The organism is Streptomyces tubbatahanensis (genome assembly GCF_022699385.1).
GTDB lineage: Bacteria > Actinomycetota > Actinomycetes > Streptomycetales > Streptomycetaceae > Streptomyces > Streptomyces diacarni.
Map to the genome: position 1 here is coordinate 799,579 of NZ_CP093846.1, position 175,422 is coordinate 975,000.

Consider the following 175,422-nt stretch of genomic DNA (forward strand, 5'->3'; position numbering starts at 1 on the left):
CGAGCGCGACCTCGTACGCGGCGCGCGCGGTGCCGACGGCCATCGCGCCGACGGCCGGGCGGGAGGCCTCGAAGGTCGCCATGGCGGCGTTCTTCACCCTCTCGCCCCCCTTCCTGGCGCGCTCCTTGGCGCGGGCGAGGCGCTCGTCCAGCTTCTCCTTGCCGCCGAGCAGGCAGTGCCCGGGCACCCGCACGTCGTCCAGGACGACCTCTGCGGTGTGCGAGGCGCGGATGCCGTGCTTGAGGAACTTCTGCCCCTGGGAGAGGCCGGGTGTGCCGGGCGGGACGATGAAGGAGGCGTGGCCCTTGGAGCCGAGTTCGGTGTCGACGCTGGCCACGACCACGTGCACGTTGGCGATGCCGCCGTTGGTGGCCCAGGTCTTGGTGCCGTTGAGCACCCACTCGTCCTTGGCCTCGTCGTAGACGGCGCGGGTGCGCAGGGAGGCGACGTCGGATCCCGCGTCCGGTTCCGAGGAGCAGAAGGCGGCGACCTTCACGTCACTGGCGTCGCCGTACATCTGGGGCACCCAGGTGCCGATCTGCTCCTCGGTGCCGTTGGCCAGGACGCCGACGGCGGCCAGGCCCGTGCCGACGATCGAGAGGGCGATGCCCGCGTCGCCCCAGAACAGCTCCTCCATCGTCATGGGGATGCCGAGCCCTGTCGGGTCGAAGAACTGCTGGGCGTAGAAGTCGAGCGAGTAGAGGCCTATCTTGGCGGCCTCCTGGATGATCGGCCAGGGGGTCTCCTCGCGCTCGTCCCACTCGGCTGCCGCGGGGCGCATCACGTCGGCGGCGAACCCGTGGAGCCAGTCGCGGACTTCCTTCTGGTCGTCGTTGAGGTCCAGTGCGAACTCGGTTTCGGCCATCGTCGGTCCTCCGCCAGTCTCATTCAGTCGTTACCATCGGTAATCCGCAGTCTGTTACCCGCCAGTAGCCGATGTCAACTCCCGCTCACCGCCCCGCTGCGCACCGCATCCGCGCACGTGAGCGCCGTCGGAGGGTGTTACGTTGCGACGCTGGAGCACGCACGAGGGGGCGGGAGACGCGCATGGAGACCACGCACCAGGACGACCGGGTCAACTCCACCGAACAACGGCGCAGGGAACTGCTGGAGGCCGCCGACCGGGTCGTACTGCGGGAAGGCCCGGGCGCCTCCATGAACGCCATCGCCGCCGAGGCCGGCATCACCAAGCCCATCCTCTACCGGCACTTCGGCGACAAGGGCGGCCTCTACCGCGCCCTCGCCGTCCGGCACACCGACGCACTGCTGGCCTCACTGCGCGCCGCCCTGGACGCGCCCAGCGCACGGCGCGAGCGTGTCGAGGCCACACTGGAGACGTACCTGGCCGCCATCGAGGCCCATCCCCAGGTCTACCGCTTCCTGATGCATCCGGCGGAGGACTCCCCCAGCAGCGAACGGGGCTTCGACGTGGGACAGCACTCGGCGCCCCTGCTGCGCCGGCTGGGCGAGGAGCTGGCCACGGTCATCGCCGAGCGGCTCGATCTCGGGCCCGAGAGCGAGGAGCTGGCCCGGGTGTGGGGGCACGGCATCGTCGGCATGATGCACGCGGCCGGCGACTGGTGGCTGCGCGAGAAGCCGTGCGCGCGCGACCAGTTGGTGCGCCACCTGGCCGACCTGCTGTGGGGCAGGCTGGCCGCGGCGGGCGACCGCGTGGGCGGCCCGGGTTTCTGAGCCCCGGCCGGCCCCGCTACCCGTCCTCGGGCAGCGGAGCGGACTCGGGCAGCGGAGCGGACCATTCCGCCCTGCGGACGGCGCGCAGGGTGCGCCACCGCGCCAGCCGGCCGAGCCTGTCGGTGTAGAGGCCACCGGAGAGGTGGTCGTGCTCGTGCTGGAGGCACCGCGCGAAGAAGCCGGTGCCCTCGATCCGCACCGGACGCCCCGCCACGTCCTCCCCCTCGACGACCGCCACGTCGAAGCGCGGCGTCGGGGCCTCGAGCCCGGGCAGCGACAGGCAGCCCTCGGGCCCCCGTACGGTCGGCCCCTCCGTGTGCACCAGCCGCGGATTGACCACATGGCCCCGGTGGCGGCGGTCCTCGTCGTCCGGGCAGTCGAAGACGAACACCCGCAGCGGTACACCGACCTGGCAGGCCGCAAGGCCGACACCGCGGGCCGCGTACATCGAGGCGAACAGATCCGCCACCAGCTCGCCCAGCGGCCCGTCCGCCTCCGCGACGGGGCGGCTGGGTGCGTGCAGCACCGGATCGCCGTACGTCCGCACCGGGCGTACGGCGCCGTCGGAGCCCGGGATACGGCCGCGTCGCATGGCCGCCACCCTACGCCGGGCGCCAGACCGGTGATCTTCGCAGGGTGGCGCGGTCCTGACCCGGCCCGTGTCTCGGTAGGCTTCTCCTCTACGCGAGGGGCTAGGAGGTTCAAGGACGATGTCAGGCAATGCGGAGCCACTGTCGCCGCGGTCCAAGCTGGCCGTGACGGCGGGCAAGGCGGCCGCGGCGGTGTCGCGGGCCGCGGGCCGCGGCAGCGGGTCGGTGATCGGCGGCAAGGTCGCGCTGAGGCTCGACCCGGACCTGCTGCAGCGGCTGGCCCAGCACCTGGACGTGGTGCTGGTGTCCGCCACCAACGGCAAGACGACGACCACCCGGCTGATCGCCGAGGCGCTGCGCGCCAACGGCGAGGTGGTCTCCAACGCGCTGGGCGCCAACATGCCTGCCGGCATCACCTCGGCACTGGCCGGCGGATCCAGCGCCCGGTACGGCGTGATCGAGGTGGACGAGAAGTACCTCTCCGGTGTGGCCCGGGACGTGACGCCCAAGGCCATAGCGCTGCTGAACCTCTCGCGTGACCAGCTCGACCGTGCGGCCGAGACCCGGATGCTGGCCGAGCGGTGGCGCGAGGGCCTCTCGGGCCAGAAGGCCGTCATCATCGCCAACGCCGACGACCCGCTCGTGGTCTGGGCCGCCTCCTCCTCCCCCAACGTGGTGTGGGTGGCCGCGGGCCAGGAGTGGAAGGACGACGCCTGGTCCTGCCCCGCCTGCGGCGGCGTGATGCAGCGCCCCGGCGACGACTGGTTCTGCGCCGAGTGCGGCTTCCGCCGCCCGACGCCGACCTGGGCGCTCTCCGGTGACCACGTGCTCGACCCGCACGGCTCCGCCTGGCCGATCCACCTCCAGCTGCCCGGCCGCGCCAACAAGGCCAACGCGGCCACCTCGGCCGCCGTCGCCGCCGCCTTCGGAGTGCCTCCGCAGACGGCGCTGGAGCGGATGTACGCGGTCAAGGCCGTCGCCGGCCGGTACGACGTGGTGCAGTACCAGGACCGCGACATCCGGCTGCTGCTGGCCAAGAACCCCGCCGGGTGGCTGGAGACCTTCTCCCTGATCGACCCGCCGCCCGCCCCGGTGATCCTGGCGGTGAACGCCCGCAGCGCGGACGGCACCGACACCTCCTGGCTGTGGGACGTCGACTACGGGCGCCTCGCCGGGCACCCGATCTGCGTGATCGGCGACCGCAAGCTGGACCTCGCGGTGCGGCTGGAGGTCGCGGGCGTGCACTTCCAGGTGTGCGAGGACGCCGCGGACGCGGTGCGCAGGTGCCCGCCGGGACGGATCGAGGCCATCGCCAACTACACCGCGTTCCAGGACCTGCGCCGCGCCGTCGGCAACTGATCACCCGTATCTTGGGATCCGGACGGCCCGCACGCCGACCCTCGGCCGTCCGGCCCCTTCGACCCCGCGCAAGGAGAACTGGCGGCATGAGTGACACGAGTCTGCGTCTGGTGTGGGTCTACCCCGACCTGCTGAGCACGTACGGCGACCAGGGCAACGCGCTCGTGGTGGAGCGTCGGGCGCGGCAGCGGGGGCTGGACGTCCAGCGGCTGGACGTCCGCTCCGACCAGCCGATCCCCACCTCAGGGGACATCTATCTGATCGGCGGCGGCGAGGACAGGCCGCAGCGGCTGGCCGCCGAGCGGCTGCTGCGCGACGGCGGGCTGAACCGGGCGGTGGACAACGGCGCCATCGTCTTCGCCGTGTGCGCCGGCTACCAGATCATGGGCCACGAGTTCGTCAACGACCTCGGTGAGCGGTCGGCCGGACTCGGGCTGCTCGATGTGACCAGCAGCCGCGGCGAGGCCGCACGCTGTGTCGGCGACGTCCTCGGGGACTCCGACGAGTATTTGGGCCTCCCCCAGCTGACCGGCTTCGAGAACCACCAGGGCATCACCCACCTCGGCCCCGGGGTGCGCCCGCTGGCCCGGGTGCGGCTCGGCAACGGCAACGGGACGGGCGACGGCACCGAGGGCGCCTGGCGCGATACGGTCTTCGGCACGTACCTGCACGGTCCCGTGCTGGCCCGCAATCCGCTGATCGCGGACATGCTGATCAAGCTGTCGCTGGACGTGAACGCGCTCACGCCGGTCGACGACACCTGGTACGAAGCGCTGCGCCAGGAGCGGATCGCCGCGGCGACCCAGCCGGCCTGAGCCGGCCCGGGCCGACCGGTCGGCCCGAGCGGCCCGTTCGCCCCGGTCGACCCGGCTCGTCCTGGCCCTCGGGCCTGCCGAGGCCGGTTCCGACACGACACCGCCCGTGGCGGGTGCCCCGCTGAGGGTGTCCGCCACGGGCGGTTCTAGTCTGGTGCGGGCGTATCGGTCGGTTGCGGGAGAGTTCGGATGGATCACGGCGGGCACGGCATGACGATGGATCTGCCGCCGTTCACGGTCGCGCGGGGACTCGCGTTCACGGGTGAGCCGTTCTTCCTGGTGGGGTGCCTGCTGGCGCTGGCGCTCTACGGCTGGGGAGTGGTGCGGCTGCGGCGGCGGGGCGACGCGTGGCCGGTGGGCCGCACCGTCGGCTTCGTCGCCGGGGTGCTGACCGTGGCCCTGGTGATGTGCACGGGCCTCAACGAGTACGGCATGGTGCTCTTCAGCGTGCACATGGTGCAGCACATGGTGATCAGCATGCTGTCGCCGATCCTGCTGCTGCTGGGCGCCCCGGTGACGCTGACGCTGCGGGCGCTGCCGTCCGCCGGGCGGGGCCGCAAGGGGCCGCGGGAGCTGCTCGTGGCGCTGCTGCACAGCCGCTACATGCGGGTGATCACCCATCCCGCGTTCACGATCCCGCTGTTCATCGCGAGCCTGTACGCCCTCTACTTCACCCCGCTCTTCGACTTCCTCATGGGCTCCATGGTCGGGCACCTCGCGATGATGGTGCACTTCCTGGCCGTGGGCCTGGTGTTCTTCTGGCCGATCATGGGCGTGGACCCGGGCCCGCACCGCCCCGGCTTCGTGATGCGGATTCTTGAGCTGTTCGCGGGCATGCCCTTCCACGCCTTCTTCGGCATCGCGCTGATGATGGCGTCCGAGCCGATGATCGAGACGTACGCCGACCCGCCCGCCTCCCTGGGCGTCAGCGCGCTGTCGGACCAGTCGGCGGCCGGCGGTATCGCCTGGGCGTTCAGCGAGATCCCCTCGGTGATCGTGCTGGTGGCGCTGGTGTTCCAGTGGTACGTCACCGAGCAGCGCCACGCCAGGCGCCGGGACCGCAGGGCGGACCGTGACGGCGACCGGGAGCTGGCCGCGTACAACGCCTACCTGGCCTCTCTGAGGACCCGGGAGCAGTAGGGCGGCCCGCGGCCGGTACGCCGTCCCGGCGAGCCCGCGAGCCCCTGGGGGCGCGACGAGGTGTGCACGGGAGCGTTGAGGCGCGCGGTGGCGCACGGGGCCGCGGACGAGCGACCATGGTGGCCTGGCCGCGGTCCCGGTGCGTGCGCGACCCGTACACCGCGGGGCCGCCGGGAGGAGGACAGTGCTGTGATGGCTGGACTGACGCGGGTGCCGGCGTCCGCGAAGGCGATGACCGTGTGCACGGTCGTGGGCCTGGTGGTGGTCACGGCGTACACGGTGGCCCTGGGAAGCAGCGGGTGGCTCTGGTTCTGCTGGGTGGTGCTGGGCCTGGTCACCCTGGGCGTGTACGCGACCCGGAACTGAGAGGACCGTGTACGCGATCCGCGGATGGACCATGTTCACCATGTTCGCGCCGCGGAGCTGAGCACACACCGGCGGCGAGGAACGTCGCGGAGCAGGACCGAGGAAACGCGCCGCACACAGCGCCGGGCTCCGGCGGCCTCTCAACGCCGCCGGAGCCCGGCGCGGGGGCGGGGCCCCAGGAAGTGACCCCGCCGGTCAGCCGCCGGAGCCGAACTCCGCCAGGAACGCCTTGTCGAACGCCTTCAGGTCGTCGGGCTTACGGCTGGTGATCAGCTTGTTGGTACCGCCGTCGCAGACCTTGACCTGCTCGTCGACCCAGTTGCCGCCCGCGTTGCGGATGTCGGTACGCAGGCTCGGATACGAGGTCAGCGTCCTCCCCCGCACCACGTCGGCCTCGACCAGGGTCCACGGGGCGTGGCAGATGGCGGCGACCGGGAGCCCCGCCTCGAAGAACCCCTTCACGAACGCGACGGCCTTCTGGTCCGTGCGCAGGAGGTCGGGGTTGGCCACACCACCGGGCAGGACGAGTCCGTCGAAGTCGGACGGCTGTGCCTGGGCGACGAGCTGGTCGACGGGGAAGGTGTCGCCCCGGTCCAGATGGTTGAAGGCCTGGACGGGCCCGGTGCTGGTGGACAGCAGGACGGGCGTGCCGCCCGCTTCCTTCACGGCGTCCCACGGGTCGGCCAGCTCGATCTGTTCTGCGCCCTCGGGCGCGACGAGAAAGGCAACACGCACGTGACCTCACGTCCTTTCCGTCGTCTCGCGTGCGTCCCTGCGGGTCCCCGCTGGGCGCGGACGTATGCCTGCGGCCGCGGCTCCGAGCACGCCGGACACCCCGCACACGCCCTGCGTCCTGACACGCCGCACACGCCCCGGACACGCCGACCGGGCCGAGCCCGCCGTCAGCCCTGGGGACGGCCCCGGAAGAGCCGGGCGGCGGCCGCCAGACACAGGGCGGCGAACCCGACGGTGACGGCGGCACCCGCGGCGACCTTGGCCGTGGAGAAGTCACCGCGGAAGACGTCACGGACGGCGTCGACGGTATAGCGGAACGGGACGGCGCGCGAGACGCCGTCGAGCCAGCCGGGGGCCAGTTCCATGGGCAGCAGCAGGCCGGAGAGCAGCATCAGCGGAAGCACGGTCGTGTTGGCGATGGCGGCGAACTCGGGCGTCGTCTTCACCCTCATACCCAGACCGTGGGAGAGCGCCGCGAGCGCGGCGGACAGCACGGCGACGAAGGCCAGGCCCACCACGATCCCCCACCATGGGGCCCGCAGCCCGAAGGCCAGCCCGAGGAGCACCAGCAGCACGGACTGGGCCACCAACTGCACGACGTCCCGCAGAGTGCGGCCGAGCAGCATGGCGAGCGGACTGACCGGGGTGACCCGCATCCGGTCGACGACGCCGGTGGTGCGCTCGACCAGCTGCCCCATCCCCACGAACGCGCCGCCCAGCAGCGCCAGCTGGATGAGGACGCCGGGCACGAGCGTCTGCCACGACGAACCCTCCTGCCCCAGGTCGAGGTGGGTCAGCAGCGGGCCGAAGAGGGCCAGGAAGAGCAGCGGCTGGAGCATCCCGAAGTACAGGCTGGTCTTCGAGCGCAGCGTCGCGCGGAGGCAGCGGCCGAAGACGAGGCCCGTGTCGGCCCAGAAGTGCCCGCCCTCGGGCGGTTCCGGGGCAGCGGGTGGAGAAGTGGCGGTCTCGGTGGTCATGGCGATGAGCGCTTCCGTCGGTGAAGCGACCGCTGTCGGTGTGCTCGACGCGTCGGGTCGCTGGGGCGGGCTGTGGTTTCAGACGGCGACGGGTTCCCGGCTGGGACCGCGTCCGGTGAGGGCGAGAAAGGCGTCTTGGAGGGAGGCGTCCTGGCCGGGACCGTGGTCCCGCTTGAGCGCCTCGGGGGTGCCCTCGGCGACGGGGCGGCCGCCCTCGACGACGACGACCCGGTCGGCGAGCGTGTCGGCCTCGTCCAGATAGTGGGTGGTCAGGAAGACCGTGGTGCCGTGCTCGCGGCGGATGCGGCGCACCAGGTCCCACAGTTCGGCGCGAGCGCCCGGGTCGAGCCCGGTGGTGGGCTCGTCGAGGAAGAGGACCTCGGGCCGGTTGACCAGGCCGAGGGCGATCTCCAGCCGACGCCGCTGACCACCGGAGAGAGCCGCCGTCGGCCGGTCCAGCAGCTCCGTCAGGCCGAGGTCGTCGGCGAGTTCGGCCGCCCGGCGCCGCGCCTCGGGCTTGGGCACGTGGTGCAGCCGGGCCTGGGTGACCAGCTCTTCGCGGGCGCCGCAGCCCGGGTCGAGACCGCCGGCCTGGGCCACGTAACCGATCCGGGAGCGGACGGCGGACGGCTCGGTGAGCAGGTCGTACCCGGCGACGCGGGCCGTGCCGCCAGTGGGCCGCAGCAGCGTGGTGAGCATGCGGAGCGTGCTGGTCTTGCCCGCGCCGTTGGGGCCGAGGAAACCGAGGATCTCCCCGCGCCCCACCGTCAGGTCGAGTCCCCGCACGGCGTGCACGGGGCCCGCCCCGAGCGCGTAGGTGAGGGAGAGCCCGCGGAGGTCGAGAGCGGGCCTGTCCGGAAGAGAGGTGGGTGCTTCCATGCCAGGAGGAAAACACAGCGCACTGCAAAAGTGCAATGCGATTCAGTTTTGCAGTCGGGTTAGACTTCCTGTATGAGTGAGGGGCTGCGGGAGCGCAAGAAGCGGCAGACACGGCGACGCATCCGGGAGGTCGCCATGCGCCAGTTCGTGGAGCGGGGCTTCGACAAGGTGACCATCGCGGAGGTCGCCGCCGAGGCCGAGGTGTCCGTGAACACCCTCTACAACTACTTCGAGGCCAAGGAGGATCTGGTACTGCCGCCCGACGAAGCCTCCCCGCTGCGACTCGCCGAGATCGTCCGGGAGCGGCCGACGGGCGCGTCGCCCGCCCGGGCGGTACTCACCCGGCTGCGCGAGGAAGTACGCGGCCGCGAACGGCAGCTCGGCCTCACCGACGGCTTCGGGCAGGTCTTCGAGATGATGCGGGCCGCACCCACCCTCACCGCACGCCTGGAAGACCTGGGACACGAGATGACCGAGGCGCTGGCCGCGCAGCTCGCCGCGGAGACCGGCACCGACAGGGACGACCCCACGCTGTGCGCCGCCGCCGGGCAGATCGGATGGTTCCACTCGCTGGTCTTCGCCGAGATCGGGCGCCGCCTGGTCGCGGGACGCACACCCGACGAGATCGCCACCGACGTCCTCCAACTCCTCGACGCCGTCGAGGAACTGCTGGGCGAACGCGCCTTCACCTACGCCGTACGCGGCGGCACCCCGCCAAAGGACCGACCGCGTTCAGGGTGACCCTCGCAGCAGCCTTCACCGGCCTCGGCGACGGCTCCCGTGCCGCTGTGCGCAGTCCGCCGTACGGGAGGCAAAGCGCGGGCGGCGCGCGCGGTTCCCGCCGGTGACCAGGGCCTGCGCCCGGCGCCCGGCATCCGGCTCCCCGCCGGCCGGACGAGGCGGAACCGGAAGCCGCTCCGCCTCGTCCGGCTGGTCGATGAGATGCGGAAGAGCGGGCATCACAGCAGGTCAGGACCTGCTCTGGACGCCCACTTGCGGCCTGCCGCAGATTTTCTCGGCTGATCCGGAATCCATCCGTTTGAGGCGGACGCCTCGGGTACCCGCCGCCTCAGACAGAGATCACATCCCGAATTCCATGAGGAGGGATTCACCATGGCCGAGAACCAGGGCAACTTCGCCAACGACCGTCAGCGCGCCTCTGAGGCCGGCCAGAAGGGTGGCCACGAGAGCAGCGGCAACTTCGCGAACGACCCGCAGCGTGCCTCTGAAGCCGGCCAGAAGGGCGGCCACGAGAGCAGCGGCAACTTCGCCAACGACCCGCAGCGTGCCTCCGAAGCCGGCCAGAAGGGCGGCCACGAGAGCAGCGGCAACTTCGCCAACGACCCGCAGCGTGCCTCCGAAGCCGGCCAGAAGGGCGGCGAACACAGCGGTGGTGGCCAAGGGCGATAGCCGAGTCGCCTGACCGGCGGAGAAAAGCAGGGGCCAACCCTCCTGCGGTGCCTCCTGGGGCCGGTGGGCCGAACGCCACGGTGTTCGGCCCACCGGCCCCCTTTCCGTGTCGGCACCGCGTGCGCGACGTCTGACGCCTGTGCGCCGGCACCGGCACCGGCACCGGCCCGCCCGGGGAGTCCGCGGACGGCGCGTGCGGCGGCGCCCGGTGAACGATCTTGCCCGAGTCCCGGGGCCCGGCTACTCTCGGCGCCCGTGGTGAGGGGGGACGCGGGGGACGTGGAGCACGCAGAAGGCTCGAGATACGCGGGAGGCGCGGGACGGGCGCTGGACGCGACGCCCGGCGCGCGCGCAAGCACCGCGGAACCGGCGACTCCCACACTGCCGCGCCGTACCGTCGGCGTTCTGGCGGGCTGCGTCACCGCGCTGCCCGGGCTGCTGTACCTCGTACTCGCCGGCGTCCTCCTGGGTCCGCTGCTGCTGTGGCCCCGTACCAGAGGGCGCGCCGTGGCCACCTTCGCCGCAGGGGCCCGGCGACTGGCCGCCGTCGAGCGGCGGCGCAGGTCGCTGTTCTTCGCCGACCGCTTCCCCGATCACCGCGCCGATCACCGCACCCCCCGCTTCCCCGACGGCGAGGCGCCCGACTTCCCCGACGGCGAGGCGCCCGACGAGCGGATCGTGCGCTACCTCGCGGCGCGCACCGGCGCGGGCCTGCTGACCGGTGTGGTCGTGGCCCTCCTCTGTGTCGGGGCCGTACTGGCCGCGCTCCTGGTCGCCGGGCTGGCGCGGGGCACGCTCGACTGGCTCGACCTGGCCGGACAGTGCCTCCTCGGAGGGGTACTGCTCTTCCTCGACGTCCAGGGTCTGCGCTGGCTGGACAGCGCCGACGCACGCCTGGCACGCGCGTGCTTCGGCCCCTCGGAGCGGGATCTCCTCAGGCGGCGCATCGACGAACTGGCCGCCAGCCGCGCCGCGGTGCTGCGCGCGGTGGACACCGAGCGCCGTCGCATCGAACGCGACCTGCACGACGGTGTGCAGCAGCGGCTGGTGGCGTTGGCCATGCTGCTCGGCCGCGCCCGGCGCGAGGGCACTCCCGAACGGTCGGGCGAACTCGTCCACCAGGCCCACCTGGAGTCGCAGGAAGTCCTGCGGGAACTGCGCGAGGTCGCCTGGCGGGCCTACCCGACCGCGCTGGACGCCCTCGGGCTGCGAGAAGCTCTCGCCTCTGTCACCGAACGCAGCGGACTGCCCGTGCGCACGGACTTCCACCTGAGCCGCCCCCTGCCCGCCTCCGTGGAGACAGCCGCCTACTTCCTCGTCTCGGAGTGCGTGACCAACGCCGCCAAGCACGCGGCCGCCACCGGGGTCGTGGTCAGCGTGCGGCAGGAGGAGGCGCTTCTCCTCGTCCGGGTCCAGGACGACGGCGTCGGCGGCGCCGACCCGGCAGGCAGTGGGCTGACCGGGCTGCGCAGCCGGGTGGGCGCCCTCGACGGACGACTGCACCTGCACAGCCCCTCCGGGGGACCCACCATCGTCACAGCGGAGCTGCCGTGCGCGTAATGCTGGCCGAGGACTCCACCCTCCTGCGGGAAGGGCTGGTGCGGCTGCTCACCGAAGAAGGGCACGAGGTTCCCGCAGCGGTGGCGGACGCCCCGGGTCTGCTGCGCGCTGTCGAGGCCGCGCCCCCGGACCTCGTCGTCGTGGACATCCGGATGCCGCCGACCCACACCGACGAGGGGCTGCGCGCCGCCCTGGAGATCCGCGACCGGTGGCCCGAGGTCGGTGTCCTCGTACTGAGCCAGCACCTGGAACGGCACTACGCGGCCCAGTTGCTGACCTCCGGGCCCGAGCGGGTCGGCTACCTGCTCAAGGACCGGGTCGCGCAGGTCGGGGAGTTCCTCGACGCGCTGGAGCGGATCCACGCGGGCGGTGCCGCCCTCGACCCGGAAGTCGTACGGCAACTGGTGCTCCGCTCCACACACACCGACCCGCTGGCGCGGCTGACCCCGCGCGAGCGCGGCGTGCTCGAATCGCTGGCCGAGGGCCACACCAACGCGGCGATCGCCGCGCACCTGCACATCTCCCTGAGCGCGGTGGAGAAGCACCTGGGCACCGTCTTCGACAAGCTGGGTCTGCGGCACGCCGCAGGGTACAACCCCCGGATTCTCGCGGTTCTGCGCTACCTGGAGTCGTGAGCTGTTCTCCGGCGGGGGCAGGCGGCCGTCTCCCGGTCGCGGGTCTCTTCCTGGCACATACGATGGCGTCCGGAGTAGGCCGGACAGGCCACCCGGAGGGAGGAGCAGCGTCAGGTGAGCAACACCGAGACACGCCCGGCCGAGGTGCGCTGTGCGGCCGGCCCCCACACACAGCCGGCGCCGGACGTCGAAGTGCTCTTCCCACGCAGCGTGCCGTTGGGCGGTCCGCGAGGGATGACGGTGCGGCGCACACTTCCGCAGCGTGCCCGCTCCCTGATCGGCGCCTGGTGCTTCGCCGACCACTACGGGCCCGACGACGTCTCCGTGACCGGCGGAATGGACGTCGCTCCGCATCCGCACACCGGTCTGCAAACCGTCAGTTGGCTGTTCTCGGGCGAGATCGAGCACCGCGACAGTCTGGGCACCCGCGCGCTCGTCCGCCCGGGTGAGCTGAATGTGATGACGGGCGGTCACGGCATCAGTCACTCGGAGGTCTCCACCGCCCGGACGACCGTCCTCCACGGCGTCCAGCTGTGGGTTGCCCTGCCCGGAACGCACCGGCACACCGCGTCCGCCTTCCAGCACCACGTGCCACGTCCGGTGCCCCTGCGGGGCGGGGAGGCCCGGGTCTTCCTCGGCTCCCTGGCCGGCGAGACCTCGCCCGTGCCCACGTTCACCCCGCTGCTCGGCGCCGAGATCACGCTGGAACCGCACGCGGCCACCACTCTCGCGGTCGACCCGGAGTTCGAGCACGGCGTGCTCGTCGACACCGGGGAGATCACCCTCGCGGGGCAGGCACTCGGCCCCGCCGAACTCGGCGCTCTCCGCCCCGGAAGCACCACCCTGGCCCTCACCAACACGGCAGGTGTCCCCGCCCGCCTGCTCCTCCTCGGCGGCACGCCGTTCGGCGAGGAGATCGTCCTGTGGTGGAACTTCCTCGGCGCTTCGCACGACGACATCGCACGCGCCCGGGCCGACTGGACGGCAGGGCGGAGGTTCGGCGAGGTGGAGGGCTACGACGGCGACCCACTCCCCGCTCCCCCGCTCCCGAACGTCGCGCTGAAACCCCGGAGCCGGCCAAGATGCTGACTTTCTGCTGACGGGCGACGGCAGGAGCCGGGGTCGGTCATGCGTGCAGCCTGGACCGCCAGGGGTGCCCGGAATGCACGAGGTCCAGCCACCCGGCGAGGAGAGCGCGCCGTGCGGGGCTCAGCAGGGGCAGGACCGCGTCGAAGTCCGCCTGGTCCTTCGGCCGCGGCGCCTTCGCCTTGAACAGCAGCACCACCTCAGGGGCCTGGTAGGGGATATGGTCCCCCGTCCGCTCGATGAGTCTGTCGTACGGCAGCCGGAGCCTCTCGTCCCGCCTGCAAATCCACGTCCTGCCCTCATGCGGCTCGCGGAAGACGTCGAGCAGGTACTGGCCGCTCCCCGGATCGCGCAGCCAGGTCTGGTACGTGGCTGCCAGCGCCTCGGGCCCCGGCTCCGTCCAGATCCGTCCGGAACCCACCGCGTCGAACGCGCCCTCGGGAAAACGGCGCCGGATCTCGGGGAAGCCCGCCGCCGGCACGGCGATCTCCAGGTCGCCGTGCTCGCGTGACTGTTGCCCTCGGAACAGGTCGAGCGCCCACCCCGCCGCGACGCACCAGGGCGCGCTCACCCCCTCCAGCCGCTCAGCGGCGTGTTCCGGACGCCAGGGATCCGCCCAGCGGGCGTCCAGTTCGGCGGCGCCGAGCACGGCGCCGCCGGGCGGCAGGTCGTCGGTCATCGGTACAACTTACCGCCGCACCGCGTGGTGATCAGCTGCGCGACCTGGGGCGCTTGTGCGGTGAGGTAGAAGTGGCCGCCGGGGAAGGTGACCGGCAGGCAGGCCACGAAGACCGGGCACCCGGCCCGGCCCCTTCACTCGTCCTGAGAGGTCTCCTGCATCGGCTCCTGGGCATCCGGAGCGCTCGGGGCCTCTTCGGTGTTCTCGGACGCGCGCAGTTGGCTGCTCCGGGACTTCACCGCCGCCGTCGCCCCCGCCGCCGCCGCGGCGAGGGCCGCGGGCACCATCCAGGCGCGGTTCAGGTGATGGCCGCACGCGTGGTCCAGGGAGATCCGGCCAGGACCCGCCACCGCGATGCCGGCGCCGACCAGGCCGTACAGGGCGGGCAGTTCGTACCCGCCCGAGGTGTTGAAGAAGCCGTTGGGGGCGTGGACCGCGGCCGCGCCGGCCATGCCGCCGACCACCGCCGCGCCCCCCGCGGGGGTGGCGAGCCCGAGGGCGAGCAGCGCCCCGCCTCCGGCCTCGGCGAGGCCGGAGGCGACCGCGTTGGCTTTGCCCGGCTTGTAGCCGAGGGACTCCATGAACTGGGCGGTGCCCTCCAGGCCGTGGCCCGAGAACCAGCCGAAGAGCTTCTGGGCGCCGTGGGCGAACAGTGCGCCGCCCGCGCCGAGGCGCAAGGTCAGCAGTCCGAGATCGCGTCGGTCGAAGCATGTCACGGCGATACCTCCTGGAGTCTGATGGCTGAGGGGCCGGGGAACGGCGGCCGGGTACCCGCACGCGGCGGCCCGGTACCCGCACGCTCAGCGGCGCTCGCTCCAGCGATCCGGGTCGGTTTCGAGAGCCGGCCTGTCCCAGCCCCCGTTGTCGGCGGCTGCCTCGTAGGTGCTCTGCAGGAAGGACATCAGCGCCGCATCCGGGTTCCCGGCGGTGCGCACCGCCTCGTAGGGCAGCAGGTACTGCCCGTTCTGCGGGCTGTAGTGGGCGTCGGCGGGTGCGACGGGGTGGGAGCGGAAGCCGTCGGGTTCGGGGTAGGCGTACGCATAGAAGGCGCCCTCCTCTCCTCCGCCGGGCCAGAATCCGCAGCTGCTCAGTTCCCGTGAGTAGCCCTCGACCATGACCCAGTCCCCGCAGTTCGGGGCGCCGCCCGGGTGGGTGGGGGCGGAACGTCCGGAGAAGCGGGTGCAGGCCAGGTCCATGGCGCCCCAGAAGAAGTGCACCGGGCTGACCTTGCCCGCGTAGCGGGCTCTGAAGGCGCCCATGACGCGGTCCGCCTGGAGCAGTTGGCGCCAGAACAGGTGCGCCGCTTGTGCGTCGTAGGAGGCGTGCCGGAGGTCCTCGGTGAAGGGGATCGCCGGTTCGACCTCGTTCGGGTGGTCCTGGATCGGGGCTTCGATGCCCAGCTCGTCCAGGGCCCGCATCGTCTCGTGGTGGAACCGGGCCACCGGCTTGGGCGCCAGGGGAACGTGCCGGGTGCCGCCGTCGCTGGTGCGGATGTGCAGCCGGTGGTCGACGAAGTCGAACTCGATCTCGAAGGCTCCGGTGCCGTACGGGATGCTCGAGGTGGTCAGCCCTCGCGCGCTGACGTAGAAGGTGACCTGCCACCAGTGGTTGACCAGCGGCGCGTGGGCGAGCCGTACCTTGCCGACGATCTGTGTCCACATGTGCAGGGTGTCCCTGGTCTCGGACCAGTCCGCCACCCGCAGGCGGGGCCACGCCTGCGCTGTGCGAGGTGTCTGGGTCATCGTCGCGCCTCCCGGCTCGGCGTCACGAACGCAGCCGCCCCCACGGCTCTCCCAGGTTCGGGCCCGCGCGGGGCGGGGGCAACTCGGGCACGTGACCGGTGACAGTGGGTCGTCTCCTGATCGGCGGTGCGTGACGGTGGCGCGGGGGCGGGGCGCGCGGGACGGTGCTCTGCGCCGTCCACTCGCCCGAACACGCCGGACCGATCTACGCTGTTAACAGCCGCTTTGGACGGTAGGTGCCGACATGCCGGAAGTTCTGATAACTGTCATCGTGGTCGTCGCCGCGCTCGCGCTCCTGGGCGTCCTGTCGTCGGTGCGCGTGATCAAGCAGTACGAACGCGGGGTCGTGCTGCGCCTCGGACGGCTGCTCGGAGAGGTGCGACGACCGGGGGTGACGCTCGTCGTTCCGTTCGTCGACCGGCTGCGCAAGGTGAACATGCAGATCATCACCATGCCCGTCCCCGCCCAGGAGGGCATCACGCGGGACAACGTGACGGTCCGCGTCGACGCGGTCGTCTACTTCAAGGTGGTGAAACCGGCGGACGCGGTGATCCGGGTCGAGGACTACCAGTTCGCCGTCTCGCAGATGGCCCAGACCTCGCTGCGGTCGATCATCGGAAAGAGCGACCTGGACGATCTCCTCTCGGACCGGGAGAAGCTCAACCAGGGCCTGGAGCTGATGATCGACAGCCCGGCCGTCGACTGGGGCGTGCAGATCGACCGCGTGGAGATCAAGGACGTGTCGCTGCCGGACACCATGAAACGGTCGATGGCCCGGCAGGCCGAGGCGCACCGTGAACGCCGGGCCCGGGTCATCAACGCGGACGCGGAACTCCAGGCGTCGAAGCGGCTCGCGGAAGCGGCCGAGCAGATGTCGGTGCAGCCGGCGGCCCTGCAACTGAGGCTGCTGCAGACCATCACGGCTGTCGCCGCCGAGAAGAACTCCACTCTCGTCCTCCCCTTCCCCGTCGAGCTTCTGCGCTTCCTGGAGCGCGCGCAGCAACCCGACACGGAGGACACGGATTCCTCCGCGCCGGGCGCCGCCTCCTCCGCGTCGCGACAGCAGGCGGCCACAGCGGAAGCGGGGGCAGGCGCAACGCAGAAGGGCGCACGGGAACGTGCGGTCCGGACCGGTCCGCAGGAGGAGGTCGCCCGCACTTTCCGGTCCGCTGCGCAGGGGCGCGGGCCGCGCACCGGGGCGGTCTCGCCGGATCTCGCGGGCCTCTTCTCGGGATCTCTGCCGTCCGATCCCGCCGCCGCGCCGCGTGATGCGGCCATGACGCTCCCGGAGTTGCAGGTGACCGGGCTTCCCACGGCGGCGGACGCCGTCGAGCGCGGCGCGGGGGACCGGGACCCGGAGCCCACCGCCGAGGGCGACGAGGAGACCGCGAAGGAGCGGCCGGGGGATCCGGAGCGCTTCGGACGCGGCCGTCACCACCGTCACCGCCCCGGCAAACGCGCCGCCTGAGTTCTCTTCCCGCCCCCCGGGCCTCGTCGCCCGGGGGGTTTACGGCTCTCGTGCGCGAAGAAACCTTCCACTCCGTGGAGGGGCTACGATCGTTACCTGGATCACACGACGATCACACGGCCTGGCAGGTCGTCGGCGCGTCGGGCACGTCAACCATGCCAGGCACGCCGGCCATGCCAGACACGTCAGCAGGGAGTCAGCATGGACCCGATCGGACCCGCTCGCGGGGGGTCAGGCATACGCACGGCCCGAGGGCGCCGGGTGGGCTCGCCTGCCTGGGGCGACACGACAGCCGAGCCGCTCGCGTAGGGCCCGGAGGCGACCGGTGTTCTACTACGTGCTCAAGTACGTGTTGTTGGGGCCGCTGTTGCGGCTGGTCTTCCGGCCCCGGATCGAGGGTCTGGAGAACGTGCCGTCGGAGGGCGCGGCGATCGTGGCGGGGAACCACCTGTCCTTCTCCGACCACTTCGTGATGCCCGCCATCCTCAAGCGCCGCATCACCTTCCTCGCCAAGGCCGAGTACTTCACGGGCCCTGGTCTCAAAGGACGGCTGACGGCGGCCTTCTTCCACAGCGTGGGGCAGATTCCCGTCGACCGTTCGGGCAAGGGGGCGGGGCAGGCCGCCATCGACGAGGGGCTGCGGGTGCTGCGCAGGGGCGAGTTGCTCGGCATCTACCCGGAGGGCACCCGCTCACACGACGGCCGCCTCTACAAGGGCCGGGTCGGCGTGGCGGCGATGGCGCTCGGTGCGGGGGTGAAGGTGGTGCCGTGCGCCATGGTCGGCACGTTCGAACTCCAGCCTCCGGGGCGCAAGTTGCCGCGCATGGGACGGGTCACCATCAGATTCGGTGAGCCACTGGACTTCTCCCGCTTCGCGGGACTGGAGAGCGAGCGGACGGTGCTGCGGGCGGCCACCGACGAGATCATCCACGAGATCCTGCGGCTGTCGGGACAGGAGTACGTGGACATGTACGCCCCCGACGCGAAGGCGGCGCAGGCCGAGGAGCGCGCCCGGGGCAGACGTTCGAAGGGACGCTCGCGGGGGCCGGCAGGCGGGGCCGGCGCCGACGGGCGGCGCGGCGCGGGACGTTGAGGGGCCGCGGCGCCGCGAAGGATGCGCCGTCGGCGTAATCGTCGAGGGCGAAACCCTGCTGACTGCCGGGCCGCCGCAGGCCTAGCGTGCCTTCATGGCAAACGGATCACGAGCCCTGGTGCTGGGCGCGACGGGTCAGATCGGGCGGACAGCGGTGCGTGCGCTGGCCGGGGACGGGTGGGAGGTGACGGCCGCCTCCCGTGGCGGCGGACGGGACGCGCGATGGCCGTCGCAGGTGCGCGCCGTCGCGCTGGACCGGGATGAGCCCGGCGCACTGGAGGCGGCCGTGGGCGACGGCTTCGGCCTGCTGCTCGACGTGACGGCCATGACCGCTGCGCACGCCCGGCAGATCGCGGGCCTCGCCGGCCGGATCGGCTCGGCGGTCGTCCTGTCCACCGCAGCCGTCTACGAGGACGAGAAGGGCCGCGGTTTCGCCACCCAGGACGAGCCGGACGGCTGGCCGCGCTACCGGGTGCCCCTCGCGGAGACGGACCGCACCATGCGGCCGGACGAGGAGGTGTACGGCGCGCGCAAGGTGGTCATCGAGAACGCGCTGACGGCGCTGGGCGACCGGCTGCCCGTCACGATGCTGCGGGCGAGCGCCGTGTACGGCCCGTACTGCCGCACCCCGCGCGAGGCGTACTTCGTCAAGCGGTGGCTGGACGGGCGCCGGGTGCGGGTGCTGGCGTACAACGGGGAGAGCCGCTTCCACCCGGTCCATGTCGACAACATCGCGGAGCTGGTGCGTTGTGCCGGGCGCCGTCCCGGGTCGCGGGTGCTCAACGCCGCCGATCCGCAGGCGCCGACGGTCGCCAGGATCGCGGAACTGCACGACGAGGCACTCGGCTGGGAGTGCGAGACGGTGCTGATGGACAGCGCGCCGCCCGCCGACGCGCCGTCGGTGGGCCTCACTCCGTGGTCGCTGCCGCATCCGCTGGTGCTGGACATGTCGGCCGCCGAGCGGGAGTTGGGCTACCGGCCGGTGACCACGTACGAGCAGGCGCTGCCCGCGACGGTGGAGTGGCTGGCAGACCACATACGGGGCCGGGACGTAGCCGAGGCGCTGCCGAGGCTGGCCGCGGCGTACGAACCGCTGGAGCGCCTGTTCGACTACGCGGCCGAGGACAGCTGGCTGGCGTCACACGGGCGGTGAGAGACGGCTGAGGGGCGGACCGGAACGCATCCGGTCCGCCCCTCGCGGCTGCCTGCCCTCAGTGGGCGTCCCTCGCGGACGGTGTCACGGAGTGCGGGCGGGCACCGCTGCGGCCTTGGCCTTCGCCGATGCCTTGGCCGCGGACTTGACCGGCTGCGGCTCGGCGTGCGGCGAGCAGGTCACGTCCTTGGCGTCGACGGTGCCCTTGAGCAGGTAGGCGTCGACACGCTTGTTGATGCAGTCGTTCTTCAGGTTGGTGATGCCGTGCGAGCCCGCGCCCTTCTCGGTGATCAGACGGGATCCCTTGAGCCGCTTGTGCAGCTCGACGCCACCGGGGTAAGGAGTGGCCGCGTCGCGGGTGGCCTGGATCATCAGCACCGGGTGCGAGGTCTTGGCGTGGATGTTCAGCGGCTTGTGCTGCTTGAGGGGCCACACGCCGCACGGGTAGTTCATCCAGGCGTTGGACCAGGTCAGGAACGGGTACTTCTCGTGCAGCCGGGTGCTGTCGCGGTCCCAGATCTTCCAGTCGCGCGGCCACTGCGCGTCGTTGCACTCGACGGCGGTGTAGACGGCGTTGCTGTTCTCGCTGGCCTTGTTGCCCTCGACGTCCGACATGTCGGGGGCCGCGGCCTCGATCAGCGGCTTCTCGTCACCGCCCAGGTAGGCGGCCCACACCGAGGCGACCTCGGCCCAGGCGGAGTCGTAGTACGGGGCGCTCTGGAAGAAGCCCAGCAGCTCGGAGGGGCCGACGACGCCGCCGATGGGGTCCTTCTTCGCGGTGGAGCGCAGCTCGCGCCACTTGGCCTCGATCTTCTCGGGCGTCGAGCCGATGTTGTAGACGTCGTCGTGCTTGGCCACCCACTTCTTCCAGTCCTCCCAGCGGGTCTGGAAGGCGATGTCCTGGTCGAGGTTGACGTCGTACCAGATCTTCTTCGGCGAGGGGTTGACGATGCTGTCGGTGATCATCCGGCGGATGTGTCCGGGGAACAGCTCCGCGTAGACCGCGCCCAGGTACGTGCCGTAGGAGACGCCGAGGTAGTTGAGCTTCTTGTCGCCGAGCGCGGCACGGATGACGTCGAGGTCGCGGGCCGTGTTGGGCGTGGTCATCTGCGGCAGGAGGTCGCCGCCGCGCTCCTTGCAGCCGTCCGCGTACTCCTTGGCGAGCTTGCGCTGGGCGCGCTTGTCGGCCTCGCTGTCGGGCACCGGGTCGTCCTTGGGTGCCTTGACCCACTCCTGGGGGTCGGCGCAGGAGATGGGCGCGGAGTGGCCGACGCCGCGCGGGTCGAAGCCGACGAAGTCGTAGGCGGTGGCGGCCTTGGCCCACAGCGGGTTCTCGTCGGGGATGCGGTTGGGGAAGGCCATCCCGGAGCCGCCGGGGCCGCCCGGGTTGTAGACGAGGGAGCCCTGCCGCTTGCCCTTGCCGCCGGTGCTGCGGGCCCGGTCGACGGCGAGTTTGATCTTCTTGCCGTCGGGCTTGGCGTAGTCGAGCGGCACGCTCACCCAGCCGCACTCGACGCCGTCCTTCAGGCCCCAGTCCGCGGGGCAGTCCTTCCAGTCGACACCGGCGCGGGCGGCGCGGGCGGCCGCCTTGTGGACGCCGCGGGCCTCGGCGGAGCCGTGCCGCCCGGTGTGCTGCGCGTGGGTGCCGGTACCGTCGGCGAACGCGTTCGGTACGGATATGAGGCCGGCCGTGAGGGCTCCGGCGGCGAGGGTGCCGGCGGCGGCTATGGCCGCCTTCCGTCTGGTCACGTGTACTTGTCCCCCTTCGGGTGCTGCCGCATGTGTGACGGCGGTGGTCGGTGACCACGGTGGTGGTGTCAGGGGGATCTTTCTCCCTCACGGGCGGTAAGGGACAGGGCAGAGGTTGGTTCTTTACCAAGACGTATCTTTGTGCCGTACCTCACCAAGAAGTGAAGGTCAGCGCCTCGTCGAGCACCCACCGCAGCCGCAGCGCGTCCTGCGCCACGGCCGTCACCAGCACGCCGGGACCCGCCAGCGGGGTGACGGCGGCCGTCTCACCCAGCAGCCTCGGCTGCTCCGGCTCGTCGCCCAGACCGGGGTCCACGACGAGGAGTTGGCCCACCGCACGGTGCCCTCCCAGCACCGCGCCGTCGTCCCAGCCGGGCGCGCCCGGGCCGAAGTCGAGCTGCTGGTCGAGCAGCGGACGCCCGGCGTACCGCACCGTCAGGCGGCTGCTGAGCCGCCCAGGGCCCTCCCCCGCGCGGCCGAGCACCTGCTCGTCCCGCAGCACGAGGCGGGCGCCGGGAGCCAGCTCTACGCGGATGCGCTGGCGCAGCTCGCTGCCGCACACGGAGATCAGCGGCTCGGGCAGCCAGTGCAGCAGGCCGCCCTCACCGACCTGAAGGTGCACGTCCCAGTGGGCGGGGTCCGCGGTGCGGCCCGGCAAGGCCAGGGTGGCGGCGCTGCCGTCCACCCGCAGCGCCGCGCCGGCGCGGACGCGGGTCTCGATGGCCAGCCGGTCCCCGCCCAGCGGCGCGCTCATCGCCCCCACGAGAGTGACCCGCGCCCGCGAGGGGTCCGCCGAGCGGGTGCGGCGCACGGCGAACGGCCCCTCACCGCTGCGCAACGGGAGCGCCGTGCCGCCGCGCCCGTCGGGTGCCGCGGTGATCCGGGCGTGGGCCCGCACGCCGGTGGCGGGCAGCGCTGTCGCCGTCGTCATGCCTGGTGACCTGCGTGGGCCGCCGCCTGCTCAGGCTCGGCCCGGGGTGCGTCCGCCGCGCCCGTCCAGTCCGCGAGCCGGGCGCGCACCCAGTCGGCCACCGGATCCACACCGGGCTCGCCCCGCAACGACTGGAAGAACACGGGCAGTTCGCCGCGCTGCTGCTTGGCGTCCCGCGCCATGCCCTCCAGGTCGGAGCCCACGTAGGGGGCCAGGTCGGTCTTGTTGACGATGAGCAGGTCGGCCGTGGAGACGCCGGGTCCTCCCTTGCGGGGGATGTCGTCACCGCCCGCCACGTCGATGACGAAGATCTGCTCGTCCACCAGGCCCTTGGAGAACGTCGCCGTCAGGTTGTCACCGCCGGACTCGACCAGGACCAGGTCGAGCGGGCCGATCTCGTCCTCCAGATCCTCGACCGCCTCCAGGTTGGCGGAGATGTCGTCCCGGATCGCGGTGTGCGGGCAGGCCCCCGTCTCCACCGCGGCGATCCGCTCGGGCGGCAGCACGGCCTCGCGGAGCAGGAAGGCGGCGTCCTCGCGGGTGTAGATGTCGTTGGTGACGACGGCGAGCGAGAGCCGGTCGCGCAGCGCGCGGCACAGCGCCGCCACGGTCGCGGTCTTGCCAGAGCCGACGGGGCCGCCCAGTCCGACGCGCAGCGCCCTGCGGCTGCCGTCGGCCCGCACGGCCGAGGCGCTGTGCCGCTCGGGGTAGGTGGTGGGGTGGTCGAGATGCACGGGGTCCTCCAGGAAGTACGGGCAGGGGTACGGGTCGGTGAGGGCGGGCGGGGCAAGGGGGGACGGCCGGCGCCCGGGGGAGACGGGAGCGGGACGCCGTGCGGCGGCGAGCGGGCGGGCCGTCCTCGGGAGGCGAGGCGCGGGCGGGCCGTCCTCAGGAGGCGAAGAGGCGTACGGGCCAGGCCGCGTGCTGCTCAGCGGTGATCTCCAGCAGCGGTGCCGAGGCGGCCGGCAGGTCCTCGACGGGGCCGCGGGCCGCCTCCTCGGCCCGTCTCGCCACCTCCTCCATGTCGGGGGCGAGGCGGGCCGGCACCGCGGTGGCGTCGAACGGGTCGAGGCCGAGCAGGCGGACGACCGCCGTCGCGGGGCCGCTCACGCTCTCGTACGCGGCGGCGTGCGCGGCGTCCAGCGGGGTGAGGCCCGCGGAGCGTGCCGCCAGGCCCAGCACCACCGGCTGATGCGCGCCCTTGGGGCGGGCGGCGGCCAGCGCGTCGAGGCCGGGTCCCGGCCAGGTGGCCCGGGCCGCGCGCATCATCTGCCGGCCCAGTCTGCGTGCCGTACGCCGCAGCGCGGGCGAGGGCGTCCGCGCGTCGGCTGCCTCGTCCAGGGCGAGGGGGTCGGCCCCCGCCGCGGCGGCCGCCGCGAGGGCCGCCGCAGTGAGACCTGCCGTGTGGAGCCGGCCCGCGCAGAAGCGGTGCAGGCTCGCCGCGTCGCGGATCCGGCCCGCCTTCACGGCGGCCTCGGCACCTCCCGAGTGGGCGTGCCCCCCGGCGGGGAACCTGCCGTCGGCGAGCACCAGCAAGGTGGCGGCGCCAGCGCTCATGGTGTGAACCTCCAGTCGTCTCCCGGCGCTCGGCCGCGGGGAGAGGGTGTCGCTCAGAACAGGAAGTACCGCTGCGCCATCGGCAGGGTCTTCGCCGGGGACGGGTCGACAGGGTCGCCGTCGATGGTGACGGTGAAGGTGTCGGGGTCGACGCGTACGTCGGGGCGGGCGTCGTTCTGGCGCATGTCGGCCTTGGTGACGGGGCGGGTGTCGCGGATGGCGACGAACCGCTTGGTGAGGGCCAGCCGTTCGGGCAGGTTGTCGTCGAACGCGGTCCGGGTCACGAAGTTGACGGAGTTGGCGCCCGGGGCCCGCCCGGTGGCGCCGAACATCCGCCGCGGCAGCACCGGCTGCGGGGTGGGGATGGACGCGTTGGCGTCGCCGATCTGCGCGTAGGCGACCTGTCCGCCCTTGATGACGAGCTGTGGTTTGACGCCGAAGAAGGCGGGGTCCCACAGCACCAGGTCGGCGAGCTTGCCGGCTTCCACGGAGCCGATCTCGTCGTCCATGCCCTGCGCGACCGCCGGGTTGATGGTGTATTTGGCGACATAGCGACGTGCCCGGAGATTGTCGGCCCGCCCGTCGCCCGCCAGGGCCCCGTACCGCTCCTTCATCACGTGCGCGGTCTGCCACGTGCGCAGCACGACCTCGCCGATGCGGCCCATGGCCTGGGAGTCGGACGAGATGATCGAGATGGCGCCGAGGTCGTGCAGGGTGTCCTCGGCGGCGATGGTGCTGGGCCTGATGCGGGACTCGGCGAAGGCGAGGTCCTCGGGCACGGCCGGGTTCAGGTGGTGGCAGACCATCAGCATGTCGAGGTGTTCCTCGATGGTGTTGACGGTGTGCGGCCGCGTCGGGTTGGTGGACGAGGGCAGGACGTTGGCCTCGCCGACGACGGTGATGATGTCGGGCGCGTGCCCGCCGCCCGCCCCCTCGGTGTGGTACGCGTGGATGCCGCGCCCGGCGATCGCGGCGAGGGTGTCGCCGACGAACCCGGCCTCGTTGAGGGTGTCGGTGTGGATGGCGACCTGGGCGCCGGTCTCGTCGCAGACGGACAGGCAGGCGTCGATGGCGGCCGGGGTGGCGCCCCAGTCCTCGTGGATCTTGAACCCGACGGCGCCGCCGCGCAGTTGGCTCATCATCGCGGGGCGGGAGACGGTGTTGCCCTTGCCGAGCAGCCCGACGTTGACCGGCAGCCCGTCCATGCCCTCCAGCGTGCGGGCCATGTGCCAGGCACCGGGGGTGACCGTGGTGGCCTTGGAGCCCTCGGCCGGCCCGGTGCCGCCGCCCACCAGCGTGGTGATGCCGGAGGCCAGCGCCTCGTCGATGAGCTGCGGGCAGATGAAGTGCACGTGCGCGTCGATCGCCCCGGCCGTGAGGATCTTGCCGTTGCCGGCGATGATCTCGGTTTCCGGGCCGATGACCAGGTCCGGGTGGACGCCGTCCATGGTGTCCGGGTTGCCTGCCTTGCCGAGCGCGACGATCCGGCCGTCACGGATGCCGACGTCCGCCTTGACGACGCCCCAGTGGTCGAGGACGAGCGCTCCGGTGATCACGGTGTCCGGGGTTCCCTCGGCGCGGGTGACCAGCGACTGCCCCATGGACTCGCGGATGACCTTGCCGCCACCGAAGACGGCTTCGTCGCCCGAGCGCCCGGGGCCGCCGGACAGGTCGTCCTCGATCTCGACGACGAGCGCGGTGTCGGCCAGCCGTACGCGGTCGCCGGTCGTGGGGCCGAAGAGGTCGGCGTAGGCGGCGCGGGACAGCTCAAGCATCGAGGGGGCCTCCAGTGGCGGAACGCAATCCGGCGACGACACGCCGGCCGCCGATGGGTACGAGGGCGACGTCGACGGGGATGCCGGGCTCGAAGCGGACGGCGGTTCCGGCCGCGATGTCCAGGCGCCTGCCCCGCGCGGCCTCGCGGTCGAAGTCGAGTCCGGGATTGGCCTCGGCGAAGTGGTAGTGGGAGCCGACCTGGACGGGCCGGTCGGCGGAGTTGAGCACGGTCAGCCGGGTCACGTCGGCGCCCTCGTTGACCGGCACAGGATCTGCGGCGTAAAGGATCTGACCGGGAATCATGGTGTGCGGCTCCTCGTCGGCGCGGTCAGGCGATCGGCTCGTGGACGGTCACGAGCTTGGTGCCGTCGGGGAACGTCGCCTCGACCTGCACGTCGTGGAGCATCTCGGGGATTCCCTCCATGACGTCGTCGCGCGTGAGGACCGTGCGTCCCGACTCCATCAACTGCGCGACGGTGCGCCCGTCCCTGGCGCCCTCCAGCACGTGCGCGGTGATCAGCGCGGTCGCCTCCGGGTGGTTCAGGCGCACTCCGCGGTCCTTGCGCCGCTGTGCCACGTCGGCGGCGACATGTATGAGCAGCCGCTCCTGCTCGTGCGGGGTCAATTGCATACTCTCCACCTCACCGTCGTCACCGCGCCCGGGAACGCCCAGGTCACTGCGGCGACGACACACGTCGGTAGATGTATCACACACGCGACACTACGGCCGCAACTGCCCCTGAGGTTACGACGTAACTGTTTCGGTGCCGTAAACACCTCTCCCCGCAGCTATCGGCGGCCGTCCGCACGGCTCACAGGACTCACAGGGCACACAGAACTTCCAGGACTCACGGGGCTCACGGGGCCCCCAGGGCTCACGGGGCACTCGGCGAGCACCGCGCACCGCTGGCACTCAGGCAGCCGGGGCGCCATCCGGGCGCTGCGGCGCCGACATGGAGACCAGGGCGCGCAGCCCCCTGGCGAACTCCTCGGGCGCGATCCCGCCCCACAGCGCCTGCTGGACGAAATACCCCTGCACCGCGCCGATCAGGGTGCGGGCCACGTGCACGGTGTTGGCCTGGGGATCGACCCAGCCCCACGCCTGGTACTCCTCGACGAGGCGCGCCCACTGCACCGAGAGCCGGGCGTACGCCTCGTTCAACGCGTCGGCCAGTTCGGGGTTGCGCAGCCCCTCGCCCCACACCTGGACGAGCAGGCGGGGCAGCTCCCGCGGGTCCTTGCCCGCGCCCATGTCCTCCTGGAGCCTGCCGAAGACCTCGCGGAAGAGCTCGTCAGGCGTCGGCGGCACCTCGGCGGCCGCCACCCGCTCGAACGAGGCACGAATCGTGGCCAGCGCTTCTTGCGCCACACCCACGACGATCTCGTCCTTGCCGCGGAAGTACCGGTAGACCGCGCCGGCGGACAGCCCGCTCTCCCGCAGCACGTCCTGCATGGAGGCGGCGTGGAAGCCGTCCCGCAGGAAGCAGCGGCGGGCGCCGTCGAGGATCTGGCGACGGCGGGCTTCGAGGTGTTCAGGGGAGACACGAGCCATGGCGCCAGCCTAAAACGAACGTTCCTTCTTGACAATCATCCCGGACGGCGGCACGGTGTCCCCGCCATTAAAAACGAACGCTCATTCTCTTTCGGGCGACGCCTGTGTCACGAGGCGCCGCGCCGGCCGACGAAAGGTCGCCTCATGACCGCACCGGAAGCACCCACCTCCGCGCCCGGGCCAGGACGCGCCCGCAAGCTGCCGGGCCCCCTCGTGGTCCTGGTCGCCGTCCCCCTGCTCGTCTCCTTCGCGCTGTGGGCCTTCGCCTGGCCCGCCGCCCGCACCGCACCCCGCGACCTGCCACTCGGCGTCGCCGGACCCGCCGCGGCCACCGCACCCGTGGAGGCCCGGCTGGAGCAGCACCCGGACGCCTTCGCGCTGCACCGCTACGCGGACGAGGCCGCTGCCCGCGAGGCCATACGCGACAGGGACGTCTACGGCGCCCTCGTCGCCACCCCCCGAGGGCCGAAGCTGCTGACCGCGAGCGCGGCCGGCCCGGCCGTCGCCCAACTGCTGACCCAGGCGGCAGCCGAGGCCGCGCCCGACGGCACCCGGCTGCGCACCGAGGACGTCGTCCCCCCACCGCCGGGCGACCCGCGCGGCTCCGCACTGAGCGCGAGCGTGCTCCCGCTCGCCCTGGCGGGGGTGGCGACCGGGGCGCTGGTGACCCTGATGCGGCTGCGCGGGACGCGAGGCATGCTCGCGCTGCTCGCGGCGGCCGCGCTGGTCGGTCTCGCCGCGACCGCCCTCACCGACAGCTGGCTGGGCGTGCTGGCCGGCGACTGGTGGGCGGAGGTCGGCGCGTTCGGCCTCACAGTGCTGGCGGTCAGCTCCGCCGTCGCCGGGCTCGGCGCCCTGCTGGGGCTCAAAGGCATCGGGGCGGGCGCGATGCTCTCGGTGCTGCTGGGCAATCCGTGGTCCGGGGTGCCGTCCGCGCCCGAGCTCCTGCCCGCCCCTGTCGGCACGCTGGGCCAGTGGCTGCCGCCGGGGGCCGGGGGCACGCTGCTGCGCGGGGTCGGATTCTTCGACGGGCGTGCCGTGGACACCCCCGTGCTGGTGCTGACCGTCTGGTCGGTGCTCGGTCTGACCGCGCTCGCCCTCGGCGGACTGCGCGGCGCTCGGCAGCGCGCCGCCGCACCCCTCTCCGCTGGCCGCGACACCCCGTCCGTTATGCGCTCTTGACGGGAACAGCACCGCGCCAGCAGTCTCATGTCCGCGTCAATCGCCTCGCCGCTCCGGGCGACGGCCGCCGTCCTCGGCGCACCCCCCACATCCCCCCACGACAGCATCGGAGCCCAGCAGTGACACGCGGACAGATACGCGGAAGCGCAACCGGCACCCCGCGCAGACACCACCGCCGCACCGCACTCGCCGCCGCCTCCAGCGCGGTGCTCGCCCTCACCCTCCTCGGTGCCGCCGGGGCACAGGCCAGCCCCGGCGCCGGCGAGAAGGGGCCGCACGCCGCCGAGGCGCCGGACATCTCCGTCGCCGCCGTCCAACAGGACCTCAAGGACCTCCAGTCGGTCGCGGAGGCCAACGGCGGCAACCGTGCGCACGGCCGGCCCGGCTACAAGGCCTCCCTCGACTACATCAAGGAGAAACTGGACGCCGCCGGCTACAAGACCACCATCCAGGAGTTCGACAACAACGGCAGCACCGGATACAACCTCGTCGCCGACTGGCCCGGCGGCGCCACGGATTCCACCGTCATGACCGGAGCCCACCTCGACTCGGTCTCCTCCGGCCCCGGCATCAACGACAACGGCTCGGGCTCCGCCGGAATCCTGGAGACGGCCCTGGCCGTCGCCAAGGCCGACCTGAAGCCCTCCAAGCACCTGCGGTTCGCCTGGTGGGACGCCGAGGAGGAAGGCCTGGTCGGCTCGCGCCACTACGTCGAGCGCCTCGGCCAGGACGAGATCGGCGCCATCGACACCTACCTCAACTTCGACATGATCGGCTCACCCAACGCGGGCCACTTCGTCTACGAGGACGACCCCTCCGTCGAGGCGGTCTTCACCGAGTGGTTCCAGTCCAAGGGCATCGAGACGGAGGCGTCCGAGGAGGTCAACGGGCGCAGCGACCACGCCTCGTTCAAGGACGCGGGGGTCACCGTGGGCGGCAGCTTCACCGGCGCAGGCGAGACCATGACGCAGGCCCAGGCCGACAAGTGGGGCGGCACGGCGGGCGAGCCGTACGACGCGTGCTACCACTCGGCGTGCGACGACCTTACGAACATCAACGAGGAGGCGCTCGACCTGCACAGCGACGCCATCGCGCACGCGGTGTGGGAACTCAGCTCCTGAGCACCGGGCACGCGGTGCGGGAAAACAACTGACGAGCGCCGCGCACGCGCGTGGCGCTCAGCTCCCCTGGCCCGGTCGCCGGTCTCCGGCGGCCGGGCCGCGGTGTTCGGCGGCGATGCCGAACCGCCGGGGCTCGGCGGCCGCGGCGCCCCCGCCGACCTCGCGGAACCCCGAGACGGTGCTGATGACCTCTTCCGCCTCCTGTTCGCGCGCCTGCCCGTCCGTCGCCTCCAGCCGCTCCAGGTCCGCGGCCGGGACCAGCCCCACGAGCGGTTTTCCGTGCCGGGTGACGACCACGCGTTCGTTCCCGTAGACGACCCGGTTGATCAGATCCGCCAGCTCGGCCCGGGCCTGCGTCACCGGAATCTCGTAAGCCATCCCCCCATTCTAGGGGTCGATGAAACCCCAGGTCAGCGCACGGTTACGGGCTCCCTCACGCCTGGTCGGCGGGCCGGTCGCCGCTTCGCCCGCAGCGGAATCGGGCCCGGGGCAGGGGACGTTGGCCGCTGTTCGTGGTGAGATGCTCGACGTACGTTCTGTACAGTCCGTACGTTTCTCACGCGACGACAGTGGAGTGCGACGCCATGCGGAACCAGCCGACGGCCCGGTACGTCCTGCCCGAGTACACAGAGCGCACCAGCAGCGGAATGCGGAGGATGGATCCGTACTCGAAGCTGATGGAGGAGCGGATCGTCTTCCTGGGAACCCAGATCGACGACACCTCGGCCAACGACGTGATGGCCCAGCTCGTGCACCTCGAACACACCGCACCCGACCAGGACATCTCGCTCTACATCAACTCGCCGGGCGGCTCGTTCACGGCGATGACCGCGATCTACGACACGATGCGGTTCGTCACCTGCGACATCGAGACCGTCTGCCTGGGACAGGCCGCGTCGGCGGCCTCCGTCCTGCTGGCCGCGGGCACCCCGGGCAAGCGGCTCGCGCTGCCGGGCGCCCGCGTCCTCATCCACCAGCCGGCCCTCGCCGAACCCGCGCAGGGCCAGATCGCCGATCTGGAGATCCAGGCCCGGGAGATGCTCAGGACCCGGGAGAAGCTGGAGGAACTGTACGAACGCCACACAGGCCGGCCCCGCAACCGGATCAGCACGGACCTCGAACGCGACAAGATCTTCACCGCGGAGGAGGCCGTCGAGTACGGGATCATCGACCGGCTCACGGCCAGCCGCAAAACCTCCCCCGCGCGCCCCGTACGGAGGTGAACCGGCCATGGCGAGCCACCCGTGTCCTTCCGACCTGCCGCCGCTGCCCGCGCTGACGCGCGCCGAGTGCGACGTGGTGGACACCTACCTGGAAGCCCTCGACCTGATGGGCAGGATCAATCCGGCGCGCGGCAGCGACACCTACCGGAGCCTGCGTGCCGCACAGGGACTGGTCAGCAAAGCGGTCCGGCTGCGGGACGCGCTGACGCTGATGCACGAACGGGGCGAGAGCGAACTGCACGCGGCGACGCTGGAGCGGGCGCTGCGCGTGCTCGACGGGGAGCGGCGTGCGGGACTGGTCGGGCCGCCACGGCGTGGCTAGAGTGCGGACCATGACGTCGGCAACCGCGCTGCTCTCCCCGCCCACCGCGTAGGGCGGGCCGCCACCCACGGCTGCCGCGGCGGACGACCGTCCGCCGCGGAGGTCGGTGGTGCCCGCGAACGGGACACCATCCACCTCTCCTTACGCGGAGCGCGTTCTCGTGCCGACATCTTCATACGGCCTGCCCGTCGGGCACGGCCTCCTTTTCCTCGCCGTCGCCGGTGCCACCTGGGGCACCACGGGGGCGGCCGTCGATCTGGTCTACTCCGCCAGCGATGCGGGCCCCCTCGCGGTGTCCTTCTGGCGCTATGTGAGCGGGCTGGTACTGCTGTTCGCGGGCCGTGCCGCGGTACGGGCGCTGCGGCGGCGCGGGCCCGGCACAGCCGCGCCCGCGCCGCGCCCGAGCGGCCTCCCCCGTCGGCGGGTCGCGTCGCGGGTGGCGACGGGGCTGTGCCTGGCCGTCTTCCAGACGGCCTACTTCGCCGCGGTACCGGCCACGGGCGTCGCGGTGGCGACCATCGTCACGCTGGGCGCCAGCCCGGTGTTCGTCGCGCTGAGCGCCCGGCTGGCGCTGCGCGAGCGGCTCGGCCGGGGCGGCGCCCTCGCCGTGGCCGCCGCGCTGGCCGGACTGACCGTGCTCGTACTCGGCGGCGGTGAGGGCGCAGTGCGCGCCGACGGAGTCGTCCTGGCGCTGTGGGCGGCTGCGTCCTTCGCCGGTTCCGTCGTGCTGGCCCGGCGGGCCGGCAGCGCCGGCGGCGGGGAGAGCTCCTTCACCCTGACCGCCTGGTCGTTCGCGGTCGGCGCCGTGGTCCTGCTGCCCTTCGCACTGGCCGAGGGAGCGGTGCCGCACTCCGGCGACCTGCTGCGTGTGGTGGGGCTGATGGGATACGTCGCGGCTGTTCCGACCGCGCTCGCGTATCCGCTCTACTTCGCGGGCGCGGCCGTCGTCCGCGCGGCGACGGCGTCGGTCGTCATGCTGATCGAACCGGTCAGTGCGGCCGTGCTGGCCGTCGGGCTGCTCGGCGAGCGGCTGACCGCCCCGATGCTGCTGGGCACGCTCGTCCTGCTGACCGGGGTGGTGTTTCTGACGCGCGCGGAGACGACACGGTCCCGGGCCACGGGCCCCGCCTCGCCGGCCGGCCCTGAGTGGTGAGCTGCGCAGGTGTGCGGCGCGGTCGCGACGGCCGCCACCACGGGCTGCGGCCGTACCTGCGCCGCATGTCGAGTCGTCACCTCCTCAACCGGTGACGTCTTCGCCCTCGCGGCAGGACCCCGGAGGGGGCAGGTGCACCAGGGCGGCGGGGGGTAGGCACCGGGCGGGTCGGGTGGCCCGCACCAGTGCGTCGTCGTGTGGAAGGCGTGAGGCTGAACTCGCCTTCGCTCAGCGACCTCTGGAGGAACTCGTGGTCATCTCCGCCTCACCGTTCTCACGCAGGCCCCCGTGGTACCGCGGGGGCCTGCGGGCAGCAGTGGGGGCGACCGTCTGCTGCGGGCTGCTGCTGAGCGGGCCGGCCCGCACCACCGCCGTCGCCGTGCCGGCCGGTCACCCCGAGGCGCACGCCCAGGCGCACCACGAGGTGCGCGGCAGGGGCACGCTGGTGTCCGCCGAGAAGCTGTACACGCTCGCGACTGCGCAGGCGGTGGCCGCCGAACTGCGCAGCGCGGGGTTCGAAGACGACACCGTGCGGCACGGCGTGGTCGCGTACCGGCTGGTCTACCGGACCGTTGATCCGCACGGAAAGCCCACCACGGCGAGTGGTCTGTTCGTCCTCCCGCTCGACAGCAAGAGGCAGGCGAGACACATGAGACCGCTGCACGCGGTCTCCTTCGCGCACGGCACCGGCAGTCACAAGGACGATGCCCCGTCCATGCAGCGAGGAGCTTTCGTCTCCGCGCCGGTGATCGCGCACGCGTCGGCGGGCGCCGCGGGCGTCGCACCCGACTACCTGGGGATGGGCGAGGGGCCCGGCCCGCACCCCTGGATGGACGTCGGTTCCGAGACCACGGCCTCCCTGGACATGCTGCGGGCAGCCCGCGCCTTCGCGCCGCGCACCGGACATGTGCTGGAGCGGAAGGTCATGGTCACCGGCTTCTCGCAGGGCGCCTCGGCGGCACTGGGGCTCAGCCGGTCTCTTCAGGCGGGCGAGGACCGCTGGTTCGAACTCGGCGGACTGGCACCGGTCAGCGGCGCGTACGACTTCGGGGGCACGGAGTTGCCGGCCCTTCTCGACGGCAGGCTGGAGGCCAAGTCCGGCGTGGTGTACGCGGCGTACACGCTGGTGGCGTTCAACCGGCTGCACCACGTCTACGACAGCCCCAGCGAGGTCTTCCGAGCCCCGTACGACAGCACCGTGGAGGCGCTCTTCGACGGCACACACACCGGGGAGGAGCTGATGCGGGGCACCCCAGGCGCTCTCGACGCACTGCTGACCGAGCACGGCCGCACGTTGCTCGCGCACCCGTCGGGGCCGATGGCGGCGGCGCTGCGCACGACAGACGCCGTATGCACCGACTGGGCGCCCCGCGCACCGGTCCGGCTCTACATGGCGACGGGCGACGAGCAGGCCGTCACCGCCAACACGGAGCGGTGCCAGGAGGCTCTGCGCACCAGCGGCGTGGAGGCCCCGGTGGTTGATCTCGGCGCTGTCGACCACCAGGGATCCCGTCACCTGGGGTCCAACGTCGCGGCCACCTCGGCGATCGTGCGCTGGTTCGGTGAACTGCGCCGGCGGTGATTCCCCCCGGTTCCCCGTGGAGCCACCTGGCGCCCGACCGGCCTCAGGCCGTGGCCATGGGGACCCAGGGGATGTCGACCCAGACGGTCTTGCCGCCCCGTCCTGCGGGTGCGACGGTCATCCGGCCGCCCGACTCCGCTGTCAGGGCGCGGATGATGGCCAGGCCGCGCCCGTTGTCCTGCTGCACGGCGGCGGGGAGGCGGCGCGGCCTTCTCGGGTGGGAGTCGCTCACGCCGAGGCGCAGCCACTCGGCGCCCTCCAGCCGCAGGTCCACGGTGAAGACCGGGGACTGCCCGCAGGTGTGCTGGACGGCGTTGGTGGCGAGTTCGGAGACGATCAGGCGCAGCGACTCCATGGCGTCGGTGGACTCGCCCAGGCCCCAGGAGAGCAGGACGTCCGTGACGTGTCTGCGTGCCGCGGTGACGGAGGCGGGTGCGCTCGGCAGCGTGAGCGTCGCTTCCTGGTTGTCTGCCATGGCGAGGGCGTCCCTTTCCCGGGGCCGTGGGCTGCCGCGTCTGCGGCGGCGGGCGTCGGTGTGAGGAGAGCGGGAGACGGAGCGGCCCGGTCGACCGCTGCGCGACAGAGTGCCACTCCGCCGGGCACTGTGCGGCCGAACCTGCTGGTTGCACCGTCAACTGTCGCTCGAAGCGGTGAACTTGTCCCTGATGGCTCACCTCTGTCCGCCTTGGGACGTAACGCGGCGTACCCGCCGGTCCTGGCCCCGTCAGCCGCCGCTCGGGGCGGTCGCGATCACGGCGTCCACAGCCCGCGCGAGAGCGGCCCCGTCCAGGTCGCCGCGTGCGGTCAGCCGCAGCCGGGAGACGCCGTCGGGGACGGACGGCGGGCGGAAACAGCCGACCTGGACGCCCACGGCCCGCAGCGCGGCAGCCCACGCGAGAGCGGCCCGCGCGGACGGCGCGCGGACGGCGACGACCGCGGCGTCGGGGCGGGTGGCGTCCAGACCCGCGGCGCTGAGCCGGCCGTGCACGGCGGCGGCCACCGCGCGGGTGCGGGCCGCCCGTTCGGGTTCGCGGCGCAGCAGCCGCAGCGCGCCGAGGGCGGCTCCGGCCGCCGCGGGGGCGAGGCCGGTGTCGAAGATGACCGTGCGGGCGCTGTTGACCAGGTGGGCGATGACGTGCGCGGGGCCGAGGACAGCGCCGCCCTGGCTGCCCAGCGCCTTGGACAGGGTGACGGTGGCGACCGTGCCCTGCGCGCCCGCGAGCCCGGCCGCGCACAGTGCTCCTCGCCCGCCCTCGCCCAGGACACCGAGACCGTGCGCGTCGTCGACGAGCAGTCCAGCGCCCGCCTCGGCACAGACGGCGGCCAGCGCGCCCAGTGGTGCCGCGTCGCCGTCGACGGAGAAGACCGAGTCGGTGACGACGAGCGCGCTCTCCCCCGGCGCGCGGGCCGCGAGTGCCTTGGCGACGGCCTCCGGGTCGGCGTGCGCGGCGACGGCCGTACGGGCGCGGGAGAGGCGGCAGCCGTCGATGAGCGAAGCGTGGTTGCGGGCGTCGGAGACGAGGAGTCCCGGGCCCGCGGGGTCGGCGGTGCAGGCGGTGACGGCGGCGAGGTTGGCCGCGTACCCGGAGGAGAGGACCAGCGCCGCCTCGAAGCCGCAGAAACCGGCCAGTTCCGCTTCCAGTTCGGCGTGCAACTCGGTGGTTCCCGTGACCAGCCGGGAGCCGCCGGCGCCCGCACCCCAGCGGCGGGCGGCCCGGGCGGCTGCCGAGGTCACCTCGGGGTGGCGGGAGAGCCCGAGGTAGTCGTTGCCCGCCAGGTCGAGCAGTGCGGAGTCGGCGGGCCTCGGTGTCAGGGTGCGCAGCAGTCCGGCCGTGCGGCGCGATCGCAGGACGTCGGCCGTCCAGGCGAAGGGGTCGGCGAAGGGGGGCACTGCCGTGTGCCGGGCAGCGTCGTGGGCCGGGTCCGTGGGCATGGTGCTCTCTTCGTCCGGGCGGCGTCACGCCCCGGCCAACGGCCAGGGCGTTTGTAGGTAGTCAATAGAACGTAACCTGCCATGCCGGACGTCGAGGTGTGACAACGTCCACACCTCGGACGAGCACTCTTGTGGACTTCCTCCATACCCCGGTGCGGTGCCGTCGGCCAGGATCATGCCCATGGACGACCTGCTGAACGCACTGGCGGACAAGGGCGTGCGGGGCGAGACGCCCACACGTGACGAGGCACTGGCGGTGCTGCGGACAAACGATGACGACCTGCTCGACGTGGTCGCGGCGGCCGGGAAGGTGCGCCGCCGGTGGTTCGGGCGGCGGGTGAAGCTCAACTACCTGGTGAACCTGAAGTCGGGGCTGTGCCCCGAGGACTGCTCCTACTGCTCACAGCGGCTGGGTTCGCGCACGGGCATCCTCAAGTACTCCTGGCTGAAGCCCGATGAGGCCGCCGAGGCAGCGGCGGCGGGCGTGCGCGGCGGGGCCAAGCGGGTCTGCGTCGTGGCGAGCGGGCGGGGACCGAGCGACCGCGACGTCTCCCGGGTCTCGGAGACGATCGAGGCCATCAAGGAGCGCAACGAGCAGGTGGAGGTGTGCGCCTGCCTCGGGCTGCTCTCCGACGGACAGGCCGAGCGGCTTCGCCGGGCGGGCGCCGACGCCTACAACCACAACCTCAACACCTCCGAGGCCACCTACGGGGACATCTGCACCACGCACACCTACGAGGACCGGGTCTCCACCGTCGAACGGGCGCGGGACGCGGGGCTCTCGCCGTGCTCGGGGCTGATCGCGGGCATGGGCGAGTCGGACGAGGACCTCGTCGACGTGGTCTTCTCGCTGCGGGAACTGGACGCGGACTCGGTGCCCGTCAACTTCCTGCTGCCGTTCGAGGGCACCCCGCTGGCCGACGAGTGGAACATGACACCGCAGCGGGCGCTGCGCATCCTGGCCATGGTGCGTTTCGTCTGCCCCGACGTGGAGGTCCGCCTCGCGGCCGGGCGCGAGGTGCACCTGCGGTCGCTCCAGCCGCTGGCGCTGTACCTGGCCAACTCCCTCTTCCTGGGCGACTACCTCACCAGCGAGGGGCAGGCCGGGAAGGCCGACCTGGAGATGATCCGGGACGCGGGGTTCGTGGTGGAGGACGCCGCGACGACGACACTGCCAGGACACCGGCGCGGGCAGCGTGCGAACGACGGAGGCGGTGTGGACGGTCCGGACGGTCCGGACGGGGTGAACGAGGCGGACGGCGCGGGCGCGGTGACGGCCGGGAGCCGCGCGGGCGGCGCGGATGCGGTGGCCGGCCGGCCCGCACGCCCGCACGAGCGGGTGGCGGTGCGGCGGCGCGGCGCGGGGACGGAGCTGCCGCCCAATGCCTGAGCGGGCCACCGCGGCGGCGCGCGGCGACGGGCGCGCCCCCGCATCCCTGACGCCCACCGAACTGCTGGCGCTCGACCGGCGGCACGTGTGGCACCCGTACGCCCCGATGCCCGGCATCGCCGAGCCGCTCGTCGTGGAGTCGGCCTCCGGCGTGCGGCTGCGGCTGGCGCGGGAGGTGTACGGGCGGCGGGAGCTGGTCGACGGCATGTCGTCCTGGTGGTCGGCCATCCACGGCTACAACCACCCGGTGCTGAACGAGGCGGCCCGCGGGCAACTCGGCCGGATGAGCCATGTGATGTTCGGCGGCCTCACGCACGAGCCCGCCGTGCGGCTGGCGGAGCGGCTGGCCCGCCTCACCCCCGGCGACCTGGAACACGTGTTCTTGTCCGATTCGGGATCGGTCGCCGTCGAGGTCGCGGTCAAGATGTGCCTCCAGCACTGGCGCTCGGTGGGCATGCCGGGCAAGCGGCGCCTGATGACGTGGCGCGGCGGCTACCACGGCGACACCTGGCAGCCGATGTCGGTGTGCGACCCGGAGGGCGGGATGCACCACCTGTGGTCGGGCGCGCTGCCCGTTCAGGTGTTCGCCGAAGCACCGCCCCCCGGCTTCGACGCCGCACCCGACGAGGGATACCTCGCGCGGCTGCGGGAGTTGGTGGGGCGGCACGCACACGAGCTGGCCGCCGTCATCGTCGAACCGGTCGTCCAGGGCGCCGGCGGCATGCGCTTCCACTCCCCCGCCTACGTCCGTGCGCTGCGCGAGGCCTGCGACGAGCACGACGTCCTGCTCGTCCTCGACGAGATCGCCACCGGCTTCGGCCGCACGGGCGCGCTGTTCGCGGCCGGACACGCCGGGGTGGTGCCGGACGTGATGTGCGTCGGCAAGGCGTTGACCGGCGGTTACCTGTCCATGGCGGCGACCGTGTGCACCCCGCGTGTGGCGGAGGGGATCGCCCGCGGCTCGGTGCCGGTGCTGGCACACGGCCCGACGTTCATGGGCAATCCCCTGGCGTCCGCCGTCGCGGGCGCCTCCCTCGACCTGCTGCTCTCGCAGGACTGGCCGGCCCAGGTGCGCCGGGTCGGCGACGGGCTGCGTACCGGGCTCGTGGAGGCGGCCGGGGCGCCGGGCGTGCGGGAGGTGAGCGTACTGGGGGCCATCGGTGTCGTCCGGCTCGACCACGAGGTGGACCTCACCGCCGCCACCCGCGCCGCCGTACGGGCCGGGGTGTGGCTGCGGCCGTTCCGCGACATGGTGTACGCGATGCCGCCGTATGTCACCGCTGACGAGGACGTCGCACGGATCGCCGCCGCCATGTGCGCGGTGGCGCGGGAAGCGTGAGAGCGCCGCCGTGAGCGCGGTGGCGGCGCGGAGCGTGAGAGCAAAGAGCGGAAGGGCTGGACGGACGATGCGTGGTGTGCTCTGCGTCTCGGGGGCGGGGACGGAGATCGGCAAGACGGTGACCACCGCGGCGGTGGCGGCGTGCGCCCTGCGGGCGGGACGGTCGGTGGCCGTGCTCAAACCCGCGCAGACCGGGGTGGCGTCCGGCGAGCCCGGGGACGTGGCCGAGGTCGGGCGCCTCGTGGGAGAGAACCGGATCACCGGGGTCGAGTTGGCGCGCTATCCGGAACCATTGGCTCCGCAGACCGCCGCCCGGCGAGCCGGCATGGCGTGCCTGTCCGCGCGCGAGGTCGCGGACGCGACGGAGAAACTGGCCGCCTCGCACGATCTCGTGCTGGTGGAAGGCGCGGGCGGGCTGCTGGTGCGGTTCGACGAGGAGGGCTCGACGCTGGCGGACGTGGCCCGGCTGCTGGCCGCCCCGGTGCTCGTCGTCGTCCAGGCGGGGCTCGGCACGCTCAACACGGCCGCGCTCACGGCCGAGGCGCTGCGGGCCCGGCGGGTGGCGGGGGCCGGCATGGTGATCGGCTCCCTGCCCGCCGACCCCGGCCTGGCCGAGCGCTGCAACGTGGCCGACCTCCCCCGCTACGCCGGCCTTCCACTGGTGGGCGCCGTCCCCGCAGGGGCGGGCCGGCTAGCGCCCGAGCCCTTCCGCGCCGCCGCCCCCGGCTGGCTCGCCCCCTCACTCGGAGGGTGCGGCCACCCGAGCTGAGCCGCCGCCCCTCGAACCGCCGCATCGCCCCACCACGCCGCCGTCCCACCAGGCAGAACGGCGTGGCGGTCGGTTCGGCGGGCGTGGTGGTATCCGCCGCATGAGTGAACTGAGCATCCGCCCCGCGGGCGAGGGGGACATCGACCAGGTGCTGGCCTTCTGGCGCGAGGCGGCCGAGGGCACCAGCGTGAGCGACGACCGGGAGGGCGTCGGCCGACTGATCGCCCGCGATCCGGAGGCCCTGCTGCTGGCCGAGCACGACGGACAGCTCGTGGGCACGGTGATCGCGGGGTGTGGGGGCACCTCCCGGCCGGAGGCTGGGGGAGGGTGGAGGTGCTCCCTCTACCGGCTGGCCGTTCTGCCCTCCCACCGCCGCAGGGGCGTCTCACGGAGACTGCTGGCGGCCGCGGAGGCGCGGTTCGCCGCGCTCGGCGGCCGGCGCGGCGACGCCATGGTGTTGGACGACAACGAGCGGGCACACCGCGCCTGGGAGGCCGCGGGTTACGCTCCGCAACCCCTCTGGAGCCGCTGGGTGAAAACCCTCCCCGGCTGACGGGCCCCGGGAAACGCCCCGGTCAGCGGGGGAACCCGCGCGCCATCCGGTCCGTTTACGATGGAAACACCGCCGGGCCCGCACGTGCGCAGGCCCGGCGCCGTCATCACAAGTGAAAGGTGTGAGCGTCCGCCCATGGGCGACCCTCCTAGTTGCATCCCCCCACATGTCGTGCGGCCGATGCCCTCACGACGCCGCGCGTGCCCGCGCCTCCTGGCCCACCATGGGAAGGAGGTGAAGGAGCGTTGATGGAAGTCCTTCTGCTGCTCGTGGCGCTGCTGCTGGCGCTGGCCTGCGGTGGTTTCGTCGCGGCGGAGTTCTCCCTCACGACCGTCGAGCGCAGCGAACTGGAGCGGGCGGAGCAGCGTGGTGAGCGCGGCGCCAAGAGCGCGCTGGCGGCCGTGCGCTCCCTCACCTTCCAGCTCTCCGGCGCCCAGCTGGGCATCACCGTCACCAACCTGGTGGTCGGCATGCTCTCCGAGCCGTCCATCGCGGCGCTGATCGCCGGGCCGCTGCGTTCGATGGGCGTGCCGTCCTCGGCTTCCTCGTCCGTCGCACTGGTGCTCGGCACCGCACTGTCCACCGTCGTGCTGATGGTGATCGGTGAGCTGGTGCCCAAGAACTGGGCGATCTCCAAGCCGCTGCCGGTGGCCAAGCGGGTGGCGACGGCGCAGCGCGTCTTCTCCGCCGCGTTCCGCCCGCTGATCCGGCATCTGAACAACACCGCTAACCGCATCCTGCGGCGGATGGGCCTGGAGCCCACCGAGGAGCTGGCCTCGGCCCGCTCGCCGCAGGAGCTGGTGGCACTGGCGCGGCACTCCGCGAAGGAGGGCGCGCTGGAGGAGGACACGGCCGATCTGTTCGTGCGCACCCTGCACCTGGCGGAGCTGACGGCGGAGAACGTCATGACGCCCCGCGTGCAGGTCACCTCGCTGGAGGTGGCCGCGACGGTGGAGGACGTCGCCAACGCGACCCGTGCCACCGGACTGTCCCGCTTCCCCGTCTACCGGGGCAACCTGGACACCGTCGTCGGCATCGTCCGGATCAAGGACGTGCTGGCGGTGCCCGCCGAGCAGCGGCCGCGGCGCCCGGTGACCGAGCTGATGCGCGAGGCGCTGCTGGTGCCCGAGTCGCTGACGGTCGACCGGCTGCTGGACCAGCTCTCCGGCGGCGACCGCAGCATCGCGGTCGTCATCGACGAGTACGGCGGCACGGCGGGTGTCGTCACCCTGGAGGACATCATCGAGGAGGTCGTCGGCGAGGTCCGCGACGAGCACGACCCGCTGGAGACACCCGACCTGGCCCCGGCGGGAGAGGACGCCGAGGGCCGGCGGATCTTTGACGCGGACGGCGCGGCCCGCACCGACCAGCTGGAGGCCATCGGGCTCCGCGCCCCTGAGGGCCCCTTCGAGACGCTGGCGGGCCTGATAGCCACCGAGCTGGGCCGGATCCCGGCCGCGGGTGACACGGCGACGGTCGCCGGCTGGCGGATCGAGGTGACGGACGCGTCGGGGCGGCGTGCGGCCCAGGTGCGGCTGCACAGCCCCAGGCCGGGTGAGGACCCCGCACAGACGGACGACGACGCATGGGCGGAGGCACGGCGATGACGGCGATCCAGCTCATCATCGGACTGCTGACGCTGGTGGTCAACGCGTTCTTCGTCGGCGCCGAGTTCGCCATGATCTCGGTGCGCCGCGCCCAGATCGAACCCTTGGCCGAGGACGGCGACAAGAAGGCACGCAAGGTGCTCTGGGGCCTGGAGCACGTGGCGCAGATGCTGGCCGCGGCCCAGCTCGGCATCACCCTGTGCACGCTGGTGCTGGGCGTGGTCGCCGAGCCCGCGATCGCACACCTGCTGGAGCCGGTGTTCCACGCGATGGGCGTGCCGGACGGGGTGGCGCACGGGGTCTCGTTCGTGATCGCCCTGTCGCTGGCGACGTACCTGCACATGCTGCTGGGCGAGATGGTGCCGAAGAACATCGCGCTGGCGGGGCCCGAGCGGGCCGCGCTGCTGCTGGGGCCGCCGCTGGTGGCGCTCTCGCGTGCGCTGCGCCCGGTGATCTTCGCGGTGAACTCGTTCGCGAACGGGCTGCTCAAGCTGATCCACGTGGAGCCCAAGAGCGAGGTCGAGGCGGCGTTCTCGGACGACGACCTGGCGCAGATGGTCGCCGACTCCAGCGAGGCCGGGCTGCTGGACGACCGCTCGACCGAGCGGCTGCGCGATGCCCTGGAGCTGGGCAGGCGGCCGGTCGGCGACGTGGCGCAACCGCTGCCGAAGGTGGTCATCGCGGGCCGGGGTGTGACGCCCGAGGGCCTGGAGCGGCTGTCGACGGAGTCCGGGTTCTCCCGCTTCCCCGTCGTCGACGACGACGGACGCGTGCTGGGCTACCTGCACGTCAAGGACGCGCTGGACGCCTCGCCGCGCGAGTCCCCGTTCCCGCTGACCGCGATGCGGCCGATCGCCCGGGTGCGGGCCTCGCTGCCGCTGGACGACGTGCTGGGCGCGATGCGGTCCAGCGGCACGCACCTGGCGGCGGTGACGGGTCCTGACGGGCGCGCCACCGGCGTGGTGACGATGGAGGACGTCCTGCGGGAACTGGTCGGCCAGCCGTGACCCGCGCGAGGTGGTGCCCGTAGCCACCGCGAGGTGGTGCCCGTTGCCCCGAGGGCGAGAGTCGTTGCTCGGGGCAACGGGTTACCATGGGCGACCGTGACCAGCACAGCTCCCTCCCCCGCGGCGTCCTCGCAACCCGCCTCTCCCCTCCGCTCGTTCGTGGCCCTGGGAGACTCGTTCACCGAGGGCATGTCCGACGCGCTGCCCGGCGGCGCCTACCGCGGCTGGGCCGACCTGCTGGCGGCCAGGCTGGCCGCCCTGGAGCCCGACTTCCGCTACGCCAACCTGGCCGTGCGCGGCAAACTCATCGGCCAGATCACCGAGGACCAGGTCGACCCCGCGGTGGCCATGGGCGCCGATCTGGTGACGCTGGTGGGCGGGCTCAACGACGTGCTGCGGCCGCGCTGCGACACGGCACGGGTGTGTGCGCTGCTGGAGGAGGCCGTCGGCAAGCTGGCCCCGTCCTGCTCCACCCTCGTCCTGATGCGCAGTCCCGGCCGCAGCGGTCCCGTGCTGGAGCGGTACCGGGGCCGTATGGAGGCCCTCTTCTCCTTCATCGACGAGCTGGCAGAGCGGCACGGCGCCGTGGTCGTCGACCTGTTCGGGTCCCGGACGCTGTCCGACCCCCGGCTGTGGGCCGACGACCGGCTGCACCTGAGCGCGGAGGGACACCGCCGCGTCGCCGAGGCCGTCTGGCAGCGGCTCGGGCTGCCTGCCGAAGCGGACTGGGACGCGCCGCTGCCGCCCTCCCGACCGCCGTCCTGGCCCACCCGCCGCCTGGCCGACCTGCGCTTCACCCGCGTCCATCTGCTGCCCTGGATAGGCCGTCGGCTGACCGGCCGCTCCTCCGGCGACGGGCGCGCACCCAAGCGCCCCGAGCTCGACGTCCTCTGAGCGCCCAGGCGCCCCGAAGGGGCGCGGGGACTGCGCGCGCGACCACAGCGCACCCGCAGACGGCAGCGCTCGGCAAGGGCACCTCTTCCCAGGCAGGCGCCCCGCCGGCCCAGCGCAGCGGCCCGTAGACTCGGGCGGCGTGAGTGACAAGCCGCGCATCCCGAACGTCCTGGCGTCCCGCTACGCCTCCCCCGAGCTGGTCCGCATCTGGTCCCCCGAGTCGAAGATCGTGCTGGAGCGGCGGCTGTGGCTCGCCGTGCTGAAGGCCCAGCGGGACCTGGGTGTCGCCGTGCCCGAGGAGGCCCTCGCCGACTACGAGCGGGTGCTGGAGACCGTGGACCTGGCCTCGATCGCGGAGCGCGAGAAGGTCACCCGGCACGACGTGAAGGCCCGCATCGAGGAGTTCAACGCGCTGGCCGGGCACGAGCACGTACACAAGGGCATGACCTCCCGTGACCTGACGGAGAACGTCGAGCAGCTCCAGATCCGCCTCTCCCTCCAGCTGGTGCGGGACCGCACGGTGGCGGCGCTGAGCCGGCTGGGCGCGCTCGCCGGTGAGCACGCGGCGCTCGTGATGGCGGGCCGCTCGCACAACGTCGCCGCGCAGGCCACGACGCTGGGCAAGCGGTTCGCGACGTCCGCCGACGAGCTGCTGGTCGCCTTCGAACGGCTGGAGGAGCTGCTGCGCCGCTACCCGCTGCGCGGCATCAAGGGCCCGGTCGGTACCGCGCAGGACATGCTGGACCTGATGGGCGGCGGAGACGAGGGCGCCGCGAAACTGGCCGACCTGGAGCGCAGGACCGCCGAGCACCTCGGCTTCGGGCGGGTCCTGACCTCCGTCGGCCAGGTGTACCCGCGTTCCCTGGACCACGAGGTGGTCAGCACCCTGGTGCAGCTGGGCGGTGCGCCCTCGTCGCTGGCCAAGACGATCCGGCTGATGGCGGGCCAGGAGCTGGTGACCGAGGGCTTCAAGGAGGGCCAGGTCGGCTCGTCGGCGATGCCGCACAAGATGAACACCCGTTCGTGTGAACGCGTGAACGGCCTGATGGTGATCCTGCGCGGCTACGCCTCCATGGCGGCCGAACTGGCGGGCGACCAGTGGAACGAGGGCGACGTCTCCTGCTCGGTGGTGCGGCGCGTGGCGCTGCCGGACGCGTTCTTCGCCTTCGACGGCATGGTGGAGACGTTCCTGACGGTGCTGGAGGAGTTCGGTGCCTTCCCCGCCGTGGTGGCCCGGGAGCTGGACCGCTACCTGCCGTTCCTGGCGACGACCAAGGTGCTGATGGGCGCCGTGCGCGCCGGGGTGGGCCGCGAGGTCGCACACGAGGCCATCAAGGAGCACGCGGTGGCCTCCGCGCTGGCGATGCGCGAGGGCGCCGAGCACAACGAACTGCTGGAGAGGCTGGCGGCCGACGCCCGCATCCCGCTGGACCGCGCCGCGCTGGACGCGCTGATGGCCGACCGGCTCTCCTTCACCGGCGCCGCGGCGGCGCAGACGGCCGAGGTCGTCGCGCGCGTCCAGGAGGTCGCCGCGCTGCACCCGGAGGCGGCCGCCTACCGGCCGGGGGCGATCCTCTGAGCCCGCGCCTCACCCGGGAGGAGCTGGAGGCCGCCCGCGACCGTCCCCCAGACTCCGTCCGGGAGGCGCCCCCAGTGCCCGACGTGGCGGCCGAAGGGCTGCGGGTGCTGTTCTGCGGCATCAACCCGGGGCTGCTCTCGGCGGCGACGGGCCACCACTTCGCCCGTCCCGGCAACCGTTTCTGGCCCGCGCTGCACGCCTCCGGCTTCACTCCGCGCCGACTGCAACCCGAGGAGGAGCACGAACTCCTCTCGTACGGCCTGGGCATCACCAACGTGGTGGCCAGGGCCTCGGCGCGCGCCGACGAGCTCTCCCGCGAGGAGTTCACCGAGGGCGGGCGGCTGCTGGAGGAGAAGGTGGCCCGGCTTCGGCCCCACTGGCTGGCCGTCCTCGGCGTGACCGCCTACCGTGCCGCCTTCGACGAGCGCAAGGCCGTGATGGGCCCGCAGGAGCGGCTGATCGGCGGGGTGCCTGTGTGGGTGCTGCCCAATCCCAGCGGCCTGAACGCGCACTACACGCCGCCGGCGCTGGCCGCGGAGTTCGGCAGACTGCGCCTGGTGGCCTCACCCGAGGAGTGACGCCCGGCCCGGGGGGAGGTCAGGTGGGCCGACGGGTGCTCCAGCGGTCCAGGTAGGCAGCCGGCGACCGGTGGTCGAGCTCCGGTACGCGCAGCGCGAGGTGCCCGTCGGGGCGGACGAGGAGCACGGTCCCCTCGGGGAGCGGGGCGTCAGGCTCCGCACGGAGGCTGACACCGCGGTGCCGCAGCGGCAGCGCGTAGGGGCGCGTCAGCTCACGCAGCCGCTCGGCGTGCATCGCGTGGTGCTCACCGCCGCCGATGTGCAGCAACGACCAGTGCTGGTAGGACAGCAGTCCATGGAGGCTGCCGCCCTGGCCGCCGGCGAGCGGAAAGTCGGGGAGCCGGTCGCCGGGCCGGAGGCCGGTGCGGGCTCCCCTGCGACCGGAGAGCCCGCTGTCGCGGTAGTGGCGGCCGAAGTCGCTCAGCAGCAACGCTCCCCGCCGCGCCGCGCGCCGGTTGCGCAGTGCGGTCGGCAGGAACAGGCGAAGCGCCGTGAGCATGGCGCGCCCTGGGGGAAGTTCGAGCACGTTGCGCCGCATGGCGCGCATGACGTCGAGCGCGGTGCGGCGCTGCTCGCTGGTGTAGGTGTCGAGGAGCGCTTCGGGACACCAGCCGTGGTGGACGGCGGCGAGTTTCCAGCCCAGGTTGTGGGCGCCCAGCAGCCCGGTGTTGAGGCCGCGCCCGCCGATGGGCGCCCACAGGTGCGCGCTGTCCCCGGCGAGCAGAGCGCGGCCACCGCGGAGCGTGGGCACGATGCGGTCGTGGAACCGGGCGCGGTTGGCCCACCGGGGTTCGGTGGGCTCCAGGCGCACGGTCTCCTCTCCGGTGGCGGCGGCGACCAGCCTCGTCATTTCGGCCACGTCGGGCGGGCCCTCGACGGCCGGGTCGGGGTCGGGACGGAAGGCGTAGAAGCGCGTGGCCCCACCGGGCACCGGGTCGGTGATCAACGTGATGCGGTGGTTGACGAAGATCCTGGTGCGGTGCGGGGTGCCCGGGTGGCTCCAGTCGGGACGGGCGTTGAGCTGGAGGCACTGGAGTCCTGTCCGCTGCCTGCCGTCGAAGGTGAGGCCCAGGCTACGGCGCACGAGGCTGTGCGAGCCCTCGCAGCCGATCACCCAACGGGCCTCCACCGTACGGATGTTTCCGCCGGGGCCGCGCAGGTCGATGCCCACGCTGTCTCGTCCCGGGCGCAGGGCCACGGCTTCGCTGGACCAGCGCACATCGGGCCCGAGGTCCCGCAGGCGGGCCCGGAGCAGCCGTTCGATGTCGTCCTGCTCGATGGACACGGGGCAGGGGAACGCCGTGTGCGGCATGCTCAGCTCCTGCACTCCGGCCGGGCTTCCGCACACGTGGAACTCGCCGCACTCCAGGGGAAGTCCACGGTGCAGGAAGGCTTCCGCGCAGCCGAGGTCGCGCAGCGCTTCGAGTCCGCGTTGCCACACGACACTGGCCCGCGCCTCGCGTTTGGTGTCGGACGCCTTGTCGACGATCAGGACGTCGAGGGCGTACTGGCGCAGCGCGATCGCCAGCGCGAGCCCGGTCGGCCCGGCACCGAGCACGACCGCGTCCCAGAGGGCATGCCGCTGGCCGGTGCTGCCCTGGCGGCGCGGCACGCGGTCGCCCTCCCCCTCTCGGCGAGGCGACGCGCCGCCCTCGGGGGTGTTCACGCCGCCCCGCGTTCGCGGAGGAACTCGATCAGGCGGGCGAAGCTGTCCTCGCCGTGTCCCTCCGCGATGGCACGGTCGGTGAGGCGCCCGACCAGTTCGGGCAGTCCGGAGGTGACACCGCGCAGTTCGTCGGCGTGCTTGAGGATGCCCAGAGTCCGCTGGTGGAGCCGGAGGGTGAAGTCCCCACCGGGGTAGCTGCCACTGTCCACCTGTCCGGCGTAGGTGCGCAGGAACGCGTGGACGGTCGGCAGCCACTGCCCGGCCACGTCGGTGAAAGCGGTGGCCGCGACGTTGCCTCCGGGGCCGTCGGCACCGATGAGCGCGGCCCCGTGGAGCCACCCGGTGAGGGCGCCCCACAGCATGCTCAGCAGCGCGGTGTCGTAGACGGAAGGGAGCGCGGGTTCGGTGCCCAGGTGAAGGGGTGTGCCGAGGGCGCCGAGCGGGTGGCGGACCGCGTCGAAGGTGGCGTGTGATCCGGCGTAGAGCTGGAGGGCTTCCGGCCTGCCGAGACCGGAGGTCGTGGTCATCAGCACTCCGTCCAGGTAGGCGCTGCCGTGCCGGCCGGCCCAGGCGGCCGTTTCCCGGGCGTCCATGGGCGAGCCGGAGGTGAGGTTGACCAGGGTGCGGCCGCCCGCTGCCTCGGCCGCCCGGTCCAGGACCGCGCGTACCGCGTCGTGTCCGGCGAGGCAGAGCACGGTCAACGGGCTCGCGGCGACCGCCTCGGCCGCTGTGCCGGCCTCGGTTGCCCCCCTGGCGGTCAGTGCCTCGGCACGGCCGGGCGTGCGGTTCCACACGGTCGTACGGTGCCCCTGGTCCAAGAACGCGTGCGCGAGCGTCGTGCCCATCGGCCCCAGGCCGAGGACCGTGACTGTGGCGCTCATGAATTCCCTCCCCAACTCCGGCTGCCCGGGCGGTGGCACGTGTGATCGGCCCGTCGCACGCGGTCGCGTTCACGGGTGCGGCCGTCTCGCGTGCGATCGCCTTTCGGCGAGCGGCCGCATTCCCGTATGCGGTCGCATTCTCATGTGCGCTCGCATTTCCGGGTGCGGCCACACATACCTGCGCCGACGCGTTCGCCGCCGGCCCTTTCGCTTCCTGCCCAGGAACGGATTGCCGGCAGCCTTCGACCACTCTTCGAAAACATATCGGAGAAAGCAGTGCCGTTTTCTCCTTCTCTGCGCACCACGCGCACTGCGCCCGGAGCAGCGCTCCTGGTGGACAGCCGGGCGCCGGTGCGGCTCCGGAGCATGAGGGGAGTGCGCCGACTGCGCCGGATCCAACGACTTCATCCGAACGTCTGGTTTGCGCTTGCACACCGCAAGAGCCCGGGAATAGCGCAGAAAGTCGGATCACTCCGCACCAAGCAGCCGCCCCGGTACCGGGGGCGGAATTCGGGAGCGACGAACAATGTGCGCATCAAGCGCGTCACCCAGTGAGCGCGCCCGCGGGCCGAGGAACACGGCAAGAACGCCGGGAAAGTCGGCTGCGGCCGACGGCGGCCCGCGCGTCCTCGTGCTGGGCGCCGGAATCGCCGGCCTCGTGGTGGCCTACGAGTTGGAGCGCCTCGGATTCCGGGTGGAGGTACTCGAAGGCGCTCCGTACGTCGGCGGGCGGATACGCACCCACCGCTTCGGCGCCGGGCCTGGTGCGCCTGCCGTGGAGCTCGGCGCCATGCGCATACCCGCCGACCACACGCACACGCTGACGTACGTACGGCTGCTCGGTCTGGAGGGAGAACTGCGCCCGTTCGCCACCCTGTTGTCCGAGGAGCGCGCGAAGCTGCGGACGGCCGGCGGATTCGTCCGCGTACGGGACGCCGCCCCGCACCTGTGCGCGGACTTCCGGGCGAAGGTGGGCCTTGACCGCCCGCGTCGCGCCGAAGACCGGCGAGCCGTGCTCTTCGGCGCCTGGCTGACGGCCGTGGTCGACGCCATCGCCCCCGCCGACCTGCGAGAGGAACTGAGCCGGGACATGGGGCGGCGTCTTGTGGACATGGTGGCGCGTACCGATCTCGAGCCGTTTCTGCGCGGCCCCGACGCCGACCGGCTGGACCTGCAGGGGGTGTTCGCCGCGCACCCCCGACTGCGCGCGGCGTGCGGTGTCCGGCTCAGCAGTTTCCTGGACGACGTACTGACCGAGACCAGCCCGCACCTGCTGCGTCTGCGCGGCGGGATGGACCGGCTGCCCCGGGCACTGGCACGCCGTCTGCGCGGGCCGGTGCGGTGCGGGCACCGGGCGGTGGCGCTCACCCTGGAGCGCGACGGGGTGCGGGTCCTGGTGCGCGCGGGGAGCAGGACCCGCACGCACAGGGCGGAACTCGCCGTGTGCACCCTCCCCTTTCCGGCGTTGCGCGGGATGCGGCTCGGTGGGCTCGACGAGGACAAGCTGGCGGTGCTCGACGAGGTGGTCTACTGCCCGGCCACCAAGGTCGCCTTCCACTGCCGCGAACCGTTCTGGCTGCACGACGGCGGTATCAGGGGAGGCGCGTCGTTCACCGGCGGGCGCATCCGGCAGACCTACTACCCGCCAGCGGAGGATGCCACCGATGACGGCGCCGCGCTGGTGGCGAGCTACACCATCGGCCCGGAGGCGGCCTGGCTCGGCCGCCTGCCCCAGCGCCGACGCCACAGGCTGGTGCTCGACGAGTTGAGCACGCTCCACCCCCAGTTGCGGCGGTCCGGCATGGTGCGGGCCGCGGTCAGCGTGGCCTGGGGCAGCGGTTCGTCCCTCGACGCCGGCTGCACCACGCGCTGGGGCATGGGCGCGCGGGAGGTCGAGGCCGAACGAGTCCGGGCCGCCCGGCCGGTGCACCGGCTGTTCTTCGCCGGTGAGCACTGCTCGACGGCTCCCGCGTGGATCGAGGGTGCCATCGAGTCGGCGCTGCGGGCGGTGGCCGGCGTGGCGCACTCCCCCGCCGTCCGGCGGCACGGCGCGCTGCCGGCGGGCAACGACGACACCGAAGGAGTCGCGCGATGAGCGTGTTCGACCTGCCCCGACTGCACTTCGCGGGCGTCGCGACGACCCGGCTGCCCACCGGGCCGCGCAGCGGACTGGTGGATCTGGCGACCCACCGGGTGCTGACGGACGAGGGTCCGTTCCCCGCGGAGAGGCCCGCCGACGAGTACCACGCCTTCCTGGACGAGCGCGGCCCCCGCTTCGACGAGGAAGGGCGCCCGGACCCGCACGGCGCCTTCAGCGCCGCCAAGGGCTGCGACTTCGAAGGCAACGGGCACTTCTCACTGGACGCGCGGGTGCTCTCGGTGGAGACCGCGCCGGGCGCGGGCGGCGGCCGCACCGAGGCGGACCCGTTGGTCGGCAGCAGTGTCGACGTCTGGGGGCACTACAACCCGTATCTGCGCACCACCGTCAACCGCGCGCGGATCTTCGACCTCGATCCCGCCTCCCGGTGGACGACGGCGCTGATGGCCGGACGGTTCGGTCTCGGGCGGCGCGGCCGCTCGCACGACGGCGCCTACGCGTTCACGGGCGGGGTGAAGGGCGTGCATCCGCCGCGCTGGGTGCACCTGGACCACATCGAGGAGGTCGGCGACCACCTTCTCGCGCCCGACCTTCGCTACAGCGCCGTCCACCAGTTCGCGATGGAGGCGGCGGAACTCGACTGGCTGCCCGGGGCCGCGGGCTCACCCGCCGCCGAGGCGCTGCGGGACGCCGTGCTGCACGGCGCCGACGGTGTCGTCGTCCAGTTCGCGCTGGACAACAGGGCCACACCGCGCAGCCCGAACACGCCTGCCAGGTGGCGGGTGCGGGGAACCGTCGCCCCCTGGCACAGCGAGGAACTGCGCACCTGTCCTGCGGGGCGGCTGCTGGTCCCTGTGGCCGGCTCTCCGCTCCGCCACATGACGGTTCGGGTGGCGCGGCACGGGGTGGGCCTGAACATGGTCTCCGCCGTGCGGTTCGCCTCCCGGCAGCAGCGGTGCGTGGACGGGGCACTGCACCGGCTCGGGCCGCCCCTCGGCGCGGGAGATCTCGAACTGCGCACCGCCGCCACGGACCGGCTGGTCGCCCGCGTCCCCCAGGCGGCGTACCTGGAAGGCGCCGAGGCGACCTCGGGCCTGGTCACCGTGGACGCCGAGCCCGGCTGGTGTGTGGCGGAGGAGGAGGGGCTGCGGCTGGTCGGAGCGGCGTCGTGCGGTGAGCGCCGCACATTGCTCAGGGAGCGGGAGACCACCATCGAGTCGGACCAGGCCCTGGTGGTGCTGCAGCATCGTTCCCCCGAAAGCGACCATGCCGTACGGGTGCCGCTGCGCAGTTTCGTCAGGGGCAGGCCCGCGCCGGTGGGCGCCGTGCGGGTGCGCCAGTACCACAACCCGCGCGCTCTGCCGGGCGACCCGGTCGCCGGTGGTCCTGCGGCCCGCGTCGGTGACGCCGAACCTCTCGGCCTGTGCCACGACGGGGCCGCTTACGCGTCCCAGTGCACGGTGCGCACCGATGAACGGGGCAACGGCGCGGTGACCCTGCGCGGGGAGCGGGCGGGCACCTGCCGCGTGCTGCTCACCGCCGAACCGCACACGGAGCCCCCCGTCGATCCCCGCGCGCCGGGTTCGGCCTGGACCGCGTACGACGACGGGGACGCGCTGGGCTTCTGGGCCGGGGCAGGGGCTCTGGCGGTACGCGTGCTTCCGGACGACCGGCACCTGGACGAGGTGCCGCGCGGTGAGGTCGACTTCGCCCTGGTGCAGCGGGAGGTGTTCGCGTACTACGAGCACACGTCGTCCTTCATGCGTGCGGAGGTCTTCAGCCTCGCGGACCGCTGCAAGGTCGAGACGTACGCCGCCCTCATCGCGCAGATGTGCGATCCGGTCAACGCGTCGAAGACGTACTACATGCCGCCCAGCCGCGACCTGTCCGCGGCCAAGGCCCGACTGCTGGTGGCCTACCTGCGCAATCTCCAGGCGCGGGACCGGCCGCCTGTGACCCTGCCGGCCCGTGCGGCGACCGAGTCGGCGATCACCACCCGGGGCGAGCTGTGGCACACCCTCAAGCAGGCCGCGACGCTGGAGTTGGCCGTGATGCTCCAGTACCTGTACGCCGCCTACTCGCTGCCCACCTACGGCGCGGGACTGACCCACGTACGGCGCGGTACCTGGACGCCGCGGCAGCTCGAACTCGTCTGCGGCCAGGGTGGGACGACGCTGGACGACGGGGTACGCGGCAGCCTGCTCGGCGTCGCCCGCGAGGAGATGATCCACTTCCTGCTCGTCAACAACATCATCATGGCAATGGGCGAACCTTTCCACCTTCCGGTGATCGACTTCGCCACTCTCAACGCCGAGCTGCCCGTTCCGCTCGACCTCGCTCTCGAACCGCTGAGCATCGGCAGCCTGCAGCGCTACATCGCCCTCGAACAGCCGGCCGCCTCGGTGCCCGTCCTGCACGGGTCCTCGGCGCCCACCGGCACGCCTGAACGCCGCCGCTTCACCTGGAGCACCATCAGCGAGCTCTACGCGGGCATCCGGGAAGGGCTGAGCCGGGTTCCCGGCCTGTTCCTCGTCGAGCGGGGGCGTGGCGGCGGAGAACACCACCTCTTCCTGCGCGAGACGATCGATACCACAAACCCCGACTACCAGTTGGAGGTGGACGACCTGCCCAGCGCGCTGTTCGCGATCGACGTGATCACTGAACAGGGCGAGGGAGGAGCGGCCGTCACCGCCCCCGCTCCGCCGGGCGGGCGGGCGGACACCGGCCCGGCGGCGCCTGCGAGGGAGGTCTCCCACTTCCACACCTTCACCCGGATCGGCGAACTGCTGGCCGAGGAGCGGGTGCCCGGCCCGCACGGACGACGGGTCCTGTGGAACCCCGCCTACCCGGTGCTGCGCAACCCGTCGCTGCACCCCGGCGAAGGCAACCGCACACAGGTGACGCACCCCACCGCGCGCACGGTGGCCCAGCTGTTCAACCGCTCGTACCACCTGGCGCTCCAGCTCATGGCACAGCACTTCGGTCAGCAGCCCGACGCCAGCCTGCGCAGGTCGCAGTTGATGAACGCCTCCATCGACGTGATGACGGGCATGATGCGCCCGCTCGCCGAGCTGCTGGTCACCATGGACTCAGGACACCGCGGCCGCACGGCAGGACCCACTTTCGAACTCGACGCCGTACCCGCCGGCACAGCGCGCCCGGACGTGGCACGCCGCGCCATCGGCCTGCGGTTCGCGCACCTGGCCGCCGCCGCACGCGCATGTCCCGCGGTCCCCGAGCAGGTCATCGGCATGATGCACTTCTACGCCGACCTCTTCCGGCACGAGGCGACATGACACCTCCCCTCCCGGGGTTCGACGTGCGGACCGTGCCCCTCGCCGACCCCTACCCGCACTACCGGCAGTACCGCGAACAGGACCCGGTCCACCAGGCCCCGGACGGCTCCTGGTACCTCTTCCGCCACCGCGACGTGACCCGGGTGCTGACCGACCGCCGCTACCTGCGCGGCCCGCGCCCGGCACGCGTGCCGGCCGGCCGGCCCCACCTGATGCGCACCACGGCACACTGGATGGTCTTCATGGACCCGCCACGCCACACCCGGGTGCGTGCCCTGGTCGCCGACGCCTTCACCCCCGCCGCGACAGCCGCGCTGCGCCCCCGCATCGCACAGTTGGCACACACCCTGGTGGCCGAGCTCGCCACCCGGCGGCAGGCCGACCTGGTGGCGGAACTGGCCGCCCCGCTGCCGCTGCTGGTCATCGGCGAACTGCTCGGCGTACCGCCCCAGGACCGAGGCTGGTTCCGGGAGCGCGCTCTGGGCCTCCAGCAGGCCACCAGGGCCCGCGCCGCCCATCGCGCCGACGCCTGGTCGGTGGCGGAGGCCGCAGCCCGCGACCTGGACGCCTACTTCCGTGCCGAACTCACCCGGCGCAGGCGCCGACCGCGCCCCGGCACGGACCTCATCGGCACGATGGTGGCGCGCGCGGCCTCCTCGGGCCTCGACGACGACGTCCTCGTCGGCACGTGCGTACACCTGCTGACAGCAGGGCACGAGACGACCACCAACCTGCTGTGCAAGGGCCTGCTCGCCCTGCTCGCCCACCCGGACCAGCTCGCCACGCTGCGCGCCCGCCCTGAGCTGATGCCCGCCGCCGTCACAGAACTGGTCCGCTACGACGCTCCGGTGCAGATGGTCACCCGGCACTGCCCGGACCGCGCCCGGCTGGCCGGCCGTACCCTCCCCCGGGGAAGCCGGCTCGTGCTCGTACTCGGCTCGGCCAACCGCGACCCCGCACGCTTCGACGCCCCCGACCGGCTGGACCTCTTCCGCGACGCCCGCCGCCACACCGGCTTCGGCCTGGGCATCCACTACTGCCTCGGAGCGCTGCTGGCCCGTGCCGAAGCGGAGATCGCCTTCGCCGAGCTGCTTCGTACGCTGCCCCGCCTGGCGCTGGCCGACGCCCCTGTCCACTACGCCGACGACCTCGTCTTCCACGGTCCTGAACGCCTGCTCGTCCGCCCTGACTGACCTTCCCCGCCACGCGCCGGGGCGGTGGAGGTCATCCGGGCTCGTGAGGTACCGGCCTGCCGTGCTCGGCGACGGCCGCGAGCAGTCGGTGCGGCGCCTCGGGACTTCGACGGGCCACGCCCACGCCGCACCAGCGCCCGCGCACCGTCCAGAAAGCCAGCTCGGCGACGTGCCAGCACAGGCCGCGCTCCGGTTCGGGCAGCTCGGCGCCGTCGGCCGCCGCCAGCAGGTGCGGCCCCAAGTCGAGGGTCCGGGCAGCTCCCCACCTCGCGGACAGCAGCGCGACCAGGGACTCGCGCTCGGCACGGATCTCCCGCTCGGCCTCCAGGGCCTCCACGGGGTCGCCTTCGGGATCGACGGCAGCCGTGCGCAAGGTGATCAGGTGGGCGCCGGGGACCACATGCAGACGCTCCACAGCTGCGAGATGGTGCGCGAGGTGCATGCGACCAGTCAACCTTCCGGTACCGACAGCCGGTTGGGCGGCTCTTCCGCTCGCGGGTACGCGGCCCCCGCGGGCGGGGTACCCGCGCCACTCGCCGTGATCGCCGGGAGCGGTTACGATCCGCCCCACGCGCACAGGCAGGGAGGCGGGAGCGTGAGCGGTCTGAGCGGACGGGATCCGTCCCTGCTGCGGCGGATCAATTCCACGGTCGTGCTGCGGGCGCTGCGCGGACCGGCGACGCCGACGGCGCTGACCCTCACCGAACTGGTGCACGCGAGCGGGCTGTCGCGCCCCACGGTCGAGGGCGTGGTGGAAGACCTCATCGCGGCGGGCCTGGTGGCCGAGGCCGAGGACGACCCGGAGCAGCCGCGCGGCACGGCGCGGCGCGGCCGCCCCGCGCGGCGGTTCCGCTTCCGGGCCGAGGCGGGCCACCTGCTGGGGCTGGAGATCGGCCCGCACCGGGTGGCCGCTGTGCTCTCGGACCTGACGGGCCGCATCCTGGGGTCCCTGACCCGGGAGATCGCCGAGACGGCACCGGCCGACGTGCGGCTGGAGAAGTGCCGGGCCACCCTCGCCGAGCTGCTGCGCCGCACCGGCACCGCGCGGGAGACGCTGCGCGCGGTCGGGGTCGGCACCCCGGGCATCGTGGAGGCCGACGGGACGGTGCACCTGGGCACGGCGCTGCCCGGCTGGACGGGTCTGGCACTCGGTGAGCGGCTGCGGCGCTCGTTCAGCTGCCCCGTGCTGGTGGAGAACGACGCGAACGCCGCGGCGCTGGCCGAGCACTGGAAGGGCGCCGCGCGCGGCGTGGACGACGTGGTGATGGTGCTCGCCGGGCTGAGCCCCGGCGCGGGGTCGCTGATCGGCGGACGGCTGCACCGCGGCTTCGGCGGCGCGGCCGGGGAGATCGGCGCGCTGCACCTGCTGGGCAGGGAGGCGACGCCGGAGCGGCTGCTGTCCACCACGGACGAGCCGCTGCACCCGCTCGACGAGGCGGCCGTGGCACGGGTGTTCGCGCAGGCCAAGGGGGGCGACGACCAGGCGCGGCGCGCCATGGACCGCTTCCTCGCCCGCCTGGTCCACGACGTGGCGGCGCTCGTGCTGGCACTCGATCCCGAGCTGCTGGTGGTGGGGGGCTGGGCCTCGGGCCTGGACGGCGTGCTGGACCCGCTGCGCGCCGAGTTGGCGCGCTACTGCCTGCGGCCGCCGCGCGTGGCCCTCTCGCACCTGGGAGAGACGGCCGTGGCGACGGGGGCGCTGCGGGTCGCCCTGGACCGCGCGGAGAACGAACTGTTCACGCTGGACGAGCCGGAAGAGGCCCACTAGCCGGAGCCGCCTGCGGGTGGGTCCGGGTCAGCTCGCCATCAGGGACATCGCGTCGCCGTCGCTGAACGACAGCCGGCAGGTGTCGGCCCGGTAGGTGGCGAGGGAGACCGCCGCCGTGCGGCCGTCGACGAGGTAGCGCGTGGTGACCACGAGCACCGGCGCGCCGGGCAGTCGGTCCAGACGGCGCGCGTCGTCGGCGCGCGCGGAACCGAGCTCGACGGTACGGTCCTGCCCGCCCAGCTCGCACTGGTGGAGTGCGCGCAGGACGGTGCGCGCGCGGGCCGTGGGGTGCGTCGTGCCGCCCGCGCCCTCGGCGCCTTCCGCGTCCGTGGGGACGGCGGGCACCGTGTCGGCGGGGACGTACAGGATCTCGGACGCCACCTGCTGGCCGCCGGTCATCCGGCTGCGCCGCACCGCGTGCACGGGCGCTTCGGTGTCCACGTCGAGGAGCTGCGCCACGGTCGAGGGGGCTGCCACGCAGGCGTGGTCATCGGTGTGCCAGGCGTCGCCCGGGGCGCCCGGCCAGGTGTGGGGGCCGCTCTCCGAGCCGACGTCCACGCCGACCCGAGGCGGCGCGACCGTCGTGCCGACGCCGCGGCGGCGCTGGAGGCGGCCCTCCAGTTCGAGCTGCTCCAGCGCCTGTCGGAGCGTCGCGCGGGCGACGCCGAAGCGGGCGGCCAGCTCGCGTTCGTTCGGCAGGATCTCGCCGACCGCGAACTCGGAGTCGAGCGCTTCGGACAGCACCGTCTTCAGGTGCCAGTACTTGGGCTCCGGCACCGTCTCCAGCTGCGTGGTCCCCACCCTTGCCTCCGCAATCCCCGTTCGCCCAGCGGGCGGTGTGGCGGTGTTTATGTGTCCTTGTTTTTTAAAGGCCCTTGCGTATGTCCCTGACGATAGGACGGCCCCCACCCTTGGTCAAGACCAATCGACGCGGTGCGGTGGCGGCGGTGCCCGCGCCGCCCGGCAGGGCCTTGCGGAGCCACCGGGACGCTGAAATGATCGATCATCGATCAGACGTCTCGTCTCGCCCCCCGCCCCCGGAGGAGCCCATGCCCCGCCCCGACCCACCCGCCTCCCAGCGCGTCACCGTCGTCACGGGCGGAAGCCGGGGCATCGGCGCCGCAACGGCGCTGCGGCTCGCCCGCGCGGGGCACCACGTGGGCATCGGCTACGTCCACGACGAGGAGGCGGCCGCCCGCACGGCGGAGGCGGTACGGGCGGCCGGCGGCGACGCGGTCACCGCGAGGGTGGACACCAGCGACGCCGAGGCGGTCGACGGCCTCTTCGACACGGTGCGCTCCGCGCTCGGACCGGTCACGGGGCTGGTCAACAACGCGGGGGTCTCCGGGCCGCTGGGCCGCTTCACCGAGACGGCGCCCGAGGTGATGCGCCGGGTCGTGGACGTCAACGTGACGGGTGCGCTGCTGTGCGCCCGCCGGGCGCTGCGCGAGATGTCGACCGCGCACGGCGGGCAGGGCGGCGCCATCGTGAACGTCTCCTCCTGCGCCGCCACACTCGGCTCTCCTGGCGAGTACGTGCACTACGCCGCCTCGAAGGCGGCGGTCGACGCGATGACGGTGGGCCTGGCCAAGGAGTTCACCGGCGAGGGCGTACGGGTCAACTGCGTGCAGCCGGGCTCCGTGCTGACCGGGATGCACGCCGCGATGGGGGATCCCGACCGGGCCTGGAAGAAAGCGGCGATCACACCGGCGGGACGCCCCGGCGAACCCGAGGAGATCGCCGACGCCGTCGCCTGGCTGCTGTCCCCCGAGGCGTCCTACACCTCGGGGGCCGTACTGCGGGTCGCGGGCGGCCTGTGACCCGCGGCGGCTCGCCGCGCCTGTCCCGGCCCGCGGTCGCCGCGCTCTCGCGGGCACCGTCACGCGCAGCCAGCCTCCCGCGCGGTGTTTACGGCGTTCTCGACGTTCTCGGCGTTCTCGACGTTCTCGGCGTTCTCGGCGTTCTCGGCGTTCTCGGCGTTCTCGGCGTTCCCGCGTCCCAGGCGTCCCCGGCGTCGGCTGCGCGCCCGAGCACGCGGTAGGCCAGGCCGGAGAGCGCGGGGCGGTGTCCGTGGCAGAACTCTGTCGTGTCCGCGCTCACCTGGTCCTCAGGCCACCTGCGGCGCGGCCGCTGTGCCGCGCGGGGCTTCCGTGCCGGGTTTCTTGCTGACATCGTGTCAACCTGCCGCAGCGCCCCGCGCCACAGGAACCAGGAGTGGTCATGCCCGCCGTCTTCACCCCCCAGACACCCGCCCGCGTCTCCGCCTCCACCCTCCAGGTCTCCCCGCCCGGTCTCCCCGCCTTCGAGGTCGCCTACGAGCGGCGCGGACAGGGCGAACCGATGCTCCTGCTGCACGGCATAGGCCACCACTGGCAGGCGTGGGAACCCGTGCTCACCGTCCTCGCGGGAAGCCACGACGTGATCGCGCTCGACCTGCCGGGGTTCGGCGCCTCGCCCGGACTGCCCGAAGGCCTCTCCTACGGGATCGCCGACATCGTGCCGCTGCTGGCCCTCACGTGTGCGGCGCTGGGCGTCGAACGCCCGCACGTGGTGGGCAACTCGCTGGGCGGGCTGCTGGCGCTGGAGCTGGGCCTGCACGGCCACGCGCGGTCGGTGACCGCGCTGTCCCCCGCCGGCTTCTACACCACGCCGGAGCGGCTGTACGCCTTCTCGGTGCTGCGCGGGATGCGCGCGGGGGCGCGGGCACTGCCGGACGCGCTGCTCGGTCCCGTGGCTCACTCCGCCGCGGGACGTGCCGCGCTCACCAGCACCATCTACGCCCGTCCCGGCCGGCGTTCACCCGACTCCGTGGTGGCCGAGACCCGCGCGCTGCGGCAGGGGAGCGGCTTCGCTCCGGTCCTCGCGGAGGGGCGGCGCCCCGGTTCGCGCTTCACTCACGACATCGCGGACATACCGGTGACGATCGGCTGGGGCGACCGCGACAGGCTGCTGCTGCGCCGCCAGGGCGTACGGGCCAAGCACACGATTCCGGGCGCCCGTCTGGTGCGGCTGCGCGGCTGCGGACACGTGCCGATGAACGACGACCCGGCGGCCGTCGCCCGCGTCGTGACGGACACGGCCCGGGCAGCCGGCCCCGGCCTGCCCGAGGGGCCGTGACCGGCGGCCGCACCCCGCGACCCGACCCGGCGGCGGGCCCGGTCGCGGGGTGCGGCGGTCACCGCCTCATCACTGCGGCGGTGTCGGGGTGTCGTGCGTGCGGTACATGGCCTGCACGTCCATCTCCAACTGGACCGTGGGGCCGACGATGGCGATTCCGCGGGCCAGCATGTTGCGCCAGTTGAGGGTGTAGTCCTCACGGTGGAGTTCGGCGGTGGCCCGGGCGGCGCACCGCAGTTCCTCGCCGTATCCGCCGTTGACCGCGCCCAGGTAGTTGGTGTCCAGGCTCACGGTGCGGCTGACGCCGTGCAGCGTGAGCGTGCCCTGCACCGTCCACTTGGAGCCCGAGCGGTGGATGAACCGGTTGCTCGCGAAGTGCAGGTAGGGGTGGCGCTCGACGTCCAGGAAGTCCGCTGAGCGCAGATGGTCGTCCCGGGACCTGTTGCCCGTGGCGATGCTCGCCGCCTCGATGCTGATCTCCAGATAGCTGTCCTCGACCTGTTCGGCGACGCGTATCCCGCCCTCGAAGCGGGTGAACCTGCCGTGCACGTTGGCCATGCCGACGTGCCGCGCGACGAAGCGGATCGCCGTGTGCGGCGGGTCGATGAGCCAGACTCCGGGCTGCGGCAGCTCGGGGGTCTGACCCGACAGCAGCTGGATGCTCTGCGGCGCGGGCCGGGTGCCCGCGATGACGTCGAGAGTGCGGTGGGCAGGCTGCAAGCCTTCCAGCGTGGCCATGACAGCGTACGTACCGTGTGGCAGTGCGGCCGTGACGAGGCCGTAGGGGTCGCTGGTCGTTCTGACCATGCGGCGACCCGTCTCGCTGGACGTCAGAGTGATCTCGGCATTCGGCAGCGGCTCACCGACCGGGTCGGTGATCTGCAGCACGGCGAACCCGGCGTCGGCCGGGAGCCCGGCCATCCACCCACCTCGGTCGGCCTGCTTCGGCCTTCTCCGTAGAAGGGTTCCGAGGCCCATACTGATCGTCCTTCTTTCTTGGCTGTGCTCGTGACGCTCGTTCATCGTGGGGGGTGGGGGCTCCTCGGGAGCCGCGGACGATCGTACGGATGTGCCTGCTGCTGCCATGCACCCGGTCGTTGAAACTTGTCCCAAACCCACGGAAGAAGCGGCGCCCACCGCCGCCAGGCGCCTGCCGCACGCCACGCCGCGCCCCCCGAGGGGCATCCCGGACGTCAGCTCAGCGCGTTCTCGATCCGCACCTCCAGCGCGCTCGCCTCACTCATGCGCTCGGTGACGGTGCCGTGCGGATCGGGCGTGCCCTCCGGGTAGGTGGCGCGTACCCGGGTGAGCCGGACGACGGCGGCCTCGTAGCGTCCCAGGTCGGCTTCGAGCCCGGCCGCCCGCAGCTCCGCGCCGGTCGCCTCGTGCAACCCCGCCTCGCCGCACGCCCGGAAGGCTTCCACGGCACGGTCGGCGTACGTGATGCCCTGCACGTAGCACGCCAGCGCCGCCTCCCCCTGCTCACCGGAGAGCACAAGCGGGAGCGGAACCGGCTCGATGAGCAACTCGGCGGTCTGCCGGAAGGTGTGCCCGACCTCGAGCCGCAGGCGGAGCCGCTGCTCCTCGTCGAGCTCCGCCTCCTGGCGGCGCAGCACCGCGGCGATCTCCTCCTGCGCCGCGTCCATGCGGCGCAGCGACTCCCCCACCTGCGCGCCCGACTCCCTCGCCAGCCAGGCGCGGGCGTGGAGCGTACGGATGACCGCGTGGTGGTCCCCCAACGCGCGCCACAGCTCCTCGGCACCCGCGTACAGCTCCTCCGCCTCCGCGAACCTGTGCCCGGCCCTGTGGGTGTCGGCGGCCAGGTGGGTGACGACGGCGCGCCCGTGCCGGTCCTGCCACGGCTGCGGCCCGAGAGCCGCCCGGCGCAGCAACCCGGCGGCCTCCCGCAGCTGTTCGGGCCTGCCGCTGGCGTGGCCGAGCCAGACGCACGCCTGGACGATGCCCGTCTCGTCGGCGGCTTCCAGCAGCCCGTCCAAGGCGCCGACCAGCACGGCAGCGGCCTCGTCCGTCTCCTCCAGAGCGAGCAGGCAGCCGCCGAGGCGGAGCATGGCGCGGGGCACGTCCCCCTCCCCCGCCACCCTGAACTCGTGCACCGCGTACCGCAGGGAAGCGGCCTCGTCGGTCAGGAGCCCCTGCGCGGCGTGCACGTCGGCGTGCAGCAGGTGGAGACGGGCGCGGTCGTGCGCGGTGCGGGCCGCGCGGCCCTCGGTGCGGTCCTCCTCCAGGGCGCCGGACAGCACCTCGTCGGCGCGCTTGTGGTCTCCCGTGTCCATGAGCAGGCGGGCGAGCGCGAGTTCGGGGCCGGTGGCGGCCCAGGGGCGCCCGTCCTCGTGGAAGAGCCCGGCCGCCGCCGTGAGCAGTTCCGCCGCCCTGGCGGGCGCGCCGCGCTGTGCGGCCAGACGGCCGCGGGTCTCGGTGGCCTCGGCGATACGGGCGCGCACCCCCGGCGCCGCGCGGTCGGGTTCCGCCAGGGCGATCAGGTCGGCCAGCTCGGCGTCGAGCGCGTCCGCCGCCGGGCCGAGTGCGTCGGGCGCGCCCCGGGCGGCGTCGAAGGGCGTGCCGTCCTCCTCGTCGCCGTCCGCCCACGGGCCCAGTTCGCGCGCCCGCATCCTGGCCCCCGTCAGCAGGACGGCGGTGGCGTGGCGGGTGCCGACGCTCCCTTCGGCGTGCAGCCGCCTGGCCTCCGAGCACAGCGCGCCGATGGGCTCAGGCGGTACGCGCGTGCCCTCCGGCGCGAAGGAGGCGGAGAAGACGGCGCGGGCCCGGCAGGCGAGGGCTTCGCCGGGCAGGCCCGCACCGGCGAACAGGCGCGCCGCCTCGGTGAAGCGGGCCGCTCCCGCCGCCGGGTCCCGGCGGGAGAGCAGCATGGCGAGGTGGTCGAGGACTTCGGCCTGCTCGCCCTGGCCGAGTTCCACGCCGCCGCGGGTGACGGCGTCGTCGGCCGCCACCCACGCCGTCGCCGCCGCGGGATGGCCGAGTGCGCTCAGCCTGCGTGCCTCGGCGAGCATCCCGTGCGGGTCGGGCGCGGCCGGCGCTGCCGGCGCCCCGGGCCGCGGCAGCGCGCCGGGGCCTACTCCGAGCGGGAGACGGCGCACGCACGGCCGCAGCGCGAGCCGGGCGCGGACGGCCGCACGGTGGTGTTCCGAGGCGGCGCGCGCATCGAAGCGCGCGGCGGCCTCCAGGGCCAGCGAGGCGGCTTCCTCCTCCAGCGCGGCGGCCGTGAGGGGGCGGCCCCCGGGACCTGGCACGGGCAGGTCCCCGCGGCCGAGTTCCACCAGCCGCCGCGTCAGCTGCGCGACGGAGGCCATCCAGGCGCCGTGCCCCGCCGGGTCGCCGTCCTGCCGCCGGTGCGCGCCTTGCTGCTCGGTGAGGATCTCCAGCCCGCGCGGCTCGTTCCCTGTACGGGCGCAGAACTCCAGGTGGGGGGCGAGGGCAGCGCCGCCGGCGGCGGGCGCGTCCCGCACCAGGAGATACCCGGCGACGTGCCGGGAGCGCGCCTCCTCGATCCTGCCGAGGCGCAGCAGCGGCGGCAGCGAGTCGGCCAGCAGCGTGGATCTGCGGCTCGTGCACGGGTAGTCGCCGCGCAGTACCGGTTCCCACAGCCGCAGCGCCGCCTCGTCGTCCGCCGCGCCCGCTCCCGCCCGTACGGCGTCGGCCCGCTGGGCGCGCGCGGCGTGGGCCTGTCCGCGCCAGGCGAGTTCGCAGCCCGCGCAGTCGGCGCTCTCGTCCCGTTCGGCCTCCAGCCAGGCGTCGTAGGCGCGGACGGCGCGGGGGCTGTCGCCGAGGTCCTGCGCCACCATGAACTCCCGCGCGTGCACGGCGCGCTGGGACAGGCCCGCGCGCGCGTGGCGGCGGGACATCACCGACAGCCACTCCTCGACGTCCGCCGCCGGGGCCGCGGGGTCGCCGAGCACGTCCTCGACGGCCCAGCGCAGCGACCACAGCAGTGCGAACCAGGCGTCCTCGTCGAAGGCGTCCGGGTGTGCGTCCTGCAGGTCCAGCGCGCGGGCCACCAGGGGGGCGCACACGCGCGCGCCGGTGCCCAACGCGCGGCTCGCGGCGAGATGCAGCAGCGCCTCCGCGAGCGCCGCGCGCCCCTCGCGCGTGTCAGGACCCGGCAGCTCCTCGGCCGCCGCGACCAGTTCCTCCGCCCGTGCGACGCGCTCGGGCCCGTGCGGGGCCAGGCCCTGCGCCCGCCTTTCCCCGCGCAGTTGTGCGGGCGTTCGGCTGGTGGTCATCGTGCCTCCCGTGCCGGGGAACGGCGTGCGTGTGGCGTGCGGTCTCAGTTGTCCGTGAAGCGGCATCCTAGGACGATCGGAACGGCCGGACGGTACGTACTCGGGACGGGCCCCTTCTGCCGAGTGTGACGGCGGGTGTTCACTGGGACGCCGGGTGCACGGCACCCGGGCGGGGTACAACCGGCACCGCACGCGCCGCCCGGACACCTGCTCCGGCGTATCCGACCGGCACGAGAGACCGACGAGGCGGCAGCGACCGTCAGACATCTCACCGCATCGAGGAGTCCGTCCATGGCACAGGCCGATCCGACCACCGGCAGATCCCACGGGCGCCGCGCGGTACTGCGCGGCACGGCAGCCGCGTCAGCCGCGCTCTCGCTCCCCCTGGTGGGCGCGGCGGCGCCCGCGCAGGCCCGGCGCGGCCGCCCGTCGGCCGACTGGGGCGTCCAGGCCGGGGACGTGACCTCCTCCTCCGGTCTCGTGTGGGTGCGCTCGGACCGCCGGGCACGCATGCTGGTGGAGACGTCGGCGACCGAGACGTTCCGCAACCCGCGGCGGTGGCACGGACCGCTCGTCGGCCCGGACACGGACTTCACAGGGCGTACGGCGCTCCACGGACTGCCGGCGGGAGAACAAATCCACTATCGGGTGACCCTGGCCGACCCGGACGATCCGCGGCGCACCGGCGAGCCGGTGTACGGCACCTTCCGCACCGCACCCCACCGCAGGCGGGACGTGCGGTTCCTGTGGTCGGGCGACCTGGCGGGACAGGGCTGGGGCATCAACCCCGACCGCGGCGGCTACCCCATCTTCGCCGAGATGCGCGCGCTGAACCCGGACTTCTTCCTCAACAGCGGCGACGCCATCTACGCCGACTCCCCCATCCAGGAGCGCGTCGAGCTGCCGGACGGCGGTGTGTGGCGGAACGTCACCACCGAGGAGAAGTCGAAGGTCGCCGAGACACTGGCGGAGTTCCGCGGCAACTTCCGCTACAACCTGCTGGACCGCAAGCTGCGCGACTTCAACGCGCAGGTGCCGTGGATCGTGCAGTGGGACGACCACGAGGTGCTCAACAACTGGTATCCGGGTGAGATCCTCGACGACGACCGGTACACGGTCAAGGACGTCTCGACACTGGCGGCCCGCTCCCTGCGGGCGTTCAGCGAGTACTTCCCCCTCGGCACCCTGCGGCCGGGGGACGAGGACGGGCGTGTCCACCGCGTCGTGCGGCACGGTCCGCTCCTCGACGTCTTCGTCCTCGACATGCGCGCCTACCGCAACGCCAACTCGCCGGGACGGCAGCCGGACGACGCGCAGGGCATCCTCGGCGAGCGGCAGCTGGAGTGGCTCAAGCGTGAGCTCTCGCGCTCCCACGCCACCTGGAAGGTGATCGCCTCGGACATGCCGCTGGGCCTCGTCGTCCCGGACGGCAAGACGGACTACGAGGCGGTCGCGCAGGGCGACCCGGGCGCCCCGCTGGGCCGCGAGCTGCAGATCGCCGAGCTGCTGCGGCACATCAAGCACCGCCGGATCACCGGCACGGTCTGGTTCACCACCGACGTGCACTACACGTGCGCCCAGCGGTACGACCCGGACAAGGCCGCCTTCAAGGACTTCGCGCCGTTCTGGGAGTTCGTGTCAGGGCCGATGAACGCGGGCGGCTTCGCCGCGCTCGAACTGGACGGCACCTTCGGCCCCGACCAGAAGTTCGTCAAGGCGCCGACACGGGCGAACACCCCGCCGACCGAGGGCGGGCAGTACTTCGGGCAGGTCGACATCGACGGCTCCACCGGCGAACTGACCGTGCGGCTGCGCGAGGAGGGCGGCGCCGTGCTGTTCACCAAGGTGCTCCAGCCGGGAAGGGTGGGGCAGTAGCCGCCAGGTCCCTCGGGGGACGCCCGGGTGCGGGAGACTGGGCACATGGGCGTCCCCTTCACCTACTCTCCCGTCGGCCGCACCGCACAGGGGGTGACTCCTCCCGGCTTCAACGGCCTGTGCGTGCGCACCCTGCTGGGCGCAGGCGAGCCCGTCTTCGCGGCGGCCTCGCGCGCCCTGCTGGAGTGGCGGATGCACCGTGCGATGGGGGTGCGCGTGCGGGCGGACGCCGAGCGGGCGGCGCCCGGGGTGGAGGTCACGGTCGGGCTGGGCGTGGGACGGCTGCGGGTGCGAGGACCCTGCCGGGTGGTGTGGGCGCTCGATGAGGAGCGCCGCGCCGGGTGGGCGTACGGCACCCTCCCCGGGCACCCCGAGTGCGGCGAGGAGGCGTTCTGGGTCGAGCACGCGGCGGACGGACGCGTCTGGCTGACCGTACGGGCCTACAGCAGGCCGGCGACCTGGTGGACGCGCGTGGGCGGGCCGCTGGTGCCGGTGCTCCAGCGGCTCTACGCGCACCACTGCGGGTGGGCCCTGCGGCGGCTGGCCCGGCAGGCGGCCACCACCGGTACGCGTACATGACGGGAAAAGGACGTTTACCGGTCGAGGGGTCCTGTTACGCACTCGTCACGCACCGTTCGTGGCCAGGCAACACCCGTCCGCAAGGGTGAACGCATGGCTGACTCCGCCGCGAAGAAGACCGGGGACGCGAAGAAGACCGGGCACAGGGCCGCCCCTCCGCGCCCCTGGCACCGCGCGCTGCGAGCCGCCCGCGCTGGGTGGCGGGCGTGGTGCGCCCCGGCGGCACCCGGGGTGCGCGACGAGGAGAGCGCGGGCGCGGCCGCCGCGCCAGAGCCGCGCCCCGCGCCGGACGGAACCAGGACGCTGTGGCGGGTGCGGGCCACCGTGCGCGAGGAACCGGGATCCCTGGCCCGGGTGTGCGCGGCGCTGGCGGCGGGAAGCGTGGACATCCTCGCGCTCCAGACCCACCCGTTGGGCGACCGCACGGTGGACGAGTTCCTGCTGCGGGCCCCCGCCTGCCTCCAGGCCCGGGACCTGACGGCAGCGCTGACCGAGGCGGGCGGCACCGAGGTGCACACCGAGCGAGCCGACGCGCACGAGCTGGTGGACACCCCCGCGCGCGTCCTCGGGCTGGCGACCCGCACCGCGCTCGACAGCGCCGAACTCCCGCTGTCACTGCGCCGGTTGCTGGGCCGCTGCCGTATCCGTTCTCTCCCCGGAGACACCCCGGCTCAGGGCACACTTGAGGGCACGTCACTACGCCTGCCCGACCCCGCCGGAGGAGAGATCGTCGTGGAACGCCCCCACGTGCCCTTCACCCCCACCGAGTACGCCCGGGCGCACGCGCTGGTGGAGTTCGACGCCTCCCTGGGTCGACGGACCCCGCTCCACACCGACGCGCTCGCCCTCCCCGAAGGCCTGTCCGTCACCGTCCGCCGCGCCGACGAGGGCGACCTGGAAGCGGCACTGGCGATGCACGCGCGCTGCTCGCACCAGACCCTCGGCCGCCGGTACCACGGGCCCGTGCGCGACGCCGACAGCTACCTGCGCCACCTGCTCTCGCCCCGGTTCGGGCGCACACTGGCCGTGGAGTCGGCCGCGGGCGAGCTGGTCGCGCTCGGCCATCTGCTGTGGGACGGCGACGAGACGGAGGCCGCGCTGCTGGTCGAGGACGCCTGGCAGCGCCGCGGCATCGGCTCCGCCCTCCTGCGCAGGCTCACGCAGCTGGCGCGCGAGGGAGGCTGCCAGAGCGTCTACGCCGTCACCCAGGCCTCCCACACCGGCATGGTCGCCACGATGCGCGGTCTGGGGCTGCCGCTCGACTACCAGGTCGAGGAGGGAACCGTGGTGGTGACCGCCGCGCTGGAGCCCACCGCCGTCGCGCCGCGCTGAGCGTCTCCGGGCGCCCGCCCGGCCTCCGCCCCGCGCGTTCGCGGCCCGCGTACCCGGGGAGCTGACGCGGTGGCCCCGCCCGTACGAGGATGGGCCCCATGTCCGATGCAAACGCCTCAGCGTCCGCCGCCCCCCTGCCGCGCCAGGTGGCCGACACCTACGTCGACGCGCTCGTCGACCTCGACCCGATCTCCGGTACCTACCTCGGGGTGCCGGACAGCCACGGAAAACTGCCCGACTTCTCCCCCGCAGGCCAGGAGGCCATGGCCGCCCTCTGCCGCGCCACGCTGGACGAGCTGGCCGCGGCCGAGGCCCGCCCCGGCGGGGACAGCGACGAGGAGCGGCGCTGCGCGCGGCTGCTGCGCGAACGCCTGACGGCCGAGCTGGCCGTCCACGAGGCAGGCGAGAGCCTGCGCGCGGTCAGCAACCTCAGCTCGCCCGTGCACTCGGTGCGCGGCATCTTCACCGTGATGCCGTCCGAGACAAAGGCGGACTGGCAGCAGGTCGCCGCGCGGATGCGGGCCATGCCCGTCGCGCTCGACGGCTACCGCGCCTCCCTCGCGGAAGGGCTCTCCCGGGGCCTGTTGGCCGGGCCGCGCCAGGTCTCCACCGTGCTGGGCCAGCTGACGGAGTGGCTCGGCGAGGCGGAAGGGGGCGACAAACGCGGCTGGTTCGCACAGTTCGCGGGCGAGGGGCCCGAGGCCCTGCGGGCCGAACTGGACGGCGCGGCGGCCGAGGCGACCCGCGCCATCCGCGAGCTGCGCGACTGGCTGCGCGACGTCTACCAGCCGGGTGTCGCGGGCGCCGAGGAGACCGTCGGCCGCGAGCGCTACGCGCTCTGGTCCCGCTACTGGAACGGCGCCGACCTCGACCTGGAGGAGGCCTACCGGTACGGCTGGCAGGAGTTCCACCGGCTGCTGGCCGAGATGCGCACCGAGGCGGAGAAGATCCTGCCAGGCGCGGAAACCCCCTGGGAGGCGCTGCGCCACCTGGACACCCACGGCGAGGCCGTCGACGGCGTCGACGAGGTCCGCGAGTGGCTGCAGGGGCTGATGGACCAGGCCATCTCGGAGCTGGACGGCACCCACTTCGAACTGTCCGAGAAGGTGCGCAGGGTCGAGTCGCGCATCGCCCCGCCCGGGAGCGCCGCCGCGCCCTACTACACCCAGCCCTCGCTGGACTTCTCCCGCCCGGGCCGTACCTGGCTGCCCACCATGGGCGAGACCAGGTTCCCGGTGTACGACCTGGTCACCACCTGGTACCACGAAGGCGTGCCGGGACACCATCTGCAGCTGGCACAGTGGACGTACGTCGCCGACAAGCTCTCCCGCTACCAGACGACCGTCGGCATGGTCAGCGCCAACGCCGAGGGCTGGGCCCTGTACGCGGAGCGGCTGATGGACGAGCTCGGGTTCCTGACCAACGCCGAGCAGCGGCTGGGCTACCTCGACGCCCAGATGATGCGGGCGACCCGAGTGATCGTCGACATCGGCATGCACCTGGAGCTGGAGATCCCGGCCGACTCGCCCTTCCACCCCGGCGAGCGGTGGACCCCCGCGCTCGCGCAGGAGTTCTTCGGCATGCACAGCGGCCGCCCCGCCGAGTTCGTGGAGAGCGAGCTGGTCCGCTACCTGGGCATGCCAGGACAGGCCATCGGCTACAAGCTGGGCGAACGCGCCTGGCTCCAGGGCAGGGCCGCGGCCCAGCGGGCGCACGGCGACGCCTTCGACGCCAAGTCCTGGCACATGGCCGCTCTCTCGCTGGGCTCCCTGGGCCTCGACGACCTGGTCGCGGAGCTGTCCGCGCTCTGAGCCTGGGGCGCAGAGCGGCCCACGGCCCGGTCGGGCCGTACTCATAGGGCCTGGGCGCCCCTTCCCGGCCTCAGCGGCGGGAAGGGGCGTCAGCCCGGGACGGGTGCCGTGTGGTGGCGCACGGCCGAACCCGCCCGGGACTTGACGACCTCCAGCTGGGCGGGGATGCGCTGCCGCAGGTCGGCGACGTGGCTGACGATGCCGACACAGCGGTCGCGTTCGCGCAGCGAGTCCAACACGTCCAGCACCTCGTCCAGCGTCTGCTCGTCCAGGCTGCCGAAACCCTCGTCGATGAAGAGCGTCTCCAGCCGGGAGCCGCCCGCCTCGTCGGTGACCACGTCGGCGAGGCCGAGGGCGAGCGCGAGCGACGCGAAGAACGTCTCCCCGCCGGAGAGGGTCGCGGTGTCGCGTTCGGCGCCCGTCCAGGCGTCCACCACGTGCAGCCCCAGCCCGGATCTGCCGCGCCCGCCGGTCCGCTCCCCCGAGTGCACCAGCGTGTAGCGGCCGTCCGACATCCGCTCGAGGCGGGCCGAGGCCGCCTCGGCGACCTGTTCGAGACGGGCGGCCAGCACGTACGACTCCAGCCGCATGCGCCGCTCGTTCTCGGCCGAGGTGCCCGCCGTCAGCCCCGCGAGCCGCGCGAGCCGGTCGTAGGCCGTGCGCAGCGGCGCGACCCGCCGGGCGGTCGCCACCGCGCGCCCGCCCAGCTCGTCCAGCGCCTCGACGCGGCCGGACGCCGCGTGGTGCGCGGCCTCGGCGGCGCGCAGCCCTTCTTCCGCCTCCTCGGCCGCCGCGCGGGCCCTCTCGGGTTCGGCCGGGGGCCTGGCCGCCGCCGCGACGAGCACCGGATCGGCCAGTTCCTCGCGCACGGCTGCCTCCTCGACCCGCCTGCGCTCCAGCCGCTCCCGCAGTCCGCGCTGCTCGGAGGCGGGCAGTACGGCCCGCGCCGCGTCGCCCGCGGTGGCGAAGCCGGCCTGGCGGGCGGCCTCGGCCAGGTGTGCGCGGGCCTCGGCCAGGCGCGTGGCGGCGCCCTCCGCGGTCTGAGCCGCCTGGGCGGCCCCGGACAGCAGCGCGGCCCGGCGCTCCAGCTGCGCGTAGCGCGCCGCCACGCTGGGAGCCTCACCCCGTGCCCGGTCCAGCCGCTCGATGAGGGAGGCGCGTTCGCGCTGGAGCGCGTCCCGGGTGGAGACGCGGCCCGCGGCGCGGCGCTCACCGTCCTGACGTGCGACGCTGCGCTCCTGGAACTCCCGCTCCGCGGCGGCCAACGCCTCGCGCGCCTGGTGCGCTGTACCTGCCTGCGCGTGCGCACGAGCGTGCGCGCTCTCCAACTCCGCGACCACGCCCGCCAGTGCCTCGACGCTGGGGGCGTCGAGGCTTGGGGCGTCGCTGCCGGGGACGTCGGTACTGGAGGCGTCGCTACCAGGGGCGTCGGTGCTCGCGACCGTGGCGCCCGGGGCGGTGGTGCGCCCCGGCCCCGCGCTCGTCGCGTCGCCACCTACCGGGCCGGCACTCGCCATGCCGACGCCCCCCGGGCCGGCGTTCGCCGGGGCGGCACCCTCAGGGCCGGCGGTCACCGCGTCGGCGCGCAGTGCACCGGCGCTCTGCGATGCGGCCTCCTCCCTCGCCGGAGCTCCGTCACCGTGTGCGCCGGAGTGAGCCGGCGGGGCAGGGGCCGCGGCGGCTTCGGTCGCCGCGGTGGTGTGGCTGTCGCGGAGGGCCGCGAGCCGCTGGCGGGCCGATTCGCGCGCCTCCCCCGCACGCTGGGAGGCGGCGAGCGCCTCTTCCTCGGAGGCGCGGTCCACGTGGTCCGCCGCCTCGCGGGCGGGCGCTGGGTGCTCGGGAGAACCGCACACCGCGCAGGGCTCGCCTGCCGCCAGGTTCGCGGCGAGCTCCGCCGCGATACCGCGCAGCCGGCGTTCCCGAAGTGCCAGCCAGCGCTCCTTGGCTTCGGCGGCCTGTTCGCGGGCGCGCTGGAGAGCCTCCACGGCCGTCTCGATCTCCGCGGCGAACGCGTCGCGGCGGCGGGCCGCTTTCAGGCGGGCACGCGCGGGGTGGAGCAGAGCCGCGAGGCGTTCGGCACGGGTGGCCGCCTCCTGGGCGTCGTCCGCACGGCGTTGGAGGGCGTGCCGGCGCTCCTCCCAGCCCGCCAGCCACTCCTCCGCCTCACCGAGCAGTTCCTCGTCGGCGCGGGACTCCGCGTCGAGCCTGCGCACCTCGGCTTCGATACCGGCGACCCGCGGTTCCTCCTCGCGGGCGGCACCGAGCGCGCCGAGTTCCTGGCCGGTCTCCCGCTCCAGCGCGCTCAGCCGCTCGCAGGGCGCGTCGGCCAGGGTCTCGGGGAGCAGGGACCGCGCGTTCCGTTCGGCCGCCTCGGCGCGGGCGTGTTCGTCACGCGCGGTGTCGTGGAGGCGGAGGGCGGGCGCGACCGCCTCGGCCGCGTAGGCGCTCTCCAGCCGCTGCCGCAGCGCGTCGTGCTCGGCGCCCGCCGCGGCCAGCTCGTCGGCGCGCTGCCGGGCACGGGCGAACCTGTCCTGGGCGCGGGCGAGCTCGCGGGTCTCTTCCCACCGCTGCAGGGCGGTGCTGTGCCGCTCGCGGGCCGTCTCGGCGGCGAGGGCCGCCGAGGTGAGGCGTTCCCTGGCGTGGCAGCGGGCCTGCGCCGCCCAGGCCAGGACCGCGTCGGCGAGCCCCGCGTCGCCGGGCGCGAACGCCGGGCGCTCGGCGGGCTCGGCTCCGCCGAGGGGCGTCCTCGCCCCGCGTCCTGCGGTCTTCGCGCCCCGCCCGGTGGACTTCGCGCCACGTGCGGCCTTGGCGCCGGCGGGGGTACGGCCGACGCCTGGGGACCGGGACGCGAGGGCAGCCGTACCGGCTCGCTGGCCGGGCAGGGCCTCGCTGCCGTGCACGGAGACGGGACCGGCGGGGGCTGCCGTGGCGCCGGGCCCCTCGCTCAGCTCCGCAGGGTCGCCGACGGCCTGCCGCATGCGGTGGGCGAGGGCGAGCAGTTCCTCGTCGGCCGTGACGACGTCGTGCTGTGCGGCCTTGCGGCGTTGGGCCAGCTGCTCCTCGACGGCGGCGAAGCGGCCGGTGTCGAAGAGGCGTCCCAGCAGCTTGGCCCGGTCCTCGGCGCCCGCACGCAGGAACCGCGCGAAGTCGCCCTGCGGCAGCAGGACGACCTGGCAGAACTGGTCCTTGCTCATACCGAGCGCCTGGCCGATCTCCTCACCGATCTCCTGGTGGGAGCGGCTGAGACCCCGCCACCGCGCCGTGTCCGTGTCCCAGGCGCGCAGCTCGGAGCGGGCACGCTCGCGCGTGAGCCCGCTGCCCCGGGCCTTGGGGCGCAGCTGTTCCGGCGCGCGGGTGATCTCCAGGCGGCGCCCCGCGACGGTCAGTTCGAGTACGACCTCGGTGAGGGTGTGGCGTGGAGCGTGGTCACTGCGCAGGGTGCCGCCCGGCTGCTGCCGGGCGCCGGGAACGCTGCCGTAGAGGGCGAAGCAGACGGCGTCCAGCACGGAGGTCTTGCCCGCGCCGGTGGCGCCGTGCAGCAGGAAGAGACCGGCGGCGGAGAGTGCGTCGAAGTCGACGGTGTGGGTGCCGCCGAACGGGCCGAAGGCCGTGAGAGTGAGCCGGTGCAGCCTCATCGGGCCTCCTCGGCGCCGGTGCGGTGGCCGAAGGCGGCGGACCGCGCCGCGGGGGCCGTCCGAGAGGGGGCCGCCGGCTCGTCCTGTTCGCTCTCGGCCACGCGGACGGCCTCCAGCGCCTGGCCCAGCATCGCGCGCTCCTCGGGCGCCGCGGCACGGCCGGGGCGTACGTGGCCGACGAAGTCCTCGGCGATCTGCCGGTCGGTGCGGCCCTTGAGGCGTACGGCGTAGGAGCGTGTGTCGTCGGCCTCTTCCCGCTCGGGCGCGAAGACCAGGCTGACGGTGTGCGGGAAGCGCTCGGCCAGGCGTGCCATCGGTTCGTGCGGGCGGGCGGCGTCGGTGAGCGTGGCCTCCACCCAGGAGTCGGTGTGCCGTTCGTGTGCCGGGTCCTCCAGCAGCTCCTGCAGGCTGCCGCGCAGCCGGGCGAGGGGGCGCGGCACGGGGCAGTACAGCCGCTCGGCCGTCACCTCGCCGCCCGGCCCCAGGTCGATGAGCCACATGGATTTGGGGTGTCCGGCCTCGGAGAAGGAGTAGGCGATCGGCGTGCCGCAGTAGCGCACCCGTTCGGTGAGGGTCTGGCAGTTGTGCAGGTGGCCGAGTGCCACGTAATCGACCCCGTCGAAGACGGAGGCGGGCACGGATGCGACACCGCCGACCGTGATGTCCCGCTCGCTGTCGCTGACTTCGCCGCCGGTCACGAAGGCGTGCGCCAGGACCACCGAGCGGGTCCCCGGGGGCCTGGTGGCCAGGTCGGCCCGCACCCGGTCCATGGCGGCGCCGAGCACGGCGGTGTGGCCGCCCGCCCCGGCGCCGAGCGCGTGCCGCACCAGGGAGGGTTCGAGGTAGGGCACGCCGTAGACGGCGACCTCACCATGCCCCGCACCGTCCGGCAGCAGGACCGGGACGCCGCACTCCTCCGGATCCGTGCGCAGGTGCACACCGGCGCGGCCCATCAGCTTCGAGCCGACCCCCAGGCGCCGGGCCGAGTCGTGGTTGCCCGAGATCATCACGGTGGCGATGCCGCGTTCGGCGAGGCGGTGCAGGGCGTGGTCGAACATCTCGACGGCGGCCAGCGAGGGCACGGCGCGGTCGTAGATGTCGCCGGCGACGAGGACGGCGTCCACCGCGCGCTCCTGGGCGGTGGCGACCAGATGGTCGAGAAAGGCGCGCTGGGCGTCGAGGAGGCTCGCGCGGTGGAAGCTCCGGCCCAGGTGCCAGTCCGAGGTGTGCAGCAGACGCATGGTCAACGACCTTAGGACCCGCCACTGACAACGCGCGCCGCCACCCCGCGCACGGACCGCGTGGCGCGCGTCCGCGGGCATGGGTCACAAGCCCAACGCGCCGTGGGTCGTGCGCCCTCGATCACGCGCCCCGGGCCATACGCCCGGCGCACGCGCCGCGGCGCGTGCGCCGGGCGGCTCATACCGTGCCGAACGCCTCGCCGCCCAGCTGGACCCCGGCGCTCCCCGCGGTGGCGTCGGCGAGCCAGCCGCGGAAGGCGTCGACCTCGCGCTCGGGCAGCCCGAGCTCGATGGTGACCTCGGCGCCGTACCGCACGTCGCGCACCTGGCGCCCGGTGGCGCGCAGGTCGTTCTCGAGCCGGCCCGCCCGCTCGTGTCCCACGGTGACGGTCACCAGCCGGAAGCGGCGCCGGGTGACCGTGCCCACGGCGTCCAGGGCCTCGCCCACGGCGCCGCCGTAGGCGCGGATCAGACCGCCGGCGCCGAGCTTGACGCCTCCGAAGTAGCGGGTGACGACGGCGGCCGCGTAGCGGACCTCCCGGCGCAGCAGCATCTGGAGCATGGGCACGCCCGCGGTGCCGCCCGGCTCGCCGTCGTCGTTCGCCTTCTGGATGCCCGCGTCGGCGCCGATGACGTAGGCGGAGCAGTTGTGGTTGGCTCCGGGGTGCTCCTTGCGGACGCGGGCGATGAACTCCTGCGCCTCGCTCTCGGTGGCGGCGGGCGCGAGGGCGCACAGGAAGCGGGAGCGGTTGACCTCGGTCTCGTGCACGCCCTCGGCGGCGACGGTCACGTACTCCTCGGGCCCGGCGGGCTGCTCCTGCTGCATACGGGCAGCCTATGGCCCGCCGGACGGGAATCCGCGCGGGGCTGCCGCCGTTGCCACGGGCAGCGCACCCGAGGCGGCACCCGACGAGCCCGATCCGCACGATGAGTTCACAGAACCCGATGAACCCGACGAACCCAATGAAGCCGATGAAGCCGACGAAGGGGACGAGAACATGTACGGCGATTCCGCGACGGTACGGAGCATCCTGGCGGAGCTGGGCGACACCTGGGCGGTGGTGGGCCTGTCGGGCAACACCGCACGGCCCGCCCACGGGGTGGCCGAGGTGCTACAGCGCTACGGCAAGCGGATCGTGCCCGTCCATCCGAAGGCGGAGACGGTGCACGGAGAGCGGGGTTACACCAGTCTGAGCGAGGTCCCCTTCCCCGTGGACGTGGTCGATGTCTTCGTGAACTCCCGACAGGCCGGGCAGGTGGCCGACGAGGCGGTGGCGATCGGCGCCCAGGCGGTCTGGTTCCAGCTCGGCGTGGTGGACGAGGCGGCCTACGAGCGCACCCGGGCGGCGGGGCTGCGGATGGTGATGGACCGCTGTCCGGCGATCGAGATCCCCCGGCTCGGCTGACCGGGCGTGTGCTGGAATCCCCGGCATGATCACCACACGCAGGGCGGTACCGGACGACGCGAGGGAGATCGTGCGGCTGCGCCGCCTGATGTTCGCCGAGATGCACGGCAAGGACGAGCCTGGCCCCTGGGAGGAGGAGGCCGTGCGGGTGGCACGGCGGCAGCTCGCCCAGGAGCCTTCCCCGCTGCTGGCGTTCGTGGTGGACGGCGACACCTCCGGTGAGCCCGCCCACCTGGCGGCGTGCGCGGTGGGCCGGGTCGAGGAGCGGCTGCCCGCTCCGGTGAGCCCGCTGGGGCTGTTCGGCTTCGTCTTCAACGTGTGCACGGACGCGCGTTACCGCGGGCGCGGCTGTGCGCGGGCGACGACGGAGGCGATGCTGGCGGAGTTCGCCCGCCGCGGGGTGACCCGTGTGGACCTGCACGCGTCGCCGGACGCCGAACGGCTCTACCGGTCCCTGGGCTTCGCCGAGCACTCGGTTCCGCTCTCGCTGGACGTGAGCACGCGCCACGCGGCCGAGGACTGATCCGCCGAACACGAGACCGGGGCCTGACCCGGGCACACGCGCGGGCCGCAGCCCCGGGCACACGCGCGGGCCGCAAGGTCTCAGCCGCGCTGCCCCAGCCCCTCGACGACCTCGGCGCCGGGCAGGGCGGCCAGCGCCTTGCCCGGCACGATCAGCTTGCCCCTGCGGCTGCCGCTGCCGATCAGCACCCAGGGCAGCGCGGCGACCTCGGCGTCCACCAGGAGCGGCCAGTCGGCGGGCAGCCCGATGGGGGTGATGCCGCCGTACTCCATGCCCGTCTCGCCGACGGCACTCTCGTGCGGCGCGAAGGACACCTTGCGGGCGCCGAGGCCACGCCGGGCCGCGCCGTTGACGTCCACGCGGGCCGAGGAGCCGACGAGGCAGGCGGCGAGGGCCCGTTCGCCGCCGCGCTTGGCCGCCACGACGACGCAGTTGGCCGAGGTCCCCAGGAGGTCTTTCCCGTACGCCTCGACGAACACGGCGGTGTCGGCCTTGGCCGGATCGGTGTCCACGTACAGCAGTTGGTCGGCGGGGACGGGCCCCGACCAGCCGCGGACGGCCGCGGCCACGGGCGCGGTCAGCCGGTCCAGTGCGTCGGGGGCGGGCACTGCGTTGTCGAAGTCTCCGATGGGGGCTCGCATGGCAGGCACCCTAGCGAGCGCGGGGCGGGGTGTCAGCGCGGTTCGGGCACGGAGACGGCCATCGTCATCTCCACGGGTTCGGTGCCGTCGTTGCGGTAGCCGTGCGGGACGTGGGACTCGAAGCAGGCGGAGGTCCCGGTGGGCAGCGCGTGCCCGGTGCCGTCCACGTCGAGGGTGAGGGTCCCGGCGGTGACGTGGACGAGTTCGGTGGTGCCGTGCGGGTGCGGGTCGGAGGTGCTGGCGTCGCCTGGCATCAGTCTCCAGTGCCACAGCTCCAGCGGCCCCGGCGCCTCGGTGCCCGCCAGCAGGGTGCTGTGACTGCCGGTGTCGGTGGTCCACAGGCGGATGGCCTGCTCGGGCGGTACGAGCCGGACCTGCGGTTCCTGGTCGGAGTCCAGCAGCGAGGTGATGCTCACGCCGAGGGCGTCACCGATCTTGACGACGGTGCCGACGCTCGGGTTGGTGCGCGCCTGTTCGATCTGGATGAGCATGCCGCGGCTGACGCCGGCGCGTGCGGCGAGGGCGTCGAGAGTGAAACCGCGCTCGGTCCGCAGGCTCTTCAGGTTGCGGGCGAGGGCTTGCGTGAGCTGGTCGAGGTCCGTCACGGCGTTCCGCACCATCCAAAATAATCAATGACAGAGTGCACTGTGTTGAACTACGGTGTGCTGGACTTGAGTGTTCACCACAGTGTACTGCGAGGGATTCCGCCATGACCGCTGTCTTCGCCCTGGCCACCAGCCTGCTGTTGGGGCTGGCCGACTTCGGCGGAGGCCTGCTCAGCAAGCGGCTGCGCGAGCTGACGGTGGTCGTCGTCTCGCAGGGGGCCGCCTGCGCGGTGCTCGCGGTCGTCGTGCTGGCCACGGGCGCCTGGAGCGAGCTGGACGCGCGGCTGCTGTGGTGCGCGGTGGCGGCGGGAGCCATCGGACCCGCCGCGATGCTGTGCTTCTACCGCGCCCTGGCCATCGGCCCGATGGGCGTGGTCTCCCCCGTCGCCACCCTGGGCAGCGTGGCGGTCCCGGTGGCGGTCGGCATGGTGCTGCACGGCGAGCGTCCCGGCCTGGTGCAGGCGATCGGGACCCTCATAGCCGTCGCCGGCGTGGTGCTGGCGGGTGGTGTGGGCGGCGGCGGAGCACCCGTCCAGCAGCGGACGATCCTGCTGGCCCTGGTCGCCGCCTTCGGCTTCGGCGCGACGATGAGCCTGGTCGCCGAGGCCTCGCCGACCGTCACCGGGCTCTTCCTGACGCTGTTCGTCCAGCGGTTCGTGAACGTGGTCGTGGGCGGCGGAGTCCTCTACGCCTCGGTGCGGAAGGGCACCCCCGCGCTGCCGGAGACCGGCATACGGGCGGTGTGGACAGCACTGCCCGCGCTGGCCTTCGTCGGGCTCGCGGACGTCGCCGCCAACGGCACCTACGCGGTCGCCGCCCAGCACGGACCCGTCACCGTCGCCGCCGTGCTGGCCTCGCTCTACCCGGTGGTCACCGCGCTGGCGGCACGGGGCGTGCTCCAGGAGAGACTGCGCGCCGCACAGACCGCGGGCGCCGGGCTGGCGCTGCTGGGCACCGTGCTGCTCGCCTCCGGCTGACGGGGCCCACCGCCTGGCCCCTCCCCAGTCCCCGCCCCCGGACTGCTCGGGCTCAGCTCCCGTCCCCGAGCTGCCCGGGCTCAGCTCCCGTCCCCGAGCTGCCCGGGCTCAGCTCCCGTCCCCCGCTGCTCCGGCAGATCGGCCAGCGCCGCCAACTGCTCCGGGGTGACGCCCTCGGGGACGGGCACAGGCGGCGGAGTGCGCAGCGGCGGCTGCCAGCCCGCCTCCGGGTCCAGCCGGCGCACCACCTTCGCGGGGGCACCGGCCACCACGGCGTGGTCGGGCACCTCGCCCCGTACGACGGCGCCCGCCGCCACCACGACGTTCCGTCCCAGCGAGGCGCCGGGCAGGATGACGGCCCCGGCACCGATCCAGCTGCCGGAACCGATCTCCACCGGAGCCGTGCGCGGCCACTGCTTGCCGACGGGGCGTGCCGGGTCGTCGTAGGAGTGGTTCGTGGAGGTGATGTAGACGTACGGACCGCAGAACACGTCGTCCCCCACGCGCACGCGGGTGTCCGCGATGATGTGGCTGCCCCTGCCCAGGACCACGCCGTTGCCGAGTCGCAGCACGGTGTCGGGCCCGAGGTCGAGGTCCGGCATCATCCCGGCGGTCAGGGTCACGTCCCGGCCGACGACGCAGTGGTCGCCCAGCTCGATCCACGGCGTGCCGAAGAGAGTGCCCTGGGGGAAGGCGAGCCGGGTGCCTGACCCGATCCGGCGGAACGCGTAGGGGCCGGGGCGCCGGGCCGTGACGGCTCCGGCCTCCTGGACGCGCCGCCAGACCCCGTGCAGCGCACGGGAGGTGAGGAACGAGAACGTGTTCTGGATCGAGGGCACGCCGTCACGGTAGCGCCCGCGCGGGCGGCCGCCGCCGGTGAGGTTCCTCACGGGTAACTCCGGGCGCGGCTCAGGCGCCGGCGGGGCCCTCGTCGAGGGTGGCCTCGCGGTGCTGCTTGGCGAGCTCGACGTAGGCGGCCGCGTTGAACCTGATGCCCTCGCGCTCCTCGTCGGTCAGTTCCCTGCGCACCTTGCCCGGCACGCCCGCTACCAGGGACCCTGCCGGGACGACCATGCCCTGCGGCACCAGGGTCTGGGCGGCGACGAGGGAGCCGGCCTCGATCCGGGCGCCGTTGAGGACGGTGGCGCCCATGCCGATGAGCACGTCGTCCTCGATGGCGCAGCCGTGCAGCACGGCGTTGTGCCCGACGGTGACGCCCGTACCGATGGTGACGGGGAAGCCGGGGTCGCCGTGGACGGTGCAGTTGTCCTGCACGTTGCTGCCCTCGCCCAGCACGATCGGCCCCGCGTCGGCGCGCAGCACGGCTCCGTACCAGACGCTCGATCCGGCGGCCATGGTGACCTCACCGGCGACCACGGAGGTGGGCGCCTGGAACGCGTCGGCGTCCAGTTCGGGCGTGTGCCCTGCGACGTTCACTGTCAGCCCTCGCTCTGCCACACCGCTCTCCGCTCCGCGTCCTGTTCCACTCGCTGCCGCCGCGCCCTGCCGACGCTCACGCGTCCGGGCCTCAGTCCCCGGCCGGAGCCGGAGCGGGGGCTGACTTTCCGGCCGCGTCCGCGGCGGGCCCGCCGCCTGCGCCACTGGTGGCCCCGTCCGCCTCCGTGACCCCGTCCGCGGCGGCCGGGCCGCCGCCCTGCGAGGTGTCGGCCGGGTCTTCCTCCGTCGAGACGGCCATCTTCGCCGAGCGGCGCTTGACGATGACCATGGAGGCGACGCCGATGAGCACGGCAGCCACCAGCCCCAGCCACGAGAAGCGCTTGAGCCACGCCTCGGCGACGATACCGACGTAGTAGATGACGGCCGTGGTGCCGCCCGCCCACACCGCACCGCCCAGCACGTTGGCCGTCAGGAACTTCCAGTACGGCATCTTCAGCACGCCCGACAAGGGCCCGGCGAAGATGCGCAGCAGCGCGATGAAGCGGCCGAAGAAGACCGCCCACATGCCCCAGCGCTGGAAGGACCGCTCGGCGGTGGCCACGTGGGCGGGCCCGAAGTGCTTGGGGAACTTGCGGCCCAGCCACTCCAGCAGCGGCTTGCCGCCCTTGCGGCCGATGGCGTAGCCGATCGAGTCACCGACGATGGCGCCCGCGGTCGCGCTCACACCCAGGACGACCGGGTCGATGTGCCCCTGCTGCGAGGCCAGCAGCGCGGAGCTGACCAGGACGATTTCGCCGGGGAGCGGGATTCCCAGGCTCTCCAGGCCGATGACGACCCCCACCAGGAGGTACACGCTGACGGCCGGGATGTGCTCCAGCCACTCCTGGATGTGCAACTACGGCTTCCTTCCACGGCATTCGGGCTCGAGTTCGGAAGCCTACTCGACGTGCGGCGGGCGTGCGCCGACGGGATCGCGCCGAGCTGCGCACTCTCCTGACGGGGGCCGCGGCGGGTCAGTCGTTCGGCCGCAGCGTCCACACGATGGTCATCTCGCTGGTGACGGCGCCGTCGGCCCGCGTGAGGGCGACCTTCACCGGGAACTCGGGGCGCTCACCGCGGTCCAGCTCGGCGACCACGTCGGCGGCCGGGCGGCCGAGCTCGGCGGTGGCGGTGAGGACGCCCTTGGCGAGCTTCTTGAAGTCCATCTCGACGTGCACCGGCAGCGGCACCGCCCGGGAGAGCTGGTCCGCGAAGGCGGCGAGGGTCACCGCGCCGCTCGCCGACTCGGCGAGGGTGAACATCGCCCCCGCGTGCGGGCCGCCCACGTGGTTGTGGAACTCGCTCTGGTCGGGCAGCGAGACGACGACGCGTTCGGGCGAGGTCTCGAGGTACTCCAGCTTCAGGGTGCGGGCCATCGGCACGGATGCCGTCATCAATGCGCCTATGTCCGGCTGGGGCTCTGTCGTCATGCCCGCACGTTACCACCGAGTAACCGTCGTGCGGTGCCGTCGCCTGTCGCGCTCCGGCCCCCGTCGTGTAGCGGGTCGGTACCGATCCGAGGGCGACCGTGGCCGGGGCGGTTGTCGCACCATAGGCTTGTCGGCCATGTGGCCAGGACAGCAGCAGCCCGGGGGCGAGCAGAACCCGGGGGAGTCGAACCCGTACCAGCAGCCGGGTTATCAACAGCCGAACCCCTACCAGCAGCCCGGGTACGGGCAGCAGCCGTCGGGCCAACCCGGCTACGGACAACAGCCGGCAGGTCAGCCCGGCTACGGACAACAGCCGGCAGGTCAGCCCGGCTACGGACAACAGCCCGCGGAGCAGCCGGGCTACGGGCAGCACGGCCAGCCGGGGCAGCCCCCGTACCCGTACGGCCAGCAGCCCGGCGCGGCCGGTTCAGGACAGTGGGGTCCGGCCGGCGTCCCGGGAGCCCCCCAGGCACCCAAGGGCGGCGGAGGCGGTGACCGGAAGAAGACGGTCATCATCTCGGCCGTCGTCGCGGTGGCGGTCGCCGCGGCCGCGGTGACGGGCTTCATGGTCTTCGGCGGGGACGACGACGGCAAGAAGGACGAGGCCGACAAGTCCGCCTCCCCCACCGCCGAGAAGCCGAAGAAGACCGAGAAGGCCGACCCCGGCGGTGGCGGTGGCGGCGAGGACGACGCGAAGGACCCCTCCGAGCCCGTCGTCGCCGGCTGGCAGACCGTCATCAACCCCAAGTGGTACTCCGCCTTCGACGTCCCCGACACCGACGACTGGACCGTCGAGAGCCAGGGCACCATCACCGGCTTCGAGGACGACAAGGGCAAGGTCCTGGTCGCCATGTCGGCGCCCGCCTACTACAAGGACAACTGGTGCAAGGAGTCCAGCCGCGCGGCCGTGGGCACCAAGGGCGGGCAGGGCTCGAAGAACACCAAGGAGGCCGCGAAGATCGCCGCGGGCAACTTCGTGATCGCGGGCTACGACCAGAAGCAGAAGGGCACCCTCAAGGTCTCCAAGCCCAAGGCGTTCGAGAACGAGCACGGCATCAAGGGCCACACCGCCACCGCGACCGTCACAGGAGCGCCCAAGGAGGACAAGTGCTCCACGAGCGCGGGCAAGGCCGTCACGGTCTCCTGGATCAACACCAACGGTGACCTGGCCATCTTCGTCCTCTACACCGACGCGGGCGTCAAGGACGAGCTCTCGGAGGCCACCATCAAGAAGATCACCGGCAGCCTCCGCAACTACGAGGCGCCCGGCGGCGGCGCGGAGCCGCGCGGCTGACCCGCTCCGCCCTGCGGAGCCTCTCGTTTGGATCTTGCTGGGCTCGCGGGCCCGAACGGAAGATCCTCGGCGCCGCCGCGGCGTCCAGGCCCGCCCGGGACGGCGCCCTCAGCCGATGCTGAAGGCGCCGTTCGGCGGCTCGGGGGAGGGCACGGCGTCGCCGTCCTCGACGGGGCGCGCGCCCTCGGTGAGCGGCCGCAGCGCCGTCCCGTGCAGCACCCGCGCGGGAAAGGGGTCGCCCGCGCAGCGCCGGGCCAGCTCCTCGCAGGGCTGCTCGTGATGCGAGGCGAGCAGCACGACGTTGCCGAACCGGCGCCCGCGCAGCACCGAGGGTTCCGCGATGATGGCCAGCCAGGAGAAGACGGCCGCGAAGGTCGCCAGCTGGGAGCCCAGGAAGCGGAACGGCGCCGCGTCGGCGAGGTTGGCCACGTAGCTGCCGCCGGGGCGCAGTACCCGCTCGGCCTGCCGGGCGTAGGAGAGGGTGGTCAGGTGGGCCGGCATCGTCGACCCTCCGTAGACGTCGGAGATCACCACGTCGGCGTCGGCGTCGGGGGCGTCTTCGAGCATCGCCCGTCCGTCGGCGGTTTCCACGCGGACGTCCGCGTCGGCGGCCAGCGGCAGGTGCGCGGCGACGAAGGCGGCCAGCTCCGCGTCCGGTTCGGCGACCCGCTGCCGGGATCCCGGCCGGGTCGCGGCCAGGTAGCGGGGCAGCGTGAGGGCGCCGCCGCCGAGGTGCAGCACGTCCAGCGGTCCGGCGGGATCAGCCGCCAGGTCGAGCAGGTGGCCGACGCGGCGCGCGTACTCGAACTCCAGGTGCTCGGGGGCGTCGAGGTCCACGTAGGACTGCGGGGCACCGTCCACGGTCAGCAGCCAGCCCCCGGGCCGGTCGATGTCCGGCATCAGCTTGGCCGCGCCTGAGGGGACGGTCCGGGTGCGGGGTACGCGTTCGTCGGGCTTGATCTCCACCGTCCCATTGTGCGGGTGGCGCCTGCTCACCCGACCGTGCGGGGGTCGCAGGGGCCCCGCCTTCCTTCCCCGCCTCGGCCTTCCCCGTTCCCGGGCAGCGGGAGGCCTTCCCCGCCACCGGGCAGCGGGACGTAGGTGTCGACGGCGTCGAGCAGGGCTTCGGTGGCGCCTCGCCAGCGCGAATCGCCCGCCAGTGAGCCGAGGGCCGAGACCCGGACGGCGGGGAGCGTCTCCCCCGCGTGACCGTGCGCCGTCAACAAAGCCCGTACGTCGGCCTCCACCAGATCGGTCAGCTCGTCGCTGCCCTGGTCCGCCTTGGTGAGGGCGACGACGAGCGGAAGGAGACCCGTCCTGCGGGCGCGTGCCAGATGGGCGGCGGTACCGGTCCTGGCGCCCTCCAGGACGGAGACGACCAGGAGGGCACCGTCGAGACGGTCGGGGTCGTCGGCCGGGTCGAGCACGGTGTAGCGCCGGGTGTCGGTGGCGTAACCGAACCGCCGGCGGTCGAGGTCGGGTCCCGCGCAGCAGGGACAGGGCCCGGCGGCCGACAGGGCCCTGGCGAGCGTGGTCTTGCCGTGCCCTCGGGGGCCGAGCGTGCCGATGGTCAGGTGCGGAAGCGGGTGCGGACGGGTGTACGCGGACACAGGTGCCCTCCGGGGCCGTGGCGGGGTGGCGAGCGGGACCCCGGGAAGGACCGACCCTTCCCCGTGGGGTCCTCGGTGCGGTCCGGGAAGGGTCAGCGTCGGCGGCCGTCGGCGCCGCACGGCAGGGGGCAGGCACACACGCCCCGCGTCAGGAAGGCGGCAGCCCGCGAACCGGCCGCGACCGCGGCCGGCGTCGGGATGTCGAGCTGCCGGAACACCGCCCGATCATCCCCGAGCCGGCCTGCGCCCGTCGAACGCTTTTCGCCAGGCTCGCCTCCGGCCCGCCCCGGTCGCCTTCCGCACAGGTGGAAGCGGGGGTGGACGGGGGGCGAACACCGTTCCGTGAGGGAATCTTCCGGACTTTCCGCACGCCTTCGAACGGCGGAAGGACCGGTTCGTCGGTTACGCTCCCCACGTGCCCGTCCCCGCCATGCAGCCAGACGGACTCCCCGGCCGTCTCGCTCAGACGCTGCTCTCTCCCTGGACCCGCCTCGCCCTCCTCGCCGTCCTCCTGTGCGGCGCGGCCACGGCGATGCTGCTGTACGAGCCCCAGCGCCTGCTCGCGCACGGCTGGCCGCCCGAGGTCGCCGGCGGGGCCGCCGTCGCCCTCTTCGGCGCCGCCTACGGGCTGTGCACGGCGGCGTTCGTGCCACGTCCGGTACTCAACGTCGCCGCGGGCGTCCTCTTCGGCGCACAGGCGGGCACGTTCTCGGCCACGGCCGGGACGGTGATCGGCGCGGGCATCGCTTTCGGACTCGGGAGGCTGCTGGGCCAAGACGCGCTGCGCACCCTGTTGCGCGGCCGCTGGATCACGGCCGCCGACCGGCAGTTGAGCAAGCACGGCTTCCGCTCCATGCTGGTGATCAGGCTGCTGCCCGGTGTGCCGTTCGCCGCCTCCAACTACGGCGCCGCCGTCTCGCGTATGCGCTGGATCGCCTTCCTGAGCGCGACGGCCGTGGGGTCCGTACCCAACACGGCGGCGTACGTGATCGCCGGCTCCAGCGCGGCCACACCGACCTCACCCGTCTTCCTCGCCTCTTTCGGCTTCATCGCGCTCTCCGGACTGGCCGGGGCCGTCTTCGCCTGGCGCAAACGGGCCCAGCTGCGCCGCAGGGAAAGCGCACGGGACGGAGCGCGGCCCTCCCACGCGGCGCGGCCGTCCCACGCGGCGACGCACGGCCCGAGCCCGGAGGCGGCGGACCTGCCCGGCACGGCGGCCGAGGACACCTCGGAGGCGGCCGCCGCCGCGGCTGCCGGGACGACCGGCGCCGGGTACGTGACGGAGCCCGGGGCCGCGCGCGACCGCGCGGCAGCGAGGACCTCCGCCCACCACCGCTGACACCGACGACCACAGGGACGAGCCCCAGCGCAGATGTCTTGGTTTGAATCCTTCGTCCTCGGACTCGTCCAGGGACTGACCGAGTTCCTCCCGATCTCCTCCAGCGCGCACCTGCGCCTCGTGGCGGCCTTCGCCGGCTGGCGGGATCCGGGCGCCGCGTTCACCGCCGTCACCCAGATCGGCACCGAGACGGCGGTGCTCATCTTCTTCCGCAAGGACATCGGCCGGATCCTGGCCGCCTGGTTCCGCTCGCTGACCAGCCGGGAGGCGCGGCGGGACCACCACGCGCGGATGGGCTGGCTCGTCATCGTCGGCTCGCTCCCCATCGGCGTGCTCGGGCTGGCCTTCAAGGACCAGATCGAGGGCCCGTTCCGCGATCTGCGGCTCATCGCCACGACGCTGGTCGTGGTCGGCGTCGTCCTCGGTGTCGCCGACCGGATGGCGGCCCGCGACGCGCGGGGCGGCCGCCACCGGGTACGGCGGGAGCGCAAGTCGCTGGAACAGCTCAACGTGCGCGACGGGCTCCTCTACGGTTGCGCGCAGGCGCTGGCGCTGGTGCCCGGCGTCTCCCGTTCGGGGGCCACGATCAGCGGCGGCCTGTTCATGGGGTACCGGCGTGAGGCGGCGGCCCGTTACTCGTTCCTGCTGGCGGTGCCCGCCGTGCTGGCCTCGGGCCTGTTCGAGCTGGCGGACATCGGCGAGGGCCACGTCTCCTGGGGGCCGACACTGTTCGCGACGGCACTGGCGTTCGTGGTGGCTTACGCGGTCATCGCGTGGTTCATGCGGTGGATTTCCTCCCGCAGCTTCATGCCGTTCGTCATCTACCGCATCGTGCTGGGCCTGGTCCTGTTCGCGCTGATCGCGGCGGGCGTGGTGGGCCCGCACGCGGGCGAGTCCGTCGGCTGAGCCGCGCGGGCCCGGGCCGGTGCCCGGCGGGTCAGCGGCCGGCGCGCTCCTGCCGCCGGCGGCGGCGCAGCACGAGCAGGTCGGCGACCGCGGCCAGGGTCAACACCCCGCACAGCGCCGCCAGCACGCTCAGCACGCGGTCGCTCGGTGAGCTGTGCGGTCCCGAGGAGGCCGCCCACCAGGCGAGGAGGGCGGTCGCCGCCGCGAAGACGGGGATGCCGACGGACGACAGCAGCGTGCGCAGCCGCAGGTCGCTGCGCGCGGTCACCGGCTCGGTGCCCGCGCGGGTCCCGCCCGAACGGGGGGTGTCTCGTCGGTGACGGCCGGAGTGCGGTGGCTGTGACACGTCAGTCGCCTTTCGCCGGTTGGCTCCGGGCACCATGATCACCACTCCCCCTCGGGAAGGTGCGGGGGCGCGCCCGGCGTTTCTCCCCTGCCCGGCGCGGGCCGCGGCTCACAGCCCCGGCAGCGTGTCCTGTGCGACCTCGTGCGCGGGCGGTACGGGCGCCGTCCGCACGGCGAGCTTGTGGCGGCAGGCGGGCCCCAGCCCCCACAGGCGGGAGGCACGGTCGCGCAACGGCTGGCCGCACATGCGGCACAGGACGCTCCTCGGGCTGTTGCCCTGGGTACCCTCCGGCTCCTCGACGGGCTCGCTCCCGGGAAGCGGCGCCGCCTCGGCCTGCCGCCCCTCTCCCGCACCGGCGTCCGGCTCGCTCCGCGCGGACCGGCTCTCCCCGCTCATGCGCGCCCCCTTCATGCGCCTCAGGGCAGGCACGGTACCAGCGCGGACACACGCCCGGAGTAGTCCGAAATGCGCGCTATGTACCCGTACCTCCACGGTGGACGTGGAGACAACAGCTACCTCTCATGGGAGCGAACATGCGTATTCGTACCGCTATCGCAGCCAGCCTGCTCAGCGCCGTCGCCGTGCTCGGCGGGACCGCCGGCACCGCAGCGGCCGCCAGCAGCGACCCGCACCCCGGCCAGTACAACGACCCGGACGTCCTGGACCTCGGTGCGAACGTCTGCGGCAACCCGATCGTCGCGCTGCTGAGCCCCGCCTCGCAGAACGCCTGCAAGGCGAACTGACCCACAGCGCACGTCGGCTCGTCGGCCCGGACCCCGCTGCCCGCCACCGCGGGCGGCGGGGCTCCGTCGGTTACGGGGACCGACAGGACGGAGACCAACCGGACGCCGGCGACGGCAGTGCCGGGTCGGGCGCCCGCTGCCACACTGGATACATGGACAACTTCTACCGTGGCCCGGCGACCCTGCTGACCGGAGCCGCCGAGGTGCCCGTCGACGCGGCGCTGTTCACGGAGGCGACCGACGCCGACAGCGCCTGGTTCGGCACCATCAGACCGGAAGGCAGCCAGCCGCTGTGGACCGAACTGGAAGGGGACTCGGCCCGGCTGCGGCTCATCGACGGGCGGGAGGGCCGCATCGCCATCCGCGGCAGCGGCTTCGGCCCGGTCGAGGTCTCCGGCGAGGGACCGCTCCCCGCGCACCGGCCGTAGGACCCGCGCCCGGCGGAGACTGTGCCTTCCGGCCCATGACCGCGTCACCTGGCAGGGGGACATCGAGCGGTGACGTACTCCGCTGGCTGTACGCCAAGACGCTCCCGGCAGGTGACGACAGATCCGCGCGCACACGGGATCGTGGTGACATGAACGCGAAGCCCAACCAGGACCGGACGGGACGGACATGAGCGCGCTGACGGCCGCGGCGCTGCTGTCCCTGGTCTCCGCGATCAGCTACGCGCTGGCCGCGATCGGGCAGGAGCGGATCGCCGCGACGACCTCTCCCAGCCGCTGGGGACTCCTGCGCTCGGGCACCTGGTGGACGGCGGCGGGACTCCAGGGCGCGGGGGCGCTGTTGCACGTGGTGGCGCTCGGCCTCGGGCCGCTGACGGTCGTTCAGCCGCTCGGCGTGCTCACCCTCGTCCTGGCCGCGCCCATGGCCGCGGCGGTGGGCCGGCGCCGAGTGGCCGCCGCCACCTGGCGCGGCATCCTGCTGGTGTCCGCCGGGCTGGCCGGTGTCCTGCTGCTCACCGGTGACGCGGGCGCCGACTCGCTGCGCGGGAGCGGCCAACTGTCGCTCGCCACCAGCGTGCTGGCAGCCCTCGCACTGCTGGTCGGTGCGGCGGCCGTGCTCGGACGCCGGGGACGCGCCCGGCCGGGCAGCCGCGCCCTGGCGGTGCGGAGCGTGTGCCTGGCCCTGGCAGCGGGGGTGGCCTACGGCGCGGCGTCCGTCTTCGTCAAGACGCTCGCCGACAGGTGGATGTCCGCTCCCCTGCTCATCTCCGTACCGCTGGCCGTGCTGACGGTCGCCCTGGCCGCCGCGGGGCTCGCCACCTCCCAGGCGTCCTACCGGGGCGGCGGGCTGGCGACGCCGCTGGCGACGGCCACGGTCGCCAACCCCGTGGTCGCGGCTGCCGCCGGCATCGTCCTGCTGGACGAGGGCTTCCGGTACGGCGCGACGGGTGCCGTACTGGCGCTGGTGGCCGGCGCGGTCGCCACCTGGGGTCTGGTCGCACTGACGGTCGACAGCGCCCGCAGGACGCACGGTGCGCCGCCGGGGCACACCTCGCCCGACGAGCCGGGCCGGACCCTGCCCCCGCCCCGCGACGGGGGCCCGCAGGTCCCGCACGGCGGCGGGACGGGGCACACCGCCGACGCGGAGTTCGCCCACCGCAAGAGGCCCGCCGACGACAGGCGCGCCGAGGTGCCACGAGCGGGCGGCCGCGGCAAGCCTGTCGGCCGCCGGCCGGTCGCGGCGCGGTAACGCCACCGGGGGCTCGCCCGAGCTGGGCGAGCCCCATCTGTCCACCCCCGGCCGTTCGCGCGGCGGGCGGACTCGCGCGGGCGCCGGTCCGGCCGAGCGCGACCTGTGCCGAGCGCCGGACACGGAGTCACCGAACGCGGGCACCAGGCGCGGAGGCGCCGAACGCCGGAGGACCGGAGGACCGGAGCGCCGGAGCGCCGGAGCGCCGGAGCGCCGGAGCGCCGGAGCGCCGGAGCGCCGGGGGCGATCATCTGCCGCGCCGACCTCGTCATCTTCTGTCCCCTCCCTCACACTGGTGAGTGAGCGTCGGACGAAGGAGGCGGGGCATGCGTGCCACCCCGGCCGTGCGTGCCGCCCCGGCCGCCCGCTGGGCGCGCCGGGCACTGCCGCTGCCGGCGGGGGCCGTCCCCGCGCTGGCGTTCCCCGAGCCCGCGCTGTGGTGGCTGGCGTACGCGGCCCTCGTGCCCTGGCTGCTGCTGGTACGGGCCGCGCCCACTCCCCGGGCCGCCGCACGGGCGGGCTGGCTCGGCGGTACGGGTTTCATGCTGGCGATGCACCACTGGCTGATGCCGAGCCTGCACGTGTTCATCGTCCTTCTCGCCGCGCTGTTGGGGCTGTTGTGGCTGCCGTGGGGCTGGCTCGTCCACCGGCTGCTGGCCGGCGCACCCACCGGAGGCCGGTTCGCCGCCGCGGTGGTGCTGGTGCCGTCGGGCTGGCTGCTGGCCGAACTGATCCGCTCCTGGGAGTACCTGGGCGGCCCCTGGGGGCTGCTGGGCGCGAGCCAGTGGCAGGTGACGCCCGCGCTGCGGCTGGCCTCGGTGGGTGGCGTGTGGCTGGTGAGCTTCGTGGTGGTGGCGGTCAACACCGCCCTCGCCGCGCTGCTCGCGGTCCCGCGCGCCCGCCGGGCCGCGGCCGTCGCCGTACTGGCCACCGCCGTGTCCACGTGCGCAGTCTGGATGTGGGCGCCCCGCCCGCACCCCGCGGGCGCCACACGTGTCGCCGTGGTGCAGATCGGCGAGACGTCCTCGCGCGCGGAACGGTTCGCGCGCGGCGAGGAACTGACCCGGCGCCTGGCCGGCCGCCGGCCCGACCTGGTGGTGTGGGGCGAGAGCAGCGTCGGATACGACCTGCGCAGCCACCCGTCCCTGGTGCGTCGGCTCGCCGCGCTCTCCCGGGCCACGCACGCGCCGCTGCTGGTGAACGTGGACTCCCAGCGCAGTGACCGGCCCGGCATCTTCAAGAGCGCGGTCCTCGTGGACGGGGGCGGGCTGACCGGACAGCGTTACGACAAGATGCGGCTGGTGCCTTTCGGCGAGTACGTCCCCTTCCGTTCGGTGCTGGGCTGGGCCACCTCGGTCGGGCGGGCGGCGGGCGAGGACCGGCAGCGGGGTCGAGAACCTGTGGTGATGCGGTCGGGAGGGGCGAGGTTCGGGCCGCTGATCTGCTTCGAGACGGCGTTCCCCGACATGAGCAGGCACCTGGCCGCCGAGGGCGCGCGGGTGCTGGTGGCCCAGTCCTCGACCTCCACCTTCCAGCACAGCTGGGCACCCGGGCAGCACGCGTCTCTCGCGGCGCTGCGAGCCGCCGAGACGGGCCGCCCCATGGTGCACGCGACGCTCACCGGTGTCAGCGCGGCCTTCGGGCCCGAGGGCGAACAGGTCGGGCGCCGCATGGACACGGCCACCAGTGCGGCCACGCTCACCGAGGTGCCGCTGGCGCGCGGCACGACGCTGTACGTGCGCTTCGGCGACTGGACGGCGCGGCTGGCGCTGACCGCGTTGGCGGCGTACCTCGCACTCGAGGCCGCCCGCGCGGTGCGGTCACGGCGGGACCGGCAGCGGGACCGGGACGAGGACGGGAGCCCCGGCCTGACCGTGCCCGCCCGCCGCTGACCCTCCGCTCGCGCCCGCCGGCGAGCCCCCGCTCGCATCCACCGCGCCCGTGAGCGGGCCCGTCGCGCCTGGCGGGGCTCGTCACCGGCGTGCGGGGGGCTCGCGGTTTCCTCACCGTTCGGGTGACCGTGTCCCGTCGGCGGTCGTGGGCTCCGGCGGGCGCCAGTCGGCGATCCCCGCGAGCGCGCGCAGTGTCAGGGCGGGCGCCAGGCGGCTGACGGCGGCGAGCGCTCCGTTGCGCAGGGCGCAGGCGGGCGCGCTGGTGAGGGTCGTCATCCGGGCGGCGCGCGCCGACCGCCGCACGACCTCGGCCGTGCGGGGCAGCCGCTGCCCGGTGTAGGCCGCCAGGGTTCTGGCGACCGGTGCGGCCGGATCGGCGAGCCGGCCGAGCACGATCGCGTCCTCGATGGCCTGGTTGCCGCCTTGGCCCAGACTGGGGGCCATCGCGTGCGCGGCGTCACCGAGCAGGACGGTGCGACCCGCGTGGTGGGCGGGGAGCGGTTCGGTCATGTGGTGGACGTCGTTGCGCAGCACCGCCTGCTCGGACACGGATTCGATGAGCTGGGGCAGCGGCCTGTGCCAGTCGGCGAACATCCGCCGAAGCGCCTCTCGTTCGCCGTCGGGGGTGCTCCACGAGATGGGGAGGGCGGCGGCCGCGTAGGCGTAGACCCTGCCGTCCGGCAGTGACTGGGTGCCCCACATGCGGCCCCGCCCCCAGGTCTCGTGCGGCTCGACCCCGCCTTCGGGGGCTTCGGTCAGGAACCGCCAGGTGGTGAAGCCCGCGTAGCGGGGCCCCGGGTGGGCGGGGAAGAGCGCTCGGCGGGCCGCGGAGTGGATGCCGTCGGCGGCGACCACGAGGTCCGCCTCCATGGTGTGCCCGTCGCCCGTGGTGACGGCGGCGGGCCGGCTCTCGGCTCCCGGGTCGGTCAGGCTCGCGGCCGTGCCGGTGCGCAGGGTGACGGTGTCGGGCAATCTGGTGCGCAGCAGGCCGACGAGGGCCGCGCGGGTCATCAGCACGAGGGGGTCGCCGAAGCGCGCGGCCGTCCGGTCACCGGTCGTGGGCACCAGCCAGCGGCCGGAGGGCGAGCGCAGACCGCCGCGTCCGCTCCAGGTGCGCAGGGCGCGCACGTCGTCCCCCACGTCGACGACGTCGAGGGCGCGCAGCGCGTTGGGGGCGAGGGCGATGCCCGCGCCGACGGGTTCGAGCGCGCCGGCGCGTTCGAGGACGGTGACGGTCCAGCCGCGGTCGGCGAGCGCGACGGCCGCGGTGAGGCCGCCGACGCCGGCTCCGGCGACGAGGGCGCGCGGGGTGTGCACGGGTACCTCCCAAAAGGCCAGGAGACTACAGCTGTAGTGTTCTCAGATCCGAGGATACTACCCCTGTAGTGTGCGGGTAGATTGCCCCCATGCCCTCTCGCGACACCGCTGTTCCCCGCTCTGAGCTGATCGCCGACACCGCGATCGGGCTGCTGGCCGAACGCGGGCTGCGGGGCCTGACCCACCGCGCCGTCGACGAGGCGGCCGGGTTGCCGCAGGGCTCCACCTCCAACCTCGCCCGCACACGGGCAGCCCTGCTCCAGACGGTGGTGGAACGGCTGACCGTCCTGGAAGGCGCGGCCCTCCTCCCGCAGGAGACACCACCGGCCGACGAAGGCCCTTCGGGGCCCGGCCCGCTCGCGGACCTCGTCGCGGCGGCACTCCACCGCCATCTGACCCGGCACCGCACCCTGCTGGTGGCCCGTTACGAACTGGCGCTCGAAGCCACCCGGCGCCCCGAGCTGCGGGCCCACTACAACAGCACCGGAAGAAGCGACTTCGCCCAACCGCTGCGGCGCCTGCTCTCGGCCGCCGGGTCCACCGCACCCGAGCGGCACACGCTCTCCCTGCTGGCCTGGTGCGAGGGCATCATGTTCACCTGCACCGCTGGCTCGTACAACGCCGCCGTTCCCAGCGAGGAGGAGCTGCGGACCGGCCTGCGCGAGATCCTGGCCGGTCTGCTGGCCCCCGCGGCCACCGCCCCCGGCACCGGCACGTCCACCGCCACGGCCGAGGCGGCTGCCTGCACCTCCCGCACTCCCTCCCCCGAGAGCTGACAGAAGTCGAAAGGATGCGCGCATGACGAGCCAGAACGAGGCAGCGCCCGAAGGGCCGCCGACCACTCTCAGCGGCGTCCGACTTCCCGAGGGCACCGGATCCGAACGGCAGATCCTCCAGCAGTGGCGCGACCTCCAGCGCGCCACACTCGCCGCCAAGTGCGAGGGCCTGAGCGACGAGCAGCTGCGGCGGGCCGCGGCGCCGCCGTCCGAACTGACACTGCTCGGCCTGGTACGGCACATGACCGACGTGGAACGCCACTGGTTCCGCCGGATGTGGCGGGAGGAGGACTCCGCACCGCTCTACCGCACCCCGCAGGCGCCGAACGACGACTTCTCCACCGCCGAGGCCGATAAAGGTGAGGAGACGCTGGCCGCCTGGCGCCGCGAGATCGACCGTGCCCGTGAGTCCGCCGCCGGGCGGTCCCTCGACGAGGTCGCCACCCACCCCCACCGCACGGGCTGGCGGACGTCACTGCGGTGGATGTACACGCACATGATCCAGGAGTACGCGCGGCACAACGGCCACGCCGACCTGCTCCGTGAGCGCATCGACGGGCAGACCGGGTTCTGACACCGGCGGCCGGCCGGGAGCCTTTGAACCGAAAGCCAGGAAGGCTGCTGATCGGCCCGCGATCAACCCGGGCCGGACGCGATCACCCCTGGGAGGGCTTCCAGCCGGGGCGAGACGGCGGAAGAGTTGCGTGGATGTCACGTATCACGAAAGCCATGGCCGTCGCGGGGATGGCGCTCTCGACCGCGACCGGGTGCATGACCGTCTCGGGCGACCCCGGCGCGCCCGGCGGCGGCTCCGCCTCCCACCACTCCCCCGCGTCCGGCCACCGGGACGCCTCCCCGCGTGTGGCCCGGTCCCCCGCGAAGGAGGCGCTCTCCCACAACGAGCACCAGGAGAAGGCCTCAGGACGGCGCGGCACCGCCGGCGCCCGGGGCGACACCGCGCCGCGCTCCGGTGCGGGGGCGGCGGGCGGGGACACCTCCACGGCCCACTCTCCCGACCGGCCCGCACCCGGCCCCGCTCGGCTCCCCGGCGCCCGGGGGCACGACGGCGGGGGCCGCGCGCAGGCAGGCGCCGCCGGGCGGGACGCGGACTCGGGAGCGCACGAACGCCACGGGCACGGGCACGGCACGGGGCAGCGCCGCACCCGGCCCGGCTCGGGCCTGTGCGACCTGGGCGAGGCGTACGGGCGGTGGGACGCGGACAGCGCCCAGGCCCGCATCTGCCGGGACACCTACGGCAGGTGAGCCCGGGCGGCAGGTGAGCCCTTACGGCAGGTGGTCCCCGCCTCCGCCCGGCCCGTCCGCGGTGGTGCCGGGTGAGCCGGCGCCGTCGGCGAGCCGCTTCTCCAGACGCTCGATCGCCGCACGAATGCCCTCTCCGTACGCGTCGGCGGGCAGCGCGTCCAGCTTGTCCCTGGCCCGCTCCAGTGCGCTTCGGGCCGCGCTCTGGTCACCGAGCTTGGCGTGGCCAGCGGCGATGTTGAGGTGCAGGGACGGATAGAGGGAGCGAACGGCCAGCTGGTGTTCGCCCCAGCTGACCTCGTCCCCCTCCAGCGCGTCGGCGGCGGCGAGCGCGCGCAGGTCCCACACCAGCTCGTCGGCCGGCTCGTCCTGGGTGTCGGCCATGTAGTGCGCGATGGTGCAGCGGTGGAAGAGGTCCACTCCGGGGTCCGTCTCCGCCCACAGGGCGGCGAAGCGGTTCCTCGCCTCCTCCCGGTCTCCGCCGCGGTGCAGCATGATGGCCTGGCCGATTCTGACCATGGTCGCGTCCTCCGCGCCCTGGGGCGCGTCCTGCTGGGGCTCCGCCACGAGGGGCTCCTCCCGTTCGCCGTGTGCCGTACGCCGTCTGCCGTACGCCGCCTCGCACGACCGCTTCGCCGGTCGTCCTCCGACGCTAACGGCCACCTCTGACAATGGCGCACACCACGGGCTGGGCCCCGGCGCGGCTCAGCCCAGATCGGGGATGCGCCAGTCGATGGGCGTGTGGCCCTGGGCGGCGACGGCCTCGTTGATCCGGGTGAAGGGGCGGGAGCCGAAGAACCGCTTGGCCGAGAGCGGCGAGGGGTGGGCTCCCTCCACCACAGCGTGTCGCCCGGTGTCGATGAGCGGGAGCTTCTTCTTCGCGTAGTTGCCCCAGAGCACGAAGACGGCCGGATCGGGACGCGCGGCGACGGCGCGGATCACGGCGTCGGTGAACTTCTCCCAGCCCTTGCCCTTGTGTGAGTTGGCCTCGCCCCCGCGCACGGTCAGCACCGCGTTCAACAGCAGCACGCCCTGCTCGGCCCACGGCAGCAGAAAGCCGTTGTCCGGCACGGGGTGGCCGAGCTCGTCCCGCATCTCCTTGTAGATGTTCCGCAGCGACGGCGGTGTCCTGACCCCGGGGCGGACCGAGAAGCACAGGCCGTGGCCCTGACCGGGGCCGTGGTAGGGGTCCTGGCCCAGGACGAGGACCTTCACCTGCTCGTACGGCGTGGCGTCGAGGGCGGCGAACACCTCCTCGCGGGGCGGATACACCGGTCCGCGCTCCCGCTCCTCCTCGACGAAGACCGCCAGCTCCTTGAAGTAGGGCTGCTCGGTCTCCTCACCGAGAACCCCCTGCCAGGATGGGGGGAGCATCTCCTTCACGCGCTGTACCTCCTGCGGTGCGGCTGGCCGGGCCCCGTGCCCGACGACCGCACCGAAGGTACCGCCCGCCACCGACAGTCCCGGACGGGAGCCGGAAGCCGGGAGCCGGGCGGCTACCAGCTCGACTTCTTGTACAGCTCCCACATCCGCATGATCACCGAGGAGTCGATCGCCCATTCGACACCCGCGACGTCCTTCTCCGAGGCGATGTAGACCTTGCCCTGCCACAGCGGCAGCAGCCGCACGTCCCGTGCCATCAGCTTCTGGGCCTTCGCGAAGGCCTGCCCGGCCGCTCCCCTGTCGCTCTGCTTGCGCGAGGACGGCAGCAGCTCCTCGGTCAGCTCCCGGTTCCGGTAGGGGGTGCCCATCGCGTTGTCCTCGCCGACGAAGGGCGTGATGTAGTTGTCCGCGTCGGGGAAGTCGGCCGACCAGCCGCGGCCGAAGACCGGGTAGTCGCCCTTGAGGTAGCCCTTCTGGAAGTCGTCCCAGGCGCGCGACCTGACCGTGATGTCGAAGAGCCCCGAGTCCTCCAGCTGCTCTTCCAGCTCCGCGAACTCGCGCCGGGTCGAGTCCCCGTACCGGTCCTCGGCGTACCACAGGGTCAGTTCGACCTTGTCGGTGATGCCCGCGTCGCGGAGGGTGTGTCGGGCCTTCTTCTCGTCCGGGCGCCCGTAGCGGTCGAGGAAGGCGTTGGTGTGCCCGGTGACGCCGGTGGGGACCATGGAGTACAGCGGCTCTGCCGTCCTGTCGTAGACGTCACGCACCAGTTCGGTGCGGTCGACGAGCTGGGCGATCGCGCGGCGCACCGCCGGCTTGGCGGCCTGCTCGTCCTGCGGGTTGAAGACCAGGAAGTGCACCTCGGAGCCGGTCATCTCACTGAGGTCGACGGAGTTGTCGCCGGAGGAGCTCGCCTCCTGGAACGCGGAGACCTGCCCGGGGGTCAGTCCGCGGTAGGTGAGGTCTATTCGCCCGGCTTTCAGGTCGCTGACCATCCGCGCCGAGCGCGAGTAGTACCGGATGGTGACGGAGTCGTTGCGCAGTTCCGCCGGGCCCTTGTAGTCGGGGTTCTTGACCAGTTCGGCCCGCTTTCCCTGCTGGTAGCTCTCCAGCGTGTACGGACCCGACCCGATGGCGGTGTCGCCGGGGTGCAGGCTGGCGGTGGGGTACTCGTCCGGGTCGACGAGGGAGGTGGCGGGGGTGGAGAGGATGTAAGGGAAGGTCGCGTCCGACTTCTTCAGCCGGAAGACCACCGTGCGGTCGCCCCTCGTGACGACCTCGTCCAGGTTGGCCAGCAGTGCCGAGGGGCCAGAGGGGGACTCGATGGACGTGGTGCGGTCGAAGGAGTGCTTGACCGCTTCGGCGTCCAGCGGCTTGCCGCTGGAGAAGGTGAGTCCCTTGCGCAGGACGCAGCGGTAGACCTTGCTGGCCGCGTCGGTGAAGCCGCACCTCTTGGCGGCGTCGGGCTCGGGCGAGGTGCCGGAGTTCGGGACGGTCATCAGCGTCTGGTAGATGTTCCTGTACAGCTCCCAGGAGCCGTCCCAGGCGGCGGCCGGATCCAGAGAGCTGGGAGCGCTGGTGGTGCCGACCACGATGCTGTGTTCCTCTTCGCCGCCCCCGGGCAGCGCACTGCACCCGGTCACGAGGGCGAGGGGAAGGATGGTCGCTGCGGCTCTCAGCAGCCCGTTCCGGTCGAACAACGTGCGCTCCTCAGTCGGCGGTGCCTGTCTGGCTGGTGCGGTGCCCAGGACCGCGCCGCACCAGGGCGCTGTCCAAGACGGAGAAAGCGCCATGACATTACCCCAGCCACAGCCGTATCGGAGCCCCAAACGCCGTCCGGGCACCGGTACTTGACGTTCCGGCACCCGGACGGCTTCGCGCGCCCCCGCTACTCGACGCCGGCGTTGAGGAACAGCCCCCCGTCCACGGTCAGCGTCTGGCCGGTGATCCATCCCGCCTCGGAGGAGGTCAGGAACGCGGCGGCGCCCGCCACGTCCTCGGGTGCGCCCAGCCGCCCCATCGGGTAGCGGGCCGCCGCCTGCTCCTCGCGGCCCTCGTACAGGGCGACGGCGAACTTGGTCTTCACCACGGCGGGCGCCACCGCGTTGACCCGCACCCGCGGCGCGAACTCGTGCGCGAGCTGGAGGGTCAGGTTGACCATCGCGGCCTTGCTCATGCCGTAGGCGCCGATGAACGGGGAGGCCGAGATGCCGGCGATGGAGGCGACGTTGACGATGGTGCCGCCGTTCTCACTCTGCCAGGCCGCCCAGGTGCGCTGCGCGAAGCCGAGCGCCGAGATCACGTTCGTCTCGAACACCTTGCGCGCGACGTTCAGATCCAGCTCGGCCATCGGCCCGAACACCGGATTGGTGCCCGCGTTGTTGACCAGGTGGTCGATGCGCCCGTAGGTCTCCATCACCCGCTCGACGGCGGCCGCCTGGTGTTCGAGGTCGTGCGCCTTGCCCGCGACGCCCATCGCCCGGTCGGAGCCGAGCCGCTCGACCGCCTCCCTGAGCGCGTCCTCGTTGCGCCCGGTGATGCACACCCGGTCACCGCGCGCCACCAGCGCCTCGGCGATGCCGAAGCCGATGCCGCGACTGCCGCCGGTGATCAGGGCGACCTGCCCGCTGTCGGGGCGCCCGCCGCCCGCTGTCTGCTGTGTCATCTCGCTGATCCCGCCTCTTGTCGCTTCCCGTCCGCCGTCAGTCGAGCGGCCCGCCGGCGATGTACAGCACCTGACCCGAGACGAACCCGGCCTTCTCGTCGGCGAAGAAGGCGACCGCGTTGGCGATGTCCGCGGGCTCGCCCACACGCTGGACGGGGATCTGGGTGGCGGCCGCGGCCTGGAAGTCGTCGAAGCCCATGCCGACGCGCTCGGCGGTGGCCGCGGTCATGTCGGTGGCGATGAAGCCGGGGGCCACGGCGTTGGCGGTGATGCCGAACTTGCCCAGCTCCTTGGCGAGCGTCTTGGTGAAGCCCTGCATGCCGGCCTTGGCCGCCGAGTAGTTGACCTGGCCGCGGTTGCCGAGCGCCGAGGACGAGGACAGGTTGACGATCCGGCCGAACCCGGCGTCCACCATGTGCTTCTGGCAGGCGCGGGACATCAGGAAGGCACCGCGCAGGTGCACGTTCATGACGGTGTCCCAGTCGTCGTCGCTCATCTTGAACAGCAGGTTGTCGCGCAGCACCCCGGCGTTGTTCACCAACACGACGGGCGCCCCCAGCTCGGTGCTGACGCGCGCGACGGCGGCCTCGACCTGGGCCGAGTCGGAGACGTCGCAGCCGACGGCGAGCACCTTGCCTCCCTGCGCCGTGATCTCCTCGACGGTCTGTGCGCAGGCGCCCTCGTCGAGGTCGAGGACGGCGACGGCGTGCCCCTCGGCCGCCAGACGGACGGCGGTGGCCGCGCCGATCCCCCGGGCTGCGCCCGTGACGATGGCGACTCGCTGCTCGGTGCTGGACATGCTGGTCTCTCCTCGGCCTGAGTGGATGAGCGGGTTGAGCTGGGTGAGCAACCGCTTAGTACCTACGGCAGACGTGACGCTATGAGGCGGGCACCGCCCTGTCAACGCCGGGCCCGGGGGTGGCCGGGGGCGCCCCCGGCCACCCCCGGTCACCCCGGAGGCGGCTCAGCGCACCAGGAGGTCCAGCAGGCGTTCACTCTCCGCCCGCGGGTCGGCCGTCAGCCCGGTGTGCACGGGCCCCGGCTGCACGACGGTACTGCGCGGCGCCACCAGCCACCGGAAGCGCCGCCCCACGTCGTCGCCTGCCGCCTGTCCGGCCCGCACGCCCCCGTCGCACACGCTCTCCACGGCGTGCAGCGCGGCCCGCACCCCCCGGACATCGGCGCACGGGTCGAGGGCGAACAACCGGTCCTCGTCGAGATGGGTGCGCGCGGCGAGAAAGGAGCGTGCCCGGCAGTAGACGAGAAGGCCCGCGTTGATGGACTCACCGCGTTCGATGTGGGGAACGACACGCAGCAGCGCGTACTCGAACACGTCGAGGTCACCGCGCGCCCCCGCCCGGGTCCCCGGTGTCGTCGTGCGTGTCACTTGCTCTCGCCGTCCTTCCCGGTCAGCCACCCCGGCGCCTGGGAGGGCCGGTCCTCGCTCGGCTCGCCGACCGTGATCCGCTCATGGATCGTACGGGCGCGCGCCGCCAGTACCCGGACGTACGCGGCGCGTACCTCGTCCGGGTTCGCGAAACCGGGTTCGTCCTCCAGCCACACGTCGGGAACGTCAGCGGCGCACTCGGCCAGCAGGTCGGCCGTGACCCGCGGCGCGAGCTCGGCGGCCGCCTCCTCGACGAGCGGGCCGGCCGAGGCCAGCGCGTGGTCGGAGGCGTCGTAGGGGCGGTCGGCGGCGGCCTGCGCGGTGGGCCAGTTGTGGTGGAAGATCAGCGTCGCGCCGTGGTCGATCAGCCACAGGTCGCCGTGCCACACCAGCATGTTGGGGTTGCGCCAGGAGCGGTCGACGTTGTTCACCAGCGCGTCGAACCACACCACGCGGCCGGCCTGTGCGGGGTCGGCCCGGTAGGCGAGCGGGTCGAAGCCGAGCGAACCCGGCAGGAAGTCCATGCCGAGGTTGAGCCCACCGCTCGCCTTCAGCAGCTCCTGCACCTCCTCGTCGGGCTCCGTCAGGCCGATCACCGGGTCGAGCCAGATGCCCACCAGCTCGGGCACGCGGAGCCCGAGCCGCCGGGCCAGCCCTCCGCACAGCACCTCGGCCACCAGCGTCTTGCGGCCCTGCCCGGCTCCGGTGAACTTCATGACATAAGTACCCAGGTCGTCTGCCTCAACGAGCCCGGGGAGGGAGCCGCCTTCCCGCAAGGGTGTGACATAGCGGGTGGCTGTGACTTCTGGAAGCATTCCATCAGGCTATACGGCTGCATGGCCTTGCAATCCACGGCAGACTTCCGCGGCCCGATCTCGGCGATCCGCCCCGACCGGCCCTGGGGAGAATCCGGGGAGTTTCGGCCGTCCGCCACCAGCCCCTTCTCCGCACCCTCGAACAGCGCGCCGATGGCACGGCGGCCCTTACCGGCCTCTGGTGTGAGGTGTCATGGTGACGTCGCGTCTACGTCGCGGCCGCCGCGCAGGCCGGCGCCCCGGCCCACGACTGGCCCCCCGCGTGCGACTACCGGCCGCCGACCGGGGAGTCCTCCCGCTGCGACCCCGCCAGCCCGGACGGCCCGTCGTCCGCGGAGGACGGGGCCGGGTGCGCCTCGCCCTCGTGGAGCCCGACCTTCCTGTGCAGGGCGCGCAGCGGCTTCGGTGCCCACCAGTTACCGCGGCCCATCAGCTGCATGAACGCCGGCACGAGGGTGCCCCGGACCAGCGTGGCGTCCATGAGGACCGCCAGCGCCAAGCCGATGCCGATCGCCTTGAGATAGACGATCCCCGAGATGATGAAGCCCAGGAAGACGATCGCTATGAGGACGGCCGCCGAGGTGATCATGGAGCCGGTGCGGGCCAGGCCGCGCGCCACGGAGAGAGTGTTGTCCCTGGTTTTGTCGTACTCCTCCTTGATGCGGGACAGCAGGAACACCTCGTAGTCCATCGACAGACCGAACGCGATGCAGAACAGCAGCACCGGCACGGTCCAGGTGATGGAGTCGGTGGTGACGAACTCACCGACGACACCCTCCAGATGGCCGTCCTGGAAGCCCCACACCAGCACCCCGAGAGTGGCGCTGAGGCTCAGCGTGTTGAGGATCAGAGCCTTGAACGGCAGCAGCAGACTGCCGGTGAAGAGGAACAGCACGATGAACGAACTGACGGCGATCAACCCGATGGCCAGCGGCAGCCGGTCGTTCATCGCGCCGATGGAGTCGGTGAGTTCGGCAGCGGGGCCGCCCACCCGCACCGGGTAGGGCGCCGAGGCGGCCCGGATGTCGGCTACCAGTTCGCGCCCCTTCTCCGACAGCGACTGGCTGTGTGGCACCACGGACAGATAGGTGCTGTGCTCCGCCGTGAACCGTGACGAGCGGGGCGTCGGCGGGTCACTGCGGCCGCCGTCGGTGAAGGAGCCGACCTCGGTGTCGACGCGGGCGACGTTGTCCAGCCGGGACAGCCGCTCCGCGTAGGAGGTCACCTGCCCGTTCCGCTCGCCGCGGCCGGGGGTGTCGCTGAGGACGACGTTGAGGGCCTGCGTCTCCTGCGACTCGAAGTGCTCCCTGAAGTCGTCGCCGAACTGGCGCGACTGGGTCTCGGCGGGCAGCACCCGCTCGTCCTGCAGGCTCATCCGCAGGTCGAGGAAGGGTGCGCCGAGCAACAGCAGCAAGGCGATCACGGCGCCCGCGACGGGCAGCGGGAACCGCATGACGGTGACGGCCAGCCGGTGCCAGAAGGCGGCGCTCTCGCCACCGGGCGGCGCGGCAGCGGCCTTCCGCTTCCGGCCGAGCACGCGGCCCTTCTCGATGCGCGGTCCGAGCACCTTGAGCAGCGCCGGAAGGACCGTGACGGAGATGATCGCGGCGAACAGCGCGGTGGGGATACCGGCGTAGGCGAAGGAACGCAGGAAGTAGAAGGGGAACACCAGCAGCGCGGCGAGTGCCAGCGCCACGGTGACGGCGGAGAACAGGACGGTGCGGCCGACGGTGCGCAGGGACGTGGCGAGAGCGGCGTCCGTGTCCGCGCCGGTGGCGAGCTGTTCACGGTAGCGCCGGATGAAGATGAGGCTGTAGTCGATGGCGAGGCCGAGGCCGAGGCCGGTCGCCACGTTCGTGGCGAGGACCGACACGTCCATGAACAGTGTCAGGACGCGGAGCGTGAAGAGCACCGAGACGATGGTCAGTGCGCTCACCATGAGCGGGGCCAGAGCGGCCACGACGGTGCGGAAGACGAACAGCATCACGACCAGCAGAATCGGGAACGTGACCATCTCGATCCTGAGGAGGTCCTGCTCCGTCGTCTCGGTGATCTCCTGGTTGGCGAGCGCCGTGCCGCCGAGTGAGACGTCGAGTCCTGCGACCGTGCCGTCGTAACGCGGTTTGATTTCCTCGAAAGTTCTCTGGACGGCGTCCTCGTCACCCGAGATCCGGGCGAGCAGCAGAGCGCGGTCTCCGTCCTCGCCGCGCAGCGACTCCGCCTTGCCCGACGACCAGTAGGAAACGACCTGTTCGACGCCCTTCTCGTCTGCCAGCCGCTGCGTCAGACGCGCTCCCGCCGAGGCCACTTCAGGCGAGTCGACACCTCTGTCGTCGGTGATGACGAGGGTGAAATTGGGGGCACCGGCTTCGAATCGTTCGTCCATGACGGCGGCCGTCTTCGCCGACTCCGTGGAGCTGTCGATGAAGCCGCCGGTGGACAGCTTCTGTATGACACCCCCGCCCAGCGCGCCCGCTATGACGAGTAATGCGCCAGAGAGATAGAGAATCAGCTTACTGCGACCGGCTACGAACCGAGCCAATGCGGCCAACATTCTGACTAACCCTTCGTCGGCGGACGCCGTTGTTACCGGGGGGGCTGTCGTGCTGATGCTGACTGGCAGCGGCCCCATCGTGCCACACCAGGCTATGTGCCGCAGCCGTTTCGAAAACATGGCAACAACTTGCTCTTCCGGTTTTTGCCATCCGCCTGCTATTTCACCCCACCTGGCCTGCGCCTACGTTGCGGGACGGGATCGGAAGCAGGTAGGCGCTGGAGGTGCGCAAGCATGACGCAACGGAACAAAACCGCCGTCATCGGCGGCGGCATGGCCGGCTGCGCCGCAGCCAAGGAACTGCTCAAGTCCGGCGTGGACGTGGTCGTCTACGAAGCGTCGCCAGGGCTGGGCGGCCGGGCCCGGTCCTGGCACCGGGCCGAGATCGAACCGGACGTCGGCGTGAACCTGTGGTTCACGAGTTTCTACCGGATTATGTTCGACCGGATCCGCGAATACGGTCTCGAGGACCAGCTCGTGGACATGTCGAACAACGTCATCGTGGTGGATGACGGAACCCCCGCCGAGCTTCTCTCGGATTCGCTGCGCAGTCTGTTCCGCTATCCGCACGTTCCGCTGAGGGACCGGATCCGTTTTCTGACGGCGACGGCGAAGGAGACGCTCCGCCGAAGGCAGCTCGACATCTTCGACCCGCTGAAGCTCGCCCCGTTCGACGACGGCACCACTGCCGCGCAGTACGGTCGGAAGATTCTGAGCCGCCGCGGATTCGACAGTCTGCTGCGCCCGGAGATCGAGTCGTTCTGGCTGTGGAGCTGCGAGGAGATCTCCGCCGCGCACGTGCGCGCGATGCAGGCCCAGGTGGCCGGCGCGAAGTTCTACGTCTTCCTGAACGGCATGGAGGTCATCGCCGAGCGGAACGCCGAGGGCGCGGACATCCGACTCGAACACGAGGTCACGAACCTGCAGATGGACGGCGACGGGGTGCTCGTCTCCGCACGCGACGCCGGCGGCACGGTCTCGGAGGAGCGGTTCGACGACGTCGTCGTCGCCACCACCGCGCCCGTCGCCGCGAAGCTGACGGCCGCCCTGCCCACCGGGACCGTCAGCCAGGACATCCGCGAGTTCCTGGAGAGCCAGCGCTACGAGCCGGCGCTGTCCGTCTCCTACCTCGTGGACTACAGCAGCATGCCGTCCGAGGCGCACATCGTCGCCGCCGGCGCCGACGACCCGCCCGTCAAGACGATCATCACCTTCCCCCGGCAGGTACGTGACGAGGAGGGCCGCCCCGTCGACAAGCACCTGGCGTTCGTCTATCCGGGCCGGGCTGCCACCCGGCGGCTGCTCGGGTTGCCTGCGGAGGAGCAGTTCGCGGAGACGAGCCGGCTCGTCACCAGGCTGTGGCCGGACTTCCCCGCCGACGCCGAGCCGTTCCAGATCGCGGAGCGGCCGCACGCCATGCCCGTACCGGAGCCCGGCCGCTACCGCCGGTCGGCCCGCGTGATCCGGCAGCAGCGCGGCCCGGTGGTCTTCGCGGGCGACTACTTCACCTCACCCATCTCGGAGGCCGCGATGCTCTCCGGTATGCGCGCCGCTGAGGCGCTGACCGCCGTGTCCCGTTGATCTCCCCTTGGGCCCGGAAGGCCCGGGAGGTGCCCCCCAGGGCGGCAGCACCGCGCCCCTTCACCAGATCGGGAGACCAGCCATGAATGTGATCCCGGCTGCCGGGCGGCAGCCCAACGGCGCGGCGCCGCGGCAGCGGCAGGGCCGCGCGGGGCCAGCCACGGGACGGGCCGGCTGGCTGCGGACGTATCTCCGGCTCTCGAAGGCCGAGTTCGTGCTCGACTATTACCTCAGCGTGATCGTCGTCATGACGGCCTACGCCGCGAGCGCGGGCTCCGGCTTCGTCTGGGAGTCGCTGCTCACCGTCGGACTGTTCATGCTGGGCCAGTTCGGCGTGGTCTCCGCGGTGATGGCCTTCGACGACGTCAACGGCTTCAGGGACGGCAGCGACCAGGCGAACTACGTGGGCGCCGACGGCGAGCCGCTGCGTCCGTTGCAGCGCAAACCGCTTCTGACCGGGGCGCTGACCCCGCGCCAGGCCACGTGGTTCGGCACCCTCGCCCTGCTCTGGGGCGCCGCCCTGTGGACGCTCGCCGCCGTGCAGGCCGCGCACCGGCCGTGGTGGGCGCTGCTGGCGGCCGGGCTGGTGCTGGTCACGAGTTGGCAGTACTCGTACGGGCTGAAGTTCAGCTACCGCAGTCTGGGCGAAGTCCTCATCGCCGGCTGTCCGATGGTCCTCGTCATCGCCCCCTACGGCTATCTCGACGGGCATATGCCGGCGCTGGTGCTGGTCGAGGCGGTGCTGTTCGGGCTCTGGCAGATCCTCGTCTCGGCGTACTCCAACACCAAGGACATCAGCGGCGACAAGGCCGTCGGACGCAGCACGGTCGCCGTCCGTACCAGCGACCGCGGCAACCGCCGCTTCATCGGCGCGCTCACCGCCACCGACCTGCTGCTGGTGCCGGCCGCCGCGGCGGCCGGCTGGGCACCGTGGTGGGCCGTCGCGGCGATGCTGCCGCTCGCCGCGCTGCGGCTGCGCCAGTACGCGGCCTTCCTGCGCGGCGGCGACGCCCTGCTGGCGCGCCGGCGCGGCGTGAGCGCCTTCCGTACGGGCATCGCCTGCCTGGCCCTGGTCAACCTCGTTCACTTCGCGGGCTAGGGCAGGCCCGGGCCCCAGAACGGAGAGGGAGAGAGATGAGCTACAAGAAGGATCCCGTCAGCCTCGGCCGGCTTTTCGACCACCATGCCGAACGCGGCTGCCGGACGCGCTTCCATCTGAGCCGCCCCTTCGACATCGCGCCCGCCGGCGGCACCGAGTACGACAGCCGTACGCTCGCGCAGCTCACGGCGGAGACTTCGGCGTGGCTGTACGCGTCGGGTGCGCGGGCCGGCGACCGGATCGCGATCGCCAAGGACAACCACTGGGACTATCTCGTTCTCGCCTGCGCCGCTGCCCGGTTCGGAGCGTTGCCCGTGCTGGTCTCGGGGGCGCTGGCCCCGGAGACGCTGCAGATGGTGCTCAAACACGCCGCCGCCCATGTCCTCGTCACCACCAAGGAAATCCTCCAGCGCGGCACCGACGCGGGCGCGAACCTGACCGGCACCGTCGCACGGACCGTCTGCGTCGACGGGCCCGCGCCGGGCGCGGTGGCCGCGGCCGAGCTGCGCGGCGGGCCCGTGCCGGAGGCGGTGCGGACCGCCTCCTACGAGCCCATGGTCGCCACCCACACCTCCGGCACCACCGGTGTGCCCAAGCTGGTGGTGCACTCCGCCGAGACCCTCATGGGCCACCTCGGCCGGACGGAGTCCCTGCCCTGGCCGGTCGTCGGCATGAAGCCCTGGGACACCGTGGCCACCGCCACGCCCTACAACCACATGCGCATGATCACCTGGAGCGCGGGGACGCTGCGGCTGGCGCCGCGGCACGCGGTCGTCATCGACCGGACCGACCCCGGCACCGCCGAGCGGATGTTCACGCGGCACCGGCCGACGTACGTGGAGGCGGCGCCCGCCACCTTCACCGCCTGGGAGGAGCTGGCGGACCGGCGGCCGGACGGCCCGTTCCGCGCCGTACGCGTGTTCGTGAGCACCTTCGACGCCATGCATCCGCCCACGGTGCGCCGCTTCCTCGCCGCGACCAGGCGGCCGTTCCCCGCCTGGCTGCAGGGCTGGGGCCAGTCGGAGACCGGGCCGATGACGTTCCGGCTGCTCACCCGCCGGGCCCTGGCCGCGCGGGGCGAACGCCACCCCACCACCCGCAACGTCGGCCGTCCCATCCCCGGCTTCACCGGCATGCGGGTCGTCGACCCGAAGACGATGCGCCGGGTGCCGGCCGGCACGCCCGGCGTGGCCTTCGCCCGCACCGACGGGCGCTGCATCGGCTACCTGGGAGAGGAGGAACGCTGGCATACCAAGACGGTGGGCCGCTGGTGGAACACCGGTGACTGGGTGGTGCGTTCGCCCACGGGCCTCTTCCGGCTGCTGGACCGAGAGGTCGATCTCATCCCCGGCACGAGCTGCATCGAACTGGAGGACGTGCTGGCCGACCGGCTGCCGGAGCTGCTGGAGGCCGTGGTACTGGGCGTACCGGGGGAACGCCCGGTGCCGGTGGTGAGCCTGCGCGGCGGCCCGCTGGACCCGGCGGCGTGGCAGCGGGCCACCGCCGACCTTCCGGGCATGGCCGAACCGGTCGTCCTGGACAGCGAGTCGCTGCCGCGAACCAGCACCGGGAAGGTGCGCCGCCACGAACTGCGCGAGCGGCTGCTCGGCGGCACGGCCACGTTCGGCACGGGACGCTGGACATGAGCCACGAGAGCGACGTGGACGTCGCCGTCGTCGGGGCGGGCATCGCCGGGCTGACCGCGGCGCACCGGCTGCGGGCGGCGGGCCGCAGCCCGGTGGTATTCGAGGCGGACGGCGCCGTGGGTGGCCGTATGAAGGCGCACCGGCGGGACGGCTGGATCGTGGAGGAGGGCACCGAAACCCTCGCCACCCGCGGCTATCCGGCCACCTGGCGGCTCATCAGGGATGTCGGGCTTGACCGGCCCGGCCAGGTGCTGAAAGTGCGCAGCCTCTCCGGGGTGTGGCGGCACGGCCGCGCCCACGCCGGGACCGGGCACTGGGTGGGGGCCCTCACCGGCGCCGGCCTGTCGCCGGCCGGCCGGATGGCACTCGGCGCGCTGGTCGCCTCGCTGCTGCCGTCCGCGGGCCGGTTCGACACCCGGCGCCCGGGTACGAGCCCGCTGGGCACCCGCACCGTGTCCCAGTTCGCGTCCGGTAGGCGCCATGAGCTGTTGGACTATGTCCTGCAGCCCGCGGTGAGTACCGGCTGGGGCTGGGATCCGGAACGTTCCTGCGTCGCTCCGCTCGTCGCCACGATGATCGCCACGCGCGGACTGCTCGGCTGGCGGACCTACCGGGACGGCATGGACGCCCTCGCCCGGCGGGTGGCGGCCGGCCTCGACCTCCGAACCGGCCGCACCGTCACCGAGGTCAAGGACAGCCCGGCCGGGGTGCGGCTGGACCTGGCCGGCGGCGACGTCGTCACCGCGCGCGCCACGGTGCTGGCGGTGCCGTCGCCGCTGGCGCGGACGCTGTTCCCCGATGCGCCCGCCGGTGAGCGGGAGTTCCTGCGGGCGGCGTCGTACGCGCCGATGATCCGGGTGACGTGCCCCGTCGACCGGCCGCTGTCCGCACCGCAGCGGCGCGGCACCCCGCCGGTGTACGCGCTGCTGGTCCCGGACAGCGAGGACGGCTACGTCAGCGGCCTCACGTTCGAGCACCTCAAGGCCGGCAACCGGGCACCGGCGGGCCGCGGCCTCGTCAGCATCCTCACCTCTCCCCGGGCCACCCGGGAGTTGCTGGACGCACCGGACCACGAGATCGCCGACGCGGTGCTACCGCGCGCCGAACGGTACGCGCCGGGTCTGCGCGCGGCGCTGCGCACGCGACCGTCCGTTCACCGTTTCCGGCATGCGGCCCCGGAGGCGACCCCCGAAGCGCTGCGGCTGCAGAGCGGCTTCCTCGACCGGCCGGTGCGGGCCGTGGAGTACGCGGGCGACTGGGTCTTCCAGCGGCCCACGAGCGAAGCCGCGGTCCAGTCCGGCGAGCTGGCCGCTCATCGGCTGCTGTCCCGCCGCCCGATGTGAGGGGAGGATTCCGCAGAGTCGTCGGCGGCGACATGCCCGGGTACGCGACGTACGTCGCGATGTCCGCAGACGTATGTCGAGGTATGTTCCGGCCTTGCGGCCCCTCGACCGTACCCGGGAACGCACCGGAGGAGAAGCACCCCGCACTCCGCACAGTCCCCGCACCCACCGCCAACGGCCTCTTTTCTCTCCGTTGACCGGCGATTGCGCCTTCCTTGGCCGTCTGCTGTGAACCTCTGCTGCGCGCGGCGCGAGCTGTCGGGGGACGGACGGAAGGAGCCGGACGATGCTCAATCGCGACGAGGCACGGCACGGCGGAAACTACCACGAGGGAAGCGAGCCGGGCCCGGCGGGACCGCCGGGCCCGGACGCCTTCGCGGCCCCTGCCGCCCCGGTCACCACTCGACATGCGGGCCGCTACACACGGACCCCGGTGATCGGCAGGGATGAGGAACTCGCGGGCCTCGAGGCCCGGGTGCTGTCCGACAGCACCCGGGTGCTCACGCTCACCGGGCCCACCGGCGTCGGCAAGAGCCTGATGGCAGCGGCCCTCTTCGACGCCGTCGTCGGCCAGTTCGCGGACGGAGGCTGCCGGGTGGAGCTGGAGGAGCTCGGCCTGCCGGCGGGCAGCACCGGCCTCGCGGACGCCCTCGCCGCCGCCCTCCGCCTCGGACCATGGCCGATCACCGCGCTGCGCGACCGGGAGTTCCTGCTCGTCCTCGACTGCGGCGGCGGCCCGCCCCCGGACGGCTGCGGCCCCCTCGTGACCGAACTCGTCGACTCGGCAGCCCGGCTGCGTGTGGTGACCGCCGCCACGCGGCTGCTCGGCGTGTACGGCGAGCGCTGTGTCCAGCTCGCCCCACTGGCCGTACCGAGCGCGGCGGACACGGCGGAGCTGGACCGGCTGGCGCGCGTGCCCTCCGTCGAGCTGCTGGTGCACCGGACGCGGGCAGCGCGTCCCGGGTTCCAGCTCACCGCCGACAACCGCACCGCCGTGGCGGAGATGTGCGTACGCCTGGACGGGCTGCCGCTCGCGCTCGAACTGGCCGCCTCCCGGCTGAAGGTGGCCTCACCCGCCGCGCTCCTGGACGAGCTCGAGCGGAGCCCCGGCGCCCTGCAGGGGTCGTCGGCGGACACCCTGTCCCGGCACCTGAGCATGCGCAGCGCCGTCGAGGAGGGGTGGTCGACGCTCGGAGCGGAGCGGCTCGGCCTGCTGTTGCGGCTCGCGGTGTTCGCTGCGGACTTCGACAGCCTGGAGGTCAGCGGGGTCCTGGACATCTCGGCCCAGGACGCGCAGGACGCGCTGGAGGAACTCCTCGCTCACAGCCTGCTGCTCTCGCGGGAACAGCCGGACGGCAGCGTGCGGTTCCGGATGCTGCGGCACGCGCGTTCGCACGCATGGGGACGGCTGGAGCACGACAGGGTACTGGCAGCGATCCGGGAGGCGCACGCCGCGTACTTCGCCCGTCGCGCGCTGGCGAATCTGGCGCTGCTGGACGGCCCCCAGCAGGCACTGGCGACACAGCGGCTCGACCGCTGGCGCGCGGACATCCTCGTCGCGCTGGCCGAACTCACCGTGCGCGACGGCGAACGCGCCGCCCGGCTGGCCACCGCCGCGCTGCCGTACTGGCTGATGCGGGGCGAGGCGCGGCAGGCCGTGCACCGGCTGGAACAGGTCAGGTCCGCGGGGCCGCCGCGTACACCGGACGTCCACAACGCGCTGCAGGCCGCGCTCGGCACCGCTCAGCTGCACGCGGGCGACCTCGAAGAGGGGCGCGGTCGGCTGGAGCACGCCCTGCGGGCGTACGACCTGGCCGACGACCGCGCGCGGGCGGCGCGGGCGCGGGAACAACTGGCGTGGCTCGCCCACACGTCGGGGCGGCTGCACAAGGCGGGCGAGCTGCTGGAGGAGGCGCTGGAGTCCTACCGGGACCTCGGGATGGGGGTGGGCCGGGCCTCGGCGCTGGGCCGGCTCGCCGAGGTGTGCCGTGACCGGGGCGAGGCCGGTGAGGCCGTGCGGCTGGCGGAGGAGTCGGTACGGCTGCACGAGAAGGAGGGCGAGGCGCGCGGCGCGGCGCTCGCACGGCTGACCTGGGCGGGACTGGTGGTGGAGGACGGAGCGGTCGAGCGGGCCGAGGAGTTGGCCCGCCGGGCGCTGCTCGTGCTGCGCCAACTGCGCGACGAGCCCGCGCTGGGGTCGGCTCTGCGGGTGATGACGGCGGCCCTGGTGGGGCGCGAGGGGCGGGCCCGGGACGCCTGGGAGCGGGCGGCGCGGCTGCTGGCGGCGGCGGACGCCGTGGAGGAGCGGGCCGGAAGCGTACCGCTGCACCACCCGGTCGCCGCCGGCAGGGAGTTGCGGGCGCTTGCGCGCGAACGCCTGGGTGACGCGGCCTTCGAGACGCAGCGCAGGCGGGGCGCCGCGCTGTCGGCGCACGAGGCCGCCGGCCAGGCGCTGGAGCCGCCGCAGCCGCTCGCCTGTCCTCTGAACGCGGCGGCCCTGGAAACCCTCACCCGGCGCGAGCGGGAGGTAGCCGCCCTCGTCGCGGAGGGACTCACCAACCGCAAGGTCGCCATTCGCCTCGGCATCGCGGAGTGGACCGCGGTGAACACCCTGCGGAAGGTGATGCGGAAGCTGGGCTGCACCTCCCGTATCCAAGTGGCCAACAAGGTGCTCCGTACCGATTCCGCCCCGGTGGGCGGTGCGTCCCGGGACGCGCCCTCCCGGCTCGCCGTCTCACCGTGACGATGCCGGGTCCCGGGGCACCCCCGTCCTTCGGGCCCAGGGGGTGCCCCGCGACCCGGCCTACACCACGACCAGGGGTTCGCCGGACTCGACGCCGTCCTTCTCCATCTGTTCGGCGATCTTCCGGGCCTCGCTGATGAGCGTCTCGACGATCTCCGACTCCGGCACGGTCGTGATGACCTCGCCCTTCACGAAGATCTGCCCCTTGCCGTTACCCGAGGCGACGCCGAGGTCGGCCTCGCGGGCCTCGCCCGGACCGTTGACCACGCACCCCATGACGGCCACCCGCAGCGGCACGTCCATGCCCTCAAGACCGGCGGTGACCTCGTCGGCGAGCTTGTAGACGTCCACCTGCGCCCGGCCGCACGACGGACACGAGACGATCTCCAGACCGCGCCGGCGCAGGCCGAGCGACTCCAGGATCGAGATGCCGACCTTGACCTCCTCGGCCGGCGGCGCCGACAGCGACACCCGGATGGTGTCACCGATGCCCTCGCTCAGCAGCGCACCGAACGCGACGGAGGACTTGACTGTCCCCTGAAACGCAGGACCGGCCTCGGTGACCCCGAGATGCAGCGGATAGTCGCACTGGGCGGCGAGCTGCCGGTAGGCGTTGACCATCACGACCGGGTCGTTGTGCTTGACCGAGATCTTGATGTCCCGGAAGCCGTGCTCCTCGAACAGGGAGCACTCCCACAACGCCGACTCCACCAGCGCCTCCGGCGTCGCCTTGCCGTACTTCGCCAGCAGCCGCCGGTCCAGCGACCCGGCGTTCACCCCGATCCTGATCGGGGTTCTGGCCGCGGACGCGGCCTCAGCGATCTCCTTGACCTTGTCATCGAACTGCTTGATGTTCCCTGGATTCACGCGCACCGCCGCGCAGCCCGCGTCGATCGCTGCGAAGACGTACTTCGGCTGGAAGTGGATATCGGCGATCACCGGAATCTGCGACTTGCGGGCGATGACGGGCAGCGCGTCGGCGTCGTCCTGGGTCGGGCAGGCCACCCGCACGATCTGGCAGCCGGAGGCCGTCAGCTCCGCGATCTGCCGCAGCGTCGAACCGATGTCGGACGTGCGGGTCGTGGTCATGGACTGCACCGACACTGGCGCGCCGTCACCGACCGGTACGTCACCGACCTGGATCCGCCTGCTCCCGCGCCGCTCCGCGAGCCTGGCCGGGAGCTGGGGCATCCCGAGGTGCGTGCTCATGGCGTTCACTCCTCCTGTGTCGTGGCCGGTGGTCAGTTCCTGGCAGTCGTCGGCCGGTCCGTACGCCGGTCGCCGCCCGCCGCGCCCGCGTCGGCGAGGATCTGCCGGGCGATGTCCCCGGTGCTCAGGCCGTAGCGGGCGAGCACCTGGGCCCGGGAGCCGTGTTCGAGGAATGTCTGCGGCAGCCCGAACGACCTGAGCGGCGTGCGTACGCCCGCGTCGCCGAGGGCCTGGGAGAGCGCGGCGCCCATGCCGCCCGTCCGCCCGTTGTCCTCGATCGTGACGGTGCGCGCGTAGTGCGCGGCGACGTTGACCAGTTCGGGGTTGACCGGCGCCACCCAGCGCGGGTCGACGACGGTGGCGCCGAGGCCTTGTGCGTACAGCTGGTCGGCGACCTCCAGCCCCAGGCGGGCCATCGGGCCTGCGGTGACGACGAGGACGTCCCGGCCGGGGTCGTTGCGCAGAACGTCGATGCCGGCGTGCGTGTCGAGTGCCGGGATGTCGGCGCCCGTACGGCCCTTGGGGAAGCGGAGTGCGGTGGGGCCGTCGTCGTACGCGACGGCCTCGCACAACAGCTCGCGCAGTCGGGTCGCGTCGCGCGGCGCGGCGACGCGCAGGCCGGGCACGGCCTGGCACAGCGACAGGTCCCACATGCCGTTGTGGCTGGGGCCGTCGTCGCCGGTGACGCCGGCACGGTCCATCACCAGCGTCACGGGGCAACGGTGGAGGGCGACGTCCATCAGAAGCTGGTCGAACGCACGGTTGGCGAAGGTCGCGTAGAGGGCGAGCACGGGGTGCAGCCCGCCCAGCGCGAGGCCGGCGGCCGACACGGCGGCGTGCTGTTCGGCGATGCCGACGTCGAAGGTGCGGTCCGGGAACCGCCGCCCGAAGTCCAGCAGGCCGACGGGCTCGCGCATCGCCGCCGTCAGCGCCACCACATCGGTGCGCTGCTCGCCGATCCGGACGATCTCCTCGCCGAAGACGGACGTCCACGACGGCGAGGTGGGAGAGGCGGCGGAAGCGAGCGAGGCGGCCCGCACCACGTGGCAGCGGTCGAGCTGGTTGGCCTCGGCCTCGGGCCAACCGCGGCCCTTCTCGGTGACGACGTGCACCACGACCGGCCGGTCGGCGGTACGTGCCGCGCACAGCGCCTCCTCGACGGCGGAGGTGTCGTGCCCGTCGACCGGCCCCCGGTACGCCAGCCCGAGCTGTTCGAAAACGTTACCCGCCCCGCCACCCACGTCACCCACGCCACCCGCGCTGTCCGCGCCGCGCAGCCTGCCCAGGTGCGCGGCGATTCCGCCCACCGTCGGCTCGTACGACCGGCCGTTGTCGTTGAGCACGAGTACGGCCCGCAGGTCCGGTCGGCCGCCGAGGTTGTTGAGCGCCTCCCAGGCGAGGCCGCCGGTCAGTGCCCCGTCCCCGACGACCGCGACGACCGCCCGGTCCCGCACTCCCGCCAGGGCGCGCGCCTTTGCCAGACCGCAGGCATAGCTGAGGGCGGTGGAGGCGTGCGAGTTCTCGATGACATCGTGCGGGGACTCCGCACGCGACGCGTACCCGGACAGGCCGCCGTGCGCGCGGAGCCGGTCGAAGCCGGCCTGCCGACCGGTGAGCAGCTTGTGCACGTACGTCTGGTGCCCGGTGTCCCACAGCAGGGTGTCCTTCGGCGAGTCGAAGACCCGGTGCAGGGCGAGGGTCAGCTCCACCACTCCGAGGTTGGGGCCCAGGTGGCCGCCGGAGGCGCCGACCTTCTCGATCAGAAGCGCGCGGATCTCCGCGGCCAGCGTCTCCAGTTGACCTTGGCTCAGGCCGCGCAGCTCACCGGGTCCGGTGAGGGTCTCCAGAAGCGCCATGTCAGGCATCTCCGTTCGCATTTCCGGTCTCTCGGGCAGGTTCAGGTGAGTTGCGGCGCGCGGAAGACGAGGTGGCTGCCGGGGCGCAGCTCGGCCTCGGGCCCGGTCAGGAGGTGCTCGGTGCGGATGAGCACGTTGTAGTGGTTGGGGAAGTGACAGGCGTCGAAGCCCAGTACGGTCCCGATGGGCCGGTCGTCGATGAGCACGGTGTCGCCCCGATCGACGACGCCGGCCTGCACGAACTCGGCGAAGCCCAGGAAGCCGACCCGGTCGATGCGGGATCCGGGGGCAGTCTCCAGATGGTCGGTGGTGACCAGCTCGTGGAGTTCGCCGCGCTGTACGCAGCGGGAGGCGAACTCCTCCAGCTGCATTCCGCGATCCTGCCGCCGGTGCTTGAGCACCTTCACGATCTCGCCGGTGACCTCGCGCTTGGCGCCGTTCTCCCGGTTCGTCGGGAAGGCCGTGTGCGGGGTCATCGGGCACCTGCCAAGGGGTGTTCCGCGGCGTAGGCCGCGGCGACCAGTTCGAGGGCGGCCAGTCCGCCGCGGGCGGTGTCGCCGCCGGGGTCGCCGGAACGCACCGCCTCCGTGAAGGCGCCGAGGATGCCCTCGTACTCGTGCCACAGCGAGCTCTTGAAGGAGTCGTGGCCGGCGAGCATGTCCGCGTGGTGGCGGGTGCCGTCGGCGAGGTGCACGGTGACGTCCTTCACCTCGCCGCGCGGGTACGACCAGTCCAGCTCCACCGTGGCCGGGATGCCCGCCGCCGAGGTGAGCCGGACCACCGCCTGCCGGTCGGTACCGTCGCCGTCGCGCGTGACGGTGCTGGAGTCCACCGCCACCTCACCGAGGAGGAGCCGGGCGAGGTCGAAGGCGTTGGGGCCGTTGTCGGCGACGCAGCCGCCGCCGCACCGGGCAGGGTCGAGGTACCAGCGGTCTTGTCCGACGTGTTCCTCGATCTTCTCCAGGTAGCGCACGGTCAGCGACGCCACGGGTACGTCCGGCGGGAGCGCCCGCAGCAGCGCCAGCACGTTGTCGTTGTAGCGGCGGTGGAAGGCGGTGAACAGCACGGTCTCCCGGCGCCGCGCCAGTTCCGCCAGCTCCCGCCCCGACGCGGCGGTCAGCGCGAGCGGCTTCTCCACGCAGACGGCACACCCCGCCGCCAGTGCGTCCCGGCACACGTCCGCGTGCGCGTCGTTGGGGACGTTGACGACGATCGCGTCCAGTGCGGCCTGCGCCAGCATGTGCCGGTGGTCGGTGAAGCACGGTGTGGCGGCCCGGTGCGGCTCCAGGGCCTCGTCGCGCAGATCGCACACGGCGGCGAGTTCCAGGCCGGGGGCGCGGTCCAGGGCGGCGAGGTAGAAACGGGAGATCACTCCCAGGCCCACCACGCCGATCCGCAGGGGGGTTGTCGTCATCGCGGCTCCTCCGTCGAGTCCGTCGGGTTCATCGAGTCCGTCGAGTCCGTCGGGTTCATGGGGTCTGCCGGGTCCACCGGCTGCGGTACGGGCAGGCCCAGGGCGTCGGCGGTGGCCCGCAGTTCCGCGTACAGGGCGCCGGGCAGCGGTACTCCTGTGCGGGCGTGCTCGGCGGCCCGCCGGGCCTCGTGCCAGCCCGGATAGCGGACGGGGCGGTCCTCGGACAGGGCGGGCGCGCCGGTCAGCGCGCGGAACAGACCGTCCGCCTGCCTGTCGAACTCGTCCCGCGCGCGGAGCCTGCCGGGGGCGACGACGAGCGCGGCGAAGCCGATGTCGTCGTCGCGGCCCGTCGGGCCACCGCCGCCCGCCCATGCCTCGGGCGCCGGGCCGAGCCCGGCTCCGGGCAGCAGCGCCCCCAGCACCTCCACGAGCAGGCCGAGGCCGTACCCCTTGTAGGCGCCGGTCTCGGGGGCACCGCCGAGCCAGGTGAGGAATGCCTCGCCGCGGTCCAGCGCGCCCGGGTCGGTGACGGGCCGCCCCTGGTCGTCGACCAGCCAGCCGGGCGGTATCGCCCGGCCGGCGCGGGCCGCGCCCCGGATGCGGCCGGTGGGTACCGCGGTGGTGCTCATGTCGAGGACGAACGGGGGCTGGTCTCCTGCGGGCGCGGCGAAGGCCAGCGGGTTGGTGCCCAGCATGGCGGCGCGGGCGCCGGGCGGGCGGGTGATGCGCTGCCGGCCGCAGTTGGAGACCAGCAGGCAGATCAAGCCCGCTCGGGCCGCGCGCAGGGCGTGCGCCCCGGCGCAGCCCAGGTGCGTGGCGTCGCGTACGGACACGAGGCCGACGCCGTGCAGGCGGGCCCGCTCGGCCGCCAGATCGACGGCCTCGGCGGCGGCCCACAGGCCGAGGGCGCGGCCCGCGTCGAGCAGGACGGACGCGCCCGCGTCGGTGACGGTGCGTGGTTCGGCCGCGGGGTCGCAGCGACCGTCGTCGAAGAGCGGCAGGTACAGCCGCGTCAAGTTGACCAGGCCGTGCGAGGTGATACCGGTCAGGTCGCCGTGGACCAGCGCCTCGGCGGCCGTACGGGCCCGGACCGCCGGCACGCCACGGGCCCGGAAGACCCCCGCGGTGAAGTCCAGCAGGTCGTTCGGGGCGACGCGCACCTGTCCACCGGCGCGGGTGGCGGGCGGGGGTATGACGGTGCTCATGAGGCTGCCTCCGGGAGGGGCGGTCGAAGGGTCCGGGGGGTGGTCGGTGGACTGTTCCGGGCGAAGTGGAGGAGGACTCGCGCGACGTGGCCGGCGTACGCGTCGAGGTCCGCGAGGTCGGCGAACTCCTCCTCGGCGTGCGCGCCGTTGGCGTCCAGGTCCCCGGGGCCGAGAACGACCGTCGAGGTGCCGGGCACGTCGGCCAGCCAGATCGCGTCGCAGGTGAAGGCCGGTGCGCCGGCCGGCCAGGGCTCCAGCCCCGCCCGCTCCAGCAGCAGCTCCGCGCACCAGGGGTCGCCGCCGGCACCGGACTCGCCGCCGGGACCGGGGCCGAGGGCGGGCAGGCCGCGTTTGAGCCAGTCCAGGCGTACGAGCCGGTCGGCGTCAGCGGCGGTCAGCGCGAAAGACGGGTGGCGGGCGAAACGTTCGCGGAATTCCGCGACCCCGCTGCGTACGGCGTCCTTCAGCGCCCTCTCCAGCATCCAGGCCGTAGCGGGCGAGCCGTAGGACAGATTGATCAGCAAGTCGCCCGAGCCGTAGACCTTGTTGTGCATCGTCCCGGTGTGCAGGCCACCGACGCACACCTGCCCGTCGGCGGGCTGCGGGAGTTCCCGGGCCAGGTGCTGGGCGAGGTGGCCGAGCAGCACGGTCGCGTTGTGGCCGCCACCCGGCGTGTCGTCGATCCCGTCGCGCCCGCGGACGCGCAGCGCGGCGGTCATGGCAGCGGTGGAGCGGTCCAGCACGCGCAGTCCGGTTGGTTCGCAGAAGACGTTCAGCCTGCCGGTCCAGCCGGCCTCGACCAGCGGACGGGTACCGAACACCCCCATGGCACCGCCCTCCTCACCGGAGACGAGCTGGATGAGGACCCCGGCCCGGGTGCCCAGTTCCGGGCAGGCCGCGAGGGCGGCGCGCAGGCCGGCAAGCAGTCCGACGGCCGGGCCCTTGGCGTCGATGGCGCCCCGCCCGTGGAACCGCCTCCCGTCGAAGTGGGCGGGCCCGCCGCCGGCGACCGTGTCCAGGTGCACGTTGAACATCACCGTCGCCTCGTGCGGGAGTTCGGGCCCCAGGCGCAGCACCGTGCTGGGCTGGCAGGCGAGAAAGTCCTGCCGCTCGGCCGCCGCCTCGGTCACGGTGCGGGGCACGCCCGGCGCCAGCAGCGTCTCCGGCTGGGGCGCGGCGTGGTGCACCACGGTGCAGCCGAGCCGGGCAGCGGCCTCGGCGTAGGCGGCCTGGGCGCTCCACAGTTGCGGCGTCGCGCCGGGGCCCGTCTCCAGCGGCCCGGCGGTCGGCAGCTCCATCAGCCGCAGCAGCAACTCCCGGTCCGCAGCCGACAGCCGGGCCTCGGGGGGCGTTCCGTCGTGTTCCCGGGTGCCGGGCATCACGCGCCACCGCCCGTACGGAGGGTGGCCAGCAGCCGCTCCAGCCGCCGTCCGTAGGCCACGAAGGGTTCGACATGGTCCCCCGCCGGATCGGACCAGCCCTCGTGCGGGCGGAGATTGACGTGCGGCTCGATGGACAACCCCCCGGTGTAGCCGTGCGCGTACAGGTGCCGCAGGCAGGCGGCCACCTCGCAGTCACCCTCACCGGGCAGCGTGTAGTGCTGCCGCCGCGTGTCGCCGGTGCCGTCCTTGATGTGGACGTGCGCGACGTACGGGCTGATCTCGCGGAGGAGTCCGGCCCCCCGGTAGCCGTACGCGATGCCGTTGCCGGTGTCGAAGAGCAGCCGCAGGGCCGGGCTGCCGTGAGCCGCGTCGAGCATCCGCAGCATGCGCTGGGGCTCGCTCGCGGCCCAGCCCGCGCAGTTCTCGTGCACCAGCACCAGGCCGGCGCGTTCGGCGCGCGCCGTCAGCCGTGCGATCCGGGACAGCACCTCACGCTCCCAGTGTGGCTCGGGGAGACCGTCGTTGGGGTAGCTCATGATCCGTACGAACCGGGTGCCGAGTGCGGCGCAGCGGTCGGCGAGCACGTCCAGTTCGGACAGGTCCGTCGCGAAGGGGGTGCTCACGGGCCGGGCCCAGTTGGCGATCCGCGAGTCCACGCAGGGCACGGTGACGCCGGCCTCTGCGATCGCGTCCACCACCCGGGCGAAGGCGTGCGCGGACAGCTCGGACACCGGCACGCCGTCGACCGACCGCAGCTCCAGCCGCGACCAGCCGAGCAGGCGCACTGCCGTGAGCTGCCGCTCCAGTGACGGCGCCGCCTCGTCACCGATGCCGCACAGCTCGAAGGGCGGGAGTGTGGATTCAGGCGTCATGGGCGGCAGCCCCCGTAACGGCGGAAGAGCCGGACTCCGGGGGCGGGCACGCGTCCGTGTACCCGTACCCGTCCGGGTCCGTGGGTGCGTCCGTGGACGCGTCCGGTGGGGCTCCCGCGAGCGACTTCGCCTCCTGGAGGAGTTGCACGACCCGTCGGCCGATGCGGTAGTCGTCCGCCCTGCCGTCGCCCGGCCTGGCCCGGCCCGCGGCGAAGTCCCGGTACGCGCCGAGCAGGTAGGCGGCGAGCGCGTCGTCGTAGGCGACACACCGCCGGGCCCGCCCCTGCCCGGCGGTGCGGACCGTCCACTGGGCGTAGTGGTCCGCGTCGCTGACCGGGTAGTGGCCCACTGCCTCGCCGCCCGTTCCGGTCAGCGTCACGCTGCGTTCGCGAGTCGGCATGGTCAGGTCGGAGACGATCTCGGTCCTGACCCCGGTGACGTGCTGGAGCGTGATCCGGCCGCGCCCCATCCGGGAGACGGCGCGGGTACCGCACCGCATGTCCGCCCAGTCGGCGCCGACGAGCCGGGCGTCACCGGCCAGCCGGAGGGCGACGCCCACCGAGTGCGGCGGCTCGACGTCGAACACCGTGCCGTGGCCGTGGCCGTGCAGGGTACGTCCCCAGCGCGCCTTGAACTGACGGAAGCGCACAGAGCGCAGCGTCCCCAGCCGCCCGCCCGCGATGAGCTCCCCCAGTTCCCGGGTGAGCTCACTGGTGAGCCACGGCGAGATGACGCGCACGGCGAGCCCCCGCTCCCGCACCAGCGTGTCGATGGCGTCCAGGGAGGCCGTGTCGGCGGCGAGGGGCTTCTCCACGAGGAATTGGGTGAAGCCGAGGCCCGCCAGCCGCTCCAGCAGGTGCAGCCGCTCAGCGGGCGGGGTACACACGTGGACGACGGTACGTTCGCAATCGGTCAGCCGGGCGCCCTCGTCGAGGGAGGCGACCGCCGTCAGCCCGCAGCGTGCCGCCTCCTCGCGGACGTCCCGCAGGTCCCACACGAGCGGCGGTTCCGGTGCCCACGGTCCGTCCGCTCCGAGCTGGTCGCGCAGGCCGCGCAGCACGGGCCAGTGCAGGCCCCGTCCAGACCGGCCGAAGCCGACGATGAAGGTGCGCATCGCAGTCGTCACAGGCATGCCGAGCCCCGGTCACTTGTCCCGGTAGGCGACGACGACGGCCATGTCAGCCAGTTGGCGCCGCCACTCCTCGCCGATCGGAGCGTCCTCGAGGGCGCGGCCGGCGTCCGCCACGAGGCTGTCGATGCGGCGTTCGATGGTGGCGAGCACGTCGGTCTCCTGCAGGGCGCGGCGCAGCGCGGCGCCCTGCCCGGCGGGGTCGTCGCCGCCGCGGGCGACGATGTCCCGTACGCGCGCGTCGTGCCGGACGGCGGTGGTCATCAGCAGCGTCATCTTGTGGTTCTCGGCGTCCGCGCCGACCGGCTTGCCCGCCACGTGCGCGTCGCCGAAGACGTCGATGAGGTCGTCGCGGAGCTGGAATGCCTCGCCCAGCGCCGTACCGTACGCCGCGAACGCGTCCGACAGTGACGTGTCGCCGGTCAGCGCCGCGCCGAGCTCCAGCGGCCTGCGGATGCTGTAGCGGCCGGACTTGGCGTTGGCGATGTAGGCGGACAGCCGGGGGTCGGTCACGGCCTCGGCGGCGACGGCCACGTCCAGGTGCTGGCCGACGATCATCTCGCTGACGAGGTCCGCCCACACGCGCCGCGCCTCGGACGGCAGTTCCTGCGCGAGCCGGAGCGCGTACGACAACGCCAGGTCCCCGGCGAGCACCGCGACACCCTCCCCGTACCGCCGGGACTCGCCCTGCCAGCGCCGCTCGCGGTGCTCGCGGGCGTGGCGTACGTGGGCGCTGGGCGCACCGCGCCGCAGCGGGGAGTCGTCGAGCACGTCGTCGTGGAGGAGGGCGAAGCCGTGCAGGAACTCGGTGGCGGCGGCCGCGTCCACGACCCGGTCGTCGGCCGGGTCGCCGCCCGCGGCGAGGAAACCGATGACGCAGAAGGCCGGGCGGAGGCGCTTGCCGCCGGCGCGCAGGAGGTGGGCGATGGTGTCGACGGGGACGGTCGCACGGTGGTCCACCGTGGCCCACCGCCGGCGTTCCATGGCCAGCAGCCCGTCGAGCCGTTCCTCGGCACGGGCGAGCACGTCCGCGCGCGCCCGGGCGGCGGCGGTCGCCGCGGCGAGCGCAGCGGAAGGAGGTGACACGGTCATCGGAATTCCTCTCGGCGAAGGGAGGGCGGCGGGCGGCCGGCGGGGCGAGCGCGTGGGCCCGGGTCACCCGGGGCCGCGGTCGGCGGTGAGGTGGGCGGGCATGGCGAACTCCACGTCCTCGACGGCGGTCCGGACGGGCCCCACCTCGTGGAACCCCAGCTCGTCGAGGCGGGCAAGCAGTTCGTCGATCAGGATCTGCGGGGCGCTGGCCCCCGCGCTGACACCGACCGTGTCAACGGCTCCGCCGGCCAGCCAGGACTCCCGCAGTTCGGACACCTCCGGCACCAGATGCGCGGGGGTGCCCGTGTCCCGGGCCACCTCCACCATGCGCAGCGAGTTGCTCGAGTTGCGGGAGCCGACGACCAGGACGAGATCGCTGCGCCGGGCGACCTGCCTGACGGCCACCTGCCGGTTGGTGCTCGCGTAGCAGATGTCGCTGTCCGCGGGTGTGACCAGGTCGTGAAAACGCTCGCGCAGCACCCGTGTGATCCCCGCGGTCTCCGCGACCGAGAGGGTGGTCTGCGTGAGCAGCGCGACCGGGGTGTCCCGGGGCAGGTCGAGACCGCGGGCGTCGGCCTCGTCCTCGACGACGACCGTGCGGTCCGGAGCCTCCCCGTAAGTGCCCTCGACCTCCTCGTGCGCGGCGTGACCGACGAGCAGCACCGTGCGGCCGTTCCGGGCGAAGCGGCGGGCCTCCTGGTGCACCTTCGACACCAGCGGACAGGTCGCGTCGATCGTGCGCAGCCGGCGCGCGTGCGCCCCGGCCCGCACGGCGGGCGCCACGCCGTGTGCGGAGAACAGGCAGACGGCGCCCTCCGGCACCTCCTGCTCGGAGTCGACGAAGACGGCGCCGCGGCGTTCGAGCGCGCGGACGACGTAATGGTTGTGAACGATCTCCTTGCGTACGTATACGGGAGCGCCGTGAATATCCAGCGCCCTTTCCACCATGGCAATGGCCCGACGGACCCCGGCGCAGAATCCGTTCGGCTCGGCCAGGAGTACTCTCCGGTGCGGTTGCGGTGCGTTTTCCACGGAATCCACAGACACGATCGGGCGCTCCTGCGTTTCGAGTTCGGAATCAACCCAACCATCGACTCTGGCCCGGACGCGGTCAATGACAGCAAGCGAACAAGAGTTGCCACCAGCGGGAAAGGCACACTCGTGCGAAACGTTGCCACGGGGAACCTGCGAAGTTGCCATGCCATTGCCTCCCGGCTGCTATTCCTGCCCTCGAATGCGCTGCCCTAGCCTCTCCGAGACGTTCTAGTGATGGAGAAGAGGCCATGACCAGGGGAACGGAAGAAAGCATCTCGGCCCTTTCAAAGCCCGTACCCGAGCCGCGGAAAGTGCCGTTCTTCACGCAGACCGCCGCCTTCGAGGAGTCGTGGCCGGTACTGCGCCGCCGCCTCGGTGAGGTCCTCGACTCGGGCGTCTACTCCGGCGGCCCGGCCTGCGCCGAACTGGAGGCGCGCATGGCGGACTTCACCGGCGCCCGACACGCGCTGGCCGTCAGTAACGGCACCGACGCGCTGGTGCTCCTGTTGCGGGCCGCCGGCATCGGCCCGGGCGACGACGTCGTCGTGCCCGCCTTCACCTTCGCCTCCTCGGCGACCTCGGTGGCGCTTGCCGGCGGGCGCCCCGTCTTCGCCGACATCGATCCGGCGACGTACGGCATCGACGCGCGTTCTCTGGAGGCGGTGCTGACGCCGCGCACCAAGGCCGTGATGCCGGTCCACCTCTTCAGCCAGCCCGCCGCCATGGGCAGCGTGCTGGACGTCGCCGCCCGGCACCGGCTGCAGGTCCTGGAGGACAGCGCCGAGGGCGTCGGCATGCGCTGGAACGGCGTCCACACCGGCCTGATCGGCGAGGGCGGGGTGCTGTCCTTCTTCCCCACCAAGACGCTCGGCGCGCTCGGTGACGCGGGCATGGTACTGACGGACGACGACGAGCTGGCCGAGCGGGCCGCGGCCCTCCGCAACCACGGGCGGCCGCGCCGCGCCCCCGGCGGCGCCCGCTCCCTGACGGAGTGCGCGCAGCAGGGCGAACTCGTCGGGTTCAACGCCAAGATGGACGACATCCAGGCAGCGGTTCTGCTCACCCGCCTCGCGCGGCTCGACGCCGACATCCGGCGCCGCGCGGAACTGGCCGCCCGCTACACCGAGCAACTCGCCGACGTCGCCGGCCTGCTGCGACTGCCCGCCGTCGACAGCCGCGGCGCGTCCGTGGACCCGGTCTGGTACGTGTACGTCATCGAGGCGCCGGACCGGGACGGCCTGATCCGCCACCTGTCGGCGCACGGCATCGAGACGGAGACCTACTACCCGCGACCGCTGCACAACCAGCCCTGCTTCGCCGGACACGGCCACCGTGTGGGCGACTTCCCGCACGCGGAGGCCGCGGCCCGGCACACGGTCGCGCTGCCGCTCTACCCGGAGCTCACACAGGCCGACGTCGACCACGTCTGCGCGGTCATCCGTTCCTTCACCACGGGGGGAGTCCATTCGTGACCACCAACGGCCCCACAGCCCCCACAGCCCCGGCCGGCATGGCAGCGGCCGCCTCCGCGCACGTCCCCTACGCCCACCCCGCCATGAGCCCGGCCGACCGTGAGCTGCTGCTCACCTCCGTACGCCAGGTGGCCACCGACCCGGAGCAGAAGTTCATCCTGGGCCGCCGCTGCGCCGCTCTGGAGCGCGCGCTGCGCGACCGCACCGGCGCCGGGGACGTCATCGCCTGCGGCAGCGGCACCGGCGCGCTCAGCCTCGCGCTGCGCGCCGCCCGTATCGGCCCCGGTGACGAGGTGATCGTCCCCGCGTTCGGTGCCGAACCCCTCGCGGCGTGTGTCCTCGGAGTGGGGGCCACGCCCGTCTTCGCCGACGTCCACCCGGACTCCGGCCTGCTCGACCCAGCCGACGCCGAGCGCCGCGTGACCGCCCGCAGCCGCGCGATCGTGCCCGCGCACGTCTTCAGCTCCATGGCCGACATGCCCGCCGTGTGCGAACTGGCTGCCCGGCACAGGCTGGAGGTCGTCGAGGACGCCGCCGTCGCGCAGGGCGCCACCCTGCGCGGCCGGCCGGCCGGCACCTGGGGCGACCTCGGCCTGTACTCCTTCTATCCCGTCAAACCGTTCGGGATGGCCGGCGAGGGAGCGATCGTGCTCAGCGACGACACCGAACTCGCCCGCGCCACCCGCATGCTGCGCAACCACGGCCAGGACGGGGTGAACCGCTTCCTGCACCACGAGATCGGACTCAACAGCCGGTTCGACGAGATCCACGCCGCCTTCCAGCTCGCCCGGCTCCCCGCACTCGACGAGCTTTTGGCCCGCCGCCGCGCCGTCGCCGACTACTACAGCGAGCGGTTCGCGCCGCTGCGCGACCGCGGGCTGGCCGCACCCGAGCCGGGCGCCGACGGCCGCTGCCTCTACGTGTACGCCGTGTACACCCCGCACCGGGACGCGCTGGCCCGGCACCTCGCCGCGCACGGTGTCGGCTCCCGCGTCTACCACCCCTCGCCGCTGCCCCGGCTGGCCGCCTTCGCACCGGCGCGCACGGGGGACGGCCCCGCGGCAGCGCCCTGGCCCGGTGCCGACCGGGCCGCCGCACGTCACCTCGCGCTGCCCCTGCACCCGCACCTGTCACCGGCGCAGACCCGCCAGGTCGCCGACGCCGTGTGCGGCTTCTTCGGCCTCGACGGCCCGGACGGCCCGGACGGCCCGGACAGTTAGGACGGCTCCACCGGCACCGACGGCCACGACCACGTCACCTGACGATTCCCACCCCGACGTGACATCCGGAGGACCCATGCACAGCAAGGTCGCAATACTCGGGCAGGGCTACGTCGGCCTGCCCCTGGCCGTACGCGCGGCCGGCGCCGGGCACCACGTCGTCGGTTACGACCCCGACAGTGACCGGGTGAAGCGACTGGCCGCCGGCGAGTCGTACGTCGAGGACGTGTCCGGTGGCGAGGTGGCCAGGGTGCTCGACGCCGGCGCCTACCTGCCCACCGGCAACCCGGACGACATCGAGGGATTCGACACCGCCGTCGTCGCCGTCCCCACCCCACTGCGTGAGGGCATGCCCGACCTCAGCTACATCGAGGACGCCTCGCGCACGCTCGCCGCCCGGCTGCGTCCCGGCGCCACCGTCGTCCTGGAGTCCACCACCTACCCAGGGACCACCGTGGAGCTCGTCGCGCCGCTGCTGGAGGAGGGCTCCGGACTCACCGCCGGCACGGACTTCCACCTCGGCTACAGCCCCGAACGCATCGACCCGGGCAACCGCGTCTGGCACCTGGGCAACACACCCAAGGTGGTCTCCGGCATCGACGCGGCATCGCTCGCCGCGGTGCGCCGCTTCTACGAGAGCATCGTCGACCGCGTCGTACCGGTCGCCACCCCGGCCGCGGCCGAGCTGGCGAAGCTGGTGGAGAACACCTTCCGGCACGTCAACATCGCTCTGGTCAACGAGATCGCGGTCTACGCGCACGAGTTGGGCATCGACGTGTGGGAGGCGCTGGACGCCGCCGCGTCCAAACCGTTCGGCTTCATGCGCTTCACCCCCGGCCCGGGTGTCGGCGGGCACTGCCTGCCCATCGACCCCGAATACCTGTCCTGGCGGGTGCAGCACACGCTGGGCAGGCGCTTCCGGTTCGTGGAGCTCGCGAACGAGATCAACACTCACATGCCGGACCACGTCGTGCAGCGCCTGCTCCGGGCGTTCAACGACCGCCGCCGCTCCCTGGCCGGCTCGCGCGTCCTGCTGCTCGGCATCGCCTACAAGGCCAACAGCGGCGACACCCGGGAGTCCCCGGCGCTCCGGATCGCGGAGCTGCTGGGCGATCTGGGCGCGGACGTCCGCGCCGCCGACCCGCACGTGGTCGAGCCGCCGACGACGGGAAGCCGGCTGCGGAGGGCCGACTTCTGCACGGCGGAACTGGCAGCGGCCGACGCGGTGGTGCTGCTGACCGACCACGACGCCTTCGACTACCCGCTGATCGCGCGGGAGTCACGCTACGTGCTGGACTGCCGACGCCGGCTGCCGGCAGACGCCACCGTCGAGCTCCTCTGACTCCACAGGAGGATCACAACTGCACAGGCGCATGTGCGCCCGGCTACGTGCGGTGGGGCGGCACCGTCCGGCGTGGACTGTGCCGCCCCTGGGGCGTGCCGGTGCGGGCGTCAGCGGCGGCTGCCCTCCCTGTCGCGGGGCCCGGGCACCGAGCTGCCGTCGTCCCCGGCTGCGGACAACTCACCGGAGCCGCGCTCACCCTGCCCGTGCTGCCCGTGCTGCCCGTGCTGCCCGTTCGCGTGCCCATGGCCGAGAGCGTGCGCCCCGGCGGCCTCCTCGTACTCCGCGGCGGACGGTTTGGCGATCTGCGCCCGCTCGCCGAACATACCCGCCGCGATCCGGGCGCGCAGCTTCTCCATGGGCGAGACCTTGCGGCGTACGCCGTGCTTGTCGGTCGCCGGACCCACCTCGTAGGGCTCGTACTGCTCGTGCGCGGTCAGCGTGTGCGCCTGAGCCTGCGACAGCGGCTCGTGCACCTCGACGAACTCACCGTGCGGCAGCCGCTTGATGGTGCCGGTCTCCCGCCCGTGCAGCACCTTCTCCCGGTCCTTGCGTTGCAGGCCCAGGCAGATCCGCCGCGTGACGACGAAGGTGACGGCGGGCACGACGAAGAGGCCGACGCGCACGAACCAGGTGATGGCGTTGATCGACAGGTTGAAGTTCAGCGCCAGTACGTCGTTGCCGCCGCCGGCCAGCAGCACGAAGTAGCAGGCGACCCAGGCCGCACCGATCGCGGTACGCGTCGGGGCATTGCGCGGCCGGTCGTTGATGTGGTGCTCCCGCTTGTCCCCGGTGACCCACGACTCGATGAACGGGTAGGCCGCGAGGGCCACCAGTATCAGGGGGAAGATCACGAGCGGGATGAACACACCCAGCACGAGCGTGTGACCCCACACATTCACCTCCCAGCCGGGCATGATCCGGATGAGCCCCTCGGGGAAGCCCATGTACCAGTCGGGCTGTGCGCCGGTGGACACCAGGTCGGCACGGTAGGGACCGATCGCCCACACCGGGTTGATGGCGAACAGGCCGGCGACAACGGCGATGACGCCGAAGACGAGGAAGAACATGCCGCCCGCCTTGGCGACGTAGACCGGCACGAACGGCTGGCCCACGACGTTGGTGTTCCTCCGGCCGGGACCCGCGAACTGGGTGTGCTTGTGGTAGAAGATCAGGACCAGGTGCGCGACCACCAGGGCCAGCATGATGCCGGGCAGCAGCAGCACGTGGATCGAGTAGAAGCGCGCCACGAAGTCGTGGCCGGGGAACTCGCCGCCGAAGAGGAACATCGACAGATACGTGCCGATGACCGGCGTCGAGATGATCGCCCCCTGCATGAACCGGACGCCCGTGCCGGACAGCAGGTCGTCCGGGAGCGAGTAGCCGGTCAGGCCGGTGAACATGGCCAGCACCAGCAGCAGGAAACCGAAGACCCAGTTCACCTCGCGCGGTTTGCGGAAGGCGCCTGTGAAGAACACCCGCATCATGTGCACGAAGATCGCGGCGACGAAGATCAGTGCGCCCCAGTGGTGGATCTGCCGGACCAGCAGACCGCCGCGCACGTCGAAGCTGATATCGAGCGTCGACTTGAACGCCTCCGACATGCGCACGCCCTGCAGCGGCACATAACTACCGTGGTACTCCACCTCGTTCATCGACGGGTGGAAGAACAGCGTCAGATAGACACCCGTCAGGATGATGACGACGAAGCTGTAGAGCGCGATCTCGCCCAGCAGAAAGGACCAGTGGTCCGGGAAGATCTTGCGCACGTTGGCCCTGGCCAGGGTGTAGATGCCGAGCCGGCCGTCGGCCCAGTCGGCGACCTTCTCACCGGCGGGCGCGTTCCGCTTCACCACGGCCGCGTCGTCGTCCTTTTTCCCCATACTCATCCACGCTCCCAGAATGCCGGGCCGACAGGAACCGCGAAGTCGCCCCGCGCTTCGAGGTAACCGTCCTTGTTGACGCTGATGTTGAGCTGCGGCAGCGGATGCCCCGCCGGGCCGAAGATCACGCGCGCACCGTCGGACAGGTCGAACGTCGACTGGTGACACGGGCACAGCACATGGTGCGTCTGCTGCTCGTACAGGCTGACCGGACAGCCCACGTGGGTGCAGATCTTCGAGTAGGCGACGATCCCCTCATGGGACCAGTCCAGCTCCCGCTTGTCCTTGATGTCACCCGGCTCCAGCCGGACGAGCATCACAGCCGCCTTGGCGATCGCCGCCTGGAAGTCGTGGTCGTCCTCCTCCAGGCCCTCGGGCCGCGCGAAGGCGAGCGAGCCGACGGTGATGTCCGCAGGACGCAGCGGCTGCTTGGTGTTCTCGTTGATCAGCAGCTTGCCCTTCGCCCACATGGTGTGCCGCAGCTTGTCCTCGGGCAGGGGCCCCAGATCCCGCAACAGGACGGCCCCGGACAGCGGCACCATCACCAGCGCGCCGAACATCGTGTTCCGGATCAGCTTCCGGCGGCCCAGCTGCGACTCCCGCGCGCCCTGCCCGAAATCCGTCAGGACCCGCCGCCGGACCTCGGGCCGTGCGGTGACGGGGTGGCGTTCCTGGACCAGCTCGTGGTCGGACATGAGGGTGCGCGCCCAGTGCACCGCGCCGGCGCCAATGCAGAAGAGGGCGATGCCGAGGGTGACGCCCAGGCCGGCATTGAGCGCGCTGACACGTCCCAGCGGCCAGACGTAGACGATCTTGTCGGGCGGGAAGGCCACGAAAGCGGCGATGAAGCCAACGGTGGCGGCCATGGAGACGGTGAAGACCAGGGCGACGGTGCGCTCGGAGCGTTTGGCGGCCCGCCCGTCGAGGTCCTGGACGCGGTATTCGTGCGGGGGCACGCCGGGATCGGCGACCGGGTCCCGTGCGGCGGCCCGGGTGCCCAACGGCTCCTCCCCCGGCCAGGCCGGCACCTGCTCCGCTGGCTCCTTTGGTCCGATCTGACTGCTCATGGCTTCCTAACCCCCGGCGAGAGGGGCCGTATCCCCTTGCAGATGGTCACCCCGATGATCGTCGCAGGCTCCGGCCAAGGATCGACCAAGGCGGACCCGCCACGGCGTCCAGGCCGCAGGCGCTGCCTGGCGTGACACTTGGGCGCCCCGCCCGTTGTACAGCGAGGGGTGGGACGTACAACCGCACAGACCGGAAGCAGAACGGAAGGTGTTCCATGGCCCCTGTCACCGTCACCGTCATCGGCGGCGGCTTCGCCGGCCTGGTCGCCGCGATCACCGCGGCCGAGTCGGGGGCCACGGTCACGCTGCACGAGGCCCACCGCACACTGGGCGGCCGGGCCCGCACCAGGAACGGTCCGTTCCGCACCAACGACGGCCCGCACGCCCTCTACAACGGCGGCCCGCACTGGGCCTGGCTCAAGCACCGCCGGCTCCTCAGCCCGCTCGCCCGCCTCCCCCTGCGCGAAGCCCTGCGCCTGCGCTACCACCGGCACGGCGCGCTGCGCCGCATGCCGCCACTCGGGCTGCTGCAGCTCGCACGGCACCGCGAGGCGCCCGTCGACACCGACTTCCACACCTGGGCGGCCTCCCTCGTCGGCGAGGACACCGCGCGCGCCGCCGCGAACTTCGCGGCCGTGGCCCTCTTCCACCACGACCCCGGCAGCCTGTCCGCGGCCTTCACCCAGGAGCGGTTCCGGCGTGCGGCCAGCCTCCCTCCCGAGGCGCACTACCCGCGGGGCGGCTGGCAGTCGCTCATCGACCGGATGGCCGGGCACGCGCGCCGACTCGGGGTGGACGTGCGTACGGGCGAACGCGTCACCGAACTCCCCGCCGACCGGCCCGTCGTCGTCGCCACTCCGCTGGCGTCGGCCGCCTCGCTCCTCGGCGACTCCAGCCTGAGCTGGCACGGAGCCCGCACCATGCTGATCGACCTGGCGGTCGCCCGACGGCCCGGCGACGCCTTCGCCGTCTCCGATCTGGACGCGCCCGGCTGGATCGAGCGTTTCACCGCGCAGGATCCCGGCCTGGCGCCGCGGGGCAACTCGCTGATTCAGGCGCAGTTCCCGCATGCCGCGGCGGAGTTGCGGCAGGAGGCCGTACGGCGCGGCGAGGCCCTACTCGACCAGGGCTTCCCCGGCTGGCGGGAGCGCACCGTGCAGCGCCGAGAGAGCGTCGCCGTCAACCGTACGGGCGCGATCGACCCGGTGGGCCACTCCTGGCGGGACCGCCCCGCCATCGACCGCGGCGACGGCGTCTACCTGGCGGGTGACCAGGTGGCAGCGCCCGGCGTGCTGAGTGAGGTCTCCTTCAACAGCGCCGTGCGGGCCGCACAGCGCGCACTCGCCGCGCCCCGGGCCACTACTGGCTGAGCACCTGCTGCTGGAGCCGGCTCAGCCGCCTGGAGGGCTCCAGACCCAGTTCGTCGATGAGCCGGGACCGCAGCCGGGTGAAGGCGTCCAGCGCGGTCCCGCGCTGACCCGAGCGCTGCGCGGCCAGCATCAGCTGAGCGGTGAACTCCTCGTGCAGCGGATGTATCGCCGTCAGCTCCGCCAGCTCGCCGAGCAGACCCCGGTGCCGACCGAGCCGCAGATCGGACTCTATGCGCAGCTCCAGCGCGTAGAGCCGCGCCTCGTCGATCTGGGCGATGCGAGCCGCGAGCATCGGCCCGGGCGAGATGTCGGCGAACGCCGAGCCGCGCCACAGGTCCAGCGCCTCACGCAGCACGGCGGCCGCGCGCTCCGCGTCACCCTCCTCCAGGGCCGCGCTGCCCCGCGAGAGCCCCTGCTCGAAGTCCCACAGGTCGAGTTCACCAGGGGCCAGAGGCAGCATGTACCCGTTGCCCTGGTCTCGATCACCTCGGGTGAAAGGTGCCCGAACGCCTGCCGGAGCTGGTACACGTACGTCTGCACGGTCTTGCGGGCCAGTCGCGGCGGTGCTTCGTCCCACAGCTCGTCGATGAGGAGGGACAGCGGCACGACCCGGTTCGCGTGCAGGAGGAGGACCGCCAGGGTGCGGCGGGCCATGGCGGCGGTCGGGGCGCGGTTCCCGGCGTCGCCGAAGCAGACCTCCATCGGGCCCAGCACGGCGATGTGCAGGGCGCTTTCGCGTAACCGCCGCTCAACTCCGAAGCCGCTACGGGCACCGTCCGGCTGCTTGTCGGGAGCAGGTGCCGAGTATGGTTCGACGGGCTTTCCCATGAGTAACCCTGAGAGTCCTCAACTCGCGGCTGCCAACGAAGCCTGCGCGCGCGGTCGCCCTGGATGTGGTGCGGCTGAGTGGGTGAATCTCATTCGCGAACGCCCCCGTGCGTTTGAATGCCTGTCCCCATCGTCCCCCGCCGACCGGAGGCGGATACGGGGCCATTCAATACGCTAAAGTGAGGTATGTAAACCGTGCGTGCCTCCGTGATCCCGACCTCTCCGGCGGCGGAGGATCTTCACGAAGAGCTGCTCGATGCTCGCGACGACGGCCGCGAGGGGCGGGCCAACAGGGCTCTACAGGGTACAGGGCGTTCTACCCGCTCTTGCCGGAGAGGACGTTGCCCCGGTCTCTCGTCCGGCGGCGGGCCGCCGACCCGGGTCTCGATGCCGTCGACGATCCCGCTCCTCCCACTGGCGCCAGGTTGGTTGATGACCCGGGCCGGCACCCAGCCGCACCTGACGACTGACGGTGGCACATCGCTCGCCCGTGGCCACTGGCGCTTCATACGCCGCCTCGGGGCAACCCCACGATCGAGTGATGTCACCGGGATCGCCGTCACACATCGCCCGACCTGTCGATCATGTTCAGGTGACTCATCGATCCCGAATCGGCCGCCGCCGGGTGCTGTACCCGACGGGCGCTGCCGCACTCTGTCTGCTGACTGCGCTGTCCGCGCTGCCGGCCGCCGCTCAACCTGACGAGGCCCGGTCCGACAAGGCCGGCCGCGCCGCCGGGCCCGCCGTCCGACCGCCCGCCACGCCCGCCGAGGCGCGCACCGCCGCCTACCTGGAATCCGCCCGCAACGACCCGGGCCGGCTGCGGGACTTCTTCCGGAAGCTGCCCAAGGGCGGCGACCTGCACAACCACCTCTCCGGCGCCGTCACCACCGAGTACCTCATCGAACTCGCCGCGCAGGACGGTCTGTGCATCGAGAAGAAGACGATGACCGCGGTGCAGCCGCCGTGCAAGGACGGTGCCCGCCCGGCCGCCGACGCACGCACCGACGAGGCGTTCCACGAGGAGTTGGTGCGGGCCTGGTCCATGGAGGACTTCCCGCAGGGCGAGTCCGGGCACGACCACTTCTTCGCTGCCTTCGGCAAGTTCGGCGAGGTGACCTGGCGCCATCCGGGCAAGCTCCTCGCTGAGGTCGCCGAGCACGCGGCCCAGCAGAACCAGTCCTACCTGGAGACGATGGCGACCCCCGCCTCCGAGGGCGCGAAGAAGCTCGCCGAAGAGGTCGGCTGGGACCCGGACCCGGCACGGATGCACCGCAAGCTCCTCGCCGGGGGCAAGCTGGACAGGTTGGTGGCACAGGCCCGGGAGGAGGCCGACCGCACAGGCGCCGAGTTCCGCACCGAGGCACGCTGCGACACCGCACACCCCCGCCGCGCTTGCCGGCTGCCCGTCCGGTGGATCTCGCAGGTCTCCCGCGGCAGTTCGCCCGAGCGCGTCTTCACGCAGATCGCACTCGGCCTGCGGCTGGCCGAACGCGACCCCCGGTTCGTCGCGGTCAACCTTGTCCAGCCCGAGGACGGGGAGAGCGCACTGCGCAACTACCGGCTCCAGATGCGGATGCTGAACTACCTGGGCAAGCAGTACCCGAAGGCCCACATCACCCTGCACGCCGGGGAGTTGTGGCCCGGGCTGGTCAAGCCGGAGGATCTGTCCTTCCACATCGGCGAGGCGGTGAACGTGGCGAAGGCCGAGCGCATCGGTCACGGCGTCGACCTCGTACACGAGAACAACTGGCAGAAGCTGGCCCGCACCATGGCCCGCCGGGAGACGGCCGTCGAGGTGCCGCTCACCAGCAACGCGCAGATCCTCGGTGTGAAGGGTGACGACCACCCGTTCAACACCTACCGCGCCTACGGCGTGCCGGTCGTCCTGTCCACCGACGATCCGGGGATCTCCCGCACCGACATCAGCCACGAATACCAGTACGCGTCCACCACCTACCGGCTGGGCTACCCCGAACTGAAGGACTTGGCGCGGGCCTCGCTGGAGTATGCCTTCCTGCCAGGCCGCAGCCTGTGGCGCGGCAACCCGACGCGCGACGGCTACCGGCCCACCTCGGCCTGCGCGAAGGAACGCCTGGGCAGCGGCAGTCCCGGCGGCGCCTGCGGCCGCCTCTTGGCCGACAGCCCGAAGGCAGCCGCCCAGTGGCGCCTGGAATCCGCCGCCGCCACCTTCGAACGCACACACGTCGGCAAGCACTGACCTCGACCTTGTGGCCCACCTCGCCCCGGCCCCGGCCCCGGCCAAGGAGCCGGGGCGGGGGCCGGGCCTCCAGTACCCCAGCGCCGAGGGCCGCCGCACACCCGGCGCCTGGGGAGGTCAGGGGAGCCTCCAGAGGCGTACGAGGGATCCGGCGTCCTCACCGCTCGAGGAGTACAGCCTGATACCGAAGGCCAACGTCCTGCCGTCCGGGCTGAACGCCAGGGACGCGGGTCCGGGGTCGTCTGCGTCGCCCCTCAGGGTGGCGGTCACCCGGCGACGCGCGACGTCCCACAACCACACGGTGTCGCTGCCGGCCGAGCCCCCCAGCGCCAGGGTCTTCCCGTCCGGGCTGAACGCCACCGGGGCGACACCGACGGCCGCCTCGATACGAGAGGTGTTGCCGGTACTGGTGTCCCACAGGGTGGGTGCGATGAAGGCGCTGCCGACGGCGACGTTCTTGCCGTCGGGGCTGAAGGCGATCCCGTCCGAAGCGCCCGCCTTAGGGAGAATCGTGCCAAGTTTTTCGCGCCCCTTGACCACATCCCAGAGTGAAACATTCTTGCCCGACGACCCGGCGGCCAGGTACTGGCCGTCGGGGCTGAAAGCCATCGCGGTGGCCGGCCTGTCGTCGGCCCCACCGATGTCGAAGCTGCCGATGACGCGGCGTGTGTCTGTGTCCCGGAATTCGATGAAGGCGCGGAAGTGCTCCGTGGCATCCTTCTGTCCGCTGATGGCCAGTGTTGTGCCGTCGTGACTGAAGGCCACCGTGCAGTCCTCGCCGTAGCCGTCGAAAACCGAGGTGACCCGACGCGCGGCCATGTCCCACAGCTGGACCTGCGCCTTCTCCCTGAGCTTCCCCTCACGCCTGTGCCCCGAGACGGCCAGGACGCCGCCGTCCTTGTTGAGTGCCAGGGACGTGTAGTCGAGGTCGCCCTCGGACAGAGTCGTGATCGTGTGGCCGGTGACCGCGTCTGACAGCCGGATGAAGGTCTTGGAAGGAGAGCTTTCGGTGTGACCGATACTGACCAGTTTTGTGCCGTCGGGACTGAAGGCCAGCGACCACGCGCCGACGCTTTTGAATGTGGCGAGTGGGTGGGAGAGAGCCGCCGGGGAAGCCGATGCCTTACGAGTCGAGGTGTCCCCCGGGTTGCCGCCGGCGTCCTTGCTGTTGGAATCTGGCCACAGCGCAGCTCCTATGCCCGCACCCGCCACACCGACTCCACCGAGCGCAGCCAGGAGCAGCGTGCGCCGCTGGAGACCTCCAGTCTGAGGGACGGCCGGGCCTTCCAGGCGCTCAGGGCTCTCCACGGTCGCCAGGACTGTCTGGGGCAGCGCGACCGCCAGCGCGGCGGTCATCGCTGTATGGTCCGCACTCCGCTCAGCGTCTAAGCCCTGGGCGGTCAGCCGCGCAGTAATCTCGGCCACGGACGGCCGTCGCGTGGAATCCTTGACCAGACAGGCGGCGATTACCTCGCGCACGTCGCCTTGGAGGTCATCAAGCTCGGGCGGCCGGTTGATGATTTTGTGCACGATGCCAGGGACGGAGTCCGCGTCGAACGGACTGTGGCCGGTGGCGGCGAAGCCCAAGACGCATCCCAGCGAAAACACGTCGCTCGCTGGTACGGCCGGCTCCGCCCGCACTTGCTCGGGCGACATGAACGCGAACGTCCCCACGACCGCGCCGACAGACGTGAGGGCGGAAGCGTCCGCTGAGCGGGCGATACCGAAGTCGATGATCTGCGGCCCGTCGCTTGCCATGATCACGTTGCCGGGCTTCAGGTCCCGGTGGATCAGTTCGCAGCGGTGGATCGCGGCGAGTCCCTCAGCGAGCCCCGCACCGAGCAGGCGTACCTTTTCCGGTGTGAGCGGTCCGCCCTTGCCGACCATCTCGTGCAGCGAAGGGCCCGCGATGAATTCCGTGACCAGCCAAGGGGAATCCGCTTGCGTGTCGGCGTCGACGACCTGCGCGGTGTGGATTCCTCCGACTTTGCGCGCAGCCTCAACTTCCCTGGTGAATCGCGCGCGGAACTGCGGATTTTCAGCGTACTCGGGACGGATGACCTTGACCGCTACCTTGCGCCCCTCCGCGGACGGGGAGGAGCCGACAAAGACCTGGCCCATCCCACCGGCCCCCAGCCGCCCCTCCAGACGGTAGCCGCCGATGGAGTCGGGGTCACCGGTGTGCAACGGCTGCATCCGCATCCTCACATCGCCCTCTTTGTGACGCGAGTCTCCAGTTGAGGAGGGGGCGTGTCAACAAACGGGCATGAGCGGACACGTGAGGACTCAGGGCAGGTAGGGGACGCGACGCGGCGTGTCCCCGTCACCAACCTCCCGGGACAGCACACCTAGGGGTTCTCCGCCCGTGCACCGGCCGAGAGCCCGCGAGGTGCTGGTGCGGGTGAAGGCAGCCGGCGTGAATCCGGTGGACGCGAAGTTCCGCTAAGGCGCCGTGCCTTGGGGAGCGCTGCCGTTCATCCCGGGCTGGGATGTGTCGGGAGTGGTCGAGACGGTCACGCCCGGCGTCACCCGCTTCGCACCGGGCGACGAGCTCTACGGACTGGTGCACTTCCCGTGGCGCGGCGGCGGCTACGCCGAGTACGTCGTCGCCCCGCCCCGCCAACTGGCCCACAAGCCTGCCGTTCTCACCCATGTCGAGGCCGCGGCGCTGCCGATGGCCGCACTCACCGCCTGGCAAGGGCTGGTGGACACGGCGAGGGTGGCGAGCGGGCAGCGGGTGTTGATTCTCGGGGCGGCAGGCGGGACGGGACACCTGGCGGTGCAGATCGCCAAGACGCGGGGCGCGTACGTCATCGGGACGGCGCGAGAAGACAAGCACGCGTTCGTGCGCGGCTTCGGCGCCGACGAGGCCGTCACCTACACCAGCACCGATGTCGCGGCGGCCGTGGGAGAGGCCGAGGTCCTCTTCGGTCTGGTCGCGGGGCCCGACGCGGAACGGGTGATGCAGGTGTTGCGGCCCGGCGGGGTCCTGGTGAGCGCCACCCGTGCTGCGGCTGTGCCAGGCGTGACGGAACGGCGCGCGATGCGTCAGTCTCGGCGTCGAGCCTGACTACGCCTCGTTGGAGAAGCTCAACGAACTGATCGAGCAGGGCCGACTGCGGGTGCACATCGAGCACGCGTTGCCGCTGACGGAGGTGACCGAGGCCCACCGGCTCATCGGGAGCGGGCGAGTGAAGGGGAAGATCGTCCTCGTTCCCTGAGCCGGGCGACCTCCTCCTTCGCCCCGCGATGATCCCCTCGGGGAGGGGCCGACCCACCTCGCGGGTGACGCGTTTCCCGCGTCGCGGGTGACGAACGTGTCGAGAGGAGAGGAGTCTGGCCATGTGAAGAAATCCCCGCAGGGTCAGCAAGACCCGTACAGCCCTGGTGGCGCCCAGCAGCCCACGTGCCCTGTCCAGCGAGTGCGGAGCGGCACGTCCGGGCACACCAGTTACCTCGTCACCGGATACGCGGAGGCCAGGCAGGCGCTCGGCGACCCGCGCTTGTCGAAGGACACCGCCGCCTTCTTCGCCGACAAGGGGTCCAGGCGTCGGCTGCACCCCGCCGTGGCGCGGAGCATGCTGGCCAGCGACCCTCCGCGCCACACCCGCCTGCGCAAGCTGGTCACCAAGACGTTCACCACGGGCGCGGTCGACGCGCTGCGCCCGTTCATCGCGCAGGTGACCGCCGCCCTCCTGGACCAGTGGCCCGCCTCTGGTCGGGTCGACGTGATCGCGGACCTGGCCATGCCTCTTCCCGTCACGGTGATCTGCGAGCTGCTCGGCGTACCCGAGGCCGACCGGCCGCAGGTCCAGCGCTGGTCCGCCGACCTCTTCGCGGCGGGCCACCCTGAGCGGATCGACGCGGCCTCGCACGAGATCGCCGCGTACATGACGGGCCTCATCGCCGAGAAGCGGGACCGCCCGGGCGACGCGCTCCTCGACCACCTCATCCTGGCCCGGGACGGTGCAGAGCAGCTCAGCGAGGAGGAACTGGTCTCCCTCGCCGTCCTCCTCCTGGTCGCCGGCCACGAAACCACGACCAACTTCCTGGGTTCCGCCCTCCTCGCGCTCCTCCAGCAGCCCGCCGACCTGGAACGGCTGCGCAGGGATCCGGATCTCGTGCCAGGCGCGCTGGACGAGATGCTGCGCCACGCCTCCCCCGTCAGCACCGCCACGTTCCGGTACACGACGGAGCCCCTCGCGCTGGGCGGTGTCGAGATCCCGGCCGGCGCCCCGGTTGCGGTGGCCATCGGGTCCGCCAACCGCGACCCCGAGCGCTTCGCCTCCCCCGACCGGCTCGACCTCGGCCGCAACGCCGGCGGTCACCTCGCCTTCGGCCACGGGATCCACCGGTGCGTGGGCGCACCACTGGCCCGCGCGGAGGCGGAACTCGCCCTGCGAGCGGTCTTCGCCCGTTTCCCGGAGATCCGACTCGCCGTACCTCCGGAGCAAGTGGCCTGGCGGCCGACCCGCTTGGTCCACGGGCCGGCGACCCTTCCCGTCCTCGTCCAGACGGCGACCTGAGGGTTGTCGATGCGACCGCTGCTCGGCGCTCGAAGAGCGTCCTCAGCGCATGCCACACCTCGTGCCGGTGGGTGCAGCACCTAGCCATTGGCCTGAGGTATAGCCGTCGCGCGCCACCATGAGGGGGCCTGCCGGCATGCTCGCGCACATCGGGTCGTTCACCTCCTCTGGAGGCCACGGCATCACTATCGCCCAGGTGGAGCCCACGGCAGGAGCCGTACAGGTAGTGCACACCACCGGTGCAGTGGCCAATCCTTCCTACCTCACCACGGACTCGGATGGCGGCCGGTTGGAGGTCCACGGCGGCAACGCGAAGCTGCGGACGGCTCTGGAAGCACGCGGCGTGAGCTACGTACTGGCCGTCGTCTGCTCGGCCGAAGTCCCCGCTGGCGCAGGCCGTTTCCGGGCAGACAGCCTGGCCAAACGGCTGCCGAAGCGAGCCCGGCAGGAGCTTTCCGCCGGGGCGGGTGCCAAGGGGTCTCGCTTCTACGACTATCCGGCCCGTCCACCATGCGACTCGCCGGCTCGATTGGTTCGACTGGCGGCGCCGCTGACAAGCCCGAGCCCGGGCCGGCCATTACCGTCGGCAAGGTGTGGTGGCTGAGCACGGCTGTCACCGTTGAGCGGGATGTGGATCGCAGTTCCGGTCGGCCGCTACCTGGGGGACATAACCTCGTACAGGTTCCCGGCGTCGTCGGTGAAGTACAGGCCACGAGGGCACAACGGGTGATCGATCCGGCCGTTGTCGGGCTCGCTGGGATCGTTGCCGTAGGGCGCCCCGGCGGCGTGGAGCCGGGCGAGGATGGCGTCGAAGGACGAGGGGTCCACGTCGAAGGCCAGGTGATGGCCGACCGGGTTCTCGACGGACATGAAGTCCAGCGTCAGAGAATCGTTGACCTGCACCGGCGCGAAATGCCGATGTGCACCTCGATACTCCAGCCCCATGACGGAGGCGAAGAAGCGTGCTGCCGTCTCGTTGTCGACGGCTGGGACAATGGTGTGGTTCAGCGTAATGGGCATGCTTCGCCTCTCAGTTCTCGGCCGGCTGGGACAGGACGCCGTGCAGGAAGACGTCGACGAGGTCGCGCACTCCCCAGTGCGTCGACGGATCCGCTGGCTCGCCTCCTGCCGGCGGCCTGCCAGCCCCGACGAACAGCGGCCCCAGGAAGATCAGTGCTGCCTGCTCGGGAGGCGACCGCAGCGACTCCCGCTCAGGCTCGAAGAGTTCGGCCAGCGCCTTTCGCACGGGCAGGGAACCTGCCGCACGCTCGGGCGGGGCCTCCGAGCTGCCGGGACGGCCACCTCGCACGAGGGAAGCGCAGCACGAACGATCATCTCCCGGCGACTGTCGGGACCCATTGCCGGCGCTCTTCGCCGACTTGATGTTGTCGTCATGGCCACAAGTATCGGAGTGAGTGCTCACTCCGGTCAAGGGGGCGTCGACCCGAGGGTGAGGCGTCCGCTCCGGCCGCGCTGCCCGACGTCTGAAGATCCCGCTGACCACGGACCTTTCCACTAGGGTCGGCAGCCTCCTAGCGTGGGGATCGTTGAGCGGATGGTGCCCGAGGAGTTGTGGGAGCTGTTTCAGCGGGTGGTTCCTGAGGCGCCGTCACGGCCACAGGGAGGCGGCCGGCGCCGCGACGGCGACCGTGAGGTGCTGGCTGCGATCGCGTGCGTGGCGACCTCGGGCTGCACGTGGCAGCAGTTGCCGGCGGCGTCCTTCGGGCCGTCGGGCGCGACGGCCCACCGCAGGTTCACTGAGTGGACGAAGGCCAGAGATCTGGGCCAGCTGCACCGTCTGGTCCTCGACGAACTCGGTGCCTGTGGCGACCTGGACTGGTCGCGGCGTGCGATCGACTCGGTGAACATGCGGATTCTGAAACGGGGGACCTGGCGGGTCCGAACCCTGTTGACCGGGGCGAGTCCGGCTCGAAGATCCACCTGATCACCGAGCGGACCGGTCTGCCCCTGTCCGTCGGCATCTCGGGGGCCAACGTCCACGACAGCCAGGCCCTGATCCCGCACGTGAAGGGCACACAGCGTGGTGGAATCGATCGGCAATTCCGCGGTCGTGAGTCTGGGGATCGCCCAATCCCATGATCGCGGCCAGCACACACATCGGCCTCACTCATCTCGGCGCCCGCGCACGCGCGTCACCTGGGACAGGACACGTCGAGAAAGGGCGAGTTCAGGTGTTCGAGTATCCGGATATGGTGAAAGACGAACTCTCCGTTCCGGACAGCCTGGCCGACCGTCTGCCGGGCCGGGGCGCATCGCGGTGCCGCTCGACCGGGTGTTGACCGAGGGCGCCCACCTCGGCTTCGACATCGTGCCGCACTCGATCGGGTGGTGCTGCCGGGCCATCACCCCGCGGCAGTCGAACTACCTCTTCGAGCACGTCGACATTTGGCAGGAGATCTACAGCCCCGACGAAAAGTTCTCAGCAGCCGCTACTCACTTACCCACCGAGGACACGCGGTTCGACGTCGCCGCCAGTCGACGTACGCGATTGCCAGTTGTATCGAGTATCTGCGGATGGTCGCCGCACGCTATGGTCTGCGCATGCGCCGGGAACCGAAGCCGGGCACGTGGGGCGTACTGAATTCTTCGCCACCGGGCATTTCCGTCCACGTTTCCACGCGCCGCGGCATCGCGCGACGCGACACAAGAGAGGAACCACCCCACCTCATGACCGAGAACTCCCCGGCCCGGTGCGGTGGGGAAGGCAACGGCGTCATCGTCATCTCGGGCATCTCCGCGGCGGGCAAGTCCTCCGTCGCGCAGGCCCTGGCCGAGCGACTGGACCGGTCGGCCCACGTGCGCGGCGACTCCTTCCGCCGCATGATCGTGGGCGGCCAGGTGAACATGACCGCTGAGCCGGACCCGGAGGCGCTCGCCCAGCTCCGGCTCCGGTACCGACTGGCCGCGGCGTCCGCCGACGCGTACTGCGCGGCGGGCTTCACCGCGATCGTCCAGGACATCGTGCTGGGCGAGCACCTGGCGGAGATGGCCGAGATGATCAAGAGCCGGCCGCTGGCCGTGGTCGTACTGGCACCGGACCCCGACGCGGTGCTGGAGCGGGAGCAGCAGCGCGCCAAGACCGGGTACGGCCCGGACTGGCAGCCCCGGGACCTGGACGCGGTGCTGCGCCAGAGCACCTCGCGGATCGGGCTGTGGCTGGACACCTCGGGCCAGACGGTGGACGAGACCGTGGACGAGATCCTCAAGCGCGCCTGGACGGAGGGCGCCGTCTCCTGAAGTGCACGCTCTCGCCCCGGAGTCGTCCCTCGAACAGGAGTCGTGCGCTGCGCACCGCAGCCATCGGACCGCACGGAGACCGGTCCGCTGCCCGGCGAACCGTTCGAGACAGGTCGAGTATTCGAACGGCGGGTCGACCGCTACGGCCGGATTCCGGTCCGCGCCCACCGCTACTCGGCCCCGCTCACACTCGCGGGCTCTCTGGCCACTGATCGCCGTCGGCACTCGTCGGCAAACGCCGTCCCTGCACGTTGACGAAGCCAGCCGACCTGCTTCGCCGTGACCCGTGCCGGCGGTCAGGAGCTTCGGGGAGGCGCCGGCGGAGGGCCGAGCGGAACCTCGCGGACGAGAACCGCGGACACCACCGCGACGATGCCGGCGACCACACCGGCGAGCGCCACCACGTGCAGGCCGTCGGTCACCGCGCTCGCCCACGCCTCCTGCACCCGCGCCGGGATCCGGCCGAGCGACTCCACCTGGTCGTCACTGCCGGAGGCGACCAGTGAGGACGCGTCCCGCGCACCGATCCTGTCGGTCAGGCTGCCGCTCAGCCGGCCGGCGTACAGCGCCCCGAAGAGCGCCACCCCCATGCCCGTGCCGAGTGTCCGGGTCAGCGAACCCACTCCCATGGCAGCCCCCATGTCGCGCGGTTCGACGGCCGTACGGGAGATCAGCACCGTGTTCTGGACGAGGCAGCCGAGCCCGACGCCGATCGGCACGACGTACAGGGCGCCGAGCAGTGTGTTCGTCCCCGGGCTGAGCAGGAGCAGCAGGACCATGCCGACCGTGAGGGCCGCGCTGCCGGTGATCGGGAGGATGCGGAAGCGTCCGGTGCGGCGGATCCACGCCGACCCCGTCCTCATCATCGACACCATCCCGGCCATCATCGGGAGCAGCAGGAGGCCGCTGCCGATCGAGCTGACACCCTTGGCGTTGTGGGCGTACAACGGCAGGAAGGTGACCGGCACGACCATGGCCGCGCCGAAGACGAAGCCCAGGATCTGCGCGAGGGCGAAGTTGCGGTGCCGGAACAGCCGCAGCGGCACAACGGGTTCGGCCACCCGCTGTTGCACCCACACCAGCGCGGCCAGCGCGAGCACTCCGGCGGTGGCGAGGCCGATGATCCGCGAGGACCCCCACGCGTAGCTGTTTCCCGCCCAGGTCGTCACGAGCGTCAGGCACACGACGCCCGCGGTCAGCAGGACCATGCCGAGGTAGTCGATCCGCACCTTCTTCCTCGGCTTCGGCGCGGCGGGCAGGCGGACGCCGACGAGCGTCGCGAGAACGCAGAGGATGCCGAACGGCACGTTGATGTAGAAGATCCAGTGCCAGCTCCACGCGTCGGTGACCAGGCCACCGATCAGCGGCCCGCCGACGAGTGAGACCCCCATCAGCAGCCCGGTCCACGACCCGGCCTTCGCCGACTCCTGCGGGGTCAGCAGCACGCTGGTGATCGACAGGGCGCCGACCACCAGCCCGCCGGCTCCGAACCCCTGCAGGGCGCGAAACACGATCAGCTGGGCCATGTCCTGCGCCAGGCCGCACAGCATCGACCCGGCCAGGAAGAGCGCCACCGACAACAGGTAGATCACCTTGCGGTCGTACAGGTCGCTCAGCTTGCCCCAGATCTGCGTGGACGCCGCGATGGCCAGCGAGTACGCCGTGATCACCCAGGCCAGGGACGTCAGCCCGCCCAGGTCCGCCACGATCTTCGGCAGTGCGGTGCTCACGATGAAGTTGTCCATCATGCCGAGGAACATGCCGAGCAGGAGGCCGCCGACGCCGAGCTTGAGGTGGCGGTCGCTGCCCGCCGCGGACACCGTCGGCCCCGCCTCGGCCTCCCCTTCGGCGGTTGTGTCTGACATGGCGGCTCGTCCCCTCCCCACGGGCTCGGAATCGCCCACGCGGCCTGCTGCGTCGGTCAGCCGGCGCGCTGCCCGCCCCCGTGGGGCGGCCGCTGCCGGTCACCGCTCGGGCGGCGGCAGCCCTTCCGAGATGCGGGTGATCACCTCGCGGAGCAGGTCGGGGACCTTCACGGGCTCGTCCGCGTGCACATAGCGGTCCAGCACGGTGTTCACCGCGGTGACGGTCACGCGCGCGACGAGTCGCGGATACAGGTCGTTGCGCGCGTCGGTGCCCGTGCGTGCGGCGATCGCGTCGACGAGAGCGTCGACCGACGCCCGCGCCATGGCCTCCTGCATCTGAGGCATCAGGGTCAACTCGCGCAACTCGACGAGCTGCTCACGTGTCGGCCGCCCGAACGGCGCTCCGTCCGCCCGCAGCGGCTCGACCACGGCCTCGGCGATCGCCGTCCACAGCGGCTCGTCCGCGGGGCGGGCCCGCAGCAGCTCGGCGCTGCGGCGCATCCGGTCACCCAGCCGGTAGGCCAAGGCCTCGTACTTGCTGGCGAAGTAGTTGCCGAACGTGCGCGGTGACACGCCGACCCGGGCCGCGATGTCCTCCCGCACGAGGTTCTTCAGACCGCGCTCGTACAGCAACTCCACGGCGGCGTCGCTCAGCGCCTTCCGAGTGTCGCTCTTCTTGCGCTCACGCAGACCCAGCGCCGGCTCATCGGACATGACGTCACGATAGAGCTGAAGATGCCTACTCAGCAACTTTGCCGTCTCGGCATTTTTATTCGACAGGCACTCCGGTCCGCCGCCCGCACCCCGGGACTCGATACCGGGCGTGTCTGAACCGTGCGGCGCATGCGAGCGGTTGGCATGCACACCAAGCGGCCAAGCGGCTGAGACATGTCGACCGCTCCGCGACAGCAGCGGCGGCAGGGCAGCGGCGCGCCGTCAACGGCCGCGCGGCGCGTACATGATGAGGGCCATGCCCACGAGGCAGACCAGAGCGCCGATGACGTCGAAGCGGTCGGGCCGGTATCCGTCGGCGACCATGCCCCAGACGAGCGACCCGGCCACGAAGATCCCGCCGTAGGCGGCGAGGATGCGCCCGAAGTGGGCGTCGGGCTGGAGGGTCGCCACGAAGCCGTAGAGACCGAGCGCGACGACGCCGGCGCCGATCCACACCCAGCCCTTGTGCTCGCGGACGCCCTGCCAGACCAGCCAGGCACCCCCGATCTCGAACAGGGCGGCCACGACGAACAGGGCGACTGAGCGAGCGACAAGCACAGTGAGGATGTTCCTTTCCGGGGAGACGCGGTGGGGGGCGGTGTCCGCCAGGCGGTGGCGGTTCTCAGCACGCGGAAGATCCCGACCCCGGTGCCTTCGGACCCGTGCCCGACAGGAGGACGGCGACCGGCGCTCTCACCGGGCAGCGCGCGGTGTCCACGTACGCCGAGCAGCGCGCGGTGCTCACGTACGGCGGCGGCATGGGCCGACGTGGAGCGCCGACCCATGCGCGAGCGCGAAGCGGGAGACGACTTTACCGATACGTGAGTGTGCGCTGTGCGGCTGCGGGCCCGGCCCGTACGGCTGCGAGCCGGGGCATCCGGCCGCATGCCCCGGCTCCGCAGCCTCACGCCCAGATGGCGTGGGCGAGCGCGGCTCCGGTGAAGGCCGCTCCGAGACCGGCCGCGACGCCGGCCGCGACGTTGGCGGCGGCGAAGAACCGGTCACCGTTCTCCGCGAGGCGCAGCGTCTCGTAGGAGAAGGTGGAGTAGGTGGTGAGGGCTCCGCACAGGCCGGTGCCCAGGAGCAGTTGGGTGTGTGTGGAGGCCGCCCCCGCGGTGGCGGCGCCGGTGATCAGGCCCAGGAGCAGGCTGCCTGCGACGTTGACGGTGAAGGTGCCCCAGGGGAAGACGGTGTCGTGCCGGGACTGCACCGCGCGGTCCGTCAGATACCGCAGCGGTGCGCCGGCCATCGCCCCGACGATCACGAGCAGCCAGTTCATCGCGGACCTCCCGGTCGTGGTCGGGCGGACGGGCCGCCGATGGCGCGCCTCACCGCTGCCTCCAGGCGAGGGCCCGTCGCGTCAGCGACGCCGCCGCCCACACGGCCGCCACGGCACCGGCCACCGTGAGGCCGAGACAGGCGAGGGCCGTGCGGGGGCTGCCTTCCTCGATGAGGCGCTGGATGTCGGTGGCGTAGGTGGAGAACGTCGTGAAGCCGCCGAGAACGCCGGTGCCGAAGAAGGGCCGCAGGAGCCGGTGGGCCGATCGAAGCTCCGTGAGCACGACCATGAACAGGCCGATGAGCGCGCAGCCGGTGACGTTGACCAGCAGTGTGGTCCACGGGAAGGTCCCGGCCTGTGTCGGCCACAGCAGGGAGGCTCCGTAGCGGGCGGCGGCCCCGATGCCGCCGCCGAGGGAGACGGCGGCCACGACGGGGGCGTGTCGCCGGCGCAGCTCGTCGCGCTGGGCGGGGACGCGCAGGTCGACATCCGGGTCGACGGGTTCGTTCGGCACGGGGTGCGGGCCTCGGCCGTGTCCGGCCATGTGTCGTCTCCTACTCGTCGGGCACGCCCGTGCAGGCAGGCGTGCGCGTGCACAAGTAGGGACCGTTGGCGGCGCCCTCGCCGCGGTTCGGTTACGGCGGGCCCCACCGCCGTCGCGGCGGTCGGGGACCACCGCTCGGGCCAGGATACCGTCCCTGACCGGCTCCCTCCCCTCCGGCCGAAGGCACCGGGGTGATCACAGCGGCGGGGCGGTGACACCGGCGGACACGGCCTCCCAGCAGGCGCGGACCGCGTCCGCCGTGGTGACCGTCGCCACGAGAGCGAGGGTGTGCCGGACCATGGCGGGCGTGTAGTCGGCGGGTACGCCCGCGATGGCGTCGGCGGGGATCACGGCGGTGTAGCCGAGGTTGACGGCGTCGAAGACCGCGTTGGGCACGGCCACGTTCGCCGAGACGCCGGTGACGACGAGTGTGCGGATCCCCAGGTTCCGCAGCAGTGCGTCGACCTCCGTGCCCGCGAGGGGCGAGAGGCCGTGCAGCCGCCGTACCACCAGGTCACGCTCGGTGACGGGGAGGGGTTCGGCGACCTGAACGGCGGGCGAGCCGGGCTCCTGCCGTACGGGGAGCCGCTCGGCGGCGCGGAAGAGCCGTGCGTTGCGGCCGGAGCCCCGCCCGTCCGGGCGCCGCTCGGCGATCGCGTGCAGCACCTGCACGCCGGCACCGTGCGCGGCACCGGCGAGCTGCGCGACGCGCCGCAGCACCCCTGACTCCCGTGTGGCCTGGGCGAGTTCGGGCAGCGCGCTGTCCTCGCCGACGACGCCGCGCTGGCATTCGACGGTCAGCAGGGCCGTGGTGGCGGGGGCGAGCTGGGCGGCGAGCCGTGCGTGCGGGGGCATGCGGGAGCTCCCCTCTCCTGGTGGAAGTGGAGGCAGGGTAGGAGGCATTGCGCCGGACGGGAAGAGCCCGCATGCTTTTCCTGACAGGGTGTCAGTTGCCTCGGGCCACGAGCCGGGCGTACGGAAGGCGGAACGGCATGGCCGTCACCAAGCAGCGGCGGGGGCGCCGGATCATGATGACGTCCGAGGAGCTCGACGCCTTCCTGAGGGACCGGCGCACCTGCCGGGCGGCGACGGTGGGTACGGACGGCGCCCCGCATGTGAGCGCACTGTGGTTCGTGTGGGACGGCACCTCGCTGTGGCTCTACTCGCTCACCCGCAGCCGCCGCTGGGCGCAGTTGCTGCGGGACCCGCGGATCGCGGTGGTGGTGGACGACGGCGAGGGGTACGGGGAGTTGCGCGGAGCCGAGCTGACGGGGCGGGTGGAGTGCGTCGGAGAGGCGCCCCGCACCGGCGCGCACTGTCCGCGACTGACCGAGGTGGAGCGCCTGTTTCCCGCCAAGTACTTCGGTCTGGCCGAGATGCCGCACGACGGACGGCACGCCTGGCTGAGGCTCACCCCCGAGAAGGTCGCCTCCTGGGACTTCCGCAAGCTCGCGCCGGCTCAGTCGTAGCGTCCCGCCCGCTCAGCCGTAGCCCCCCCCCGCCCCCTCAGCCGTAGCGCCCGCCCGCTCAGTCATAGCGTCCCGCCCGCTCGGTGCGCAGGGCGGCGGCCATGTCGTCGGCGAGGCGGTCGATGCCGGGTGGGGTCAGCGGCGAGACGGTCAGCCGCACGCCCGGCGGGGACGCCAGCCGGAAGCGTGCGCCGGGCGCTGCCGCCCAGCCCGCCTGGAGCAGCCGGGCCACGGTGCCCGTCTCGTCCCGCACGGGCACCCAGACGTTCATGCCGCTGCGCCCCCGCGCCGCCACGCCCCGTTCCGCGAGCGCGTCGAGCAGGGCCGTACGCCGCGCGCCGTACGAGCCGGCCACCCGGGCCGCGTCGACGGCCCCGGACTGCCACAGGTGAGCGACGGCGCGCTGGAGGAGGTGGCTGACCCAGCCGGGGCCGAGCCGCTGCCTGCCGCGCACGCGGTCGACGGTGAGCCGGTCTCCGGTCAGTACGGCCAGCCGCAGGTCGGGGCCGTAGGCCTTGGCGACGGAGCGGACCAGGGCCCAGTGCCGGGTGGCGCAGGACAGCGGATGCAGCGGCAGGTCGACGATGCCGTGCCCGTGGTCGTCCTCGATCAGCAGCGTGCCCTCCCGTGCCGCCAGTACGGCGCGCAGCTCGCGGGCGCGGGCGGCGGTCACGGCGGCACCCGTCGGATTCTGCGCGCGGGAGGTGACGACGACCGCGCGCGCCCCCTGTCCCAGGGCGCGTTCCAGCTCGCCGGGGAGCGGCCCCTCGTCGTCCAGCGCGACGGCCAGCGGGCGCAGCCCGAGGGCGGGGATGAGGTCGAGGAGGCTGCCCCAGCCGGGGTCCTCGACGGCGACGGGGTCACCGGGGCGCAGGTGGGCTCCGAGGACCCGCTCGATGGCGTCGAGGGAGCCCGAGGTCACCGCGAGCGGCCCGGCGGCGACACCGTCCGCGTCGAGCGCGGCGCGGGCGAGTGCGGCGAGAGCGGGGTCGGTGTCGGGGGCGCCGTAGAGGACGGGAGCACGGGCGGCGGCATCGGTGGAGGCCGCCAGCGCGGGGCCCAGCGGAGGCAGGAGCGCCGGGTCGGGGTTGCCGGTGGAGATGTCGAGGCCGCCTGCGGGGGGTGTGACCCGGACGGATTCGCGGGGGGCTGTGGCGGGCCGTTCCCGCACGCGGCTCCCCCGCCGCCCCGCCGTCTCGATGACGCCGCGCTCGCGCAGCGTGCGGTACGCGGCGGCCACCGTGTTGGGGTTGACGCCCAGTTCGGCCGCCAGCTCGCGCATCGGCGGCAGCGGGTCACCGGGGGCGAGGGCTCCGCTGCCGACGCCGCTCTCGACACTGGCCGCGATCTCCGCTGCGCCGCGGCCTTCGACCCTGTAATCTCCTAGCACAAAAAACATTATGCACTAGTGCAAAAGGAGATGCCATGGCGAGCCCGCTGCCCGACGAGACGACCACCCGCACGCCGTACGCGCGCACGTCCCGCACCACCGGCACCAGGGCGCGGGAGCGGATGTCCTACGACCGGGAGGCGGTGCACGGCATCCTCGACGCCGGCTACCTGTGCCACCTCGCCTTCGTCCGCGAGGGCCGGCCCGTCGTCCTGCCGACGCTGTACGCACGCGTGGGCGAGCACCTCTATGTCCACGGCTCCACCGGATCCCGGCCGCTGCGTGAGGCGGGGCGCTCCGCGTCGGGGATGCCGGTGTGCGTGACGGTCACCCACGTGGACGGGCTGGTGCTGGCCAAGTCGGCGTTCCACCACTCGATCAACTACCGCTCGGTGGTGGCACACGGAGACGCGTACGAGGTCACCGACCACGAGGAGCGGCTGGCCGCGCTGGACGCGGTCGTGAACAACGTCGTGCACGGGCGCGCGGACGACTCCCGCAGGGCCGATCCCAAGGAGTTGGCGGCGACCGCGGTGATCCGGCTGGCCCTCGACGAGGTCTCGGCCAAGGTGCGCACGGGCGGCCCCAACGACGACCCGGAGGACCTGGACCTGCCGTACTGGACCGGCGTGGTGCCCGTCTCCCCCGCCTACGGCACCCCCATACCTGCGGACCACCTCAATCCGGGGACCCCCGTGCCCGGCTACCTCACCGCGCGCTGACGTCCCGGTCCGTCTCGGGGGTCCCGGTGGATGCCGCGACCGGGGCCTCCGCGACGGGAGCGCCCGAGGCGGAAGCGCCCGGCTGCGGCGCTGGGGTGGAGCGCTGCGCGATGAACGCGCCCGTCAGCACCAGGGCACCGCCAGCGAGCTGGACGGCGCTCAGGTGTTCGCCCAGCAGCACCCAGGCCAGCACCGTCGCGATGACCGCCTCGAGGCAGGCCACCACGCCCGCGACCGGCGGCGAGAGCAGCCGCACCGAGACCACCCCGGTGACGTAGGCGGTCGCGGTGGACACCAGCACGATCCAGGCCAGCAGCACCAGCCCGTTCACATCGGTGCCGTCCATCGCGGCGCTGTGGCCCAGAACCGCCCAGTCCGTGTTCCACGGCCGGGCGATCAGCGTCAGCGCGAGCGCCCCGATGAGCAGGCCGTAGGCGATGACCCCCAGCGGGTCGGCGGGCCGCCGGGCGGCTTGCCCCTCCTCGGCGGTGCTGCCGTGGTCGGAGAGGACGAAGTACCCGACCTGGCAGCACGCAGCCCCCAGCGCGAGCAGCAGCCCGAGCCCGTCGAGCCGCAGCCCCGCCCACACCTCGACGACGCAGCTGAGGCCGCCGACGGCCAGCACCATGCCCACGGCGGCGGCCCGCGTCACCCGGCGGCGCTGCACGAACCTGACCCACAGCAGCACGAGCGCGGGCGCCAGGTACTCGATCAGCAGCGCGACGCCGACGGGGATGCGGGAGAGCGCCGTGAAGTAGAAGGCCTGCACCCCGGCGACGGCGAGCAGCCCGAAGCCCAGCAGCAGCCAGGGGCGCTCCCGCACCAGCGACCTGTGCCGCCAGGCGAGCGGCAGCAGCACCACGGCCGCGCCGGCGGCCCGCAGCCAGGTGACGTGGAGCGGCTCGAGACCGGCCTCGATCAGCGGCTTGGCCGCGACGCCGGAGCTGCCGAAGGAGCAGGCGGAGACGAGCGCGAGAAGCAGTCCCGTGGTGCGGGCCCGCGAGGCGTCCAGGGACGAGGAGGTGACGTGCATGAACACATCATGTCAACGCCCGTCAGGAGTGTCACCCCTGTCACTCCTGACGAGAGGCAACTCCCAGTCGCCTCGCCAGTCGCGCGGCGTCCACCCCGGCGCGGCGCAGCACCTCCACCCCGCGGCACTCCTGATCGGCCACCACGCCGGCGAACAGGTCGATACCCTCGGCCTCCTCCCGCCCCCGGCGCCGGGCACGCTCACCGGCGAGTTCCAGGGCCGCCCGCGCGCTGGGAGACCACCCCGGGACGCCGCCGGGCTGCTCGGAGACGGCGGGAACGGCGCCCGAGTCCTCCAGGGTGCTCTGCCAGCGCAGCCCGTAGCCGATGCTGCGCTGGACGAGGTAGCCGAGGAGCTTGCCGACCTGGGGGCTGCCGCCGTCCAGCAGATCCCAGGTGGAGCTGTCCGACTCCAGCAGGCTGTGCAGCAGGTGCGCCGTGTCGATCTGCCGGTCCCCGTCCCGCGCGGCCCGGCGGCGCGCGGTCGCCATCATGGCCGCCAACGCGTCGCTGACCTGCGGGTCGACGGCGTCGTCTGCCTCCGCTACGGTCTGACGGCTGGACGGTGTAGGGCTGTGCACACAACCACCACATCACATGCACCTGTGCGGCTTCATCGGCGCCCCGTGGCATATGCCTGTCCCCCAGAGGGTGGGCAGGACGTCGGACGTCTCCTCCTCGGGGAGGAGACGTCCGACGTTGCTCAGTCCTCCTCCGCCAGGATCAGATAGAGGCTCTTCCTGGCGTCGTTGACGACGCGCAGCGCCTTCTCCCGCTGCTCGGGCGTGCCGGTCGCCCACACCTGCTGGAAGGCGGCCGTCAGCCCGCCCGCCGCCGTGCGGACCTCGTGCAGCGCCTCCCAGTCGGCGCCGCGGCCCGCGTCCTCCCAGGGCGCCTCCGCGCCGGCCTCGGCCTCGGAGACACCCGCCTCGGTGAGCGAGAAGTGCTTCTTGCCCCCCTCGCTCTCGCTGCTGATCAGACCCTCGTCCTCCAGCAGCTGGAGGGTCGGGTAGACGGAGCCCGGGCTCGGCTTCCAGGCGCCGCCGCTGCGCTCGGCGATCTCCTGGATCATCTCGTACCCGTGCATGGGGCGCTCCTTGAGCAGCGCGAGGATCGAGGCGCGCACGTCGCCGCGCCGGGCGCGGCCGCGGGGACCACCGCGGCCGCGCGGACCGCGTCCACCGAAGGGACCGCCCCCGCCGAACGGCGGCCCGAAGGGGCCGAAGGCCGCGCGCCCCTGGCCCCGCCGGTCTCCGCCGCCGTGCGGGCCGCAGGGGCGTCCCGCCTCGGGGCCCTCGACGCCGAACCCCGGCCCAGGCCCGTACCGCCGGGGACCGTGCTCCATGCCGTGGCGCTTACCGCGCTCCTTGCCGTGTTCTGTGCCGTGTTCCCTTCCGAAGGGATACATCGCTGACTCCTCCCAGATACGTTGTGAACTAGTCGCGATGTCTCAACGATATATCGGGAAGCAGGAAGCGACAAGTCCCTCCGAGCCACCTGCCGCCGATTGGCCGTGTGCCGGGCCCACCCGGTCCCCGTACCGTCGCGGGCCATGAGAATCCGCACCGTCGACGCCTTCACCGCACACGCCTACGCGGGCAACCCCGCCGCGGTCGTCCTGCTGGACGCCGAGGCGCCCCGCGCCTTCCCGGCCGACGCGAGCCTCCAGGCGCTCGCCGCCGAGATGAACCTGGCCGAGACCGCCTTCGCCCACCCGCTGGCCGACGACCCGGAAGCCGACTGGGCGCTGCGCTGGTTCACGCCGACGACGGAGGTGGACATGTGCGGGCACGCCACACTGGCGACCGCGCACCTGCTCGCGGAGGACGGCGTGCTGCCCGAGGGCGGGCGCGTCCGGTTCCGCACGCGCAGCGGGGTACTCAGCGCCTCCCGGGAAGCGGACTCCCTCACCCTGGACTTCCCCACCGCCACGCTGACGGAGGTGTGCGTACCGGACGGCGCCGCGGAGGCCTTCGGCGCGCCCGTGGTGGCCGCGTGGGACACCGGCGCCCTGGGGATGCTCGTCCTGGAGATCGCCGACGAGGCAACGCTGCGCGGGCTGGCGCCCGACCTCGCGGCCGTGTCCGCGCTGCCCAGCCCCGCGGTGCTCCTGACGGCCGCCGCGGCGCCGCCCGCGCGCGAGGACGCACACGAGCGCCCGTACGACTTCGTCTCGCGGATGTTCGCCCCCGCGCAGGGCGTCCCCGAGGACCCCGTCACCGGCAGCGCTCACACCGCGCTCGCGCCGCTGTGGTCACAGCGTCTCGGGCGCGCGGAACTGACCGGCCTCCAGGTCTCCCGGCGTACCGGCTATGTGCGCACCACGCTGCGGGGCGCGCGCACGCTGCTCGGCGGCAGCGCCGTCACCGTGCTGGACGCCACCCTCCACGCCCCGCTGTGACCCGGCGCGCCCGCCGGGCCGCTCACGGGGTCGGCAGCCAGTCGACCCTCCCCGCGAGGAGCGCGTAGCCGACGAAGGCGACGATGTCGATCAGCGCGTGGGCGGCGACGAGCGGCCCCACCCGCCGCCACCTGAGGTAGAGGAGGCCGAAGACCACGCCCATCGCCAGGTTTCCGAGGAACCCTCCGATGCCCTGGTAGAGGTGGTACGAGCCGCGCAGCACCGCGCCGGCCGCGAGCGCCGCCACGGGCGACCAGCCCAACTGGCCCAGCCTGCGCAGCAGATAGCCGACGACGATGACCTCCTCCAGCACGGAGTTCTGCACGGCCGAGGCGATCAGCACCGGGTACTTCCACCACACGTCGGGCAGCGACTCGGGCTCCACGGTGAGGTTGAAGCCGTTCGCCTGCGCCAGCAGGTAGAAGCCGATGCCGCAGCCGCCGATCCCGGCGGCCACCGCGGCGCCCCAGCCCAGGTCGAACCCCGGCCTGCGCCGGTCGAGGCCCAGCGCCCGCAGCCCGCCCGCCCCCTCCCGGGTGAGCAGGTGCGCCACCAGGGCCACCGGCACCAGCGCGGTGGCGATGCCGAACAGCTGCCACGCCAGGTCGAGCCAGGGCCGTCCGGGCGCCTGCGAGGAGTTGAGCCGCGCCGCCTGGTCGCCCAGCCCGCCCGGCTGCGTCAGCGCACCGACGAAGCTGATCAGCGAGGAGATGCCGCTGGCCCCCAGCGAGAGCGCCAGGACGAGCAGCGCCTCCGTACGGAGTGTGCGCCGCCGGGCTCCCTCTTCGGGGAAGACCGCCGCGGTGGGCGGCGGGTTGTCGGGCGCCTGTCCGCGCACACGAACCTCCTGTTGCATATGCCGTCTTGGCCTCGGTCGGGCGATCACGCCTCACCCGCCCCGTCACCACGCTAGGGTCACGGCAGCAGGTACAGGATCGTGCGCGGCGACCGGGGGGACGAGCGCCGACGGGGTGTGCCGCGCTCCCCCACCGGCGCCGGATGGCTTCCGGGAGGGGCGATCACGCCATGCCACGACACAGCTTGCCCGACGACTCCGGTGCGCACGGGCCGCGGGGGCCCCACGCCGGGAAGCGGTCCGGGCGCGGGGGCACCCATACACGGCACGGCACGCGCGGGCGCGCACGCCGGCGCACCGTGTTCCTCGCCGTGGGGCTGGTCGTCGCGCTGGGGGCGGGGACCATCGTCGCCACGCGCACCGGAGTGCTCCCCTTCGGCGGTGCGTGCGACGGGTCGACGGTCGAGCTGCGCGTGGCCGCCGCGCCCGCCATCGCCCCCGCCCTCCGGGCCGTCGCCGACCGGGCGCGCGAGGAGAACGCCAGATCGGACGGGCAGTGCCTGGACGTTCACGTCGGCGAGCGTACCGGCGCCGAGATGGCGGCCGCGCTGAGAAGAGGCGGCGGGAAAGCGGCGGAGGACTTCGACGTCTGGCTGCCGGACTCGCGGATATGGACGGACCGCGCGTCCTCCTCCTCGGGCAGGGACACCGGTCTGCGCCCGCTGGGAAGCGTCGCCAGCTCACCGCTGACCCTGGCAGCCGTCCCCGCGGCGGCCGAGGAGATGGGCTGGCCCGGCACGACCTACTCGTGGGCGCAGCTCGCCACCGCCGCGAACGGCGAGGGCGACCTGCGCGTCGGCACCGCCGACCCGGTCCGCAGCGCGACGGGCCTGCTGGCCCTCACCCGGATCCAGAGCGCGACGGCAGGAAAGGACGCGGACGCCTCCCGGACGGCGGCCGCCGCGGCCGCCAGACAGCTCGCCGAGCGCACCGCGCCCGGCGACTCGCAGGTCCTGGCGACCCTGCCGCACGACACCTCCGGCGCCGAGTTGGGCAATCCGCGGCGCAACCAGGCCCTTCTCCTGTCCGAGCAGGCCGCGTACGCGCACAACAGGAAGCGGGGCGGCGCGCCGGGGCTGCGGCTGTTCTACCCCGGCTCCACGAAGGACGGCTCCACCGCCCTGGACTTTCCGTACACGCTGCTGGAGACCGGCGAGCGCGACACCGCGACCAGTCGGGCCGCCACCCGTTTCCAGACCCTCCTGGGCAGCGCCGCGGGCCGCCGGGAGCTGCGGCGGCACGGCTTCAGGCCACCGGACGGCGAGGCCGCCGGGGGTGTGGCGCGCACCGCTGGGGCCCGCGCCCCGCAGCCCTACACGGCCACGCCGGGCGAGCCGCCCGCCACCGAGGACGTCCGCACGGCGCTGGGCATGTGGACGATCACCGTGCAGAGCGCCCGCTTCACCCTGGTGGTCGACGCCTCGGCCTCGATGGCCGCGCCCGTGCCCGGCCGCCCCGGACGCTCCCGGATGGATGTCACCAAGGCCTCGCTGACACAGGGGCTGACCCAGTTCACGCCGCAGGACGAGGTGGGGCTGTGGGAGTTCTCCACCCGGCTGGCCCGGGGCAGGGACTACCGCGAGCTGGTGCCGCCGCGCCGGCTCGGCCACCAGGACGGCGACGGGGTGACCCAGCGGTCCCGGCTGACCAAGGCGTTCGCGGGCATGGAGCCCATCCCCGGCGGCGCGACCGGGCTCTACGACACCACCCTGGCCGCCTACGAACAGGCACGCAAGCAGTACGCGAAGGGCAGGTTCAACGCGCTCGTCGTCCTGACGGACGGCGCCAACGAGGACCCTGGCAGCATCTCGCGCGCCGAACTGGTGGCCGAGCTGGAACAGTTGAGCGAGCGCAAGGCGCCGCTCCCGCTCATCGCCATCGCTGTGGGCCCCGACGCCGACGAGAAGGCCGCCGAGGAGCTCGCGAAGGCGACCGGCGGCTCCGCCCACCGGGTGAGCGACCCGGCCCAGATCCACCAGGTGATCCTCAAGGCGATCGTGGAGGCGGGCAGCCGCGGCTGACCCGCCCCACAGGCCCTCGATGTCAGAGTCCGTCGTCCCACGTGTGGACGGCCGCGCCGTCGGCGGCCCGGTCGCAGTAGGCGCGGGTGACCGCGGCCAGCGCCTTGTCGCCCTCGAGCCCGGACTCCAGCGCGCCGCGGTAGGCGGACGCCTGCCAGGAAGCGCCGTTGACCCCGCGCCTGCACCGCTCCTCGATCACCGTCAGGCAGCGGTCGCGGTCCGCGGGCTCCACGCCCCAGGCGTCGAGCCCGGCGGCGGCGAGCGGCAGCAACTCCTCGCGCACCAGCCGGGTGGCGGGCCGCCGCACCAGTCCCGAGCCCCGCCCCGAGCGCGGCCACCACAGCTCCGCTTCGATGCCGTGGCGGCAGGCGGCGTCGAAGTTGCGCTCCGCGTACGCGAAGGGCATCCGGTTCCACACCGGCCGTGGGTCGTCGGCCAGCGCCCGCACCAGCCCGTAGTAGAACGCGGTGTTGGCCAGCACATCGGTCACCGTCGGGCCCGCGGGCAGCACCCGGTTCTCCACCCGCAGGTGCGGCGCCCCGTCCATCACGCCGTAGACCGGGCGGTTCCAGCGGTAGACGGTGCCGTTGTGCAAGGTCAGCTCCCCCAGCGAGGGCACCCCGCCGGCGGCGAGCACCCGCTGCGGGTCCTCCTCGTCGCGCAGCGGCAGCAGGGCGGGGAAGTAGCGGGCGTTCTCCTCGAACAGGTCGTACGCCGAGGAGATCCAGCGCTCGCCGAACCAGGTGCGGGGGCGCACGCCCTGTGCCCGCAGCTCCGGCGACCGGGTGTCGGTCGCCTGGAGGAAGAGGGGGATCCGCGACTCGCGCCACAGTTCGTGGCCGAACAGGAAGGGCGAGTTGGCCCCCATGGCGATCTGCGCCCCGGCGATGGCCTGGGCCGCGTTCCACACGTCGGCGAACCGTCCTGGCGTCACCTGCAGATGCAACTGCACCGAGGTGCAGGCGGACTCGGGAGCTATCGACGCGGACGTGGTCGTCAGGTGCTCGACCCCGTCGATGTCGAGGGTGATCTCCTCGCCTCTGGCCGCCATGATCTGGTCGTTGAGCAGCCGGTAGCGGTCCACGTCGGTGAGGTTGGCCACCGTCAGGTCCCGGGGCGTCAGCGTCGGCAGGGTGCCGATCATCACGATGCGCGCCTCGGCCTCGCGGGCCTGGCGGTCCGCGTAGGCGAGGCCCGTGCGCAGTTCCTCGGCGAGCTGGTCGAGAACGCGGCCCGAGAGCGCGTGCGGCACGATATTCACTTCGAGGTTGAACTGTCCCAGTTCGGTCTGGAAATCGGAGCTCGCGATCCGCTGGAGGACCTCGGCATTCACCATGAGCGGCTGGCCCTGGGCGTCCGCGAGATTCAGCTCGATCTCCAATCCCATCAGGTTCCTGGGTCGGTCGAACCTCTTCTCTTCCAGAAGCTGCCACAGCCCCTCCAGGCACTTGTGCAGCTTCTGCCGGTACCGCCGCCGGTCGGACAGGTCGAACCTGTCGGCGACGACCTTCTCTCCCATCGGGGGCTTCCTCCCTGCTCGTGGCTGGCGCCGGGATATCTTTGGGGCGTACGTGGCCGAGCGTGCACCGATAATGCCCTGCCTGGCCGTGGATAACGCCTGCCAGGGCTGACCGGGCGGGTAACTACCGCTAGGCTGGCGCACCTCGGACGGCACATTCCTTCGGCATACGGCAGCGTCCCAGCCCAGCGGCATCTCCTTGTGAGAAACACCGACCACAACAGGCCGACCGCGTTTCCTCCCGCGCCCGAGGTCATACCCGTTCACCCGTCGTCAGCGCAGGTGAAAAGCACGGCGATTCGGCCGGTTGTCCCCTTTCGGTAAACATCGGCGTACGTTAGCGGAAACCTCTCTCGAACACATCTCGTATAAACTGCACGAACGAGGCAGAGACTTGGCGACCCGACCCGCCGTCGACCCCTCCCGCCGCGCTCGCGGCCCCTTCGCGCCGACACCGCCGTCGCGCCCCCGCCAGCACCGTGTGTCTCCCGAGAGAGGCGACCCGCCATGCCGCTGCACGTATCCGAGGCCCCCGCCCCAGCCCTGCGCAGTGTCCTGACCGCCCTCGGCTCGCCGACGGCCCACAGAGGTACCCGCGCCTCCGCGTCCCTGCGCGCGGCCCAGGGCCGGCTGCGTCCCGAACTCCCGCTGCCCGCCTACGAGATGGCCCACGTGGCGCCGCGAACCGAGGAGCGGACGCACGCGCGCGAACACGCCGGCCAGGCGGCACCAGGTCCCCTCACCCGCCTGACCGGCTGGCGTTTCCTGCTGCGCGACGAGACGAGCGAGGCCGCAGGGCCGCACGGCGCGGCCTACGCCGGCACCGCCGAAGCGGTCCTGACCGCGGACGGCTGGGCCTTCGGCCAGTTCCGGCAGGGCCCCTACGTGCTGTCCACGGTGCGGGCGATGCACCAGGCCGAGGCGCTGCCGACGCCCTGCCAGCCGCGGCTGCTGTCGGTCCCGGAGCTGTACATGCTCACCCTGTGGCTCCACCGGGACACCTCCGCCGACCCCGCCGAGGGCGAACCCGAACCGGCCGACCTGCTGATCCCACTGGCTCCCGCGCCACCCGGTATCGCCGCCCACACGGCGCACCGCGTCGACGCGCTGCTGCCCGTACTGACCCGCCGGCTGGTCACGGCCACTGGCGCGAGCGCCCCTGCGGCTGCTTCCGAGGCCCAGACTGCCCCGCTGCTGCGCACTTCCGCCTGACAGCCGTCCCCGCCGGCGTGCCGCGGCACATGCCGTGTACGCCGGTCCGCTCGGCGTTGAGGGATCAGCTGTCCACCGGTGTGCACGTCGTGGCGACATGGCCCGCCGCTCCCGGCCCGGACCTACGCGTACCTTTCGGCGGTCTCAACCTGCCGCGAACACCGAACCGTTGACCGCAACCGCCCGCACGGGTGACGCGTCTGAGCGGTTGGGTACATGCTGACGCGAAATCCCTGCGAATTCGGGCCGGCGGCGGAACACTGGGAGATGGACCGGAACGGACCACGGTTTACGGGGGGACGGCCATGCAGAGCAAGCGCCGCAGGACAGACGCCATCACACGACGGAAGACGACAGCGACAATGTGCCAGCACCAGCCACTGTGCCCGACAGCCGACTCCGCCGACAGGGAGGCCGCGCACCCCGTGGCCTACCACCCCGAGCAGGGCTGGAGCCTGCTCTGCAACGGGGTCCTCCTCTTCGAGGACACCGGCGAGCTGCTGCCGGACGGCCAGATCATCGCACCGCACCGGCCGCTCCGCACCCGGCATGTGACGGCCGCCTGAGGCCCGCACCAGGCCACGGGTAGGTGTCGGGCCCTGTGCGGCGCGCGCCGCACAGGGCCCGACACGTGTGCCTGCTCGCCGCCTCGTGGGCGGCGGCGGTGCCTGCTTACCCGGCCTCGTACTCCGCGACCGGCGGGCAGGAACACACCAGGTTGCGGTCGCCGAAGGCGCCGTCGATCCGGCGCACCGGCGGCCAGTACTTGTCGGCGGCCTTCACGCCGGCGGGGAAGACGGCCTCCTCGCGCCCGTACGCCTGCTGCCACTCGCCCGCGAGCATCGCGGCGGTGTGCGGGGCGTTGCGCAGCGGGTTGTCCTGCGCGTCCCACTCCCCCGTGCCGACCTTGTCGATCTCGGCACGGATGGCGATCATCGCCTCGCAGAAGCGGTCCAGCTCCGCCAGGTCCTCGCTCTCGGTGGGCTCGATCATCAGCGTCCCCGCGACGGGGAACGACATCGTCGGCGCGTGGAAGCCGTAGTCGATCAGCCGCTTGGCGACGTCGTCGATGCTCACACCGGTCTGCTTGGTCAGCGGCCGCACGTCGATGATGCACTCGTGCGCCACCAGCCCGTTCGGCCCCGTGTAGAGGACCGGGTAGTGCGGCTCCAGGCGCTTGGCGATGTAGTTGGCGCTGAGCACCGCCACCTGCGTCGCCCTGCGCAGCCCCTCGGCTCCCATCAGACGCACGTACGCCCACGAGATGGGCAGGATGCCGGCCGAGCCCCACGGGGCGCCGGAGACCGGCCCGATGCCCGTCTCGGGGCCCGCGGCGGGCTGCAGCGGGTGGTTGGGCAGGTAGGGGGCCAGGTGCTCCCGCACGCCGATCGGGCCGACGCCGGGACCGCCGCCCCCGTGCGGGATGCAGAAGGTCTTGTGCAGGTTCAGGTGTGAGACGTCGGCGCCGAAGCGGCCCGGCCTCGCCACGCCGAGCAGCGCGTTGAGGTTGGCGCCGTCCACGTACACCTGGCCGCCCGCCTCGTGCACGGCCGCGCACACGTCGCTGATGTGTTCCTCGAACACGCCGTGCGTCGAGGGGTAGGTGACCATCAGGACGGCCAGCTCGTCGCCGTGCCGCTCGATCTTCGCGTGCAGGTCGGCCACGTCCACGTCGCCGTTGTCGCTCGTCTTGACGACGACGACCTTCATGCCCGCCATCACCGCGCTGGCCGCGTTGGTGCCGTGCGCCGAGGAGGGGATGAGGCAGACGGTGCGCTGCTCGTGGCCGTTCGCCCGGTGGTAGGCGCGGACGGCCAGCAGCCCGGCCAGCTCGCCCTGGGAGCCCGCGTTGGGCTGGAGGGAGACCCTGTCGTAGCCGGTGACCTCGGCGAGCCGCTCCTCCAGTTCGCGGATCAGCGTCAGGTAGCCCTCGGCCTGCTCGGCGGGGGCGAAGGGGTGCAGTCCGCCGAACTCGGGCCAGGTGACCGGCTCCATCTCGGTCGTGGCGTTCAGCTTCATCGTGCACGAGCCGAGCGGGATCATGCCGCGGTCGAGCGCGTAGTCGCGGTCGGCCAGCCGGCGCAGGTAGCGCAGCATGCCCGTCTCGGAGCGGTGCTCGTGGAAGACCGGGTGGGTCAGGTACTCGTCGGTGCGCAGCAGGGCCTCGGGCAGCGCGTCCCCGGTCGCGGCGTCCAGCGCCGCGACGTCGCTCGTGGCGTCGTCACCGAGGACCCCGAACGCCCGCCACACGGCGGTCAGGTGCGCGCGTGTGGTGAGCTCGTCGCAGGCGATGCCGACGTGGTCGGCGTCGGTCAGGCGCAGGTCGACCCCGGCCAGGCTCGCCCGTTCGACGACCTCGGCCGCCCGTCCCGGCACCCGCGCGGTGACCGTGTCGAAGAAGGCGCCGTGGACGACCTGGACACCGCCGTCCCGCAGCCCGGCCGCGAGCAGCGCGGCGTAGCGGTGCGTGCGGCGCGCGATCGCGGCGAGCCCCTCGGGCCCGTGGTAGGTCGCGTACATCCCGGCCATCACGGCCAGCAGCACCTGCGCGGTGCAGATGTTGCTGGTGGCCTTCTCACGGCGGATGTGCTGCTCGCGGGTCTGCAGGGCGAGACGGTAGGCCTGCTCGCCGTCGGCGTCCCTCGACACGCCGACGAGGCGCCCCGGCAGGCTGCGTGCGAACGCGTCGCGCACCGCCATGTAGCCCGCGTGCGGGCCGCCGAAGCCCATCGGCACCCCGAAGCGCTGACTGGAGCCGACGGCGATGTCGGCGCCCAACGCGCCGGGCGACGTCAGCAGGGTGAGCGCCAGCAGATCGGCGGCGACGGTGACGACGGCGTCCAGCTCGTGGGCCCGCTCGATGACGGCCCGCTGGTCGCGTACGGCGCCGGAGACACCCGGGTACTGGAGCAGGACGCCGAACACGCCGCGGTCGGCGACCTCGTCGGGGATGCCCTCGCCCAGATCGGCGACGACGACCTCGACCCCGGTGGGCTCCGCGCGGGTACGCAGCACGGCGACGGTCTGCGGCAGGCACTCGGCGTCGACCAGGAAGACGGTGGAGCCGCGCTTGCCCGCCTTGCCGACGCGGCGCGAGAGCGCCATCGCCTCGGCGGCGGCCGTCGGCTCGTCCAGCAGCGACGCGCCCGAGGTGGGCAGGCCGGTCAGGTCGGCCACGACGGTCTGGAAGTTGAGCAGCGCCTCGAGCCGCCCCTGGGAGATCTCCGGCTGGTACGGCGTGTAGGCGGTGTACCAGGCCGGGTTCTCCATCACGTTGCGCAGGATCACCGGCGGCGTGAAGGTGCCGTGGTACCCGAGGCCGATCATGGAGTGCTGTACCTGGTTGCGCTCCGCGAGCGAGCGCAGTTCGGCCAGCACCTCGGCCTCGCTGCGGGCCTCGGGGAGCGCCAGCCGCTCGGTGCTCTTGATCACGTCGGGTACCGCCGCCGCGGTGAGCTCGTCGAGCGATCCGTACCCGACCTGGGCGAGCATCTTCGCCTGCGCGGCCGCGTCGGGCCCGATGTGCCGGCTCTCGAACGGTGTGCCGCTCTCCAACTCGGTCAGCGGGATGCGGTGGGAAGTCATCTGCGGGGGCCTCCTGGTCTGTGCGACCTCGGGGGGCACCTTCCACGGGTGCCCGTTCGGCCTCCCCCTCTGTCATCCGGACCTGAGAGTTTCACCGATCCGCCCCACTGACCGGACGCTCGGCTTACACCGTCGGTGAGGAGGGGCATCGGCGCTGGTCCGGGGCCCGCCCTGCTTTCCAGAGTGACCTCGTCCGTGCGGTACGTGAGCCTGAGAGATTCCGGGGAGGAGTTGCTCCTTCGGCGCCTCCGGAAACTTCCCGGAGGACTCTCCCGCACGGGGTCGACAGCCGTTTACGAGCGTATCAGCGAGCCCCTCGGTGGTAACCCGGTGTGTGCTCAAGTGGCCAGTGGCCGAAAAGTACCGTTTCGTAGTGAGTACGAGCAGGAACAGCATGTCGCAACCCGTGGGAGGGAGATCCGTGCAGACCGACATAGACCCGCGGAGCCTGATCGGCCGCAAGGCGTTCGACAGCCGGGGAGACAAGATCGGCACCGTCGACGAGGTGTACCTGGACGACGCCACCGGCGAACCGGAGTGGGCGGCCCTGCGCACCGGGATCTTCAGCCGTGACGCCTTCGTACCGCTGGAGCCCTCCCGGCTGGACGAGACCGGCCTGCGCGTGCCCTTCGCCCGCGATCTGATCAGGGGCGCACCCGACTTCGGCGTGGGCCGCCACCTCTCACCGCAACAGGAGCTCCAGCTCTACCGCCACTACGGTCTCGACACCCCACTGCCCCACGAGGCACCCGCGCCGCCTGACCGCGACTTCGGACGGATCGCCGGCGCCGGCGACTGACCGGCCCCCGGGCCGCCCTCGGGCGCCGGTGCGGCCTGCCGTGCCAGCGCCTCGGCCACGCGCGCGTCCAGCATGACCGGCTCGGCGGGCTCCAGCTCCGGATCGTCCACGGCGAACGTGCGTACCCGGCCTGGCGGCGTGTCGGGCTCCTCGAAGCGGACGGTCACCTTCCCGACGCCGCTGCCCTGCACCCAGCCCCTGCCGTGCGCCGCGTGCCGCACGTCCCGCCCCGGAATCCACTGCCGGTCGGCGGGCACCGCGGCGTCCGGCTCCTCCACGACCGCGCTGTCCCGCTCGGTGTCCGCCTCCGCGGCCTGCCGCGCCGCCTCGGCCTCGGCCTCGCTCCGCGCGGCCTGGGCCTGCGCGAACAGGTCCTCCTGCGTGAAGTCCGCCAGGCCACTGACGCCCACGCCCAGCAGGCGCACCCCTGCCGTGGTGTCCACGCCGTCCAGCAGCCGCAGCGCCGCCTCCCTGACGACACCGGGATCGTCGGTGGGCCCCCGCAGGGTCTCCGACCTGGTCAGGGTCGAGAAGTCGTAGCTGCGCACCTTGATGACCACCGTCCGCCCCGACCGTCCTGCGGCGCGCAGCCGCGTCACACAGCGCCGGGCGAGCCGCTCCACCTCCAGTCGCACCCGTGTGCGGTCGGTCAGATCGACGTCGTAGGTGTCCTCGACGGAGACCGACTTCGCGTCCCGCTCCGCCACCACGGGCCTGTCGTCGATGCCGTGGGCCATGGCGTGGACGGCCGCGCCGTGGGCCTTGCCCAGCAGCCGCAGCAACTCGTCCGCGCCCGCCTCCGCCGCCTCGCCGATCGTGGTGATGCCCGCACGGCGCAGCACCTCACCCGTCGCGGGCCCCACCCCGGGCAGCGTTCTCACCGGCATGGGCGCCAAGCGGTCCCGCTCGGTGCCCGGTTCTATCAGCACCAGGCCGTCCGGCTTCGCCTCCTCGGAGGCGATCTTCGCGAGCATCTTGGAGCCGGCCAGCCCCACGGAGCCACTGAGCCCCGTCGCCGCCCGGATGTCCCGCCGCAGCCGCTCACCGACCTGACGCGCCCCCTCGGCGCCGCCCTGCGTGCCCGCAGGCGCCTCGTGGGCCTCCAGGTCCACGAACGCCTCGTCGAGGCTCAGGGGCTCCACCAGCGGCGAGAGCGCGTGCAGCAGCTCCATCACCACCTCGCTCACCGCCCGGTAGAGCCCGAAGCGGGTGCCCAGGTAGGCCGCGTTCGGCGCCAGGCGTCTGGCCTGCGCGGTGGGCATCGCCGAGTGCACCCCGAAGCGCCTGGCCTCGTACGAGGCGGTGGAGACCACCCCGCGCGGGCCGAGCCCGCCGACCACCACCGGCTTCCCGCGCAGGCTCGGCTTGGACGCCTGCTCCACCGCGGCGAAGAAGGCATCCATGTCCAGATGCAGGATGGTCGGCTCGGTCCTCACACGTCCGATGCTGCCGCATGGCACCGACAACCGGCCCGGTCACCCGGGCGCGGCGCGCTGCGCCCGTCAGCCCGCGCGGTTGCGGCGGCGGGCCAGCTCGTCCTCGGGGTGGTCGCCCACCAGGGTCTCCCCGGTGTCGACGCGCTCCCCGTGCAGCTGCGAGAGGGCGCCCTCGACGTCCTTCCACACGACGCCCACGGCGATCCCGAAGACTCCCTGGCCGCCCTGGAGCAGATCGACCACCTCGTCGGGCGAGGAGCACTCGTAGACCGTCGCCCCGTCGCTCATCAGCGTCATCCGCGCCAGGTCGGTCCGGCCGCGTGAGCGCAGGTGCCGGACGGCGGCACGGATGTTCTGGAGGGAGACACCGGTGTCCAGCAGCCGCTTGACGATCTTGAGAACGACGATGTCGCGGAAGCCGTAGAGCCGCTGGGTGCCCGACCCGTAGGCGGGCCGGATGCTGGGCTCCACCAGCCCGGTGCGGGCCCAGTAGTCGAGCTGGCGGTAGGTGATGCCGGCCGCGGAACACGCGGTCGGTCCGCGGTAGCCGACCTGTTCAGCCGGGGAATCCGCCGCTTCGCCGGGAGCCCCGTCCGTCCGGGAACCGGCGGCGGACCGCCCCGGGGGCACCTGCCGCCCGTAGGCCGCCCGTGGACCGTCGAGTAGGGACGAATCGCCAGCCGCCGTACCTTCGCCGCCGGTGCTTGCCACGCCGACCTCCGTCCTTCACATCCCGGGTTACCCCCGGAACCTGCCCACATGAAGGTAGGCAGTCACTCCGAGTGCGTCAACGATCGCCACACTCGGCACGGCGAGTGATAATGCCCCCAGGAGTGGTTTCGCGTGCCCTCGCCTGGGGAACAGCTGGCTGGTTGACCACCGCCCCCGGCCGCTGACGCGCACTCCCCCGCGCCGCGTCGGCGGACGCGGCGCACGGCGAGCAGGGGCGTCACTGGCTGCTGGTGCCGAAGTCCTCCGGAGAGATCTGATCGAGGAACTCGCGGAACTTCTCCACCTCGTCCTCCTGCTCGTCCGGGATCGCGATACCCGCGTCGTCCAGCACATCGTCACTGCCGTAGATCGGCGTGCCGGTGCGCAGGGCGAGCGCTATGGCGTCGGACGGACGGGCACTGACTTCCACGCCGCTGGCGAAAACCAGCTCCGCGTAGAACACGCCTTCCCGCAGATCCACGATGCGGACCGCGGTCAGCTCCTGACCCACTGCTTCCAGGACGTCCTTGAACAGGTCATGGGTGAGTGGGCGTGCGGGGGTCATGCCCTGCTGGGCGAAGGCAATCGCGGTCGCCTCCCCCGGGCCGATCCAGATAGGGAGGTAGCGGTCGCCTCCCACTTCTCGCAGGAGCACGATCGGTTGGTTGGTGGGCATTTCCACCCGGACACCCACGACGTCGAGCTCATTCACACAGCAACCCTAGGCCGTGCCGCGCCTGTTTGGGTAGTCGGGCAGCCGTCCGGCCACGGCACCGGTGTGCCGATTCAGTCACCCGAGGTGCCCGGCGCGGCCTGCACGAAGGCCGTGTAGAGCCGCGCGGACAGCCCGGCCAGCTCCTGGACCGTCCCCTGCGCCAGCTCCCTGGTACGGGCATCCGGGTGCCTTCTGAGGGATGCCACGGTCTGCTCGGCGAGATCGAGCTGGCGCTCGGCGCACAGCTTCAGCGCCCGCAGATGACGTGCCTCCAGGCCGTGCCGGCCCAGCTCCGCCACCAGGCGCGCCACCGCCAGCTCCCCGTGCCCGTATCCGCCCTCCGCGTCGGCGCGGAGCAGCCCGTACTCCTCCCACGCCGCGAGCTCCTCCGGCGCCGCCGAGACGGCGGCCAGCAGCTCCTCCCGGCCCAGGCGCACGGCAGCGGGCTGACCCGCGGCCTGCTGAGCCGCCTGGCGGCCCTCCGGCTCGGCTGGCTCGTGCGCCTCCCCCGGCTCGTCCGACGGGGGCAGCGCCGCGGACGGACAGCTGCCGTGCGCGGCGCCTTCCAGCTGCTCCCTGATCACCTTGAGCGGCAGGTAGTGGTCACGCTGCATGCGCAGCACGTGACTGAGCCGCTCGACGTCCTCGGCGCGGAACTTGCGGTAACCCGCCGGTGTCCGCGCCGGCTCGACGAGGCCCTCCGCCTCGAGAAAACGGATCTTGGAGACGGTGACCTCGGGAAACTCCTCACGGAGCGCCTGCAGGACGGCGCCGATGCTCATCGGACCGCTCCCCTGCCCTGCGTCCCTGGCGGCGGTGCCCACCCGGGCACCGCCGGACGGCGTGTGCAGCACGAGCCTCCCTGCGGAATCTCAGACGGTGCGCGGGCTCCCGTAGAAGACCAGACGGTACTTGCCGATCTGCACCTCGTCGCCGCTGGCCAGCGGCACTCCCGCCTCGATCCGCTCACGGTTGACGTAGGTGCCGTTCAGGCTGCCGACGTCGGAGACGGTGAAGGCGCCGTCGGCACCGCGCCGGAACTCCACGTGACGACGCGAGACCGTCACATCGTCGAGGAAGATGTCGCTCTCCGGGTGGCGGCCCGCGGTCGTCAGCTCCCCGTCGAGCAGGAAGCGGCTGCCGGAGTTGGGGCCACGCCGCACGATCAGCAGCGCCGAGCCCAGCGGCAGCGCCTCCACGGCGGCCTGGGCCTCGGGCGGCAGCACAGGAGAGACGTGCTGGCCCGTGGACTCCGAGTCGTAGGCCTCCAGCCCGGAGATGGAGATCGTCGACGTCGTCTCCGACGACCCCTCCGCGGGCACGCCGCCCCGCAGAGGGGCTCCGCAGTTGGAGCAGAACCGGCTCGCTTCGGCGACCTGGGCTCCACACCTGTTACACACCGGCAAGGCAGAACCTCCACCTGGATTTGAGGTTTGCGGTGCCTGGGAACCTATGCGCCCCTGCGTACCGGGGTCAACAGAAAACGCGCTGTGACCACCCGAATTGTCGCCCTTGGGCCCGGCCACCTCATCGCGGAACAGCGGGCGCTCCCCGCCACTCCCGGGGGCGGTGCCCGTCACCTCGGTGTCGCGGGGCGCACGGTGCCGCGCGGTACCCGTGTCACCGCTCCGGCGGCCCTTGCCGAACAACTTCGCAAAAAAACTCACGGGCGATTCCCCTCGCACGAAACAGACCCGCCCGTGGGGCAGGACAGACCCTCGATGCTCTCATTGGTCACTCTCGACGCCCGTCTAACGTCCGTGACCTGTAGACAGTTTCCCTCACGCGGTGCCCGGCCGGCCCGCCGACCCCCCGCAACCCCCCCCACCATCTCACTGCGATGACGACCGAGCGTAGTCAGGCCGCTTCGCCTGTCGCAAGGCGTCCACCGTGACCTTCCCCGAGCGGGTTACATGCACCGTGGCCTGCTTGTTCTTCAGTGTCTGCACGACTCCGCCGGGGATGTTCAGCGCCGGTTCGAGATCCGCCGGCTTGCCGATGACCTCGAACCGGTACGGAGGGTCGATCTTATGCCCGTCCACGTTCACTCCGCCGCCACTGTCGGTGAAATAGGTACTCGCCACCACGCGCACCCCGTTGATCTGCATCGCCTCGGCCCCCGCGGCCCGCAGTTCCTGGACGGCGTCGAGCAGCGTGTCCGAATCGGTGGTGCCGGCCCGGTCGTTGATCGTCATACTGATGCCGGGCCCCTCGGCCGCCACCGTACCGGCGAGCACACCCAGCTGCGCCGCCTTCTGCTTGGTCTGCTTCCTGGCCTCTTCCGCCTGGTCGGAGCTGTTCTCCAGCTCGGTGCGCTGCCCGGTCAGCTTCCGCTTCTCGTCCTCCAGCCGCTTGGTGCGGTCGTCGAGCTCGTCCAGGATGCGCACCAGGTCCTCCTGGCGGGCTCCGCGCAGCGCACTGTTCTCGCTGGTGGAGCGCACCTGGATGGCCAGCCCCAGGCCGAGGACGAACAACAGAAGAGCCACGATGAGTTGGGCACGCGTCACGCGTGGGGGCCAGACGGCCTTGGCCAGCCGCTGCCGCCCGGTCAGCCGCGCGGCCCCCTGGTCATCGGACACCTTCTCGCCCGCGGACTCCTCCGCACGCTCCGGCCGCTCGGGCGGCAGTTCCTGCCGCGGCCCGCGCTCGTCGCTCATCGGCCTCACGCCCTGAAGACGTGCCGGCGGATGGCGGCCGCGTTGGAGAAGATCCGGATGCCCAGGACGACGACCACCCCGGTGGAGAGCTGGGCACCGACCCCGAGCTTGTCTCCCAGGAAGACGATCAGCGCCGCCACCACCACGTTCGACAGGAAGGAGACGACGAAGACCTTGTCGTCGAAGATGCCGTCCAGCATGGCCCGCAGCCCCCCGAACACCGCGTCCAGCGCGGCGACGACAGCGATGGGCAGGTAGGGCTCGACGGCCATCGGCACCACGGGCCGGACGACGAGTCCGGCCACCACTCCGACGACGAGGCCCAGTACGGCGATCACGATGTGCTGCCCTTCCCTGTTCGCACAGGCTTCGCTGTTCTCAGATTCAGACTCGGCGCGGCCGGCAGCCGGACCTCGTCCTGGACGGAGATGCTGGTCTTCGCCCCGTAGTCCTTGTGCAGGATGTACAGATACTGCCCGTCGACGCTGTCCTGGAACGTCCTGCTGAACTTCTGTCCAGGGCCGACGGCAAGCAGCGTATAGGGCGGCACCAGCGGCTTGTTGTCGACCAGGACCGCGTCCCCCGCCGCGCGGATGGCCGAACGCGATGTCAGACGCTGACCGTTGACCGAGACGGCCTCCGCACCCGCCGCCCACAGCCCGTTGACGACCCGCTGGAGATCGCGGTCCCGGATCCGCCCCGTGTCGGAGAAGCCGTCGCTCTTCCTGGGGCCGTCGCCTTCGCCGGAACCGGCGTCCTCCGCGTCGTCCACCACCAGCTTGAGACCGGGGCCCTTGACGGGCGTCGCGCCTGCCAGCAGCGCCGCCGTGCGGCCCCGCTCGTCGCCGTGCTTCTCCAGCGCCTCGCGCTGCTCGGCCTCGACGGAGGAGCGCAGCTTCTCGACGTCCTCACCCAGCGTGTCGGCTTCCTTGCCACCCGACTCGATCCGCTGGATCAACTCCTGCTTCTCCTTGGCGATGCTCGGCGCGGAGATGCGCGCCTGCGCCGCACCGACGGTCACCACCAGCGCGGCCAGCACCAGCCCCACCGCGAGACCGAGCTTGGCCCGCAGGGTGCGCGGCATCCGCGAGCGACCCACCTCGCCCCGCCGCGCGGCGGCCTCCGCGTACCCCTCGTCGAGGCTGTGCTCCATCACGTTGGTCAGCAGCGACATGGAGGCATCGGGCCGCGGGAACCGCGACAAGGTGCTCCGGCTGGGCTGCTGCTGCGACATGCCGCACATCGTCGCACGTGACGACCCCTGCCACCGAACGCGCCCACCTCTGCGCCGAGCGGCGGGACTTGCCCCTGGCCCTGCCTTGGGGGAAGGGCACGCCCCGCCGCGTACGGCGCGGAGCGGCAGGGCTCCACGACGCTACGGCGGACGCCGCAGGCCGCGGACCCGGCCGCCGTACTGCCCGCGGCTCAGTGCCCCGCGCTGTCGACCACGGCAGCCCACTCGTCCAGCAACGCCTGCGCCGAGGCCTCGTCGGGTCCCTCGGCCCACAGATGGGTGACGGCCTCCGCGGGGTCGGGCAGCACCATCACCCAGCGGCCGTCGGACTCGACGACCCGCACCCCGTCGGTGGTGTCGACCGACCTGTCCCCGGCCGCCTCCACGACCGTACGCATCACGAGCCCCTTGACCGCCCACGGCGTCGGCAGGTCCCGCCGGCTCACGTGCGCCTGCGGAATCCGCGCGTCGATCTGGCTGAGGGTGAGCTGGGTACGGGCCACGAGGCCGATCAGCCGCACGAAAGCGGCCGCACCGTCGAAGACGGAACTGAACTCGGGAACGATGAACCCGCCGCGCCCGTCGCCTCCGAAGACCGTCGCGTCGTCCCGGCTGACCCGGGCCAGGTCGTCGGTCGAGGTCGTCGTCCACTCGACCTGGGTGCCGTGGTAGGCCGCGACCTGCTCCGCGATCCGCGTCGTGGTCACCGGCAGCGCCACCCGGCCGCTGCGCCGCTCGGCGGCCACCAGGTCCAGCATGACCAGCAGCGCGCGGTCGTCCTCGACGATCCTGCCGTGCTCGTCCACCAGGGAGATCCGCTCACCCACCGGGTCGAACCGCACCCCGAACGCCGCCCGCGCCGAGGCGACGATCTCCCCCAACCGCACCAGACCGGCCCGCCGGCTCTCCGCCGTCTCCGTCGGACGCGCCTCGTCGAGCCCCGGATTGATCGTCAGCGAGTCCACACCGAGGCGGCCGAGCAGGCTCGGCAGCACCAGCCCCGCGCTGCCGTTGGAGGCGTCCACGACCACCTTGAGCCCGGACTCCGCGATCCCCGTGGTGTCCACGGCACGCAGCAGAGATCCCGTGTAGGAGTCGTAGACGCTGGAGGGGAAGCTCAGATCACCGATCTCGCCCGGGAAGGCGCGGCGGTACTCCTGGCGCGCGTAGACGCGATCCAGCTTGCGCTGCTTGGCCTGGGAGAGGTCCGCGCCGCGCTCGTCGAAGAACATGATGTCGACCGAGTCCGGCACACCGGTCGTCGTACGGATCATGATGCCGCCCGCGCTGCCCCGCGCCGTCTGCTCGCGGGCCACAGGGAGCGGCACGTTCTCCAGGTCGCGTACGTCGATGGCGCTGGCCTGGAGCGCGGAGATGATGGCCCGCTTCAGTGCGCGGGCACCGCGGGAGTGGTCACGCGCGGTACAGACCGTGGAGCCCTTCTTCAGCGTCGTCGCATACGCACCCGCCAGCCGGACTGCCAGCTCGGGCGTGATCTCCACATTCAGGATGCCGGAGACGCCCCGCGGCCCGAACAGGTGCGCCTGCCCACGGGACTCCCAGATCACGGACGTGTTGACGAACGCGCCGGCCTCGATCGTCTTGAAGGGGTAGATACGCACGTTCCCCTGAACGATCGATTCCTCACCGATGAAGCACTCGTCACCGACGACAGCCCCGTCCTCGATGCGCGAGGCCCGCATGATGTCGGTGTTCTTGCCGATGACGCAGCCGCGCAGATTGCTCTGCGGACCCACGTAGACGTTGTCGTGCACCACCGCGCGGTGCAGGAAGGCACCGCTCTTGACCACGACGTTCGACCCGATGACGGACTGCTCTCGCACCTCGGCGCCCGACTCGACCTTCGCGTAGTCACCGATGTAGAGAGGGCCGCGCAGCTCGGCGTCCGGATGCACCTCCGCGCCCTCCGCCACCCAGACGCCAGGCGAGATCTCGAACCCGTCCCGCTCGACGTCCACCTTGCCCTCGAGCACGTCGGCCTGCGCCTGCACGTAGCTCTCGTGCGTGCCGACGTCCTCCCAGTAGCCTTCGGCGACATAGCCGTAGATCGGCTTGCCCTCCTCCATGAGCCGCGGGAAGACGTCACCCGACCAGTCGACCGACGCGTCGGCCTCGACGTAGTCGAACACCTCCGGCTCCATCACGTAGATGCCGGTGTTCACCGTGTCGGAGAAGACCTGCCCCCACGTCGGCTTCTCCAGGAACCTGTCGACCTTCCCGTCGTCGTCCACGATGGTGATACCGAACTCCAGCGGATTCGGCACCCGGGTCAGACACACGGTGACCATCGCGCCGCGCTCCCTGTGGAACCGGATGAGATCGCTCAGATCGAAGTCCGTGAGCGCGTCGCCCGAGATGACGAGAAACGCATCGTCCTTCAGCGCCTCTTCCGCGTTCTTGACGCTGCCCGCCGTACCCAGAGGCTTCTCCTCATGGGCATAGCTGAGTTCCATACCGAGCTCTTCACCGTCACCGAAGTAATTCTTGACCAGCGAAGCCAGGAATTGCACGGTCACCACGGTCTCGGTGAGCCCATGACGCTTGAGCAGCTTGAGCACATGCTCCATGATCGGCTTGTTCACCACTGGCAGGAGCGGCTTGGGCATGCTCGCGGTCATCGGGCGAAGGCGCGTGCCCTCGCCGCCAGCCATCACGACGGCCTTCATGTCGGAAGCGTCCTCCTCATACAGACGACGGTCATACCGACCCTCACCCCTCCAGGATGGCCCACAAAGCCGAATTCAGGGCAGTCGGCCTCCGAGCGGAGGCGGGTGTTCAGTCGGTTTCAGCATCCACGCTGATCAGACGGCGGACCTGGACCACGTAAAGGATCCCTGCCCACCAGTAGAGCGCAGTACCCCAACCGGCGAAGGCCCATCCAAAGATCGCAGCGAGTGATGCCAGCCATCCACTTCCGTCACTGAGCAGCAGCAACGGGAAGGCGTACATGAGGTTGAAGGTGGCGGCCTTGCCGAGAAAGTTGACCTGGGGCGGCGCATAGCCATGGCGGTCCAGGACCCACACCATGACGAGAAGCAGCAGTTCGCGGGCCAACAACGCGATCGTCAGCCAGAGCGGGAGAATCTCGCGCCAGGTCAGACCCACCAGCGTCGAGAGGATGTACAGCCGGTCGGCGGCCGGATCGAGAATACGGCCCAGGCTGCTGATCTGATTCCACCGACGGGCCAGTTTCCCGTCGAGGTAATCGCTGACCCCGCTCGCGACGATCACGAGGAGTGCCCACAGGTCGCAGTTCGGACCGCCGAACTCCGGCCACAGAATCAGCCACAGGAACACCGGCACGCCGACCAGACGAGCCATGCTGAGGATGTTCGGGATGGTGAGGACCCGGTCCGTCTGGACCCGCGTCTCCTGGACCTCCACCCGTGGACCTCCTGTGTGAACGTGCCGACGATGCTCCCTGACCCTACCGGGCGCCGCTCACCCAGCGTGCACGGGGTGGCATGAAGGGTGGGCGGACCGCACGACGCCGGCAGCGCTCTCGCCAGGCGGTAGTGCAATGCCTGGAGGGCCTGGCGGTGACCCATGGCGGTTACGCCTGGGGGAGCGCCTGACGGTAACGCCTGGCGAGCCGGAACCTCAGCGTGCGCGGACTGAACCATTGACGTGCGCGGGCTGAACCATCGGGCAGCGCTGACAGCACGTCGAACGCGGAGGAACTCCGCTGCCGAACGCAAAAAAGAAAGCCCCGTTGGCGTGTGCCAACGGGGCTTTCTCTCACAAAAGGTTCGGCGGCGTCCTACTCTCCCACACGCTCCCGCATGCAGTACCATCGGCGCTGAAAGGCTTAGCTTCCGGGTTCGGAATGTAACCGGGCGTTTCCCTCACGCTATGACCACCGAAACACTACGAAACACAACCGGCACAACCCCACCACAACACGTGGGGGTGCTCGGGTTGTTGTCTCAGAACCCACACAGTGGACGCGAGCCTCTATGGACAAGCCCTCGGCCTATTAGTACCGGTCACCTCCACCCATTACTGGGCTTCCAGATCCGGCCTATCAACCCCGTCATCTCCAGGGAGCCTTACCCTCTCAAAGGAGGCAGGAGTCCTCATCTCGAAGCAGGCTTCCCGCTTAGATGCTTTCAGCGGTTATCCTTCCCGAACGTAGCCAACCAGCCATGCCCTTGGCAGAACAACTGGCACACCAGAGGTCCGTCCGTCCCGGTCCTCTCGTACTAGGGACAGCCCTTCTCAAGACTCCAACGCGCGCAGCGGATAGGGACCGAACTGTCTCACGACGTTCTAAACCCAGCTCGCGTACCGCTTTAATGGGCGAACAGCCCAACCCTTGGGACCGACTCCAGCCCCAGGATGCGACGAGCCGACATCGAGGTGCCAAACCATCCCGTCGATATGGACTCTTGGGGAAGATCAGCCTGTTATCCCCGGGGTACCTTTTATCCGTTGAGCGACGGCGCTTCCACAAGCCACCGCCGGATCACTAGTCCCGACTTTCGTCCCTGCTCGACCCGTCAGTCTCACAGTCAAGCTCCCTTGTGCACTTACACTCACCACCTGATGACCAACCAGGCTGAGGGAACCTTTGGGCGCCTCCGTTACCATTTAGGAGGCAACCGCCCCAGTTAAACTACCCACCAGACACTGTCCCCGATCCGGATCACGGACCCAGGTTAGACATCCAGCACGACCAGAGTGGTATTTCAACAACGACTCCACGAACACTGGCGTGCCCGCATCACAGTCTCCCACCTATCCTACACAAGCCGAACCGAACACCAATATCAAGCTATAGTAAAGGTCCCGGGGTCTTTCCGTCCTGCTGCGCGAAACGAGCATCTTTACTCGTAGTGCAATTTCACCGGGTCTATGGTTGAGACAGTCAAGAAGTCGTTACGCCATTCGTGCAGGTCGGAACTTACCCGACAAGGAATTTCGCTACCTTAGGATGGTTATAGTTACCACCGCCGTTTACTGGCGCTTAAGTTCTCAGCTTCACCACACCGAAATGTGACTAACCGGTCCCCTTAACGTTCCAGCACCGGGCAGGCGTCAGTCCGTATACCTCGCCTTACGGCTTCGCACGGACCTGTGTTTTTAGTAAACAGTCGCTTCTCGCTGGTCTCTGCGGCCACCCCCAGCTCACACTGCAAAAGTGATCACCAGGTGTGGCCCCCCTTCTCCCGAAGTTACGGGGGCATTTTGCCGAGTTCCTTAACCATAGTTCACCCGAACGCCTCGGTATTCTCTACCAGACCACCTGAGTCGGTTTAGGGTACGGGCCGCCACACACCTCGCTAGAGGCTTTTCTCGACAGCACAGGATCATCCACTTCACCACAAACGGCTCGGCATCAGGTCTCACCCCTGTAACGAGGAACGGATTTACCTACTCCTCGGGCTACACCCTTACCCCGGGACAACCACCGCCCGGGATGGACTACCTCACTGCGTCACCCCATCACTCACCTACTACAGACTTGGACCGTCGGCTCCACCACTCCCGAAACCAGCAAAGCCGGCACGGACGGTTTCACG

At 72.5% G+C, this 175,422-nt stretch carries 157 protein-coding genes, 2 rRNA genes, 7 pseudogenes and 1 riboswitch (2 of these 167 cut by a window edge); of the genes and pseudogenes, 76 read left to right on the forward strand and 90 right to left on the reverse strand.

All coding sequences use genetic code 11. The annotated features are described in order from the left end of the window. A protein-coding gene (locus MMF93_RS03395) for an acyl-CoA dehydrogenase family protein (protein ID WP_242749407.1) crosses the window boundary here: on the reverse strand, window positions 1–865 show its 5' portion. It extends 368 nt beyond the left edge of the window; only the first 865 of its 1,233 coding nucleotides appear in the window; the start codon lies at window positions 863–865; the stop codon falls past the left edge of the window. 182 nt (window positions 866–1,047) lie between these two features. Here MMF93_RS03395 and MMF93_RS03400 point away from each other — a divergent pair, with 182 nt between their 5' ends. Beyond that, on the forward strand, window positions 1,048–1,692 hold the full coding sequence (locus MMF93_RS03400) for a TetR/AcrR family transcriptional regulator (protein WP_242749409.1): 645 nt from the start codon (window positions 1,048–1,050) through the stop codon (window positions 1,690–1,692). A gap of 16 nt (window positions 1,693–1,708) precedes the next feature. Here the strand turns inward: MMF93_RS03400 and def are convergent, their stop codons facing one another. Next, window positions 1,709–2,284: a peptide deformylase gene (gene def / locus MMF93_RS03405; protein ID WP_242749411.1), complete on the reverse strand. Its 576-nt coding sequence runs from the start codon at window positions 2,282–2,284 to the stop codon at window positions 1,709–1,711. 118 nt (window positions 2,285–2,402) lie between these two features. Between def and MMF93_RS03410 the strand changes: the two genes are divergently transcribed. From MMF93_RS03410 to MMF93_RS03425, 4 genes are all read left to right on the forward strand, one after another. Beyond that, on the forward strand, window positions 2,403–3,641 hold the full coding sequence (locus MMF93_RS03410) for a MurT ligase domain-containing protein (protein WP_114025466.1): 1,239 nt from the start codon (window positions 2,403–2,405) through the stop codon (window positions 3,639–3,641). 86 nt (window positions 3,642–3,727) lie between these two features. Then, a complete protein-coding gene (locus tag MMF93_RS03415; protein WP_242749413.1) occupies window positions 3,728–4,456 on the forward strand; it encodes a type 1 glutamine amidotransferase in 729 nt (242 codons plus the stop codon). A gap of 189 nt (window positions 4,457–4,645) precedes the next feature. Next, on the forward strand, window positions 4,646–5,596 hold the full coding sequence (locus MMF93_RS03420; protein ID WP_242749415.1) for a cytochrome c oxidase assembly protein: 951 nt from the start codon (window positions 4,646–4,648) through the stop codon (window positions 5,594–5,596). Window positions 5,597–5,788: 192 nt separating this feature from the next. Next, entirely contained in the window at window positions 5,789–5,962 is a 174-nt protein-coding gene (locus MMF93_RS03425) for a hypothetical protein (protein WP_181856212.1), read from the forward strand. 195 nt (window positions 5,963–6,157) lie between these two features. On the opposite strand, the gene MMF93_RS03430 is transcribed toward MMF93_RS03425, so the two are convergent. From MMF93_RS03430 to MMF93_RS03440, 3 genes are all read right to left on the reverse strand, one after another. Then, a complete protein-coding gene (locus MMF93_RS03430) occupies window positions 6,158–6,697 on the reverse strand; it encodes a type 1 glutamine amidotransferase domain-containing protein (RefSeq protein WP_242749417.1) in 540 nt (179 codons plus the stop codon). Between the two features lie 167 nt (window positions 6,698–6,864). Beyond that, a complete protein-coding gene (locus MMF93_RS03435; protein WP_242749419.1) occupies window positions 6,865–7,674 on the reverse strand; it encodes an ABC transporter permease in 810 nt (269 codons plus the stop codon). A 78-nt stretch (window positions 7,675–7,752) separates the two neighbouring features. After that, on the reverse strand, window positions 7,753–8,553 hold the full coding sequence (locus MMF93_RS03440; protein WP_242749421.1) for an ABC transporter ATP-binding protein: 801 nt from the start codon (window positions 8,551–8,553) through the stop codon (window positions 7,753–7,755). A 72-nt stretch (window positions 8,554–8,625) separates the two neighbouring features. Between MMF93_RS03440 and MMF93_RS03445 the strand changes: the two genes are divergently transcribed. The 5 genes from MMF93_RS03445 to MMF93_RS03470 all read left to right on the forward strand — a co-directional run bounded on the left by MMF93_RS03445 (window position 8,626) and on the right by MMF93_RS03470 (window position 13,247). Next, on the forward strand, window positions 8,626–9,294 hold the full coding sequence (locus MMF93_RS03445; RefSeq protein WP_242749424.1) for a TetR/AcrR family transcriptional regulator: 669 nt from the start codon (window positions 8,626–8,628) through the stop codon (window positions 9,292–9,294). A 372-nt stretch (window positions 9,295–9,666) separates the two neighbouring features. Then, on the forward strand, window positions 9,667–9,963 hold the full coding sequence (locus MMF93_RS33640) for a con-10 family general stress protein (RefSeq protein ID WP_423835341.1): 297 nt from the start codon (window positions 9,667–9,669) through the stop codon (window positions 9,961–9,963). A 279-nt stretch (window positions 9,964–10,242) separates the two neighbouring features. Next, the gene (locus MMF93_RS03460) at window positions 10,243–11,523 is read left to right on the forward strand and encodes a sensor histidine kinase (RefSeq protein WP_423835342.1); all 1,281 of its coding nucleotides are present in this window, start codon (window positions 10,243–10,245) and stop codon (window positions 11,521–11,523) included. Continuing rightward, complete coding sequence (locus MMF93_RS03465) at window positions 11,523–12,158, forward strand: response regulator (protein WP_242757231.1); 636 nt, start codon at window positions 11,523–11,525, stop codon at window positions 12,156–12,158. The genes MMF93_RS03460 and MMF93_RS03465 overlap by 1 nt, the downstream gene beginning before the upstream one ends. Before the next feature lie 114 nt (window positions 12,159–12,272). Then, a complete protein-coding gene (locus MMF93_RS03470; protein WP_242749426.1) occupies window positions 12,273–13,247 on the forward strand; it encodes a pirin family protein in 975 nt (324 codons plus the stop codon). Between the two features lie 37 nt (window positions 13,248–13,284). Here the strand turns inward: MMF93_RS03470 and MMF93_RS03475 are convergent, their stop codons facing one another. The 3 genes from MMF93_RS03475 to MMF93_RS03485 form a co-directional block, all read right to left on the reverse strand. Next, a complete protein-coding gene (locus MMF93_RS03475; RefSeq protein ID WP_242749428.1) occupies window positions 13,285–13,923 on the reverse strand; it encodes a nucleotidyltransferase domain-containing protein in 639 nt (212 codons plus the stop codon). 134 nt (window positions 13,924–14,057) lie between these two features. Next, window positions 14,058–14,639 (reverse strand): DoxX family protein, encoded by a 582-nt coding sequence (locus MMF93_RS03480; RefSeq protein ID WP_242749430.1) that lies wholly within the window; start codon window positions 14,637–14,639, stop codon window positions 14,058–14,060. A gap of 84 nt (window positions 14,640–14,723) precedes the next feature. Next, entirely contained in the window at window positions 14,724–15,665 is a 942-nt protein-coding gene (locus MMF93_RS03485; protein WP_242749432.1) for a DUF5996 family protein, read from the reverse strand. A gap of 244 nt (window positions 15,666–15,909) precedes the next feature. Here MMF93_RS03485 and MMF93_RS03490 point away from each other — a divergent pair, with 244 nt between their 5' ends. The 3 genes from MMF93_RS03490 to MMF93_RS03500 all read left to right on the forward strand — a co-directional run bounded on the left by MMF93_RS03490 (window position 15,910) and on the right by MMF93_RS03500 (window position 19,379). Next, window positions 15,910–17,133: a slipin family protein gene (locus tag MMF93_RS03490; RefSeq protein WP_242749434.1), complete on the forward strand. Its 1,224-nt coding sequence runs from the start codon at window positions 15,910–15,912 to the stop codon at window positions 17,131–17,133. Between the two features lie 325 nt (window positions 17,134–17,458). After that, complete coding sequence (locus tag MMF93_RS03495; protein ID WP_242749436.1) at window positions 17,459–18,226, forward strand: lysophospholipid acyltransferase family protein; 768 nt, start codon at window positions 17,459–17,461, stop codon at window positions 18,224–18,226. Between the two features lie 94 nt (window positions 18,227–18,320). Beyond that, window positions 18,321–19,379 (forward strand): NAD-dependent epimerase/dehydratase family protein, encoded by a 1,059-nt coding sequence (locus MMF93_RS03500; RefSeq protein WP_242749438.1) that lies wholly within the window; start codon window positions 18,321–18,323, stop codon window positions 19,377–19,379. A gap of 84 nt (window positions 19,380–19,463) precedes the next feature. On the opposite strand, the gene MMF93_RS03505 is transcribed toward MMF93_RS03500, so the two are convergent. The 8 genes from MMF93_RS03505 to MMF93_RS03540 form a co-directional block, all read right to left on the reverse strand. Beyond that, the gene (locus tag MMF93_RS03505; protein ID WP_242749440.1) at window positions 19,464–21,128 is read right to left on the reverse strand and encodes an alpha/beta hydrolase; all 1,665 of its coding nucleotides are present in this window, start codon (window positions 21,126–21,128) and stop codon (window positions 19,464–19,466) included. A gap of 151 nt (window positions 21,129–21,279) precedes the next feature. Beyond that, on the reverse strand, window positions 21,280–22,059 hold the full coding sequence (locus MMF93_RS03510) for an urease accessory protein UreD (RefSeq protein WP_242749442.1): 780 nt from the start codon (window positions 22,057–22,059) through the stop codon (window positions 21,280–21,282). Continuing rightward, a complete protein-coding gene (gene ureG, locus MMF93_RS03515; protein ID WP_242749444.1) occupies window positions 22,056–22,793 on the reverse strand; it encodes an urease accessory protein UreG in 738 nt (245 codons plus the stop codon). Before ureG ends, MMF93_RS03510 begins: the two co-directional genes overlap by 4 nt. A 154-nt stretch (window positions 22,794–22,947) precedes the next feature. Next, the gene (locus tag MMF93_RS03520) at window positions 22,948–23,616 is read right to left on the reverse strand and encodes an urease accessory protein UreF (protein ID WP_242749446.1); all 669 of its coding nucleotides are present in this window, start codon (window positions 23,614–23,616) and stop codon (window positions 22,948–22,950) included. A 53-nt stretch (window positions 23,617–23,669) separates the two neighbouring features. Then, window positions 23,670–25,391 carry an urease subunit alpha gene (locus MMF93_RS03525; protein ID WP_242749447.1) on the reverse strand — a complete coding sequence of 574 codons (1,722 nt, stop codon included), beginning with the start codon at window positions 25,389–25,391 and terminating at the stop codon, window positions 23,670–23,672. Further along, window positions 25,384–25,695 (reverse strand): urease subunit beta, encoded by a 312-nt coding sequence (locus MMF93_RS03530; protein ID WP_242749448.1) that lies wholly within the window; start codon window positions 25,693–25,695, stop codon window positions 25,384–25,386. Before MMF93_RS03530 ends, MMF93_RS03525 begins: the two co-directional genes overlap by 8 nt. A 25-nt stretch (window positions 25,696–25,720) precedes the next feature. Continuing rightward, window positions 25,721–26,023 carry an urease subunit gamma gene (locus MMF93_RS03535; RefSeq protein WP_114018961.1) on the reverse strand — a complete coding sequence of 101 codons (303 nt, stop codon included), beginning with the start codon at window positions 26,021–26,023 and terminating at the stop codon, window positions 25,721–25,723. A 282-nt stretch (window positions 26,024–26,305) separates the two neighbouring features. Further along, the gene (locus tag MMF93_RS03540) at window positions 26,306–26,944 is read right to left on the reverse strand and encodes a TetR/AcrR family transcriptional regulator (protein WP_242749449.1); all 639 of its coding nucleotides are present in this window, start codon (window positions 26,942–26,944) and stop codon (window positions 26,306–26,308) included. A 144-nt stretch (window positions 26,945–27,088) separates the two neighbouring features. On the opposite strand from MMF93_RS03540, the gene MMF93_RS03545 reads away from it, so the two are divergent. Both MMF93_RS03545 and MMF93_RS03550 read left to right on the forward strand, forming a co-directional pair. Then, window positions 27,089–28,126, forward strand: a complete 1,038-nt coding sequence (locus MMF93_RS03545) for an ABC transporter permease (RefSeq protein ID WP_242749450.1) — start codon at window positions 27,089–27,091, stop codon at window positions 28,124–28,126. Between the two features lie 119 nt (window positions 28,127–28,245). After that, window positions 28,246–29,247: a M28 family metallopeptidase gene (locus tag MMF93_RS03550; protein WP_242749451.1), complete on the forward strand. Its 1,002-nt coding sequence runs from the start codon at window positions 28,246–28,248 to the stop codon at window positions 29,245–29,247. Window positions 29,248–29,304: 57 nt separating this feature from the next. On the opposite strand, the gene MMF93_RS03555 is transcribed toward MMF93_RS03550, so the two are convergent. Then, entirely contained in the window at window positions 29,305–29,625 is a 321-nt protein-coding gene (locus MMF93_RS03555; RefSeq protein WP_242749453.1) for a type II toxin-antitoxin system Phd/YefM family antitoxin, read from the reverse strand. 206 nt (window positions 29,626–29,831) lie between these two features. Between MMF93_RS03555 and MMF93_RS03560 the strand changes: the two genes are divergently transcribed. From MMF93_RS03560 to MMF93_RS03575, 4 genes are all read left to right on the forward strand, one after another. Further along, complete coding sequence (locus tag MMF93_RS03560; protein ID WP_242749455.1) at window positions 29,832–30,470, forward strand: ATP-dependent Clp protease proteolytic subunit; 639 nt, start codon at window positions 29,832–29,834, stop codon at window positions 30,468–30,470. A 7-nt stretch (window positions 30,471–30,477) separates the two neighbouring features. Beyond that, window positions 30,478–30,792, forward strand: a complete 315-nt coding sequence (locus MMF93_RS03565) for a hypothetical protein (RefSeq protein ID WP_242749457.1) — start codon at window positions 30,478–30,480, stop codon at window positions 30,790–30,792. Between the two features lie 160 nt (window positions 30,793–30,952). After that, window positions 30,953–31,945 carry a DMT family transporter gene (locus MMF93_RS03570; protein WP_242749459.1) on the forward strand — a complete coding sequence of 331 codons (993 nt, stop codon included), beginning with the start codon at window positions 30,953–30,955 and terminating at the stop codon, window positions 31,943–31,945. Window positions 31,946–32,195: 250 nt separating this feature from the next. After that, the gene (locus tag MMF93_RS03575) at window positions 32,196–33,527 is read left to right on the forward strand and encodes an alpha/beta hydrolase family protein (RefSeq protein ID WP_242749461.1); all 1,332 of its coding nucleotides are present in this window, start codon (window positions 32,196–32,198) and stop codon (window positions 33,525–33,527) included. A gap of 43 nt (window positions 33,528–33,570) precedes the next feature. Here the strand turns inward: MMF93_RS03575 and MMF93_RS03580 are convergent, their stop codons facing one another. Continuing rightward, the gene (locus MMF93_RS03580; RefSeq protein ID WP_242749463.1) at window positions 33,571–34,002 is read right to left on the reverse strand and encodes an ATP-binding protein; all 432 of its coding nucleotides are present in this window, start codon (window positions 34,000–34,002) and stop codon (window positions 33,571–33,573) included. A 249-nt stretch (window positions 34,003–34,251) separates the two neighbouring features. After that, on the reverse strand, window positions 34,252–35,460 hold the full coding sequence (locus MMF93_RS03585; protein WP_242749465.1) for an aminotransferase class I/II-fold pyridoxal phosphate-dependent enzyme: 1,209 nt from the start codon (window positions 35,458–35,460) through the stop codon (window positions 34,252–34,254). A 181-nt stretch (window positions 35,461–35,641) separates the two neighbouring features. Here MMF93_RS03585 and bioB point away from each other — a divergent pair, with 181 nt between their 5' ends. From bioB to mug, 9 genes are all read left to right on the forward strand, one after another. After that, window positions 35,642–36,850, forward strand: coding sequence for a biotin synthase BioB (gene bioB, locus MMF93_RS03590; protein ID WP_242749467.1), 1,209 nt, complete (start codon window positions 35,642–35,644; stop codon window positions 36,848–36,850). After that, window positions 36,843–38,189 (forward strand): adenosylmethionine--8-amino-7-oxononanoate transaminase, encoded by a 1,347-nt coding sequence (locus tag MMF93_RS03595; RefSeq protein WP_242749468.1) that lies wholly within the window; start codon window positions 36,843–36,845, stop codon window positions 38,187–38,189. The genes bioB and MMF93_RS03595 overlap by 8 nt, the downstream gene beginning before the upstream one ends. 67 nt (window positions 38,190–38,256) lie before the next feature. Next, window positions 38,257–38,958, forward strand: coding sequence for a dethiobiotin synthase (gene bioD, locus MMF93_RS03600; protein ID WP_242749470.1), 702 nt, complete (start codon window positions 38,257–38,259; stop codon window positions 38,956–38,958). A 100-nt stretch (window positions 38,959–39,058) separates the two neighbouring features. Next, window positions 39,059–39,511, forward strand: a complete 453-nt coding sequence (locus MMF93_RS03605; RefSeq protein ID WP_242749471.1) for a GNAT family N-acetyltransferase — start codon at window positions 39,059–39,061, stop codon at window positions 39,509–39,511. 245 nt (window positions 39,512–39,756) lie between these two features. Then, on the forward strand, window positions 39,757–41,118 hold the full coding sequence (locus MMF93_RS03610; RefSeq protein ID WP_242749472.1) for a hemolysin family protein: 1,362 nt from the start codon (window positions 39,757–39,759) through the stop codon (window positions 41,116–41,118). Next, entirely contained in the window at window positions 41,115–42,125 is a 1,011-nt protein-coding gene (locus MMF93_RS03615; RefSeq protein ID WP_242749473.1) for a hemolysin family protein, read from the forward strand. Before MMF93_RS03610 ends, MMF93_RS03615 begins: the two co-directional genes overlap by 4 nt. A 96-nt stretch (window positions 42,126–42,221) precedes the next feature. Continuing rightward, window positions 42,222–43,019: an SGNH/GDSL hydrolase family protein gene (locus tag MMF93_RS03620; RefSeq protein WP_242749474.1), complete on the forward strand. Its 798-nt coding sequence runs from the start codon at window positions 42,222–42,224 to the stop codon at window positions 43,017–43,019. Window positions 43,020–43,158: 139 nt separating this feature from the next. Beyond that, window positions 43,159–44,598, forward strand: coding sequence for an adenylosuccinate lyase (gene purB, locus MMF93_RS03625; protein WP_242749475.1), 1,440 nt, complete (start codon window positions 43,159–43,161; stop codon window positions 44,596–44,598). A gap of 23 nt (window positions 44,599–44,621) precedes the next feature. Then, window positions 44,622–45,176: a G/U mismatch-specific DNA glycosylase gene (gene mug, locus MMF93_RS03630; RefSeq protein ID WP_423835572.1), complete on the forward strand. Its 555-nt coding sequence runs from the start codon at window positions 44,622–44,624 to the stop codon at window positions 45,174–45,176. Between the two features lie 19 nt (window positions 45,177–45,195). On the opposite strand, the gene MMF93_RS03635 is transcribed toward mug, so the two are convergent. Together MMF93_RS03635 and MMF93_RS03640 are read right to left on the reverse strand one after the other, a co-directional pair. Beyond that, window positions 45,196–46,788, reverse strand: coding sequence for an FAD-dependent monooxygenase (locus tag MMF93_RS03635; protein ID WP_242749477.1), 1,593 nt, complete (start codon window positions 46,786–46,788; stop codon window positions 45,196–45,198). A gap of 50 nt (window positions 46,789–46,838) precedes the next feature. Continuing rightward, the gene (locus tag MMF93_RS03640) at window positions 46,839–47,723 is read right to left on the reverse strand and encodes an NAD(P)-dependent oxidoreductase (RefSeq protein ID WP_242749478.1); all 885 of its coding nucleotides are present in this window, start codon (window positions 47,721–47,723) and stop codon (window positions 46,839–46,841) included. Between the two features lie 526 nt (window positions 47,724–48,249). Here MMF93_RS03640 and MMF93_RS03645 point away from each other — a divergent pair. Genes MMF93_RS03645 through MMF93_RS03655 form a run of 3 tightly spaced genes read left to right on the forward strand, consistent with a single transcriptional unit; the run spans window position 48,250 to window position 54,310 of the window. Continuing rightward, window positions 48,250–49,818: a flavin monoamine oxidase family protein gene (locus MMF93_RS03645; RefSeq protein ID WP_242749479.1), complete on the forward strand. Its 1,569-nt coding sequence runs from the start codon at window positions 48,250–48,252 to the stop codon at window positions 49,816–49,818. After that, entirely contained in the window at window positions 49,815–53,117 is a 3,303-nt protein-coding gene (locus tag MMF93_RS03650) for a ferritin-like protein (RefSeq protein WP_242749480.1), read from the forward strand. Before MMF93_RS03645 ends, MMF93_RS03650 begins: the two co-directional genes overlap by 4 nt. Beyond that, a complete protein-coding gene (locus MMF93_RS03655) occupies window positions 53,114–54,310 on the forward strand; it encodes a cytochrome P450 (RefSeq protein WP_242749481.1) in 1,197 nt (398 codons plus the stop codon). Before MMF93_RS03650 ends, MMF93_RS03655 begins: the two co-directional genes overlap by 4 nt. 31 nt (window positions 54,311–54,341) lie before the next feature. Here MMF93_RS03655 and MMF93_RS03660 read toward each other — a convergent pair whose 3' ends face one another. After that, window positions 54,342–54,752, reverse strand: coding sequence for a hypothetical protein (locus tag MMF93_RS03660; RefSeq protein WP_242749482.1), 411 nt, complete (start codon window positions 54,750–54,752; stop codon window positions 54,342–54,344). 153 nt (window positions 54,753–54,905) lie between these two features. Between MMF93_RS03660 and MMF93_RS03665 the strand changes: the two genes are divergently transcribed. Further along, the gene (locus MMF93_RS03665; protein ID WP_242749484.1) at window positions 54,906–56,078 is read left to right on the forward strand and encodes an ROK family protein; all 1,173 of its coding nucleotides are present in this window, start codon (window positions 54,906–54,908) and stop codon (window positions 56,076–56,078) included. 27 nt (window positions 56,079–56,105) lie between these two features. Here the strand turns inward: MMF93_RS03665 and MMF93_RS03670 are convergent, their stop codons facing one another. Continuing rightward, window positions 56,106–56,879, reverse strand: a complete 774-nt coding sequence (locus MMF93_RS03670; protein WP_242749486.1) for a GntR family transcriptional regulator — start codon at window positions 56,877–56,879, stop codon at window positions 56,106–56,108. A gap of 248 nt (window positions 56,880–57,127) precedes the next feature. On the opposite strand from MMF93_RS03670, the gene MMF93_RS03675 reads away from it, so the two are divergent. Both MMF93_RS03675 and MMF93_RS03680 read left to right on the forward strand, forming a co-directional pair. Further along, window positions 57,128–57,898 (forward strand): SDR family oxidoreductase, encoded by a 771-nt coding sequence (locus MMF93_RS03675; RefSeq protein WP_242749488.1) that lies wholly within the window; start codon window positions 57,128–57,130, stop codon window positions 57,896–57,898. A gap of 400 nt (window positions 57,899–58,298) precedes the next feature. Next, window positions 58,299–59,195: an alpha/beta fold hydrolase gene (locus MMF93_RS03680; RefSeq protein ID WP_242749490.1), complete on the forward strand. Its 897-nt coding sequence runs from the start codon at window positions 58,299–58,301 to the stop codon at window positions 59,193–59,195. 69 nt (window positions 59,196–59,264) lie between these two features. Here MMF93_RS03680 and MMF93_RS03685 read toward each other — a convergent pair whose 3' ends face one another. Both MMF93_RS03685 and MMF93_RS03690 read right to left on the reverse strand, forming a co-directional pair. Then, on the reverse strand, window positions 59,265–60,173 hold the full coding sequence (locus tag MMF93_RS03685; RefSeq protein WP_423835343.1) for a YceI family protein: 909 nt from the start codon (window positions 60,171–60,173) through the stop codon (window positions 59,265–59,267). Window positions 60,174–60,388: 215 nt separating this feature from the next. Further along, a complete protein-coding gene (locus MMF93_RS03690) occupies window positions 60,389–63,454 on the reverse strand; it encodes a hypothetical protein (RefSeq protein WP_242749494.1) in 3,066 nt (1,021 codons plus the stop codon). 291 nt (window positions 63,455–63,745) lie between these two features. On the opposite strand from MMF93_RS03690, the gene MMF93_RS03695 reads away from it, so the two are divergent. From MMF93_RS03695 to MMF93_RS03710, 4 genes are all read left to right on the forward strand, one after another. Further along, window positions 63,746–65,329: an alkaline phosphatase D family protein gene (locus tag MMF93_RS03695; protein ID WP_242749496.1), complete on the forward strand. Its 1,584-nt coding sequence runs from the start codon at window positions 63,746–63,748 to the stop codon at window positions 65,327–65,329. 45 nt (window positions 65,330–65,374) lie between these two features. Beyond that, a complete protein-coding gene (locus tag MMF93_RS03700) occupies window positions 65,375–65,908 on the forward strand; it encodes a DUF1990 family protein (protein ID WP_242749498.1) in 534 nt (177 codons plus the stop codon). Between the two features lie 93 nt (window positions 65,909–66,001). Beyond that, window positions 66,002–67,240, forward strand: coding sequence for a GNAT family N-acetyltransferase (locus tag MMF93_RS03705; protein ID WP_242749500.1), 1,239 nt, complete (start codon window positions 66,002–66,004; stop codon window positions 67,238–67,240). 98 nt (window positions 67,241–67,338) lie between these two features. Then, the gene (locus tag MMF93_RS03710) at window positions 67,339–69,051 is read left to right on the forward strand and encodes a DUF885 domain-containing protein (RefSeq protein ID WP_242749502.1); all 1,713 of its coding nucleotides are present in this window, start codon (window positions 67,339–67,341) and stop codon (window positions 69,049–69,051) included. A gap of 89 nt (window positions 69,052–69,140) precedes the next feature. Here MMF93_RS03710 and MMF93_RS03715 read toward each other — a convergent pair whose 3' ends face one another. From MMF93_RS03715 to MMF93_RS03725, 3 genes are all read right to left on the reverse strand, one after another. Then, entirely contained in the window at window positions 69,141–72,686 is a 3,546-nt protein-coding gene (locus MMF93_RS03715) for an AAA family ATPase (RefSeq protein WP_242749504.1), read from the reverse strand. Continuing rightward, complete coding sequence (locus MMF93_RS03720; protein ID WP_242749506.1) at window positions 72,683–73,927, reverse strand: exonuclease SbcCD subunit D; 1,245 nt, start codon at window positions 73,925–73,927, stop codon at window positions 72,683–72,685. Before MMF93_RS03720 ends, MMF93_RS03715 begins: the two co-directional genes overlap by 4 nt. A 178-nt stretch (window positions 73,928–74,105) precedes the next feature. Beyond that, a complete protein-coding gene (locus MMF93_RS03725) occupies window positions 74,106–74,753 on the reverse strand; it encodes a YigZ family protein (RefSeq protein WP_242749508.1) in 648 nt (215 codons plus the stop codon). Between the two features lie 172 nt (window positions 74,754–74,925). On the opposite strand from MMF93_RS03725, the gene MMF93_RS03730 reads away from it, so the two are divergent. Beyond that, on the forward strand, window positions 74,926–75,333 hold the full coding sequence (locus tag MMF93_RS03730; protein WP_242749510.1) for a CoA-binding protein: 408 nt from the start codon (window positions 74,926–74,928) through the stop codon (window positions 75,331–75,333). 25 nt (window positions 75,334–75,358) lie between these two features. Then, complete coding sequence (locus tag MMF93_RS03735; RefSeq protein ID WP_242749512.1) at window positions 75,359–75,856, forward strand: GNAT family N-acetyltransferase; 498 nt, start codon at window positions 75,359–75,361, stop codon at window positions 75,854–75,856. 80 nt (window positions 75,857–75,936) lie between these two features. On the opposite strand, the gene MMF93_RS03740 is transcribed toward MMF93_RS03735, so the two are convergent. After that, on the reverse strand, window positions 75,937–76,497 hold the full coding sequence (locus MMF93_RS03740) for a YbaK/EbsC family protein (RefSeq protein ID WP_242749514.1): 561 nt from the start codon (window positions 76,495–76,497) through the stop codon (window positions 75,937–75,939). Window positions 76,498–76,529: 32 nt separating this feature from the next. Beyond that, window positions 76,530–77,117 carry a helix-turn-helix domain-containing protein gene (locus MMF93_RS03745; protein ID WP_242749516.1) on the reverse strand — a complete coding sequence of 196 codons (588 nt, stop codon included), beginning with the start codon at window positions 77,115–77,117 and terminating at the stop codon, window positions 76,530–76,532. An 89-nt stretch (window positions 77,118–77,206) separates the two neighbouring features. Here MMF93_RS03745 and MMF93_RS03750 point away from each other — a divergent pair, with 89 nt between their 5' ends. Further along, entirely contained in the window at window positions 77,207–78,079 is an 873-nt protein-coding gene (locus tag MMF93_RS03750; RefSeq protein WP_242749518.1) for a DMT family transporter, read from the forward strand. A gap of 80 nt (window positions 78,080–78,159) precedes the next feature. Here the strand turns inward: MMF93_RS03750 and MMF93_RS03755 are convergent, their stop codons facing one another. The 4 genes from MMF93_RS03755 to MMF93_RS03770 form a co-directional block, all read right to left on the reverse strand. Next, complete coding sequence (locus MMF93_RS03755) at window positions 78,160–78,918, reverse strand: acyltransferase (RefSeq protein WP_242749520.1); 759 nt, start codon at window positions 78,916–78,918, stop codon at window positions 78,160–78,162. Window positions 78,919–78,988: 70 nt separating this feature from the next. Further along, window positions 78,989–79,537 carry a gamma carbonic anhydrase family protein gene (locus MMF93_RS03760; protein WP_242749522.1) on the reverse strand — a complete coding sequence of 183 codons (549 nt, stop codon included), beginning with the start codon at window positions 79,535–79,537 and terminating at the stop codon, window positions 78,989–78,991. Between the two features lie 70 nt (window positions 79,538–79,607). Continuing rightward, window positions 79,608–80,372, reverse strand: a complete 765-nt coding sequence (locus MMF93_RS03765) for a DedA family protein (protein WP_242749524.1) — start codon at window positions 80,370–80,372, stop codon at window positions 79,608–79,610. 118 nt (window positions 80,373–80,490) lie between these two features. Beyond that, window positions 80,491–80,946, reverse strand: a complete 456-nt coding sequence (locus tag MMF93_RS03770) for a DUF4442 domain-containing protein (protein WP_242749526.1) — start codon at window positions 80,944–80,946, stop codon at window positions 80,491–80,493. Window positions 80,947–81,082: 136 nt separating this feature from the next. On the opposite strand from MMF93_RS03770, the gene MMF93_RS03775 reads away from it, so the two are divergent. Next, complete coding sequence (locus MMF93_RS03775; RefSeq protein ID WP_242749528.1) at window positions 81,083–82,240, forward strand: DUF8017 domain-containing protein; 1,158 nt, start codon at window positions 81,083–81,085, stop codon at window positions 82,238–82,240. 108 nt (window positions 82,241–82,348) lie between these two features. Here MMF93_RS03775 and MMF93_RS03780 read toward each other — a convergent pair whose 3' ends face one another. After that, on the reverse strand, window positions 82,349–83,140 hold the full coding sequence (locus MMF93_RS03780; RefSeq protein WP_423835574.1) for a spermidine synthase: 792 nt from the start codon (window positions 83,138–83,140) through the stop codon (window positions 82,349–82,351). A gap of 92 nt (window positions 83,141–83,232) precedes the next feature. Next, the gene (locus MMF93_RS03785) at window positions 83,233–83,850 is read right to left on the reverse strand and encodes a GTP-binding protein (protein WP_242749530.1); all 618 of its coding nucleotides are present in this window, start codon (window positions 83,848–83,850) and stop codon (window positions 83,233–83,235) included. Window positions 83,851–84,265: 415 nt separating this feature from the next. Here MMF93_RS03785 and MMF93_RS03790 point away from each other — a divergent pair. Continuing rightward, window positions 84,266–84,958 (forward strand): annotated as a pseudogene (locus tag MMF93_RS03790) (TVP38/TMEM64 family protein); the annotation flags it as partial. A 264-nt stretch (window positions 84,959–85,222) separates the two neighbouring features. After that, complete coding sequence (locus MMF93_RS03795; RefSeq protein WP_242749533.1) at window positions 85,223–86,095, forward strand: undecaprenyl-diphosphate phosphatase; 873 nt, start codon at window positions 85,223–85,225, stop codon at window positions 86,093–86,095. 31 nt (window positions 86,096–86,126) lie between these two features. Here the strand turns inward: MMF93_RS03795 and MMF93_RS03800 are convergent, their stop codons facing one another. Both MMF93_RS03800 and MMF93_RS03805 read right to left on the reverse strand, forming a co-directional pair. Continuing rightward, window positions 86,127–86,441: a DUF6343 family protein gene (locus tag MMF93_RS03800; RefSeq protein ID WP_242749534.1), complete on the reverse strand. Its 315-nt coding sequence runs from the start codon at window positions 86,439–86,441 to the stop codon at window positions 86,127–86,129. Between the two features lie 108 nt (window positions 86,442–86,549). Beyond that, window positions 86,550–86,837, reverse strand: a complete 288-nt coding sequence (locus MMF93_RS03805; protein WP_242749535.1) for a DUF6011 domain-containing protein — start codon at window positions 86,835–86,837, stop codon at window positions 86,550–86,552. Window positions 86,838–86,974: 137 nt separating this feature from the next. On the opposite strand from MMF93_RS03805, the gene MMF93_RS03810 reads away from it, so the two are divergent. The 4 genes from MMF93_RS03810 (at window position 86,975) to lnt (ending at window position 90,771) form a co-directional block, all read left to right on the forward strand. After that, window positions 86,975–87,184 (forward strand): chaplin, encoded by a 210-nt coding sequence (locus MMF93_RS03810; protein WP_114020152.1) that lies wholly within the window; start codon window positions 86,975–86,977, stop codon window positions 87,182–87,184. Window positions 87,185–87,336: 152 nt separating this feature from the next. Beyond that, window positions 87,337–87,612, forward strand: a complete 276-nt coding sequence (locus tag MMF93_RS03815) for a DUF4873 domain-containing protein (RefSeq protein WP_242749536.1) — start codon at window positions 87,337–87,339, stop codon at window positions 87,610–87,612. 187 nt (window positions 87,613–87,799) lie between these two features. Further along, window positions 87,800–88,879, forward strand: a complete 1,080-nt coding sequence (locus tag MMF93_RS03820) for a DMT family transporter (protein WP_242749537.1) — start codon at window positions 87,800–87,802, stop codon at window positions 88,877–88,879. Window positions 88,880–89,205: 326 nt separating this feature from the next. Beyond that, window positions 89,206–90,771 (forward strand): apolipoprotein N-acyltransferase, encoded by a 1,566-nt coding sequence (gene lnt, locus MMF93_RS03825; protein ID WP_242749538.1) that lies wholly within the window; start codon window positions 89,206–89,208, stop codon window positions 90,769–90,771. 111 nt (window positions 90,772–90,882) lie between these two features. On the opposite strand, the gene MMF93_RS03830 is transcribed toward lnt, so the two are convergent. Next, window positions 90,883–92,088, reverse strand: coding sequence for an FAD-dependent monooxygenase (locus tag MMF93_RS03830; protein ID WP_242749540.1), 1,206 nt, complete (start codon window positions 92,086–92,088; stop codon window positions 90,883–90,885). 89 nt (window positions 92,089–92,177) lie between these two features. Between MMF93_RS03830 and MMF93_RS03835 the strand changes: the two genes are divergently transcribed. From MMF93_RS03835 to MMF93_RS03845, 3 genes are all read left to right on the forward strand, one after another. Then, window positions 92,178–92,864, forward strand: coding sequence for a TetR/AcrR family transcriptional regulator (locus MMF93_RS03835; RefSeq protein WP_242749542.1), 687 nt, complete (start codon window positions 92,178–92,180; stop codon window positions 92,862–92,864). A 22-nt stretch (window positions 92,865–92,886) separates the two neighbouring features. Further along, window positions 92,887–93,438, forward strand: coding sequence for a DinB family protein (locus MMF93_RS03840; RefSeq protein ID WP_242749544.1), 552 nt, complete (start codon window positions 92,887–92,889; stop codon window positions 93,436–93,438). Between the two features lie 134 nt (window positions 93,439–93,572). Then, on the forward strand, window positions 93,573–94,127 hold the full coding sequence (locus tag MMF93_RS03845) for a hypothetical protein (protein WP_242749547.1): 555 nt from the start codon (window positions 93,573–93,575) through the stop codon (window positions 94,125–94,127). A gap of 21 nt (window positions 94,128–94,148) precedes the next feature. Here MMF93_RS03845 and MMF93_RS03850 read toward each other — a convergent pair whose 3' ends face one another. The 8 genes from MMF93_RS03850 to MMF93_RS03885 all read right to left on the reverse strand — a co-directional run bounded on the left by MMF93_RS03850 (window position 94,149) and on the right by MMF93_RS03885 (window position 102,913). Continuing rightward, window positions 94,149–94,691: a hypothetical protein gene (locus MMF93_RS03850; RefSeq protein ID WP_242749549.1), complete on the reverse strand. Its 543-nt coding sequence runs from the start codon at window positions 94,689–94,691 to the stop codon at window positions 94,149–94,151. A 138-nt stretch (window positions 94,692–94,829) separates the two neighbouring features. Continuing rightward, entirely contained in the window at window positions 94,830–95,507 is a 678-nt protein-coding gene (locus tag MMF93_RS03855) for a uracil-DNA glycosylase (RefSeq protein WP_274709423.1), read from the reverse strand. Window positions 95,508–95,620: 113 nt separating this feature from the next. Next, window positions 95,621–97,204 (reverse strand): ABC transporter substrate-binding protein, encoded by a 1,584-nt coding sequence (locus tag MMF93_RS03860; RefSeq protein ID WP_242749550.1) that lies wholly within the window; start codon window positions 97,202–97,204, stop codon window positions 95,621–95,623. A 188-nt stretch (window positions 97,205–97,392) separates the two neighbouring features. Next, window positions 97,393–98,169 (reverse strand): SDR family oxidoreductase, encoded by a 777-nt coding sequence (locus tag MMF93_RS03865; protein WP_242749551.1) that lies wholly within the window; start codon window positions 98,167–98,169, stop codon window positions 97,393–97,395. 37 nt (window positions 98,170–98,206) lie between these two features. Next, window positions 98,207–98,968, reverse strand: coding sequence for a 3-oxoacyl-ACP reductase FabG (gene fabG / locus MMF93_RS03870; protein WP_242749552.1), 762 nt, complete (start codon window positions 98,966–98,968; stop codon window positions 98,207–98,209). Window positions 98,969–99,133: 165 nt separating this feature from the next. Further along, window positions 99,134–99,556 (reverse strand): DUF3037 domain-containing protein, encoded by a 423-nt coding sequence (locus tag MMF93_RS03875; RefSeq protein WP_242749553.1) that lies wholly within the window; start codon window positions 99,554–99,556, stop codon window positions 99,134–99,136. Then, window positions 99,553–100,371, reverse strand: a complete 819-nt coding sequence (locus MMF93_RS03880) for a HipA family kinase (protein ID WP_242749554.1) — start codon at window positions 100,369–100,371, stop codon at window positions 99,553–99,555. Before MMF93_RS03880 ends, MMF93_RS03875 begins: the two co-directional genes overlap by 4 nt. A 268-nt stretch (window positions 100,372–100,639) precedes the next feature. Then, window positions 100,640–102,913: an MMPL family transporter gene (locus MMF93_RS03885; RefSeq protein ID WP_242749555.1), complete on the reverse strand. Its 2,274-nt coding sequence runs from the start codon at window positions 102,911–102,913 to the stop codon at window positions 100,640–100,642. A gap of 246 nt (window positions 102,914–103,159) precedes the next feature. Between MMF93_RS03885 and MMF93_RS03890 the strand changes: the two genes are divergently transcribed. The 5 genes from MMF93_RS03890 to MMF93_RS03910 all read left to right on the forward strand — a co-directional run bounded on the left by MMF93_RS03890 (window position 103,160) and on the right by MMF93_RS03910 (window position 111,337). Next, window positions 103,160–104,506, forward strand: coding sequence for an FAD-dependent oxidoreductase (locus tag MMF93_RS03890; RefSeq protein WP_242749557.1), 1,347 nt, complete (start codon window positions 103,160–103,162; stop codon window positions 104,504–104,506). Window positions 104,507–104,588: 82 nt separating this feature from the next. After that, a complete protein-coding gene (locus tag MMF93_RS03895) occupies window positions 104,589–105,605 on the forward strand; it encodes a UbiA family prenyltransferase (protein WP_242749560.1) in 1,017 nt (338 codons plus the stop codon). A gap of 35 nt (window positions 105,606–105,640) precedes the next feature. Then, a complete protein-coding gene (locus tag MMF93_RS03900; RefSeq protein WP_242749562.1) occupies window positions 105,641–107,251 on the forward strand; it encodes a class I adenylate-forming enzyme family protein in 1,611 nt (536 codons plus the stop codon). Next, window positions 107,248–108,594 carry a protoporphyrinogen/coproporphyrinogen oxidase gene (locus MMF93_RS03905; RefSeq protein WP_242749564.1) on the forward strand — a complete coding sequence of 449 codons (1,347 nt, stop codon included), beginning with the start codon at window positions 107,248–107,250 and terminating at the stop codon, window positions 108,592–108,594. Before MMF93_RS03900 ends, MMF93_RS03905 begins: the two co-directional genes overlap by 4 nt. Window positions 108,595–108,880: 286 nt before the next feature. Beyond that, window positions 108,881–111,337, forward strand: a complete 2,457-nt coding sequence (locus MMF93_RS03910) for an ATP-binding protein (protein ID WP_242749565.1) — start codon at window positions 108,881–108,883, stop codon at window positions 111,335–111,337. A gap of 60 nt (window positions 111,338–111,397) precedes the next feature. Here the strand turns inward: MMF93_RS03910 and ispG are convergent, their stop codons facing one another. The 10 genes from ispG to ispH form a co-directional block, all read right to left on the reverse strand. After that, window positions 111,398–112,546 (reverse strand): flavodoxin-dependent (E)-4-hydroxy-3-methylbut-2-enyl-diphosphate synthase, encoded by a 1,149-nt coding sequence (gene ispG / locus MMF93_RS03915; RefSeq protein WP_423835344.1) that lies wholly within the window; start codon window positions 112,544–112,546, stop codon window positions 111,398–111,400. A gap of 32 nt (window positions 112,547–112,578) precedes the next feature. After that, complete coding sequence (locus tag MMF93_RS03920) at window positions 112,579–114,402, reverse strand: 1-deoxy-D-xylulose-5-phosphate synthase (protein ID WP_242749567.1); 1,824 nt, start codon at window positions 114,400–114,402, stop codon at window positions 112,579–112,581. Window positions 114,403–114,443: 41 nt separating this feature from the next. Next, window positions 114,444–114,878 carry a DUF6917 domain-containing protein gene (locus MMF93_RS03925; RefSeq protein ID WP_242749568.1) on the reverse strand — a complete coding sequence of 145 codons (435 nt, stop codon included), beginning with the start codon at window positions 114,876–114,878 and terminating at the stop codon, window positions 114,444–114,446. Next, window positions 114,875–115,816, reverse strand: a complete 942-nt coding sequence (locus MMF93_RS03930; RefSeq protein ID WP_242749569.1) for a Gfo/Idh/MocA family protein — start codon at window positions 115,814–115,816, stop codon at window positions 114,875–114,877. The genes MMF93_RS03925 and MMF93_RS03930 overlap by 4 nt, the downstream gene beginning before the upstream one ends. Further along, window positions 115,813–117,021, reverse strand: a complete 1,209-nt coding sequence (locus MMF93_RS03935; RefSeq protein WP_242749570.1) for an Ldh family oxidoreductase — start codon at window positions 117,019–117,021, stop codon at window positions 115,813–115,815. Before MMF93_RS03935 ends, MMF93_RS03930 begins: the two co-directional genes overlap by 4 nt. After that, window positions 117,018–118,400 carry a M20/M25/M40 family metallo-hydrolase gene (locus MMF93_RS03940; protein WP_242749571.1) on the reverse strand — a complete coding sequence of 461 codons (1,383 nt, stop codon included), beginning with the start codon at window positions 118,398–118,400 and terminating at the stop codon, window positions 117,018–117,020. The genes MMF93_RS03935 and MMF93_RS03940 overlap by 4 nt, the downstream gene beginning before the upstream one ends. Beyond that, a complete protein-coding gene (locus tag MMF93_RS03945; RefSeq protein ID WP_242749573.1) occupies window positions 118,400–119,275 on the reverse strand; it encodes a sugar phosphate isomerase/epimerase family protein in 876 nt (291 codons plus the stop codon). Before MMF93_RS03945 ends, MMF93_RS03940 begins: the two co-directional genes overlap by 1 nt. Beyond that, complete coding sequence (locus MMF93_RS03950; RefSeq protein WP_242749575.1) at window positions 119,265–120,407, reverse strand: Gfo/Idh/MocA family oxidoreductase; 1,143 nt, start codon at window positions 120,405–120,407, stop codon at window positions 119,265–119,267. The genes MMF93_RS03945 and MMF93_RS03950 overlap by 11 nt, the downstream gene beginning before the upstream one ends. A gap of 12 nt (window positions 120,408–120,419) precedes the next feature. Further along, a complete protein-coding gene (locus MMF93_RS03955) occupies window positions 120,420–121,496 on the reverse strand; it encodes a polyprenyl synthetase family protein (RefSeq protein WP_242749577.1) in 1,077 nt (358 codons plus the stop codon). 63 nt (window positions 121,497–121,559) lie between these two features. Continuing rightward, entirely contained in the window at window positions 121,560–122,492 is a 933-nt protein-coding gene (gene ispH, locus MMF93_RS03960; RefSeq protein ID WP_274709531.1) for a 4-hydroxy-3-methylbut-2-enyl diphosphate reductase, read from the reverse strand. A 287-nt stretch (window positions 122,493–122,779) separates the two neighbouring features. Between ispH and MMF93_RS03965 the strand changes: the two genes are divergently transcribed. The 3 genes from MMF93_RS03965 to MMF93_RS03975 all read left to right on the forward strand — a co-directional run bounded on the left by MMF93_RS03965 (window position 122,780) and on the right by MMF93_RS03975 (window position 126,565). Further along, the gene (locus MMF93_RS03965) at window positions 122,780–124,003 is read left to right on the forward strand and encodes a DegT/DnrJ/EryC1/StrS family aminotransferase (protein ID WP_242749581.1); all 1,224 of its coding nucleotides are present in this window, start codon (window positions 122,780–122,782) and stop codon (window positions 124,001–124,003) included. Further along, window positions 124,000–125,223: a DegT/DnrJ/EryC1/StrS family aminotransferase gene (locus tag MMF93_RS03970; RefSeq protein ID WP_242749583.1), complete on the forward strand. Its 1,224-nt coding sequence runs from the start codon at window positions 124,000–124,002 to the stop codon at window positions 125,221–125,223. Before MMF93_RS03965 ends, MMF93_RS03970 begins: the two co-directional genes overlap by 4 nt. A 76-nt stretch (window positions 125,224–125,299) precedes the next feature. Further along, the gene (locus MMF93_RS03975; RefSeq protein WP_242749585.1) at window positions 125,300–126,565 is read left to right on the forward strand and encodes a nucleotide sugar dehydrogenase; all 1,266 of its coding nucleotides are present in this window, start codon (window positions 125,300–125,302) and stop codon (window positions 126,563–126,565) included. 239 nt (window positions 126,566–126,804) lie between these two features. Here MMF93_RS03975 and qcrB read toward each other — a convergent pair. Together qcrB and qcrA are read right to left on the reverse strand one after the other, a co-directional pair. Beyond that, window positions 126,805–128,448: pseudogene (qcrB, locus tag MMF93_RS03980) on the reverse strand (cytochrome bc1 complex cytochrome b subunit); the annotation flags it as partial. A gap of 2 nt (window positions 128,449–128,450) precedes the next feature. Continuing rightward, the gene (gene qcrA / locus MMF93_RS03985) at window positions 128,451–129,515 is read right to left on the reverse strand and encodes a cytochrome bc1 complex Rieske iron-sulfur subunit (protein ID WP_242749589.1); all 1,065 of its coding nucleotides are present in this window, start codon (window positions 129,513–129,515) and stop codon (window positions 128,451–128,453) included. 215 nt (window positions 129,516–129,730) lie between these two features. On the opposite strand from qcrA, the gene MMF93_RS03990 reads away from it, so the two are divergent. After that, window positions 129,731–130,885 (forward strand): phytoene desaturase family protein, encoded by a 1,155-nt coding sequence (locus MMF93_RS03990; RefSeq protein WP_242749591.1) that lies wholly within the window; start codon window positions 129,731–129,733, stop codon window positions 130,883–130,885. Here MMF93_RS03990 and MMF93_RS03995 read toward each other — a convergent pair. Continuing rightward, on the reverse strand, window positions 130,875–131,345 hold the full coding sequence (locus MMF93_RS03995) for an AfsR/SARP family transcriptional regulator (RefSeq protein ID WP_242749593.1): 471 nt from the start codon (window positions 131,343–131,345) through the stop codon (window positions 130,875–130,877). The genes MMF93_RS03990 and MMF93_RS03995 overlap by 11 nt on opposite strands. Before the next feature lie 23 nt (window positions 131,346–131,368). Next, a pseudogene (locus tag MMF93_RS33645) lies at window positions 131,369–131,713 on the reverse strand (AfsR/SARP family transcriptional regulator); the annotation flags it as partial. 541 nt (window positions 131,714–132,254) lie between these two features. Here MMF93_RS33645 and MMF93_RS04000 point away from each other — a divergent pair. Then, on the forward strand, window positions 132,255–133,934 hold the full coding sequence (locus tag MMF93_RS04000; protein ID WP_423835345.1) for an adenosine deaminase family protein: 1,680 nt from the start codon (window positions 132,255–132,257) through the stop codon (window positions 133,932–133,934). A 117-nt stretch (window positions 133,935–134,051) separates the two neighbouring features. Here MMF93_RS04000 and MMF93_RS04005 read toward each other — a convergent pair whose 3' ends face one another. Further along, window positions 134,052–136,136 (reverse strand): WD40 repeat domain-containing serine/threonine protein kinase, encoded by a 2,085-nt coding sequence (locus MMF93_RS04005; RefSeq protein ID WP_242749595.1) that lies wholly within the window; start codon window positions 136,134–136,136, stop codon window positions 134,052–134,054. A gap of 250 nt (window positions 136,137–136,386) precedes the next feature. Between MMF93_RS04005 and MMF93_RS04010 the strand changes: the two genes are divergently transcribed. The 5 genes and pseudogenes from MMF93_RS04010 to MMF93_RS04025 form a co-directional block, all read left to right on the forward strand. Next, window positions 136,387–137,004 (forward strand): NADP-dependent oxidoreductase, encoded by a 618-nt coding sequence (locus MMF93_RS04010; protein WP_242749597.1) that lies wholly within the window; start codon window positions 136,387–136,389, stop codon window positions 137,002–137,004. A 10-nt stretch (window positions 137,005–137,014) separates the two neighbouring features. Beyond that, window positions 137,015–137,155: a zinc-binding dehydrogenase gene (locus MMF93_RS04015; RefSeq protein ID WP_242749599.1), complete on the forward strand. Its 141-nt coding sequence runs from the start codon at window positions 137,015–137,017 to the stop codon at window positions 137,153–137,155. 123 nt (window positions 137,156–137,278) lie between these two features. Continuing rightward, the gene (locus MMF93_RS04020) at window positions 137,279–138,460 is read left to right on the forward strand and encodes a cytochrome P450 family protein (protein ID WP_423835346.1); all 1,182 of its coding nucleotides are present in this window, start codon (window positions 137,279–137,281) and stop codon (window positions 138,458–138,460) included. Window positions 138,461–138,596: 136 nt separating this feature from the next. After that, window positions 138,597–138,740: pseudogene (locus MMF93_RS33470) on the forward strand (beta-propeller fold lactonase family protein); the annotation flags it as partial. A gap of 12 nt (window positions 138,741–138,752) precedes the next feature. Then, a pseudogene (locus MMF93_RS04025) lies at window positions 138,753–138,956 on the forward strand (IS701 family transposase); the annotation flags it as partial. 158 nt (window positions 138,957–139,114) lie between these two features. Here the strand turns inward: MMF93_RS04025 and MMF93_RS04030 are convergent. Both MMF93_RS04030 and MMF93_RS04035 read right to left on the reverse strand, forming a co-directional pair. Further along, complete coding sequence (locus tag MMF93_RS04030) at window positions 139,115–139,480, reverse strand: VOC family protein (protein WP_242749601.1); 366 nt, start codon at window positions 139,478–139,480, stop codon at window positions 139,115–139,117. 10 nt (window positions 139,481–139,490) lie between these two features. Continuing rightward, window positions 139,491–139,706 carry a hypothetical protein gene (locus MMF93_RS04035; protein WP_242749603.1) on the reverse strand — a complete coding sequence of 72 codons (216 nt, stop codon included), beginning with the start codon at window positions 139,704–139,706 and terminating at the stop codon, window positions 139,491–139,493. Between the two features lie 309 nt (window positions 139,707–140,015). Between MMF93_RS04035 and MMF93_RS04040 the strand changes: the two are divergent. The 3 genes and pseudogenes from MMF93_RS04040 to MMF93_RS33650 form a co-directional block, all read left to right on the forward strand. Further along, a pseudogene (locus MMF93_RS04040) lies at window positions 140,016–140,548 on the forward strand (IS5 family transposase); the annotation flags it as partial. A gap of 600 nt (window positions 140,549–141,148) precedes the next feature. Then, entirely contained in the window at window positions 141,149–141,718 is a 570-nt protein-coding gene (locus MMF93_RS04045) for an AAA family ATPase (protein ID WP_242749605.1), read from the forward strand. A 42-nt stretch (window positions 141,719–141,760) separates the two neighbouring features. Then, window positions 141,761–141,973, forward strand: coding sequence for a Mu transposase domain-containing protein (locus MMF93_RS33650; RefSeq protein WP_423835347.1), 213 nt, complete (start codon window positions 141,761–141,763; stop codon window positions 141,971–141,973). Between the two features lie 41 nt (window positions 141,974–142,014). On the opposite strand, the gene MMF93_RS04050 is transcribed toward MMF93_RS33650, so the two are convergent. The 6 genes from MMF93_RS04050 to MMF93_RS04075 all read right to left on the reverse strand — a co-directional run bounded on the left by MMF93_RS04050 (window position 142,015) and on the right by MMF93_RS04075 (window position 146,975). Next, window positions 142,015–143,583, reverse strand: coding sequence for an MDR family MFS transporter (locus MMF93_RS04050; RefSeq protein ID WP_242749607.1), 1,569 nt, complete (start codon window positions 143,581–143,583; stop codon window positions 142,015–142,017). A 99-nt stretch (window positions 143,584–143,682) separates the two neighbouring features. After that, on the reverse strand, window positions 143,683–144,297 hold the full coding sequence (locus MMF93_RS04055) for a TetR/AcrR family transcriptional regulator (protein WP_242749609.1): 615 nt from the start codon (window positions 144,295–144,297) through the stop codon (window positions 143,683–143,685). Between the two features lie 222 nt (window positions 144,298–144,519). Continuing rightward, window positions 144,520–144,855 carry a YnfA family protein gene (locus MMF93_RS04060; protein WP_242749611.1) on the reverse strand — a complete coding sequence of 112 codons (336 nt, stop codon included), beginning with the start codon at window positions 144,853–144,855 and terminating at the stop codon, window positions 144,520–144,522. A gap of 346 nt (window positions 144,856–145,201) precedes the next feature. After that, the gene (crcB, locus tag MMF93_RS04065) at window positions 145,202–145,576 is read right to left on the reverse strand and encodes a fluoride efflux transporter CrcB (RefSeq protein WP_242749613.1); all 375 of its coding nucleotides are present in this window, start codon (window positions 145,574–145,576) and stop codon (window positions 145,202–145,204) included. Between the two features lie 49 nt (window positions 145,577–145,625). Continuing rightward, a complete protein-coding gene (locus MMF93_RS04070) occupies window positions 145,626–146,120 on the reverse strand; it encodes a fluoride efflux transporter FluC (protein WP_242749615.1) in 495 nt (164 codons plus the stop codon). 195 nt (window positions 146,121–146,315) lie between these two features. Next, entirely contained in the window at window positions 146,316–146,975 is a 660-nt protein-coding gene (locus MMF93_RS04075; protein ID WP_242749617.1) for a cysteine hydrolase family protein, read from the reverse strand. A 137-nt stretch (window positions 146,976–147,112) separates the two neighbouring features. On the opposite strand from MMF93_RS04075, the gene MMF93_RS04080 reads away from it, so the two are divergent. Next, a complete protein-coding gene (locus tag MMF93_RS04080) occupies window positions 147,113–147,589 on the forward strand; it encodes a pyridoxamine 5'-phosphate oxidase family protein (RefSeq protein ID WP_242749619.1) in 477 nt (158 codons plus the stop codon). A 58-nt stretch (window positions 147,590–147,647) separates the two neighbouring features. Here MMF93_RS04080 and MMF93_RS04085 read toward each other — a convergent pair whose 3' ends face one another. After that, complete coding sequence (locus tag MMF93_RS04085; protein WP_242749621.1) at window positions 147,648–148,979, reverse strand: aminotransferase class I/II-fold pyridoxal phosphate-dependent enzyme; 1,332 nt, start codon at window positions 148,977–148,979, stop codon at window positions 147,648–147,650. Window positions 148,980–149,014: 35 nt separating this feature from the next. Here MMF93_RS04085 and MMF93_RS04090 point away from each other — a divergent pair, with 35 nt between their 5' ends. Further along, a complete protein-coding gene (locus MMF93_RS04090; protein WP_242749622.1) occupies window positions 149,015–149,701 on the forward strand; it encodes a pyridoxamine 5'-phosphate oxidase family protein in 687 nt (228 codons plus the stop codon). On the opposite strand, the gene MMF93_RS04095 is transcribed toward MMF93_RS04090, so the two are convergent. From MMF93_RS04095 to MMF93_RS04105, 3 genes are all read right to left on the reverse strand, one after another. Next, window positions 149,688–150,734 (reverse strand): EamA family transporter, encoded by a 1,047-nt coding sequence (locus MMF93_RS04095; protein ID WP_242749623.1) that lies wholly within the window; start codon window positions 150,732–150,734, stop codon window positions 149,688–149,690. The genes MMF93_RS04090 and MMF93_RS04095 overlap by 14 nt on opposite strands. A 40-nt stretch (window positions 150,735–150,774) precedes the next feature. Then, a complete protein-coding gene (locus MMF93_RS04100) occupies window positions 150,775–151,314 on the reverse strand; it encodes a Clp protease N-terminal domain-containing protein (protein ID WP_242749624.1) in 540 nt (179 codons plus the stop codon). A gap of 122 nt (window positions 151,315–151,436) precedes the next feature. Continuing rightward, window positions 151,437–152,141, reverse strand: coding sequence for a PadR family transcriptional regulator (locus MMF93_RS04105; RefSeq protein ID WP_423835348.1), 705 nt, complete (start codon window positions 152,139–152,141; stop codon window positions 151,437–151,439). Window positions 152,142–152,285: 144 nt separating this feature from the next. Between MMF93_RS04105 and MMF93_RS04110 the strand changes: the two genes are divergently transcribed. Continuing rightward, window positions 152,286–153,134, forward strand: a complete 849-nt coding sequence (locus tag MMF93_RS04110) for a PhzF family phenazine biosynthesis protein (RefSeq protein ID WP_242749625.1) — start codon at window positions 152,286–152,288, stop codon at window positions 153,132–153,134. A gap of 22 nt (window positions 153,135–153,156) precedes the next feature. On the opposite strand, the gene MMF93_RS04115 is transcribed toward MMF93_RS04110, so the two are convergent. Further along, window positions 153,157–153,972: a CPBP family intramembrane glutamic endopeptidase gene (locus MMF93_RS04115; protein ID WP_423835349.1), complete on the reverse strand. Its 816-nt coding sequence runs from the start codon at window positions 153,970–153,972 to the stop codon at window positions 153,157–153,159. Between the two features lie 188 nt (window positions 153,973–154,160). Between MMF93_RS04115 and MMF93_RS04120 the strand changes: the two genes are divergently transcribed. Further along, window positions 154,161–156,011 (forward strand): substrate-binding domain-containing protein, encoded by a 1,851-nt coding sequence (locus MMF93_RS04120; RefSeq protein WP_242749628.1) that lies wholly within the window; start codon window positions 154,161–154,163, stop codon window positions 156,009–156,011. A 22-nt stretch (window positions 156,012–156,033) separates the two neighbouring features. On the opposite strand, the gene MMF93_RS04125 is transcribed toward MMF93_RS04120, so the two are convergent. Further along, window positions 156,034–157,530, reverse strand: a complete 1,497-nt coding sequence (locus tag MMF93_RS04125) for a glutamate-cysteine ligase family protein (protein ID WP_242749630.1) — start codon at window positions 157,528–157,530, stop codon at window positions 156,034–156,036. A gap of 507 nt (window positions 157,531–158,037) precedes the next feature. On the opposite strand from MMF93_RS04125, the gene MMF93_RS04130 reads away from it, so the two are divergent. Both MMF93_RS04130 and MMF93_RS04135 read left to right on the forward strand, forming a co-directional pair. Further along, window positions 158,038–158,742, forward strand: coding sequence for a hypothetical protein (locus MMF93_RS04130; protein WP_242749632.1), 705 nt, complete (start codon window positions 158,038–158,040; stop codon window positions 158,740–158,742). Window positions 158,743–159,104: 362 nt separating this feature from the next. Beyond that, on the forward strand, window positions 159,105–159,308 hold the full coding sequence (locus tag MMF93_RS04135) for a DUF5999 family protein (RefSeq protein ID WP_114017361.1): 204 nt from the start codon (window positions 159,105–159,107) through the stop codon (window positions 159,306–159,308). A gap of 106 nt (window positions 159,309–159,414) precedes the next feature. On the opposite strand, the gene gcvP is transcribed toward MMF93_RS04135, so the two are convergent. Then, window positions 159,415–162,327, reverse strand: a complete 2,913-nt coding sequence (gene gcvP / locus MMF93_RS04140) for an aminomethyl-transferring glycine dehydrogenase (protein ID WP_242749634.1) — start codon at window positions 162,325–162,327, stop codon at window positions 159,415–159,417. Between the two features lie 188 nt (window positions 162,328–162,515). Then, window positions 162,516–162,612: riboswitch (glycine riboswitch) on the reverse strand. Between the two features lie 136 nt (window positions 162,613–162,748). On the opposite strand from gcvP, the gene MMF93_RS04145 reads away from it, so the two are divergent. Next, window positions 162,749–163,126 (forward strand): PRC-barrel domain-containing protein, encoded by a 378-nt coding sequence (locus tag MMF93_RS04145; protein ID WP_242749636.1) that lies wholly within the window; start codon window positions 162,749–162,751, stop codon window positions 163,124–163,126. Here the strand turns inward: MMF93_RS04145 and MMF93_RS04150 are convergent. The 13 genes and pseudogenes from MMF93_RS04150 to MMF93_RS04205 form a co-directional block, all read right to left on the reverse strand. Continuing rightward, window positions 163,042–164,562, reverse strand: a complete 1,521-nt coding sequence (locus MMF93_RS04150; RefSeq protein ID WP_242749638.1) for a DNA polymerase IV — start codon at window positions 164,560–164,562, stop codon at window positions 163,042–163,044. The two genes, MMF93_RS04145 and MMF93_RS04150, sit on opposite strands and share 85 nt — an antisense overlap. A 66-nt stretch (window positions 164,563–164,628) precedes the next feature. Next, on the reverse strand, window positions 164,629–165,273 hold the full coding sequence (locus tag MMF93_RS04155) for a MerR family transcriptional regulator (protein WP_242749640.1): 645 nt from the start codon (window positions 165,271–165,273) through the stop codon (window positions 164,629–164,631). Window positions 165,274–165,511: 238 nt separating this feature from the next. Then, window positions 165,512–165,985, reverse strand: a complete 474-nt coding sequence (locus MMF93_RS04160; RefSeq protein ID WP_027739117.1) for a bifunctional nuclease family protein — start codon at window positions 165,983–165,985, stop codon at window positions 165,512–165,514. A 74-nt stretch (window positions 165,986–166,059) separates the two neighbouring features. Then, window positions 166,060–166,842 carry a transcriptional regulator FtsR gene (ftsR, locus tag MMF93_RS04165; RefSeq protein ID WP_242749642.1) on the reverse strand — a complete coding sequence of 261 codons (783 nt, stop codon included), beginning with the start codon at window positions 166,840–166,842 and terminating at the stop codon, window positions 166,060–166,062. A gap of 18 nt (window positions 166,843–166,860) precedes the next feature. Beyond that, the gene (locus MMF93_RS33475; RefSeq protein ID WP_341483327.1) at window positions 166,861–167,310 is read right to left on the reverse strand and encodes an FHA domain-containing protein; all 450 of its coding nucleotides are present in this window, start codon (window positions 167,308–167,310) and stop codon (window positions 166,861–166,863) included. A gap of 15 nt (window positions 167,311–167,325) precedes the next feature. After that, window positions 167,326–167,673, reverse strand: a pseudogene (locus MMF93_RS33480) (zinc ribbon domain-containing protein); the annotation flags it as partial. 147 nt (window positions 167,674–167,820) lie between these two features. Then, complete coding sequence (locus MMF93_RS04175; protein WP_242749644.1) at window positions 167,821–168,645, reverse strand: DUF881 domain-containing protein; 825 nt, start codon at window positions 168,643–168,645, stop codon at window positions 167,821–167,823. A gap of 5 nt (window positions 168,646–168,650) precedes the next feature. Then, window positions 168,651–168,983: a small basic family protein gene (locus MMF93_RS04180; protein ID WP_016467540.1), complete on the reverse strand. Its 333-nt coding sequence runs from the start codon at window positions 168,981–168,983 to the stop codon at window positions 168,651–168,653. Next, window positions 168,980–169,879, reverse strand: coding sequence for a DUF881 domain-containing protein (locus MMF93_RS04185; protein WP_242749646.1), 900 nt, complete (start codon window positions 169,877–169,879; stop codon window positions 168,980–168,982). Before MMF93_RS04185 ends, MMF93_RS04180 begins: the two co-directional genes overlap by 4 nt. A 191-nt stretch (window positions 169,880–170,070) precedes the next feature. Next, window positions 170,071–172,566, reverse strand: a complete 2,496-nt coding sequence (locus MMF93_RS04190; protein ID WP_242749648.1) for a mannose-1-phosphate guanyltransferase — start codon at window positions 172,564–172,566, stop codon at window positions 170,071–170,073. Between the two features lie 109 nt (window positions 172,567–172,675). Beyond that, entirely contained in the window at window positions 172,676–173,284 is a 609-nt protein-coding gene (gene clsA, locus MMF93_RS04195; RefSeq protein ID WP_242749650.1) for a cardiolipin synthase ClsA, read from the reverse strand. Window positions 173,285–173,647: 363 nt separating this feature from the next. Further along, window positions 173,648–173,764: ribosomal RNA gene (gene rrf, locus MMF93_RS04200) — 5S ribosomal RNA — on the reverse strand. 92 nt (window positions 173,765–173,856) lie between these two features. After that, window positions 173,857–175,422: ribosomal RNA gene (locus tag MMF93_RS04205) — 23S ribosomal RNA — on the reverse strand; it runs 1,561 nt beyond the window's last position.

Excerpts from the sequence above, each read along its gene's own strand:
- MMF93_RS03400 (WP_242749409.1), top strand. The coding sequence starts at position 1,048 with ATGGAGACCACGCACCAGGACGACCGGGTCAACTCCACCGAACAACGG.
- def (WP_242749411.1), bottom strand. The coding sequence starts at position 2,284 with ATGCGACGCGGCCGTATCCCGGGCTCCGACGGCGCCGTACGCCCGGTG.
- MMF93_RS03410 (WP_114025466.1), top strand. The coding sequence starts at position 2,403 with ATGTCAGGCAATGCGGAGCCACTGTCGCCGCGGTCCAAGCTGGCCGTG.
- MMF93_RS03415 (WP_242749413.1), top strand. The coding sequence starts at position 3,728 with ATGAGTGACACGAGTCTGCGTCTGGTGTGGGTCTACCCCGACCTGCTG.
- MMF93_RS03420 (WP_242749415.1), top strand. The coding sequence starts at position 4,646 with ATGGATCACGGCGGGCACGGCATGACGATGGATCTGCCGCCGTTCACG.
- MMF93_RS03425 (WP_181856212.1), top strand. The coding sequence starts at position 5,789 with ATGGCTGGACTGACGCGGGTGCCGGCGTCCGCGAAGGCGATGACCGTG.
- MMF93_RS03435 (WP_242749419.1), bottom strand. The coding sequence starts at position 7,674 with ATGACCACCGAGACCGCCACTTCTCCACCCGCTGCCCCGGAACCGCCC.
- MMF93_RS03440 (WP_242749421.1), bottom strand. The coding sequence starts at position 8,553 with ATGGAAGCACCCACCTCTCTTCCGGACAGGCCCGCTCTCGACCTCCGC.
- MMF93_RS03445 (WP_242749424.1), top strand. The coding sequence starts at position 8,626 with ATGAGTGAGGGGCTGCGGGAGCGCAAGAAGCGGCAGACACGGCGACGC.
- MMF93_RS33640 (WP_423835341.1), top strand. The coding sequence starts at position 9,667 with ATGGCCGAGAACCAGGGCAACTTCGCCAACGACCGTCAGCGCGCCTCT.
- MMF93_RS03465 (WP_242757231.1), top strand. The coding sequence starts at position 11,523 with ATGCTGGCCGAGGACTCCACCCTCCTGCGGGAAGGGCTGGTGCGGCTG.
- MMF93_RS03475 (WP_242749428.1), bottom strand. The coding sequence starts at position 13,923 with ATGACCGACGACCTGCCGCCCGGCGGCGCCGTGCTCGGCGCCGCCGAA.
- MMF93_RS03485 (WP_242749432.1), bottom strand. The coding sequence starts at position 15,665 with ATGACCCAGACACCTCGCACAGCGCAGGCGTGGCCCCGCCTGCGGGTG.
- MMF93_RS03490 (WP_242749434.1), top strand. The coding sequence starts at position 15,910 with ATGCCGGAAGTTCTGATAACTGTCATCGTGGTCGTCGCCGCGCTCGCG.
- MMF93_RS03500 (WP_242749438.1), top strand. The coding sequence starts at position 18,321 with ATGGCAAACGGATCACGAGCCCTGGTGCTGGGCGCGACGGGTCAGATC.
- MMF93_RS03510 (WP_242749442.1), bottom strand. The coding sequence starts at position 22,059 with ATGACGACGGCGACAGCGCTGCCCGCCACCGGCGTGCGGGCCCACGCC.
- MMF93_RS03520 (WP_242749446.1), bottom strand. The coding sequence starts at position 23,616 with ATGAGCGCTGGCGCCGCCACCTTGCTGGTGCTCGCCGACGGCAGGTTC.
- MMF93_RS03525 (WP_242749447.1), bottom strand. The coding sequence starts at position 25,391 with ATGCTTGAGCTGTCCCGCGCCGCCTACGCCGACCTCTTCGGCCCCACG.
- MMF93_RS03530 (WP_242749448.1), bottom strand. The coding sequence starts at position 25,695 with ATGATTCCCGGTCAGATCCTTTACGCCGCAGATCCTGTGCCGGTCAAC.
- MMF93_RS03535 (WP_114018961.1), bottom strand. The coding sequence starts at position 26,023 with ATGCAATTGACCCCGCACGAGCAGGAGCGGCTGCTCATACATGTCGCC.
- MMF93_RS03540 (WP_242749449.1), bottom strand. The coding sequence starts at position 26,944 with ATGGCTCGTGTCTCCCCTGAACACCTCGAAGCCCGCCGTCGCCAGATC.
- MMF93_RS03545 (WP_242749450.1), top strand. The coding sequence starts at position 27,089 with ATGACCGCACCGGAAGCACCCACCTCCGCGCCCGGGCCAGGACGCGCC.
- MMF93_RS03555 (WP_242749453.1), bottom strand. The coding sequence starts at position 29,625 with ATGGCTTACGAGATTCCGGTGACGCAGGCCCGGGCCGAGCTGGCGGAT.
- MMF93_RS03560 (WP_242749455.1), top strand. The coding sequence starts at position 29,832 with ATGCGGAACCAGCCGACGGCCCGGTACGTCCTGCCCGAGTACACAGAG.
- MMF93_RS03565 (WP_242749457.1), top strand. The coding sequence starts at position 30,478 with ATGGCGAGCCACCCGTGTCCTTCCGACCTGCCGCCGCTGCCCGCGCTG.
- MMF93_RS03580 (WP_242749463.1), bottom strand. The coding sequence starts at position 34,002 with ATGGCAGACAACCAGGAAGCGACGCTCACGCTGCCGAGCGCACCCGCC.
- MMF93_RS03585 (WP_242749465.1), bottom strand. The coding sequence starts at position 35,460 with ATGCCCACGGACCCGGCCCACGACGCTGCCCGGCACACGGCAGTGCCC.
- bioB (WP_242749467.1), top strand. The coding sequence starts at position 35,642 with ATGGACGACCTGCTGAACGCACTGGCGGACAAGGGCGTGCGGGGCGAG.
- MMF93_RS03595 (WP_242749468.1), top strand. The coding sequence starts at position 36,843 with ATGCCTGAGCGGGCCACCGCGGCGGCGCGCGGCGACGGGCGCGCCCCC.
- bioD (WP_242749470.1), top strand. The coding sequence starts at position 38,257 with ATGCGTGGTGTGCTCTGCGTCTCGGGGGCGGGGACGGAGATCGGCAAG.
- MMF93_RS03605 (WP_242749471.1), top strand. The coding sequence starts at position 39,059 with ATGAGTGAACTGAGCATCCGCCCCGCGGGCGAGGGGGACATCGACCAG.
- MMF93_RS03615 (WP_242749473.1), top strand. The coding sequence starts at position 41,115 with ATGACGGCGATCCAGCTCATCATCGGACTGCTGACGCTGGTGGTCAAC.
- MMF93_RS03640 (WP_242749478.1), bottom strand. The coding sequence starts at position 47,723 with ATGAGCGCCACAGTCACGGTCCTCGGCCTGGGGCCGATGGGCACGACG.
- MMF93_RS03645 (WP_242749479.1), top strand. The coding sequence starts at position 48,250 with ATGTGCGCATCAAGCGCGTCACCCAGTGAGCGCGCCCGCGGGCCGAGG.
- MMF93_RS03650 (WP_242749480.1), top strand. The coding sequence starts at position 49,815 with ATGAGCGTGTTCGACCTGCCCCGACTGCACTTCGCGGGCGTCGCGACG.
- MMF93_RS03655 (WP_242749481.1), top strand. The coding sequence starts at position 53,114 with ATGACACCTCCCCTCCCGGGGTTCGACGTGCGGACCGTGCCCCTCGCC.
- MMF93_RS03660 (WP_242749482.1), bottom strand. The coding sequence starts at position 54,752 with ATGCACCTCGCGCACCATCTCGCAGCTGTGGAGCGTCTGCATGTGGTC.
- MMF93_RS03675 (WP_242749488.1), top strand. The coding sequence starts at position 57,128 with ATGCCCCGCCCCGACCCACCCGCCTCCCAGCGCGTCACCGTCGTCACG.
- MMF93_RS03680 (WP_242749490.1), top strand. The coding sequence starts at position 58,299 with ATGCCCGCCGTCTTCACCCCCCAGACACCCGCCCGCGTCTCCGCCTCC.
- MMF93_RS03685 (WP_423835343.1), bottom strand. The coding sequence starts at position 60,173 with ATGGGCCTCGGAACCCTTCTACGGAGAAGGCCGAAGCAGGCCGACCGA.
- MMF93_RS03690 (WP_242749494.1), bottom strand. The coding sequence starts at position 63,454 with ATGACCACCAGCCGAACGCCCGCACAACTGCGCGGGGAAAGGCGGGCG.
- MMF93_RS03695 (WP_242749496.1), top strand. The coding sequence starts at position 63,746 with ATGGCACAGGCCGATCCGACCACCGGCAGATCCCACGGGCGCCGCGCG.
- MMF93_RS03700 (WP_242749498.1), top strand. The coding sequence starts at position 65,375 with ATGGGCGTCCCCTTCACCTACTCTCCCGTCGGCCGCACCGCACAGGGG.
- MMF93_RS03705 (WP_242749500.1), top strand. The coding sequence starts at position 66,002 with ATGGCTGACTCCGCCGCGAAGAAGACCGGGGACGCGAAGAAGACCGGG.
- MMF93_RS03710 (WP_242749502.1), top strand. The coding sequence starts at position 67,339 with ATGTCCGATGCAAACGCCTCAGCGTCCGCCGCCCCCCTGCCGCGCCAG.
- MMF93_RS03715 (WP_242749504.1), bottom strand. The coding sequence starts at position 72,686 with ATGAGGCTGCACCGGCTCACTCTCACGGCCTTCGGCCCGTTCGGCGGC.
- MMF93_RS03720 (WP_242749506.1), bottom strand. The coding sequence starts at position 73,927 with ATGCGTCTGCTGCACACCTCGGACTGGCACCTGGGCCGGAGCTTCCAC.
- MMF93_RS03725 (WP_242749508.1), bottom strand. The coding sequence starts at position 74,753 with ATGCAGCAGGAGCAGCCCGCCGGGCCCGAGGAGTACGTGACCGTCGCC.
- MMF93_RS03730 (WP_242749510.1), top strand. The coding sequence starts at position 74,926 with ATGTACGGCGATTCCGCGACGGTACGGAGCATCCTGGCGGAGCTGGGC.
- MMF93_RS03735 (WP_242749512.1), top strand. The coding sequence starts at position 75,359 with ATGATCACCACACGCAGGGCGGTACCGGACGACGCGAGGGAGATCGTG.
- MMF93_RS03740 (WP_242749514.1), bottom strand. The coding sequence starts at position 76,497 with ATGCGAGCCCCCATCGGAGACTTCGACAACGCAGTGCCCGCCCCCGAC.
- MMF93_RS03745 (WP_242749516.1), bottom strand. The coding sequence starts at position 77,117 with ATGGTGCGGAACGCCGTGACGGACCTCGACCAGCTCACGCAAGCCCTC.
- MMF93_RS03750 (WP_242749518.1), top strand. The coding sequence starts at position 77,207 with ATGACCGCTGTCTTCGCCCTGGCCACCAGCCTGCTGTTGGGGCTGGCC.
- MMF93_RS03770 (WP_242749526.1), bottom strand. The coding sequence starts at position 80,946 with ATGACGACAGAGCCCCAGCCGGACATAGGCGCATTGATGACGGCATCC.
- MMF93_RS03775 (WP_242749528.1), top strand. The coding sequence starts at position 81,083 with ATGTGGCCAGGACAGCAGCAGCCCGGGGGCGAGCAGAACCCGGGGGAG.
- MMF93_RS03780 (WP_423835574.1), bottom strand. The coding sequence starts at position 83,140 with ATGCCGGACATCGACCGGCCCGGGGGCTGGCTGCTGACCGTGGACGGT.
- MMF93_RS03795 (WP_242749533.1), top strand. The coding sequence starts at position 85,223 with ATGTCTTGGTTTGAATCCTTCGTCCTCGGACTCGTCCAGGGACTGACC.
- MMF93_RS03805 (WP_242749535.1), bottom strand. The coding sequence starts at position 86,837 with ATGAGCGGGGAGAGCCGGTCCGCGCGGAGCGAGCCGGACGCCGGTGCG.
- MMF93_RS03810 (WP_114020152.1), top strand. The coding sequence starts at position 86,975 with ATGCGTATTCGTACCGCTATCGCAGCCAGCCTGCTCAGCGCCGTCGCC.
- MMF93_RS03815 (WP_242749536.1), top strand. The coding sequence starts at position 87,337 with ATGGACAACTTCTACCGTGGCCCGGCGACCCTGCTGACCGGAGCCGCC.
- MMF93_RS03820 (WP_242749537.1), top strand. The coding sequence starts at position 87,800 with ATGAGCGCGCTGACGGCCGCGGCGCTGCTGTCCCTGGTCTCCGCGATC.
- lnt (WP_242749538.1), top strand. The coding sequence starts at position 89,206 with ATGCGTGCCACCCCGGCCGTGCGTGCCGCCCCGGCCGCCCGCTGGGCG.
- MMF93_RS03835 (WP_242749542.1), top strand. The coding sequence starts at position 92,178 with ATGCCCTCTCGCGACACCGCTGTTCCCCGCTCTGAGCTGATCGCCGAC.
- MMF93_RS03840 (WP_242749544.1), top strand. The coding sequence starts at position 92,887 with ATGACGAGCCAGAACGAGGCAGCGCCCGAAGGGCCGCCGACCACTCTC.
- MMF93_RS03845 (WP_242749547.1), top strand. The coding sequence starts at position 93,573 with ATGTCACGTATCACGAAAGCCATGGCCGTCGCGGGGATGGCGCTCTCG.
- MMF93_RS03865 (WP_242749551.1), bottom strand. The coding sequence starts at position 98,169 with ATGACACAGCAGACAGCGGGCGGCGGGCGCCCCGACAGCGGGCAGGTC.
- fabG (WP_242749552.1), bottom strand. The coding sequence starts at position 98,968 with ATGTCCAGCACCGAGCAGCGAGTCGCCATCGTCACGGGCGCAGCCCGG.
- MMF93_RS03880 (WP_242749554.1), bottom strand. The coding sequence starts at position 100,371 with ATGCTTCCAGAAGTCACAGCCACCCGCTATGTCACACCCTTGCGGGAA.
- MMF93_RS03890 (WP_242749557.1), top strand. The coding sequence starts at position 103,160 with ATGACGCAACGGAACAAAACCGCCGTCATCGGCGGCGGCATGGCCGGC.
- MMF93_RS03895 (WP_242749560.1), top strand. The coding sequence starts at position 104,589 with ATGAATGTGATCCCGGCTGCCGGGCGGCAGCCCAACGGCGCGGCGCCG.
- MMF93_RS03900 (WP_242749562.1), top strand. The coding sequence starts at position 105,641 with ATGAGCTACAAGAAGGATCCCGTCAGCCTCGGCCGGCTTTTCGACCAC.
- MMF93_RS03905 (WP_242749564.1), top strand. The coding sequence starts at position 107,248 with ATGAGCCACGAGAGCGACGTGGACGTCGCCGTCGTCGGGGCGGGCATC.
- MMF93_RS03910 (WP_242749565.1), top strand. The coding sequence starts at position 108,881 with ATGCTCAATCGCGACGAGGCACGGCACGGCGGAAACTACCACGAGGGA.
- ispG (WP_423835344.1), bottom strand. The coding sequence starts at position 112,546 with ATGAGCACGCACCTCGGGATGCCCCAGCTCCCGGCCAGGCTCGCGGAG.
- MMF93_RS03920 (WP_242749567.1), bottom strand. The coding sequence starts at position 114,402 with ATGGCGCTTCTGGAGACCCTCACCGGACCCGGTGAGCTGCGCGGCCTG.
- MMF93_RS03925 (WP_242749568.1), bottom strand. The coding sequence starts at position 114,878 with ATGACCCCGCACACGGCCTTCCCGACGAACCGGGAGAACGGCGCCAAG.
- MMF93_RS03930 (WP_242749569.1), bottom strand. The coding sequence starts at position 115,816 with ATGACGACAACCCCCCTGCGGATCGGCGTGGTGGGCCTGGGAGTGATC.
- MMF93_RS03935 (WP_242749570.1), bottom strand. The coding sequence starts at position 117,021 with ATGAGCACCGTCATACCCCCGCCCGCCACCCGCGCCGGTGGACAGGTG.
- MMF93_RS03940 (WP_242749571.1), bottom strand. The coding sequence starts at position 118,400 with ATGCCCGGCACCCGGGAACACGACGGAACGCCCCCCGAGGCCCGGCTG.
- MMF93_RS03945 (WP_242749573.1), bottom strand. The coding sequence starts at position 119,275 with ATGACGCCTGAATCCACACTCCCGCCCTTCGAGCTGTGCGGCATCGGT.
- MMF93_RS03950 (WP_242749575.1), bottom strand. The coding sequence starts at position 120,407 with ATGCCTGTGACGACTGCGATGCGCACCTTCATCGTCGGCTTCGGCCGG.
- MMF93_RS03955 (WP_242749577.1), bottom strand. The coding sequence starts at position 121,496 with ATGACCGTGTCACCTCCTTCCGCTGCGCTCGCCGCGGCGACCGCCGCC.
- MMF93_RS03965 (WP_242749581.1), top strand. The coding sequence starts at position 122,780 with ATGACCAGGGGAACGGAAGAAAGCATCTCGGCCCTTTCAAAGCCCGTA.
- MMF93_RS03975 (WP_242749585.1), top strand. The coding sequence starts at position 125,300 with ATGCACAGCAAGGTCGCAATACTCGGGCAGGGCTACGTCGGCCTGCCC.
- qcrA (WP_242749589.1), bottom strand. The coding sequence starts at position 129,515 with ATGAGCAGTCAGATCGGACCAAAGGAGCCAGCGGAGCAGGTGCCGGCC.
- MMF93_RS03990 (WP_242749591.1), top strand. The coding sequence starts at position 129,731 with ATGGCCCCTGTCACCGTCACCGTCATCGGCGGCGGCTTCGCCGGCCTG.
- MMF93_RS03995 (WP_242749593.1), bottom strand. The coding sequence starts at position 131,345 with ATGCTGCCTCTGGCCCCTGGTGAACTCGACCTGTGGGACTTCGAGCAG.
- MMF93_RS04000 (WP_423835345.1), top strand. The coding sequence starts at position 132,255 with ATGTCACCGGGATCGCCGTCACACATCGCCCGACCTGTCGATCATGTT.
- MMF93_RS04005 (WP_242749595.1), bottom strand. The coding sequence starts at position 136,136 with ATGCGGATGCAGCCGTTGCACACCGGTGACCCCGACTCCATCGGCGGC.
- MMF93_RS04030 (WP_242749601.1), bottom strand. The coding sequence starts at position 139,480 with ATGCCCATTACGCTGAACCACACCATTGTCCCAGCCGTCGACAACGAG.
- MMF93_RS04045 (WP_242749605.1), top strand. The coding sequence starts at position 141,149 with ATGACCGAGAACTCCCCGGCCCGGTGCGGTGGGGAAGGCAACGGCGTC.
- MMF93_RS04050 (WP_242749607.1), bottom strand. The coding sequence starts at position 143,583 with ATGTCAGACACAACCGCCGAAGGGGAGGCCGAGGCGGGGCCGACGGTG.
- MMF93_RS04055 (WP_242749609.1), bottom strand. The coding sequence starts at position 144,297 with ATGTCCGATGAGCCGGCGCTGGGTCTGCGTGAGCGCAAGAAGAGCGAC.
- crcB (WP_242749613.1), bottom strand. The coding sequence starts at position 145,576 with ATGAACTGGCTGCTCGTGATCGTCGGGGCGATGGCCGGCGCACCGCTG.
- MMF93_RS04070 (WP_242749615.1), bottom strand. The coding sequence starts at position 146,120 with ATGGCCGGACACGGCCGAGGCCCGCACCCCGTGCCGAACGAACCCGTC.
- MMF93_RS04075 (WP_242749617.1), bottom strand. The coding sequence starts at position 146,975 with ATGCCCCCGCACGCACGGCTCGCCGCCCAGCTCGCCCCCGCCACCACG.
- MMF93_RS04080 (WP_242749619.1), top strand. The coding sequence starts at position 147,113 with ATGGCCGTCACCAAGCAGCGGCGGGGGCGCCGGATCATGATGACGTCC.
- MMF93_RS04090 (WP_242749622.1), top strand. The coding sequence starts at position 149,015 with ATGGCGAGCCCGCTGCCCGACGAGACGACCACCCGCACGCCGTACGCG.
- MMF93_RS04095 (WP_242749623.1), bottom strand. The coding sequence starts at position 150,734 with ATGCACGTCACCTCCTCGTCCCTGGACGCCTCGCGGGCCCGCACCACG.
- MMF93_RS04105 (WP_423835348.1), bottom strand. The coding sequence starts at position 152,141 with ATGTATCCCTTCGGAAGGGAACACGGCACAGAACACGGCAAGGAGCGC.
- MMF93_RS04110 (WP_242749625.1), top strand. The coding sequence starts at position 152,286 with ATGAGAATCCGCACCGTCGACGCCTTCACCGCACACGCCTACGCGGGC.
- MMF93_RS04120 (WP_242749628.1), top strand. The coding sequence starts at position 154,161 with ATGCCACGACACAGCTTGCCCGACGACTCCGGTGCGCACGGGCCGCGG.
- MMF93_RS04125 (WP_242749630.1), bottom strand. The coding sequence starts at position 157,530 with ATGGGAGAGAAGGTCGTCGCCGACAGGTTCGACCTGTCCGACCGGCGG.
- MMF93_RS04130 (WP_242749632.1), top strand. The coding sequence starts at position 158,038 with ATGCCGCTGCACGTATCCGAGGCCCCCGCCCCAGCCCTGCGCAGTGTC.
- MMF93_RS04135 (WP_114017361.1), top strand. The coding sequence starts at position 159,105 with ATGTGCCAGCACCAGCCACTGTGCCCGACAGCCGACTCCGCCGACAGG.
- gcvP (WP_242749634.1), bottom strand. The coding sequence starts at position 162,327 with ATGACTTCCCACCGCATCCCGCTGACCGAGTTGGAGAGCGGCACACCG.
- MMF93_RS04175 (WP_242749644.1), bottom strand. The coding sequence starts at position 168,645 with ATGAGCGACGAGCGCGGGCCGCGGCAGGAACTGCCGCCCGAGCGGCCG.
- MMF93_RS04185 (WP_242749646.1), bottom strand. The coding sequence starts at position 169,879 with ATGTCGCAGCAGCAGCCCAGCCGGAGCACCTTGTCGCGGTTCCCGCGG.
- MMF93_RS04190 (WP_242749648.1), bottom strand. The coding sequence starts at position 172,566 with ATGAAGGCCGTCGTGATGGCTGGCGGCGAGGGCACGCGCCTTCGCCCG.